General features: G+C 47.2%; 209 protein-coding genes, 17 tRNA genes, 3 rRNA genes, 1 pseudogene, 1 riboswitch and 1 other annotated feature (1 of these 232 cut by a window edge). Of the genes and pseudogenes, 47 read left to right on the top strand and 183 right to left on the bottom strand.

From position 1 onward, the window contains the following. The 10 genes from MKY23_RS22620 to modA all read right to left on the bottom strand — a co-directional run. Nucleotides 1-797 carry the 5' portion of a glycosyltransferase family 4 protein gene (locus MKY23_RS22620; RefSeq protein ID WP_339832383.1) on the bottom strand. The gene continues 829 nt to the left of window position 1, outside the view, so only the first 797 of its 1,626 coding nucleotides appear in the window; it begins with the start codon at nucleotides 795-797; the stop codon falls past the left edge of the window. Between the two features lie 78 nt (nucleotides 798-875). Next, entirely contained in the window at nucleotides 876-2,018 is a 1,143-nt protein-coding gene (locus MKY23_RS22625) for a glycosyltransferase (RefSeq protein WP_244159292.1), read from the bottom strand. A 64-nt stretch (nucleotides 2,019-2,082) separates the two neighbouring features. Then, nucleotides 2,083-3,177 (bottom strand): glycosyltransferase, encoded by a 1,095-nt coding sequence (locus MKY23_RS22630; protein ID WP_339839645.1) that lies wholly within the window; start codon nucleotides 3,175-3,177, stop codon nucleotides 2,083-2,085. 344 nt (nucleotides 3,178-3,521) lie between these two features. After that, nucleotides 3,522-3,860: a hypothetical protein gene (locus tag MKY23_RS22635; RefSeq protein WP_090919282.1), complete on the bottom strand. Its 339-nt coding sequence runs from the start codon at nucleotides 3,858-3,860 to the stop codon at nucleotides 3,522-3,524. A 1-nt stretch (nucleotide 3,861) separates the two neighbouring features. After that, entirely contained in the window at nucleotides 3,862-4,161 is a 300-nt protein-coding gene (locus MKY23_RS22640; protein WP_090919286.1) for a hypothetical protein, read from the bottom strand. Then, nucleotides 4,158-4,499, bottom strand: a complete 342-nt coding sequence (locus tag MKY23_RS22645) for a restriction endonuclease subunit S (protein ID WP_145335438.1) — start codon at nucleotides 4,497-4,499, stop codon at nucleotides 4,158-4,160. Before MKY23_RS22645 ends, MKY23_RS22640 begins: the two co-directional genes overlap by 4 nt. A 23-nt stretch (nucleotides 4,500-4,522) precedes the next feature. Further along, the gene (locus MKY23_RS22650; protein ID WP_090919291.1) at nucleotides 4,523-4,810 is read right to left on the bottom strand and encodes a nucleoside-diphosphate sugar epimerase; all 288 of its coding nucleotides are present in this window, start codon (nucleotides 4,808-4,810) and stop codon (nucleotides 4,523-4,525) included. Nucleotides 4,811-5,155: 345 nt separating this feature from the next. Beyond that, nucleotides 5,156-5,488, bottom strand: coding sequence for a hypothetical protein (locus tag MKY23_RS22655; RefSeq protein WP_090919294.1), 333 nt, complete (start codon nucleotides 5,486-5,488; stop codon nucleotides 5,156-5,158). A gap of 289 nt (nucleotides 5,489-5,777) precedes the next feature. Further along, nucleotides 5,778-6,467 (bottom strand): molybdate ABC transporter permease subunit, encoded by a 690-nt coding sequence (gene modB / locus MKY23_RS22660; RefSeq protein WP_186811754.1) that lies wholly within the window; start codon nucleotides 6,465-6,467, stop codon nucleotides 5,778-5,780. Next, nucleotides 6,464-7,345, bottom strand: a complete 882-nt coding sequence (gene modA / locus MKY23_RS22665) for a molybdate ABC transporter substrate-binding protein (protein WP_253491634.1) — start codon at nucleotides 7,343-7,345, stop codon at nucleotides 6,464-6,466. The genes modB and modA overlap by 4 nt, the downstream gene beginning before the upstream one ends. Before the next feature lie 305 nt (nucleotides 7,346-7,650). Here modA and MKY23_RS22670 point away from each other — a divergent pair, with 305 nt between their 5' ends. Further along, nucleotides 7,651-8,766: a helix-turn-helix transcriptional regulator gene (locus MKY23_RS22670; protein ID WP_339832394.1), complete on the top strand. Its 1,116-nt coding sequence runs from the start codon at nucleotides 7,651-7,653 to the stop codon at nucleotides 8,764-8,766. 214 nt (nucleotides 8,767-8,980) lie between these two features. Here MKY23_RS22670 and MKY23_RS22675 read toward each other — a convergent pair whose 3' ends face one another. The 29 genes from MKY23_RS22675 to MKY23_RS22815 form a co-directional block, all read right to left on the bottom strand. Next, nucleotides 8,981-9,226 carry a hypothetical protein gene (locus MKY23_RS22675; protein ID WP_339832396.1) on the bottom strand — a complete coding sequence of 82 codons (246 nt, stop codon included), beginning with the start codon at nucleotides 9,224-9,226 and terminating at the stop codon, nucleotides 8,981-8,983. Nucleotides 9,227-9,457: 231 nt separating this feature from the next. After that, complete coding sequence (locus MKY23_RS22680; protein ID WP_339832398.1) at nucleotides 9,458-9,799, bottom strand: DUF3024 domain-containing protein; 342 nt, start codon at nucleotides 9,797-9,799, stop codon at nucleotides 9,458-9,460. A gap of 38 nt (nucleotides 9,800-9,837) precedes the next feature. Continuing rightward, entirely contained in the window at nucleotides 9,838-10,107 is a 270-nt protein-coding gene (gene rpsN / locus MKY23_RS22685; protein ID WP_154985026.1) for a 30S ribosomal protein S14, read from the bottom strand. Between the two features lie 48 nt (nucleotides 10,108-10,155). Next, nucleotides 10,156-11,352, bottom strand: coding sequence for a GTP-binding protein (locus tag MKY23_RS22690; protein WP_339832401.1), 1,197 nt, complete (start codon nucleotides 11,350-11,352; stop codon nucleotides 10,156-10,158). Between the two features lie 286 nt (nucleotides 11,353-11,638). After that, entirely contained in the window at nucleotides 11,639-12,871 is a 1,233-nt protein-coding gene (locus MKY23_RS22695) for an MFS transporter (RefSeq protein ID WP_339832403.1), read from the bottom strand. Nucleotides 12,872-12,922: 51 nt separating this feature from the next. Further along, nucleotides 12,923-14,116 (bottom strand): MFS transporter, encoded by a 1,194-nt coding sequence (locus MKY23_RS22700; RefSeq protein WP_339832405.1) that lies wholly within the window; start codon nucleotides 14,114-14,116, stop codon nucleotides 12,923-12,925. A 142-nt stretch (nucleotides 14,117-14,258) separates the two neighbouring features. Next, complete coding sequence (locus tag MKY23_RS22705; RefSeq protein ID WP_339832407.1) at nucleotides 14,259-15,011, bottom strand: ATP-binding cassette domain-containing protein; 753 nt, start codon at nucleotides 15,009-15,011, stop codon at nucleotides 14,259-14,261. Next, entirely contained in the window at nucleotides 15,012-15,821 is an 810-nt protein-coding gene (locus tag MKY23_RS22710; protein ID WP_339832409.1) for an ABC transporter ATP-binding protein, read from the bottom strand. Next, nucleotides 15,802-16,698 (bottom strand): nickel/cobalt ABC transporter permease, encoded by an 897-nt coding sequence (gene opp1C / locus MKY23_RS22715; RefSeq protein WP_339832411.1) that lies wholly within the window; start codon nucleotides 16,696-16,698, stop codon nucleotides 15,802-15,804. Before opp1C ends, MKY23_RS22710 begins: the two co-directional genes overlap by 20 nt. Beyond that, complete coding sequence (opp1B, locus tag MKY23_RS22720) at nucleotides 16,698-17,630, bottom strand: nickel/cobalt ABC transporter permease (protein ID WP_339832413.1); 933 nt, start codon at nucleotides 17,628-17,630, stop codon at nucleotides 16,698-16,700. Before opp1B ends, opp1C begins: the two co-directional genes overlap by 1 nt. Before the next feature lie 12 nt (nucleotides 17,631-17,642). Continuing rightward, nucleotides 17,643-19,259 (bottom strand): nickel ABC transporter substrate-binding protein, encoded by a 1,617-nt coding sequence (gene nikA, locus MKY23_RS22725; RefSeq protein WP_339839648.1) that lies wholly within the window; start codon nucleotides 19,257-19,259, stop codon nucleotides 17,643-17,645. A 169-nt stretch (nucleotides 19,260-19,428) separates the two neighbouring features. Further along, nucleotides 19,429-20,730, bottom strand: a complete 1,302-nt coding sequence (locus MKY23_RS22730) for an opine metallophore biosynthesis dehydrogenase (RefSeq protein WP_339832416.1) — start codon at nucleotides 20,728-20,730, stop codon at nucleotides 19,429-19,431. Nucleotides 20,731-20,781: 51 nt separating this feature from the next. Continuing rightward, the gene (locus MKY23_RS22735; RefSeq protein ID WP_154891027.1) at nucleotides 20,782-21,576 is read right to left on the bottom strand and encodes a methyltransferase domain-containing protein; all 795 of its coding nucleotides are present in this window, start codon (nucleotides 21,574-21,576) and stop codon (nucleotides 20,782-20,784) included. A 60-nt stretch (nucleotides 21,577-21,636) separates the two neighbouring features. Beyond that, on the bottom strand, nucleotides 21,637-22,503 hold the full coding sequence (locus MKY23_RS22740; protein WP_253491593.1) for a diaminopimelate epimerase: 867 nt from the start codon (nucleotides 22,501-22,503) through the stop codon (nucleotides 21,637-21,639). Between the two features lie 343 nt (nucleotides 22,504-22,846). Next, entirely contained in the window at nucleotides 22,847-24,130 is a 1,284-nt protein-coding gene (locus MKY23_RS22745) for an amidohydrolase (protein WP_339832422.1), read from the bottom strand. A 71-nt stretch (nucleotides 24,131-24,201) separates the two neighbouring features. After that, the gene (locus MKY23_RS22750) at nucleotides 24,202-25,074 is read right to left on the bottom strand and encodes a LysR family transcriptional regulator (RefSeq protein ID WP_123064643.1); all 873 of its coding nucleotides are present in this window, start codon (nucleotides 25,072-25,074) and stop codon (nucleotides 24,202-24,204) included. Between the two features lie 45 nt (nucleotides 25,075-25,119). Then, the gene (ssuE, locus tag MKY23_RS22755; RefSeq protein ID WP_339832426.1) at nucleotides 25,120-25,668 is read right to left on the bottom strand and encodes an NADPH-dependent FMN reductase; all 549 of its coding nucleotides are present in this window, start codon (nucleotides 25,666-25,668) and stop codon (nucleotides 25,120-25,122) included. Nucleotides 25,669-25,693: 25 nt separating this feature from the next. Next, nucleotides 25,694-26,635: an ABC transporter permease gene (locus MKY23_RS22760; protein ID WP_339832429.1), complete on the bottom strand. Its 942-nt coding sequence runs from the start codon at nucleotides 26,633-26,635 to the stop codon at nucleotides 25,694-25,696. Between the two features lie 70 nt (nucleotides 26,636-26,705). Next, nucleotides 26,706-27,638 (bottom strand): ABC transporter permease, encoded by a 933-nt coding sequence (locus MKY23_RS22765; RefSeq protein ID WP_339832431.1) that lies wholly within the window; start codon nucleotides 27,636-27,638, stop codon nucleotides 26,706-26,708. Nucleotides 27,639-27,716: 78 nt separating this feature from the next. Then, complete coding sequence (locus tag MKY23_RS22770; protein ID WP_154891033.1) at nucleotides 27,717-29,366, bottom strand: ABC transporter substrate-binding protein; 1,650 nt, start codon at nucleotides 29,364-29,366, stop codon at nucleotides 27,717-27,719. A gap of 287 nt (nucleotides 29,367-29,653) precedes the next feature. Continuing rightward, a complete protein-coding gene (locus MKY23_RS22775; RefSeq protein WP_339832434.1) occupies nucleotides 29,654-30,997 on the bottom strand; it encodes an LLM class flavin-dependent oxidoreductase in 1,344 nt (447 codons plus the stop codon). A 537-nt stretch (nucleotides 30,998-31,534) separates the two neighbouring features. Beyond that, nucleotides 31,535-31,984, bottom strand: coding sequence for a hypothetical protein (locus MKY23_RS22780; RefSeq protein WP_339832436.1), 450 nt, complete (start codon nucleotides 31,982-31,984; stop codon nucleotides 31,535-31,537). 246 nt (nucleotides 31,985-32,230) lie between these two features. Next, nucleotides 32,231-33,877 carry a glycosyltransferase family 2 protein gene (locus MKY23_RS22785; RefSeq protein ID WP_339832438.1) on the bottom strand — a complete coding sequence of 549 codons (1,647 nt, stop codon included), beginning with the start codon at nucleotides 33,875-33,877 and terminating at the stop codon, nucleotides 32,231-32,233. Between the two features lie 64 nt (nucleotides 33,878-33,941). Next, nucleotides 33,942-34,652 (bottom strand): GT-D fold domain-containing glycosyltransferase, encoded by a 711-nt coding sequence (locus MKY23_RS22790; RefSeq protein WP_339832440.1) that lies wholly within the window; start codon nucleotides 34,650-34,652, stop codon nucleotides 33,942-33,944. Nucleotides 34,653-35,790: 1,138 nt separating this feature from the next. Beyond that, nucleotides 35,791-36,522: a sugar phosphate nucleotidyltransferase gene (locus tag MKY23_RS22795; RefSeq protein WP_154959666.1), complete on the bottom strand. Its 732-nt coding sequence runs from the start codon at nucleotides 36,520-36,522 to the stop codon at nucleotides 35,791-35,793. Then, a complete protein-coding gene (locus MKY23_RS22800; RefSeq protein ID WP_154959667.1) occupies nucleotides 36,519-37,292 on the bottom strand; it encodes a glycosyltransferase family 2 protein in 774 nt (257 codons plus the stop codon). The genes MKY23_RS22795 and MKY23_RS22800 overlap by 4 nt, the downstream gene beginning before the upstream one ends. Further along, complete coding sequence (locus MKY23_RS22805; RefSeq protein WP_154959727.1) at nucleotides 37,289-38,260, bottom strand: glycosyltransferase family A protein; 972 nt, start codon at nucleotides 38,258-38,260, stop codon at nucleotides 37,289-37,291. Before MKY23_RS22805 ends, MKY23_RS22800 begins: the two co-directional genes overlap by 4 nt. A 61-nt stretch (nucleotides 38,261-38,321) precedes the next feature. Further along, on the bottom strand, nucleotides 38,322-38,444 hold the full coding sequence (locus tag MKY23_RS22810; RefSeq protein ID WP_339832445.1) for a hypothetical protein: 123 nt from the start codon (nucleotides 38,442-38,444) through the stop codon (nucleotides 38,322-38,324). Between the two features lie 25 nt (nucleotides 38,445-38,469). Further along, nucleotides 38,470-39,195, bottom strand: coding sequence for a glycosyltransferase (locus tag MKY23_RS22815; RefSeq protein ID WP_339832447.1), 726 nt, complete (start codon nucleotides 39,193-39,195; stop codon nucleotides 38,470-38,472). 860 nt (nucleotides 39,196-40,055) lie between these two features. On the opposite strand from MKY23_RS22815, the gene MKY23_RS22820 reads away from it, so the two are divergent. Continuing rightward, on the top strand, nucleotides 40,056-41,618 hold the full coding sequence (locus MKY23_RS22820; protein WP_154891040.1) for a M4 family metallopeptidase: 1,563 nt from the start codon (nucleotides 40,056-40,058) through the stop codon (nucleotides 41,616-41,618). A 183-nt stretch (nucleotides 41,619-41,801) separates the two neighbouring features. Here the strand turns inward: MKY23_RS22820 and MKY23_RS22825 are convergent, their stop codons facing one another. After that, nucleotides 41,802-45,920, bottom strand: coding sequence for a WIAG-tail domain (locus MKY23_RS22825; RefSeq protein ID WP_339832449.1), 4,119 nt, complete (start codon nucleotides 45,918-45,920; stop codon nucleotides 41,802-41,804). Between the two features lie 348 nt (nucleotides 45,921-46,268). Between MKY23_RS22825 and MKY23_RS22830 the strand changes: the two genes are divergently transcribed. Both MKY23_RS22830 and asd read left to right on the top strand, forming a co-directional pair. Continuing rightward, nucleotides 46,269-47,399: a YheC/YheD family protein gene (locus tag MKY23_RS22830; protein WP_221789937.1), complete on the top strand. Its 1,131-nt coding sequence runs from the start codon at nucleotides 46,269-46,271 to the stop codon at nucleotides 47,397-47,399. 84 nt (nucleotides 47,400-47,483) lie between these two features. Continuing rightward, entirely contained in the window at nucleotides 47,484-48,278 is a 795-nt protein-coding gene (gene asd, locus MKY23_RS22835; RefSeq protein WP_221789938.1) for an archaetidylserine decarboxylase, read from the top strand. 437 nt (nucleotides 48,279-48,715) lie between these two features. Here asd and MKY23_RS22840 read toward each other — a convergent pair whose 3' ends face one another. Both MKY23_RS22840 and MKY23_RS22845 read right to left on the bottom strand, forming a co-directional pair. Continuing rightward, entirely contained in the window at nucleotides 48,716-49,501 is a 786-nt protein-coding gene (locus tag MKY23_RS22840) for an AraC family transcriptional regulator (protein ID WP_090919385.1), read from the bottom strand. A 60-nt stretch (nucleotides 49,502-49,561) separates the two neighbouring features. Then, a complete protein-coding gene (locus tag MKY23_RS22845; RefSeq protein WP_221789939.1) occupies nucleotides 49,562-51,019 on the bottom strand; it encodes a PLP-dependent aminotransferase family protein in 1,458 nt (485 codons plus the stop codon). 236 nt (nucleotides 51,020-51,255) lie between these two features. Here MKY23_RS22845 and MKY23_RS22850 point away from each other — a divergent pair, with 236 nt between their 5' ends. The 3 genes from MKY23_RS22850 to MKY23_RS22860 all read left to right on the top strand — a co-directional run bounded on the left by MKY23_RS22850 (nucleotide 51,256) and on the right by MKY23_RS22860 (nucleotide 53,686). Next, nucleotides 51,256-51,873: a pyridoxamine 5'-phosphate oxidase family protein gene (locus MKY23_RS22850; RefSeq protein ID WP_090919393.1), complete on the top strand. Its 618-nt coding sequence runs from the start codon at nucleotides 51,256-51,258 to the stop codon at nucleotides 51,871-51,873. A gap of 165 nt (nucleotides 51,874-52,038) precedes the next feature. Next, nucleotides 52,039-53,337: an aminotransferase class I/II-fold pyridoxal phosphate-dependent enzyme gene (locus tag MKY23_RS22855; RefSeq protein WP_090919398.1), complete on the top strand. Its 1,299-nt coding sequence runs from the start codon at nucleotides 52,039-52,041 to the stop codon at nucleotides 53,335-53,337. Between the two features lie 223 nt (nucleotides 53,338-53,560). After that, nucleotides 53,561-53,686: a YjcZ family sporulation protein gene (locus tag MKY23_RS22860; protein WP_208606778.1), complete on the top strand. Its 126-nt coding sequence runs from the start codon at nucleotides 53,561-53,563 to the stop codon at nucleotides 53,684-53,686. A gap of 172 nt (nucleotides 53,687-53,858) precedes the next feature. Here the strand turns inward: MKY23_RS22860 and MKY23_RS22865 are convergent, their stop codons facing one another. From MKY23_RS22865 to MKY23_RS22885, 5 genes are all read right to left on the bottom strand, one after another. Continuing rightward, entirely contained in the window at nucleotides 53,859-55,076 is a 1,218-nt protein-coding gene (locus tag MKY23_RS22865; protein ID WP_221789940.1) for an ABC transporter permease, read from the bottom strand. Between the two features lies 1 nt (nucleotide 55,077). After that, nucleotides 55,078-55,830 (bottom strand): ABC transporter ATP-binding protein, encoded by a 753-nt coding sequence (locus MKY23_RS22870; RefSeq protein WP_090919407.1) that lies wholly within the window; start codon nucleotides 55,828-55,830, stop codon nucleotides 55,078-55,080. 25 nt (nucleotides 55,831-55,855) lie between these two features. Further along, nucleotides 55,856-57,235 carry a DEAD/DEAH box helicase gene (locus MKY23_RS22875; protein ID WP_221789941.1) on the bottom strand — a complete coding sequence of 460 codons (1,380 nt, stop codon included), beginning with the start codon at nucleotides 57,233-57,235 and terminating at the stop codon, nucleotides 55,856-55,858. Between the two features lie 181 nt (nucleotides 57,236-57,416). Beyond that, entirely contained in the window at nucleotides 57,417-58,190 is a 774-nt protein-coding gene (locus MKY23_RS22880; RefSeq protein ID WP_090919414.1) for an SDR family oxidoreductase, read from the bottom strand. Nucleotides 58,191-58,248: 58 nt separating this feature from the next. Then, nucleotides 58,249-58,707: a chemotaxis protein CheX gene (locus MKY23_RS22885; protein WP_090919417.1), complete on the bottom strand. Its 459-nt coding sequence runs from the start codon at nucleotides 58,705-58,707 to the stop codon at nucleotides 58,249-58,251. A 450-nt stretch (nucleotides 58,708-59,157) separates the two neighbouring features. On the opposite strand from MKY23_RS22885, the gene MKY23_RS22890 reads away from it, so the two are divergent. After that, a complete protein-coding gene (locus MKY23_RS22890) occupies nucleotides 59,158-60,060 on the top strand; it encodes a LysR family transcriptional regulator (RefSeq protein ID WP_090919420.1) in 903 nt (300 codons plus the stop codon). Between the two features lie 32 nt (nucleotides 60,061-60,092). Next, nucleotides 60,093-60,902: a histidinol-phosphatase gene (locus tag MKY23_RS22895; RefSeq protein WP_339832463.1), complete on the top strand. Its 810-nt coding sequence runs from the start codon at nucleotides 60,093-60,095 to the stop codon at nucleotides 60,900-60,902. A gap of 263 nt (nucleotides 60,903-61,165) precedes the next feature. Here MKY23_RS22895 and MKY23_RS22900 read toward each other — a convergent pair whose 3' ends face one another. The 7 genes from MKY23_RS22900 to MKY23_RS22930 form a co-directional block, all read right to left on the bottom strand. Beyond that, nucleotides 61,166-61,804: a GNAT family N-acetyltransferase gene (locus MKY23_RS22900; RefSeq protein ID WP_154959676.1), complete on the bottom strand. Its 639-nt coding sequence runs from the start codon at nucleotides 61,802-61,804 to the stop codon at nucleotides 61,166-61,168. A 144-nt stretch (nucleotides 61,805-61,948) separates the two neighbouring features. Then, nucleotides 61,949-62,680, bottom strand: a complete 732-nt coding sequence (locus tag MKY23_RS22905) for a metallophosphoesterase family protein (protein WP_339832465.1) — start codon at nucleotides 62,678-62,680, stop codon at nucleotides 61,949-61,951. A gap of 31 nt (nucleotides 62,681-62,711) precedes the next feature. Beyond that, nucleotides 62,712-63,671 (bottom strand): metallophosphoesterase, encoded by a 960-nt coding sequence (locus MKY23_RS22910; RefSeq protein WP_339832467.1) that lies wholly within the window; start codon nucleotides 63,669-63,671, stop codon nucleotides 62,712-62,714. A 187-nt stretch (nucleotides 63,672-63,858) separates the two neighbouring features. Then, complete coding sequence (sdhB, locus tag MKY23_RS22915; protein WP_090919432.1) at nucleotides 63,859-64,623, bottom strand: succinate dehydrogenase iron-sulfur subunit; 765 nt, start codon at nucleotides 64,621-64,623, stop codon at nucleotides 63,859-63,861. Between the two features lie 559 nt (nucleotides 64,624-65,182). Continuing rightward, the gene (locus tag MKY23_RS22920) at nucleotides 65,183-65,305 is read right to left on the bottom strand and encodes a hypothetical protein (RefSeq protein WP_339832469.1); all 123 of its coding nucleotides are present in this window, start codon (nucleotides 65,303-65,305) and stop codon (nucleotides 65,183-65,185) included. A 66-nt stretch (nucleotides 65,306-65,371) separates the two neighbouring features. Continuing rightward, nucleotides 65,372-67,114: a succinate dehydrogenase flavoprotein subunit gene (gene sdhA, locus MKY23_RS22925; RefSeq protein ID WP_154891050.1), complete on the bottom strand. Its 1,743-nt coding sequence runs from the start codon at nucleotides 67,112-67,114 to the stop codon at nucleotides 65,372-65,374. A gap of 57 nt (nucleotides 67,115-67,171) precedes the next feature. Next, a complete protein-coding gene (locus MKY23_RS22930; RefSeq protein ID WP_090919438.1) occupies nucleotides 67,172-67,840 on the bottom strand; it encodes a succinate dehydrogenase cytochrome b558 subunit in 669 nt (222 codons plus the stop codon). Between the two features lie 362 nt (nucleotides 67,841-68,202). Here MKY23_RS22930 and MKY23_RS22935 point away from each other — a divergent pair, with 362 nt between their 5' ends. After that, the gene (locus MKY23_RS22935; protein WP_154891051.1) at nucleotides 68,203-69,126 is read left to right on the top strand and encodes a LysR family transcriptional regulator; all 924 of its coding nucleotides are present in this window, start codon (nucleotides 68,203-68,205) and stop codon (nucleotides 69,124-69,126) included. 27 nt (nucleotides 69,127-69,153) lie between these two features. Here the strand turns inward: MKY23_RS22935 and MKY23_RS22940 are convergent, their stop codons facing one another. Together MKY23_RS22940 and MKY23_RS22945 are read right to left on the bottom strand one after the other, a co-directional pair. Then, a complete protein-coding gene (locus MKY23_RS22940; RefSeq protein ID WP_154891052.1) occupies nucleotides 69,154-69,825 on the bottom strand; it encodes a TrkA family potassium uptake protein in 672 nt (223 codons plus the stop codon). Nucleotides 69,826-69,858: 33 nt separating this feature from the next. Beyond that, the gene (locus MKY23_RS22945) at nucleotides 69,859-71,199 is read right to left on the bottom strand and encodes a TrkH family potassium uptake protein (protein ID WP_339832476.1); all 1,341 of its coding nucleotides are present in this window, start codon (nucleotides 71,197-71,199) and stop codon (nucleotides 69,859-69,861) included. 466 nt (nucleotides 71,200-71,665) lie between these two features. Between MKY23_RS22945 and MKY23_RS22950 the strand changes: the two genes are divergently transcribed. Then, nucleotides 71,666-73,363 carry a type II CAAX endopeptidase family protein gene (locus tag MKY23_RS22950; RefSeq protein WP_154891054.1) on the top strand — a complete coding sequence of 566 codons (1,698 nt, stop codon included), beginning with the start codon at nucleotides 71,666-71,668 and terminating at the stop codon, nucleotides 73,361-73,363. Here the strand turns inward: MKY23_RS22950 and uvrC are convergent. Next, nucleotides 73,332-75,419 carry an excinuclease ABC subunit UvrC gene (gene uvrC, locus MKY23_RS22955; protein WP_339832479.1) on the bottom strand — a complete coding sequence of 696 codons (2,088 nt, stop codon included), beginning with the start codon at nucleotides 75,417-75,419 and terminating at the stop codon, nucleotides 73,332-73,334. The two genes, MKY23_RS22950 and uvrC, sit on opposite strands and share 32 nt — an antisense overlap. Nucleotides 75,420-75,832: 413 nt before the next feature. Then, nucleotides 75,833-76,150, bottom strand: a complete 318-nt coding sequence (trxA, locus tag MKY23_RS22960; RefSeq protein WP_090919457.1) for a thioredoxin — start codon at nucleotides 76,148-76,150, stop codon at nucleotides 75,833-75,835. A gap of 264 nt (nucleotides 76,151-76,414) precedes the next feature. Here trxA and MKY23_RS22965 point away from each other — a divergent pair, with 264 nt between their 5' ends. Then, complete coding sequence (locus MKY23_RS22965; protein WP_090919461.1) at nucleotides 76,415-76,570, top strand: YqzM family protein; 156 nt, start codon at nucleotides 76,415-76,417, stop codon at nucleotides 76,568-76,570. 91 nt (nucleotides 76,571-76,661) lie between these two features. Here MKY23_RS22965 and dnaI read toward each other — a convergent pair whose 3' ends face one another. From dnaI to MKY23_RS23025, 12 genes and pseudogenes are all read right to left on the bottom strand, one after another. Beyond that, nucleotides 76,662-77,612: a primosomal protein DnaI gene (gene dnaI / locus MKY23_RS22970; protein WP_090919464.1), complete on the bottom strand. Its 951-nt coding sequence runs from the start codon at nucleotides 77,610-77,612 to the stop codon at nucleotides 76,662-76,664. Nucleotides 77,613-77,818: 206 nt separating this feature from the next. Beyond that, nucleotides 77,819-81,160, bottom strand: coding sequence for an alpha-amylase family protein (locus tag MKY23_RS22975; protein WP_339832482.1), 3,342 nt, complete (start codon nucleotides 81,158-81,160; stop codon nucleotides 77,819-77,821). A 130-nt stretch (nucleotides 81,161-81,290) separates the two neighbouring features. Continuing rightward, nucleotides 81,291-84,538 (bottom strand): annotated as a pseudogene (locus MKY23_RS22980) (alpha-mannosidase). 3 nt (nucleotides 84,539-84,541) lie between these two features. After that, nucleotides 84,542-86,896 carry a glycoside hydrolase family 3 N-terminal domain-containing protein gene (locus MKY23_RS22985; protein WP_339832484.1) on the bottom strand — a complete coding sequence of 785 codons (2,355 nt, stop codon included), beginning with the start codon at nucleotides 86,894-86,896 and terminating at the stop codon, nucleotides 84,542-84,544. Nucleotides 86,897-86,929: 33 nt separating this feature from the next. Further along, nucleotides 86,930-87,850, bottom strand: coding sequence for a carbohydrate ABC transporter permease (locus MKY23_RS22990; RefSeq protein ID WP_090919467.1), 921 nt, complete (start codon nucleotides 87,848-87,850; stop codon nucleotides 86,930-86,932). Nucleotides 87,851-87,874: 24 nt separating this feature from the next. Further along, the gene (locus MKY23_RS22995) at nucleotides 87,875-88,804 is read right to left on the bottom strand and encodes an ABC transporter permease subunit (RefSeq protein WP_090919470.1); all 930 of its coding nucleotides are present in this window, start codon (nucleotides 88,802-88,804) and stop codon (nucleotides 87,875-87,877) included. A gap of 80 nt (nucleotides 88,805-88,884) precedes the next feature. Next, on the bottom strand, nucleotides 88,885-90,357 hold the full coding sequence (locus tag MKY23_RS23000) for an ABC transporter substrate-binding protein (protein ID WP_339832488.1): 1,473 nt from the start codon (nucleotides 90,355-90,357) through the stop codon (nucleotides 88,885-88,887). A gap of 183 nt (nucleotides 90,358-90,540) precedes the next feature. Then, nucleotides 90,541-92,064 (bottom strand): response regulator transcription factor, encoded by a 1,524-nt coding sequence (locus tag MKY23_RS23005; protein ID WP_090919477.1) that lies wholly within the window; start codon nucleotides 92,062-92,064, stop codon nucleotides 90,541-90,543. Nucleotide 92,065: 1 nt separating this feature from the next. Continuing rightward, a complete protein-coding gene (locus MKY23_RS23010) occupies nucleotides 92,066-93,898 on the bottom strand; it encodes a histidine kinase (RefSeq protein ID WP_090919480.1) in 1,833 nt (610 codons plus the stop codon). A gap of 202 nt (nucleotides 93,899-94,100) precedes the next feature. Continuing rightward, nucleotides 94,101-95,015 carry a tetratricopeptide repeat protein gene (locus MKY23_RS23015; protein ID WP_154891058.1) on the bottom strand — a complete coding sequence of 305 codons (915 nt, stop codon included), beginning with the start codon at nucleotides 95,013-95,015 and terminating at the stop codon, nucleotides 94,101-94,103. A gap of 123 nt (nucleotides 95,016-95,138) precedes the next feature. After that, nucleotides 95,139-96,674, bottom strand: a complete 1,536-nt coding sequence (locus MKY23_RS23020) for a DnaD domain protein (protein WP_090919486.1) — start codon at nucleotides 96,672-96,674, stop codon at nucleotides 95,139-95,141. Between the two features lie 385 nt (nucleotides 96,675-97,059). Beyond that, the gene (locus MKY23_RS23025) at nucleotides 97,060-97,353 is read right to left on the bottom strand and encodes a YuiB family protein (RefSeq protein ID WP_090919489.1); all 294 of its coding nucleotides are present in this window, start codon (nucleotides 97,351-97,353) and stop codon (nucleotides 97,060-97,062) included. Between the two features lie 227 nt (nucleotides 97,354-97,580). On the opposite strand from MKY23_RS23025, the gene hemQ reads away from it, so the two are divergent. Further along, nucleotides 97,581-98,327: a hydrogen peroxide-dependent heme synthase gene (hemQ, locus tag MKY23_RS23030; RefSeq protein ID WP_339832492.1), complete on the top strand. Its 747-nt coding sequence runs from the start codon at nucleotides 97,581-97,583 to the stop codon at nucleotides 98,325-98,327. A 365-nt stretch (nucleotides 98,328-98,692) separates the two neighbouring features. Here the strand turns inward: hemQ and MKY23_RS23035 are convergent, their stop codons facing one another. Beyond that, entirely contained in the window at nucleotides 98,693-98,947 is a 255-nt protein-coding gene (locus MKY23_RS23035) for a hypothetical protein (RefSeq protein ID WP_090919495.1), read from the bottom strand. Then, nucleotides 98,944-100,137, bottom strand: coding sequence for an NAD(P)/FAD-dependent oxidoreductase (locus tag MKY23_RS23040; protein ID WP_154891059.1), 1,194 nt, complete (start codon nucleotides 100,135-100,137; stop codon nucleotides 98,944-98,946). Before MKY23_RS23040 ends, MKY23_RS23035 begins: the two co-directional genes overlap by 4 nt. Nucleotides 100,138-100,649: 512 nt before the next feature. Here MKY23_RS23040 and MKY23_RS23045 point away from each other — a divergent pair. Together MKY23_RS23045 and MKY23_RS23050 are read left to right on the top strand one after the other, a co-directional pair. Continuing rightward, entirely contained in the window at nucleotides 100,650-101,651 is a 1,002-nt protein-coding gene (locus tag MKY23_RS23045) for an NAD(P)/FAD-dependent oxidoreductase (RefSeq protein WP_090919501.1), read from the top strand. 76 nt (nucleotides 101,652-101,727) lie between these two features. After that, nucleotides 101,728-101,979 (top strand): hypothetical protein, encoded by a 252-nt coding sequence (locus tag MKY23_RS23050; RefSeq protein ID WP_139168882.1) that lies wholly within the window; start codon nucleotides 101,728-101,730, stop codon nucleotides 101,977-101,979. Between the two features lie 21 nt (nucleotides 101,980-102,000). Here the strand turns inward: MKY23_RS23050 and MKY23_RS23055 are convergent, their stop codons facing one another. Both MKY23_RS23055 and MKY23_RS23060 read right to left on the bottom strand, forming a co-directional pair. Beyond that, nucleotides 102,001-102,144, bottom strand: coding sequence for a sporulation histidine kinase inhibitor Sda (locus tag MKY23_RS23055; protein WP_024632651.1), 144 nt, complete (start codon nucleotides 102,142-102,144; stop codon nucleotides 102,001-102,003). Nucleotides 102,145-102,500: 356 nt separating this feature from the next. Continuing rightward, the gene (locus MKY23_RS23060; protein WP_221789954.1) at nucleotides 102,501-103,160 is read right to left on the bottom strand and encodes a YheC/YheD family protein; all 660 of its coding nucleotides are present in this window, start codon (nucleotides 103,158-103,160) and stop codon (nucleotides 102,501-102,503) included. Between the two features lie 236 nt (nucleotides 103,161-103,396). On the opposite strand from MKY23_RS23060, the gene MKY23_RS23065 reads away from it, so the two are divergent. Beyond that, nucleotides 103,397-103,651, top strand: coding sequence for a hypothetical protein (locus MKY23_RS23065; RefSeq protein ID WP_154891060.1), 255 nt, complete (start codon nucleotides 103,397-103,399; stop codon nucleotides 103,649-103,651). 25 nt (nucleotides 103,652-103,676) lie between these two features. Next, nucleotides 103,677-105,206, top strand: a complete 1,530-nt coding sequence (locus tag MKY23_RS23070) for a Ppx/GppA phosphatase family protein (RefSeq protein WP_221789956.1) — start codon at nucleotides 103,677-103,679, stop codon at nucleotides 105,204-105,206. Here the strand turns inward: MKY23_RS23070 and ppk1 are convergent. Next, nucleotides 105,166-107,247, bottom strand: a complete 2,082-nt coding sequence (ppk1, locus tag MKY23_RS23075) for a polyphosphate kinase 1 (RefSeq protein ID WP_221789958.1) — start codon at nucleotides 107,245-107,247, stop codon at nucleotides 105,166-105,168. The two genes, MKY23_RS23070 and ppk1, sit on opposite strands and share 41 nt — an antisense overlap. Nucleotides 107,248-107,494: 247 nt before the next feature. Between ppk1 and MKY23_RS23080 the strand changes: the two genes are divergently transcribed. Beyond that, nucleotides 107,495-107,722, top strand: coding sequence for a hypothetical protein (locus tag MKY23_RS23080; RefSeq protein ID WP_090919517.1), 228 nt, complete (start codon nucleotides 107,495-107,497; stop codon nucleotides 107,720-107,722). A gap of 382 nt (nucleotides 107,723-108,104) precedes the next feature. After that, on the top strand, nucleotides 108,105-109,154 hold the full coding sequence (locus MKY23_RS23085; RefSeq protein ID WP_154985062.1) for a glycosyl hydrolase 53 family protein: 1,050 nt from the start codon (nucleotides 108,105-108,107) through the stop codon (nucleotides 109,152-109,154). 614 nt (nucleotides 109,155-109,768) lie between these two features. Here MKY23_RS23085 and MKY23_RS23090 read toward each other — a convergent pair. The 4 genes from MKY23_RS23090 to rarD all read right to left on the bottom strand — a co-directional run bounded on the left by MKY23_RS23090 (nucleotide 109,769) and on the right by rarD (nucleotide 112,984). Further along, complete coding sequence (locus MKY23_RS23090; RefSeq protein ID WP_222591852.1) at nucleotides 109,769-110,122, bottom strand: hypothetical protein; 354 nt, start codon at nucleotides 110,120-110,122, stop codon at nucleotides 109,769-109,771. A 21-nt stretch (nucleotides 110,123-110,143) separates the two neighbouring features. Further along, nucleotides 110,144-111,415, bottom strand: coding sequence for an MFS transporter (locus tag MKY23_RS23095; RefSeq protein ID WP_154959686.1), 1,272 nt, complete (start codon nucleotides 111,413-111,415; stop codon nucleotides 110,144-110,146). A gap of 18 nt (nucleotides 111,416-111,433) precedes the next feature. Next, nucleotides 111,434-111,886 (bottom strand): NUDIX hydrolase, encoded by a 453-nt coding sequence (locus MKY23_RS23100; protein ID WP_090919529.1) that lies wholly within the window; start codon nucleotides 111,884-111,886, stop codon nucleotides 111,434-111,436. Nucleotides 111,887-112,087: 201 nt separating this feature from the next. After that, nucleotides 112,088-112,984 (bottom strand): EamA family transporter RarD, encoded by an 897-nt coding sequence (rarD, locus tag MKY23_RS23105; RefSeq protein ID WP_154959687.1) that lies wholly within the window; start codon nucleotides 112,982-112,984, stop codon nucleotides 112,088-112,090. A 224-nt stretch (nucleotides 112,985-113,208) separates the two neighbouring features. Between rarD and MKY23_RS23110 the strand changes: the two genes are divergently transcribed. Then, a complete protein-coding gene (locus MKY23_RS23110; RefSeq protein WP_154985064.1) occupies nucleotides 113,209-113,613 on the top strand; it encodes a VOC family protein in 405 nt (134 codons plus the stop codon). Between the two features lie 123 nt (nucleotides 113,614-113,736). Here the strand turns inward: MKY23_RS23110 and MKY23_RS23115 are convergent, their stop codons facing one another. The 3 genes from MKY23_RS23115 to MKY23_RS23125 all read right to left on the bottom strand — a co-directional run bounded on the left by MKY23_RS23115 (nucleotide 113,737) and on the right by MKY23_RS23125 (nucleotide 119,478). Continuing rightward, nucleotides 113,737-114,378 (bottom strand): NAD(P)-dependent oxidoreductase, encoded by a 642-nt coding sequence (locus tag MKY23_RS23115; RefSeq protein ID WP_154985065.1) that lies wholly within the window; start codon nucleotides 114,376-114,378, stop codon nucleotides 113,737-113,739. Nucleotides 114,379-114,684: 306 nt separating this feature from the next. After that, nucleotides 114,685-118,587 (bottom strand): carbohydrate binding domain-containing protein, encoded by a 3,903-nt coding sequence (locus MKY23_RS23120; protein ID WP_339832506.1) that lies wholly within the window; start codon nucleotides 118,585-118,587, stop codon nucleotides 114,685-114,687. 534 nt (nucleotides 118,588-119,121) lie between these two features. Beyond that, nucleotides 119,122-119,478 (bottom strand): iron-sulfur cluster assembly accessory protein, encoded by a 357-nt coding sequence (locus MKY23_RS23125; protein ID WP_090919545.1) that lies wholly within the window; start codon nucleotides 119,476-119,478, stop codon nucleotides 119,122-119,124. Between the two features lie 447 nt (nucleotides 119,479-119,925). Here MKY23_RS23125 and mqnE point away from each other — a divergent pair, with 447 nt between their 5' ends. Together mqnE and MKY23_RS23135 are read left to right on the top strand one after the other, a co-directional pair. Beyond that, entirely contained in the window at nucleotides 119,926-121,032 is a 1,107-nt protein-coding gene (gene mqnE / locus MKY23_RS23130) for an aminofutalosine synthase MqnE (RefSeq protein WP_090919549.1), read from the top strand. Nucleotides 121,033-121,295: 263 nt separating this feature from the next. Continuing rightward, the gene (locus MKY23_RS23135; protein ID WP_090919552.1) at nucleotides 121,296-122,357 is read left to right on the top strand and encodes an NAD(P)/FAD-dependent oxidoreductase; all 1,062 of its coding nucleotides are present in this window, start codon (nucleotides 121,296-121,298) and stop codon (nucleotides 122,355-122,357) included. Here MKY23_RS23135 and MKY23_RS23140 read toward each other — a convergent pair. After that, nucleotides 122,354-122,608, bottom strand: a complete 255-nt coding sequence (locus tag MKY23_RS23140; protein WP_090919554.1) for a YuzB family protein — start codon at nucleotides 122,606-122,608, stop codon at nucleotides 122,354-122,356. The two genes, MKY23_RS23135 and MKY23_RS23140, sit on opposite strands and share 4 nt — an antisense overlap. A gap of 80 nt (nucleotides 122,609-122,688) precedes the next feature. Between MKY23_RS23140 and MKY23_RS23145 the strand changes: the two genes are divergently transcribed. Then, entirely contained in the window at nucleotides 122,689-122,934 is a 246-nt protein-coding gene (locus MKY23_RS23145; RefSeq protein WP_053783253.1) for a NifU family protein, read from the top strand. 75 nt (nucleotides 122,935-123,009) lie between these two features. On the opposite strand, the gene MKY23_RS23150 is transcribed toward MKY23_RS23145, so the two are convergent. Continuing rightward, nucleotides 123,010-123,774 (bottom strand): SDR family oxidoreductase, encoded by a 765-nt coding sequence (locus MKY23_RS23150; RefSeq protein WP_154959690.1) that lies wholly within the window; start codon nucleotides 123,772-123,774, stop codon nucleotides 123,010-123,012. Nucleotides 123,775-124,022: 248 nt separating this feature from the next. On the opposite strand from MKY23_RS23150, the gene MKY23_RS23155 reads away from it, so the two are divergent. Beyond that, the gene (locus tag MKY23_RS23155) at nucleotides 124,023-124,883 is read left to right on the top strand and encodes a DUF2167 domain-containing protein (protein WP_339832514.1); all 861 of its coding nucleotides are present in this window, start codon (nucleotides 124,023-124,025) and stop codon (nucleotides 124,881-124,883) included. A 75-nt stretch (nucleotides 124,884-124,958) separates the two neighbouring features. On the opposite strand, the gene MKY23_RS23160 is transcribed toward MKY23_RS23155, so the two are convergent. From MKY23_RS23160 to MKY23_RS23185, 6 genes are all read right to left on the bottom strand, one after another. Continuing rightward, nucleotides 124,959-125,795 carry a MetQ/NlpA family ABC transporter substrate-binding protein gene (locus tag MKY23_RS23160; protein ID WP_090919563.1) on the bottom strand — a complete coding sequence of 279 codons (837 nt, stop codon included), beginning with the start codon at nucleotides 125,793-125,795 and terminating at the stop codon, nucleotides 124,959-124,961. Between the two features lie 40 nt (nucleotides 125,796-125,835). Then, nucleotides 125,836-126,495, bottom strand: a complete 660-nt coding sequence (locus MKY23_RS23165) for a methionine ABC transporter permease (protein ID WP_154959693.1) — start codon at nucleotides 126,493-126,495, stop codon at nucleotides 125,836-125,838. Continuing rightward, complete coding sequence (locus MKY23_RS23170) at nucleotides 126,495-127,529, bottom strand: methionine ABC transporter ATP-binding protein (protein ID WP_339832518.1); 1,035 nt, start codon at nucleotides 127,527-127,529, stop codon at nucleotides 126,495-126,497. Before MKY23_RS23170 ends, MKY23_RS23165 begins: the two co-directional genes overlap by 1 nt. A 121-nt stretch (nucleotides 127,530-127,650) precedes the next feature. Then, nucleotides 127,651-127,790: riboswitch (SAM riboswitch) on the bottom strand. Between the two features lie 171 nt (nucleotides 127,791-127,961). Continuing rightward, the gene (locus tag MKY23_RS23175) at nucleotides 127,962-128,681 is read right to left on the bottom strand and encodes a Cthe_2314 family HEPN domain-containing protein (protein ID WP_154959695.1); all 720 of its coding nucleotides are present in this window, start codon (nucleotides 128,679-128,681) and stop codon (nucleotides 127,962-127,964) included. Between the two features lie 264 nt (nucleotides 128,682-128,945). Beyond that, nucleotides 128,946-129,884: a heme A synthase gene (locus MKY23_RS23180; protein ID WP_139168884.1), complete on the bottom strand. Its 939-nt coding sequence runs from the start codon at nucleotides 129,882-129,884 to the stop codon at nucleotides 128,946-128,948. Nucleotides 129,885-130,304: 420 nt separating this feature from the next. Continuing rightward, entirely contained in the window at nucleotides 130,305-130,649 is a 345-nt protein-coding gene (locus MKY23_RS23185; RefSeq protein ID WP_090919572.1) for a thioredoxin family protein, read from the bottom strand. Between the two features lie 141 nt (nucleotides 130,650-130,790). On the opposite strand from MKY23_RS23185, the gene MKY23_RS23190 reads away from it, so the two are divergent. Next, nucleotides 130,791-132,080: a DUF2515 family protein gene (locus MKY23_RS23190; protein ID WP_339832522.1), complete on the top strand. Its 1,290-nt coding sequence runs from the start codon at nucleotides 130,791-130,793 to the stop codon at nucleotides 132,078-132,080. 193 nt (nucleotides 132,081-132,273) lie between these two features. Here the strand turns inward: MKY23_RS23190 and MKY23_RS23195 are convergent, their stop codons facing one another. The 11 genes from MKY23_RS23195 to MKY23_RS23245 all read right to left on the bottom strand — a co-directional run bounded on the left by MKY23_RS23195 (nucleotide 132,274) and on the right by MKY23_RS23245 (nucleotide 145,322). Then, nucleotides 132,274-133,902, bottom strand: a complete 1,629-nt coding sequence (locus tag MKY23_RS23195; RefSeq protein ID WP_154891075.1) for a polysaccharide biosynthesis protein — start codon at nucleotides 133,900-133,902, stop codon at nucleotides 132,274-132,276. Nucleotides 133,903-133,966: 64 nt separating this feature from the next. After that, a complete protein-coding gene (locus MKY23_RS23200; protein ID WP_145336354.1) occupies nucleotides 133,967-134,407 on the bottom strand; it encodes a DUF456 domain-containing protein in 441 nt (146 codons plus the stop codon). Nucleotides 134,408-134,461: 54 nt separating this feature from the next. Continuing rightward, nucleotides 134,462-135,211: a Cof-type HAD-IIB family hydrolase gene (locus tag MKY23_RS23205; RefSeq protein ID WP_339832525.1), complete on the bottom strand. Its 750-nt coding sequence runs from the start codon at nucleotides 135,209-135,211 to the stop codon at nucleotides 134,462-134,464. A gap of 199 nt (nucleotides 135,212-135,410) precedes the next feature. Next, nucleotides 135,411-136,283: a metal ABC transporter permease gene (locus tag MKY23_RS23210; RefSeq protein WP_090919579.1), complete on the bottom strand. Its 873-nt coding sequence runs from the start codon at nucleotides 136,281-136,283 to the stop codon at nucleotides 135,411-135,413. Beyond that, nucleotides 136,284-137,243, bottom strand: coding sequence for a metal ABC transporter permease (locus tag MKY23_RS23215; RefSeq protein WP_339832527.1), 960 nt, complete (start codon nucleotides 137,241-137,243; stop codon nucleotides 136,284-136,286). Between the two features lie 2 nt (nucleotides 137,244-137,245). Continuing rightward, the gene (locus tag MKY23_RS23220; protein WP_339839651.1) at nucleotides 137,246-138,070 is read right to left on the bottom strand and encodes a metal ABC transporter ATP-binding protein; all 825 of its coding nucleotides are present in this window, start codon (nucleotides 138,068-138,070) and stop codon (nucleotides 137,246-137,248) included. Nucleotides 138,071-138,101: 31 nt separating this feature from the next. Beyond that, entirely contained in the window at nucleotides 138,102-139,046 is a 945-nt protein-coding gene (locus MKY23_RS23225; protein ID WP_090919585.1) for a zinc ABC transporter substrate-binding protein, read from the bottom strand. Between the two features lie 247 nt (nucleotides 139,047-139,293). Further along, complete coding sequence (locus tag MKY23_RS23230; RefSeq protein ID WP_339832532.1) at nucleotides 139,294-141,273, bottom strand: penicillin-binding transpeptidase domain-containing protein; 1,980 nt, start codon at nucleotides 141,271-141,273, stop codon at nucleotides 139,294-139,296. 287 nt (nucleotides 141,274-141,560) lie between these two features. Further along, nucleotides 141,561-143,591 (bottom strand): penicillin-binding transpeptidase domain-containing protein, encoded by a 2,031-nt coding sequence (locus MKY23_RS23235; RefSeq protein ID WP_154985899.1) that lies wholly within the window; start codon nucleotides 143,589-143,591, stop codon nucleotides 141,561-141,563. Between the two features lie 109 nt (nucleotides 143,592-143,700). After that, the gene (locus tag MKY23_RS23240; protein WP_154891079.1) at nucleotides 143,701-144,846 is read right to left on the bottom strand and encodes a transglutaminase domain-containing protein; all 1,146 of its coding nucleotides are present in this window, start codon (nucleotides 144,844-144,846) and stop codon (nucleotides 143,701-143,703) included. A 20-nt stretch (nucleotides 144,847-144,866) separates the two neighbouring features. Then, nucleotides 144,867-145,322 carry an ATPase gene (locus MKY23_RS23245; protein ID WP_090919599.1) on the bottom strand — a complete coding sequence of 152 codons (456 nt, stop codon included), beginning with the start codon at nucleotides 145,320-145,322 and terminating at the stop codon, nucleotides 144,867-144,869. Between the two features lie 214 nt (nucleotides 145,323-145,536). Between MKY23_RS23245 and MKY23_RS23250 the strand changes: the two genes are divergently transcribed. Together MKY23_RS23250 and MKY23_RS23255 are read left to right on the top strand one after the other, a co-directional pair. After that, nucleotides 145,537-146,754: an MFS transporter gene (locus tag MKY23_RS23250; RefSeq protein ID WP_154891080.1), complete on the top strand. Its 1,218-nt coding sequence runs from the start codon at nucleotides 145,537-145,539 to the stop codon at nucleotides 146,752-146,754. Nucleotides 146,755-146,924: 170 nt separating this feature from the next. After that, the gene (locus tag MKY23_RS23255) at nucleotides 146,925-147,272 is read left to right on the top strand and encodes a toprim domain-containing protein (RefSeq protein ID WP_339832537.1); all 348 of its coding nucleotides are present in this window, start codon (nucleotides 146,925-146,927) and stop codon (nucleotides 147,270-147,272) included. Nucleotides 147,273-147,358: 86 nt separating this feature from the next. Here the strand turns inward: MKY23_RS23255 and MKY23_RS23260 are convergent, their stop codons facing one another. After that, on the bottom strand, nucleotides 147,359-147,976 hold the full coding sequence (locus MKY23_RS23260; RefSeq protein ID WP_154891081.1) for an SCO family protein: 618 nt from the start codon (nucleotides 147,974-147,976) through the stop codon (nucleotides 147,359-147,361). A gap of 468 nt (nucleotides 147,977-148,444) precedes the next feature. Between MKY23_RS23260 and MKY23_RS23265 the strand changes: the two genes are divergently transcribed. Next, entirely contained in the window at nucleotides 148,445-149,425 is a 981-nt protein-coding gene (locus tag MKY23_RS23265; protein WP_339832540.1) for a metal-dependent hydrolase, read from the top strand. Between the two features lie 100 nt (nucleotides 149,426-149,525). Here MKY23_RS23265 and MKY23_RS23270 read toward each other — a convergent pair whose 3' ends face one another. Next, on the bottom strand, nucleotides 149,526-149,741 hold the full coding sequence (locus tag MKY23_RS23270) for an alpha/beta-type small acid-soluble spore protein (protein WP_090919614.1): 216 nt from the start codon (nucleotides 149,739-149,741) through the stop codon (nucleotides 149,526-149,528). A 119-nt stretch (nucleotides 149,742-149,860) separates the two neighbouring features. On the opposite strand from MKY23_RS23270, the gene MKY23_RS23275 reads away from it, so the two are divergent. Next, nucleotides 149,861-150,058: a hypothetical protein gene (locus MKY23_RS23275; protein ID WP_123064719.1), complete on the top strand. Its 198-nt coding sequence runs from the start codon at nucleotides 149,861-149,863 to the stop codon at nucleotides 150,056-150,058. A 136-nt stretch (nucleotides 150,059-150,194) separates the two neighbouring features. Here MKY23_RS23275 and trpS read toward each other — a convergent pair whose 3' ends face one another. Next, on the bottom strand, nucleotides 150,195-151,187 hold the full coding sequence (trpS, locus tag MKY23_RS23280; protein WP_090919620.1) for a tryptophan--tRNA ligase: 993 nt from the start codon (nucleotides 151,185-151,187) through the stop codon (nucleotides 150,195-150,197). Nucleotides 151,188-151,500: 313 nt separating this feature from the next. Beyond that, nucleotides 151,501-151,764: a binding site (T-box leader), on the bottom strand. 250 nt (nucleotides 151,765-152,014) lie between these two features. Here trpS and MKY23_RS23285 point away from each other — a divergent pair. After that, on the top strand, nucleotides 152,015-152,992 hold the full coding sequence (locus tag MKY23_RS23285; RefSeq protein ID WP_339832544.1) for an aldose 1-epimerase: 978 nt from the start codon (nucleotides 152,015-152,017) through the stop codon (nucleotides 152,990-152,992). Nucleotides 152,993-153,195: 203 nt separating this feature from the next. Further along, complete coding sequence (locus MKY23_RS23290; protein WP_090919627.1) at nucleotides 153,196-153,429, top strand: alpha/beta-type small acid-soluble spore protein; 234 nt, start codon at nucleotides 153,196-153,198, stop codon at nucleotides 153,427-153,429. A 127-nt stretch (nucleotides 153,430-153,556) separates the two neighbouring features. On the opposite strand, the gene MKY23_RS23295 is transcribed toward MKY23_RS23290, so the two are convergent. Both MKY23_RS23295 and MKY23_RS23300 read right to left on the bottom strand, forming a co-directional pair. After that, nucleotides 153,557-153,967: an O-methyltransferase gene (locus tag MKY23_RS23295; protein ID WP_339832546.1), complete on the bottom strand. Its 411-nt coding sequence runs from the start codon at nucleotides 153,965-153,967 to the stop codon at nucleotides 153,557-153,559. 288 nt (nucleotides 153,968-154,255) lie between these two features. Beyond that, nucleotides 154,256-156,055: a M3 family oligoendopeptidase gene (locus MKY23_RS23300; protein ID WP_336121902.1), complete on the bottom strand. Its 1,800-nt coding sequence runs from the start codon at nucleotides 156,053-156,055 to the stop codon at nucleotides 154,256-154,258. A 119-nt stretch (nucleotides 156,056-156,174) separates the two neighbouring features. Here MKY23_RS23300 and MKY23_RS23305 point away from each other — a divergent pair, with 119 nt between their 5' ends. Both MKY23_RS23305 and MKY23_RS23310 read left to right on the top strand, forming a co-directional pair. Beyond that, the gene (locus MKY23_RS23305) at nucleotides 156,175-156,345 is read left to right on the top strand and encodes a YycC family protein (RefSeq protein WP_154891084.1); all 171 of its coding nucleotides are present in this window, start codon (nucleotides 156,175-156,177) and stop codon (nucleotides 156,343-156,345) included. Beyond that, nucleotides 156,342-156,572: a hypothetical protein gene (locus MKY23_RS23310; protein WP_090919639.1), complete on the top strand. Its 231-nt coding sequence runs from the start codon at nucleotides 156,342-156,344 to the stop codon at nucleotides 156,570-156,572. Before MKY23_RS23305 ends, MKY23_RS23310 begins: the two co-directional genes overlap by 4 nt. A gap of 18 nt (nucleotides 156,573-156,590) precedes the next feature. Here the strand turns inward: MKY23_RS23310 and MKY23_RS23315 are convergent, their stop codons facing one another. After that, on the bottom strand, nucleotides 156,591-157,322 hold the full coding sequence (locus tag MKY23_RS23315; protein ID WP_154891115.1) for a DUF2225 domain-containing protein: 732 nt from the start codon (nucleotides 157,320-157,322) through the stop codon (nucleotides 156,591-156,593). A 42-nt stretch (nucleotides 157,323-157,364) separates the two neighbouring features. Next, nucleotides 157,365-157,742, bottom strand: coding sequence for a globin (locus MKY23_RS23320; protein ID WP_090919642.1), 378 nt, complete (start codon nucleotides 157,740-157,742; stop codon nucleotides 157,365-157,367). A 556-nt stretch (nucleotides 157,743-158,298) separates the two neighbouring features. Here MKY23_RS23320 and ylbJ point away from each other — a divergent pair. Continuing rightward, entirely contained in the window at nucleotides 158,299-159,540 is a 1,242-nt protein-coding gene (gene ylbJ / locus MKY23_RS23325) for a sporulation integral membrane protein YlbJ (protein WP_154891085.1), read from the top strand. A gap of 102 nt (nucleotides 159,541-159,642) precedes the next feature. Continuing rightward, nucleotides 159,643-160,446 carry an NAD kinase gene (locus MKY23_RS23330; protein WP_090919650.1) on the top strand — a complete coding sequence of 268 codons (804 nt, stop codon included), beginning with the start codon at nucleotides 159,643-159,645 and terminating at the stop codon, nucleotides 160,444-160,446. A 56-nt stretch (nucleotides 160,447-160,502) separates the two neighbouring features. Here MKY23_RS23330 and MKY23_RS23335 read toward each other — a convergent pair whose 3' ends face one another. Together MKY23_RS23335 and lipA are read right to left on the bottom strand one after the other, a co-directional pair. Further along, nucleotides 160,503-160,925, bottom strand: coding sequence for a YutD family protein (locus MKY23_RS23335; protein WP_244159298.1), 423 nt, complete (start codon nucleotides 160,923-160,925; stop codon nucleotides 160,503-160,505). Nucleotides 160,926-160,939: 14 nt separating this feature from the next. Further along, the gene (lipA, locus tag MKY23_RS23340) at nucleotides 160,940-161,839 is read right to left on the bottom strand and encodes a lipoyl synthase (RefSeq protein ID WP_090919653.1); all 900 of its coding nucleotides are present in this window, start codon (nucleotides 161,837-161,839) and stop codon (nucleotides 160,940-160,942) included. 200 nt (nucleotides 161,840-162,039) lie between these two features. On the opposite strand from lipA, the gene MKY23_RS23345 reads away from it, so the two are divergent. After that, the gene (locus tag MKY23_RS23345; RefSeq protein WP_338119214.1) at nucleotides 162,040-163,113 is read left to right on the top strand and encodes a M23 family metallopeptidase; all 1,074 of its coding nucleotides are present in this window, start codon (nucleotides 162,040-162,042) and stop codon (nucleotides 163,111-163,113) included. Between the two features lie 137 nt (nucleotides 163,114-163,250). On the opposite strand, the gene yunB is transcribed toward MKY23_RS23345, so the two are convergent. From yunB to zwf (MKY23_RS23360), 3 genes are all read right to left on the bottom strand, one after another. Further along, nucleotides 163,251-164,201: a sporulation protein YunB gene (gene yunB / locus MKY23_RS23350; RefSeq protein WP_154891086.1), complete on the bottom strand. Its 951-nt coding sequence runs from the start codon at nucleotides 164,199-164,201 to the stop codon at nucleotides 163,251-163,253. 250 nt (nucleotides 164,202-164,451) lie between these two features. Then, nucleotides 164,452-165,345 carry a phosphogluconate dehydrogenase (NAD(+)-dependent, decarboxylating) gene (gnd, locus tag MKY23_RS23355; RefSeq protein WP_090919660.1) on the bottom strand — a complete coding sequence of 298 codons (894 nt, stop codon included), beginning with the start codon at nucleotides 165,343-165,345 and terminating at the stop codon, nucleotides 164,452-164,454. Between the two features lie 371 nt (nucleotides 165,346-165,716). Next, nucleotides 165,717-167,171: a glucose-6-phosphate dehydrogenase gene (zwf, locus tag MKY23_RS23360; RefSeq protein ID WP_154891087.1), complete on the bottom strand. Its 1,455-nt coding sequence runs from the start codon at nucleotides 167,169-167,171 to the stop codon at nucleotides 165,717-165,719. A 424-nt stretch (nucleotides 167,172-167,595) separates the two neighbouring features. Here zwf (MKY23_RS23360) and MKY23_RS23365 point away from each other — a divergent pair, with 424 nt between their 5' ends. Continuing rightward, a complete protein-coding gene (locus MKY23_RS23365) occupies nucleotides 167,596-167,916 on the top strand; it encodes a helix-turn-helix domain-containing protein (protein WP_154959706.1) in 321 nt (106 codons plus the stop codon). Between the two features lie 122 nt (nucleotides 167,917-168,038). On the opposite strand, the gene MKY23_RS23370 is transcribed toward MKY23_RS23365, so the two are convergent. Then, a complete protein-coding gene (locus tag MKY23_RS23370; protein ID WP_339832558.1) occupies nucleotides 168,039-170,501 on the bottom strand; it encodes an S-layer homology domain-containing protein in 2,463 nt (820 codons plus the stop codon). 327 nt (nucleotides 170,502-170,828) lie between these two features. After that, complete coding sequence (locus MKY23_RS23375; RefSeq protein WP_339832560.1) at nucleotides 170,829-171,989, bottom strand: Gfo/Idh/MocA family oxidoreductase; 1,161 nt, start codon at nucleotides 171,987-171,989, stop codon at nucleotides 170,829-170,831. A gap of 115 nt (nucleotides 171,990-172,104) precedes the next feature. Between MKY23_RS23375 and MKY23_RS23380 the strand changes: the two genes are divergently transcribed. Continuing rightward, nucleotides 172,105-172,986 (top strand): AraC family transcriptional regulator, encoded by an 882-nt coding sequence (locus MKY23_RS23380; RefSeq protein WP_339832562.1) that lies wholly within the window; start codon nucleotides 172,105-172,107, stop codon nucleotides 172,984-172,986. A gap of 33 nt (nucleotides 172,987-173,019) precedes the next feature. On the opposite strand, the gene MKY23_RS23385 is transcribed toward MKY23_RS23380, so the two are convergent. The 4 genes from MKY23_RS23385 to MKY23_RS23400 all read right to left on the bottom strand — a co-directional run bounded on the left by MKY23_RS23385 (nucleotide 173,020) and on the right by MKY23_RS23400 (nucleotide 176,114). After that, nucleotides 173,020-173,787, bottom strand: a complete 768-nt coding sequence (locus tag MKY23_RS23385) for a DUF3600 domain-containing protein (protein WP_339832564.1) — start codon at nucleotides 173,785-173,787, stop codon at nucleotides 173,020-173,022. Continuing rightward, a complete protein-coding gene (locus tag MKY23_RS23390; RefSeq protein ID WP_339832566.1) occupies nucleotides 173,774-174,367 on the bottom strand; it encodes a sigma-70 family RNA polymerase sigma factor in 594 nt (197 codons plus the stop codon). The genes MKY23_RS23385 and MKY23_RS23390 overlap by 14 nt, the downstream gene beginning before the upstream one ends. 253 nt (nucleotides 174,368-174,620) lie before the next feature. Beyond that, nucleotides 174,621-175,409 carry an RNA methyltransferase gene (locus tag MKY23_RS23395; RefSeq protein WP_339832568.1) on the bottom strand — a complete coding sequence of 263 codons (789 nt, stop codon included), beginning with the start codon at nucleotides 175,407-175,409 and terminating at the stop codon, nucleotides 174,621-174,623. Nucleotides 175,410-175,451: 42 nt separating this feature from the next. Further along, nucleotides 175,452-176,114 carry a TrkA family potassium uptake protein gene (locus MKY23_RS23400; RefSeq protein ID WP_090919680.1) on the bottom strand — a complete coding sequence of 221 codons (663 nt, stop codon included), beginning with the start codon at nucleotides 176,112-176,114 and terminating at the stop codon, nucleotides 175,452-175,454. A gap of 168 nt (nucleotides 176,115-176,282) precedes the next feature. Here MKY23_RS23400 and sspI point away from each other — a divergent pair, with 168 nt between their 5' ends. Next, nucleotides 176,283-176,516 carry a small acid-soluble spore protein SspI gene (sspI, locus tag MKY23_RS23405; RefSeq protein ID WP_036673259.1) on the top strand — a complete coding sequence of 78 codons (234 nt, stop codon included), beginning with the start codon at nucleotides 176,283-176,285 and terminating at the stop codon, nucleotides 176,514-176,516. A gap of 160 nt (nucleotides 176,517-176,676) precedes the next feature. On the opposite strand, the gene MKY23_RS23410 is transcribed toward sspI, so the two are convergent. From MKY23_RS23410 to MKY23_RS23465, 12 genes are all read right to left on the bottom strand, one after another. Beyond that, on the bottom strand, nucleotides 176,677-178,260 hold the full coding sequence (locus MKY23_RS23410; RefSeq protein WP_090919682.1) for a peptide chain release factor 3: 1,584 nt from the start codon (nucleotides 178,258-178,260) through the stop codon (nucleotides 176,677-176,679). A 395-nt stretch (nucleotides 178,261-178,655) separates the two neighbouring features. Then, entirely contained in the window at nucleotides 178,656-179,054 is a 399-nt protein-coding gene (locus MKY23_RS23415; RefSeq protein ID WP_053783291.1) for a DoxX family protein, read from the bottom strand. Nucleotides 179,055-179,549: 495 nt separating this feature from the next. Then, nucleotides 179,550-181,100 (bottom strand): glucose-6-phosphate dehydrogenase, encoded by a 1,551-nt coding sequence (zwf, locus tag MKY23_RS23420; protein WP_339832573.1) that lies wholly within the window; start codon nucleotides 181,098-181,100, stop codon nucleotides 179,550-179,552. 178 nt (nucleotides 181,101-181,278) lie between these two features. Then, a complete protein-coding gene (locus MKY23_RS23425; protein WP_339832576.1) occupies nucleotides 181,279-182,109 on the bottom strand; it encodes a YwmB family TATA-box binding protein in 831 nt (276 codons plus the stop codon). A 245-nt stretch (nucleotides 182,110-182,354) separates the two neighbouring features. After that, nucleotides 182,355-183,023 carry a response regulator transcription factor gene (locus tag MKY23_RS23430; protein ID WP_090919691.1) on the bottom strand — a complete coding sequence of 223 codons (669 nt, stop codon included), beginning with the start codon at nucleotides 183,021-183,023 and terminating at the stop codon, nucleotides 182,355-182,357. Next, entirely contained in the window at nucleotides 182,965-184,080 is a 1,116-nt protein-coding gene (locus MKY23_RS23435) for a sensor histidine kinase (RefSeq protein ID WP_090919694.1), read from the bottom strand. The genes MKY23_RS23430 and MKY23_RS23435 overlap by 59 nt, the downstream gene beginning before the upstream one ends. A gap of 37 nt (nucleotides 184,081-184,117) precedes the next feature. After that, a complete protein-coding gene (gene liaF, locus MKY23_RS23440) occupies nucleotides 184,118-184,765 on the bottom strand; it encodes a cell wall-active antibiotics response protein LiaF (RefSeq protein ID WP_339832582.1) in 648 nt (215 codons plus the stop codon). Nucleotides 184,766-184,927: 162 nt separating this feature from the next. Continuing rightward, the gene (locus MKY23_RS23445; protein ID WP_090919700.1) at nucleotides 184,928-185,635 is read right to left on the bottom strand and encodes a PspA/IM30 family protein; all 708 of its coding nucleotides are present in this window, start codon (nucleotides 185,633-185,635) and stop codon (nucleotides 184,928-184,930) included. Between the two features lies 1 nt (nucleotide 185,636). Next, nucleotides 185,637-186,131, bottom strand: coding sequence for a PspC domain-containing protein (locus MKY23_RS23450; RefSeq protein WP_154891096.1), 495 nt, complete (start codon nucleotides 186,129-186,131; stop codon nucleotides 185,637-185,639). 17 nt (nucleotides 186,132-186,148) lie between these two features. After that, nucleotides 186,149-186,385 carry a PspC domain-containing protein gene (locus MKY23_RS23455; protein ID WP_090919706.1) on the bottom strand — a complete coding sequence of 79 codons (237 nt, stop codon included), beginning with the start codon at nucleotides 186,383-186,385 and terminating at the stop codon, nucleotides 186,149-186,151. Between the two features lie 4 nt (nucleotides 186,386-186,389). After that, a complete protein-coding gene (locus MKY23_RS23460) occupies nucleotides 186,390-187,061 on the bottom strand; it encodes a PspA/IM30 family protein (protein ID WP_123064746.1) in 672 nt (223 codons plus the stop codon). A gap of 38 nt (nucleotides 187,062-187,099) precedes the next feature. Next, nucleotides 187,100-187,408 (bottom strand): hypothetical protein, encoded by a 309-nt coding sequence (locus tag MKY23_RS23465; protein ID WP_090919712.1) that lies wholly within the window; start codon nucleotides 187,406-187,408, stop codon nucleotides 187,100-187,102. 510 nt (nucleotides 187,409-187,918) lie between these two features. Between MKY23_RS23465 and MKY23_RS23470 the strand changes: the two genes are divergently transcribed. Then, nucleotides 187,919-190,339 carry a helix-turn-helix domain-containing protein gene (locus MKY23_RS23470; protein WP_339832587.1) on the top strand — a complete coding sequence of 807 codons (2,421 nt, stop codon included), beginning with the start codon at nucleotides 187,919-187,921 and terminating at the stop codon, nucleotides 190,337-190,339. Between the two features lie 65 nt (nucleotides 190,340-190,404). Here the strand turns inward: MKY23_RS23470 and MKY23_RS23475 are convergent, their stop codons facing one another. The 25 genes from MKY23_RS23475 to MKY23_RS23595 all read right to left on the bottom strand — a co-directional run bounded on the left by MKY23_RS23475 (nucleotide 190,405) and on the right by MKY23_RS23595 (nucleotide 201,927). Beyond that, complete coding sequence (locus MKY23_RS23475; RefSeq protein ID WP_339832589.1) at nucleotides 190,405-191,337, bottom strand: methyltransferase domain-containing protein; 933 nt, start codon at nucleotides 191,335-191,337, stop codon at nucleotides 190,405-190,407. A gap of 191 nt (nucleotides 191,338-191,528) precedes the next feature. After that, nucleotides 191,529-192,293, bottom strand: coding sequence for an anti-sigma factor (locus MKY23_RS23480; protein WP_339832591.1), 765 nt, complete (start codon nucleotides 192,291-192,293; stop codon nucleotides 191,529-191,531). Continuing rightward, nucleotides 192,293-192,868 carry a sigma-70 family RNA polymerase sigma factor gene (locus MKY23_RS23485; RefSeq protein ID WP_339832593.1) on the bottom strand — a complete coding sequence of 192 codons (576 nt, stop codon included), beginning with the start codon at nucleotides 192,866-192,868 and terminating at the stop codon, nucleotides 192,293-192,295. Before MKY23_RS23485 ends, MKY23_RS23480 begins: the two co-directional genes overlap by 1 nt. Nucleotides 192,869-192,917: 49 nt before the next feature. Further along, a complete protein-coding gene (locus MKY23_RS23490) occupies nucleotides 192,918-193,496 on the bottom strand; it encodes a plastocyanin/azurin family copper-binding protein (protein WP_339832596.1) in 579 nt (192 codons plus the stop codon). 375 nt (nucleotides 193,497-193,871) lie between these two features. Beyond that, nucleotides 193,872-193,950: transfer RNA gene (locus tag MKY23_RS23495), tRNA-Leu, on the bottom strand. Between the two features lie 32 nt (nucleotides 193,951-193,982). Next, nucleotides 193,983-194,056 (bottom strand) — tRNA-Cys (locus MKY23_RS23500). 6 nt (nucleotides 194,057-194,062) lie between these two features. After that, nucleotides 194,063-194,137, bottom strand: a tRNA-Gly gene (locus MKY23_RS23505). A gap of 4 nt (nucleotides 194,138-194,141) precedes the next feature. Continuing rightward, a tRNA-Gln gene (locus MKY23_RS23510) sits at nucleotides 194,142-194,216 on the bottom strand. A gap of 14 nt (nucleotides 194,217-194,230) precedes the next feature. Further along, nucleotides 194,231-194,303, bottom strand: a tRNA-His gene (locus MKY23_RS23515). Between the two features lie 27 nt (nucleotides 194,304-194,330). Further along, nucleotides 194,331-194,404: transfer RNA gene (locus MKY23_RS23520), tRNA-Trp, on the bottom strand. A 6-nt stretch (nucleotides 194,405-194,410) separates the two neighbouring features. Continuing rightward, nucleotides 194,411-194,496 (bottom strand) — tRNA-Tyr (locus MKY23_RS23525). A gap of 9 nt (nucleotides 194,497-194,505) precedes the next feature. Beyond that, a tRNA-Thr gene (locus MKY23_RS23530) sits at nucleotides 194,506-194,581 on the bottom strand. Between the two features lie 21 nt (nucleotides 194,582-194,602). Next, nucleotides 194,603-194,675: transfer RNA gene (locus tag MKY23_RS23535), tRNA-Phe, on the bottom strand. Nucleotides 194,676-194,771: 96 nt separating this feature from the next. Then, nucleotides 194,772-194,849 (bottom strand) — tRNA-Asp (locus MKY23_RS23540). A 28-nt stretch (nucleotides 194,850-194,877) separates the two neighbouring features. Next, nucleotides 194,878-194,951: transfer RNA gene (locus tag MKY23_RS23545), tRNA-Met, on the bottom strand. Nucleotides 194,952-194,967: 16 nt separating this feature from the next. Further along, nucleotides 194,968-195,043 (bottom strand) — tRNA-Val (locus MKY23_RS23550). Nucleotides 195,044-195,143: 100 nt separating this feature from the next. After that, nucleotides 195,144-195,215 (bottom strand) — tRNA-Glu (locus MKY23_RS23555). A gap of 17 nt (nucleotides 195,216-195,232) precedes the next feature. Further along, nucleotides 195,233-195,324, bottom strand: a tRNA-Ser gene (locus MKY23_RS23560). A gap of 1 nt (nucleotide 195,325) precedes the next feature. After that, nucleotides 195,326-195,401: transfer RNA gene (locus MKY23_RS23565), tRNA-Asn, on the bottom strand. Nucleotides 195,402-195,472: 71 nt separating this feature from the next. Then, nucleotides 195,473-198,398: ribosomal RNA gene (locus MKY23_RS23570) — 23S ribosomal RNA — on the bottom strand. 207 nt (nucleotides 198,399-198,605) lie between these two features. Further along, nucleotides 198,606-198,681: transfer RNA gene (locus tag MKY23_RS23575), tRNA-Ala, on the bottom strand. A 22-nt stretch (nucleotides 198,682-198,703) separates the two neighbouring features. Beyond that, nucleotides 198,704-198,780, bottom strand: a tRNA-Ile gene (locus MKY23_RS23580). Nucleotides 198,781-198,815: 35 nt separating this feature from the next. Further along, nucleotides 198,816-198,932, bottom strand: a 5S ribosomal RNA gene (rrf, locus tag MKY23_RS23585). Nucleotides 198,933-199,031: 99 nt separating this feature from the next. After that, nucleotides 199,032-200,587: ribosomal RNA gene (locus MKY23_RS23590) — 16S ribosomal RNA — on the bottom strand. The 16S, 23S and 5S rRNA genes sit together here with 17 tRNA genes alongside, the layout of an rRNA operon. Nucleotides 200,588-201,048: 461 nt before the next feature. Then, nucleotides 201,049-201,927: a nucleotidyltransferase-like protein gene (locus MKY23_RS23595; RefSeq protein ID WP_167375848.1), complete on the bottom strand. Its 879-nt coding sequence runs from the start codon at nucleotides 201,925-201,927 to the stop codon at nucleotides 201,049-201,051. Between the two features lie 131 nt (nucleotides 201,928-202,058). Here MKY23_RS23595 and MKY23_RS23600 point away from each other — a divergent pair, with 131 nt between their 5' ends. Further along, the gene (locus MKY23_RS23600) at nucleotides 202,059-202,436 is read left to right on the top strand and encodes a DUF2614 family zinc ribbon-containing protein (protein WP_090924511.1); all 378 of its coding nucleotides are present in this window, start codon (nucleotides 202,059-202,061) and stop codon (nucleotides 202,434-202,436) included. 249 nt (nucleotides 202,437-202,685) lie between these two features. Here the strand turns inward: MKY23_RS23600 and MKY23_RS23605 are convergent, their stop codons facing one another. The 16 genes from MKY23_RS23605 to MKY23_RS23680 all read right to left on the bottom strand — a co-directional run bounded on the left by MKY23_RS23605 (nucleotide 202,686) and on the right by MKY23_RS23680 (nucleotide 216,335). Continuing rightward, on the bottom strand, nucleotides 202,686-204,416 hold the full coding sequence (locus MKY23_RS23605; RefSeq protein ID WP_339832603.1) for a glycosyl hydrolase family 18 protein: 1,731 nt from the start codon (nucleotides 204,414-204,416) through the stop codon (nucleotides 202,686-202,688). Between the two features lie 148 nt (nucleotides 204,417-204,564). Then, nucleotides 204,565-204,990, bottom strand: a complete 426-nt coding sequence (perR, locus tag MKY23_RS23610; RefSeq protein WP_090924521.1) for a peroxide-responsive transcriptional repressor PerR — start codon at nucleotides 204,988-204,990, stop codon at nucleotides 204,565-204,567. Nucleotides 204,991-205,147: 157 nt separating this feature from the next. Then, complete coding sequence (locus MKY23_RS23615) at nucleotides 205,148-206,569, bottom strand: DUF4097 family beta strand repeat-containing protein (protein ID WP_339832608.1); 1,422 nt, start codon at nucleotides 206,567-206,569, stop codon at nucleotides 205,148-205,150. A gap of 31 nt (nucleotides 206,570-206,600) precedes the next feature. Then, nucleotides 206,601-207,140: a hypothetical protein gene (locus tag MKY23_RS23620; RefSeq protein WP_154985139.1), complete on the bottom strand. Its 540-nt coding sequence runs from the start codon at nucleotides 207,138-207,140 to the stop codon at nucleotides 206,601-206,603. Between the two features lie 213 nt (nucleotides 207,141-207,353). After that, a complete protein-coding gene (locus tag MKY23_RS23625) occupies nucleotides 207,354-208,064 on the bottom strand; it encodes an MgtC/SapB family protein (RefSeq protein ID WP_090924508.1) in 711 nt (236 codons plus the stop codon). Between the two features lie 33 nt (nucleotides 208,065-208,097). Then, nucleotides 208,098-208,565: a GNAT family N-acetyltransferase gene (locus tag MKY23_RS23630; RefSeq protein WP_154985138.1), complete on the bottom strand. Its 468-nt coding sequence runs from the start codon at nucleotides 208,563-208,565 to the stop codon at nucleotides 208,098-208,100. A gap of 133 nt (nucleotides 208,566-208,698) precedes the next feature. Then, nucleotides 208,699-210,138 carry an Asp-tRNA(Asn)/Glu-tRNA(Gln) amidotransferase subunit GatB gene (gatB, locus tag MKY23_RS23635; protein ID WP_154891712.1) on the bottom strand — a complete coding sequence of 480 codons (1,440 nt, stop codon included), beginning with the start codon at nucleotides 210,136-210,138 and terminating at the stop codon, nucleotides 208,699-208,701. Nucleotides 210,139-210,164: 26 nt separating this feature from the next. Beyond that, nucleotides 210,165-211,622 carry an Asp-tRNA(Asn)/Glu-tRNA(Gln) amidotransferase subunit GatA gene (gene gatA, locus MKY23_RS23640; protein WP_090924505.1) on the bottom strand — a complete coding sequence of 486 codons (1,458 nt, stop codon included), beginning with the start codon at nucleotides 211,620-211,622 and terminating at the stop codon, nucleotides 210,165-210,167. 27 nt (nucleotides 211,623-211,649) lie between these two features. Further along, entirely contained in the window at nucleotides 211,650-211,937 is a 288-nt protein-coding gene (gene gatC, locus MKY23_RS23645) for an Asp-tRNA(Asn)/Glu-tRNA(Gln) amidotransferase subunit GatC (protein ID WP_090924504.1), read from the bottom strand. 173 nt (nucleotides 211,938-212,110) lie between these two features. Continuing rightward, nucleotides 212,111-212,494, bottom strand: coding sequence for an ATPase (locus MKY23_RS23650; protein ID WP_090924503.1), 384 nt, complete (start codon nucleotides 212,492-212,494; stop codon nucleotides 212,111-212,113). A 161-nt stretch (nucleotides 212,495-212,655) separates the two neighbouring features. Continuing rightward, entirely contained in the window at nucleotides 212,656-212,880 is a 225-nt protein-coding gene (locus MKY23_RS23655) for a hypothetical protein (RefSeq protein ID WP_090924502.1), read from the bottom strand. Beyond that, nucleotides 212,873-213,211 carry a YxlC family protein gene (locus tag MKY23_RS23660; RefSeq protein ID WP_154891713.1) on the bottom strand — a complete coding sequence of 113 codons (339 nt, stop codon included), beginning with the start codon at nucleotides 213,209-213,211 and terminating at the stop codon, nucleotides 212,873-212,875. The genes MKY23_RS23655 and MKY23_RS23660 overlap by 8 nt, the downstream gene beginning before the upstream one ends. 1 nt (nucleotide 213,212) lies before the next feature. Then, complete coding sequence (gene sigY, locus MKY23_RS23665; protein ID WP_308723229.1) at nucleotides 213,213-213,743, bottom strand: RNA polymerase sigma factor SigY; 531 nt, start codon at nucleotides 213,741-213,743, stop codon at nucleotides 213,213-213,215. Nucleotides 213,744-214,510: 767 nt separating this feature from the next. Beyond that, nucleotides 214,511-215,143 (bottom strand): MBL fold metallo-hydrolase, encoded by a 633-nt coding sequence (locus MKY23_RS23670; protein ID WP_253491416.1) that lies wholly within the window; start codon nucleotides 215,141-215,143, stop codon nucleotides 214,511-214,513. A 5-nt stretch (nucleotides 215,144-215,148) separates the two neighbouring features. Beyond that, nucleotides 215,149-215,718 carry a thioredoxin family protein gene (locus MKY23_RS23675; RefSeq protein WP_253491414.1) on the bottom strand — a complete coding sequence of 190 codons (570 nt, stop codon included), beginning with the start codon at nucleotides 215,716-215,718 and terminating at the stop codon, nucleotides 215,149-215,151. Further along, nucleotides 215,718-216,335 carry a DedA family protein gene (locus MKY23_RS23680; protein ID WP_090924497.1) on the bottom strand — a complete coding sequence of 206 codons (618 nt, stop codon included), beginning with the start codon at nucleotides 216,333-216,335 and terminating at the stop codon, nucleotides 215,718-215,720. Before MKY23_RS23680 ends, MKY23_RS23675 begins: the two co-directional genes overlap by 1 nt. 159 nt (nucleotides 216,336-216,494) lie before the next feature. On the opposite strand from MKY23_RS23680, the gene MKY23_RS23685 reads away from it, so the two are divergent. Further along, the gene (locus MKY23_RS23685; RefSeq protein WP_339832625.1) at nucleotides 216,495-216,842 is read left to right on the top strand and encodes a dehydrogenase; all 348 of its coding nucleotides are present in this window, start codon (nucleotides 216,495-216,497) and stop codon (nucleotides 216,840-216,842) included. A 49-nt stretch (nucleotides 216,843-216,891) separates the two neighbouring features. On the opposite strand, the gene MKY23_RS23690 is transcribed toward MKY23_RS23685, so the two are convergent. The 5 genes from MKY23_RS23690 to yyaC form a co-directional block, all read right to left on the bottom strand. After that, nucleotides 216,892-219,027, bottom strand: coding sequence for an O-antigen ligase family protein (locus tag MKY23_RS23690; RefSeq protein WP_339832628.1), 2,136 nt, complete (start codon nucleotides 219,025-219,027; stop codon nucleotides 216,892-216,894). A gap of 542 nt (nucleotides 219,028-219,569) precedes the next feature. Beyond that, on the bottom strand, nucleotides 219,570-220,811 hold the full coding sequence (locus MKY23_RS23695; protein ID WP_339832630.1) for an SAM-dependent methyltransferase: 1,242 nt from the start codon (nucleotides 220,809-220,811) through the stop codon (nucleotides 219,570-219,572). A 122-nt stretch (nucleotides 220,812-220,933) separates the two neighbouring features. Beyond that, entirely contained in the window at nucleotides 220,934-221,659 is a 726-nt protein-coding gene (locus MKY23_RS23700) for a DUF6483 family protein (RefSeq protein WP_154891716.1), read from the bottom strand. A gap of 204 nt (nucleotides 221,660-221,863) precedes the next feature. Beyond that, nucleotides 221,864-222,655 carry an alpha/beta hydrolase gene (locus MKY23_RS23705; RefSeq protein ID WP_090924492.1) on the bottom strand — a complete coding sequence of 264 codons (792 nt, stop codon included), beginning with the start codon at nucleotides 222,653-222,655 and terminating at the stop codon, nucleotides 221,864-221,866. 78 nt (nucleotides 222,656-222,733) lie between these two features. Beyond that, the gene (gene yyaC, locus MKY23_RS23710; protein WP_339832634.1) at nucleotides 222,734-223,273 is read right to left on the bottom strand and encodes a spore protease YyaC; all 540 of its coding nucleotides are present in this window, start codon (nucleotides 223,271-223,273) and stop codon (nucleotides 222,734-222,736) included. A 212-nt stretch (nucleotides 223,274-223,485) separates the two neighbouring features. Here yyaC and MKY23_RS23715 point away from each other — a divergent pair, with 212 nt between their 5' ends. Continuing rightward, nucleotides 223,486-223,707: a DUF1128 domain-containing protein gene (locus MKY23_RS23715; protein WP_123065974.1), complete on the top strand. Its 222-nt coding sequence runs from the start codon at nucleotides 223,486-223,488 to the stop codon at nucleotides 223,705-223,707. A gap of 104 nt (nucleotides 223,708-223,811) precedes the next feature. Here the strand turns inward: MKY23_RS23715 and MKY23_RS23720 are convergent, their stop codons facing one another. Next, the gene (locus MKY23_RS23720; RefSeq protein WP_090924491.1) at nucleotides 223,812-224,549 is read right to left on the bottom strand and encodes a pirin family protein; all 738 of its coding nucleotides are present in this window, start codon (nucleotides 224,547-224,549) and stop codon (nucleotides 223,812-223,814) included. A 150-nt stretch (nucleotides 224,550-224,699) separates the two neighbouring features. Then, nucleotides 224,700-225,704, bottom strand: coding sequence for an asparaginase (locus MKY23_RS23725; protein WP_154985129.1), 1,005 nt, complete (start codon nucleotides 225,702-225,704; stop codon nucleotides 224,700-224,702). Between the two features lie 179 nt (nucleotides 225,705-225,883). On the opposite strand from MKY23_RS23725, the gene MKY23_RS23730 reads away from it, so the two are divergent. From MKY23_RS23730 to MKY23_RS23745, 4 genes are all read left to right on the top strand, one after another. After that, nucleotides 225,884-226,585, top strand: a complete 702-nt coding sequence (locus MKY23_RS23730) for a phosphatase PAP2 family protein (protein ID WP_090924489.1) — start codon at nucleotides 225,884-225,886, stop codon at nucleotides 226,583-226,585. 131 nt (nucleotides 226,586-226,716) lie between these two features. Next, nucleotides 226,717-226,974, top strand: a complete 258-nt coding sequence (locus MKY23_RS23735) for a GlsB/YeaQ/YmgE family stress response membrane protein (RefSeq protein WP_090924488.1) — start codon at nucleotides 226,717-226,719, stop codon at nucleotides 226,972-226,974. Nucleotides 226,975-227,038: 64 nt separating this feature from the next. After that, complete coding sequence (locus MKY23_RS23740) at nucleotides 227,039-227,446, top strand: YtxH domain-containing protein (RefSeq protein ID WP_090924487.1); 408 nt, start codon at nucleotides 227,039-227,041, stop codon at nucleotides 227,444-227,446. 83 nt (nucleotides 227,447-227,529) lie between these two features. Further along, nucleotides 227,530-227,895 (top strand): DUF5665 domain-containing protein, encoded by a 366-nt coding sequence (locus MKY23_RS23745; RefSeq protein ID WP_139168946.1) that lies wholly within the window; start codon nucleotides 227,530-227,532, stop codon nucleotides 227,893-227,895. Between the two features lie 23 nt (nucleotides 227,896-227,918). Here MKY23_RS23745 and MKY23_RS23750 read toward each other — a convergent pair whose 3' ends face one another. From MKY23_RS23750 to MKY23_RS23765, 4 genes are all read right to left on the bottom strand, one after another. Further along, on the bottom strand, nucleotides 227,919-228,938 hold the full coding sequence (locus MKY23_RS23750; RefSeq protein WP_244159470.1) for a magnesium transporter CorA family protein: 1,020 nt from the start codon (nucleotides 228,936-228,938) through the stop codon (nucleotides 227,919-227,921). Nucleotides 228,939-229,076: 138 nt separating this feature from the next. Next, complete coding sequence (locus tag MKY23_RS23755) at nucleotides 229,077-229,850, bottom strand: sigma-70 family RNA polymerase sigma factor (protein ID WP_090924486.1); 774 nt, start codon at nucleotides 229,848-229,850, stop codon at nucleotides 229,077-229,079. Then, nucleotides 229,847-230,299: an anti-sigma B factor RsbW gene (gene rsbW / locus MKY23_RS23760; protein WP_090924485.1), complete on the bottom strand. Its 453-nt coding sequence runs from the start codon at nucleotides 230,297-230,299 to the stop codon at nucleotides 229,847-229,849. Before rsbW ends, MKY23_RS23755 begins: the two co-directional genes overlap by 4 nt. Nucleotides 230,300-230,317: 18 nt before the next feature. Then, entirely contained in the window at nucleotides 230,318-230,656 is a 339-nt protein-coding gene (locus tag MKY23_RS23765) for an STAS domain-containing protein (protein WP_090924484.1), read from the bottom strand. Nucleotides 230,657-230,686: the final 30 nt, after the last annotated feature.

Genomic DNA, 230,686 nt, shown 5'->3' on the forward strand with positions numbered 1-230,686 from the left:
TACCCAGAGCGTTTCACCTGATAAACACATTCGTCGTAATACTTTTTGTCTGACGGTGCGCCTATGATCCAGAAGCGACAGCGTGAATGAGTCTCACACAGCTTCAGTGCCATATCAACAAAGGGTTTTAATCCTTTGGCATCGTATATAAAGGAAGAAATATAACCGATACAGGTGTGCGAAGACTTGAATCTAAGCTCCTTACGTTTTCGCTCACGCAGATGAAGCCAGCGGTCCGGTGCAGGCAGAGCAGGCTCCCATGTCGGAGGAATAATCGTCACCCTGTCACTCATACCTGCTTGTTTGAACGGTAACGCTGCCGTCTCGGAAATCCCGATAATCCAGTCTGCATACCGGCCAATCATCTGGATCGCTTCAGGTGTATGCTCATTCGTTTGAATAATCTCGGTAATTTTCCAGATGACTGGAATCCCGAGCGATTTTGCCGCTACAGCAGGCATGACATTCACGCAGGTATTAGTCAAAACCATATCCGGCTCGTGACTTCGGATCAGCCAGAGCGCATCCTGAAATGCCGGAGTGTGCCGCAGATGTTCCGCATCTTGTGCAATCCCCTGATACGGTGTGTACACACCATGAAGCATCGGCAAATTACATATATGAACCTGAATGCCAAACCTTCGTGCAAGTCCGGTAAGTTTCCCTTCCTGCGGTGCAACAAGCACACATTCAAAGATCGTGCCAATCTCTCTCATAAAATGAAGCAAAAGCTTCTCCGCTCCTGTAATACTGCGGGTATTACACACATGGGAAAACAGCATTAGTTTTGGTTTCATTGCCATGGCCGCACACGGACCCCGTATACAACAGACAAGCTGATACGGGGCACTGTGCACACCTCCTCCTGGCCGAGATTAAGGGAATATAATGCTTAGCAACTCATTGATTCTTCGATCATACGTGTGATCTTTTAACGTTCGTTCAAGCCCACGCAGGGCAATCTCACGCCGCTCTTTCTCATGTGCGAGGTAATAATCGACTTTCTCAAGCATTTCTTGCGGTGAAGAATACGTTTCGATCTCTACCCCTGGTTTATAGAAACGCGCCAGATCGTCGCGTGCATCGGTTAACTGCAATGTTGTGCTGGCGGCAATCTCGAACGTTCTCGGGTTTGGTGAGGCTGGCGGAATTTTGATCTGATTATTGTTGACTGAGTCATCCTCATGGGAGCGATGCAGATTGATAACGATTTTGGTGCCGTTGTACACATCATTTGTTTCTTGAGGACTCATCCAGCGACCCAGCTCAATTTTCTCGCCATAAGCCGTATAGTCAGGCAGTCGATCCCACCAGATGCCGTTAAAGACTGTATTATGTGACATGAGTTGCGGCATAATCGGGTTGAAGAAATATACGCGGTTCCAGTATGCCGAGCCGATAAAGCTGACATCTCTTTTCAGTGGGGAAGGGGTTGTGATTGGGAAGTAGTGGTTCGTAAAAGCGGCAAAAGGCATATAATGCACGGATGCGCAGCCATGCTGGCGATACAGTTCTACACAATTCAGTTCCAGTGTGAATACATGATCATAATGCTTCACGATCTCCAGAGTCATATCCGTATAATACGGATCATCTGTGAGCCAGATCGCCGTCTGAATACCCGCTTGGCGTATGGCATCGATCTGCTCGATAGGGATATCCATCCCGTCCAGCACAAGCACCAGGTTAGGACGGGTTTCCAGCGCCACTTGAGAGACCGGCTGGCGAGGATCAGACAGCGTCACCTGAGCAACCATCCCCTGAAGCGTGGACATAATGGCTTCATCCAGCGGAGAGTAAGGGAAGCCTTTACCCGAAGAAACATAGAGCACATGAAGTTGCCGGAAAGGTAGCGGCTCCTGAGCACAATTTACAATATAGTTGGCGCGGCCCCGCAGATACCCTTCTTCTTTGCCTGCGTCAAATCCGGCCTGCCTTCCATTTTTACGAGCCTGATCTGCCAGGCTGAGTATAGGTGGTTGATGAACCTTTCTGGTTTTACGGTGTTTGATAGACATACCGCCACTCCTTTTTATTTGGGATAACGTTGCTTCCTGAGGTTGCCCTTCCACTGAAGAGACACTACAGATGTCCTAACAACTCGGTAATGCGGCGGTTAAACGTATGACGATTCATGGTAGTGAGCAGACCTCGCCAAGCGAGAGTCTGGCGTTCTTCTTCATGATGCAAGTAATAGTGGATCTTGCGCTGCAATTCTGCCGCTGAGGAGAACGTTTCAATGTCATACCCTGGCTGATAATAACGGGGCAAATCTCCGCGAGTATCGGTAATCTGCATCGTGCCACAGGCACCGATCTCATAGGTGCGCGGATTGATCGATCTCCCCTGTAAATGATGGGTGTTTCGATTATCCTCACCATTCTCGCAAGTTCGGTGTACGTTAATCACGATTTTGGCGCCATTGTAATAATCAACCGTTGCCTCCGGGTCAATCCATCCTTCGTGAATGAACTGCCCCAGTACATCCAGCCGTGCCAGCCGATTCCACTGACTTCCGGCAATGAACACTTTTTTATCCGCAAGGTAAGGTGCAAGCTGATTAAACAGATCAATCCGGTTCCAAAATCCAGTGCCAATAAAGCAAATATCGTATTGATATTGCGGCTCGGTGCGGCGCGGATGATACATGCCTGGATTTACTGCCAGTGGCATGTAAATGACCCGCCTTGCTCCCTGGTTTGTGTAGAAGGGCACAGCTGCCTCTTCATGAGTAAACACGATGTCGTAATGCTGACAGATGGTCGCGGTATCCTCCGTGAAATAGGGATCATCGACAAACCATACCGCCGTTCGAATCCCCAGTTCACGTATTCCCTTCACCTGCTCCAGGTGATTCTCGGGAAATACGTGCAGACCATTCATCACAAGAACAACATCAGGCCGGTGTTGGCTGGCTTCTTGCAACATCGCTGCTGGCGATCCAACAACGCATTCTCGAACCGACTGTTGCAGTGCCAGAATGACACCCTGATCAATGGCATCGAATCCCTGCGGGATATACAGTACCTTCATGTCCCGCAGGGTCGGTTCGAACGGTTGCACCCGCTCCATGATGGCCTGACAGCCGCCAAACCTGCGGCCTTCTGCATATCCGCCGCGGTAGGCCGCCTCCGCTTCAGTCAGCGGGCGGTGTCTTCGTTTTGCCACATTCTTCACCCTGTCTTCCTTCAAGGAGATCTCATTCCTGACTCTCCACGAGATTGGTCTTCCCTCTAAAGGATATGCCTCGGGGTCAGATGCATCATGGACGGGTGTCCTGCAAGGCTCAAAATTGGCGTCTGCCCTCCATGTTCGCCTGCACGGGCATGTCCGCTACTGCGGTCATGCAAATAGCCCGGAGGGATCTGTCCCTCCGGGCTGTAGCCTTAACCTGTATATTCTCCATAAGCAATCATCGAGATATGATTGTCATTCGCTTTTTTCTTTAGCCGAAATATCCGGATCATCTGTATCTTTTATAGCATTGTCAGTATTAGCTATGTCTTGAACAACTCCATCGATTACTGCGCTTTGTATGCCAGCTGATGTCCGTCCTCGAATCCCTTGGCGAAACCCGCGTTGAATCCCTCGTTGTACGCCTCGTTGTATCCCTGACTGTACGCACTGTCCGGGTTTGGATCGGTAGGGGTAACCGGGGCGACAGGTCGAACAAGTTTTTTGTTCCGGTGCCTCTGCACCGTACGTTTCTTTTTTTTCAGCCACGCGCTACGTCCTTTGCCGGTGCGCTTGTGAACGACACGTTTAGATTTCAGCGCACGCAACTTGCGGATCTTACGCAAGCGGGCACCACGCGCTAATAAAGCACGTTTGGATTTTAATCTGGACTTCTTTTTTAACATATCAGCATTCCTCCTGTAGGTCCCCGGCGGTACGAACGACACATCCGGGGTCTTTGAGCCAAGGCAGACCTGGCTCCCCATGGCGAATTCGGGCCAGCCTGATCCCCGTGATCATACGAGACATCTCTTCCTGATAACGACTAAGCAGACGTATATTCTCCGCGAGACTGCGGGCGGATACTTCCGAATGAGAAGACACACTGGCTACACTGTCCAGAATGCGGGCGAGCGCCTGCTGGCTATGTGCAATCGATTCGATGAGTGCCAGTTTGACCTCCTGCTCACGCTGCAACAGACTCATTTTCCCAGATCCCCGAGATCCATGCCGCCAAACATGCCCCCGTCCATTCCGCCGCCATCTTCGCTGTCATTCTGGACCATCACGGCTTTAAGGTTGTTGCATAGTCCCGTTTCCATGCGCGTTAATCCTTCCAGCAATTCCACCAGTTGCTCATGCATTTTAAGGGGTTCACCAACCTGATCGCCATGAGTTAAAAAGCTGTCCCCGTTCAGATGATTCAGCGTCCAATTCCGTACCTTTTCCGCCTCAATGGCTTTTGCTTCCAGAATTAACGCAATGTTCCACTGCATTTTAGCTGCAGCATCCAGCATTAGAATGAGACTTTGTTCTCTGCTCATGTTTCATCACCCGCCTTCCGGGCCTATTCTTCCTCTTGTACCGCGATCTCCCGCATAACCTGGGTCAGCGTCTCAGCCACAGCTTCTTCCAGATCCGCAAGCCCTCCCAGGTAGGAGATAATGCTTTTGTTAATCTGTCCCGAGCTGTCCAGCAAACCTTCAACCCCATCCAGTTCCGGCTCGTTATCCGGCAAATGGTGGATGATCTCCGACATGCGCACAGCAACCTGACGTTTGGCGTCCAATACCCGTGCAATCTGCTGGTGGGAATGCGCGATATGGTTAATAATTTCATCGATTTTGCTCTGCATGGTGCTCCTCCTTTCGGTTAAGGCCTGCTTCACCCATAGAAAAAAACCGGCCTATCAGCATTTGCCTGCTACAGCATATGCCGGGCCGGGAGCGTCAGTTACTCCAGCTTGCGCCTATATCGTTAAATTGCATAATCCCCATATCCTATGAATTACTTGGCTTCGATGCCCTCAAATTACATACTTCTGTCAGGAAAATAACAGCTGAGGAAATGAACCGGGAAAGCTTTTATTCATAAGCAAAAAAGCCACTCTCCTGGACTGCACCGGAGAATGGCTTTGTTCTTGAATTGGGTAATTCATCGTTGTACTTCAAAGTAGTATTTCAATGTTGTTTACTTCGTGCTATCTGCGACTTGCCCATTTGATTTTCCGTGCCACTTCCACTCGCTGTAGTTGCAAAACACCAACACGTTCTTCAAACTTCTTGCGTTCATCCACAGAATGAGCGGCGTGGATCTGATGACACAGACCTGTTAGTTTGCTGTTGATATAATCGAATCTCATCCATAATTCTTCTTCAGGAGTATGTTGCTGCTCCGGTGCCGTTTGAAATATTTTGAGTTGCTGGATAAGGGACTGGCGCCATTCCTGATCTTGAATTTGGATGGCAAAATGCAAAAGATCCAGATAATCATCGATTTGCAACGATATGTCGCAATCAGGTTTAGTCTTCATCGTCGTCTCTCCTTATTTCAATGCTTGGCTGGAATCAGTTACCTCCTATTTTACAGGAACAAGCCCATGGAAAGCGAGTGCTGAAAGGTAAAATTTCGGGAAAATATTTGTTTTTTTTCGCTCAAAAGGGGTTTACTTTTCCATAATGATCAATTTCATCCCTTTTGAGGACATATGTCATCAGATTCATAATAAAAACCCGCAATTCGAGAATAAATTCTCTGAGCGGGTTTTATATCATTTTGCCTATTACAGCAGATTATTACCAATGATTCGCAAGTTATTTAAACTAAAAGGATGCTTTGCTATCGCGCTGTTGTCTCGTCATAAGTAACATTAGAAAAGAGATGATCACAATCGATATTGTCCAGGCCCAGGCCATCGTCTGATTTCCTGAATCCACAGCGACATAAATGGCCGTTGGCACCGTCTGTGTTTTGCCTGGAATGTTGCCAGCGATCATCAATGTTGCGCCAAACTCCCCCAGCGCGCGGGCAAAGCCCAAAATAAATGCTGTCATTAATGCTCTGCCTGCCAGTGGCAACGTAATGTAGCGGAACACCTGCCATTCACCCGCTCCGATAGATCGTCCAGCATCCTCCAGGTCTCGATCCACCCCGTTAAAACCGGATTTCATCGTCTGATACACCAGTGGGAAGGCCACAACGACAGAAGCAATGACCGCAGCCCACCACGAAAAAATGACAGGGGCCGAAAAGATCGCCTCGATCCAGCGTCCAAGCAGACTTCTGCGACCCAAAATAACCAGTAGCAAGAATCCAACCACCGTTGGAGGAAGCACAAGCGGAAGCATCAGAATCGTTTCCAGAAAAATTTTGCCGCGAAATGTAGTACGTGACATTTTCCAAGCGACAGCTACCCCCACCACAACCGCTATAACGCTGGATAACAGCGCCACCTGAAGGGACAGACGCACCGGGGGCCAGAACACGGACCAATCGATCGCGTTCATATTCATTTCGGAATCGAAAATCCGTATTTCGCAAAGATATCCAGCACTTCAGGTGTTTGCAGATAAGCATAGAACTGTTCAGCTTCCGTGCGATGTTTCGTACCTTCAATGATGCCTAGCGGATAATTGGCAGGTGTGTAACTGTTTTTATCTACTTCAAACGCAATCTTTACCTGCTTGGAAGTCAGCGCATCGGTTTTATACACAAAACCTGCATCCGCATTACCTGTTTCTACATATTGAAGAACCTGTCTTACGTCTTTGCCTTGAACAAGCTTCTTCTCAAGCTGATCCCAAAGCTTCGCATTGGTCAAAGCTTCCTTCGCATAAGTACCTGCAGGTACGCTCTCTGGAATGCCAATGGCTACCGTTTTGATGCCATCATTCGTTAAATCCTTTTCACTGGCTACTGCGCTTGTCCCATCCGCCGGTACAATAGCTACCAATGAATTTTGAAGCAGGTTCTTCTGGTCGCTTGAGGCAATCAGGTTCTCATCAACCAAGGCTTTCATATTTTTCGCAGACGCGGATACAAAAATATCTGCCGGTGCTCCCTGTTCAATCTGCTGCTGTAATGCACCGGACGCTCCGAAGTTAAAGCTCAGGCTGATATTGGGATTGGCTTGTTCAAAATTCGTCTGGATCTCCTTCATTGCATCGGTCAGACTTGCTGCAGCGGATATCGTCAGCTCGACTTTTTCCAGTGGCTCAGTCGCTGCCGGTGTTGTCTTTTCACCGGATGCCGCTGGTGCAGAAGCTGCTGGTTGAGTTGCGGAAGAAGCCGCATCTTGCTTGTTTGTGTCTGTGTTGGCTCCGCAACCAGCCAGTACAAGCGCCAGCCCCAGTGACATAGTTCCAAGTACATATGTAATTCGTTTGTTCATTTGTTCTCCCCCATATTTCATGTTTAATATCATGTTTAGTTATAACTAGATATAATTGATTATAACTAATTATACACAGAACATACGAAATAGGAAGGTGACATTAATCACATTCTACATCCGAGACAATATGTCAGCTATTTATTGTGCGTTCTAAGGTTTATGCGTGTCTTCAAATAATGGTATAGTACAAGAAACGCCATTGTATCGATGAAAATAAGAATTGGATTATGAGTGGACTACACATATAGGGTTTCAATATAAAATTTTAACGCCTTTATAATATAGAGGGAGGTTCTTCACTAATGACGGAGGAGCAATCCTACACAACCGAAGAAATAGCCAAGCTGCTTAAAATATCCAAACTAACTGTCTATGATTTGATCAAAAAGGGAGACCTTGTCGCCTACCGAGTGGGCAAACAGATGCGCATCGATGCTGCCGATCTGGATGCTTACAAACGCCGTTCCAAGCAACTCCAGTCCCCGGCACAGGCGAGGCCAAATGTATTGCCTGGAACGACAACAACCGAGCAACTATCGACCGAGGCTGTCCAGAAGCATAGCCCAGTTGCTGGCTTATCCACAGTCACGGATCAAAGCGAGTCTCAGCATGCGATGACATCTAATCATAGGATTGCGTCCCCTTCTCAAACGGCTTCAACTTCATTCGCAAGCGGTCTAACCGGGTACGGTCAGAACATTGCGGGTTCGGCCCGACATCTGGTGATTACGGGTCAGGACGTCAGTCTGGATATCCTGATGCGTCATATGGAGAAGCAATCCCGAAACATTCGTCCGCTACGCTCTTTCATGGGTAGTCTGGATGGACTAATCTCGATGTATCGGGGGGAGTCCGACCTGGTCAGCACTCATCTGCTGGACGGAGACACCGGAGAATATAATCTTCCATATATCCGCAAAATTTTAACAGGCTGGTCTTATGTCGTTGTCAACCTGCTGTCTCGCCCTGCCGGTCTATATGTTCCACGCGGTAATCCCCGTCAATTGAACGACTGGACCGATCTAAACCAATCTAACCTGCGCCTCGCGAATCGGGAAAAAGGTTCTGGCGCCAGAGTGCTGCTGGACGAGCAGTTACGGCTACACGGGATTTCTGCTGCTGGACTACTCGGATATGATGTGGAGGAAACAAGTCATATGGGCGTCGCAGCCAAAGTCAGCTCCGGTGAAGCCGATGTAGGTGTCGGCATAGAGAAGGCCGCTCGCCTTGTCGGGCAAGTCGATTTCATTCCTCTCGTGCAGGAGCGCTACGACTTGGTCATGCTGAGAAAACAGGGGAACGAGGCCTGGATTGAATCCGTTCTGCACATCCTCCGATCTCCAGAGTTCAGACAAGAACTGCGAGCATTTGAAGGATATGACGTATCGCGTACGGGCGAAGTGTTATTCGAGGCTTAGCTGTGGGAGAGGTGAGTAGCTTGGAGTGTGTACGAATGAAGGAGGAGTTGTGAACGGGGATAGAGGGGGAAGGATGGCAGTGTGTAGATAGTAGCATGGTTGTACGGTCTACGGTGGCAGGAAACCCGTGTACTCTAGTACGTTCAATGTCTTCTCTTCAACAAATGACTGCTACTCCACCTGCACTTCCTAACGCTAACGATCACCACAGAGCTTATTTAGCCACATTTCGCAGTTTGAAAATTCTAATGATCACCACAGAGCTTATTCGGCTGAAAATCACCGATTTCCCCACCAAAATCGCTAATTCTAGCAAAATAACGCTTCTACGGATCGTTAGAATTTCAAACCCGCTTTTTTGGGGTGAATAGCGTTCCTGGGGAACGTTAGAATTTTGGACTAGAAGAATTTCAGGGGCACGAGCCAGGCCCACTGCAGCAATTTCATTTACATACTCCACTTATTCGCACCACCAGCTGTTCCACCTACTCTCTCACTTCTCTTCTTTCTACCAGCCTGTTCCAGTGTCTAACATTATGGTATTCCATCTCCGTATGTGCAATCTTCCACCATAAACAAAAAGAGGACCCCAATCGTTGTTCACGATTCCGATCCCCGTATAGCCAATGCGCGCTTATCCAGTTATTTTAGTTAGTTCAGTTCTATCAGCAGATGCACCATAATTATTTATTTAATCACGTTCACGCCAAAACATCCCGGAGTCATCTCGCTCCACTTGCTCCAAGACATCCTCAAAATCGAAACATGGCACGACCATATCCGCCGGACTCCAGCTGTGCTGATCATCGCTAGCGTACACCTTCCACTGGTTTCCCTCCCAGTAAAAGCGAGCGATCGGCATTCGCTCCCACTGATGTCGTTGTCCAGCAGGACGTTCTTCATTGAGAATCAACTCATTATCCTTCATTTCATAGGTTAACTTCACCATCGTCCGTAGCTCTGCTGGTACTTTCTCATGGACATATCCGTTCATCAAGGATACAATGCGCCGCTGCGTAAACATATCCAACATGGGAGAGACCTCCTTATCAAGTACTCCGCTTATCATGCTTACCAGCTGGACTTGGTAACACCCGGAATCTGACCTTGATGAGCCAGTTCACGGAATTTGATCCGGGAAACTTTGAATTTGCGCAGATATCCACGCGGACGACCAGTGATCTCGCAACGACTTTTTAATCGCGTTGGTGATGCGTTACGGGGCAACTTTTGCAGCGCCTCATAATCACCTTTTTTCTTCAGTTCCCGGCGTAGATCCGCATACTTCGCTACGATTGCCTGACGTTGTTTCTCACGCACGACCTTTGATTTTTTAGCCATCTTCAACAGCTCCTTATCCTCTTAAGTTTTGTATAGTATTTGATTAATTCACACAGCCTCGACAGGCCACGGTAACGGATTTTCAAAATGCCCCCAATCCGCCAGCATCTCTTCATCGCTGAGCAGACATTGATCCAGTTCATCTTCAATGATGGAACGCTCCATATCAATGCCGATCATGACCAGTTCCGTTTGGCGATCGCCCCACTCGGCATCCCATTTAGCAAACACATCCGGCTCTGTCCGCAAAATCTCTTGCTTGTCCGCTTCCGGCAGTGCGGCAACCCAATGTCCGGCAGGCCCAAACTGAATGGATGGCCCCGCCTGACTCAGACTGGCAGCCACATCTCCTTCAGCGGCAAGCCATACCACCCCTTTGGCACGTACAACCTCTTCCGGCCAGTAGCTCATGAATTCAGCCAGACGGGAAGGATGGAACGGCTTCCTGCGGCGGTACACAAATGATCCGATACCGTATTCTTCGGTCTCTGGCGTGTGGGACTCTTTTTCCAACTCCTGAATCCAGCCAGCCGACATGCTCACTTTCTCAAAATCAAACCGTCCCGTATTCAGAATCTCTACCGGGTTCACCTGTCCGTTCACCGTACGAATGATTTTGGCACTCGGCTGCAACTTGCGGATAATACCCTCCAATTTGTGAAGCTCTGCTTCTTCCACAAGGTCACACTTGTTCAGCAGCAACACATCACAGGTTTCGATCTGATCGATGAGCAAATCCACTACATCACGGGTATCGTCTTCCCCGGTTGCTTGATTCCGATCCAGCAAGCTTTGTCCCGAAGCATAGTCATGCCAGAAACGGTTAGCATCAACGACAGTCACGAGACAATCCAGTTTCGCCAGTCTTGTCAGATCGATGCCCGTCTCTTTATCGGCATATGTAAATGTCTGTGCCACCGGAACAGGTTCGCTGATGCCTGTCGACTCAATCAGGATGTAGTCATACTTGCCTTCGTTTACCAGCTTTTCGATCTCCTGCATTAGATCATCTCGGAGAGTGCAGCAGATGCAACCGTTGGACATCTCCACTAGTTTCTCTTCGGTACGAGAGAGCGTTGCCTCTCCTTTTACCATAGCCGCATCAATGTTGACCTCACTCATGTCGTTCACGATTACAGCGACTTTCAGCCCTTGCCGATTGTGCAACACATGATTCAGAACCGTCGTTTTGCCTGACCCAAGGTAACCGCTGAGAACGGTCACCGGTATTTGCTTTTGTGTCATATAGATCTACTCCTTATAGGTACAGTTCACCTTGATCGGTGGATCCCTGAATTTAATAGTAATTATTACGATTAACAACAATGACTATAATCCTGCCTGACGCCGTTGTCAAATCTTTTTTCGTATCTCGTGTAAAAAATAATTAAAAAAAAGCTTATGAATCCCCTGCACATTCGCATTCATGATGCGCTTCGCAGAAGAACCATAAGCTTTAACCGTACCGTCTCATTTATAGCTCTGCACCTAAATCTACATCGTACCTCTGTCTTTCCTCCAGCCTTCCAACTCAATTCACTGATGTAGAAATAACCTGATTCCCGGCTTCCATTCGTTGTCTGAAAAACACCACAACAATCAATGCGGCAACAGAGAGCATCGTACAAACGGTAAACATCACGGAATAAGAGCTGATCTGTACCACAACGCCCATCGCCAGCCCGCCCAGTGAAAAACCGAGATCATACGAGGACATAAATATGCCCATAAGCACATACCTCGAATCCGCAGGCAATACAAAGGACAAATACGTGGTCAGTGTTGGATACAGTAAAGCCAGTGCAAAACCGCTAAACACCGCAGAAATATACACAAATGGCCCCAGCGTATCCATCAAGCTAAGCAGCTGTGTCCCCAGTGCCGCAGATAACATCAGACCTGCCATAAGCCACGTATTCCAGCTGCCGTCTGACGGTATTTTTTTGCGCAAAATGAATCGGCACAGGATCACCACGAGACCCTGAATCGTCAAAAAGATACCCGCGCTCGCCATACCAGTCGATACCATATATAGCGGAAGAAAGGTCGCTGTCGCACCAAATACACAGGATGCAAACAGCATCACCACACTGCTGACGAGCAGGGGTGTACTGCGCCAGATGCCACTGAACGAGCGAAGCATATCCCCCAGCGTATACGTTTTGTTCTGCACCGTACTCTGTGGTAAATCCACCTTGTATCCGAGCAACAAGGGGAGTGCCGCCAGTCCAATCATCAACAGCGTGAACGCCAGCTCACTGGCGTTTTGCCAGATTTGTACGGCCAGAATCGGGATGACTAGCGAAGGCACCATCGTAAACAGGGTGTACATCGCCAGGCCTTGCGCACGATCCTTATCCTCCAGTCTTTCTACAATGCCTGCCTGCATCGTCATTGAGAAAAATGCGGTCGCCACGCCCTGCAATGCCCGTAGCCACAGGTACGTTTCCACCCCGGACACGATAAACAGTAGCAACGTCCCGGCATGTAACATCAGCAGCCATCGCATAACCCGGAGCGGTCCATACTTGCCCAGCATCTGTGCGGCAAATGGCCGCAGTAGCATACAGGTGAACATGTAACTGCCCATCATCAGACCAATTTCAGCCTGATTTAACCCGGCGGCTTCACTGCGCAAAGGCAAAATAATCGTCAACGCCGCATTCGCCGCAAAAAACAAAAAAGCCAGTATGTAAAACCCGATAAAGGAAAACGATACCGGGTTTAATTTTCCACTGGATGTTGTCGTTCTAGAATCTTTCAATAGATCATACCTGCTTTCTCTAACACGTACCCACGTTCTCTGGCCGTCAGCTCATGAGGTTCTGGTAGTCGCTTTACGCCGTTCATAGGCAAAAACGATCATTACCGCTCCTAGAATAGCACAGATCGTGTACATAAATGAATAGGACGACAGATCAGCAATCGGTCCCATGACCACACCCCCGAGCGAAATGCCCAAATCAGCCGTCGCAATAAACAAACCCATGAGTACATTGCGGTTCAGCTGAGGCAAAACAAAGGACAGATACGTCGTGAACGTTGGATACAAAATGGCTTGAGCGATCCCCATCAGAACTGCACCAAAATAAAAGAAGGGCATGCCTCCCGTAACGGAAAAACTCACACACTGTGCCGCAACAGCCAGCAACAGCATCGTGGTCATGATAAACGGTGAATGCCACTTCCCGTCCGAAGGAATGCGTTTGCGGAGTGCGATTCGAGCCAGCACCACTGTACCCGCCTGCAACATCAAGTATACGCCAGCATTGCCGCCAGGAACCTGACTTGCATACAGCGGAATAAATGTAGTGACCGCGCCAAATACCACCGATGCACTCAGCATCAGCACACTGCAACGGAACAACAGTGGATTATTCACCAGCTGTCCGAAAGACTCCCACATACTCACGTTCTGCCCGGATACATCTGCAGCCGCCTGTGTCCTCTCCTTATCTTTTTCCATCTTGGCGGTATATCCGAACACCCCTGTACAGACCGCGATCCCGATCAGCACCACTGTAAAATAATCCATGCCTCCGGTCTGCCAAATGGCCAAAGCAAGCACCGGGCCAACAATGCCCGGAATATAACTGAACAACGAATAATAGGAGATGCCCTGAGAGCGGTCTTTCTCCGGTAGTGCATCAATAATGCCAATCTGTAGCGCCATGGAAAAAAAGGCCGTCGATACCCCTTGCAAAATACGGGCAATCAGATAACCGCCAAGCCCTGTAAACGTATAGAGGATCAGTGCAAACCCATTGATAATCAAAATAATTCGTAACACTTTGATCGGCCCGTGTTTTTGAATCATTTTGCCTGCCCACGGTCTGAAAAACATCGTTGTAAACATATACGCACCCATAATCAGCCCGATCGTCGTACTGCTCGCACCGAGGAATGCCCCCTGCAATGGAATAATGACATTCAGAATAGCATTGGCACTGAAGTAGAGTAGCACCAAAATGTACAAACGCAAAAAAGGCCATGACATTGCCCCACTCACAACAACTGTTCCCCCTTACTTATAATGCTCTCCCAACTTACACACGTAGGCGATTCAAACCGTTTCCACTGAGAACACTTCCTTGTCCCTTCACTCAAGACGGTTTCATGGGCTACATACGTGGCTCCCCCACTTCTCCACGCTATAGTGAAATGAGATGACTCAACAATTGTTGAGCATAGTCAGACTGCACATGTTTTAACTGATCAACCGAAACCGTTTCTTCAATCTGGCCTTCTCTGAAAAAAACAAACCTGTCGCAGATATAGGCTGCCGCCTGAATATCATGCGTAATGAAGACATAACTCATCTTGTACAGGCTTTTCAATGATTTCAGCAACTGCAAAACCTGAATCTGGACCGACACATCCAGCGAGCTGACGGCTTCGTCCAGTACAAGATACTGCGGCTCTGTCGATACTGCTCTCGCGATGCAGACTCGCTGTGCTTCCCCGCCGGACAGCTCATGCGGATACTTAAGACGATAGGATGAGTCCAGTCCAACTTGGGCAAGCAGTGTATCTACTTTTGCGTTAATCTGCTGTCCTTGTCCTGACTTTTGGAGTGCCTTCATCGGCTCCATAATCGCATCCTGCACCGTAAGAAACGGATTGATGGATGAGGTATAGTTTTGGAAAACTGCGCTGATGCGGCCCATCCGCACGCGCCGATCTTTCACATCTTTTCCCTCCAGCCGGATGGTGCCGCGATCCGGGCTTTCCAGTCCCAGCATCAACCGAACCAGTGTGGATTTGCCGCTGCCACTCTCCCCAATAATGCCGAGGCATTCACCATGCCGGCATTCCAAGGTCACCTTTTTCAACACCTGCTGCCGACGCTTCGAGAATAGTCCGCCTTGTACATATGATTTTTCAACCTGCTCTACCGTTAGCATCTATGATCCCTCCTGCATCAATGCTTTGAAATGATTGCTCAGTTCCAGCCGGGTAGATACGAGGTAACGGGTATACGCGTGGGTAGGCTCCTGCAAAACAGACTGCATGGTGCCCTGCTCGACAATTTTCCCGTCTTTCATAACCATCACATCATCCGCAATCTTCCGCACAACGCCGAGATCATGGGAGATAAAGATCATGGAGCATCCCATACGTTCACGCAGCTGAATCAGTTGCTCCAGCACTTCGTACTGGGAGATCGTGTCCAGCGCCGTGGTTGGCTCATCCGCAATAATCAAATCCGGTTCGAGCACGAGTGCGAGTGCAATCATAATTCGCTGCAACATGCCGCCAGACAACTGATGGGGATATTTGTTCAGAATGTCCATCGGATTTCGGAGCATGACACTTTCCATTGCGAGCCGCATTCTCCGCTCCAGCTCACGGGTATTCCAATGGTAATGCGTCTGCAACGTCTCCCGGATATGTACACCAATCACACAGGAAGGATCAAATGCACTCATGCCCTGCTGCAAAATCATACACAGCTGCTTGCCTCGTCGACGCCGCATCTCCTTTTCGGAGAGCTGATTCAGGTCTGTGCCCTGAAACAGCATCTTTCCCGATTGGCGCATATTGGGCTTATTCAGCCGCATCAGCGCTCTGCATGTGACGGATTTACCGCTGCCGCTCTCCCCAACAATCGCCATGCAACTCCCCTGCCGCACCGTAAATGAACTGTCATGAACAATGGCCTGATTGGTATGGTTATCCCACACTTTCAGATGCTCAACCTCGACTATATTCATAAGCCGCCTTTCTCACCTCTCTTTCACGAGATTTATCCCGCTTGTCAGGAGAGTTCATTAATTTAGGGTCTAACGCCACCTGCAGTGAGTCCGATAAAAAGTTAAAAGCCGATACCACAACAACGATCGCAAGCCCCGGTGCAAGCATCAATTGAGGTCTGGAAAACATGACTTCTCTCGCCTCATTCAGCATCATGCCCCACTCTGCATGGGGTGCCTGAATGCCCAGACCAAGGAAAGATAGCCCCGATACCTGAAGCATCATGGAACACATTGCACCACTGGAGATTACCGCGATATCGGCAAAGGTTACCGGAATGATGTGACGTGTAATAATCGTGCAACTGGGTATGCCCGAAGCTTTGGCGAATTTCACATAATCCATGTCCGCGAACTGCATCACGGAAGTACGAATGACACGCGCAAACCAGGCCCATTTCATGCAGACAAAGGCGATCAGAATATTTTCCAGTCCCGCCCCCAAAATGCCAACCACCGCCAGCGTCATCACATACCCGGGAAAAGACAGCATAATGTCACAGATTCGCATCAACCACGCATCCACTTTACCTTTGAAATACCCTGCGGCAAATCCCGCCGCCGCACCGATCAGTACCGAGAAACCGAGTGCCGCCAGCACCCATAACACACTCGGACGGATACCGTAGATCAGTCTGGATAAGACGCATCGGCCAAGGTGGTCATTGCCTAACAGATAAGGCCAGGAAGGTGAGGCATAGCGTAGTTTCATGTTGACAGCTCCAGGGTCATGAGGTGCAACGAGAGGTGCACAGATTCCCAGAACAAGGGTCACGACAATAACGGCAAGAGAGGTCACGGCGAGTTTGTCACGGCTCAGATTTTTGAATAGTCGCATCAGATTTCCTTTCTTAAACGAGGATTAAGCGCGGCATTGATCAGGTCCGAAAGCATGTTAAATACCACAAACGTTACCGCCAAAATAAGCACATAGGCCTGAATGATCGGAAAATCCCGGCTCAGAATCGACTTTACACTTAGCCGGCCAAGCCCCGGCCACGCAAATACATTTTCAATAACAACGGTACTGCCCAGTACAATCGGAATCGCCATGCAGAAGATGGACACCGCGACTTGCAGGGAGTTACGCAGAATGTGCAGCATGACCTTCCGCTCGCTAAGGCCGCTCGCGCGCGCATATAACACATAATCCTCATTCATGTTGCTTAGCATCGCACTACGTACCGTCCGAAAATAAATGCCCGTATAACTGACCGTGATCACCAGCACAGGCAGAATGTAACTACGATAAGAGTCCATGCCACTGGTCGGCAGCAGGTCTAGTTTCACCGAAAAATACCAGATCAGGATGGCCGCAAGCCAATAAGACGGCATCGCTGTCAGGAAAAAGGAGACACCTCTGACCGATTGATCCAGCAGCTTCCCTTCTTTCAAAGCACAGAACACGCCAAGCCCTATGGACAAAAGGATGATGAAGACGGAGGATACCAGCGTAAGCTTTAACGTATTCAGTAAAGCCGGCCCGATTAAAGACCACACCGACTCACCGGACACGTAAGAATATCCGAAGTCAAACTGTACAACGGCCGCCATCCAGTCCATATAACGAACGAGGAAAGGCTGGTTAAAACCCAGCGCTTCATTCGTTTGAGCGATCAGTTCATCGGTGATCTGCGGTACATCCTGAGCCTGTAGGACAACGACGGCCGGGTCGAGTGGGGAGAGATTGATCAACAGAAAAGTAATTAACGAAATGACGACCAGCAAAGGGATGGTCAGCAGCAGTCGTTTGGCAATATAACTTCCCATATCCCTCCCCCTCTACTCGAATTTCATCTTTTCAAAAGGCAATTCATACTGTGTCTGTTTAAAGGTAATGCCTTGCAGGCGTTTCGGAGCAACAATGGTGACACGCCCGTTCGTAAGCGGGATGAACACCGCTTCATCATGTACTATGTTTAAAATATCCGCATAAAGTGCTTTTCTCGAATCCCCATGTTGAGATGCGGTTGTTGAGTCATCGTCGGTCGAGCTCATTACCTGATCGATTTTCCGATACAGTTCATGCGCTTCGGCAATGCCACTTGTCGTATGTTTGTACGCCGAATCCGATGTAAAAGCGGCGATGGTGCTCTGCGGGTCATACGCAAGTCCCCAGGTCTGGTTGAACAACAGGTCATATTCCCCGGTCGCTCTTCGGTTCGCAATGGAAGAGGACTCCTCACCTGTCAGATCAAGCTCCATACCGATCTCTTTCATCGCATATTGGATGAACTCCGCCTGCATTTTCTGTGAGGATGAATTGCTGTCGTAATACAGCTTCATCGCTAAAGGTTTGCCGTTCTTTGTACGCACCGTCTTGCCCTCTGCCAAAGTCCAGCCTGCCTGATCCAGCAGACGTTTAGCTGCTTCCGGATCATACGTTCGAACCTTTAGATCGACATTAGCGTAGTTCACATTCGATGAAAACAACGTACTCGCTACCGTCTGCGTGCCATTAAAAATATCCTTGCTGATCGTCTCCCGATCGATACCGATCCATAACGCTTCCCGCACCGCTTTTTCATGAACCGGGCTGTTCTGCTTGCTGCTATTCGCCACAATCATCGCCGTGTTCATCGCATCACTTCGCACCACCTGATACTCGCCGGATGCAGTGAGCTGATCCATCGCTTCTACATCAATGCTGTCAGCCCCGCGGTCATCCGTGAAGACAAAGTTGATTTCGCCTTTTTGCAGTGCGAGATAGGTCGTTTCTCCAGCGGGAAGCACTTTGGCCGTAATTTTCTGAATGGCAGGTACACCGCCCCAGTATTCCGTATTGGCTTCAAAGGTGGCATTTTCTTCGACCTTGTGCCCCGTCAACTTGTACGGCCCAGTCCCATGGAAACCGTTCACCCCGTCCTTGGTTCCACCCTTTTTGAAATCCTTTGGTGAGATGAAGACATACGGCCTGGTCATGGACAACTCTACCAGCGTCGGGTAATAGGCATCTGACAGAACCAACTCCACGGTATATTCGTCCTTCACTTTGACATCCTTCAGCTTCGTGGAGAGCTTGATCCAGGCATGTTTCTCGGCATTGGCCTGAACCGCTTCGATATTCTGTTTGACTGCTTCGGCGTTAAATGGCTCGCCGTCATGGAACTTCACCCCTTTGCGCAGATGAAAGGTGTACGTTTTGCCGTCCTTGGAGATGTCCCATGATTCGGCCAGCAAGGGTTTGATTCCCTCAGCCGTGTTCTCGACCAGAGATTCATACACCATGCCTTGCGCAGGCATTGAGCCTGTGTACAGATGTGGATTCATATCGTTGATATCTTTCGCGGAAGCATAGATAATTTCATTGTTGATCTTACTAACTCCTGATGCCGCTTGGCTGTTCTCCTTGGTGGCATTCTGAGCACAACCCGATATCATCGCAATGACCGCGACCATTGTTACGATGCGTGTAAAAGTACGTCTTTTTCTCACCACAGTTCCCCCTGATAAACAAATTAGATTCAAGCAGATCATTGCTTGTTACTCCATGCCACTTCGATTGCAGTACCACCTTGCGATATGACTTTCTTTCCTAAAGCTTTCAGCTCTGCTTCTTCAGCTATATTTAGACCTTACTGCCCGTAAGTCCGTTACAGATCATGCGAACATCCTGCCCAAACGACTGGATCACAAACGCTGTCGACAGGCGCTGATCTGGATGTGTACGCGTCACTTCCTGAAGCTTTGCTTCATATGTGGCAATGAAATGATCTATCGTTGGACAGTCGACATTCACATGTCTTGCGATGCCCTGAATCATTTTGATGCGGTAATAGTCTTCCTTGGGCATTCTCGGAACGTCGAGTTCACCCTCGCGGTTTATAAATATTCGGCGGAACGGAACAGCGGAGAAGTCAAAATATGTGCCGTTAGCATCCGGTTCCGAGAACGGATCAATCAATAATGAGGCGTACCGTATGTATAATAAAAACTCCTGATGGATGGCCTCGAATTGATCAAACTGCTCGATATCCTGACGTGATAAACTCTCTAATCGAACTGGATAATTGTCATCCGTCATAAACTGCAGCAGGTTTACTCCCTGAATATGAAGTCTGTCTGTAATCTGCCGGATCTCCTGCCACTGTGACCGCATACTGCGAATGAGCGCGGGTGTAATCGGCCCTTCGGGATAAAGCTTGTAAACATACTTTTGAACCCGTTGCTCACCAAAAATCACTTCTAGCGAAAAATCATTCATAAAAAGCGGTGGGTGCACGTACAGCGAAATATTTCTTGTTTCGGCTTCCAGTGGGGAAGACATGACGGCGAGTGAAATATGCAACCGCTCGAATAACTCGCTTAATTGCTGTACATAGGTTGAAGAGGGAACCGTGGAGCCGATGTAAACCTTCCTTTTGACTCCCGTGGTGATCACTTCATTGGACGGTTGTTCATGCACCCAGCGGGTATCGCCCAGATAGGTGGAAAAGCTGATGATTTCCGGGGATGCATTCCGCTCAAGCAAATACTGGCTCACCAGGAGACTGGAACCGAAGGTTGGGGAAACCAAAATAACGAATTTCAGTTGTTTAACGAATTCATCATTGATTTCTTGGAGTACATCGATATAAGCATCGGTGGTGACTGCCAATATCAGCGTATCCCACTCCCCTTCAAGGGTGTTGTATCCCTTAAATACTTGATCCACTGTACATCCCCCGGCCAAGGGTCGATGCTTCTTATTTTGAATCGTCACCTGAACGTGTTGCTGGCTCTGTTCCAGTGATGCAAAGAACGATGCTGACCGCACCGATTCCCTACCCGCCATACCCACGTTACAGCCCAGATGTATTTTCAAGGTTACCGCAAGCTGAATGGACACAGGACCCGTGCCACATAACAGAACTCTTTCAACGCCGCTCATATATACCTCCCTGTAAAAAATCATAGACCAGATTACACTTCACTCGACTTCTTACGCCTTCTGGTACAACGCGATATCGAACACATCATGCGGGCGCAAAATGTTGTCTGCGAGCCTCCATTTACTACCGTCCGTCTCTTTCATAGGATAATTAAACAGTGATTTCAACTCATTGCCGTACCGCATAGCTACAACGACTTGTTCATTGGTCAATGCATATAATTGATCGAGCAAGTCATACTTGTTAGCCACCGTGGAGCTGAAAATAACATGTGTCGCCTGCCTTGTATACGCCAGATCCTCCAGCAGTTGCTGCTCTAAACAAATGTTCAAGCCAGCACCGAGCTTCTCTATAACTTTTCTCCCCAGCGTAATCGCCTCTGCGTCAATATCAATGCCAACGACCTCCGCTCCGGTACGTTTAGCGATCAGTAAAGGGGTCATCGGAAACGAACCGGAACCCACCAGCAGCACTTTGGATTCAGGTGTCACCTGAAAGCTGCCAAACTCTTTGTCGATGCACTCTTCGATATTTTTAAAATAATCCGCAATCTGCACTTCTCCATCCTGCAGCTTCAATGCCCGATATTTCTCCATAATCGCGACACACTGAGCGGACTTTTGTCTTAGCGCTTGAACTAACGGATCAAGCTCCTTCAGTTCTGCTTGCCTCAACATCCCCCAAGCGATCTTGTGATCAGGGTCGGTCACAAACCGTGAATACCCGTTAATCACCGCTTCCAGTTCCGCGCTGTGCTCAAGCGTCTGATCATATCTAACCGCAAGCTTGCCAAATTGTTCGGCAAAAACACGTAGTCTCGTTTCCAAGTGGATCAACGTGATCATTCCCTCTCCTCCTCACCTTGTCATGGTCAACCATCATACATCTCAGTCTCAGGTACCTGCTCAGACCTCTACAACGCTCCTGCTCTGCTCCTGTAAGGTATCAATAAAAGCCGTGCCATAGGCAACAATGCCAACAGTTCCCTCAATCGTTATGGCCTTCACCCCTTGGCTCCCCCACTGAGCGGTCACCTTAATTGCACCTCCAGGTTGCTTGACCAACTGGGTGACTTCGCTCTGCCTAAGCCAGGCCTGATAAGCTCCTAAAGAGGCCGTACCTGATCCGCACCCTCTCTCCCAGATCAGACTATCCAGCTGCGGGACATAAATGAGGGGCGCCATCTCTTGCGTAGCAGGGTGATATAACAACACACCGATCATTTTGTCTCCCATCGTGAGTCCAAGTAACCGTGCAAGGTGTTCTGCCTTTCGCTTCATCAGGTCATCAACGTGTTGCACTTCAATCACGATGTGAATGAATTCGGCATACCGGACAATGATTATCTCCAGCTCCATACCTTCAAACGTAATCTTCCGCCGCTCGATCTGATCGGGAACAGGCATCGTAACCCGGCAATCATACCGATGCTCTCGCCGCTTCACCTGACAGCTGATCAAGCGCTCTGTGCCTGAAACATCCAGCTTGATATTCATGGACGCTTGCTTCTCCAGCCCTGCTTCTGCTGCAATATGAGCTGCCAGCGCCATACAAGCATTGCCACAAAACTCTCCTCCTGCCATCTCCAGGCGGGCAACGGCTTCTGGTCTTCGTGTCTGCTTGATGAACCCGACTTGTTCAGCGTGAACATGATCATAAGACATCAGGCTGGAAGCGATATCACTGTAATGTTCGGATGCGTGATCCGTTCTCACCAGAAGGGTCATGTTCTGTGTCGGACTACATTTGATAAAATCAATCTCTTGTTTCATCGCGGCGGCGGCTCCTGTTCTTTGGATTCGAATTGAAGTTCTCCGTTGCATATTTCGACATTAATAGTAATAATTACGATTAAAGGACGAGAAAAATATAGCACACTCATTGGGGGTCGTCAACAAATATTTCCATCTATACCTGTTGTACAACCGGATTTTATGCGTACACTCCGGTGTTAGAATAACCGAAAAGTTCCTGCGGATTGCCCGATTTTTTGAACATAAAACAAAATAGAGCTGACGACTAGCGCCAGCTCTGAAACAAATGTTACAGATCGAGAATAGGAATATATTTTGAATTCAAAATTAAAAGTCCAACTTTTTTCAACATCACTGCCATTTAGGCTTGCAGACGTTTCAAAGCCTGTTCAGCCAGCTCTGCCAGCAGATGTGCACCAATTGGCAAAGCCTGCTCATCTACATCAAAGCCCGGATGATGCCACTCGTGCGGTCCCGATGTCCCGAGAAAGAGGAACAGACCCGGCACTTCTTTTTGATAAAAGGAAAAATCCTCTCCTGCCGGCGAAGGCAGCGGTCTGACACGATTCAACCCAAGTTCACTCACGACTTGTTCTGCGTCCAATGCCAGCGATGCATCATTGACCACAGCAGGCGGCCCCTGAATCCAGCGTACCGTCGCCGTTGTGCCGTAGGCTGCAGCCACACCAGCTACGACCTGGTTGAAACGTTCCCGGATACGGGCGCGCACCTTCTCGTCAAATGTGCGCACTGTGCCGTCAAGTATCGCTTCCTCCGGAATAACGTTCCAGGCTGTACCGCTGTTTATTTTCGTCACGCTGAGTACAGCACTCTCCTGAGCACCTACATTCCGGCTTACAATGGACTGTAGTGCCGTAACAATATGTGCAGCAACCACAATCGGATCGATGCCTGCCTCAGGTACAGCCGCATGGGTGCCCACGCCCTGCACTTTAACGACAAATCCATCGGCTGCTGCCATCAACGCTCCCTCACGAATGCCCACTGTGCCTACTCGCAGATCCGGTTTATTGTGTAAACCAAATATAGCCTGAACATCGGCGAGTGCGCCGCTCTGGATAACTTGGCGGGCACCTGTTGCCTTCTCTTCTGACGGTTGAAAAATCAAGCGAATTTTACCGGGCAAACTGGATTCACGCTGTTTCAGCAACCGTGCAGCTCCAATCAAAATAGCGGTGTGCGCATCGTGCCCGCATGCATGCATTCGGCCCGCAATCTGCGAAGCAAACTCCAGCTTCGTTTCCTCCTGAATAGGCAAGGCATCAATATCCGCTCGCAGCGCTACGACGGGGCCACTTCCCTGTCCTATCTCAGCGACAAGCCCCGTTCGCAGTTTATACTGATCGGCAAGGCGGACGCCTTCCTCTTCCAGCCAGCTACGAATAGCTGCTGTCGTTTCCTTTTCCTCACCAGAAAGCTCCGGGTTGCGATGAAGATGCCTCCGAATTGCGGTCAGATGTGCCGCGAACTCCTGCTCTTGCTCCGCATCCTGTACCTGTGGCGACACATATGGGGGATCTAAAGTCCACGCTGCTTCCTGCTCTTGCTCGCTCTGCTCAACTTGCTGTTGCTCTTTCTCCGGCTGCACAAGCTGTTCTCTCCTCTGCTCCAGATCACTTTTCATCTTGAGCCCTCCTTTCATGCTTCATTTATCCAATCTATAACGGTGAAATCTGATTCGCCTTGTCAGTCCATCTATAATTGCCGCAGCAGTTCCCCAAAAGGCTCTGCAAATGGCGAATATTCTTCTTTTAAAGTCACCACGCTGATCTGCAGCGACACCCCTGCCACCTCATGGACTTGAATCGGAAACAGTTCTTGACGCTGTACCTCTTTCTTCACCGTTAACCCTGGTAGAAAAGCGATGCCCGCACCTTGCATAACCAGTTTTTTGGCTGTTTCCGAATTATCGACATGATATGTAATATCCGGCGGGTACTCCAGGGAGTCGAAGGCCCGGTGAATGCGAAGCCAGTCCAGTGAACCACACTCGAAAAAGACCAGCTGTTCATTCCGGATCGCCTCCATGCTGACATGTCCGCTTTCAATGAAAGGATGTCCTCTGTACACGTATAGCTGTATCGGATCTTCGTAAAAAGCAACGGTACGGATCGCAGGGTGCATGACCTTGCGTACAAACGCCAGATCAATCTCCTGACCGAGCAGTTTGGCAATCAGTTGATCCGTTGTTGCTGTTGTCAGTTTAATGTTGACTTCGGGGTACGACTCCTTGATTCGGGGCAGAAAATCGGGGATGACATAGTTGGACACCGATACTGTGCTTCCGAGGCGCAGTGCCTCAGGTGTCGTTCTACGCTGCTGAATTTTCTGTTTCCCCTTCTGGATCACTTGTAACACCTGCTGCGCATACGGTAAAAATTTGCGGCCTTCATCCGTCAGCACGATCTGCTTACCAAGTCGGTCAAACAGCTTGCATCCCAGCTCCCTTTCCAATGATTGAATACGTGCCGTAACCGAAGGCTGGGACAAGAAGAGTACTTCAGCCGCCTTATTGAAGCTTCCGTAGTGATTGATATATACAAACGCTTCAATGTTCTCTATATTCATGGGCGCCTCCGTATCTACTTATTTTTCCTATATAAAAACTTGGTTTTAGAATATCGTAATCCCATCCTTTTCCAGTGTCAATCGTAATTCTTCCAGAGACCGATCTAAACGTGCGGTAATATCTGCTGCAAGTGTAAATGTTCCGTCCTCATTGCGTTCAATCCCCTGATCCACTGCGTATACACCGCCAAGGATATGTCGTCCGCCGAGCGCGGTAAGCACAGGCTTCAAAGCATAATCAATGGCAAGCAAATGTGCAATTGAACCGCCAATGACGAGAGGCAGAGCCACCTTATCCCGGAGTCCTTCTTGTGGAATCAGGTCGAGAAACAGCTTAAGCACGCCCGAATAGGCTGCCTTATATACCGGAGTAGCCACAATAACGGCATCCGCTCCATCGACAATGGCAAGTGCATCCTGAATGGCCGGACTATCGAACTTGGCCTGCACCAGATCTTCAGCCGGCAAATCGGTCACCTGAATCACTTCAACGGAAATACCAGCTTTGCTTAACGTATGGTTGCTATAATCCGTAAGTCCTGTCAATCGTGAACGCTTGGACGGGGTTCCGGCGATAATGACAACATGTGACATATTATTTTCCTCCTTGAAATAGCGGTTAAGCCGCTCCTTTTACTTTGGGATCAAGCCTGTCGCGAATATCGTCCCCTATCAGATTCACAGCCAGAACAAACAATGTAATGGCCAGACCCGGGAATGTGCAAATCCACCAGGCTACCGTCAAATAACCTCTCCCTTGGGACAGCAACGCACCCCAATCCGGAATTTCTTTCAGTACTCCGAGCCCGAGGAAACTGAGTCCAGAACCAGTCAGGATGGATGTTCCTACACCTAGCGTTGCCATAACGAGCAGCGGAGACAAAGAGTGTGGCAGGACATGTTTCCAGAAAATGCGGGCATTGGAACCGCCCAGTGAACGTGTGGCTGTAATGAAGGGGAGATTTTTGACGGACATCACCTGACCGCGCATCACCCTTGCATAACCTGGTATCGAAGCTACTGCAACAGCCAGTGCAATATTTAGGAGTCCTGGCCCAAGCGCCGCAGCAACAGATAAGGCGAGCAATACGCCTGGCACGGCCATAACAATATCCACCGCCCGCATCGTTACCGTATCAACCAGTCCTCCCGCATATCCCGCAAGGATGCCAAGAGCACTGCCGACAAGACCACCAACAAGCACGGAAGCAAAACCGATCAGCAAGGAATCCCGGCTACCATGCACAACCACACTGAAGATGTCCCGGCCGAAATAGTCTGTACCGAACAGGTGAGAAGCAGAAGGAGACTGCAGAATGGCATCTGTCATCATCTGTGTTGGATCATAAGGCGCAATCCAGCCTGGTACGATAGCACAGGCCACAGTAAAGATGACGATCAGCAGCGCCGTGTACAAAAACAACCGCGACACTGCAGATGAAATACGATGCTGCCAAGGCAGGCGGTTCCATCTCCACAGGCGAGCTTTCCCGACAATTTCGGTACTTCCGGCATTTCCTGCCCATGCCTTTTTGTCGCCAACCAAAGGTTTCATGCTCATAAAAGTTAACGCCTCCTTCTCCTGCCTCTTCACATTTTGGAAGCTCCTGACGCAGTGTTCCTGATCTGGATCATGAACGGACAGCTCTCCGAACCCGAGGATCAATGTACGAATACGAGATGTCTACCAGCAAATTCAACACGACATAGATGATCGATGTAAAAAATACAACACCCTGCACCACCGGCAGATCCTTAGCCATTAGCGCATCAGCAATAATACGACCAATTCCTTGTCTGGAGAATACCGTCTCTACCACCACGGTTCCTGCCAGCAAATCCCCAATTAACATACCGATGACCGTTACGGCGGGGATCAGGGCATTACGCAGTGCATGACCATACATGATGGCCCGTTCAGACAATCCTTTGGCCCGTAAAGCAACGATAAACGGCTCATTTATCACTTCAAGCATGCTGTTACGCACCATCCGCACAATAAATCCTGCACCGACAAGTCCGAGTGTAGCTGCCGGAAGCATCAATGAACTGAATCCGTCCGACCCCATCGCCGGGAACCAGCCGAGCTGCACTGAAAAAAGCAGAATGAGCAGAATGCCGGTCCAGAAGGTGGGCATCGAGATACCGAACAAACCAACGAGCCGAGCCACAACATCAATCACACCATTCCGGTGAATGGCCGACAGAACGCCAAGTGTAATTCCGATGGTGATGGCAATCAGCGAACTGAGTGCCGTCAATGCCAGCGTTGCCGGGAAATGTTCCAGAATTTTGGGCAATACCGGATCGGAGTTAACCATGGATTGACCAAAATCCCCGCGTAGCATATCGCCAAAATAGTTCGCAAACTGGATATAAAATGGTTGATCCAGCCCAAGCTGTGCCCGGAGATTAGCAATCATCTCCGGGGTAGCCGAGGACGGGTCCAGCATTAACAGCACCGGATCACCCGGCAGAAGATACATGATGCAGTACACCAGCACCGAAGCTCCAAATATAACGAGAAACGACGTTGCTAACCGTGACAAGATCAGTTGAATCATACCGGAATGGCTCCTTTCTGAAACCGGAACAGGCTGTACGCCATGTTGGAATGATGAGACTGGATAACGCAATTTGCATTATGGCTGGATACGTACATCATTAAAGAGTGGATAACCGAGTGCATCGAACTTGATGCCTTCCACGTTTTTGGATGCAGCCACAGTATACGGAAATACGTAGATTGGCAAAATAACCGCCTGTTCAATGAGATATTTCTGAATCTGACTGTAGATATCTACCCTTTTCGCCGAATCCGTCTCTACCGCTCCCTGCTCCAGAAGTTGATCAATCTTTGGATCAGACAAACCGGATAATGTCGGACGTTCCCCTTCCGCACTGGTGTGATAGAAGGCGTATAAGGCATTCGGATCGGAGTTGACCTGGCTGTTACCATACAGATCATAATCCCAGTTCTGATAGATCACGGTAGCAATGTCTTTGGTAATCACCACTTCTATCGCAATGCCCAGCGGTTTCAGCTGTTGCTGGATGATGGCAGCAATGTCATTGCGTTTCTCCCGGTTAGGGGAGCCATCTACATAACGCAAAGTTAGCTTCTTCCCGTCTTTGACACGAATCCCGTCAGCTCCCTTAACCCAGCCCTGCTCATCCAGTAGTTGGTTCGCGCGGTTGATGTCCGGGGTGATACTCCCTTCAAGTGCCTTGTCATAGCCAAGAATGCCTGGAGACAATGCAGACCATGCGCGCTCGTAGTTACCCAGATACAAGGTTTTCACAATGGACTCGACGTCCACAGCGGATTGTACCGCCTGCCTTACTTTTACATCATCCCAAGGTGCCTTGCGCAGATTGAAAAAGAGGGTGTATGGCAGTCCAACCGTGTTGGCCTGCCACAATTGCTGGTTCGGATCACTTTTCAGCGCAGCGATATTTTGCGGCGGTACAGTTTCAGCGGCAAGCACCTGCTTACTCTGCACACTTCCGATACGTGTTGCTTCTTCCGGTACAATCATAAACGTGATCGTATCGATATGCGGAACACCTTTGTTTTCGACCGTTTCCGGGCCCCAGTTGTAATCCTTGTTTTTGGCCACTACGATATCCGCGTTTCCATCCCATTTCACAAAGGTATACGGACCTGTGCCTACCGGATTTTTGCCTAGTTGATCCCCATATTTCTTCGCAGCCGTTGGAGACACGATTCCAAGTAATGCCTGACTCAGGTTGCCGAGAAACGCTTGCGAAGGTGCATTCAGATTAACTTTGATCGTATACTCATCAATGACCTCGGAGGAGCTATAAGGTCTAATCAGGGCAAGGGAATTGGCAGCTTTGGTGGCAGGATCAATGACCCGATCCAGATTGTACTTCACCGCTTCGGCGTTAAACGGGGTTCCATCATGGAATTTCACGTCTTCACGCAGCTTGAAGGTATAACTTTTGCCATCCTTCGATACACTCCATTCCTTGGCAAGCCAAGGTTTGATAGACCCATCTGGCAGCTGAACCACCAGATTGTCGTAGATCGTGCGAATCGCTCGTACGGCTACAGCAAGACCGCTACGATGCGGATCGAGTGTATCCGGTGAAGTCGCCAGTGCAAAGGTGAGGTTACCCCCTTCCGCTTTACCAGCCTGACCCCCGCCGGCGGAAGCCTGTGCAGCACCGCTGGTTTTGCCTCCTGATGTTGCTCCGCATCCGGACAAAACCATCACCAATGCTACTGCCAACGCCACCACTTTTGTCCATGAGATAGACCTGTTCATATCGCTTCCCCCTCTGTGTATACAGGTGTCATTAATGTGCTACGCCAAGAAAACTTGTATATATTTTATATTTCCTATGAGAAAAGTAGGTTTTAAGACAAAAAGGATTCCATAATTTTATTAACGCTATGATCCAGATACATTTGTGCTTCATTTTAACGATGAACTGTTCTTGTATTTGATCCGAATGTATTGGATTGTGAATACAGGTTAGAGTCACCGCGTTTAAGTTAACATGAATTACAACAATTAGATGATGTTCGATTTAAATGACATTTGACATTCGATTAGATGACGTTTGACTCTTCCTGTGTTCTTGCTGCTGTATAACGGTTTACAGGCACCTGGACACCCAAATTGCCACGCAGCGTATCATACTCATACTCCGTGCGATAGAGGCCGCGTTCCTGCAGAATAGGTACCACCAACTCGACAAAGTCGGACAATCCGCTAGGCAACTCCGAAGCAATGATGAATCCGTCTGCCGCTTCTGCCTCGAACCATTCCTGAACCTTGTCTGCGACCTGCTCCGGCGTGCCCAGGAATTGACTTCGTGGTGTTGCAGCCCGCAAAGCAACTTCGCGCAGCGTTAACCCCTGTTCTTTGGCATCTTTTTTAATCTTGTCTGTTCCACTGCGGAAGCTGTTGCTGCCTATGCCATCCAGTTCAGGGAATGGTTCATCCAGCGGATATTGGGAGAAATCATGATGCTCGAAGAAACGTCCCAAGTAGTCCAACGCTTTATCAATGGTTACCAGGCTTGCGATCTCCTGATATTTCTGTTCCGCTTCCTCTGCCGTCCGTCCCACAATCGGGTTAATGCCTGGCAAAATAACAATATCTTGTGCTGAGCGCCCATAGGAAGCTGCCCGTGTTTTGACGTCCTTATAAAATGCCTGTGCATCTTCAATGTTATCGTGTCCAGTGAATACGGCATCGGCTTCTTGTGCCGCCAGTGTTTTGCCATCCTCTGAGGAACCTGCCTGGAAAATAACCGGCTGTCCCTGCCGTGAACGAGCGATGTTCAATGGCCCCTGTACAGAGAAGAACTCCCCTTCATGGTTCAGCGTGTGTAGTTTCGAAGGATCGAAGAACACACCGCTGTCCTTGTCTCTTACAAATGCATCATCTTCCCATGAATCCCACAAGCCTTTGGTCACTTGTAAATATTCCTTAGCAATACGGTAACGTTCCGGATGTGTTGGATGATTGCTTTTGCTGTAATTTTTTGCGGTACCTTCCAAGGGAGATGTCACCACGTTCCAGCCTGCACGACCATCACTGATCAGATCAAGCGAACCGAACTGTCTGGCGACTGTAAAGGGGGCACTATAGGATGTGGAGAGTGTGCCCACAAGTCCAATGCGTGAAGTTACCGCAGCAAGAGCGGAAAGAATGCTGATCGGTTCAAAGCGATTCAGGAAGTGAGGAATGGATTTTTCCGTAATATACAGGCCGTCTGCAATGAATACCAGATCAAACTTGCCCTCTTCTGCCTTCAGCGCCTGACGTTTGTAAAATCCAAAGTTGACACTGGCATCGGATAGAACCTCCGGATGTCTCCAGGTTGTGTTGCTTCCCCCAACACCATGAATGATCGCTCCAAATTTCAAACTCCGTTTTGCTGTCATGTACACTCCGCCTTCCCTGAAATAAGGTGATTTGATGGTACCAAAATGTAGTGTATCTAAATCAATGATTGAGCATCAAAATCAAAATTGATTATTCCTATGAGTTTGGTTTGTTTTAATTTCACACAGCTTATCACTGCCCCGCCGAACCGGTCAACCGTGCTTCTAATAGATTTTTTCTATATGGCATCCATTTAAAAATAACCGCTGTGCTCCTGTTGCATTAGCCTTGTTAGACTTATTCCATTCCGTTCAGACAGCATTGCTTCATCCTGCCGCATTGTTGGGATGATGACATCGACATACCTCCGATTTCCATAATATAGTTCCAGATCATCAGACAGACCGGATCGACCTATACCTTTAATTCCAATATGTTAAATAAGAATTATGCCTATAAATGTACTCCCGTCCCTTTGCATCGTCAATGGTTCTGCTAATAGAACAATCCTATAACAGAATAGGAAAAATAAATTTAAATTTTGAGTTATCCATTCAGTATCAATTTTGATTAGAAAAAAAAGAGTGAGTTTAAACTCACTCCAATGCTTTTAACTTCTCCTCAATCATCTTTGCTTCTTCTAGATTTGATGCAGGAGCACTTATAACTAACGTTTCATTCTGATATTTTCCATTCGTTAATTTCATGTATAGTTCAGGTTCTGTAATAATAATCACAAATTGATTAGCCTGTTTATCAAAATAAATATCTCCTAATACGGTTCTCTTTGCACCTTCATAAGTTATTAGTAAAGATTTATGCATGAATATTACCTTTTCGAAAGTACTATCATTGATAGATAAAGATCCCTCAAAAGTATTTTCATTTTTGTTAAAGATTCCATTTAAACTTACTTTTACTTCACTAGCAATCTCGGAGTTTTCGCTAAACATGTAGGATGGCGATTTAATGTCTATTTTTTCATGATGATTACACCCGGATAGAATGAATATGATTAAGAAAGTAATAAAAAGTGCTCTGTTCATTTTCGGCCTCCAAGCTTATTAACATGCGTTACCTACAGTTCCCTAGAAGTGAATTAGTCTTTCAACTTCATATATGTATTTACAGATATAATAGTCTTGTTCTGATCACTTAATTATATAACTATTATTGAAAGACCTCACACGGAATGAACAGATCAGCTGAGCGTTTAGCCCAAGAAGAGCGCACCCTTCAGTGTTGTTCATTCCGCATGTTTACATGTTGCTTCAAACCACGAGCGGTGGTCATCACAAATCCTTGTTCAGCAACTGGGGCGGAGCAATAATCGGCCATCCTTCCGGGATTGAATGGAGTTGTTCGGTTGATATTTGATGCACATGTCTGGAGCTTATTCCCCAACGTTCCGCTGCATAGATGGATACAAACTTCCTACGTTTACCTTCGGTGACCAGATACCAAACTTCCGGTGTATCAGCAACAGATACAATACTCAAGTCAGTAGGTTCCACGGCAGGATCGGGAGAGATTACGGCAAGAGGAAAGTCAGGTTCAAACGACCCGTTCCGAATATCTCCAGCGGACACCAGCGGTTCACCCGCAGGTATGCCCAACAGATCAGGTTTGGCGACCAGCACCGGCGAGATGCCGCGCGGAACAGGAATGTTCAGCTTTCGGCGCTGACCGCTTCTTAGTACATAGACATCACCCTTCAGATCAACAAGAAATGCACCTTCGGGATAGAAATCACTGCTTCGTCTGAGCGGTAATGTTGCAGGACTGTTTACAGAAGAGGAACCTGCGGCCCTCTGGCGTAAATCACCTTTTGCCGCTAACGAAGATACGTTCGCTTGAGATCGAGTTTGAGGGTCTGAGTGAGGAGTCTGTGCCAGCCTGGAGGTTTCCGCGATGAGTGCTTGGGGTTCTCCCCATTTTTGACTGTAAAATTGTTCGTTACCCTTGTTCACCGTGTGAAAGTCCTGCTCTCCGAGCGCTTTCATGCTGACACTTCCAAAATGATGAATAAAGGCGTCACCTGCTACAGCAAGTCGGTATCCCAACATCTGCACCCGTACAATCCAATCGTCATCCTCAAAGTTACCTACGGCGTAGCCCTCATCCAGATACCCTGCCCGCTCAAACAAATCTCTGGAAAACAGCCAGCAGAATCCGACGAGCCGATCCGTCAATCGATGTTTCTCTGGGTCGGGACGATTCCGGTTCGCAGCGAAAGACCACATGTCCTCTACTTCACGATAAGGCACTTCAATCTGCTGATCTCCGCCAATGTAGTTCGTTACAGGACCCACGACACCAATCTGTGGATCGCTGTTAAGACACGTCATCATATTCTCCAGCCAGCCCGGGGTAACCAGGGTATCATTGTTCAGAACAACGATATGCCGTCCCTTTGCCATCATCAGACCCTGATTAACGCCTCCGGCAAACCCCCGATTTTTCTCCAGTGCAGCAACCCTCACCATACCGCCTTTGCGAAGCAGAGCCTCGGCCGTACCATCTTGAGAAGCATTGTCTACAACGATGATTTCGTAAGGAGCCGGGGTATGTTTCTCAATGCTTGACACACATTGCAGCACATACTCCCGCTGATTGTAGGTGGGAATGATGATGCTGACACCTTCAAACACAATTCCGAATGAATTCTGTCCCTGAAGAACACCATCTTCGTAACCTCGGTTATATCCTTGCTTGTATAACTTGGTGTTTCGAAGAATACGATGACTCCTTCTGCCTTTCCGTGAAGCATTACGCCGATTACGGCCACCGGCTGCATGAAGAAAAACCTTAGCAGATGCACCTATACGATGAGGATGGCTACCCGATAATTGCGCGCCCACTCTAAGCTGACTTCTCTGCTGTAAGTTGCTCTGATTATTTTTTCGTACACGATGAGGCTGTATTTCCGATTTCTTCATGTTGCTTCCTCCATTCCACTCGTGCCAGAGGCAGGGTCCCGGTGATCCTGCCCCTGACAACTCACTAGAGTTGAAGCTCCCCTGTCACTAATTTGTCCGCCAAATGTCCGAAATCGAAGGCAACGCTGCCCAGTTCTCCAGCGATACGCCTGCATAGCACCACCGCTGGAATGCCCGCTGCGACCAGAGCGATATCAAAGGTGTGCTCAGACGTTAGCTGCATTACCCTCGGAATATCTGCCATGCCTGCTACCGCAGGGATGATGCCTGTAACCTGCACCCCATGCAGTTGTAACAAGGCTCCAAGCTCTACCGCCTGGCTGCCGATCAGCAGCACACGCCGTCCTTGCAAGAGCGGCAGCAACAGACGAGACTGATGCAGACTGTAATTGATGGTGGAACTGGTCAATTTCAGACTGGACCAATCGATTCCGAAATGGCGCAGAACCGGGAATAATAGTCCTTGAAACGTCGGAGCACGTGAGATGGGCACACCCACCCAGTCTGCACCCCTAATCGCTTCCGCAAGCGTCGCGCGGATGTCAGGAGTGGAGCATGGCACCCCTGCATAAGGCAGAAACGGTGCCAACTCCTGCACTTCTGCAGCTGGCAGCACGGTGTCTGCTGCCAGCGTAAGCAGTTCGCCATCCCCGAGGCGAACGACAGACAGGGGGCGCTGCGCATCCAGCGCCGCCATGATGTGACCAGCCATCTCATGAGGGCTGGTCAGCCGGGTCAGGCTGGGCGCATACTGGCGGAAGCCCGCCGCGATCAAATCTGCCGCCGCGACAGCGGGCAGAATATGATCCGGCGGGATGTGCTGCGCCACCAGCGCCTCGCCCCCGGCGAATACGCCGTCGCGGTAACCCGCGGCGTAACCGCCGGGCCCTGCCGCCTGCACGGCATGCTCCGCAGCCGGCGGCGGCACGCCGTTTGCGCTGCCCGCACTCGCGGCAGCGCCTTCCCGCCCCGCGGGCACGACGACACCCTGCGGGTGTGTCGTCTGGCGCGGGGCGGGGCCAGCACCGCTGGCAGGCATCGCCTGTGGCGAGCTTGCGTGCGGTGCTGGCTTGGGCGCACGGCGCATCGCCGTGCGCTGCTTGGCGCGGGCCGCGCCGCGCCGGCCCTGCGCAGAAGCGCGCCTGCGCTGGACGGGGCCTTGACGCAGGCGGCTCTGTGCAGGCGGGGCAAGCGCTGCCCCGCCTGCCCTGCTCGCTCTCTCACCTGCGGCTCTGCTGCTTCTTCGCGCTTTGTCCGTCTTTCCCACTCCCCGGGCCCTCGCTGCTTTGCCCACCCTAATGCCGCCTCCAGGCCGACTTGCTTTGCCCACATTTCCAATCCGATCTGCTTTGCCAGCGACTATCACACTTCCAGCCGTACTCGCTTTCCCAACTCTTTCAGCCGTACTTGCCTTGCCCCTACTCAACACAACTCCAGTCCGGCCTGCCTTACTTATCCTGATCACACCACCCGTACTGCTACCGCCTTTGCTGCTCCCTGCTCTTACGGTACCTTTCACATGCCCCACTTCCCTGCATTATTCACTTGCACCGCTCTGCCTCCACTCTTCACACCACTCGCATGACCCAGACCTCTTCTATTCTCTACTCTCCCCCTACCTTACACATCCGACATCACTTCCCTGTAATCTGCCCCTTTTTGCCTGTGCGCCCTAAAACACCTCACACGTTATTCTCCTGCCTGCGTAGTCTTACTTCGCCCCGGCAATACCACTGCTCTCACACGATTTCCCCTGAGCATATTAGAGAAAGACCGCGGTCGTTGCACAAAACGCCGGAGCTTACTTCAAGGCTCCGGCGAGGATTCTGTTTCCATCATCTGTTTCCATCATCTGATTCAATCATCGGTTTCGATCCACGCAACGCACCGCGGCTGTATCATGTTATTTCCGGTTAAGGTAGCTGCCCTTTCATGCGTACAGCTGCCTCCTGAAGCGATTCAAATGTGCCGGCATCGCTCCAATATTTTTGCAAAATGTCATACTCCAATCCGCCGCCGGAGGCATAATGGTTGTTTACATCGGTGATCTCCAGCTCTCCACGTGCGGATGGTACAATGTTATGAATCAGGCTAAACACATGGTCATCATACATGTATATGCCCGTTACACAGTAAGAGGTCTTCGGCTGACTTGGCTTTTCTTCAATGTACGCGATACGTTCCGGATGGTGTTCATCAAAGACAGGCACCCCGTAGCGACGCGCATCGTCCACTCCTTTAAGCAACACTCGCGCCGTACCCGCAGGTTGCTGCATATATCGCTCTACATACGGTTTCAAATCATCGCTGAACAGATTATCACCAAGAAGCACCACAAATTTTTCGCCCGGAAGAACAAACGATGAGGCCAGATCAAGCGCTTCGGCAATACCGCCAGCCTTTTCCTGAATACGATACGTCAGCCTGACCCCATGATCCGCTCCGCCACCAAGATACTCCGTATACAAACCAGCGGAATGTTTGTTGATAACAATCAGAATATCCTCAATCCCTGCCTGACGAAGCCTGTCGATACCATACATAATCATCGGATGTTTACCGACGGGAAGCAGATGTTTATTGATAAGCCGGGTCAGAGGGTACAGCCTGGTTCCTGTGCCACCAGCAAGAATTACACCTTTCATTCCTTGTTCCCTCCTTCATCGGATATGTCCATAAATTCACGCGGATCGACTTGCCATTTATTGATGAAAATGGAACGGTTACGCTCCAGCAACTGTTTCCATTCCGTATGATCTGTCTTTTGAAAACTCGCACTGCCTTGATGATGTACAAGGACATCACCGCATACTAACAAACGGAAGCCCTGCAACCTAGCTCGATAACAATAGTCGTCATCTTCATAGTGGCCAGGGGAATACGCTTCGTCAAGCCAGCCTACGGCCTCCAGTACGCTTCGTTTCATCAGCATACACAGCCCTACGATTCGGCGTACTTCCTTCCACCTGGACACATCCGAAACATTATTGGCAGCCGCTAGCTCCTGAAAATGTGGCACATCCCGAAACGTCATATGCACCTGCTGAATACCACTGGCATAGTTCGTGACTGGCCCGATGATGCCAACATCATCTTCACTGTACAGTGCTGTGCGCATATTTTCGAGCCAGCATGATGTAACGGTAACATCGTTGTTCAGCAAGAGTAATTCATCCCCGCACGCAGCCCGAAGTCCAGCATTACAAGCGGCAGGAAATCCCCGATTTTCGGGTAAACGAACAAACCGGATGCGTTCCTTGGCACAATATTCGGCAGTACCATCCGTCGACCCATTATCTACAACGATGATCTCATACGATGTTGCTTCTCCTGTGTATGTTCGGATAGCCTCGACACAAGGCCTCAGCAACGAGAGTCCGTTATACGTGGGTATAATGATGCTGGTCAGCGTCATCTCACATTCCTCCTGTACGCTACCTCTGCACGGGAAGGAAGGTTGGTCCGAAGGGCATATTCACTCGTACCCATCCATGTTGCCAGTGCTTCCAGGTGATCCCCAAGAATCAATCTGGCAACACCATTACCACTACCCGTGTTCCCGGCACGCAGTCGGTTTGAGCGAATGACATCCACTTGGCATGGAGCGGATACCTTAAATCCCTGCTGGATTGCAAGCATCTGTGCCTTCGGCGGAACGGCCAGCGAAGCAGATTTTACAGCCTGAATCATTCGCCTAGATAGGGCATGGGGCACAGCGGTCATCGAATTCGAACCAAGGTCCCGCCGACCTAATGTATGGTTCAAATAAGCTTTGATTCGGCTGACTTCGTCCTGCTTGGAAAAAGGAGGAAGTAAAGAAGTCAGATCGTTTAACGCTACATCCTGCCCCCGGTCAATCGCATACAGGAACGGCGCCAGCTGCTCCGCAGGTATAACCATGTCTCCATCCACAAACAAAACGGTCTCTGCATCTGTCATTTTGGCTCCAAGCGCCCGACCCACATCATGCCCGGCTCGTTCCGGTTCATACACGAGTGTAATGCCTGAATGTTGAAGCACGTGTTCCAGACTGTTATCCGTCGTACCGTTTAATACAACTACAATATCGCGGAGGGGTAGACGTCTTAGTTGTACCAGCACTTGCCCAAGTGTGCGTTCCTCATTACAGGCACAGACTACGGCAGCAGCAACATGTCGGAGGGGAAGCGGTACAATCTCTGGTACATGGCCTGAGGAATTCGCATAGCCTTGAATAAACACCCTGCCTGCCTGCAATGCAGCTTCGTAGCTAGTCTGTTCCGGCAGATTCGCCGCGTGTACTTGCCACGCATCAGAAGCATGTTTATTCAGGTTGTCGGAGTCTGCCCTGAATTGTTTGCCTGCAAGCTGGCCTGCTCTCCAAAATGGACGTAGATCCGGCATCACCTTCCGGACATTCCGCCGGCTCCACCCAAGATGCTGGGTACGTGGCGCGCGTTTCCCCTCAGCTTGCTTTCTGCTCCGGGGTCTGCCCGCCGCCATTCGCTTGGCTCGCGTCCGTCTCTTTGCCCTCACTCCTGATCGTGTTTTTATCGCTGTCACCTCCGCATGTTGCCGTTTCTATCACATAATCCCTCATTTCTTAAAACTTCTTATTGAGCCAGACTGCGAACACGCTGCAGATCAGGGTAACCCCCCCGTGGCCCCCGTGTATCTGTCATCCAGCGGATCGCCTCCAGATGATCGTTCAGTACGACTTGGCTAAGTAGATCAGCACCGCCTCGTTTCGTCGAACGAACAGCATTCCATTTTCCTACAGGCACATGATGAACAGCTTGCACCCGAAGGCCGCCAAATATCGCTTTGGCGTGAGCAAGTGGCGGAATTTCCAGTGAAGATATGCCAATGATCTCAAGTGCCTGCCTACTAAGCGCATGAGGAATGGCTGTCATAGAAGCACCACCAAGATCGGATCTGGAGAGTAGACTGTTCAACATATGTTTTGCTTCAACGACCGGATGAACAGGGCTACGTGTCACCGGACCGTTGTAATTGTTCAGTGCAACATCGACTCCATTTAGCACAGCCTGAACGAAAGGTGCCAGGTGTTCGGCCGGGATCAGAATGTCTGCATCCGTGAACAGCAGGATCTGTCCTCGGGCTGATGCTGCCCCTACTCTTCGTCCTGCATCATGTCCCAGCGCTTCAGTATAGTGGAGTACCCGTGCCCCAGCCCGTTCAGCTTCACTCGCTGTACCATCGGTTGACCCGTTTACGATAACCAGTACTTCCGCATCACGGCATATACGTGTCGCTTCACGGACTACAGCAGCAATGGTGCGTTCCTCGTTCATCGCTGGAATAATCACCGATAGCATAGGTTGTCGGAGAACTTCTCTGTCTTGCTCAGTAACTTCTCCAATCATCTCATGTGCTTCTCTTCGATTGTTCGCATGAAATGAGTGGTTAGGTGGTAAGGAGAAAACATAGGTCTTTGTACCCTTTTTCCGTCTCGATCGGATTCGTCTTTTTTCAGATACCCGTCTGGTACGCTTTTTTCTTGTTTTTGTTGCAAAACTGGCTCTATTACGTTGTTTCCGCAACAAATTCACCTCCCACAATCCATCCTGATCATGCCAAGGGAGTACACGTTATTCTATGTATTCGTGGAGCAGTGGAAACGGCGTATGTCCTTATTTTACTTAGGTTCTGGGCAGGAGTGTAAGTACACCCATCCTGTGAACCGACAAGAATCGTCAATATTTTTAAAAATGACATCTCTTCCCTGTCCTTAGACACAATTTTCGAAAAAATTTAAAATTGTATCTTTTCCAATCTTTTACACTGTGATACTATACGATTCAAGCCACACAATTTACATTTTTAACCTTGTTGAGAACTCACGTTCCCAAAACCTCTTTCTGTCCTTTTATTGACCTTCGGTTAGTTCAGACGTTTGATCTCCTCCGTTTTGTACACAAACAGACCTTGAACTTGAAAGGAGTGATGCCGTTCCCAACCCGGCTTCTTCTTCCCGCATTCCACACACGGATTGAACATCCCGGTTCTCCGTAGAACCTTGGGTTTGCCGCAATCACTAGGGGGACAACCCCTGCTTCTTAAACATACTTCTGTTTGAGCCCCTCACTCCGCCCTGCCAGATGCAGACGGAAATCCATCCGAGTTAGGCATAAACCCTTTTTTTCCAAAAAATATGATGAGAATGGGAGAGTTAACAATGAAATTTGCCAAAGTTATGCCAACAATTCTTGGAGGAGCTCTTTTGCTCGCTTCCGTATCCTCTGCTGCTGCAGCGCCATCTGATCTATCCATTCCGCTTGAGGCTCCTTATGCCTCCGAGGAGAGTATCCTTTTGAACAACAATCCTGACGAAACGATCTATAATTATCTTGGTCAACAGGAACAGTTCCTGAACTCTGACGTCAAAGGCCAGCTCAAAATCATTAAACGTAACACGGATACTTCCGGTGTAAGGCACTTCCGTCTGCAACAGTACATCAAAGGTATTCCGGTCTACGGTGCCGAGCAGACCCTCCATCTGGACAAAACGGGAGCTGTGACTTCTGCTCTTGGTGAACTTCCGCCTGTTGAAGAACAAGCGATTCCTAATGACGGAATCCCTGGTATCAGTGCAGAGGACGCGATTAAAGTGGCCTCGGAAGAAGCGACATCCCGGATCGGCGAGTTAGGTGCACCGGAGCTTGAGCCAAAGGCTGAACTCCAAATTTATCATCATGAAGATGACGGTCAGACCTATCTGGTTTATATTACCGAAGTGAACGTGCTTGAACCTGCCCCGCTGCGAACCAAATATTTTATTAACGCCGTGGACGGAAGCATCGTATCCCAGTTTGATATTATCAATTTTGCTACAGGAACAGGTACCGGGGTGTTTGGTGACACCAAAACGCTGACCACAACGCAATCGGGCAGCACCTACCAGCTGAAAGATACCACTCGTGGAAAAGGCATTCAAACGTATACAGCAAACAATCGCTCCTCTTTACCAGGAACATTGTCTACCAGCTCTAATAACGTGTGGACGGACCGTGCAGCTGTTGATGCACATGCTTATGCTGCTGCTACTTATGATTTTTACAAAAATAAATTTAACCGCAACAGCCTGGACGGCAACGGTCTGTTGATTCGCTCCACAGTACATTATGGCTCCAACTATAACAATGCCTTCTGGAACGGGGCACAGATTGTATTTGGTGACGGGGACGGCTCACTGTTCGGTATCTTCTCCGGGGATCTCGATGTTGTGGGTCATGAGCTCACACATGGAGTGATCGAGTACACGGCCAATCTGGAATACCGCAACGAACCAGGAGCATTAAACGAAGCGTTTGCTGATATTATGGGTAACACCATTGAGAGTAAAAACTGGCTGCTGGGTGACGGCATCTATACTCCTAACATTCCAGGAGATGCATTGCGCTCTTTAGCCGACCCTACCCTGTATAACCAGCCTGACAAATATAGTGACCGTTACACAGGCAGTGCAGATAACGGCGGTGTGCACACCAACAGCGGTATTATCAACAAAGCGTTCTACCTTGCAGCCCAAGGCGGTACACATAACGGTGTAACGGTTAGCGGCATCGGCCGGGATAAGGCCGTACGTGTTTTCTATAGCACGCTGGTGAATTACCTGACACCAACATCGAAATTCGCAGCTGCCAAAACAGCAACGATTCAGGCCGCCAAAGACCTTTACGGTGCGAATTCTGCCGAGGCAACTGCCATCACCAAAGCCTATCAGGCTGTAGGACTATAATCGTTAACTGATCGTGTGTAGCATCTGTGACCTTCACAAAAAGTGAAGCCGAACTTATTATTTCCCCTTCTATTCTTGTGTTAAAAAGTAGCCTCGTTCCGGCACCCCTCATGTCCGAACGGTCAGGCTTATCAAATAAAAGCGGTGTCCGGGACATACTCTGGACACCGCTTTTGTATATTTTTATGCCGATGGCCCCGCTGCGATCCAGGACAACAAACCATACGTATGCTTGCAATCCGCTGTCCGCGTTACTTCCAGCACAGCTTCATCCTCACTCTGGGATAACAGCGACACCTGAAATCCACGGTCATTGCTCATGGCTACAATGACATAATGCTCCGAATCAAACGCCTCTTCGAAAACGATCGTCACTTCGGTACACGTTTCATTCTCCGGCAGAACAAAAGCTTCCATGCCAAACTGCTGCACAGCAGGCTGTTTACTCACGCTACGTACCGGCTGGAATGCCAGATGTCCGGCTTGAACAGCACCAGTCTGCAACTGTTCACTGCCTACAGAACCATCACACAAATGCTCTTGTGTTACCGACTGAGGCTTAAGGGTATAGGAGACTGGCACCTCTGTATCAGCCCCTTGAGGGGTGATAGAGTTGGATAAGTCTGTGTCAGCTACATCCGGCGATAATGTATTTTCTCCATCCGATGCATCTTCAGCTTCAGTGATTCCCGTAGCAGACTCGCCTTCCGTTAATACGGCATCTACTTCCGAATCATTGTGTAGCCCAAGCAGCTCTTGAAGATTCAAATTTCCGGCTTGGAACTCAGCAGGCGCATCCGGCGACGACTCCGCGTCATCTCCCCAGGTAAACAGACCTTCGTTAGGCAGGCCAACCGACTGTATAAACTGTTGTACTTCCTGCATGGCTTCTTGCCTTTTGAACTCGGCAAGCTGTTCCAGCGTTTCTGCACTGACCTGACGGATCGCATTCCAGATCTCTTCACTTAGATGTGATGTGCCCACGATTCCATCATTTAAGTGACTGGACGTGATACTTTGCTCACTTAACTTGCTGCCATCAATAGCACGATCAGCGAGATGCACAGACGATATCGTGCCCTCTGTCAGTTTACTGCCGTCCACACTGCCATCCGCCAGTTTAGATGCCGTGACTGCACCATCTTGCAGGTGAGATGTGTTTACAGCTTCTTCGTTCAAATGGCTTGCCGTGATGCTTCCATCCTCGATATGATCCGCACGGATTGCACCTTCTGCGATATGTGCAGACTGCACACTCTCATTGGTCAAATGAATGCTGGATACCGCACCCTCTGTCAGTTTGCTGCCGTCTACACTGCTATCCGCCAGTTTAGACTTAGTAACTGCACCATCTTGCAGGTGAGCTTTGCTTACAGCTTCTTCGGTCAAATGGCTTGCCGTGATGCTTCCATCCTCGATATGATCCGCACGGATTGCACCTTCTGCGATATGTGCAGACTGCACACTCTCATCGGTCAAATGAATGCTGGATACCGTGCCCTCTGTCAGTTTACTGCCGTCTACACTGCCATCCGCCAATTTAGATGTAGTAACTGCACCATCTTGTAAGATGACGGAGCGGACAGACTCTTCTTCCAGATGTTCAGTTCCAATACTCCGCTCCTGAATATGGTGGGAGAAAACAGCCCCATCCTGGATATGACGAGATTGAACTGCACCTTGCTGCAGGTGTGTAGCACCCAGAGATTCCAACTGCAGATGCAAACCACTGATCAGCCCTGGCTGTAAATGTGCTTCTGTTACAGAGAGCGGAGCCAAATGTTCTGTATGCACCGCTCCGGCCATCAAATGATTGGAAGATATCGCCTGCTCGGTAATATGCTCACTGCGAATGACCTCTTCTCTCAGATGAGCGCTATGGACAGACTGAGCAGTCAAATGATCTGATTTTATACTGCCTTCAGCGAGATGCATGGAATCAACGGATGCTCGTTGCAGATGTTCGCTTCCCACTGCCCCGTACTGTAATTCCTCGCCAGATACCGAGTCGGTGGCCAGATGTTCTGTTGTCACTGTTCTTTGACGAAGCTTGCTACCGGGGATGCTGCCGTTTGCAAATAATTCTGGCGTACGCACCTCATCGGACAGATGCTCCAGCGAGATCGTATGCTGCTTCAGGTGATATCCACGAATCGTTTCAGCAGGGATATGTTTGGCAACGATGCTTTCAGCCATAATCTTGGCGGAAGTGATACTGCCGTCAGCCAGTTTGGCCGAGGTGACCGATAGATCAGCCAGCTTATCTGTAGAGACACTTTCCGGTGAGAGTTTAGGTGATGTCACAGCATGATCTGTAAGATGTGGTGGAAAGATGGAACCGCCTGCCATCTGTGCTGAAGTCACGCTGCCCGGAGCTATTTTGTCCGTCGTAATTGCCGCACGTGATATGGCATCGGTCTGAACGCTGCCCGGCTGCAGGTGAGGGGCACCTACGGCATGCTCTGTCAGGTGCTCGGCTCTCACTGCATACGGCCTCAGTGCTTCGGAATCCACACTGCCGGGAGCCAGATGAGCCGTTGATACGGCTGCTTTGGCCAAGTGGGACGAATTGACCGTACCTGAGGCTATAGCTTTGCTTGTAACCGCACTTGGAGCGAGTTTATCAGCCGTGACACTCTCTGATGCCAGCTTTGCGGTTGTGACTGCTTCATCCTGCAATTGGAATGATCCTACAGAAGATTCTGCCAGATGTTTTTCCAGCACAACACCTGAAGCCAGTGCATCCGCAGACACACTTCCCTCGGATAGATGTGTCGTCTCGATGCTTCCACTCGCCAAATGTATGGAATGAATAGCACCATTATCAACATGAACCGGTGTAATGCCTCGATTGGCAATATGTTCCCCGCGAATCGAGCCTTTAGCCAGATGTTTCCCGAGCACAGCTTCATCGGATATTTTGGAAGCGACAACGCTTTGATCTGCCAGTTTCGAAGCCGTCACTGCCTGCTCCAGCAATTTCGCTGTTCCCACCGATTGATCTGCCAGCTTGCTGCTAATGATCGCTCCATCGACCAGATGCTCACTACCGATTTCGGCATTGCCGATCTGTTCGCTCCCTACAGCAGCAGCTCGAATCTGTACTGATCCGATCGAACCATCCACCAGATGTCGTCCATTCAAGGCATGTTCGGCAATATGCCGTGTATGAATCGAGCCATCCTCAATCTGTTCGCTGCCGATGCTGCTTGCCAGCAATTGATTACGTCCAACAGAACCTTCAGCCAAATGAGACTGTTTCACCGAACCGGCCTGAATGTGGCGTGTATCAATAGATTGCTCTTCAATTTTGCTACCTGTCACCGCTCCATCACGAATCTTGGCACTGGTGACCGCATCATCCGCCAGTTTCGAGGTATGGACAGCCCCACCAGCTAAATGACGGGTCTCGATCCCGCTAATCGCGATTTTTTCACCAGTAACAGCTTGATTCTGGATTAATTCCTCTGTGACGAGCAGGCGACTCAGATGCCTTGTGCCGATGGAGCCATCCGCTATTTTGGCTGCATCAATGACCTGATTGCCCAGCTTCTGTGAGGTAATGCTCCCATCCCGGATTTTGTCTCCAGCGATGGATGCATTTCTGATTTTGTGACCTGATACAGAGCCATCAATTAGATGTTCCTCGGCAATCGAAGCCTCAGCCAGCTTAGCAGAAACAATCGCACCATCCGCAATATGAATACTTGTTACTGCATAATCCTGAAGCGCCTCGCTTCCTACAGCTCCTGATTTCAGCTTGGAGGCGTCCACCGAAAAAGGAGCCAGCTTACTTTCCGTGACGGCAAACTCACTGAGGTCATCTGTATAAATATACTGTCCTTCATAGCCTGGCATCTGGTTCTGGTTTAATTGTTCAAGACGCTGCTTGCCTGTTGAACGGCTTGGGTTATCCTGTTCTTTCAATGGAAGGTGCGCAATGCTTCTGATCTGAAGTTCCTTTTCTGCGCTTTCCTTTTCCACATTATTTTTTTCTGCATTTAATGGGGCAATTTGTTGCGGCTGCCGGAGCTGTTGCTCCTGCACTATGTCTTGCGCTTCCACCACAACTTCAGATTTATTGACCGATGCATCTGGCGTCGTCTGATCAGATGTCATTACGGTATCAGCAATAACTTCCTTGGAGGCAACTCTATCCGAAGTCGAAACCTCCTCTTTTTTCACTGTTTTTTCCGGCTTGCTGAATTCCAGTCGCCGATCCATCAGATCCAGCTCCCTGAATTTGGGACTGATATGACGCAGTTTAGGCGTCACAACCTTTTTTTTGCCTTTTTTACTCATGAGGCCAGCTCCTTCCCCTAACGTTCATCTCCGGCATCATATGCTTTGAGCTGGGCATCTGCCACTTTTCTGGCCCTACTTTTGCACATCCGTGATCAGATTCCTGTCTACTCAGGTTAACGTTACATCTACCCTGGCGTAATTAGGCTGTACGAAGTGAAGAGAGAAGGCGGCTGTCCACGCCCCGCATCCGCTCGTTTCATAAGATAAGATGTCTGGACATCAACGGATGTATAAAAGTGCCTCTGCACACCGGTCTGCGTTATCGCGATGTTAAAACCATGCATTGACAGGCCGGCATACTGAAAAAATTCATGGTTGCGCGATAACAATGAAGGAGGAACGGTCATGCTCCAAGAAACGATCGGCATTATGTTCGATTCACGCATGTACCGGGGGATACCGGCCGGAAGGACCGGTCAGGAATCACTCGCCAATTATGAACAGGCTGCAGCCTGTTACGGATTAACGCCTTGCTTTTTAAGGCTGGAGGATATCGATCTGGATCGTAAAACATGTCTGGCTTATGTGAAAAAAGAAGGTCGTTACGTCCGTGAGCGTATACCGTTTCCTTCCGTAATCCATAACCGTGCGCTCCAGCTTCGCCGTGCGGAACAGCGACTGATTACACGTTTGCTCCTGCAAGGCATCCAGGTGTATAACGTGCGTAATCGTTATCGGAAGGACCATGTGCATGATATGCTGCGGCAAGACTTTTTTTTAAAAGATCATCTGCCACACGCAGTCAAAGCAACGCCCGAATCGCTCACTTACATGATGGAACATCATAAGGATCTCGTCATTAAACCGTGTAGCGGCAGCATTGGTCATGGCATTATGCGTCTCTTCCAGCAGGAGGGACATTGGAGACTAACCTGTGAAACGAGGGCATCGCGTAAAGGCTGGGCCACCTTCAAGCTGAACCGGGGACAGTTGCCTTCCGCTACACTAAGGCGGATATTCCGTCATGCTTATCTGATTGAAGAACGGATTCCGCTTATCCGGTATGAGGGAAGGCCCGTTGATCTGAGAGTATCCGTGCAACGCGGGGGAGATGGGGTATGGAGTGTCACTGGCATGTTTGCCAAGGCAGCTCCGGCGCATACGTTTGTCACCAACATTGCGCAAGGCGGCAAAGTCATGACTGTGGCTGGAGCACTTGGTCTGGCTGAACCGAGTACGGAGCTATTCCAGCTGCAAGCCCGAATAACTATAGTCGCCCTTCGTATTGCTCACACGCTGGCTTCCAACTTGCCTCATCTGGCTGATCTGGGCCTCGACCTCGGCGTAACCCAAAATGGAGGCATTTACTTTATTGAATGCAATGGCAGGGATCAGCGATATGGGTTTCGTAAGGCTGGCATGCAGGAACATTGGCAGATGACATATAACAAACCAATGGCGTACGGACGTCTGCTCGTCAATCACAACTCCAGCATTCCAAGACAGCCACAAACCTATGATCGTGGATTGTATTGATTTCATTCGTGATTTGTGTCAATATTATGCAGAATGGCCGCTTTTGCGGCCTTGAAGTTTGTATTAACCCTAAGGGGGATATTCATGGCAAAAACGCTGTTGCGATTAATGACTGAGCTTTCTTCGCGCAAATGGATCTCCCGGACCGTGGGAGCTTTCTCCAAAAGCCGGGGAAGCAAAGCATTTATCCCTTATTTTGTCCGGACCTACAACATCCCTGTACAGGAAGCCGAGAAGGATTGGAAAGAATATCGTTCCCTGAATGATTTCTTCACTCGCAAATTAAAACCCGGGATGCGCCCGCTAGACCTTTCGGAACATGCATTGATCAGCCCTGTCGACGCTAAAATTACGGCAGCAGGCCCGATTTCTGCAGGAACCATTCTGAATGTAAAGGGACAAGATTATACACTTGCTGAATTGTTAAACCACTCTCCACATCTGGAGAAGTACAAGCATGGTTATGTATTTGTGCTCTATCTCAGTCCGCGCGACTACCACCGCATTCATGCACCTGTCAGCGGTCGTAAGATGGAGAGCGAACATATCAAAGGCAAAGTTTATCCTGTGAATGATTTCGGACTCACCCATATGAAATCCGTGCTCAGCCGCAATGAACGGCTTATTACGTATATTCAGCATGATTATGGTGAAGTAGCTGTCGTCAAAGTGGGTGCAATGAATGTCAGCAGTATTCAATATGCCGATATTGACACCCAGACTTGGGCTCAGGGAGATGATCTGGCCTATTTCGAGTTCGGTTCTACCGTTGTACTGCTTATGCAGACCGATACCTTCGAACCGCTCCCTGATTTGAAACCTGGAGATTCCGTTAAAATGGGAGCTTTACTTGGTCGTCTGAAACCCAAACAACCCTAATTTCATACGTAAATAAAGAGGATGGCTCAGCACCTGCAATCAGGTGTTATGCCATCCTCTTTATTCTCTATCCTTCATTTGCCTATAATTCATGATATGAAATGTTACCATTCTAAATTGCCTAACTAAATATCATTTCATGTATACATGCATGGCGCTGCCTCTCTCCGGTTGGAACGCCAGTTCATTATAAGGTGTAGCCATCTCTCCAAACGTTAAAACCATACGTCCTGCAGTTCTTCAACGGGTTTCAGCCGGCGCAGGCGTTTCCGAAAAATACTGCATCCCTTAATGGAATTTCTACGGCTACGAACCCGTCTTTTTCCGTTCATCATCACGTGTTCCTCCTTGTAAGGTCATCTGGAATGCTAGTTACTTACCCTAGCCATCCAGCATTGAAACGTTGTGATGTTTGCATACGAGACGCTGACATGGTTTTAACGAATCTCTGACGGGCTTTTGCCCGTATATTGCTTGAACTGACGACTGAAGAAAAAGATATCCCGATAACCCAGTGCATCCGCAACTTCGGTCACGTTCATACCGGTATGCACCAGAAGATGTTCTGCCCGTTCAATACGCATACGAATAATATAGGACTGTACCGATGATCCGACAAGTTCCTTGAACTTGATTGAGAAATAACGCGGCGACAGACCGGCTCGCGCGGCCAGATCCTCTACACGATGTGTAATTCCGGGATGCTGGCGAACATAATTCGCTACCTCCTGAATCACATCGGACAACTGATTACTTACCTTTTTCTCCACAGGTTCTTCCGTATCCGCACGCAGTAAATGGATCATCAACTGCTTCAGAATCAGCCTGCTCTCTTCATCACGTCCATACACATCGGACAAAAACAGCCTTACGTAACGTGCAAGTAAATGCTCAAACTCCACAGTCTCCTGCACTTCACGGTAAGACTGAGGCACATCCACAACAGGCTCGTCCACATCGAAATGAATATATGTAAGCACCAGTGGTTTCTGCCTGTTATGCGTTGCGCTTGTATGGTCTCCCGGACGAAACAGGAAACAGCTTCCTTTGCCAACCTCGTAAGGCTGATCATTCAAAATAACCGTGCCTTCACCGCTCCACACGTAAAATAAATCATAATTTTGCATCGGTTTTTCTCGCTTCTGCCACTTCCAGCCCGGTTCACAGACTATTTTGGCGACAGCGGGCAAAATTACAAATGATGACGGCGATGCCTGCAGCATGTCGCCACTCCCCCTTGACAGTTAATCTCTTTAAACACTTATCCCATTATACAGCGGAATTCACTGAAACGAAAATGTACACTTCTCCCACGCGGCTTGCATCCGCCGTATCCCTTCGCGAATCTCCGCTTTTTCCAGATGAGCAAACCCGAAACATATTGCAGCATGCCCCGGAGTTAAGCGGTACTGCTCCACATCCCGGAACAAAACGCCCTCTTTATGAACCTCTCTGGTAAACCGTTCATAACTTGCTTTGTCCCCGTTCCAGATCGCATAAATGGTCAAACCGGCATCACCTGGTTGCATGGTGAAGGCTTGTGGCAACCACCGATTCATTTCCTCCACAAAAAAGTCATGCCGATCTCCATATAGCCGGGTTAATCGACGTAAATGCCGCATATATCCACCTCGTGTCATAAATCTGGCTAGTGCACGCTGTTCCAGCAGCGCGGGTGACACCGGTTCATACAGAGCTTTGGCAGCCAGAAGTGGCTCGACCAGACTGCTTGGCAATACCGCATAACCGAGCCGGAACGAAGCAGGCATCGTTTGGGAGAAGGAACCGATGTATATCACGCGTTGCTCACGATCAAGCACCTTAAGTGGTTCAATCGGTCGTCCGCCCCAGCGGAATTCACTGTCATAATCATCTTCAACAATAACGGCGTTTTGTTTTGATGCCCAGTTCAGTAAGGCTCGCCTTCGTTCCAGCCCTAGTACCGCTCCGGTCGGGAACTGGCGAGTCGGAGTGACAAATAACGTTTGTGCCTGCCAATCTTGCGGGATAATACCTCCTTCATCAACCTCAGCTGGTATCACCTCACCACCGCAGGATCTGACCGCATGCAGAACGCCTTGATAACCCGGACTTTCCAGCACCACCGGGCTTCCCTCGTGAATGAGTAATTGGGACAACAGCGTAATGCCTTGTATCGATCCACTGAACAGTACGATCTGGGAGGCATCCGTTTGAATACCACGTGTCCAGCGAAGATGTGCGGCAATCGCTTCTCGTAGCTCTGGATCACCCGCTGCACCACCTACATCTCGCCAGCCACTGCGATGAACCGCAGCGAGCGCACTTTTCCACTCGGCTTTTGGAAAATGTTCTGGAAGCAATCGCTGCATCCGAAAATTGATGACGGATTCCTGTTCCAGTTGAATCTCTTCACGTGAACGTTTGTGTTCTGCGGTTAATTCGCGAAGACGCTCTCCCCATGGAGATAAAGACAACACCGCTTCGCTATGATCGTTGTGATGCACGGACAAGGATTCCGTAACATAGGTTCCTTTTCCCGGATAAGCATGGACATATCCATCCGCAAGCAACATATCGTATACCTGGGCTACCGACCCGCGTGACATGTCGTACTGTTTCGCCAGTAAACGCGTAGAAGGCAACCGTGCTCCTGCTTCCAGTGTACCTGAATGGATCGCATCCCGCAGTGCGTGATATAACGCTTGATATTTATATCGATATTGGAGTTCGTATGAATCAAGTGGCAGCCATAATTCCATGTGGTTCTCCCCCTTAACATGTCTTCTTGATCTTTACTTCTATGTTCACTTCTATCTTTTCCTAGTCTTACTTCCTGCTTAAGATCATCTTCCATCCCAATTGGCCTATAAAAATCAATGTAAATTGGATCTATTTTACTGTCAATATTCGTTTTATGGTTATCTTCATGAAAAACAATACTGCAATCCTATTTCTGACATGTTCTAATACTTACTAAAATAATGGGGGAAATCACATGAGACGCAAAGAATTTTCGGTAGAAGAGGAACAGGAAATCATTACATTTTTGGACCAGTGCTCTTTTGGGTTTCTGGGTACCGTCAGCCCGGATGGAGAACCGAGAGTTACACCGCTGAATTTTGTATATATGGATGGTTGCTTTTATTTTCATGGAAGTTTAGCCGGGGAAAAAATGAAACAGATCAAACAGCACTCGTCCGTCAGCTTTACCGTGGCGGAGGAATTCTCGCTGATTCCTTCTTTTTTCAGTGATCCTGAACTGGCTTGTCCTGCAACCTCGTTTTTCAAAAGTGTCATGGCCTCCGGTCTGGCAGAGCGTGTAGAAGATCTTGATATTAAAGGCAAGGTACTGCAGCGGTTTATGGAGAAACTCCAGCCGCAAGGCGGTTATGTACCGATTGATGCACAAGACTCCCGCTACACCGGGCGACTCAAAGCTGTTGCTGTAGTTCGAATCGTACCGGATCGACTCAGCGCCAAGTTTAAATTCGGGCAGAATCTGACGCCTGAACGATTTGATCATATCAGCGGTGAATTGCATAAACGAAACGAAGGCCGGGATCATGAAACGGCTGAAATGATGCGAAAATATTGTCCGTACCATCAGGAGTAACACGCCAGATCCAGCCTTAAATTTATGCTAATATTGCATTCTGACCCCGCGCAACAACGCGGTGAAGTGATATAACTGTCATATTGCGTAATTTCCGTGACGGGGCCATGTCAAGGTGTTATAATGTTAGGCAGTGAATCACAAAGACTTGGAAGGATGAAAAAAATGAATCCACTGGCTGAACAGTTGAACGAAAGTATTCAGGCCGGCAGCAGTCACGTCTACTCCATGCTGTCACAACTCGGCAAAGAAATTTATTTTCCAAAAGAAGGTATCTTAAGTCAATCTGCGGAAGCAGCAAGCTTGGCCAAGACCTATAATGCAACGATCGGTATCGCTCTGGAGGGTGGAGTGCCTATGCATCTTCCGGTGATTCAGGAAAAGTTGTCCGCATTCCAGCCGAAGGATCTGTATCCTTACGCACCGCCTGCAGGCAAACCTGAATTAAGAACCGTTTGGAGAGAAAAGATGCTGAGAGAAACCCCTTCACTGGAAGGCAAATCTTTCGGAAACCCGATTGTAACGAACGCACTGACTCATGGACTCAGCATCGTAGCCGACCTGTTCACTGAAGAAGGGGACGCTGTTATATATCCGGATAAAAACTGGGAGAATTACGAGCTGACTTTCGGAATTCGTCGACACGGCCAGTTGATTCATTATCCATTGTTTGATGATCAATTGAACTTTAACAGCAACGGACTGCTTCAGGCGTTGCTTGCACAGAAGGACAAAGGAAAAGCCATTGTTCTACTGAACTTCCCGAACAATCCGACAGGTTACACGCCAGGCGGCGCAGAAGCAGATGCCATCGTAGATGCCATTCGTCAAGCTGCAGAAGCCGGTGTAAATGTTGTTGTGGTTACAGATGATGCATACTTCGGTCTGTTTTTTGAAGATTCCATTCATGAGTCTCTTTTTGGTAAACTGGCCAATATTCATCCACGTGTATTAACGGTGAAGATCGACGGAGCAACGAAAGAAGAATTCGTATGGGGCTTCCGTGTAGGATTCATTACATTTGCTCATGAAGATGCTGCTGTTTTGCATGCATTGGAGCAAAAAACACTTGGCATCATCCGTGCAACGATTTCCAGCGGGCCACATCCCTCACAGACTTTTGTTCTGGATGCGCTGAAAGCACCGGAGTTTGAAGCACAGAAACAAGAAAAGTTCGAGATTATGAAAGGCCGCGCCAACAAAGTTAAAGCAATCCTGGACAGCGGTAAGTATGGAGACGTATGGGATTATTATCCATTCAACTCCGGTTACTTCATGTGTCTGAAGCTGAAACAAGTCGGTGCTGAAGCACTCCGTAGCCATCTGTTGCACCAATATGGTGTAGGCACGATTGCACTCGGTGAATCCGATCTGCGGATTGCCTTCTCTTGTATCGAGGAAGCAGGTCTGCAAGAACTGTTCGATACGATCTACCGCGGCGTGCAGGATCTACAGACGACTTAGCATATAAGTAAATATAACCTTCTAACTTTAGACGGTTTCAAAAATAGAATCCTTTGCGGCACATTGCGAAAGCTAATGTCATCGCGAAGGGTTCTTTTGTTTTCTGGACAGAAGCCCAAAACACATATACACGGGCAGAGGCCCAATCAGCCTAACGCTATGGCACATAATATACGATGTACGCAAGGGCGTGCCAAACCATCACTCGAAAGGGGTATGACCCATGTCCCAAGTTGAAGATACAAGAGGCGGATACGGATACTGTGGCGTTGGAGGATTCACAAACATTGGTGCCATTCTCGTACTGTTCATCCTGCTCGTCATCATCACAAAATCCTTCCTGTACTAATACGCCTTCGCTATGTATACGCGCAAGACATCATGAGTTTACATCACACATCAAAAAGAAGGGTATTTCGGGATACAGCCCGAAATACCCTTCTTTTCTTACTCCTTCGCATAATTCACTTGTGTTGGATAAATCAAATAGCTCAACGAAGGTTTAAGCTAACTTGGTTCTTCTACTCGTCCTCTTCCTCTTTGAGCCATTTGCTACCCTGCGAACGACGCATCAGCACGATGACAAGTACACCAAGTATGAGTGCAATGCCTGTGATACTCAGTCCTTCCATTCCTGCTGCCAGCATCGGCAACCACATGAGCAATGCGGCTATGGCATGCAGTTGGAAGATGAAACCGAGCACCTGTGAACGGCGGCTCTCTCCTGAGATCGGATAAATCATGATCCAGAAGGATTCACCGTGACTGCGGCGCAGTACCCCCAGTTGAATGCCTGTAAGTAGCAGGAAGAACAGATATACCCCGATTCCGAAGTAACTGCCTGCCGTCCACCAGGAAAGCAACATACCCAGGATGATCAGACGCAGAACAATGGTGAATACTTCCGTTCGAATAAATGTTTTGGTCATGAGATATCGATAAGCCTGTCCCGCATTCCATGGAAGACCATTGCCCCATTTACTGAGCCATCGGCGAGAGTTCACCTTTTGCCCGGACGATGGCACATCGACAAACCAGCCTAATGTACGCATCACTCTGCCTGCTTGTGTCTGCTCCACCTGAATCAGACGTTCCCAAGCGACTCGGTGTTTGACAGGTACACGCAGTGCAACGATATAAACAGCGGCCAGTAGTAACAGAAACCAAAGGCTGCGTAGCGGCGGTTGCCATAACCAGGCTGCAACGGCAAGGATAGCTATGGCCCAGCGGAGTATCCGATATCCTTTGGACGCCCCAGCTTGAACCATCCTCAGTTCTTGCCATGCACCGTAACTGGACAACACTTTCCATAACACGAGAAACAACATGGACCAGCCCAGTGGTTTGGCATCTACATCTGACCTTACATAGAGTGGCCACAAGGTAAGAAATACAAAAAGTAACAACAGCATTTTATAAATTACGCCACGCACAAAGCTGTTTTTCAAATAATCCTGCATCCGGTACTCCTGCGGCCGCAAGAAGACAATATCTGCCGGAAGCAGATATGTACGATAACTGCTAAACAGTGCAAGCGGAGCCAGCAACAATAAAGCAATCCAGCGAATCGGAAATCCCGCAGGAATATTCTGTACAAAGGATGTATACCAAGCGGAGAAAGCGATGACGAGAAACAGAAATACCATCGCTACACCGCTCTGGATGACATAGCCCACATAAGGTAAAATTCCATTCCAAAAACCTGTCCGACGTTGCTTCCATAACAGCTTGAGATCCATACTAATCCCTGCCTTGCACGAGGGAATAGAACATGTGCTCCAGCGGTGTGTCAGGCTCTCCGAACTCCGTACGCAATTCGTTCAGTGTTCCTTGAGCAATGACATGTCCACGATGCAATACAATGAAGCGATCACAATAATTTTCAATCGTGGACAAAATGTGTGAACTCAGCAGAATAGAAGACCCGGCTGCTTTCATCTCCAGCATAAAATCAAGCAGTGAACGAATCCCCAGCGGGTCGAGCCCCAGAAACGGTTCATCAATAATGTAGAGTGGCGGTCCTGCCACAAAAGCACACATAATCATGACCTTTTGGCGCATCCCTTTGGACAGATGTGTGGATAGACTTGTGCTTTTCTCATTCATGCGGAACAAGTTCAGCAGTTTCTCTGTCCGTTGTTTGAAATCCGCCTCGGACACATTGTACGCCCTCGCCGTAAATTCCAGATGCTCCATGACGGTCATTTCATCATACAATTCGGGAGATTCCGGTACAAAGGCCATCGCAGATTGGTAGATCTGTGCATCCTCATCCCGTTTTTTGCCCATTACCCGAACTTCTCCCTGTTGCGGAGTCATCAGACCGAGAATATGTTTCATCGTTGTACTCTTGCCAGCACCGTTTAATCCAATCAATCCGACCATTTCTCCGCGGCCTACTTCCAGATTCACGTCATGAAGCACTGGCCGTTTGGCACTGTAACCACCACTAAGCCCGCTGATTTGCAGCACAGGCGATTGAACATTTTCCATCTATCCCTGCACCCCTTTCATCCGATTATTCCTCAGAGCGCGGCGCTCTGTCTTTGCTCCACTTGGGTGCTCCCTTGTTTTTGCGGTTCTGGTCGCTATCTGTGCGGCCTCCATTAGCACTAGGCTTGCCGCTTGCGGGACGCTGACCCGAATTCGAAATGGTTGCTCTCGTCCCTGGCTTCCGGTTCCCCTGAGCTGGCTTACGATCACGGGACTGTCCTGGTTTCCGCGAGAACGAATGTCCTTCAGGACGCGTATCTGGCCGCGGATCAGCCACCAACACTTTACCGCCGAACAACGTACGCTCCTGCAATTCAATGCCGAGTTCACGAGCGAATTTACGCATGATGAAAATTTGCGTTTCATCGACGATGGACAATACAATTCCTGAACGTCCCATTCGGCCTGTCCGGCCTGCACGATGAACATAGTGCTCTGAGTCAAAAGCAGGGTCATAGTTGATGACCATTGGCAAACCTTCAATGTCCAGTCCTCTTGCCGCCACCTCGGAGGCGATCAGCAATTGAATTTTGCCGTTACGGAAGGCGGCGAGTACGTTGCTGCGAGTCACTTTGTCGGCATCTCCGTACAGCGCAGCTGCGGACAACCCGAGGTGATTCATTTTTGCCTCAACCTCACCGATGTCCTCCGTTGCATTCACAAAGACGATAGCGCGATCCGGGTTATACTGTCTAACAAGACGACGCAACATATCGATCTTGTTGCGGCTCTCTTCCACAAAATAATAATGTTCAAGTCCGGCAGCCGTCGCACGATCCGGTTCAATACCGATATGAACAGGCTCTTTCATCTCGCGCTTAGCAAGTGTAGCCGTATGTTCGTCAATTGTAGCTGACAGGAAGATTAATTGACGGTCGCGCAGCGCGCTTTTCAGCACAAATTCCACGTCACTTACACCGCCGAGCTGGAACACCTGATCCGCTTCATCGATAACAATCGTCGATACATTGTGCATTTTTAGCTTTTTAAGTGTGATCAGTTCCTTCAACCGTCCAGGTGTACCAACAACCAATTCTGGATGTTCACGCAATTTCTCAATCTGACGTTTCACGGCAGCGCCGCCAATCAGACCTTGCACACCGATGCCACGACCCGTACCGTAACGCTGAGCCTCACGTACGATTTGCATTGCAAGTTCCTGCGTTGGTGCAATAATCAGTTTTTGGGTTCCTTTAATATCACTTTTAATGGATTGTAGTAGTGGTAGCAGGTATGCCAGCGTTTTGCCTGTTCCCGTCTGCGACTTGGATACGACATCCTTGCCTTCCAATATAACTGGAATGGTCTGTGCCTGTACCGGGGAAGGTTCGTTAATGCCGTGCTCAGCTAGCAATGCTCCCAGATCCTCTGCTACGCCAATTGATGCAAAAGTTTGATTCGTCATGTATTCCATCCTTTAAATTTATTCGTAAAAAACAAAGCCTGTCATCACATTACCTTTCATTATATGCGAAAAAAGCCCGCTTACCAAATCTTATTGCCGAAATGTTCAAGTCTGCGCAAAAAAAAGAAAAGCCCCTCGGCGGAGCCCTTCTTCATCCGATATATAGTGCACTCGTTACATTCTACTTCTGATTCATTACACCGTGTGACAAGCGGTCAGCCAGTCTAGGAAACAACTGATACAACCAAATGCCAGCTGATGCCAGTCGTGGCAGATTCACTTCTTCCTTACGTTTCTTCATGGCGCGAATCATGTGGCCCGCTACATTCTGTGGTGTCAGCATCAGCCAGCGCACATTGTTTACGTAATTCCCTGAAGGATCGGCACGATCAAAAAACGGTGTATCAATGGGACCTGGATTAATCGTCGTCACAGTGATGCCCGTCTTACGCAGTTCCTGACGTAAGGCATTACTGAATCCAAGTACAGCATGCTTTGTAGCTGTATAAGAGGCTGATTTGGCAGTACCAATTTTGCCAGCCATCGAAGCAACGTTTACAATCTGACCTTTGCCCCGTTCCAACATATGTGGAAGCACTGCTTTGGTACAGCGGACAATGCCCATATAATTCACGTCCATCATCTCATCGAATTCTTGTACAGACATGTCTGTCATGGCAGCAAATTTTCCGTATCCGGCGTTATTCAGCAAAATATCGATTCGTCCGTATTTATGTAACATCGCATCTACAGCCGTCTGAACCTGCTCACTGTCTGTAACATCCAGCGTAAGCAGTTCATGCCGCCCCTGTAGTGAAGCACCAATCTGATCCAGCTTGTCCCGCGAACGGGCAGCCAAAATCGGGATGGCTCCTTCCTCGATCAGCATTTGCGCGCAGAGCGCACCGATTCCACTCGATGCTCCTGTTATAAAAACAACCTGATCTTTCAGCATGGTTGATGTCCTCCCGTAATAAAACACATTGGGCCTCATGAAGGCCTATGCTTCTATTTTACGAGATCATCACCTGAATATCCATCTGTCCAATCCCATCCATCAACAAAGGAATACTAAGCGCCTTCGTTGCAGTAAATGTGGCTAAAATTTCAGATTGCATAACCTGAGGAGGCGTAATATCCACGACAACGCCTTGGTTGGACAGGATTGTACTTGCATTACCACTGATCATGTTACCGAGCTCCGAGATCGCACTTTTACTCATATCGTCCATCTCGGTAATGACAAAACCACCCATCATAGCTGAAACAATTTTCAAAGCCACCGTTTCTTGTATACCAAAAACAATATTTCCGCTCAACTGCCCCGTCATTCCAATCACGATCCAGACATGGTCAGCAATGTACTCTACATTCTTGACGCCAAGATTCCCGGTGGAAGGCGAAACCTGGATGAGCTGTTCAAAAACGTTGCGTGCAGATTCCAGGAATGGGTTAATTACTTCCGCTTTCACTGTATATGTCCTCCTCACACTGGGTTATTGGTCACACACCAAAAGTCCCATATTCATTAAATTTATTATACTTTATCACGTACGAGAATTCATTAAGAATTCAGGAAACCTTGTGTACTATAATTTATCGTCATTAGAATAGCAAATGTTTATAGCTGTTTTTGTCGCTTTACACTTTTGGAAGGAAATATTATTCCCTCATTGACACTGTAAAAAGAAACTAGGACTTTTATACCGGTTATGTATATAGTTAAAATTTTAAATTTTAGCTTGGTTCACATTTATTCCATATATTTAGTCCATTAGTCTACTTTCAAATAGGCATCTGCCCTTCATTGCTCTGATCTCCGTAATCCCCTATAATTTAAGATAAAAGAAACATAACCCGTCACGGAATTCACTGCATGACACATAACATACAGAGGATATTTTGTTGCAAGGAGGCCGTATATGAACATCAGCCAACTCGAAACGCTGATTACTATTTCCAAAACGATGAGTTTCCGTAAAGCGGGAGAACTTCTTAACTTGACACAGCCGGCTGTCTCCGCTCAGATCAAAAGTCTGGAAGATGAATTCAACACCGTGCTTGTCGATCGGAACCAACCAGTAACCCTCACAGATCGCGGACAGGTTTTTCTGGAACATGCTGAACGGATGCTCGATATTGTAGACGAGTTGAAACAAAAGCTGTCCGACCTTGATGAAACGCCACAAGGACGTATTGTACTCGGAACAACAACGTCCATTGCGATTCAAATATTGCCCAGGGTGCTCTCTTACTTTCAGGATCAATTTCCACTCATTAAAACAAGCATACAATCTCTGCCTTCCGCGCAGATTTATACACAGGTCGAGAATGGTCTGGTGGACATCGGAATTGGATATCTGACAGAACGGAACCCTAACCTTAGTACATCCGTGCTATACTACGATACATTTGAACTTGTTGTTTCCCCTTCCCACCCGCTGGCGAAGAAAAAACATGCCGCGGTTGATGTACTGCGGAGCACACCTCTGATTCTCCTGTCCCCGGATACGGTTGGGCGTCGGTTTACGGAAGCCGTTTTCAAAAAATATAACATCGAACCCAATGTTGTCATGGAGTTGTCGAGTAGTGAAGAAGTGAAACGTATGGTGGAGATTGATCTCGGTGCAGCCATTATCTCCAAACAATCCGTTGCACAGGAGCTACGGCAAGGTACACTCCGAATGATTCCTTTAAGTGAACTGGAGGTCAGCCATCCCGTAGGTGTCATCTATAAATCCAGTCGTTATCTGAATTCGGCGATGCATCAGTTTCTGAGTGATCTCAAAGGCATGCCGGAGACTCAATTTATTAGCTCGGAATAAAAACATAGGCTAAGAAAGGGTAGGGATTCCATATGAAATTTGATCTTCATACACACCATTTCCGCTGCGGTCATGCGGACGGCAACATCAGAGATTACATTGAAGCAGGCATTGAGGCAGGACTTCAGGCTATTGGAATCTCGGATCACACCCCTTACTTTGGCAGTGAACTGGAGCAGGCGCATCCACGAATTGCGATGGGTAAATCCGAATTACAACATTATGTAGCTGAAGTGCTCGCGTTAAAAGAAGAATATGCCGGAAAAATTGACGTTTTGCTTGGAATCGAATCCGACTACTTTCCAACACATGCTGAATTGTACCGGACAACGCTGGGACAGTACCCGTTCGACTATATTATCGGTTCCGTGCATCACACGGAGGATATCAGTATTTTCAACAAAACTCGCTGGAACGGACTAAGCAATGCTCGCAAAATTGAAGTGAAAGAAGGCTACTATGCTTTAATCGCAAAATCGGCCCGTAGCGGCATGTTCCAGATTCTTGGGCATATCGATGCGATGAAAGGCAATTATCCACCGTTCTCCGAAATTATTGCAGACCATGCCATTGACGAAGCTCTCCAGGTGATAGCCGGTGCCAACGTTGCGATTGAGATCAACACCTCGGGCAAAACCAAGCTTAGTGGCGGTTGGTACCCTTCCGATGCTATTCTGGAGCGTGCCAATCACTACGGTGTAAAAGTGACATTTGGTTCAGACGCTCATATCCCGGGCCGGGTAGCAGACGAGCTTGACCTTGTGCGCACACGTCTGCGGGAGATCGGTTTCACCGATTGGGTGTATTTCAAACAAAAGCAAATGCAAGTTGTTCCTCTATAAAAGCTGGCGAAACACAAAGATCCCCACGCAGCAAGAATACGCGTGAGGATCTTTTCTTTTCTTGTTTTATCTAATAATCTGTCCATTCATTCTAAACAAAAAAAATGAACCCGCTCATCGCGGGTTCCAACAGCATTATCTATTATCAAAAAGGGGGTCATGAGATAAGTTTACCCCTTGTCTGTTAGAGTTCAATTGCAACTATATTTCAATTGTGTAACAAATGATTGAAGTTCGTTTCAGTTACCTTATCCTCTATTACGTTATGATATTCCCGGCTTGTTCGATGCCAACTTATGAAGCCGTTCGAGGTACAGATCATGCTGGAACTGTTCCCGGTACATACCATACACCTTAACATCCATCGAGCTTTCGAATGCGTTGTCTTCTTCATCGTTCAGTCCATATGACGGAAGATTCCGCTCATAAGTCATGCCCATTTTAAGCAGTACCCGTTCAGAGGAACCATTGGCCTCATAACAGCGTGCTTCAACTCTCCACAGATGAAGCTCATCAAATCCGAATGTCAGCAAACGATGCACCGCTTCCGTTGCCACGCCTTTACCCCAGCACGCCTTGTCCAAGATGTAACCGATCTGTGCAGTCCCTTTTTGATCATTCCAATGCTGAAAAGAGGTAATGCCGATCACTTGCTCTCTGCCTTTCCAACAGATGCCGTAATGCAGTGAATCCAGTTTGGCACTGCTGCTCCGAATCTGGTTTAACAATTTTCTCGCCCGAATGGGTGGGGGTTGGCTCCCTCGATTGACGTACCGAATCACTTGAGGATCAGATAAGAGTTCCGATAAAGTGATGTAATCACTTTGACGTAATGACCGAAGTACAAGACGCTCTGTCCATAAGGCTGGTAGCCCTTGGATTAGCATATTTCGATTAAGCATGACAATCACTCCTTTGCCTAACGGGCTTTAGTCCGGTAAGACAAGCAAGCTCTAAGGATGATCCGGCATGATACTACTGATTGAATGACATAAATTGTAGTATGTCCTGTCATTGTTCAGCTTTATTCGGTCATGACACTCCATTTACTCTTGTAATCCACGATAAATGCCTGAGCGTATTTCACGAATATATGCCTCAAGCGCCGGTACTTCTGCTTTTTGTGCGATCCGTACTTCATGTTCAATGTCGTAAGGAACCCGAACAAACTGAAGGTTAAACGGTTTTTGACTATCATCGCCGTATTCCCCTTCAAGAATGCAATATGAAGCCTGCGGAAGATCGAGTGGATTCCCTACGCTGCCAGTATTAAATAGCATTTTTCCGTCCAAATATTGCAGAAATGCATTATGCACATCGCCATAACCCACCACGTCAGCCGCACCAGCCTCTGAATCATCCGTCGGAGGATCAAACATCGCCAGTCGCTTCTCCATCTCATCCCATGGCTGTACGCGATGATATACACTTTGCGGTGAAGCATGAACTAATCGAACAGTGCGTCCGCTTAATTTGAATTCATAACTGAAGGGAAGGCTCGCCAAATAAGATACTCTGTCTGCTCCCAGTCGCTCAGCTGGCCATGTGAAATCACGGACATCCTGATTGACTGCGATCAGTTCATCCCAGTTGCCACGAATGACCACTTCACATGCCGCTCTGACCTGATCCACCACTTCAGCTGGTTGCGGTCCTTTGCCCACAAGATCACCCAGACAAAATATCCTGTTCAAACCACGATGCTGAATATCTTTCATCACAGCTTCCCAGGCAGTCATGTTGCCATGAATGTCGGATACAATTGCTATACGTTCCATCTGGTTACCCCCCATTCATGTTTGTTAAGCCTCATCTTTCACTTACATCATCCCGGCTTAAATGAAGCACGGTTAATTCAGGTCTGCATAGAAAACGAATGGGAAGCTGCGTCATACCAAATCCCCGATTCACGTAAACGGGCATCTGGGGTTTAGATGTATAATGCAATCCCTGAACATATTTACGTGAACCCCGCGGAGTTGTCATTGCACCGAACCAGGGAAATCGAACTTGACCACCATGACTGTGACCGGAGAGTTGCAAACCAAATCCATGCGGAGCAGCATAATCGGCATAATCCGGTTCATGCATAAGTAGCAGTTTCCATACACTCTCACTTAACCCTGTAACGGCCTCGTCCAAGTCGGGCTCTCCTGTTAACGCATCATCCAGACCTACTACTGCAAACTTTTCATTTCCACGTTCGATAACGATATGCTGGTTGAGTAAAAGGGTAAAGCCCGCTTCACGGAACATATCTATGACGTCCTGCTGTTGCCGTCCTCGATAATCATGATTCCCGAGTACCGCAAACTTCCCATACCTTGCTGTCATAGAGGCTAGAATCGGTACACACTCACGCATCGGCTCGGATTGTCTCTCAACGATATCTCCGGTAAAACAAATGAGGTCCGGTTGCTGATCCTTGATCTGTTCTGCCAGCTTGCTCAACTCTTTTCGTCCTGTATGGAAACCAAGGTGTACATCACTGAAATGAACGACACGCAGTCCATTAAACACTTCAGGAAATGAAGGGAACTTAAGATCAATATGATTGACTTGTAGACGCCGAGGCTCCCAAAGCGCGTATCCCAGTGTCAGCACACTAGCTACCAAAGTCATCACATGTTTTCGTAGTTGGAACATTCGACGAGAAGGGTCATGATCCTTTTCTTTTCCAGGAAAAAGAGGTGCTTTCGAACCGTTTGGCCCGTTCGAGTGTCGGGACGGCGAGTTGCCGCTGTTCAACCGTGGTGTCTTTCCCATCATTCCCCTCCTCGGGTCAGTTTTCTTAAAAGTTGTTACAGGTAATATCCATCCCTGTAGTATACCATATTCTGCCTAGGATGCCCGCTTCCTTCGGTTGATGACAAAAGAAGCCGTGACCCGCCAAATTCTGCGCGGGATCACGACTTCTCGAAGAAGCAGAATGAACCTCTGCCTCTCGTTTACAGCATTATACACCCAGCCAACGTTTGAACATATGCTTGGTGGTTTGTTTATTCATCTCAGCGATGGACGTTGTGAGCGGGATGCCTTTTGGACATGAACGCACACAGTTCTGCGAGTTTCCGCAACCTTCAATACCGCCATCGTCCATCAACGCTTCCAGACGTTCTTCTGCGTTCATCTCACCTGTAGGGTGAGCGTTAAACAGACGTACCTGGGACAGCGCAGCTGGACCAATAAAATCAGTTTTTTCGTTAACGTTCGGACAAGCTTCGAGACATACGCCACAAGTCATACACTTGGATAGCTCATAAGCCCACTGACGTTTCTTCTCAGGCATCCGAGGCCCTGGACCAAGGTCATAGGTACCATCGATTGGAATCCATGCTTTAACGCGCTTGAGAGCGTTAAACATCCGCGTACGGTCAATGACAAGGTCACGTACCACCGGGAAAGTTTTCATGGGTTCAATGCGAACGGGTTGTTCAAGCTTGTCGATCAAAGCTGCACATGCTTGACGCGGTTTGCCGTTAATAACCATGGAGCAGGCGCCGCACACTTCTTCAAGACAGTTGGATTCCCAACAAACCGGCGCAATGGATTTACCATCCTTATTTACCGGGTTCCGCTGAATTTCCATCAGGGCGCTGATGACGTTCATGTTTGGACGGTACGGAAGTTCAAACTCTTCGGTATACGAAGATGACTCCGGGCTGTCTTGACGGGTGATAATAAACTTGACGGTTTTACTCACTGTTGCTTGTTCCGCCATATCTTTGTCCCCTCCTCTGGTGACGATGATTGTATTGCTGGTGCGCAAAGCTGGATGTTATGGGTGCTCGGGTAGGCGCTCCGGTCGCGGAATGCCCTTTGGATCGCTGTTATCCCCGAATTTCTTTGACTAACCCTTCGCAGGGTTGAAATTCGGTGATAAAGGCGAACGCTTCGCTTCTTTCGGGCATTTCCGCTCTCTTCGCTACGCCTTGCACCTCGTGCTGCTTTGCTGGAAACTGCAATCCATTCATGCTGGATTGACGTAATTTTTTGTGGAAGCCTGCTAATGTTGGGCTTCCTTGAAATGAACGAAGGTGTGCAAAGCTGAATGTTTGGGTGCTCGGGTAGGCGCTCCAGTCGCGGAATGCCCTTTGGATCGCTGTTATCCCCGAATTTCAACCCTTCACAGGGTTGAAATTCGGTGATAAAGGCGAACGCTTCGCTTCTTTCGGGCATTTCCGCTCTCTTCGCTACGCCTTGCACCTCGTGCTGCTTTGCTGGAAACTGCAATCCATTCATGCTGGATTGATGTAATTTTTTGTGGAAGCCTGCTAATGCTAGGCTTCCTTGAAATGAATGAAGGTCCCAAGCTGAATGTTTGGGTGCTCGGGTAGACGCTCCGGTCGCGGAATGCCCTTTGGATCGCTGTTATCCCCGAATTTCTTTGACCAACCCTTCACAGGGTTGAAATTCGGTGATAAAGGCGAACGCTTCGCTTCTTTCGGGCATTTCCGCTCCCTACGCTATTAGTCTTTTGAGTAGTCCCGGATACGTGGTGGAATCAGGGATACGTCGACTGGCTCGTACGAGATTTGTGGGCCTTCTTTCGACCAGCTCGCGATAGTCGTTTTCAGGAACTCTTCATCGTTACGCTCTGTGAATTCCGGTTTGTAGTGCGCTCCGCGGCTCTCGTTACGCAGCAATGCGCCAAGTGTCATCGCTTCAGAAAGCTCAAGCATGTTCCACAACTGGCGAGTAAATGCCGCACCCGGATTGTTCCAGCCGGAGTTGTCGTACATGTTGATTTTGCTATAACGCTCTTTCAGTTCCTTGATTTTGCCAATGGTTGCTTCAAGTTTGTCATTGTAGCGAACCACCGTCATGTTGGCTGTCATCCACTCGCCCAGCTCTTTATGAATCACATAGGCATTTTCCGTACCTTGCATTTTCATGATGCCTTCGTATTTGTCGGTTTGGCGCTTGGTATAACCATCGAATACAGAAGAAGAGATATCAGCGGATGATTTCTTAAGTCCTTTGATATATTCTGCTGCCTTAGGTCCTGCCACCATACCGCCATAGATTGCGGATACGAGTGAGTTTGCACCCAAACGGTTTGCACCATGATATTGATATTCACATTCGCCAGCTGCAAACAGCCCTGGAATGTTTGTCATTTGATTATAATCTACCCACATGCCACCCATGGAATAGTGAACGGCCGGGAAAATTTTCATCGGGATTTTACGCGGATCGTCACCCATGAATTTCTCATAGATTTCAATGATTCCGCCCAGTTTGACATCCAGTTCCTTCGGATCCTTGTGGGAGAGATCGAGATATACCATGTTCTCGCCGTTAACACCAAGTCCCATGTCTACGCAAACGCTGAAGATTTCACGTGTTGCGATATCACGCGGAACAAGGTTACCGTAGGATGGATATTTCTCCTCAAGGAAGTACCAAGGTTTGCCGTCCTTGTATGTCCAGATTCGTCCACCTTCACCACGCGCAGATTCGGACATCAGACGCAACTTGTCGTCTCCTGGAATCGCAGTCGGGTGAATCTGAATGAACTCACCGTTGGCATAATTCACACCTTGCTGATATACCGCACTTGCAGCCGTACCTGTATTGATTACGGAGTTTGTTGTTTTACCGAAGATGATACCCGGACCACCGCTTGCCAGAATAACGGCTTCGGCCGGGAACGTTTGTACCTTCATCGTTTTCAGATCCTGGGCTACGATACCGCGGCATACTCCTTCATCGTCCACAACGGCTTGAAGGAACTCCCAGTTCTCATACTTGGTTACAAGACCCGCTGCTTCCCAGCGGCGTACTTGCTCATCGAGTGCGTACAACAGCTGTTGACCTGTTGTTGCGCCGGCAAATGCCGTACGGTGATGCTTCGTTCCTCCGAAACGGCGGAAATCGAGCAAACCTTCCGGTGTACGGTTAAACATAACGCCCATCCGGTCCATCAGATGGATGATACCAGGTGCTGCTTCACACATTGCTTTAACGGGTGGTTGGTTGGCAAGGAAGTCTCCGCCATAAACCGTATCGTCAAAGTGAACCCATGGGGAGTCGCCTTCCCCTTTCGTATTTACCGCACCGTTGATGCCGCCCTGGGCACACACGGAGTGGGATCTTTTAACAGGAACCAGTGAAAATAAATGAACATGGACTCCGGCTTCAGCCGATTTGATCGCCGCCATCAAGCCTGCGAGACCGCCGCCCACAATAATTACATTCGATGATGCCATTGCTAGTTCACTCCCTTAGTAAGTAAGCGTTATTCATAAATTTAAGATCAGTAAATGTTAGACCAAAACGGATTTTACCGCGTCAATCATTGAAGTTGCTGTTTGGAAATCAACGTTCCGGAAAGCAAACAACGAAGCGATAAACATGATGGATACGAGTACGAACAAGCTCATGCACACATACGAAGATACCCGCTGTGCACGAGGTCCGACCGTAATTCCCCAGCTAACGAGGAACGACCAGAGTCCATTGGCAAAGTGATATGACGCCGCAACCACACTGATCAGATATAAAATAAATGTTACCGGATTCATCACGATGTTATGGATAACACCGCCCAACTCTTCGTGAGTTACGTTGCCGAGAGCCACTTGTACACGCGTCTCCCATACGTGCCAGATCACAAATACAAACGTGATGACACCACTGATCCGCTGCAACGTATAACGCCAGTTACGCTCGTTGCCGTAACGACCCACGTTAGGCTTGGCCTGATAAGCAATGTACAGACCATATACACCGTGATAGAACAGCGGCAGCCAGATCAGAAACGTTTCCAAAACAATAACGAGCGGCAGGCTGTTCAAGAAGGCAACCGCACCATTAAAAGCTTCTTTGCCGCCTTCAACTGCTGAGAAGTTCGTCACCAGATGCTCTAGAAAAAACAAACTGAGCGGAATGACGCCAAGCAAGGAGTGCAGCTTTCTCGAGTAAAACCCTTTCATAAAATGTCGATCCCCTTTCGCTAAATACAACGTTTTCATAAATCCATTCTTATATCATGACACGAATCCTTCTTACATGGGAAGGTTCGACAAATTGTTCCGTTTTGATCAGGTGTGAACAACTTGTGTCACAATTCATGTTACTCCTTTTTTTCTTATAAGGGAATTGCAATATAATTATTAAATGTTATAACCTATAGGTATAAGTGTTGAAACAAAGGTTTTGTAAGGGTTATACCATTGAAACTATGATTTTCCTAACCTATATAACCATTCAAACAACGAGACTAAACGCCATACAATAAGGCAGACAATTAATCAAGGGCAAGAATCACACTCATAATGAAGAGAGGTTTGTGTTCATGTTCGAAGAATTAAACGCATTCGCAGCGGTTGTAGAGCAATCCAGTCTAAACCGTGCATCCAAGCTACTGAATCTGTCTCAGCCTGCACTCTCTCGTAAAATCTCCAAGCTGGAAGATGAACTGGGCGTATCCCTCTTTCATCGCCGCGGCAAACGATTGGAATTAACCAGCGTAGGCCAACTAGCTTACACCTTCGCCGTCGAGCAGAAACAACAGCAACAGAAATTTCTCACCATGTTATCTCAATACAAGGACGAAGAACAGAGCATTATTACGTTAGGAGCGAGTTTGACGACACTTCAGACCACCTTACCTCCACTCGTCAACGCTTTTATGGAGAAGCATCCTCATGCAGAATTAAAGCTGCTAACAGGCAAAACCCATGAGATCGTTTCTTTTGTTCGTGATAAAAAAGCCGATGTTGGCATTGTAGCCTCGTCCATTAGCGAAACGGGACTAAACTGTGTTCCACTATTTGACGATCACCTGGAGCTGGTTGTGCCGCTAACGCACCCGCTTGCGGGCAAGGAAGCAGGTATGGAGCATCTGCAGGATCTTCCGATGATTACGTTCTCCAAAGGAACATGGTACCGTAAACTGACAGACGATCTGTTCCAGCGTTGCACCGTAATGCCTGACATTCGCATGGAGATTGATTCATTCGAAGCCATTATCCGTCTTCTGCCGACCTGTAAAGCCGCTGCCCTTCTTCCCAAATCTTATCTTCGTCCACAGCTGCTGGCAGATAACGATCTCGTTGCCGTGCATTTACCTCAGTTGAAACAGACCCGAAGAACAACTTGCATGATCTATGGGGAAAAAGAAAACCTCAGCGAAACCGCCAGACAATGGGTCAGGGAGACTGCTGCATTTTTTACAGCAAAGGCGTCATTGCCCTCACGAAGGACAACAACGCCTTGATATAATCCAGAAGAAGCAGCTTACTGCTCAGCTCTCTTGACTAATAACTTCTTCTTCAAATCGGTCGATATCACCATTATTGCCGATAATGACCATAATATCCCCCATTTGCAGGGAATCCATCGCCGTCGGGGCAATAATCACCCCGGCTTCTTTTTGCAGGGCTACAATGCTACAGTTAAAGCGTACACGTGCATTCAAGCTAGCGAGTGTTTTATTGTGGAGACAGGAAGGTACCTTCATCTCTACAATACTGTAATCATTGGACAATTCGATGTAATCCAGCAGGTTTGGTGTAACCAATTGGTGAGCGACCCGGATGCCCATATCCCGTTCAGGGTAAACGACACGGTCAATGCCCAGCTTATCAAGTGCTCGTCCGTGAAGAACCGATATAGCTTTGGCTACAACCGTTTTGACTCCCAGCTCTTTGAGCAGAATGGCAGTGAGGATACTCGTCTGAATATCGTCGCCAATAGCAACGATGCCGCAGTCAAAATTACGAATGCCGAGGGAGCGTAGCACCTCTTCATCCGTAGCATCCGCCACGACAGCGTGAGTGACCAGGTCACTCATGTCTTCGACAAGTTCCTCATTTTTATCAATGCCAAGCACCTCATAACCTAGTTCCATTAATTCCTGTGCCAGACTGGAGCCAAACCGCCCAAGTCCAATGACCGCAAACTGCTGTTTTTTCATCGTTCTTCACGAACCCCTCTATCCTAATAATTACTAACCAATTATCATTTTGCCTTCCGGATACCTGTATAAATCCTTACCCTTTTTCTGCCCCAGTGCATACGCAAGTGTAATTGGTCCAAGCCGTCCTGCAAACATGGTAAAACAGATCATTAACTTGCCAAATGTGGTGAGTTTAAGCGTCAGGCCAAGAGAGAGCCCTACCGTACCAAAAGCAGATGTCGTTTCAAATAATATCATTAAAAAATTACTGTCTTCTGTCGTACTCAGCACCATCGTCACCGTAATAATGAACAACAGCGCCAGTAGCGTGATGGTGAGTGCTTTGAAAATACGTTCCTGCACAAGCCGATAACGGAAAAAGACGATATCCTCCCGACCGCGCATCATGGCAATGACTGCCCCGGCCATAATCAGAAACGTTGTTGTTTTGATGCCGCCCCCGGTTGACCCCGGTGATGCACCGATAAACATCAATATAATCATGAAAAATTGCGTGGCCTGCCGCAGTCCGGCAATATCGACCGTGTTGGCCCCGGCTGTACGCGGTGTTACCGATTGGAAGAACGAGCCGAGCAACTTGCCGCCCCAGTTCAGACCACCTAGCGTTCGTGGGTTGCTGAACTCGAATACAAAAATGACCAGCGCACCAAACATAATCAATAAGGCCGTCATCAGCAAAACAACTTTGGAATGTAAGGATAGCTTCCTCGTTTTATGATATTCCACCAAATCGGACAACACCACAAAACCGATCCCACCCGAAACAATCAGAAACATGGCGGTAAAATTAACAAGCGGATCGTAGACATAGCCCGTTAGACTGCTAAAATGACCAAACATATCAAACCCGGCATTGTTAAACATAGAGATGGCGTGCCAGTAACCGTAATACATGGCCTGCCCGATCGGCATATCAAATGACCAGCGCAGTGCAAACAATGTACCGCAAATCCCCTCCAGAATAAGCGAATAAATCACGACTTTGCGAATCAGCCTCACAATGCCTTCCATTGTGCTCTGATTCATTGCCTCTTGTAAGATCAATCGCTCCTTGAGCGATATTTTCCGTTTGAACGCAATCGCAACCAGCGTAGACATCGTCATAAAACCGAGACCGCCGATCTGAATCAGAATCGCAATAATCACCTGACCCAGCACTGAAAAATAGGTTCCTGTATCCACAACAACGAGCCCTGTCACACACACAGCCGAAGTTGCTGTGAAAAGTGCATCGATAAAGGCCAGGCTGTCGCCGGTTCGGCTGGATGCCGGAAGCATCAACAGCAGTGTACCCAGCAGAATAATGCCAGCAAAACCTAACACCAGAATACGGGGCGGCGATAATCGCATCCATTGAACATTTGCTTTCACTTCAGTATCATCCACCTCTGCTAAAAAAGAAAATAACTCCACCCTGTGGAGCTCATGTATGATTCATAAAAAAACATCATATAATTGGAGTTGATATGCATCCAACTAGAGTTAGTATACTCTTTTACAGGATGCCTACTCTGGATGTCCACTCCGTTAGCTTTATTAGCTCTTTCCGTTCTATTCGTTCCCTTGTTAGACCCGAGACATGCGGTTTTTTGCATATTTGCTTCAAAATTATAAGCGCTGCAACGAATGCGCACAAAACGATTTTTGGGTAAATAACTTCGAATTCGTTCAAAACGGGAAAAAAGTTCATGCCCGGACAGCATGATCGGATTTTTTCGATCATTTTCATTCGTTTTCAAAGATTTACACCTGTTTTCGCCCTGTCATTGGCATTGAGGACATGCCCTGTGCTATCTTTACAGTACGATGTAATTGAAAAAAGGAGGAACACCATTCCATGAATCCCTTAGGGCAGCCTTTACAGCTTAAGGCTAACTTCAAACGTTTGGGGTTGCTTGCGGTGATCGGCCTGATTTTATTTTTTGTCTTTCAGATCTTTCCTGCGACTTCATCACAAACGACAGAAATTTCGTCAACATCCTTCATTAGCAAGGATCAAGCGATCCAATCTGCACGTTCATTCGCGGCTTCCGTTGATGACTATACGCTCCAAGGCAATGCCAGTAAACCCCTAGTAACGTATCAGACCCATTCCGATATTTACGGTTATATGGCAAAGACGAAACAGCTTGCCACGTACAATAAAAAATGGGAAACAACCTATCCTTACGATGTATATCGAGTGCGTTTGCTTGATCAGGACAGTAGGGGTTACCTTAACGTTGACGTACATATGAAAACAGGCAAGGTAGTTGCCTTCAAGCGGATATTGCCTTCCTCCCTGTATACGGCCGTTGAATCAGAGCAAGAACAAGGCATCAGAAGAACTTCAGAGTCGCTTGCAGAAGGCAATATGCCATTGAACGAAAAAGAAAAACTCGCGGCTGGAGTTTTGAAAGAATTCGGATATGACATCCCAACACTTCAACTGGATACACGAGATGGCGAGCCGGGTCTGAAGTACACGGATGCAAGTAAAACGATTGGCAACTCCAAGCTAGAATTGAATTTTACATTTGAAAATGGGGCTGTCCGTTCGTTCGATCCGGAGTTCTCCGTACCGAAATCCCACACGGATTATGTTAAAGACCAGACCCAATTAGCCAATTGGTTAACTTACGGTGGTTACGCTTTTCTGACGTTTGTTCTTGGTGTGCTTGCCATTATTTATAGCATTCTGGCTCGTGCAAATACATCGTTCAAACGAGGCGTCGTATTGTCACTGGTGTACTTTGCTGCTTCTATGATTGGTACACTGAACATGTTGCCTCTCTTCCAGGCACAAGGACTTTCAAGCTTCATGTTAGTGTTCCTTATGCTCATTCAGACCGGCATAACCATCGTGATGAGTGCTACGATCTATCTATCGCTTGTCGCTGGTGACGGCATGTGGCGCAAAATCGGATTTAATCCATGGCCTCGTGCCAAGGAGCCGGGTTACGGCAAATATGTGTTGCAGAGTATGTACACCGGCTATCTATGGGCATTCATTCTGCTAGGTGTACAATCCGTTCTATTCTTTATTCTTGAACGTAGCATCGGCACATGGTCCACCACCTCAGCAGATCAATCGACATATAACATGACGTATGCCTGGATCTTTCCGATTATGGCTTGGATGGCTGGAATCGGGGAAGAGGCCGTATATCGACTGTTCGGTATCCGCATGATGCAAAAAGTTGTGCGTAACACGTTTATCGCCTGTCTGATCCCTACAATTATTTGGGCACTTGGACACACCTTATATCCAATCTATCCAGTCATTACACGACCGATCGAACTGACTGTCATTGGACTGTTGTTCAGCCTAATTATGTTGCGTCACGGCTTCATTGCTGTTGTTTTTGCACATGTCATCTTTGATAGCCTATTGATGGGGCTCAGCTTGATTTTCATGGGAGACGCCCTGAACATGGGTGCCGGAATCTTTTGGATTGTGTTGCCTGCTATTGTTGGATACGTGGTCTACCGTTTCAATCCAAAACAAAAAGAGAAGCCGTATGTCACGACTCCTCATCACGAAGTGCTGCAATAATCTGAGTAGCTAGTTTATCTCCAATAGATAGAGGCCGGAAGTCTTCAACGCTGGCCTCTTTTATTTTGCGTAAAGAGCCAAAATGCTTCAATAGCAGCTTACGCCGCTTCTCCCCAATGCCTGGAATGGCATCGAGTCTAGACGTAACCATCGATTTGCCGCGCTGCTCACGGTGAAATGAGATGGCAAATCGGTGAACCTCTTCTTGAATCCGCTGTAACAGATAAAACTCCTGACTGTCCCGCGGCAGGGCAATCACTTCTGGCGGATTACCAATCATCAGCTGTGATGTTTTGTGTTTGGCATCCTTCACCAATCCACACACCGGAATGAATAGCCCAAGCTCGTTCTCAAGCACGTCTACAGCTGCGGAAATCTGTCCTTTACCTCCATCGACTACGATCAAGTCAGGCTGGGTCAAGTTTTCCTTGAGCACTCGCTCATAACGGCGACGGATAACTTCACGCATTGTTTCATAATCATCCGGCCCCTCGACAGAGCGCACTTTATATTTACGATATTCCTTCTTGTCCGGTTTACCGTCGGTAAATACAATCATGGCAGACACCGGATTCGTACCCTGAATGTTCGAGTTATCGAAAGCTTCAATTCGTCTTAACTGCTCCAGACCGATCCAGCGCCCCAATCCCTCGGAAGCCTTAGATGTTCGCTCTTCATTACGTTCAATGAGGCGGAACTTCTCCTCCAATGCCACCCGTGCATTGTCGAGTGCCATCGTAATCATCTGGCGTTTCAGTCCGCGTTGCGGGATATGCACTTTAATGTCCAACCATTCTTGCAGAGAAGCAGCCATTTGCGACGGGTCCTCCATCTCGGATGGCAGTTTGGCATTGGATGTTTCCTGCAATCCGGTAGCATTGCTCTCTTCTTCCTCAGTTACCTCCGCCCCATAAGCTGCAAGTGTCTCGGCAACAACTGGCATCGAAGCAGCGGTCTGATTCATCCCGACTTGTAATTCCTCTTGCGTGGATTCAACCGTTCCCTCAGAATGTTTATCCTCGGATATATTCGCATGATCCACTTTTGTGGAATCGCTTGTTTCCTGACCAGAGAGCAGTTCCTTCGGCATCTCCGGTAGCAAAATTTCCTGTGGCAAAGCCGGGTTATCACTATAATACTGGGTTACATAGGACATGAAATCATTGTAGGCCTCACCGTAGAACGGGAAGGTGGATACATGGCGTTCAATCATTTTCCCCTGACGCATATATAGAATCTGGACACACATCCAGCCTTTATCAATCGCAAATCCAAAGACGTCACGGTCTCTGGCATCCGCCATCGTAATTTTCTGTTTTTCCATGATCGCATCAATCGCAATCACCTGATCACGCAGCTCTTTGGCACGTTCAAAATACAAATCTTCAGCGGCTTCCTGCATTTTACGCTGCAAGTCCTTTTTAATCTCCTCATGCCCGCCGCTTAGAAATGATCCGATCTCCTGCGAAATCTCGTCATACTGCTCTTTGCCCACTTCCTTCACACAAGGAGCAAGGCATTGGCCCATGTGGTAATATAGGCAAACTTCCTTCGGCATTACACCACATTTGCGGAGCGGATACATCCGATCTAACAGTTTTTTCGTTTGGTGTGCCGCATACGAGTTCGGATACGGACCGAAGTATTTGGCTTTATCTTTCAGCACACGGCGGGTCACTTCGAGCCGCGGATGCTTTTCATTCGTTATTTTAAGATAAGGAAACGTTTTATCGTCTTTAAGCAATACATTGTAACGCGGCATATGTTTTTTGATCAGGTTACACTCCAGAATGAGTGCTTCCATGTTGCTACCTGTCACGATGTATTCAAAATCACGGATTTCGGATACAAGACGCTGTGTCTTTCCGTTATGACTGCCAATAAAATATGAGCGCACGCGGTTTTTGAGCACTTTCGCTTTACCAACGTAAATAATGGTGCCTTCACTGTTTTTCATCAAATAACAGCCCGGCAGGTCTGGAAGCAATGCGAGCTTGTGACGAATCTGCTCCAGTGCTTTCTCCTGTGCGTCTAACTCCTGTATAAATGGATCCATAATTCGGTGGGTCCTCCCTTCCGAAAAAAGTAAAAGTCATGGTTACACAAAAAAATTCACACCGACCACTCCAATGACAGAACAACCTTTCAATCGCTGTTATCCCCAGATTTCTTTGATTCCTTTTTTAAAAGGGAAAATCCGGTGATAAAGGCTACAGTAGATGCTTCCGATGTAGCTTTCTTTCAGAAAGCTTTTAGCTTCGCTTCTCCAGTTCTTTTCTGTCCTCTCCGTTAATCATGTAAATTTCCAGTTTCATTTTATATTCACTTATATAATATAAATAATTTATCACATCATTTATATATTACTTTTATATTGTCCTACATATCACTTATCGACGCAAAACGCCCCCGGCATGTAAACCGGAGGCGATGTGTCAGCCTGCACTTAATTATGTTGTGACTTGCTGCTTATTGATGTTTTTCGATGATTCCTTTGAGAGCTTCTTTAGAGTTCAGACCAACCACTTTATCAACCGGTTGACCATCTTTGAAGAAGATCAGTGTTGGAATGCTCATTACGCCAAAGCGGGAAGCAGATTCTGGATTCTCATCCACGTTTACTTTAGCAATTTTTACGGAATCGCCAACTTCTGTGGACAGCTCTTCCAGGATTGGAGCGAGCATTTTGCAAGGACCACACCAAGGCGCCCAGAAATCAACCAGAACCGTTCCTTCTCCTTCGACTTCCGTGTTAAAGGATTGATCGGATACGTTAACAATAGCCATGAAATTGTCCTCCTTATATATACTTACGGTTTTATTTTAACCTGTAACGTCGTGAACGACACTTCCAGTATAACACATGTGCGTAAGACATGTGAAATGAACAGATAATGTTCATCTTCCCAACATGAAATCTTCACAATTACAGGTGAAGCCAGTCGTCTGCAAAATCTTTACAAACGCTTTCTTTTCCAAGTATACTAAAATTACTCCGGATTGTAGCCCTGCTTGCAGGCCAAGCTGTCAATCCTCAAAGGAGGCAACACAATGGACGCTAATATTCGGATGACCGACCCGCGTGAACATGTGAACGAGGAGCCGCGTAGCGATCTCTTTGATCTGATTATGGGCGTTGTCGGCATGGGCGGCCTGATGACTGTTATCTTTTTTGGTATGGTAATTTTTAAATTCCTGACCGAATAGGATGTTCAAGTCAGTTTCAGGCTCCCGCAGACCAGAAAAGCCCGGTTCTCGCATATTGCGAAAGCCAGGCTTTTTTTGGTTCATCTATATCTTAGCTCTTCCCTCGTTGGTTCTCACCCCGTACCTGAATGACATCCACAAATGGACGAATGCGATCCATCAAACGTTGACCTTTGTTCGATTCCTCGCCATCCCGGTTCGTAAAGCTCAAGTGTTTCTCAAGCCCTTCCAGGTTGTAATTGGACGTATAGAACGTTGGCTTGCGATTCATTCTATAGTTAAGAATAGAGCCCATCACATGATCCCGTACCCATGGGTTCAGGTTCTCTGCACCAATGTCATCAAAGATGAGCAGGTCACAGCTTTTCAGAACATCCGTCATTTCCTTGAGCTTCTGTCCTTCACTGATCATGGATTTCAAATCCTCTACAAAGTCAGGCATATAAATAATGACACCTGTATGACCCGCAACCGCGAGTTCATGTAGCAGATAACACATCAGAAACGTTTTGCCGGTTCCAAACGAACCTTCCAGATACAACCCCTGCGTTGAAAGTCCGTTGGCCTTCGTCTCGCTAATATAACGAAGTACACGGTTTACCGCTGGCGCACGCATGCGATCTTTGCCCATAATTTCCACATCATTATATCCAGCGCTTAGAGCACGCTCATCCACATAAAAACTGCGAATCCGCTGTTTGATGATATGTTCATTTTGCCGGGCGATCTGTTTGGAGCAAGGTGCTTTAATATCTATAATTTCGGGTTTACCGTTAAAGTTCTCTACTTCTAGTTTGCAGAAATGACCCTGAAAATCGTTGGGACAGTTGTCGAGTCCCGGACAATTCGCGCAGTTCTTCGAATCTTTAGCATACTGAAACAGCTTGCTCAGATCGGGCATGAGCTGTGTATCTTTCAGTTCAGGATGACCTGCGCGGAACTCGCGCACATATGGATCTTCCAACAAATCCGCCATAATTCGCCGCGACTGCTCACGAAACGAAGGGTTCAGCTGCTGAAGCAGTCCTCCCAAGGATTCCATGACTTCAAGCCCCCTTTTATTAGTATCTGTATTATTGAATAACGGGACATCCTTATCGCCTTATGTTCAATCATTCGTACTGTTCATTCTATAGAAAAGCCACCAATAACTCAACAGATACATCTGGAAAATCGTCGAACCCTTACAACTGGCGCATCCCCGCCGTTACAATCTCACTCTCGTTGGATTCCGATTGTGTCATGTCGTTAATAAGCCTCTTTCACATCTTGTTGTATAATCTCGATCTCAACTTCTTCCGGACGATATACGGCACGCAGCTTACCCGAGGAATCCGTCGCAAACAGCACCGAGCGATTGCTCTGAAGTTCAAAGGAATACGTAACACCTGTATGCTGATCTCTGATGCGCACCTGCTCATTCCAGGCATATTCCGAAACGATAATATACAAATTCCCTTTTGAAAAATGAAGCTTCCGGCCGTATATTCCCGCAATCTGCCCGCCTGATAACCATTCCAGCTCCCGCTCTACACCTGCTGTAGCTGCGGCATAACGATACAGTTCCACAAGCGGCTCATCCCGGCCGTTCAATTCCAGTGGCAATGGGGTCCAGATCAGCTTCCCCTTACCCTCACCCAGTGGTACAACGGTTACCCGATCTGCTTTAGGCGATGGCGATGTTTTCGTTGTATCCATTTCATCGATGGCGTCGGCATCAAGAGAGGGGTGCAAGTGTCCTTTCTGACCATCGGCAAGAAGAACTTGCATTTCTTTGACCACTTCGGCAATACGGCGTCTGCCATAAGTGACACGATGGTTTGTCCCGTTAAGGTGAAGCACCTCCTCACGCTGCACATTAGCCAGATTTCGTTTCCCCACCAACATATCCGCTCTTCCGCTCGGTTTCCAGTATGCATCAAGTCCCAGCGGACCGGTGATAAGCAAGCTTGCACCCTGCTTCTCTGTAAATTCTATTAATCGACGGAACGCAGCATCTTCCAGATTATGCGGACTTGGCACGATGACCAGCTTCGGCGGCTGATGTTCCAGTGAATCCAAGTGATATTCCGACAATGCACGGAACGGCAGCTTCAGCTCATAGGACAACACCCGGGTCAGCCTAGTCGTCGCATCATATGCCAGCGAACGGTTGGAGAAATCGTTCGAATACGGAAATACGACGGCAATTTGCTCCAGTTCCCGATCCTCGAACAACTCCCGCACCTCTCGCATAAAACGGCCAAAATCATACGATACGTTCGCTTCCGGTTTCTCTGTGCCATCTGCACGCAGCGCCCCGATATGAGATTCATTCGCGTTATCCATATAAAAATTTGTATTCCAGATCCATTGCACCGCACCCGCACCACCTGTCGCAAAGGCATAAGCATATTTGCGTTCCAGTATGCTGTGCAGCTCGGCTTCCGTACGTTTGGCGCGTCCATCTGGCGTTTCCACATACATCATACCGGTTTCCTGGATCAGATTCGGTTTATTCGGTGTTTTGGCAAAAATGCCATCCCAGAGCAGATCATCATTCAGCCACCAGGAATGCACTGTCGTGTAATCCACCTCGCGCTCATAGAAAAACGGGGATGGACGTTGTGCTCCCAAAGCCTCATCCTGTCCAATAGTAACCAGATGCTTCGGAGCCAAATCCTTGATTGTACTGACCAGTTCCTGTGCCCACACATTGTGCATCTCCATGGAAAACAGGCAATAATCCAGCCAGCGAGTGCCTTTTTTGGCCTGATGCATATCCTGTACATCAAAATTGATCTCTTCCGGTTCAGGAATCACCGCATCCGCGAAGCTTGGAAGCTGTCTCGGGGACATATTCCATGCCTCCTGCAGCGATTCAATCGTCTCATGACGCTTCTGAAGCCAGCTCATAAAAGCCTGCTGCTCGTACATATCCCGGGATGAACGCGGACCAGCAGAGAAAATACGTGCCGGATCAAACATGGACGGTTCATTGATGAGGTCCCAATCTACATGGGTACTGTGTATGTGCCGACTGACAACGCTGCGAATGAATCGTTTTTGTGCCTCGACGCTTTGCGGGTCCAAATAGGGATTAACTCCCTCCCAGGTCTCGGGGGTAAAAGAGAAGAACGTAAACGTCACCTGCAAACCATGTCGCTTCGCCGTTAAAAAGAAAGCATCGATGGCGCGAAGAACGTCTTCCGCCATGTGACCGTCCACCTGCATCATATTGCGATAAGCTGTCCAGATCCCAGTACGAATCCAGTTAATCCCGGCCTTCGCCATCTGTTCCATATCCCGGTCCCATACGTCCGTATTGGGCAGAAACAGAAATTTCCGCGCGACATCCGAGGTCATGTACGTCATACCGACAACAGGCAGCGGTTGCCCCGCTTGGATAAAATAATCCCTGCTGCGGGTAATCCCCTCCCCTTCCGCAAGCAAAGCCGTGTCCTGGCCCCAGAATCCTTGACGCAGGACACGAATCTCACCGTCCGGTGCCTCTGCTCGGCAGACGATTCGGTAAAGCCCAGGCTCCACAAGCTTCGGTAACGACAATCGAACATATTGCTGTTCGTCAGAAATGTGCATCTCCAGCTGGTGATTCCATACAGGCTCTGTTTGACCGTTCATCCGGTTTTCTCGTACTACGGTCAATGCAAACGTCCATCTCTCGAAGGCACTGCACCTAAATCCTGTCCGTTGGAGTCCATTCCGTTGAAATCCCGTACGTTGCAAAATCTGCCCCTGAAGGGTGAGCACTACCCGTTCCCCAGGTTCATAAGACGCATAGTTTGGTTTCAAAGACAGCTCCGTTACCCCTTGAGCACAGAACACACCCCATTTCACGATCTCAGCCGCACCGTTCTGCGTCCAAAAAGAGTCGGTTAAGGGCAGATTTACAAATAACCAGCGTGAACCGCCAAAGCTTCCACGTATGTTTTCCCATAAAACCATCGGAGCGGCAATGCTGCGTCCATCTTGGTTGATGCCTGTCAGCAACGCGTGAATCTGTGTACTCATTGTACCCGCCGATCCCATCTGGTGTGGCAGATCGCTTGTTTTGGTTGTATGAGGGACAAGATTCCATGTATCGGCAACTTCTAACAGTTCTTCTTTCCCGGCAAGCAGCGGGATCGAATCGGAAGAAACATACGACTGCACATCCGCTGTCGATACGCCAATCGTCTCATGGATATACAGTTCCTGATGATATGCCGTCTGCTCTGACTCCACGACCCATGTCTCGTGTTCTGCGCGTACAGGCCGCTTGAAAGGAGCCCCGCCGATACTGATCAGGCCGCCTCCCTGATGTAAATAATCCACAATGGCCGTCCAGGCCGATTTCGGAAAATACGGGGCATGCAGATTGATAAAACATCCCTCACCACCTGCCGCCTGTAACGCATCAGTCAGACCATCTGCGTCTGTAATGTGGATGTTCTCCCTTTCCAACGACTTCCAATGTTCCATCGCCTGCCTTGAGGGTTGTTGCCCCTCTATCGGAAAGGCCGGATCACAGAACAAAATCAGCTTAGCCTGAATCGCTGTCGGCGTTACAACAGGCGGCATCGGCATTTTGGGTAAACGCAATTGTTCCATAGATGAGTGCACTCCTTAAACTGGTTTAAGTGGGGCTATGAAGAGCTGAAAAATTTATTTACACTGGACCACTACGATGGCAGAACAACCTTCCGATCGCTGTTATACCACATAAATATCGCAACAAGGTTTACTGCAGCAGCACGGTTTGGATTTGGAAAGGTTTAAAGGACAGGGTAAACTCGCCGTTATTGCTTTCCAGCGGCTCCCCCTGTTCTTCAAGTGCATTGGAGTGGTATGCCTGCTCAAAGGCATGCGGCCATTTCAAGGTAATACGCTCGCGTTTGCCGGATGATTCATAGAAACGCAGCACCGTTCCTTGGCCATCTTCTGCCCGTTTGACCGTATCCAGAATGACATGTTCGCTGTCAAAGGTGATCCAGGCTCCTGTTGCGGGAAGAAAACCGGTCGCCCCTTGCTTTTTTGACCCTGTGTTTGAATGCACATACGATATGTCATGTTCTGGTTGCATTTCAATCTCTTCATGCTGATCTGGTTGTCCTGACATCACCTGATGCGCAATCACTTCGTGATTCAGTTCCGCGGCATGACGTACCGTATGCGCCTTACGCCAGTCGCCCTCATGAGGATACAGGGAATATGTGAATTCATGCGCTCCCTGATCTGCTGTCCGGTCAGGCCATTTAGAGGCACGCAGCAAGGACAAGCGAATCGTACTTCCCTGTACGTCGTATCCGTATTTGCAATCGTTAAGCAGACTTACACCATACCCATGTTCAGAGACGTCTGCGAACCGGTGTCCACAGACTTCGTACTGAGCCTGCTCCCAGCTTGTATTGCGATGTGTGGCCCGTTCCAGAGCCCCAAATGGAATTTCGTAGGTGGCCTTGGACGTCATTACATCGATTGGAAATCCAACCTTCAGCAGCTTGTGATTCTCATGCCAGTCCACCTGTGTTTTGAAATCAATTCGCCGCGAATCGTGATAGAAAATAATATCCTGTATAATGACGGATTGATGAATTTTCCAGCGGAAACGCAGGACATCCTTCACCTGACCTGCCAGCACCAGCTTTTTCTCCAAAAGCTGCGCTTCTCCGGCAGTCTGCTTTTCATAACGATTATCGATATCCCATGCGTCCCAAAGGGTTGGGCGGTCGTGGAAAAAGTGAAACCGGTTGCCCCGCTCACCCGGCTGCAACATGTCGCGTTCCGCTGTTTTATCCCATATGCGGGTCATCTCGCCTTGTTCGTTAAACTGCACATCATAATACGCGGTATCCCATGTATCGTTAAAAATCGTCTTGCTCTCCATGTTGTTCATCGTAGCCACTGCTTCAGTCCCTGCATTCGACTCTTTTGGATGCAGCTCTTCTTGATGCGGTTCACTTGGATGATCCGGCTCAGAAAACAGCCAAAGGGTCTTATAACCGAACGCGGGAATGTCCTCTACAAAAATAAACAATTGATTGCCTTCACGGTCGGATCGCAAGTAATGACCATGCTCATCCACTACGTGGGAGTTGGAATCAGCCCGCACAGGAATTTGCACAACAGCACTGAGTTTCCAGCCCAAACTGTTCAGAACCAGATACGCCGTTGAATCTTCCTGCCCCTGCGTAATCACCTGTTCAGCTAATATAGAAATCCCTTGATTTAGCCCTGACGTGCCCCATTGGAACACGTTCTCGTATTCCTCCCGGGAAGTGACATACGATTCGGTAATGGCAGACCCCGGAATAATATCGTGGAATTGATTGAGCAAAATCAGTTTCCAGCCTTCGTGCAGTGTATGGTGTATCTCCGCTTGCGCTTGTTCATTCATGGCAGGGTAAGCAAGGGTGCCCCAAAGTTCGGCTTCACGATACAGCACCTCTGCCTTGCGGTTGCTTCGTTTGTTCCGGGCATGTGTGGTGTAGGTTCCCCGGTGCGGCTCCAGATACAGATCACCGTGCCACTTGGGAAGTTCAGGTTGCGCAGCTTGGATCTGATCAAAAAAGGCTCCTGCTGTGCTGTACCCGCTCTCCGGTTGTCCAACCATCAGATCAGAACGGTCAATGTATTCCAGCATTTCGCGTGTTACCCCGCCGCCCCGTCTCCATGCCCGTAAAGCAGCATTTGCTCGGGATGGGCTGCTTTTTGGCGATAAGACTGCCAGTGATCATGAATATCCTTCGGCAGCGTATGTTCGTTAACGCCATGATTGAGATAGGACAGAATCGATGTACCGTCAATGCCCACCCATTGAAAAAGATCATATGGGAACACATTCGTATCATTCCATCCCAGCTTGGTCGTCATAAAATAATCCACGTTGCCATGCTTCAGGATCTGGGGAAGAGACGCGCAGTATCCAAACGTATCTGGAAGCCATTCAATTCGGGAGGTCATGCCGAACTCTTGCTTATAAAAACGCTGACCATATAACATTTGCCGCATCAAGGACTCTCCGCTCGGAATGTTCAGATCCGGCTCTACCCACATACCGCCAACCAGTTCCCAGCGTCCTTCGGCAATACGCTTTTTCACACGGGCGTACAACTCGGGATCGTTCTTCTTCAAGAAAGCATATAGCAACGGCTGACTCTGAGAGTACACATAATTCGGATACTCGTTCATCAGTGCGTCCACCGTGGAGAAGGTACGGCTCGTTTTACGCACCGTTTCCCGCACAGGCCACAGCCAGGCAATATCAATATGAGACTGCCCCACCATATGCTCCAGCCCCTCCGCATTACCGCCAATCTCGCGTACACGCCGTATCAAACGTTCCTCCAGCTGGTAAACGCCCGTCCCGTGCATAATCTCTTCCTGGCTCATGCCTGCGAATTGGTCCATCGCCTGATAGATCGCTTCTACCAATCGAACCTGCCGAAAATCACTTTCGGGCAGCAGAATCGCCGAATCCCTCACAATGGTCACCGTATACATCAGACTGCGTACAGCCTTATTGGGTCTAACGAGCAGGCTTGTGATGGACGTGATCGGAGGCTGAATGACCGCTTGTTGATTCAGCGGATCTACGGGTTCCGGTACCGGATCAAACATCTCAATCTCCAGTTCCGGATGGATTCCCACTTTGCACGGATCAAGCGAGACATACGTATGGTTGCGATCCAGCCCTTGATAAGATTGACCATTTACCCGCAGCAAACCTTCCCCCCCGGTATCAAATACGAGTCCATACGGTTGACCCTGCCACGATTCCGGAATATGCAGCTTGGTTCTGAAGAAATAGGTGTTACCCTGTTGGCTTGGAAAACGTTCAAAATCTTGGCCTTCGGGGTAATCCCCATGAACCTCATAATCTCCTGGCGTATGATAATAAGCGCGAGTAATGTCCCAACTCCGCAACTGCTGTTGCTCCAGCCACTGCTGTTCGGACAACTCGCGAATGAATCGTCTGATGCGTTCCATAGGTCAGGCCTCCTCTACCGTCAGTTCAATCCACTCTGTATCGTTCACATTACGACCCACATGAAGATGGAATTGCCCCGGTTCTACGACAGGTTTCAGATCACGGCCAATGTATTGTAGCTGCTCTGCCCCAATCTGGAAGGCAACCGTCCGGGTCTCCCCAGACTCCAGCCTGATTTTAGAAAATGCCTTTAATTCCTTGGCTGGACGTGTCATCTGACTAACGATGTCCGCAATGTACAATTGCACAACCTCTGCCCCGCTGCGTTGTCCTGTGTTGGTGATCTCTACAGTTAACGTTACATGTTCAATCGAAGTCATGGATGTACGTGTTAGCTTCGGTTTACTGTATTCAAATGTTGTGTAACTAAGCCCGTATCCAAAGACATAGCGCGGCTCCAGATCCTCTTCAAGATAACGCTTGCCCCTAGATCGTTTCCCGTTATAGTAGACCGGAAGCTGACCCACATGTTTGGGAATGGAGATGGTCAATCTTCCGGATGGATTGACATCACCGAACAATAGATCTGCAATGGCATGCCCGCCCTCTTGTCCCGGATACCATGCCTCAAGAATCGCATCTGCGTGCTCATCTGCCCACGGTTCTGCAATGGGTCGTCCATTGATGTAAACCACGATCATGGTTTTGCCAAGCTTATAGATTTCCTGCATCAGTTCCAACTGTACACCAGCTAACCCCAGCGTCATCCGGTCTATGCCTTCACCACACTCCATGTCATTCCATGAATATTCGGATACGTTGGAAGCGCCGGTTCTCAGATCAATCGTGCCTTCGCCAAAATCACGCGCGCTGGAACCGCCCATGACCAGAATAACTGTATCTGCCTCACGGGCCACCTCCATGGCTCGTTCAAAACCTTCTTTGGAATCACCTTTGATCCGGCATCCAGGCGCATAAAGAATCTGCTCTTGTTCTGCATAAACCTGGACTTTAACTCCTTTTTCCACATCGTCATCGTTCTGAGTCCCCGCCAGCTTGCTGCGGATGCCGTCCAGTACAGTGACCACTTTTGACCTCGGCTGCGGAGACGTATAATCCCCAAGCTGATTGTATGCCTGGTCAGCATTAGGCCCAATCACGGCAATACGTCCTGTCTCTGCTGTAGACAGCGGCAGGGCAGAGCCTTCATTTTTCAGCAACACTGCACCTTCCGCTGCCAATTGACGTGCCAATTGAATATGCTGTTCACTGCCGATCACTTCAGCTGTCCGCTCCGCATCCACATAAGGACGCTCAAACAGTCCCAGTCGGAACTTCAATGCCAGCACCCGGCGAACCGCTTGATCCAGCACCCCCATCTCAAGTTTGCCTTCTTCCACCGCCTGCACCAGATAACGTCCAAACATCACGCCAGACATCTCCATATCAATACCGGCCTGAATCGCCTGAACCGATGCATCCATACCATCTGCCGCAACATCGTGCCCGCTTGCCAGCATGTCGATTGCTCCGCAATCCGTAATGATCATTCCGTCAAAGCCCCATTCTTGCCGCAAAATCGTGTCCAGCAGCTCCGTATTCACGGTGCACGGCGTGCCATCAATTTCGTTGTACGCCGGCATAATGGACGCTGCACCAGCTTCAACCGCTTTACGGAAAGGATACAAATCCACTTCCAGCAGCTCGCGCAAGCCCATATGCACAGGCCCTGCGTTACGTCCTCCTTCCGAGCTTCCATATCCGACAAAATGCTTCAGCGTCGCGGCTACCGCATCTTCACGGTCAAGGTGTTCTCCCTGAAGCCCCGTTACAGATGCAGCAGCCAGTTCCCCAATAAGGTATGGGTCTTCGCCAAAACATTCTTCGGTGCGTCCCCACCTCGGGTCCCGCACCACATCCAGCACCGGGGAATAGGTTACCGCACCACCCTGAGCACGTGTCTCCAAAGCCACCGCCCGGCACATGTCCTGATACAGTTCCACATTCCAGGTACTTCCGAGCAGAAGAGGAACCGGATAAACGGTTCCGTCAATCGCCATATGACCGTGAGAGCATTCCTCACCAATCAGGATCGGAATGCCAAGTCTGGAATGGTCCACTGCATAACGCTGAATTAGGTTGACGACCTCTGCCCCCGCCTTGGCAGACAAACCATTCTCCAACGTAACTCCTGTCCACGGATCGGCTCGCAGTGTTCCGTACAACGATCCCACGCCTCCTTTTTCCACCTGTCTCTTGAAGGTTTCGTTTAGCGTAATATTTCCCTGATCCTGGGTATACGTCTGCCAGCCGAAGGGCTGCACAAGCTGACCCGCCTTTTCCTCCGTGGTCATCAGACTTAATAAATGCTCTACTCGTTCGGCAACAGTCTTGCTTTTATCCTTGTATATCATCATGTTGTAACTCTCCATTTCTGTAGAGGAATCCGATTATTCTTTTACTGCACCCACCGTCAGACCCTGTACGAAATAACGCTGGAAAAACGGATAAGCGAATATGATCGGCAGTGTGGCCAGCACAACCATAGCCATCCGGGATGTATCCTGCGGAATGGACTGCATGGCAGCCAGACTCATCGAGCTGTTGGCCGAGTTCTGCTGAATAAATTGAATGCTCGACTCAATTCGCATCAGCATCGATTGCAGCGGTACCAGATTGGGACTATCAATATATAGAAGGGCATTGAACCAGTCGTTCCAATAGCCGAGTGTACTGAACAAACCAATCGTGGCCAGACCCGGCAGCGACAACGGAATGACTATTTTCAGAAACGTATAAAATTCTCCGGCACCATCAATTCTCGCTGATTCAATGATTGCATCCGGCACACTGGTCGAGTAGAACGTACGCAAGATCATGATATAAAAAGCGTTCATCGCCAGCGGCAGAATCAATGCCCAGATCGTATCCTTCATGCCTAACAACTGGGATACCACCATATACGTCGGGATCATGCCACCGTTGAACAGCATCGTCAGAATAGCAAATATGGAGAAAAATCTCCGATAACGGAAGCTCTTGCGAGAGATTGCATAGGCATATAGCGACATCAGAACCAGACTGATGATCGTGCCTAGTACAGTCACCAGAATGGTCACCCCATACGCCCGCAGCAGCGTATCCCCGCTCTGCCAGACAAACTGATAGGCCGCGAAGCTCCATTCCGCCGGAATCAGGCGGTACCCGTCACGGGCCAGCACCTTTTCATCCGTAAACGAGATGATAACAACAAAGATAAACGGAAATACACAGATCAATGCAAAGAGTCCGGCGATGATATTCATCATCACGTTCCATGTAGCAGATACGTGATGGAAGTCGCGTTTTTTTACCAATTGAGCTTGAGTCACAGAGGTTCACTCCTTTCTCGTTTCTTAGAATAAGCTGCTGTCTTTATCGATTTTGCGAACCACATAGTTGGAGATCATCACAAGCACAAAACCTACAACGGATTGATACAAACCTGCTGCTGTGCTCATGCCGATCTCACCGCTGGTTTTCAGACCGCGATAGACATACGTATCGATTACGTTTGTAACGGAATACAGCGTTCCCGAATCTCTCGGCACTTGATAAAAGAGTCCAAAATCCGCGTAGAAAATACGCCCCACAGCGAGCAGGGTCATGATCGTAATAATTGGAGACAGCAGCGGGATCGTAATGTTTCGAATCTGCTGCCATTTGCTCGCACCGTCAATCATAGCGGCTTCATACAGCGACTTGTCGATACCCAGAATGGAGGCGAGGTAGACGATACTGCTGTATCCGATCGTTTTCCACAACGCCACAAAAATTAGAATATACGGCCAATACTTGGCCTCCGAGTACCACTGAATCGGTTCGAATCCGAACCAGCCAATCATCTGATTCAACATGCCGCGATCCATACTCAGGAAGCTGTATACGAAGTAACCCACAATGACCCAGGACAGAAAGTATGGCAGAAACATCCCCGTTTGATACAGCTTGGCAAGACGTTTGTTGATTAGCTCGGAGAGCAGAATTGCAAGTCCAACCGCAAAGACCAGACCTAGAAAAATGATCGTGATATTATATAAAAGCGTATTGCGTGTAATCAGCCAGGCATCATTGGTGCTGAACAGAAATTTAAAGTTGTCCCACCCTACCCAATCACTTTTCATCAGGCTGGCCCAGAAACCTTCGCGACTGAATCGGTACTGTTTAAAGGCTGCGACGGTGCCTGCAAGCGGCAGGTAAGAGAAGAAGAAAAACCAGATGGCGCCGGGCAACACCATGAGCAGCATGACTCGGTTTTTGATTAGATTCTTAAAAAATGTACTCATTGCGGGTATCCTCCTTCAGGCTATGAATGAGAAAAGGATCGAACGCTACAAACAGCCGCCCGATCCCTTCTCTCATTTTCTTACTTGTTTTCTGCTCTCCAGGCATCCAGCTGGCTTTGGGCTTCAGCCATCACTTTCTCCAGTCCGGCTTGGTTGAACTTCTCAATCACTTGCTCCAGATTGGTGGCTGGGTCGAGGGTACCTGTCATCAATGCTGCCCAATATTGTTCTTTCACGTTCTGTACTGCCGTTAGCTCGGCAGATACCTTGCTTGCATCAAAGTTAAAGCTGAGGATTGGCGAATTCACGCCTTCTGCATTGAACTTTTTGAACTCATCCCATTTGTCATCCGGATCATTGCTGTTCAGATAGAGCAACATGTTATTACCGAGAGAGTAGGAAGGCATATCATAGTTTTTGGATTCAGGCAGGTTTTCCATATGAGTATCTTCTACTTTTTTGTAGTGTGTACCCTCGATGCCCGAGTCCACCATATTGCGCAGCACCGGGTCTGTATTCAGCAGGTTCAGGAATTCCATCGCTTTCTCCGGGTATTCCGAGTTGGCCGAGATTGCCATGATGGAGCCCTGTACCGATGTGTTGGTAATGATAGCATCACTTGCCGGTGTGGATACGACAGGATAACCGTAACTTGCCGACCATAGATTGTCTGCGAGCGGCTGGGTCTGTGCACGATCCAGGAACCAGTTGCCCGATGTTGTCAGATCATTGGTAGAGCCTGTTGTTGCCGCTTCAGCCGACACATAACCCACTTTATAATATCTGTGCATCGTTGTTAGCGCTTCCTTCATTTCTGGTGTTCCCAGAATGTTCACGATCTTGTAATCGGTGGTGTCCAGCTTTATGGCCATCGGCAGGTTCTGGATTACATAGTCGTATGGCACATACGGCACGTAGTTTTTATCCATGGAAAAAGGAGTAATACTTGGCTCATTTTCCTTGATTTTTTTAAGCAAAGGTTCCAGGCTATCTAACGTACGGATATTGGAGGTATCCAGTTTGTATTTATCAAGCAGCGTTTTGTTGAAACGCCAGACTTCCTGCTGCGGCAGCTCCTTATTGGCCGGAATACCATAGTTGTGACCATCTACCTTGGAACCATTCAGGAAAGCCGGATCAATGGTTTTAGTCAGGTCCTGACCGTATTTGGCAAGCAGATCATCCAGTTCGAGGAATGCGCCCTTTCTGGCATTTTGCACGTAGTCAAAACCACCCGCAGAAGTAAAGATAATGTCCATCGGTTCACCGGACGCTACGTTCACTTGCATTTTCTGAGTATAGTCACCCCAGTCCACCATTTTCATCGTCACGGTAGCGTTAATTTTCTCTTTGGTATATTTACTGACTTCCTCCAAGACCTTGTTAACATCCTTCTGCGGTGTGCCGATGGTGTACCAGATCAACTGCACGGTGTCATCACCTGCTCCACCAGAATCGGAAGCCTCTTTGTTGCCGCCGCAAGCGCTAAGAACAAGCGTAACAGCCATTAACAATGAAAGAACGAGCGAGAAACGCTTCTTGGTTTTACTCATTTGCATGATCCTCCCTTTTCGTGTTTCCTTCTGATGTTCCCCTGAGTGCTTTCAACTAACTGCTTTAACCTTATCGAATGAAAGCATTTACAAAAAGAAGATAAACTTAAGGTTTCGAGGTACAAATTAAAGAGAATCAGGCAGTAAACTTGTTTTATCACCAAATTAAATCGCACTGCGCCATTAACCAAACACTTTATAGTCAGTCGGTGAAATCCCCACATATTTGCGGAACTGTTTATAAAAATAGCCGGTCTCCCAGTACCCTACGTTCCGGGCGATCTCATGCACCTTCAGATTGGAGCTGCGCAATTGCTCCTTGGCACGTTCGATTCGATACTTGTTGATATACTCGGCAAACGTCTCGCCTGTCTCTTTATGGAACAGCTGACCCAAATAAACCGGATGTAGATGGTACTGTGCGCCAAGCAGCTTCAAGGAAAGCTCTTCGGCATAATGATTGTCGATATGCTGCAACACCTGATTCACAATAGGATTTCGCATATCCTGAAGCAGGGACTCAATCGTCCGGGCGGCCACCTGCTGCAAAGCGTGCACCAGTTCATCCAAGGTGGTACTATCCAGTACCAGACGAAGTCCTTGCTGATAGATCACCGTTTCCTCCGCATGTCTGATGCCCTCCAGCTCCATCTTGAAACGAATCACCATTTCCAGTGCCGTATTTTGCAACTGCTCAGGTGTAAGTTCATGGCGATGCTGTTCAAAATCGGTGCGAATCCGTCCCGCTAACTGCTCTGTGCTGCGTGACAAAATCAGCTTCGCATAGGCTCTCCAATCTATAAAGAAAGACAGCGCCGCATGGCCTTGTTGATCCAACATGACATGATCGATAACTCTCCGTTCAGGGTAAATCATCACGTACTGGAGTGCCTTCTTGGCTTCTTCATAACTCACTGGAGCCTGATATAGCCCTTTCACCAAACGTCCAGCACCGATATGCAGATCGGGATACCTCACCGCCAGACGGTCTGCCAGCTCCTGCAAACCAAGCATCAGTCTGTCCTTTTCATCCGGCTCGTCTTCAATGTTGGCTACAAGCACGATATCTCCATTCATATCCTGAAATATGTTCAGACCGGAATAATCTACCGCCAGCTGTTCGACCTGTGCAAACAACATCGCTGCCTTATGCGCCTGCGTTTTGTCACGCAACACGGCGACCGCAATACATGGTGCATCCAATGAAAGATTCATGAACCTGGCACGTTCCTCAAACTCTGCTGCGGCAATCTGTCCGGTAAGCCAGCGATGCAAGATATTATCCTTCAACATCTGGATGCCGTATGTCTCCTCCAGACGTGGTGTGACGAGTTGGTCCAGTTTGGTTGCTGTGTTTCGAAGCGTGGATTGCAGTTCATCCACATTAATCGGTTTGAGCAGATAATTTTCGATGCCAAGCTTCATGCCTTCTTTTAAATATTCGAATTCATTAAAGCCACTGAGAATTATCACCTTCAGTTCCGGTTGTAGCTGCCGGGCTTCCTGGATTAGATCAAGTCCGTTCATCAAGGGCATGGAAATGTCCGTTATCAGAATATCCACCGGCTGATCAGGAAGAGCTTGCAAAGCTGCCTGTCCATTGCCTGCGTGATTTACAATTTCCATCCCGAACGAAGACCAATCCACAATATCGTATAATCCTTCAATGATGAACGGCTCATCGTCCACAATAAACACCTTGTACATGTCATACACCTTTCCCTTCCGAATGGGCTGGATATCTCACTCTGATCATGGTCCCCTCTTCAAGCGTGCTCACAATCGTGATCCCGAACTGGGGACCGTACAGATACCTTAATCGGCTGTGCACACTTCGTAGTCCAAACATCTGACCGGATTCCTCGGGACGTTCCAGTTCCTCCTGGATTTCCGTAAGCCGGGAAGGATCAATGCCCTTGCCATTGTCCCGCACTTCAATCTGCAGGGCACCATCCGCTTCTCCCACCGTAATCGACAATCGGTTGTCGCTACGCTCCGTCCGAATACCATGCACCACATAATTTTCAATGATGGGCTGTAGCGAAAGTTTCACCACAGGATGCCCGTAATACATACTATCGATCTGAATCGTATATATAAAAATATCCTTGTACCGGATACGGAACAGCTCCAGATATAGACGGCAGGCTTCCATTTCATCCTTCAGTGTATAATTGGGCTTTTGCTGCACAAGGCTTTTGAACAGGACCGACAAGCTGTAGATCATCTCCCCTACATCTCTTGCCCCTTGGGAAATAGCCCTCATACGGATCACTTCGAGTGTATTGTAGAGGAAGTGCGGGTTAATTCGCGCTTGAAGTGCCACCAGTTCAGTCTCTTTTTGTCTGATCTCTGCCTTGTACACCCGTTCTATATACAAGTTCAATTCATCCAGCATTTCGTTAAAACTGTGCGATATTTGCCCCAGCTCATCCTCTCTGGCATCATCGATGCGTGCAGACAAATTGCCGTATTTTACTTTTTGGGTGAAACGAATGATTCTACGGGTACGCTTGGCAAAGTTAATAATGAAAAAAGCCGGAAGCAGCACAGCAAACAGCAGAGAAATCAGGCTTATGGAGATAATGGTATTGCGAATACCCGCATACGATTCTGCCATCTCTTTCACAGGAACGGTACCAATGACAACGTAACCCTGATCCGCCGACACGAACCTGTTGACATACATGTTCCGTTCCTTTTTCATCGCCTCCATGTCTGTCTGGTCAAACAGGGAATCTGCTGCTTCCACATAGGGATACTTCTTCCCGTAGTATTTCGCGCTGGAGTCGAACAACACCGTGCCTTTGGCGGACAGCACCACAATATCGCCCTTCAGATTGCGCTCGTAGTTGTCCAGGGCATTGCCGATGCCTTTCGAATCAAAAAAGATGAGGAACTGGCCCATATTACGCAAAGTCTGAGTATTGTTAATGGGCACACGGATAGCGTATAACTCAGGGTCCCACAGATTGACAGCCTTGCGAATCCAGTAATTGGGCGCACTGATATTGGGCATCTCCATCGCCATCACATCGGGAATATAAGATCTGGCCACGTTGGTGTTCAGCTTGCGGAACTGTTTGTTCTGATTAAAGGTCAGCAAATCCTGCTTTTCGGCGCTATATAACATGATCTGATGAATGTCCGAATTACGGTCGATGATGTTCTGAAAATGGTTAAGCACCTCGGCCGAATAGTCATCCCGATTGGCGTAATACCCGTTGGTCATATGCTGAACATACTCGGCGTACGAGTGGTTCATCAGATAGGTGACGTTAGCAGATAACGCCTCATTCTGGTGCATATCCCTCACCATGTTCTGGACCGATTCATACTGCTGATGCATGTAACGATCGACATGCTCCATTGCCGCTTTCTGAATTGCCAGCTCCCGACGTATGGTGGAGTCCGATACGGACAGAAAAATAATATACGACAATGTAATAATCGTAACGATCGATATCATCGAAAAGATGAACAGCATTTTCATGAACATATTGTTTTTGAAGAAATTATTGTAAACGCTACCAATTCGCAAACTGGCACCCCCTCTGATGCTGTTTTTCTGTCTTGAATTATAGCATCCGCCCTCTGACATAGACGTATCACCCGCAACTATTCTTTAGTTTATACCTCGGATTCTTTAATTTCGCCCTGTTTCTAGCTGACGATAAAAGCCAAAACAAAAGATAGCCCTCTTCACTCCGTTCGGGGTGAGAAGGGCTATTTCTGCAATACATTTAATCCCTATATTCGGGGTGACTATGTCTGGAGCAGCCGAACAAGTAACATCTGGAACTTGAAGATGTTGTAAACTTAAATGGCGGGACATAACCTTGTGATATCCTCTGGATCAGATATTCGTATTCCGTTTTTTCATTTTGCAAGCGAGTCACGTATGCCACTTTATCACTTTCTGTCCAATTCTCATCGCAATCTTCTGCCTGTGCTTCCTCAATATCATCTTGTTTTAACCGAATACATTCTTCTGCAATTTCAACTGCACGTTCCATTGCATTCGTCTGAACTAGAGCATATATATATCTACACACCCAGTCGGGCGATTTAGAATATGTGTCCCATGATTTTTCAAACCAATGCATCGCTTCGGAAAAACAAGCAAGCTCCAAGTACAGTTCTGCCACATGTACCTCTCCGACAAAATCATCATCACTTTCCAAGAAGGCATCCAGTTTGTGTTTTGCTTCAATGGTATGTCCCAGCTGAATTAAACAGTGAACATGACTATACATGGCGTAATCAGAAGGCCCAGCACTTTTCAAAAATAATGCTGAAGCCTGTTCCAACTCTCCGAGATGATATTTGGCAATTGCTAAGTTATTGTATGCCTCTTTGGAAGGCTCCACAGCAATAGAGTCTGATAGTACAACCGCGGCTTCTTCCCATCTCTCCATCTGAACAAGTAATTCACCAAGCAGACTGTAAGGAAAATGAGAGGTTGGTTTCAACGCCACTGCTTCCTGAGCCAATTCAATAGCTGCTTCGATATCCCCCTCTTCGTGATAATAGATCCAGGACAGATTGGTCAAGGACTGAACATCCCTTGAATCATTCAATGCTTTCTGAAATAAAGCCAACGCTGCATCATAATCATTATTTTCAAGGTATTCGATGGCTTTCTGATTCGTACTCAACGGAGTTGCTCTCCCTTCAAATTGAATTGCGCTCCTCTAATGACGTACTGCTGCACGCCTATGTAAAAAAGCGAGTCACCTCTCATAAGGGACCCGCCTGTATCGTACAACTATAACGTTCCTTTATAACGTTCCTTTTTGCTTGCTCGCCTGCATCTCCTGAGCAAATCGCATCATCTCTTCAAACTCTTCCTCCGAAACGTTATCCCCATCATGGCTTATGTCTTGTACAATCGGAATTTCGGGTTTGGCTTTGGTTCCTTTACCGTATGTACGGGTACGGGTTCCAGCTGCTCCTGCAGCCTGCTTGCCTTTGACCTTCGCCTGATCACGAATATATTGCACAGCCTTCTCATACGTATTAACCTGCTTCAGCAACATATTGGAGGCAATCGCCTCAACAAAATTACGATTAATCCGTTGCTCGCCGCCCGATACAAGCAATGCCATCAGATAATGAATCAATACGTTGATCACTTCACCAGGTAGCTTGTAACTCAGATCAATTTTTTCGAAAATATCAACCAGATTATCCGGTACAGCCCCCGGGAAAAATGTTTGCAACAACCGAGTGTACGGCTCGTTACGAAGCATCATATTGTATTGATGAATATCACACTTGGTTGCAAATTGCGGTGGCACCTCGACATAATACTCCATCTGAACAACATGCTCCACTGGGGGTTCACCGGAGTCATTATATGCCTGTGGCTCCTCCATATGCTGGCGAAGAGCAACCACCTTGGCGGCTTGCACTGTCTGCTGTTCCTGACGTTTCTTCGTTTGTCTGAATTGCATGCTCGCCTTGTGTTGAAGATCATCCAGCAATAGTTGTCCTTGCGGGCTAAATACACCATCCTCGTCCAGCAGTCGGCACACATCCTGCACGCTAAGACTAAACTTGTTCACTACAAAATTGACGATCCCGAGCTGTTCATGATCAAAACGAAGTTGTTCCACATAACGTCGGTTTACCGACTCACGCGGGAAGCGTAAAATAATGTCCGCATAATTCAGTGCATTTTCTTCAACAGCATCATTCGTGCCTGTTCGCTGTGCCGATGTGGATACTTCGGAGAGTGCCTGCTCCAGCTCGTAATCAATGACATGCGTGTTAAGCTCAAATATATCGTAAAAGGGAACTGAAATATTTTCTTTATTGGCTGCAACGTAAGGTGCATCCCCATTTTCAACTGCCGAAAAGCCAGCTCGTAGCGACAACACAGCAAACTTGCCAATTTTGTCCCGTAGCAACAGTGTCAGATGCTGTGTACGGAAAAACTCTCCTGGCGAGAGCGGCGGCTGCAGTTCATACTCATAGATGTAATCATCATTCTCTGGAATATAGACCCGCGATGTCTGGAGAAGACCTACTGCCTCCAGCTTGGACGCCTGTTCAACCAGATATTTACGTCCTTTCTCGCTAGGCTCCAGCCCCAATGTCATGAACAGCCTTCGTTGCTGCTCAAGCGGGGAATAACCGACCTGTTCTCCGGGGAGATGCTGAAATAACAGCCGATACAAGCCAACCGCAAAAGCACCTACCATAGGCTGGTAAGCTCCTGTGAGCATGCGGTCGTCCAGGGCGCTTAATCCAAACTCCCTGTATACGCAGTAGCGATGATGTTCCGTATAATGATGCAAATTCTTCATGCGCATAGCCTGATCTCCTTCTTCCCCAAAGGTTGTTTTTCTATTCTATCATAAATGTCCGATCCTCAAATGCTCAAAAACAGGTAAAAAACCAACCCGTTCTCTCTCCGTTTCATCCTAGGTCGACATCGTTCACGTTTTCGCAGAATTGGGCGAATTTTCAAATGAATAACGACAAAGAGTCGCTAGAATACTATAAAAGCTACAGAGCGAGATTACAAGCGAAAATAGTTTAAATCTATTCATCTTATGCTTATGAAAAAAAGCGTACAAACATTCCCGTACCCCGTTCGTCACAACAAAAAAGCCTTCCCTTTGCACGCGTAAGCGTTTGCGTCAAAGATAAAGACTTTTCCAAGTTATTGCGGCAGATGCCTTCACTTTCCAGTCATCAGAACATTCGATATCCGCCTAAACGCAGTTTCTGAATCGTCCATCCGCTGATTATCGCACCCGCGAGGCCTGCAACCCCTGTCATATAATCGACCAACTGGAACGATCCAAGATGTGACACGAGCGTAGATGAATGATCCCATAAGGAATATACCACCACAGGCAAAATAACGATGACGAACAGATAGGAAGGAAACCAGGTGGTCTTCATAAGCATATTCAAAATGAAACCGATACCAAACATCATCACAAAAAATAATACCATTAATACAAGCACAGGTATAAACTGCATCGGCTGACGTTCACCTCTTCTTTCACACTTTCGGTTTTCCCTTCTGGATAGTAGTAAGTTTACCGCAAAAAATGTGGCGAAGCAACGAACTTTCTGGACAAATCTACCGATTTTCACGAGAAGATCATTTGCCCTCCTGCTTCATATTGGGATACAATATAACGATAAAGCACTAAACCATCCCTTACCGGGATTTGGAAATATAATCCGCAGGAGGAACAATATCCATGAACGAAGCCGCATCAACCCTGGAGGGCTGGTATGCCCTGCATGATTTTCGCTCGATGAACTGGACCGCTTGGAAAGCAGCCGACGATGAAGAGCGTGCTGTTGCCCTGGACGAGCTTCAAGAGTTTTGGAATGATTGGAAAAAAGTCGAGGAGGCTTCCCAAGGCAGCACTGTAGTTTATACAGTCGTAGGTCAGAAAGCTGACTTTGTGATGATGCATCTGCGCGAAACGCTGGAAGATCTGAAGGCAGTAGAGAACGCCTTCAACAAAACAACGTTTGCCAAATACACGACTAAAGCTTATTCATATGTCAGTGTAGTTGAACTGAGCAACTATCTTGGCAAAGAGGGCGAAGATCCGATGCAAAATCCGGAGATTATTGCCCGTCTTAAACCGGTTTTACCACAACGCCAATACATTTGTTTCTACCCAATGAACAAAAAGCGTGAGTTGAACGACAACTGGTACATGTTGTCCATAGACGAGCGCCGTACCATGATGCGCAGTCACGGCATGATCGGCCGCAGTTATGCGGGTAAAGTGAAACAGATCATTACCGGCTCCGTCGGATTTGATGATTGGGAATGGGGCGTTACGCTGTTCGCTGATGATGCGCTTCAATTCAAAAAACTCGTGTACGAGATGCGCTTTGATGAAGTAAGTGCACGCTACGGTGAATTTGGCTCCTTCTATGTAGGAAGCTTGCTGAACGAAAGCACACTGGAAGAGATGCTGAAACTGTAATTTTGTATACATGCAAGAATCGTCCAGCTTGCCTTCTCTTAAGGTAGGCTGAACAATTTTTTATTTCAATGCTGCATAACAAAGGCACCGTGGATATCCTAGAAGGGATTATTCCACGGTGCTTTGTTAGCTCTTCAATACTACTTCACTTTATTACTTGATTTAGATTTATTTAAGTTGCACTAATTGTTTACACAAAAACGGAGAGGACAGAAAAAACCTGTAAAAGCGGAGCGGTCGCCTTTATCACCGGATTTTCCCTTTGAGAAAAGGGAATCCAAAAAATCTGGGGATAACAGGGATTGAAAGGTTATTCTGTTATCGGAGTGCGCGAGTGTAAACGCTTTTTAGAACTTAATAAAATCTCAATCCTGCTCCTCTTCATCAACTGCTTTCAGAGACTCAAGAAACTCAGCAGTTGCACGGTCACGGTCACGGCTCTTTTCCTTCAGCCGTTCAATTGCCGGCAGGATAAGAATATCTACTTCTTTCTGAACGATGTAAGCCAGGTCATATTGATTCTGTTCCTCCAGGTACCCGCCGACCTGCATCAAGTCGTTGTAACGATCCAGTTCCTCACGGGTTAACAGACCACGAACCTGCACACTGCAATGTCTCATCCGAAGAACCGTCCTTTCCTCAGGACCAGCGGAATACCTCCAATGATAAACAAATAGCGCATATCCACTAATTTTTTCAATTGTGCTGCCTTCCAGCCCTTGTATTTCTTATCCCCAACGACAGCAATCGCTTCCCCTTTACCCAAAGAGGCAACAGTACCTTTGCTGGTGAATTCAAAAGGCTGAGGCTGCTTGTTGCGAATGGCTGCGACAATATTTTTGGCACAGTTCACACCTTGCTGCATCGCAATCTGTGCTGTTGGCGGATACGGTCTGCCCTCCTTGTTAAACACAAGGGAGTTGTCCCCGATCACATACACATGTTCATGCCCAGGAGCACGCAAATATTCATCCACCTTCACACGACCACGCATCACTTCAAGCCCCGCCTGTTCAAGTAAGGAATTCCCTCGAATGCCTCCTGTCCATACGACTGTCGCAGCGTCGATTTTCTCGCCTTCACCAACGATTACGCCATCAGGAAGACATTGCTTGATCGGAACACCAATTTTAAACGTAACCCCTTTTTTCTTCAGTACGTTCATCGCATGCTCCACAAGTTCCGGATCGAACCCCGGCAATGCGGAAGGCGCAGCTTCAACATTATAGATGTGTACATGCTTCGGGTCCACGTCAAATTCTTTGCACAGCTGCGGGATACGATCAGCAAGTTCTGCAACAAATTCTACGCCGCTAAAACCTGCTCCCCCTACAACAAACCGAATACGGTTTCGTTTATTGTCGTTTTTGTACATTGCGAATTGATATTCGATATGTTCGCGAATCAGCCTCACAGAGTTGATGCTACGAATGGTCATCGCGTGTTCCAGCATACCCGGTATACCAAAAGTTTCCGGCTCTCCACCTAGTCCAATAATCAGGTAATCATAGGACAACGTTCCATCCTCCAGAATGACTTTGCGATCCTGAAGCCGGATCTCCTTCACGGATGATTTTACCAGATCAATCTTGAATTCATCGATCAGTTTGGAAATAGAAACTCTCGCATGCTCTATTTTATCCGTGCCGGCTGCCGGCATATGTAGATGGGTTGTGATATAGTGATAATCATGCCGATTCACCAATGTGACGTCAGCTTCATTATAGTTGAGTTCCTTCTGCAGCCGCTGCGCTGTCAGAATTCCGCCATATCCCGCTCCGAGAATGACGATTTTGGGAATGCTGCTCATATCTGTACTCCTTCCGGTTTCGCTCGCATCCTTCCTGATAATTGAGGTGGAATGCAAAATGCTCTTACTTACAAGTATTGCTCAGGTCTTATCCAATATGACGACAAATGTAAAATTCGTAAGTGTATATTAACTTCTGTACGTATAATATCGACGATTATAGTTGTGAAATTAACCACAAGTTTCCACAAAACAAGGTTATTTCTTAACCTGATGTTATGACTCTAATTTTGACAAAAAAACACATAGTACAGGTCAAGGATATCTGTATTTCTCGTAAAGATCAAGGTTTTTTTTGTTATTTTTCATAGCCTTTCATTTCCAATTTCATCCTATTCTCACCAGAACTTCATCATTTATTCTCAGATTAGTGATCCAGCTAACTTTGCAACCCAGATTACACCGTTTATAATAGGAAAGACAGTTTGGCACCCATGCAGATTATGTGACGTAATTTGCAAAAAATAATCACTGTTCTCTACCTATTAAAATAAGAAAGGTGTTGTTGATTTTTGACTGCACAGACGTCCGGTCATGAAATGACCGATTTACTTATTATCGGCGGCGGTCCTGCGGGCCTGTTCGCTGCATTTTATGGAGGTATGCGTCAGGCTTCCGTTACACTGGTTGAAAGTATGCCACAGCTTGGTGGACAGCTCGCTGCCCTCTACCCGGAAAAGTACATTTATGATGTAGCCGGTTTTCCGAAAGTTACTGCTCAGGAACTCGTGAATAACCTGATCGAGCAGATGAGCCACTTTAACCCGAACATTCGCTTGGAAGAAAAAGTGGTGTCGGTGGAGAAAAAAGAAGAACAGCATTTCATCGTAAAGACAGATGAGAATGAATATCATGCGAAAGCGGTTATTATCACGGCGGGTGTTGGTGCATTTGAACCTCGTCGCCTTGAACTTGAAGGTGCAGCGAAGTTTGAGAAAACCAACCTGCATTACTTCATCAGTGATTTAAACGCTTTTGCCGGTAAAAAAGTTTTGATTAGCGGCGGGGGAGATTCTGCTGTAGACTGGGCTCTTATGCTTGAGCCGATTGCTGAACAGGTTACTCTAATTCACCGCCGGGACAAATTCCGCGCACATGAGCACAGTGTGGAAAACCTGATGAACTCCAAAGTTAACGTTGTGACACCGACTGAAATTACGGAACTTCACGGAGATGACACCATTACCAAGGTTACTCTTGCTCATGTTAAGACGAAAGAAACACAGGAAATTGAAGTGGATGATGTCATTGTTAACTTTGGTTTCGTATCCTCCCTCGGTCCAATTGCTGAATGGGGTATCGAAATTGACAGCAATTCCATCGTTGTCGACTCCCGCATGGAAACGTCTATTCCTGGTATTTTTGCTGCCGGCGATATTACGACGTATCCAGGCAAGCTGAAACTGATTGCTGTTGGCTTCGGTGAAGCTCCAACTGCGGTAAATAATGCGAAAGTATACTTCGATCCGGATGCCAAATTGTCTCCTGGACACAGCAGTAATATGAAACGCTAATTCAAAGCAATCACATAATATGGTACAAAAAAGGGTATCTTACTCCTGAGCAATCTCATGATCAGGAGGGATACCCTTGTCTTATATATGCCCGCTGTGTAACGGTCTGGTTGTACCGGAGCAGGCTTGTCCCCACTGCTTTCAGGGACTGTCAGAATGCGGCAAATTAGACGATTACACCGGACCATACAGCCCCTACGAACTTCAAGCTTCCTCTGACATGGCAGACGAAACCGAGAGCGTTTGCAATCACTTGATGTATTGTCACCATTGTCAGACAAGTATGCTACTGCCTGTCTCTTTATGGGACTTGTCCGGAAACCTGTAACATTGCCTGCAATGAGGATCTCTAGTGAAGTATGGCAGATACGTCAGTACCCAGTTTGCGCTTATGGATTTCTGCCAATAGCAGCGCGATGAAATCTCTTTCGAGATCCAATTCGATCGCTTTATGGTAGGAATCCAACAACATCTCATCGGATAACATAGCCATTTCCCGCCACAACCTTTCCTTTATTTTCCTCAAAACTATCATATCAGAGATCGGACAAGAGAACAAGCGTTCTTGTTATCCACAACGACGTGTGGAAATCCTGTGTATAGTTTGTTGATAATTGGAAAAAACATAGAATATATATCAGTGGATAATGTGGACATTAATTATACACAGGATAGATAACATCTCTATGAAATTCGGGATTCAAAGAAAATTTAGAGCAATTTTCATATTTTCCACGAACGCTCCGAATGTATTACCCAAAAGTGAAAATTTTCAAACGCTTTTCATCCAATTTCTCTTGTATATACTATCGGTTTTTCTCCCGTTTTCTTTAACGTTTCCAGTAATTTTCATTGAGGTCTGGTATTCACTTCCAAAATCCATATTCTGCCCGAGTGATCCAGTCCATAATCAAATCCCAACTGTCCTATGCCAGGGAACTGACTTTCCATGATATGTGTGCAAGTCAATGTTAAAGAACGCATCTCCTGCCGCTTGTATCGATTAGCAATGTGAGGCAGGGATAAGGCAAGTGCTCTTTTGCCTGACAGCATGGTTCCCCCCTTACTCAGATTCGTTACACACAGACCTGGACGTGCAAGTCTTCCAACCAAAGAACGAAATACCCAACCCTGTCCCGTCTTTACTACCTTAACTCTGTAATCCACAGGTCTTCCATGAATGGTTGCGAGATGAATTCCTTGTTGAATGATATATCTTCGCTTGGCCTTTACCCTTACAAGGGAGCGATACATCTTAGTAAAGCTTGCAAAAGAACGAGTAACTTTCATATGTGTATATCTAAAAACCCCGCCGCTGCTGGATACCCGGATTACGCCGTACCCACCGCCTCCAACAACGGGTTTAACATATACCATTCCATAACGTTGCAGCATGTGCAGCAGGTTACCTGGATTAAACACTTTTGTTTGCGGGATATGAGCAGCAGCTACCGGATATTTCATCAGTGCAGCAGTTTTCCGCCATTTGCTTGCTAACTGTCTCGACATAGGTTGATCTCCTCTCTCCAAACCATGATCCTTCTTTATACATACTCACTCCAAGCATGGTTTTCTTGGATGATTGTCCAAGGCAAAGGCCCCTTTTCTGTGGAACATGTCCTGCTATGCTAAATGGATTCCAGGACAAACGCCGGTTTACTTTTCAAACGGTTCAATCTGTCGTATGCTACTAAAGAATGACTTGTTTTGGCTAAAAATGAGGATCTAAGGAGCGTTCAAAAGACATGGAAGCATTTTTCAAATCACTTTATGGCGTGGCCTATTTCGCAATGTCCATTGTATTGGTCGCGGTGACGGTACTTCTCTTCGTGATCGGTATTCGTCTGTTTATCAAAAAACGCAATCGTGGCTTTGCCGTAAGTTGTATTTTATTTGCCTGTTTCATCGTCTTTATCATCGTTGTGATGTTCACCACGCCCTTCTCTGCCACGCCTCCAGGCTCACCGGAAGCCCTGGCTGCCCTGTTACATTACGGGTAACCGACCTTTGTAGAAGGAGATGCTTATGACACGAAATAATAAAACACTTGGAATTGTTGATATTGGCTCAAACTCTATTCGTCTAGTGATCTATGAGGTGAGTGAAGACGGAGCGTATCGCATTATTCATGAAGACAAATATGCTGCCCGGCTAAGCGGGGTTGTGGAATCGGATGGCAGTATCCTAAGATCATCTCTATCCACTGCCATAACCGTCCTTCGGCAATTTAAAGCCACCTGTGAGACTTATCAGACTGAACTAATTCGAGCGGCAGCAACTGCCGCGATCCGCAATGCGACCAACGCGGAGCAGATTATTGCATGGCTGGAAAATGAAACTGGACTTACGATTGAATGTGTCTCGGGAGATCGTGAGGCCTATTACGGATTCCTGGGCGTGATACAGTCGATTGACCTGACCGACGGTTTTGTCGTTGACATTGGAGGGGGCAGTACGGAGATCACCGTGTTCCGCAATCGCGAAAGATTGCACAGTGTCTCGCTGCCAATCGGTGCCGTGAATTCACATGCCCGTTATGGAGGCGAGGATCAATGGACCGAGGCCAATGAACAATCCCTTTGCAATGAAGTTATTGAAGCATTACAGGGACAGACTTGGACTCAGGAACATCCCGGTTTGCCACTCATTGGACTGGGTGGTACAATGCGTACACTCGCAAAAGTAGAACAAAAGCGTACGCAATATTCTTTGCCGGTAACGCATCACTATGAAATTAGAGAGGAAGCGATGGATAATATCGCCCTTTCCTTGCCCTATCTTACTTCCGCTCAACGCAAAAAAGTGCCAGGTCTTGCTAAGGATCGAGCTGACATCATCGTACCAGGCGTATTGATTCTGCGTACTGTCTTCCGCATGATCCAGGGGGATCGTTATGTGGTAAGCGGAGCAGGACTTCGCGACGGGCTTCTGAGGGATTATCTCGCTGCTGGTCAGCCTTCCGCACCTGATGCATTAAAGGATAGCATCCGTAATTTCCTTTATTACGGCCCACCGATCCCGGAGAAACGTCTGAACCGGATTCATCAGGATACGGTTACCTTATACACCGCTTTGCAAGAGGCTACGCCTGATGCCTCTGATGAGCGAATTTTGTACACATCCTCTATGCTTCATATGGCTGGCAAACAAATTAACTATTTCCGGTACACGCAACACTCGGCATACTGGATTATGAATGCAAGCATTTACGGTCTGTCCCACAGGGAAACAATTTTAAGTGCCATTGCAGCCGACTATCATCCGAAAAAAAGAACGCCTCAACTGCTACAGAAGCATGAGGACATTCTGAAAGATTCGGATACACAGCATGCTCACCGCATCGGCTCGTTACTGCGTGCGGCCGAAGCGATCCATCGTGCAGAGAGCATTGCCGCCATTCACGCGGTCAAAGAAAAAGACTCGCTGCAGGTCACGTTGACCTGTACAGACGAGCCTTTACTGGAACTGAACGGCCTGGAAGATGCCGTCAAAGATTTGCAAGAAGCCTGGGGAGTTACGTTAAAACACTCCATTGTGCGGGCTTCCAAGGGATAATTCCCATCGCCTCCGTCTGACTTCTCAGCGGGGGCTTTTCATTTTTTACAAATATATAATTGCCGTTTGGCATAAGTTCTCTGGCCTTCACATTGTCATTCAATGACAGATTGAGGATATCCACCAGCATTTTTTTCAATGAAGGATCAAATACAGGACACATCAGCTCAATACGTCGATTTAAGTTACGTGACATCCAGTCTGCACTGGAAATGAAAACATCGGGGTTACCGTCATTTTCAAAGTAAAACAACCGGGAATGTTCAAGAAAACGGTCTACAATACTAATGACTCGAATGTTCTCGCTCAGCCCTTCTACACCTGGACGTAAGCAACATACGCCGCGGACAATCAGGTCAATCTGCACCCCTGCCTGCGAAGCTACATATAATTGATCTATCATTTCCTGATGGGATAAAGAGTTGATCTTGGCAATAATTCGGGAACGTTTGCCTTTTAATGCATGCTCTGTTTCTCGGCGAATCAATGTGAACAACTCGTCCTTCATGCCATCTGGCGCAACACGGAATGCTTGCAGTGCCTTCGGGCCGGAATAACCGGTAATCTCGTTAAACAGTTCGGATGCATCCTCACCAATGATCGGGTTAGAGGTGAACAAACCTACATCCGTATACACTTTGGCGGTGCTTTCGTTGTAGTTCCCCGTACCAACGTGAACATATCGGCGCAGCCCTTGCTGCTCCCGGCGTACAACGAGAATGATTTTTGCATGTGTTTTCAGACCGACCAAACCATAAACGACATGGCAGCCTGCCTTTTCTAGCTTCCGAGCCCATGCAATATTCCGTTCCTCATCAAATCGGGCTTTCAGTTCCACAACAACGGTAACTTGCTTCCCGCTCTCTGCAGCGAGCGCGAGCGCTGGAATAAGACGCGAGTCACCATTGACTCGGTAAAGCGTCATTTTGATCGCCAGAACCTGTGGATCTTCTGAAGCTTCCAGTATAAAATCTGTCACCGGTTCAAACGATTCATACGGGTGATGAACCAGCACATCCTGTCTGCGAAGTAGCTCAAAATGACTTTCTCTCGGCAGGAACTCAGGCGGATATACAGGTTGTACAGGACCATATTTGAGATGTGAGAAACCTTCGAGGCTATCCACAAATCCAGATAAAAAGCTGAGATCCAGCGGTCCATCAATTTCAAAGATCGGGTCCTGAATTTCAAACTCCTCTTGCAGCTCCTGTAGCGCGTCACTACGGAAATCCTTGCACACTTCCAGTCTGACAGGGGCTCCGCGACGTCTGCGACGCAGCTCTTTTTCGATGGCCTCCAGCAAGTCTTCCGCTTCTTCTTCATTAATGGAGAGATCTGCGTTTCGAGTTACCCGGAACTCCTGCACAGCCAGCGATACATATCCGCTGAACAAGGTGTGCACATGCTGTTTAATCAGGTCTTCGATCAGAATGAAACTTTTTTTCTTGCTATTGGCCCTCAGAGGAACCTTCACAATGCGAGGAAGATTGGAAGGTACCTGCACGATCGCCATAAATGGCTCGCCATCCTGCTCATCTTCTTTTTGCAGCATTACGGACAGATAAACGGACTTGTTGTGCACCAGCGGAAAAGGCCGACTCTGGTCGATAGCCATCGGCGTAAGCACCGGGAAAATAATGTCATGATAATATTGATCCATTGCCCGTTGCTGCGTCACATTAAGATCCACATACTCCTGGATGTGCACGCCTTTCTTGGCGAGAAGACGAATGAGCTCACGGTACGTTTTATATTGCTCCGCGACCATGGCCCCGGTTCGTTTAATGAGTCTGCGGTACAGCCCCGAAGGGGTATAACCCGTGAAATCTTTTTGTGTGAATCCAGCCTTGATTTTCTCCTTGGTCTCTGCGAGCCTGACACTGACAAACTCATCCAGATTGCTGGCAACAATGCCAAGAAACCTCATCCGCTCCAGCATAGGCGTTGTAGCGTCCTGTGCCTCTTGAAGCACACGCCGATTAAATTCAACCCAACTCAAATCACGATTAACATAGTTGCCTGTTTTAATATCTTTATGCATGTATGGCCTCCGAATGTGATGCATGTCAATTCTTATTTGAACTTCTACTATAATTGTACTATTCGTAATCGACTCCAAGCGTCATCGGAATGTTAACGCAGTGTTAAATTTATGTAAATGATAACTCATGACCGCAACTTTTTCCATCCCTTTACAAAGCACAATAGACAAGGTAAAGTGAACTACAGTGTGATTTGATCGGCTGTCGTTATTATTCCAAATTCACGTTATTTTAAAGGAGTATCTCATGAAATCGAACAAACCTAGAACGTTGCAAAAAAACATCGAGTTTTTCACCGCTGCCCTGTCCCAATGTGTGGTTACCGCATGGCAGGAAGATCCCGCAGGTGTGTATTGTGAAGTCGGTCACGGCATTGTCGAGCAGATCAGTGATGACAGCGTGCGAATTCGCAATGAGGATGGAACGAAAAGCCATTATGCTCGGGACACGACGATGTTTCAAACCGAAAAATAATTTTTGCGTAAATATGAAAAAAAGACTAGCTTTCCGAAACAGAGTGTTGTATACTCTTGCCACAAGGAAAGGAGGTGCGTCAACATTTCTAATGTCATGTTGAACGTGTCCCTTACCCGATCCACTACTTCCAAATAAATTGGATGGTAATGGAGGCGCGGGATACGGATCAATGTTTTAAAAAGCGCCACGGGTAGAAAAGCCGTCTTCGGACGGCTTTTTGTTTTGTCTTTTTCTATATAATACATAGGAATGTAACATGGGAAAAAGATGAGAAGTTAAGAAAACAACCAAAATATTGGAAACGGACCCTTTAGCACCATGATTTCGGAAGGCTATAATGAGGATGCATCTCAACTTATAACCAAGGAGGCATGTTGTTATGTTTAGAAATGTAAGGGGTTTCAAGACAAGCATTTTGCTAGCTTTTGTTTTATTAATCACTTCGATCCTGCTACCTGCAGGTCAGCACGCCAGTGCCGCACCGAGTTTTGCCAAAGGAGCAGACATTAGCTGGGTTCCCGGCATGGAAGCTCAAGGGTACAAGTGGAAAGATAAAAACGGGGTACAACGGGACATCATTGATATCTTGAAAAAGGATTACCAGATTAACTCTGTTCGCATCCGTGTTTTCGTTAATCCTTCGAATGATTATGGTAACGGTTACATGAATAAAGATCGCGCTGCCGCTCTCGCACAACGTGCTAAAAATGCAGGTATGAGTGTCATGCTGACACTGCATTACAGCGATTCCTGGGCAGACCCAGGCAAACAAACTAAGCCAGCCGCATGGAAAAATTATACGTTCCAGCAGTTGATGGATGTTGTCTGGAGCTATACCCGTGACGTTATGACAACCATGCAGAGCAAAGGTGTCACTCCAGACTGGGTACAGATCGGCAACGAAACCAGCAACGGTATGTTGTGGGATGATGGTAAAGCTTCGGTTAACATGAAAAATTATGCTTGGCTCGTGAACACAGGACATAACGCTGTAAAATCCATAAGCAGTGGTACCAAAACGATAGTGCATCTTGCAAACGGAGATGACAATGCCCTGTTTGTCTGGAATATCGGTGGACTGATCAACAATGGGGCCAACTTTGACATGATTGCAATGTCTCTCTACCCTTCTGCTTCCGGCTGGAATACAGCTGTGACAAAAACGGTCAACAATGCAAAAGATATGATTAATCGTTATGGTAAAGAAATTATGATCTCCGAAATTGGCATGGACAATAATCAGCCCGCGGCAGGAAAAAGCTTTGTCGCAGCGATGAAAAATCAGATTCGCAATTTGCCAAGTGGCAAAGGAAAAGGTGTATTCTACTGGGAGCCACAAGCTACTCCAGGTTATAATGCCGGGTACACCAAAGGTGCATGGCAGTCTAATATGATGCCAACGGCTACCATGGAAGGGTTCATTGACTAAGCACGGGAGTTAGAAGCCTTATGAGCGGGTGGGAGCTGCGGGTGGACGTTCCGGGGGCGGGGCGTTCTTTCGATCGCTGGTTGTCCTCAGATTTCTTTTTTGAATTCCCCTCATAGGGGAAAATCCGATGACAAACGCGAACGCTTCGCTTCTACAGAATCGCTCCTGCCCCCTCCACTACGCGCTGCTCCTTAAGGGAGGGCTTCTAAAACGTGCTTCGGCCTTTTTACAGGAGTAAATGGAAAAGAGGAAACTCATTGAGATGAGAGCTGCGAGTGGACGTTACGCGGGCGGGGCGTTCTTTCGATCGCTGGTTGTCCTCGGATTTCTTTTTTGAATTCCCCTCATAGGGGAAAATCCGATGTCAAACGCGAACGCTTCGCTTCTACAGAATCGCTCCCGCCCCCTCCACTACACGCTGCTCCTTAAGGCAGGCTTCTAAAACGTGCTTCGACTTTTCACGGGAGTATGTGGAAACATTTATAAAAGGCGCCCACCCATTCGGATGGCGCCTTTGGACGTTGAAGAGCGTTATTGCACCCTATTGATTGGGTGCTTAGAGATATCTATGGTTGAGCGTTTCGAGGGGCAAGTTCAAATGATCCTGCTCGAACTTACATGAACACCATAACAGCTATAAGAGATACAAAAAGACTGAGGATAGCAATCATCGCTTGAATACAACTAAACGATATATTCTCGATCAGGATCATGTGTTTTCTCTGTACAACATACGAAAATAGAAATGAAGGAAGGATAACCGGAAGATATTGATGAAGATCCGCACCACTGGTACTTGGCAATAGTGTGCCAAGATATCCGTTTGTCGTTTCGTTCACGATTAACCACGTATAGATCATGCCAATGATTACTGAAAAAAGAAACGGAGATATGAAACGAATCCTGTTTTTCGGTAGCACGAAACGACCAGGCTTGTGCTCTGACAACTCATCATTAACCATCATCATTCTCCTCCTAATTCATTATTTTCATCGTTCGTAATGAACGGTCTGATCCTGAAAAGCCCGATAATTCAGCAACCCCGCAACAATGGCTAAGATGGTCAGTACGGCTGCAAACAAATAGAGGTTCACGATGCCTATGATTTCAGCTAGCCAAGCCATACCCAGCAAAGATATGCAAAATATGAGATGCATCATGGAGGCTTGAGCTGATAAAACCTTGGGTAACATCGGATTAGCCACACTACTTTGAATCAACGTACGTCGGTTAATCATAGCAAGCTCAGCAAATGGCCCCATTAACATGACCAGGAACAACGCAACAAAAGGCTGTGAGTTTAAAGCATAAACGGCAGTTAGGATTCCATACCCTGCCATCCCTATCATCATAACTGAAAAATATCGACGTCCAATGATTCTGCCTAGGGCAAGTACCAGCAAACCACCACTAATGGTTCCAGCAAAATAAGCTGCATTGATGAAGCCCCACCATTCTTCTCCCTGTCCAAGCGCCACTTGCACAAACGCAAGCGTGAAAGCACCTACCCAAATAGAGCCACCAAGCATGTCGATCATATCCATGAACGTAAGCACTCGCAGACGAGGTGTCTTCCATATCATCTTCCAACCTTCGGTTAACGTGTGCCATCTACTTGTGCCCAGATCAGAAGAAATATCTGCTGCTGCATTCACACGCTTCTCTGGTATCCCTCCATGCGTTGGTTCCTTAACACCAAGTGTAAATACAGCTGCCAAGCCATAAATAACAGCTGCGATTAACAACGTTGAACTTGATCCAATGAATGCAACAATTACGCCGCTTAGGCCCCAACCTGCAAATTGTACAACTTGATCGCTGACGCTCATGAGTCCATTGGCTTTGAGTAGACCTTGTTCATGAGTCACCAGTCGTGGAATCAGCGCATTTCGAGCTGGTGTTGTCCACCCATCGAGAAAAGACATCACAAATATAAGCGAAAACACAAGCACTAATGAGGATTCTACGCTATTAAGCTGTATGTACACTGCCAGACAGATGAACAACAGGAATTGCCCGGTTTGTGAAAAAAAGAGTAGACTCGGCAACTTAAATCGCTGAATGAATAGAGGTGCAACTAAACTACTCAACAACTGAGCCCCACTGCGAATCAATGGCAAAAGTGCCGCAGACACAAGCGAATTTGTACGATCCAGTACCATAACCGTAAGGGCCATAATATACAATACGTCCGCGGCATTGGCTGCTGTTTGGGTTGTCCACAGATAATAAAAAGCACGGGTTAAATACGAGGACTTCATGAACATCTTTCTCCATTTCTATAGCATGCTGTGAAAAAGCATTAAGGGATACTCTCTTTTAGTAATTATATTATCCGTAATCTGCAACATCACTTCGCGGTCGCGCAATTCCAGCACATCCGATGTAGACAGGTCTTCCGGCGTAATCCACCTCGCGTCTGCAATTTCTATAGTATCCAGTTGCAAAGAACCGCCTATAATCTCACCGATAAAATGGAATAAAACCACCTGTTGCTGAAGACTGCTTATAAAATTGTAAATACCTGTTGTAGCAGTTAGTCTAACATCATAACCCGTTTCTTCTCTCACTTCACGATGTGCCGCATCCATTACATCTTCTCCATACTCTATTCGGCCTGAGGGGTAATTCCATGTGTATCGAACAGATGCTTTGTTCTCCTTAACGATCAGCACTTTCCCTTTATTTACAATAGATACACTCACAACGAATACAATGCCTTGTTGCTTCATCAACCCTAACCTCCACCGCCGCAAAAATTCATTCCCTACAATTAGAACATACGTTCCTTAATTTGTAAATAAAAGAATCATTCAGGTTGCCTTACGACTGTGAATTTGGTAAAAAAAAAGCCCTCCTCATCCTTAAGGATGGAAAGGCTAATCATCAGAAAGACTAGATCAATTCAAGTCTTTCAACCCTTTTATGATGTATTAGATCGCTTTCTGTTCCTGGACAGACTTCGCCAGTTTTGTAGCACGCATCGAAGCAATAGCATAGACGATAAGTGCTACCCAAATGAAGGCGAAACCAACCAGCAACACAGGAGAAACAGTTTCCTTAAACACAAATATGCTCAGGACCAACATAATCGTTGGACCGATGTATTGCACAAATCCGAGCGTGGACAGCGACATGCGGGCAGCTGCACGTGCAAAGAACAGCAGCGGCAATGCGGTTACAACGCCGGAAAGCAACAATTCAAAAAACATTGGCGCTGGCAATGTCCAGGCCGTTGTTTTACCCACAATGCCAAGATAAATCCAGTAACCTAATGCAACAGGCAGGACAACTGCCGTCTCTGACAGCAAGCCTACTGACGCATCTTGCTTGATTTTTTTCTTAGCCAGACCATATAAACCAAAGGATGCAGCCAGTGAAATGGAGATCCACGGGAAACGTCCGTAGTCGATCGTAATAATCAGCACAGCAAGCGCTGCAATAGCAATGGCCAGCCATTGCCCCCGGTTCGGTTTCTCATGAAGGAAAACGACGGCAAGCAGCACATTCAGCAAAGGGTTCAGATAATAACCAAGACTAGTCTCCACCACATGACCGTTGTTCACAGCCCAGATGAAAATCAGCCAGTTGATCGCAATCAACAGTCCACTAGCCGTGAGCGACAGTAAAGTTGATCGGCTGGTCCAGATTCGTTTTACATCACTCCAGCGGCGCTGGATAGCGACTAAAATCCCCATAAATACAAATGACCACACCACCCGATGTGACAAAATCTCACCAGCCGGCACGTTGTTAAACAGCTTCCAATAAAGTGGGAGGATTCCCCACATGACATACGCAATAATGGCATTAATTAATCCGCTATTCATGAAACATACCTCTCTTTATGTTCTCTGTCTGAGTCTCTATTTAATCTCTGATGTCTCAACGGATTATACGCCTCGTTCCTTACATAAGTAAAGAAATACTTATAAAAATACAATTTTGTAACAATATACATAGCAGTCTAAACACACAACTTCATTGAAGTGCATTGCTTCTCTTCATAATAGCGTATAATAAGATAAATTCTTTCTCTATGGGGGCCATGACGATGTCACAAGATATCTGGTTTAACTTGCCGGTCAAAGATGTAGAAAAGGCAACTTCTTTTTTTAATGCAATAGGATTTAAAACGACGAACGTTGGTAGCGAGAGAGCCATGATCTCCATAGACCAAACTACAATTATGCTTTTTCCTTATGCAACTTTCGAGAAATTTACCGGAGCCAGAGCTGTGGACACTTCGCATAGCGCAGAGGTTATCATCTCCATTGGTGCTGATAGCAGAGAAGCAGTCGACTCCTTTATTCAGAATGTAGAGCGTGCCGGAGGAGGCATCTTTGGCAAGCCAGGAGAGACGGACGGTTGGATGTATGGTGCAGGGTTTGCGGATTTGGATGGTCATCGCTGGAATCTGCTGTACATGGATGAGAGCAAGATGCCAAAGCGTCAATAATGAGCCCAATCATAGATAACATCTGATAGATCATAAATAATTTTACATCAACAAAAACGGACACTCGCTTATCCAAGCAAGTGTCCGTTTGTTTTTAGTTTATTTTACAAACATATCTAATTATTACTTCGCTTCGCCAACTACAGTAAAGCGTTCATTTTTATGCTGCGGGTTCTCAATCTCATCCACAAGCGCAATCGCGTAATCGGCATAGCTGATGTAGCTGTTGCCTTCACTGTTTACCATAATTACATCGTTGCCGGACTGGTACTTTCCAGTACGTACGCCTTCCGGATTGAAGAAACCAGCCGGGCTAAGGAATGTCCATTGAATGCCGGAAGATGCTTGTAAGTCTTGCAGGTTCTTTCCTTGGTTGGATGCTGTTGCTTTGTACGCATCAGGGAATCCAGGGGAATCGACAACACGCAGCGTTTTGGAATCGTCCGTGAACAAGCTTCCCGCACCACCCACAACGATCAGACGAGTGTTAGGAGCATCTTTCAAAATGTTGATCAGGGCTTGTCCAGCTTCCACGTGCAGGTTTTCTTTGCCTGCTGGTGCACCAAACGCATTCACAACCACATCAAAGGCCTGAACATCTGAAGCCGTCAGATCAAATACGTCTTTTTCCAATACATTCAGGCTTTTGTCTTCTAATTTGGATGCATTCCGCACAATCGCTGTTACTTCGTGCCCGCGGTCTACCGCTTCTTTCAAAATAGTACTTCCCGCTTTACCTGTTGCACCAATAATTGCAATTTTCATCGTCAATCTCTCCTTCAATATCGTTTTTTACTACCTATTATGTTAAGGTTGTTTCCCTAATTCATAATGTAACTATAAATGTTACAACTTTTCTTGTCAATACGTTTTCTTTTATCTTTTAACCATACATCCACGAAAGATGTGGAGCTGGAATGAAGTTCGTCAGATAACAATGAATACAGTTGATCCTTGCACTAAAAATAAACAGATGAATATCCTCCTGCCAATATTCTTAATGCCATAATAAGAAGCCTTGTTCTCAATAAACAAGGCTTCTTTCTTTCCTTTCTTCTTCACAACATCAACTTAGGCGCTCCTACGTCCCAATCTCCAAGGGGAAGCATGGATAAACTCTACTGGCAAAGATGTCACTGGGCTGTCACCATTACTTGAAAATGTTGCTCCCGCTGGGGCTCCTGATGTGATGACACCAGCATGATAAGTGCTTACCCCAAGAGGAAATACATAATTGCGACCCCCGTTGTTATCCCAAGTACCACTTCCGTTGTTGAAAACGGCCTCTAGTCCGCTCGATGTACCTACATCAATTGTAATTTTGTTATACCCTGGCAGGTCTGATACTGGGATTGGAACACCTGGAGGTGTCGTCCATGTCCCTCCTGCCGGACGGTAATGAATGTTAGGCTGCGCGTATCCCTGCTTATAGTAGAGTGTGACACTATTGCTCTTTGGTGCAGCATCGGTCGTCACACGGACTTCCGCACTCGCTGCCGATTTGTTCTGCGCTGCATCATAAGCTACAACATAGTAAGCATGAGCTGTTGCAGCGTTCAAACCTGTATCCGTATACGCAGTTGTTGTGCTTGTGCCAATGTTGACGCCATCCCGAAATATTTCGTATCCTGTTACACCTGTATTATCTGTTGATGGACTCCAAGCAAGGGATACACGATCGGAAGCTTTTGAGGTGACTGTCAGATTTGTGGGTACGCTAGGCGGAGCCGTATCTACTTGTGGCCCACCTTGAGTGATGACCCCTGCATTATAGGTGCTCAGCCCTAAAGGGAACTGATAGTTCTTTCCACCGTTGTTGTCCCACGTACCGCTGCCATTGTTGAAAACCGCTTCAAGTCCGGTAGCTGTGCCTACATTCACGGTCATTTTCATGTATCCTGGCATTTCAGCTGCCGTCATTTTTACACCCGGAGCCGTCGTCCAGGTTCCACCTGTCGGACGATAATGAATGTATGGATTGGTGTAACCCTGTTTGTAATATATGGTGACCACATTGCCTTCTTTGGTCTTTACCGTGACTGACTCACTGACGGCCGAGACATTTCCTGCCGCATCGACGGCTTTGATGGTGTATACATAATTGGTTGCGGGAGCAAGAGAAGAATCGGTATACGTCAGTCGGGTTGATTCTCCAACTTTACTTCCATCACGATAGATGTCGTATCTCGCAACTCCGTAATTATCCTGACTTGCTACCCACTCCACAGTTACAGTGGATGAAGTAGACTCTTTAACCACAACGTTCGTGGGGGCTGTTGGTGGCTCAGTATCTGCAACGAGTGTCTGCACTTGTAAAGTTTGACTGGCATCAGATATGTTATTGGCCTTATCCCTGGCTTTAATGCTGTACGTGTAGGTTTTGGCAGGTTCAAGTCCGGTATCTGTATACTCCGTCGTCTGGGAACTGCCCACTTTGGTGCCATTCCGATAGATATCATAACCATCGACACCAACATTGTCCGTAGCTGCTGTCCATTGAAGAGTGACACTACGATCCGTTACACGTGTGGATTTCACCTCGGTTGGAGCGGAAGGCGGCGTCTGATCCACCACTAGGAACGGGTGTGTGCCCTGGATTGTTCCGTTTGAGTCTTCCACGATTTTACCGGAAGCATCCTTTTTGTATTTTCCCGTACCTACATATACCGTCTGAATCTCACTGCGAGTCACATTGCCGTTTCCGTCCGTAGCCTCGATATAATAATCAACCAGTTGATCCCTGAAATCGTTGAAATAGGTATAATACATATCCCCGATTTCTTGAGCCGGTACACGTTTGAACATGTCTGTACTGCTTGGTTGCCAAGCCACCCCGTTGATGTCCGGCTTCAAATCACGCTTGGTCATCGGATATTCCTGCCAAGGGCTCACTTTTGCAGGATCAATGTTGGACACACCTTTGGCTTTGAGCGCTGCCGGATCATACACACGGAAAGTGTTATCCTTCGCATCCGCCTGCTTATCCCGATGAGTCCGTACTTTCACTTTGATATCACGAATCCCGCTCACATCATAAGCGTAGGTGTAGATGCCAAACGTATTGTCAAAATAATGAAGCGTCCATCCCTCTGCCTTACTGACGTTGGCACTGCCTGGGTTATACGGATAACGCTGCGGCCACCAGACTGACGGGCCTGTGCGATCCTTAGTTAGCTGGCCATTAACGTATGGCTTGGAAAAAAACAGAGACTGATTAAAGGATAGTGTCGGCTTCACACCGTCATCCACATTTTCATCATAGTATCCAAAACCGGAATCCAGCGCTGGCAAAAGGAAATACCAGCTCAGCTCTGCCGGGTTCGCCCCACCCTTATAATTGTTTGCCGGATCTCCCTTGACTGGGTAAGCCATCATCCATGGATTCAGCTGATTGCCTTCGTAGGTGATCTCCCGATCCAGTGCTGTAGAAGGTTTCCAATGGTTCGGGTTGTCATCCAGCCACATTTGTTCGGCTGTCTTTGCATAATTGAGCGCTGCCTGTTCCAGGGCAAAGTTACGCTCCAGATAGTGATAACCGTATTCAAAGGATACCGTCATGCCTTCCTGAACCCCGTCCAGATTCTTTTTGGGCTCCAGTTGAAGACCGGTAGCTTTGTTGAACGCATCAAACTGTCCTTTCCAGATGCCAAAAGGTAGACGCCAGTGATACCATGTCGGATCGGATGAGGAGTCACGCGTATCGATCCACGAGCCATCCTGCACATGTACCACATCCTCGGCTTTTGGCGTATTCGTACGCAAGTACTCGTTGATGCTCTCTCCTTTTACCCCGGATTGTGCATAAGTCACATCGCCTGCATTGCGCCAAGTGTCCTCAGAACCTGCACGGCCTGAAGAATTATCCCCATCATGCGCAATAACAAAAAACTGCTTCTGATCCACTAGTCCCTCAAATGGTTTGAGTGCATCTGCCTTCACCGAGCCTTGGTAGCCTTCTTCCCATGATTCTGCCTGAGCTACAGGGATACCAACAATCTTCTTCTCTGCTCCGGTTTCGGGATTCACGTGCCGCACCCAGTGCGGTGTAGAGGCGAACGGGTATTTGTTGTACACGACCTGTTTTTCATTGAACATCGGTGCAGACACCCACGAACCAACACTACTGGTGTTTTGCAGATCGGCTCGATTTGGTGGAGAAATCATCGTATCCTTGCCAGGATCGTTCAACAACGGATAATCCTTGAGGGTACGTGAAAAGTGATTGTTGCCGATCACAGACCATTCAATGCCCAGCTGATCTAGCACGGGAATAATGCGTTCCGAGAAGCCAAGCTCGGTCGGGAAGAAACCTTTGGATGATTTGAAGCTGTCCCCTAGGAAGAAGGGTTGAGCCATGACTGCATTTTGGTATATCAGATCCTTGAGCAAATATTCATTACCCGCAAGTGGCCCCATGGAGTGGTGCCCGGAAAAATGAACGAGGTCCATCGTACGTTCTCCATGGGTCGTTTTCAGATTGTTGTACGCGTTCTTCCAAGGAGTACCCCAAGATTTGTTGTTGTAACCGTTTACATTATTGGTATACATAAAGCTGTCCACATTGTTAAGAAGGGAGCCTGACATGGTTACCTGCATACCTGCGGCTGGATGGTTATTTTTGAGATCGCCTGCTACTTGCCATGGCCAACTGAGATAGGCTCCTGTTTTCGCATGATGCGTGTAATAAGCGACCAGATCATCATGTGGCATCGGTGCACCACCAGGCAGAAAATACGGATAACCTGCTGGGGGATTTTTTTTCAATTCTATGACTTGCCCGTCATAGGTGTATCGGATGGGTGATCCTACAGGTGTGGAAGCATACTTGGCCGTATCGTAGTAAGCCCAGAAATTCGGCATATGGTTATGGTACACATGGGAAGCGGAGATTTCAGCATAAGCTGCTGGGGTATGTGTGGAAACAACGATGGATAATGCCAACAGAAATGCGCCTAGCCTGCGCACAAGCTTCATGTTTTTCCTCCCTTATCTGTTGCCCCTGTGGGGACCATGAATTTGAATTCATTTGAAAGTCAGTAGAGCCTTGCTAACGAATCTTTTGTTTGAATGTGAAAATGAGCCTGCTATCGTGCCTCCTCTCTCCTGTAATCCTGTGATTCTTTGATTCTCTGCTAAAAAAATCTTCGAGCTATCCAAGCAAGATAACGTCTTTTTGCACAAACGTTTGCATATTTGAGAAATGAATAACCTCTTATACACCAACGATTATTGGGTATAACAACGGGATATACGTTGATGATCAGCTTGATTTTTGCAAACGTTTGCACAAAATAATATACCTACACATGGAACAAAATGTCAATATCGGAAATACGTAATCTACCCTCCCCACTTCAGACTGGCTTAAAGTACCTGTCCAACTAACTACACAAAGCACAAAAAAGCACACTTCCAGCGAATCCTCTTCGCCGAAAAATGTGCCTTGACCGTTGTATCTTTTTGAACGCTTTAATGAATTGACACGCTCAAACCCATACTATTCGCAGATTAACAATCTTTATCCGGTACCCCTGCTTCTTCACGTGTACGGAAGGATGAGCCGCAGCCGCATGTAGCTACTGCGTTCGGGTTGTGAATGGTGAATCCGCCGGACATGCCGGAATCTTCAAAATCAATTTCAAGTCCATTCAAATATTTCACATTTTCTTTCTCCACAACGACTTTCATGTCCTGAATGTCCATATATATATCCTCATCGGACTCTTTATCGTCAAAGCCCATGGCGTACGAAAATCCGGTACAACCGCCCGGTGCTACGCCAAGACGCAGGAACATTCCAGGGGTCTCTTGCTGTGCAAGCATCTCTTTCAATCGGTCTGCAGCCGTTTCGCTGATACTAATCATGCCAGGTCACTCTCCTTTTCATCACTCTTCCTTCAAATTATACTCCACTCCGTCAAGGGGCTCAAGTCATGTTTGCCCGCTTCCGTGTTCCCCCTGAACTCCTTTTTCTTCCCAGTGTATTGAACCCCTGCGGCACGAGGTTTATAATGGATAGGTGGTCACTCTGAAAATGTCAATATTTTGTCATGAGATATTCGGATGTTGGTCATATATGGAGTTGTAATTTTTTTCACATTTCGAGACTGGTTCTCAGTCCCCAATGCATATAGAGTCACTTTGACTCCTTTTGAAAAAATAAACTTTTCGATTGCAGCATACGCTGCACCGGGTAATAAGAGTTAGTCTTTCACAGGAAGGCGGCAGTTGACCGCATCTTTGCTATGTATTTCTGTTTATTGGTTCAACACACCACAACTCGAATTCCGGTAAAGAACAGGAGGAAACAGCATGTCTACATTGGTAACACCGTTCACCGACAAAAGAATGGCTGAAATCGTTGAGAAAGTACAGAACGGCGTAAGGCTGAGCGTAGAAGACGGCGTATATCTGTATCAAACAGATGATCTGCTGACTTTGGGCCAGCTGGCCAATGAGGCCAATCTGCGGAAGAACGGCAAGAAAGTCTATTTTATTGAGAACATGAGCCTTTATTTCACCAACGTATGCGAAGCTCGCTGCGCATTTTGTAATTTCCGCAAAGACCAGGGTGAGGAAGGCTCTTATACGTTATCCGGTCCGGAAATGATCGACTATGTGGAGCAGCATATTCATCCAGGCGTGCGTGAGTTCCATATTGTAGGTGGACATAACAACCATGTTCCTTTTCAATATTATGTCGATTCACTACGTGCTTTAAACGAAAAATATCCGGATGTCACGCTGAAAGCTTACACTGCGGCAGAGATTGATTTCTTCACCCGCATTAGCGGCCTGAGCATCAAAGAAGTTCTGCAGGAGTTGCAAAAAGCTGGCCTGAAAACACTGACTGGTGGCGGCGCCGAGATTCTCTCGGATGAATACCGCAAAAAAATGCGTGTAGACAAAGCCAACGTGGATCGTTATCTTGAGGTGCACCGCACAGCTCATGAGCTCGGCATGCGTACACATACGACGATGTTGTATGGATCGATCGAATCCTATGAGGACCGTGTCAATCATATGGTGCAGATTCGTGAACTGCAAGACGAGACCAACGGATTCATGGTCTTTATTCCGCTTTCCATGCAGCCAAAAAGTAAAAACGCAAGCATTATGCGTCGTAACTCGGCTTATGAGGATCTCAAAACAATTGCGATCAGCCGACTGATGCTGGATAACATCGATCATATCAAAGCATACTTCATTAACATCGGTCCACAGCTGGCTCAAGTTGCCCTTGGATTCGGTGCTTCGGATGCACATGGTACGATTGTTCGCGAACGGATTAGTCATGCCGCAGGTGCTCTCACACCTGAAGGCCTTACACGTAAAGAGCTCATATGGCTTATTAAGGGTGCGGGACGTATTCCAGTAGAACGTGATACGTTCTACAATGAAATACAAGTTTACGAATAGCTCTGATTAGTTTCATTGATCTAGGCAAGGATTACAGCAGCAGAAGCATCACTCATCAAAGAACGATACTTTCTTCAATCAGAGGGGACGTTTGATCAGAGTGATGCTTAACTGTGATCACATATTTCAAATTTTTATCTTTTCATTATGAATTATTCAAATTATTCAAACTAAAACAACACACGGAGCAGCTATGTGAGGACATAGCTGCTCCGCAGGTTACAGCCCCAGCAGTGGGACTGATGCAGAAAGGAAGCCGAGTCATGAAAAATTTCGTCATTCTTGGAGGCGGTTATGGCGGCCTCACGATCATCAAGGAACTTCTGGAAGGTAAAATTCCGTCAGATACGCAAATTGTACTGGTGGATCGCAGCCCCTTTCAAGGATTAAAGACCGAATATTACGCACTCGCAGCAGGAACAGTATCCGATTACGACCTGCGTATCCATTTTCCGGTAAATGAGAAAGTAACACATCGTTTCGGTGAGGTTACAGCCATTAATCTGGAGCAGCGTCAGATTGAATTCGAAGGTCAGGAACCGCTTGAATATGACAAGCTTGTGATTGGACTAGGTTGTACGGATCGTTTCCACAATACACCTGGTGCTGAAGAATACAGCTGTACCATTCAGAGTTTCAGCAAAACACGCGAGACGTACCTGCGTCTGAATGAGGTAAAAGCTTATGGGCATGTTCACATTGTGGGCGGTGGCCTAAGTGGTGTTGAGATGGCAGCCGAATTACGCGAAAGCAGACCGGATCTGAATATCAGTATTCTGGATCGCGGTGAACGAGTATTATCCGCATTCCCTCAACGTCTCTCCTCTTATGTTCACGAATGGTTCGGCGAACATCAGGTTGAAGCACGAGGACATATTGCTATCTCGCGAGTCGAGCCTAACGCGATCTACAACCGCGATGAACAGATTCAAACGGATGCTGTTGTATGGACGGCAGGCATTCAGCCGGTGAAAGTCGTTCAAGACCTTGATGTAACGAAAGACCCACAAGGTCGTGTCGTATTAAATGAGTACTATCAGATTCCGGAGTATACCGACGTTTACGTGGTAGGTGACTGTGCCAGTGTACCTTATGCACCGAGTGGTCAGGCTGCGGAGGTTCAGGGTGAACAAATCGCTCATATTCAGCATGCCCTCTGGAAAGGCGAAAAGCCCAATCCGCAGCCTCTTAAGCTTCGCGGCACACTGGGCGCGCTTGGCAAGAAAGCTGGATTTGGGCTGATGGGCAAAACATCCATGATGGGACGAGTGCCTCGTATTTTGAAAAGCGGCGTGCTCTGGATGTCGAAACGCCATCTCGGTTAATCGAGATCCAGCGCGTCCCAGGCATCCGCTTCGGCAATTTTGGCTAGAATGGCGTTATATAGATCTTCTACTTTATCTGTGGTTACGACTTCACCATTGACTAGGGCAAAAGGTGTCATATAACATTGACCGCAATTGGTCAGACAGCCGTATTCGATCACGTCATAGTCCGGATTTTCATCCAGTTGATCCATGACTTCATCCGTGCCAAAATGCATATTGTTAGCACAAAATTCAATAATTGGTCTCATTTCAGTTCACCTGCTTTGTTTGACCATTTTAATTTATGGTCATTTGTAATATAATATAGGAAGGAAAGGAGTTGAACAATATGAGCGAAAACGCACAAAGCACCATGTATGATGAGGTATCTGATGTGCTTGATAAACTTCGTCCGTTCCTGCAACGCGATGGCGGTGACGTGGAACTGGTCGACGTGGAGGACGGCATCATTAAGCTGAAACTGGTCGGTGCCTGCGGCAGTTGCCCAAGCTCCACCATTACCTTAAAAGCCGGGATTGAACGCGCCCTTCTTGAAGAAGTTGAGGGTGTACAAGAAGTTGTACAAGTATTCTAATCAATCCTTCACGAAATAAACCTCAGAGAGCCTTTCGCTTCGCAAGAAGCGAGAGGCTCTTTTTTTGTAATTCCATCAGATGGTAGGCCGGATCGGATCAAGTCCTCCAGATACATCCATAATGTTGCCTGTTATAAAATCCGAATGATCTAAGCACAGGTACGTGATCACTCGCGCAATATCTTCTCCACTGCCAGGCCGACCTCTTGGTGTTTCTTTATCAGTTATGCCCGCAATCTCATCAATCATTTTCTCTTTGTTTGCACCACGAATATCTCCAGGGCATACCATATTGACCGTAATCCCATAAGGTGCCTCTTCAACAGCAAGAGTCTTGGTAAACGAAACCAGACCTACCTTGGCAGCAGCATATACGGCACGATGAGGCCAGGATCTTGCTTCACCCGCGTGACTGAAGCCAAAATGAATAATACGTCCCCACTGCTTGCGGCGCATTTCCGGCAAAACAAGCTGATCCAGAATCATTGGCCCGAGCAGGTTGCCCTGCACTAACATCTGTACCTCTGCTTCAGAATAATCTGCGAACACCCGACGCTCTCGTACAAATGGACCAGCATTATTCACCAGAATGTCTACATGACCCAGCTGTGTCTGTACCTCTGTAACGAGTGTGTGCATCTCTTCTACTTTGGATATATCCGCCTGAACGGCAATGCAGCGCACCCCTTTGGCGATTATCTGAGCTTGCAACGATTCGGCTTCTGTTCTGCTATGCACATAATTAAGGGCAATGTGGCATCCCTGATCCGCCAGACTGAGGGCTGTCATTTTACCAAGACCTTTGGCACTTCCCGTTATGAGGGCAATCTTTCCCTTCACGTTCATCCCCCTCTTCAAAGAGCAGTCACTTATCCAGTATAAAAGATTTATCCGCCTCTCACAACTTGTAGCTCTTCACAATCTGTTCCAGTTGTTTTACTGTGCAAATATACCTTCATATCCAGAAATGCCTTGATCTAAATTCAATTGCTATGATAATCTCAGTAGGTCATTGTGCCTTATGATAATAACGGCATGACATACTAAGGTGTAAATTGCTGCTTACATCGTCTGAAAGGATTAATGAAATGAAAAAGTTGTGTATCCCCTTCGTCTTCACCTTGCTTCTCCTTACCTCGCTTCCATTCTCGACCATGAAAGTTGCTGCAGAAAATTTTGGTTCAGCCGATGGATTTGAATGGCAGAGTGGCCCTACAACAGTATCTTTGGAGGATATAGCTTCACTAAACGTACCGGAAAATCTTGCTTTTTTTGATAAAGAAAATACCAAGAGGTTTATGAAAGAAAATCCTCCTCCTCCGAACGGTACTGAAATTGGCTCTCTTTATAACATGAACATGCAGTTGTATTGGAACGTCATTTTTGAATACCACGACATAGGAAATGTCAACGATCATGACAAAAATGAATTAGATGCCGATGAACTCCTGGAAAGTTACAAGCAGAGTCCTGAAGGACAGCATGAGAAAGCGAGCTCAGAAAATCAATCCTCCGTGCTACGTTGGGATGTTGAGCCTGTGTATGAAGAAAGTAAACATCAATTACGCTATTCCATAGGTTTGCGAGATCCTTTACAGGGAGGAGTCGTATATTATAAAGTAAACTTGTTAACACGTGAAGGGTATATTAGCGTCATACTTGTAACTCCAAGTTATTATTTTGAAGAAAGTCGAAAACAGTTTGAAGAAATGGTACTCCAAAATATTAAAATCAAAAACGGTCATACATACCAGGAATATAATGCTTCCCTTGATAAAAAATCAGAGCTTGGTCTCATACATCTTATTCCGGGCGGTGATGGCATAGCCGCTACCAAGAAAGAGGAACGGCAGACTCTAATCAAAAAAGGCATGATCTTCATTGTTACTGCGTGTGTTGCTGCATTCATCTTCATAAAACTTCGGCGGAAGCCCAGAACTCAGAAATAGTAAAGCCCCGCAGGCCTCTTTAAGAGATCGTGCGGGGCTTTCAGCTATTTAAGATCATGCGCTCGCTTTAACAACTTAAAATGCAGGTTCAACTGCACCTTGGTAACGTTCTTTGATGAATTTTTTCACCGTTTCGGAGTGGAGAGCTTCTGCCAGTTTTTTGATAGCATCCGCATCTTTGTTATCTTCACGGGACACGAGAATGTTAGCATATGGATTGCCTTGCAAATCTTCGATCAACAATGCATCTTTAGAAGGATTGAGGTTTGCTTCCAGCGCATAGTTTGCGTTGATAAATACCAGATCAGCTTCATCCAGCTGACGAGGCATCATAGCTGCATCCAGTTCGATGATTTCCAGGTTTTTCGGATTCGCCGTAATGTCCTGTTTAGTGGATGCGATGTTTGTATCATCTTTGAGGGTGATCAGACCTTTTTTCGCAAGCAACAAGAGTGCACGTCCACCATTCGATGGGTCGTTTGGAATAGCCACTTTAGCGCCATCTTTCAGTTCATCCAGGGATTTAATCTTTTTGGAGTAACCACCGAAAGGCTCAACATGGACTGGAGTCACAGCAACAAGGTTGAATCCGCGCTCTTTGTTCTCTGTATCAAGGTAAGGCTGATGCTGGAAAAAGTTTGCGTCCAGTTTCTTATCTGCCAGCTGTTGGTTAGGTTGCACATAGTCGTTAAACGTCACCACTTGCAAACGAATGCCTTGTGCTTCAAGTTCAGGTTTGATGCTTTCCAGAATTTCAGCATGTGGTGTAGGAGAAGCACCGACTTTCAATTCAACGGTACGCGGAGCACCTGCTGCGTTATCCGCACCACTGTCGGATTTCTTGTTGTTGCCGCAAGCTGCGAGCACGGCAATCATCATCAAGCTGAGTAAAATAATAGACCATTTTTTCATCTGTAAAACCCCTTCGCATTTTTATTTTTCAATCTATCTGTTATTTCCGGGTGAAATAAATGACCAGACGATCGCCAATCATCTGCAAGAGCTGAACCAGTATAATCATGGATACAACAGAAATAATCATGATCTCATTCTGATATCGATAGTATCCATAGTTAATGGCCAGTGTACCCAGACCTCCACCGCCGACCATACCCGCCATGGCCGTATAGGACACCAACGTAACGATGGTAATTGTAATTCCGGCAAGCAAGCCAGGTAAAGCCTCAGGTAACAACACCCGTCTTACGATCTGAGCTGTAGATGCCCCCATTGCCTGAGCTGCTTCAATGACGCCGCGGTCCACTTCACGTAAAGTATTCTCCACCAGACGTGCAAAATACGGAGCAGCCGAGATAACCAGCGGTGGAATGACACCAAGCACACCTGTAGCGGTGCCCACCAGCGTACGCGTAAACGGAATAAGAGCAACAATTAATATGATGAAAGGTACCGAACGTAAAATATTAACAATAACTGATAATATGATGTAGGTTAGCTTTGAACTAGGTGAAACCGATCTGCCTGTCATAAACAGAATGACACCAAGCGGCAAACCCAAGAGAACAGTAAACAAACCGGATACAGCAAGAATCTGCAATGTTTCAATGGAGGCCGTACCGACCTCTTCCCAGCGTACTTTGGAAAAATCCATTATCGGAGCACCTCCACATCAAGTCCTTCTGCGGTTAGTTCAGACAAGGTCTGTTCAATCGCAGCGAAGTCACCTTCAAAACGTACCGTCAGTTGACCATAAGGAACCTGCTTGATTGTAGAGATTGTACCTTGCAGAATAGCGAAATCCACACCTGTTTTGCGAACTGTTCTCGACAGAATCGCCTCATAGGTTTTATCTCCAAGAAATGAAACCTTCACTAACTTGGAAGAAACACCTGCTGGCAACTCCGTCCCTGCATTTGCCATAACCGTTTCCTCCAGTGCCAGTCCACCTTCGCTGTCACGTGAGACAAAATCCCGCGTGATCGCATGTTGCGGTTTCAGGAACACTTCCGTCACTGGGCCTTGCTCCACGATGCCACCTTGATGGATAACGGCTACCCGGTCGCAGATGTTCTGAATGACATGCATCTCGTGTGTAATCAGCACAATGGTCAGATTATACTTTTCATTAATATCCAGCAATAACTTCAGAATCGAATTGGTGGTTTGCGGATCAAGTGCCGAAGTTGCCTCATCACAGAGAAGTACACTCGGGTCACTTGCCAGAGCTCTCGCTATCCCTACCCGTTGCTTCTGTCCACCGGACAACTGAGCCGGATATTTACTGCTATGTTGCTCCAGACCAACCAGAGCGAGCATTTCCTTCACCTTGCGATCAATCGCATCCTTAGGTGTGTTGACCAGTTTTAAAGGGAAAGCCACATTGTCGTATACCGTTGCAGAAGACAGCAGATTAAAATGCTGAAAGATCATACCAATCTTGCGTCTTTGCTGCTGTAGTTCACTTTTGCTCAGCTCGGTCAGGTTAATACCATCGACCCAAACCTTACCTTCTGTCGGGCGCTCAAGTAAATTGATACAACGGATCAAAGTACTTTTCCCTGCACCTGAGTGACCAATAACTCCAAAAATCTCACCCTTCTGAATCTTCAGATCAAGGTGTGACAACGCCGTCGTTGTTTTGGCACGTATGCCATATGTTTTGGTTAACCCAACCAATTCAATCACTAATACTGCTCCTTCCCCATCACCTACATATATCTTTACCCGAAGGAAGGGAAAACTCCCCGTTCTACGCAAAAAAAGAGCCCTTTGCAGATACAAAGATGGCTCTTCACGTGAAATGACCTTCTCATCTGCCAAAATCATGTACAACATGATTCTGTAGGAATTAGCACCTAACATCAACAAGGATAACTATTCATGCCATCATCGTTGATCGGTTGCCGGGCTTCATCGGGCCTGTCCCTCCGCCACTCTCGATAAGAGAAATATAAAGTTGTAGGATTATATAGTTTCATGTAGTTCGTCATGTATAATGACCGAACTGCATCAAATGCTGTATTGAAGACACGATTCCATGTAAGATTCGATCTGGAACTCAGTATAATCAAAGTATTCCGATTTGTCAAATGGTATTATTTAAAATCATTGCTATACCTAATGTTTCAAAATCTGTTTACGCCAGATTCGATTGATGTATCGATAGGCCATATTCAGTGTTTCACAGACCATATCTACACCTTGCTGCATCTCGAGAAGATGCTGATCCAGATCCTCCAGCTTCACTTTGCCACGCAACGTCTGATGTAACTGCCACAAATCATCCTGCATTTCCGAATTCATGTAATGAATCTCCATATTACGTCTCTTTCGCAATCTGCTCATCGGTTCTCGGTACGCTTCCTTAATCTTAATTAATTGCTGCGCCAACTCATGATGATCCCGATAATATTCGAATTGTCTCAGAACGGTATAATAGGAGAAATGCACTTTGGTTTTGGATGTATTTAGTTGGAAAACTTCATTCAAGACTGTACCCAGTTTGTCCAGAATCGCGAAGCACCGAATAAAGGCATCTTTATAAAAATAAACGTACCGGGCATACTCAGATTTCTCAGCAGAACTCATATCGCGCGTTGAACCTGCAACTACTTTTTTACGAAAATGTGCGGCGGCAAAATAACTTTGCTCCAGTTCATCCAACGAAGAGATTAGTCCCTGTGTCCATACATACAGCTTCCGATAATCATGGTTCGGATCATGATCCACATACATCTGTTTTTCAAAAGACTCCAGTGTAAACGCCATGGTATCCATGGCTTGTTTCAGTTTCCCTTGATTCACTCGTGGCTTTTCTCCCAGTAACGTACGTAGCATAGAAGACCTCCTCTTTCCACTGATGATGCAAAATATATATGTTTTCACAGCTGTTGAACAGCTGAAGATGAATTAAAGCGCTATGTGACGTTCGGTTAATCGTTACAACTTGATTTAGGTTGCCCTGCTACCTCCGACATCAAACAAAAGTCCACCTCTCCAATGATCTACATCACCGGATGGTGGACTTTCCAACATGGCCCAGCGCAGCTTCAGGACAATGTAATAAACTCACTTTTTTTAAACACAAAATTCATAAGCTGTTTAGAAACGGTTCACCGGGCGGTGCAGCTTGTACACAAGGAAGCTCATATAGGTCAAGATACCGAACAGTATAGCGATATCCAGCATATGTGCCAGCGCCACAAACATGTAAACTTCCGGGCGATTAATCGTCCACATCATGAACATACCGATAACCACTTGCAACAGAATTAAAACGACGGATAACACACCGAGTGTCCGTAGCTCACGGTTGTCCGGGTGTTTACGGTAAGCAAAATGTCCTAGGATCGCGATTACGATCACGAGTGACACAGCTGCCAGACGATGGGCAAAGGCCACAGCTACCCCGCCAGAAAGTTCAGGCACAATCTGCCCATTACATAGCGGGAATCCGGAACACCCGCCAGCCGAATTCGTATGGCTTACAAATGCCCCTGTATACACGACCAGGTACGTATAGATGGTTGAAAACCAGACCAGGTTACGAAATCCCTTACTAACGCGCGGATACTGGTTCAGACGTTCCAAACCGCCATATCTCGCCTCTTGCCTAATCCCGAGAGCCATCATCAATGAACTGGCAAAAGCAATGAGTGCGAACCCAAAGTGTAGCGCCATGACCGCGGAAGATTGCGAGAACACAACGGCGAAAGCGCCCATGATTCCCTGAATAATCACAAATAAAAGGGTTAGAAACGAGAACAATTGCAAATCACGACGCTGTTTGCCAAAGCGTAAGAAGGCAACAAAAGATGCGATGGACAGTAGTCCTGCCAGTGCGCTGACAGCACGGTGGGAATATTCAATCAGAGAGGCAACAGTATGTGCTGGTACAAGCTTACCGTTACATAAAGGCCACTGTGTTCCGCAGCCAAGGCCCGATTCGGTTTTCGTCACGATCCCTCCGCCAAAGGTAGCCAGGAACATAACAAGACAGGTTAATACGGTTAACCATTTAAACAATGTTAAGTGCTTCAATTTTTTCTCACCCGCTGTTGTTTTAAGATGGCGAAGAAGTTCTTCGCTTGATAATCAATGCCGATTCATTATTGTTGCTAGTGTTGTTTCCATAAGAAGGCTCATTACAGCACTTGTTTTGTACTTTGACACTAATTTCACAACTAAATCCATTATACCGGATAAAAGCATCATTGACGCCGCGCTTTGTGACAAAATGTTAACGTCTATTAAAATTTTGACCAGCAGGTCATTATATTTCGAACTTATGTATGTAGGCCCCTACCCATCTCGGTAGCCTTAAGCTACTCACCTCAAGCCAAATAAAAACAAGGCAGTCTTAAGCCTGAAGACGGCTCAACCGACAGCCTTGTATTTGCATACCTATCTTACAGTCTACCCTGTCTTGAAGACATTCATTCCCTGCGATGCACTTAGGCCTTACTTGTGAATGGTATTGTAGACCTCAACCGCACGATCCAAAAACTGCTCAATCTCTTCTCTCGACTTACGCAGCTTGTTCACATAGCGCACTAGTTCACGTCCGTCCGTGTAGGCTACAAAACTTGGAATACCCAAAATATTTTGCTCCTGACTTACTGTACCCACCTGATCAACATCCACTTCAATCAGGGTCAAGTCACGTGAATACTTCGTTTCCACCTCAGGCATAAACGGATCGATGTATTTGCAATCCCCGCACCAGTCTGCCTTAAATACGGCCACTGTCAAACGTGGAGATTGAATCGCCACATCAAATTCCGGCTTGGATGTAATCTGTTCCATTGTCACATCTCCCTTTCTGTACCTCGTCTCCCTCTAAGTGAAGCAAATTGGTGATTGGAAGTCAAATGTTCAGCGCATACTTAGAATAACCACAAGTCCTGGCATATCAAACACAGATATTCATGAAAGGATGTTCCATTCATGACTTCCACCAGAAATGACTCTTCGGAAAACCAGCATTCAGGCTCCATTGTACAGATCATTCGCTCCATTCCCGGAGCAGCTCTGGAAGTATGGCGAGGTAAACAAGCCGCCTGGCATGCGTCTGCAAGGCTTAGACATCCTTTGCGTGACCTGAATTGGAACGCAGATACAGCTGCCGCTCTGCAAGCTGAGGTGGAGAAGTTAATTCCTACAACAGGCAAGCCATCTCCTGCACGCAACAATCAGGCACAACGCGCGCTGGTGTGTGAAGAGGATTGCATCATTCTCGAAGAGATCAAAACCTTAACGCAGCAGCAGAATCGCAGTAATGTGACTCGAACCGCCGCTTATCTGGAATGCTACGAGCAGTATCCCGAGCTACATTGGGCGCTACTGGCGCACATGGTATCCCGCAACGGCGGATATCATATGACCGACCTGCACAGTGACCTGATGCATAATCTGCAAAATCAGAAGGATCGTGAGCATATGTATCGCTTGCTGGAGCGGTGCAATGCCCTTATTTTTCAGGATGCCTATCCTCAATTGCAGCTGTATATCCACAGTCGGCGGCTTGGACGAAGTTGCTTCCATCTGTTGTCTCATTTTCATGTATCGTCGTTTATGACCCCGTTCTGGGAGCGATTTTGGCTCGAACGTTGCAGTTCCATACTGAGTGTGGCCTTAATTATTAATGAGCAGAACTATATCGAGAGCCGAGTGGTGCAACATCCTTATTTTCAAAAAGTAGTACTCTCCAAACCTGCTTTTCATCTGCACAATCTGGCCGGGCTGAACCACATCGTTTTCCCTCTTGCACAAGGAGGCGGGCTCGCCGGGCGGGTCATTGAGCATTTTGGCAAATTGAATGAACGTATCCAGTTCGGCAAAGGGCTGTATGCCCTGTTATTTGGCGTAGAGCAAGTGCTTCAGCAAGTACTGGACTTCGCACGAACCGTGCCTCACGGTGGCTCACGAGCGGAATATTGGCCAGATCTGTTTACCAGGCAACATGAAGGACCAGGAGACCACGCCCTGTACACGGATGCTTTATTGAATGAGGAATGGCTGCCGGAAGGTCAACGTCTATATTCTCCTGAGTTGCTCGCTGTGTGGGAGGACACACCGTATGAGCCAATTACAAGACATGACTGGCTGGAAACACGGGATTGCCTCGGATACCTGACTGCGCCACGCAGACCTTGGTTGTTTGAGATGAGTCATGAGCATCGGTACGGCATGTTAAAAACAGCACTCGCTCATGATGTACAAGTTCTTACTCACTAATTGGCAGGAGAAAAAACGGTGTCCCGATACGGCTTTAACAGGATCGTAAAGTCACTAAAGCAGATCGAGCAGATTCTGCTGTGTAGGGCTAAAGTAGGAATAACGTTCACCTTCACGGAAACCAACCTCTTATGCAATAACAATAAAAAAGCGCGGTCTGCTACAAGTGCAGACCGCGCTTTTTCACCTAAATTTATCCTCGTTGTCCGGCGCCGCGTTGCAGACGCATAAGCGGACGGAGAATTTTTTGCAGAATTCGCGGATAACTAGCCAGCTCGTCCTTACGCAAGACACGAAGAACAACCATCAACACGAGATATACCACAACGACCAGCACACCCACCACCATACAGGTTAACAGGAAAGATACCCGTGCAGGCAGGAACGCGCCAAAGATCTGGTTTCCACTCCAATTGGCCGCAAAACCGACAGCTGCCGCGAGAAACACCGTAATGATAAATCCAATCCAGCGATCCCCCATAATTGAAAAATCAACGATTTTACGTAACACACGCAGATTCAGATATGTGATGACGAGGAAACATAGCGCTGTTGCAATGATGATCCCGTAAATGCCGAAGATCGGCGCCAGGATAAGACTCGCAATCAGCTTCACGATAATTCCTGCCGCTACACTAATCATCGTGATTCGTGGTTTCCCAACCCCGAGCAACATGGAGTTCGTTGTCATCATTGTAATCTGGAAAATAGTGCCGAACGTAAGCAATGCAATAATCGGCGTGCCATCTGGAGTTGTGAAGAGCAATCCGTTTACCGAATAAGCCGCCGCACACAGGGTAATCACAATCGGCATTCCCGTCAGAATGGAAATACGTAGCGCCAGCGTTACCTGATTTTTCAGATGTAGCTCATCTTTGCGGGCAAAAGCCGCCGAAATGACAGGCACAAGGGACTGACTGAGCGCTATGGCGAGAATAGGCGGAATACCGGCTATACTCTGGGCTTTGGCACCCAGAATTGCCAGTACGCCTGTAGCTTCTTCCAGACCGATCCGTCCACTAAGCAGGGGAACGACGAGGGAAGAGTCGATAAAGTTGATTGCCGGAACAGCAAGTGAAGACAACACAATCGGAATTGAAAGTTTGAAAATATCAGTGTAAATTCCGCGCATCGGCAATTGCTCTGCACGCTCATAATGTAGCTGTGCCGCACGGTCACTTTTGCGTAGCTTTAATGTGAAGTACAGCATCACCGCAAATGCACCGATACTACCGAACACCCCACCGAAGGATGCCCCGGCTGCAATCGTCTGATCATCGTAATTCCATTGCAACATCACATAGGCCACAATAATCGCTACACCTACACGCGCAAACTGCTCCACGATCTGCGAGATACCACCTGCGGTCATATTGCCGCGTCCCTGGAAATAACCACGCATCATTGCGATCGCCGGGAAGAGTAACAGGGCCGGAGCAAGCGCCCGGATGGCACTCACGGATTCCGGCACTTTGGAAATATGGGTGGCATAAAATGGCGCTGCGAACCATAGCAGAACAGACATGACCACACCGGCCACGGCCGCAAAGATCAAGGCTGCACGGTATATCTGCTGCGCTTCGCCCGCGCGTCCGAGCGCGTAGCGTTCCGAGACCATTTTACTCAGCGTACTCGGTATGCCCGCCGTTGCGACAGTTAACAGCATTAAATACACCGTATTGGAGATCGTGAACGATGCGTTACCAATATCCCCGAGGATATGCTCCAGCGGCACACGTTGTACCAGACCCAGTACCCTTGCAATCAATGCGGCAGCCGCCAATATGAGCGTACCTTTAATAAATGTTTCCTTCTTAGACAAAACGGATTCCCCTTCTTTCCCCCACACCGGACCTCTCCGGACCTTAGCTAGCTAACCTGATATTCTAGGCGAATCGAACCACCCAGATTATAAATAGAACAATCATCACAAGTTGCAAAATAATTTTCATTACCGTGCTGGTAAACAGCCCGACGACAGATCCAAACCCAACTTTCGATGCTTTGGAAGGCGAGGAACCGCCGATCAGTTCTCCGATAAAAGCACCGATGAATGGCCCCAGTACAAGTCCAAAAGCCGGAATCACAAACGGGCCAATAATTACTCCGATGGTACTCAGCGTTGTAGACAGCTTGGAACCGCCGAACTTCTTGACTCCCCAAGCACTCACCACATAATCCGCCACGAACAGCACCACCACAATTAGAATCTGGATGATCCAGAACCATACCCCGAACGGATCAAAGCTGAAGAACCAGCCGTAGACCAGAAACGCGAAGAAAATCGCGATTGCACCCGGCAGAATCGGATATACCGTACCTGCCATACCTACTGCAAACAGCAGTACAATTAAAATCCAGCCAACGGTTGCGAGCAAAGGTTACTCCCCCTTCAAAATATGTTCACGAATCAGATGTGCAATGCCATCCTCATTGTTGCTTCCAATAATTAAATCTGCCGCTTGTTTCACTTGCTCCTGTGCGTTGCCCATCGCAACACCCAGACCGACAGCTTCAATGACAGCCAGATCGTTCAGACTGTCGCCAACAGCAACTACCTCGGACATGTCGATGCCTAGCAATTGGCATACTTCAGCTACACCGGTAGCTTTGGATACGTTCTCCGGGTTTACCTCAATGTTTACAGGAGAGGAATTGGTCATTTGCAGACCACCCATTTCTTGCAATTCCATCATGATTTGATGACGAATCTCATCATCCTCGGTGGTAAATCCGAATTTCAGCCATTCTAATCCTTCAATATTATCCGTCCAGCGATCACGGTTAAACAGCTCTTCCACGGAGTATGCCCAGTACCAACTGTTATATTTCTCCCCGATCTCATGCATCTTGCGAATTAACGCCGGGTCCATCAGATGGCGCAGGTGAAGCTCATGTGGAGCTTTCCAGACCTCGCTACCGTTGACCGTAACCATGGGTGTTTCCAGGCCAAGTTGCACCGCATAGGGCATAGCATGGTATACGGCTCTTCCTGTGGACAAGCACACATGCACCCCGCGACGAATGACGATCTGAATCCACTTGGCCGTTTCCTGTGTAATTTCATGATTATCATTCAGCAACGTGCCGTCCATATCCAGGGCCAGCAGTTTATATTTCGGTTCACTCATGTTGTAAATCCTCCTCCAGTATGTCTCTCTCCTCTAAAACAACAAGATCGCCCGGTATCCGCGAAATGGCGGACGCCCCGGACGTCACAGCTAACGACATTTTACCACAGATCACGCGTATGCAACAAAGTAACCTAAAAACCGGAACGCCAAAAACCGCCTGCGATGCAGACGGTCATCTAAATTTATGAAATCATGTTCAACGTGCGGCATATTTACGGCGAACATAACGAAGTACAATACCATGTTTCGGTGACAGAAGTAACGCAAGTACAAACAGAATGCCGGCCACAGCCACCATGCAACCTGCAATAGAAGCATCCATCGCGTACGCCATCAGGTAACCACCGACAGAGGAAGCTGCACCGATCAGTACCGCATAAAGAATCATTTTACCAAGCTGATCCGTGAGCAGATAAGCCGCAGCCGCAGGTACAATCAGCATACCTACTACAAGAATAGAGCCTACACTTTCAAAAGAGGCAACGGACGTCATGGACACAAGTCCCATGAGCGCATAGTGAAATAAGACCACCGGAATGCCGCAAGCCGCAGCCAAAGCCGGGTCAAACGCGCATAATTTGAACTGCTTGTAGAAGAGTCCTACAACAACGAGAATAACAAGTAACGTAATGCCCAGCATCCAGACCGCTCTAGGTCCTACATCCATTCCCCACAGTGTTAACGTATCCCATTGCACATAGGCAATTTCACCGAACAATACACAGTCCAGATCCAGATCGATATGCTGTGCATTCAGACTGATCAGGATAACCCCCACAGCAAAAAGCGCCGTAAATACAATACCGATGGATGCATCCGAAGACAGTCCTCCTGCTTGAAGAGTCTGAATGAAAAACACTGTCAACAACCCAAACACGGTTGCACCCAGCAACATCCACAGGGAGTCTCTGGAGCCGCTCCACAGAAACGCAATTGCAATCCCCGGAAGCACGGCGTGACTGATTGCATCTCCGACCAGAGCCATGCGCCGCAGAATCAGGAAGCAACCAAGAATGGCGCAAGCGGAGGAGACTAGTATTGCGGTTAGAATAATCCAAAATGTGGCCATCTACATCTCCCCCTGTTTCTGTGTTTGAGACTGTGCAGCATGCACCTGTAGCGCGGCTTGCTCTTCACGCATGTAAGTCGACTTCGCCTGGATGCTCCGCAACTTGCGGGCAAGTAACCCTCGCCTTGGTGCGAACAGCGCAGATCCAACAAACAGCACCGTAGCCGCAAGCACAGTTACTGGACCAGTAGGCAGATTAGGGACAAGCGTGCTGAAGAGTGTTCCTACGGCACCACTTAATGCGCCGAACAATCCAGCCAGCAACACCATCAGCGCAAGCGAATTGGTCCAACACCTTGCTGCTGCTGCCGGAGTCACCAGCAGTGCCGCTACAAGAACTACACCTACCGCCTGGATTCCGGCGACAACAGCTATAACCGTCAGTAGCAGAATGAATTGTTCCAACACTCCGACGGGCAGTCCCATACCTCTTGCAAAACCCGGATCAAAGCTCACGAGCTTGAATTCCTTGAACCAGACAAGGCATGCGATGAGCAATACAAGACTTACCCCGCCCATCACATACACATCCGTAAGTACCATCGATGCCGCTTGCCCGAACAGGTACTTGTCAAGCCCGCTTTGGCTTCCACTTGCACTGTGCTGAATACGTGTCAGCATCACGACACCGATACCGAAAAATACCGTCAGTACGATGCCCATTGCCGCATCCTGCTTAATCCGTGAAAACCGGGTTATCCACGAAATACCGAAAGTGGCTACAATTCCTGCAATGAGTGCGCCAAACAGAAACAATCCAATCGACTTCGTTTCCGTCAACATAAACGCAATACAGATTCCAGGCAATGCCGCGTGTGCCAATGTATCGCCCATCAGACTTTGACGACGAAGAAAGGTAAATGAGCCGATAATGCCACTGCTGAATCCGAGGAGCAGACAACCGAGCAAAATCCAGCGTGTGTTCGGGTCTGACAATATAGAAACAACCCAATTCCACATAACTACACCTGGCCTTTCTCCGCTCGGCTGCCGATCATCGCGATGCGACCTCCGTAGGTTTCCTGTAATAAATCCGGTACAAATACTTCTCTTGTTGGCCCAGCGGCAACCAAACGTCCATTGAGCAACAATACATGATCGAAGTATTCCTCTACCGTTGCCAGGTCATGGTGAACAACTAGAACGGTTTTGCCCTGCTTTTTTAATTGCTCTAGCAGGGAGATGATCGCTTTCTCTGTCGTTGCGTCCACTCCTGCAAAAGGTTCATCCATGAAATACAAGTCTGCATCCTGTACCAGTGCTCTGGCCAGGAATACGCGCTGTTGCTGTCCGCCGGACAACTGGCTGATCTGCCGATACATGTAATCCCCCATACCAACTTGCTCCAGGCAATGAGCCGCAAGATCTTTTTCCTTTTTTCCCGGGCGGCGGAACCAGCCCAGATGTCCGTATCTTCCCATCATGACAACATCTAGTGCATGTGTCGGAAAGTCCCAATCTACGGACTCCCTCTGTGGCACATAACCGATACGCCGCCTGGTTTCACGATAAGATCGTCCAAAGATCTCAATATCACCGTGCATTTTCGGAACAAGCCCCAGAACCGCTTTGATCAACGTTGACTTCCCTGCACCGTTCGGTCCAAGAATGCCGATGAGTTGCCCTTCAGGTACATCAAAGGAAACATTGCTAAGCACCGGCTTTTTGTGATAAGCCACGGCCAGGTTCCTTACACAAAGAGGCGAAAAGACTGTTGCCTTTTCCTGTCCGAGCTGACTATTATCTATAGTTTCTAATGCTTGTTTTGTTGTATTGGTATTTTTCATCATCATAGCTCTCCTCTCTTCAGATGATATATTATTTCAAAGCCGCCGCGATCGTTTCGACATTGTGCCGCACCATTCCGATATAGGTGCCCTCTACGGTTCCCTCAGCCCCCATAGCGTCAGAGAACAGTTCGCCACCAATTTTTACGGTATGCCCCTTCTCAGCTGCCCCAGCAATAATCGCTTCCATCGCTTTAGCAGGTACACTCGATTCGATAAATACGGCTTTGATTTGATTTTCCACGAGGAAATCTCTTAGTTCACTTACATCTTTGGCTCCATATTCTGCTGCCGTACTGATGCCTTGAAGACCCATCACTTTAATGCCATAGGCTTGACCAAAGTAACCAAATGCATCATGTGCTGTTACCAGCACTCGGCTTTCCTCAGGGATCTGCCCGATTTTCTCCCGCACTTCCGTATCCAACGCTTGTAGCTTCTCCAGATATGTTGCTGCCTGCGTCTTATACTGTTCCGCATGATCCGGATCTGCTTCCACCAGCGTGTCACGCACAGCTTCGGTTGCACGCATCCAGTGTTTGACGTTAAACCATACATGCGGATCATACTCTGTCCCACCTGTCGCTTGACCGGAATGCAGCTCCTCTACCGGAATATTTTCGGCAACTGCGGTAACTTGTTTGCTTTTGGACATTTTCTCCAGAATACTGGTCATTTTCCCTTCCAGATGCAGGCCGTTATAGAAAATCACCTTGGCTTGCTCCAGTTTGCGAATATCCCCTTGGGATGCCTTATACAGATGTGGGTCTACTCCCGGTCCCATCAATCCGGTAACCTCAACATATGCTCCGCCCACCTCTCGTGCTACATCTGCAATCATGCCTGTGGTTGCCGTAACTTGCACTTTGCCGGTACCGTCTACTCCCGAAGTACTCGAACAAGCTGTAAGTACAATGACCAGAACAACACCTATCAGCGTAATGACTCCACGTTGGATACTCCTCATCTTCACCATTAACAAATTAACCGTCCCCTTTCCCTGTCCTAAAATATTTGTCCGCAACTAATTAAGTTGTACAAGGTACCAAATTTTAAACTCGTCTAATAATGTTTCCCTTGTGCAAATTTTAGCCGATGGAAAAATAAAAGGCAAGGGATATTTTCCCCTGCCTGTCCTGTTACTTATGAGTTCAATCTAAAGCCGTTTATTTAATACTTTTATGAGCATGCCATTGTTTCCTATTATTTTATGCCCTTAATCATCAATCTTGTTCTTTATTCTGGTCCTTCTTCCCCTTTGGGATGCCATTCAGGCCATACACTTCATCGTATGCATCAAAAATTTTGCGTGCGATCGGGGAAGCACTGACCGATCCAAAACCGCCTTCCGGCACGATAACCGCTACAGCCAGTTTCGGTTTGTCTCTTGGCGCAAAGGCGATAAAGACACCGTTCTCCTTTTTGTTCGGTCCGGTTCCTTGCTCGGATGTTCCTGTCTTTCTGGCAAAATCATAAGGGAAACCGTCGAAGGAGCTTACTTTGGTGACCATTCCTTTATGCACTTCGTTCCAGTGTGCATCCGCAAACTGCACCTCATTAAGAACCTTTGGCTCAAACTTCTTCACCACATTGCCATCCGCATCACGGATTTCCTTCACCAAGTGTGGCTCCATTCGTTTGCCCTTATTCGCAAGCATTGTGGTGTACTGGGCAAGTTGCATCGTTGTATATTTGGCTTGCTGACCAAATGACGCAAACGCAAGACGTGTCAGTGCAGACTCATTATTGTCTGCTTTATACTCCAACTGACCAAGAAATTCTTTGGGCAGATCAATGCCTGTCGAGACACCCAAACCAAAATCCTTCATGTATTCGTCCCACTTAGCAAGGGCTTTTGTGGCACCATATTTATTCAGCAAACGCTTGCCCACCATATCAATCATAAATGCATTGGACGACTTTTCAATCGCTCTCCGTGCGGTAATATTACCGTTGTAGGCCGAATGTGAGTTCTTTACTTGTCTTCCATCCTTGCCTAATACAGCGTAACCTTTATCAGGATAAGTACTCCCCGTAGTGAACAGTCCCTCTTTCAGGCCGATAAGCACACTGAGCGGTTTAATAACCGATCCAAGCAGAACAACGGACTCTGCACGGCTTGGCTTATTATCATTGGGTGGAAAAGACTCTGTCGTCCCGTTTCGGAAAACATACTTGATTTTGTCATAATCCCAGTCATTCGGATCATAGTCTGGCATACTTGCCATAGCTACCACATTGCCTGTATCCACTTCCATAGCTACAGCGTAACCTGTAATGGCCTTTGGAAGCTTTCGTAATTCATCCGTAATAGCCTTTTGCGCGGCAAGCTGAACCTCCTTGTTGATCGTGGAGATCAGACTGTACCCCTTCTCTGGTGGAGTCAATTCCATCGTGCCTGTAGGTAAATTCCTAGAGTCAATATCAATGGATTGATATCCGCTTCTTCCGCGAAGCTCCTGCTGATATTGCAGCTCCAACCCATCGAATCCAACCCTCTCATCCTGAGAGTAGACCAGTCCAGGATCACGCTGAGACCCAGATTGCTCTATGATCGATTTGTACTGCTTGAGTGTTGTGGGTACTCGCTTGAATTCCCGTGTGTAACCAACAACCTGGACAGCAACCCGGTCCGGGTCATATCTTCGTACATTCTCTTCCAGCACCATAACGCCAGGATACTCCGTTTTTTTCTCTAGAAAAAAAGCAATTTCCTGGGTCGTTAGATCGGACTTGACCAGTCTTGGCACGTAACCGAATGTTTTTTGGTGATCCAGATCCAGCCGTTTAATAATCTCCTCTGCATCTGGTTGCTTCTCGTCTCCCGGATTGAATCGTTTGAATATATCCGCAAGTTCACGAGCCAATCCCTCTGCTTCCTGCCTGCGATCATCATTACGATAATCTTCATATAACAGCACATACAGTGACTGCACCGGCTCCGAATAAGCAAGCGCCACTTTCCCGGTCGCATCATAGATGGGCCCGCGCACCGGGGCTAGAGGGATATCTTTTGTATTACGCGTAGATTCCATGTACGTCAGTTCAGGCCCTTCGACAAACTGCACAAACGCCAGTCGGAAGATCAGAATGCTGAATATGACAAATGCCACGAAAAAAAACACATTCAGCCTCGCGCTGGTCGATTGATTTACCGCTCTCTCCTCTTCGTTCGGCGGTTTATTTTTAAGTCGATTAAACATATGCTCCCCTCTCCGTTCTTTGTACAAGTTTAAAAATCACACGATCTATACATACCGAAACGTCATAACAGACCCCAACAGACAACAGACCAAAATGGCAAACTCTCACCTCTTAAGTGTAGCAAATGCAGACTGTAACGTCTTTCTAATTTTGGTTACATTTTCGTAATAAGAAGCCCTTTGTATATAACGTGAGAAGACTGCCTGGGTTCCATAAAAAAAGCAACAAAAAAAGGCCCCGTTCTGGGGCCTTTTACCATATGGAGAACATGATCTCCATCACTGCATCACTGTGTACTTGTTTCTGTTTCTTTATCTTTATTTTTTTTCGGAACACCATCCAGGCCGAATTCCTGGTCGTATGCATCGAAAATCGCACGTGCAACCGGAGCCGCACTGTTGGAGCCAAAGCCCCCTTCCGGGATCATGACCGCAACAGCCAGTTTTGGATTGTTACGGGGTGCAAAAGCGATAAATACCCCGTTATCCACCAGTTTCCCTCCAATATTCTGTGTCGACGTACCTGTTTTTCTCGCAAAATCATAAGGGAAACCGCCAAAGGCAGAAACCTCGGTAGCCATACCACGCTGTACCTCATTCCAGTATGCATCACTGAAGTCCGCTGTACTGAGTACCTTCGGTTTTACCTTCTCGACCACATTACCTTCCGAATCCCGGAACTCTTTGACAAGCTGTGGTTCCATTCGTTTTCCTTTATTGGCAAGCATCACGGTATACTGCGCGAGCTGCATGGTTGTGTATTTACCTTGTTGTCCAAAGGAAGCATAGGCTAGTTTGGTCAGGGAGCTTTCTGTTTCATTTTCATATTCTTTACGCCCAGCCCATTCATTCGGCAAGTCCACTCCTGTTTTTATCCCAAGACCAAACTGCTCCATGTACTTGTCCCACACGCCAACGCCCTTAGCACCATATCGCGAGTACAGCTTCTTACCGATCTCGTCAATCATAAATACGTTAGAGGAATGACGAATGGCGTCACGAGGGTACATGGCACCGTAAACGTGTCCCGATGAGTTCTGTACGCGGCGGTTATCTCCACCAAACGTGGTTGAACCTCGGTCGATATACACCGAATTAGTGGTAAAGAAACCTTCCTTCAAACCGATCAACACACTCAGTGGCTTAATCGTTGAGCCGAGCAACACGACAGATTCAGCTCTTTTTTTGGAATCACTAGGTAGAAATCCCCGGATTGTACCGTTCTGATAAATATATTTGATTTTATCGTAATCTTCTGTACTGATGCTGCCCGTTCTCCACACATTGGTGTCGTAATCAGGCATACTGGCTGCCGCTACAACCTTCCCTGTATCCACTTCCATCGCTACAGCAAAGCCTGTTTTGGCATTGGGATGCAATCTGCCGGATACCGGATTGCGATGCAACCAGCTTAGCTGATCCATAATTGCTTGCTCTGTTTTCACCTGCACATTTTTATTAATGCTGGAGATCAGATCATACCCTTTTTGCGGCGGGGTTGTGCCCGCTACACCTTCAGGCAAGTTACGTAAATCAACGTCAACCGACGTATAACCACTTTTGCCCCGCAGCTTATCCTGATACTGTAACTCCAGTCCATCAAATCCAACAAACTCATTTTCCGTATAGACCAGACCTGGATCAGTCTGCGTTTTGTTTGCTTCATCTACTTCTTTATACTTTTTCAACGTTTTGGAGCTTTTGAATTTTTTCAAATAACCAATCGATTGAACGGCCACTGTATCCGGATCGTAGTAACGTACACTTTCTTCCACAATCTGAATACCTTTGAATTCATCCTTATGCTGGAGGAAATAAGCAACCTCCCCTTCGGACAAATCACTCTTGATCAGACGTGGCATAAACCCGTTAGCCTTGCGAGAATTCAGATCCATTTCCTCCATGATTTGATCCACGGTCAAGGATTCGGAATTCGGGGTTTTATACTTTTCAAAGACTTCATGCAGACGGGCAGCCATCTCTTGAACTTCACCAATTTTCGGATTCGGCTGGCCATCCACATCCCCGTAGTTTTTGTACAATGTGAGATACAGCGACTGAATCGGCTTGGAATACGCCAGTTTCACCGTCCCCGTAGAATCGTAGATGGTTCCTCTCACCGGAGCAAGCGGCACATCCTTCGTAATGTTACTCGCTTCTTCCTGACTGAGCTCAGGTCCTTCGACGAACTGTAAAAAGGCCAAACGTACAATGATTACACTAAAAATAACAAAGGAAGCGAAGAAAAATACGTTCATTCGGTAACTAAAACGCCGTTTGTCCGCAAGTTCATCCTTCTCATTGGAATGCTTTTTCATTCATCCTACCTCTTTCATGACTTGATGCATACCGTAGAACCTTAACTCACCGGCATGATAACCTGGCAACGTCGTCATATTCCGAACCATATCCGTGTCCGGTGTACTATCAGGCTGACTGATCTTTCAGATGCGTGTCGGCAAAGTTAGGTGGGTTAAACCAATCTCCGCTGATGGCCCACGTTGGATCAAGCGGAACCCAGCGATTCGAATCACTCAAATAGACTTCATTCCATGCATGAGGGCCGTACCCTCCCTGACCGTTATATCCCAGACCTGTAACAACCCTGACATCAAGCCCCTGAGAACGTGCCATTACCGCATATAAGCGGGCATAATCGATACATACCCCTTTGCGCGTATCAAAAGTATTCTGAGGGGTCTGTTCATGCCATATTCCCCTCTGTTCATAATCATCCACTTTCCCGTAGTCGTATTGAACCCGGGTGCCAACCCAGTCATACAGAGCTCTGGCTTTTGCCTCATCCGTCGATTTTCCTTTGACAATCTCCTGTGCGGCTTGCTCAATATCGGCTGGAATATTGTGGTCAATCACTTCATACTTCCGTTGCAAAATACCTCCGAGTTCCTTCTGCACAGCCTGCGTGAATACCGGAAGTTTGTCCTTGATAAACGTACCAGACAAAGGCTCAATCACCGATTTAGCACCCTGCATATAGATCGGAGATGCCTCCACATAACGGCTGAACATACTACCCGGATAGAGACTTACAATCATGAACAATACGGCAATCACAATGATTCCTCGGACCGAACCGATGACCGTGCCGATCACTGCGCCTGTCAGCCGGCTAAAAATCCCTTTTGGCGCAGCTTGCTCATCTCCTGCATGTCTTCTGCGAAATATGAAGGATGTTAAAAATCCAAGAATCATGCGAATCAAGCCGTAACTCAATACAAATAATACGGCAAACCGCATAAGCGGGAAATCTGCGATCGCTGTAACCAGCGTATAATACAGCTGTTCCCACCGGTTCAACTCACGATTAGGCATATCCCCGGCATGTACAGATAACCATTGCTGTACATAAGGCGCAAGCCATAACGTCAGACCGATAGATAACAAAATACCAATGACCGCCATAATACCGTCCATCAGGAAACCAAAGAGTCTCCCCGCAGAACGTGAAGCCCCTCTGGACCATCCCTGTAATAAGGATGCTGCTACGATCAGCAACAGCAGAATGGTAATCCCATTAAACTCCTTCAGGCTGTCCAGCCAAGTTTGCAGCACGTCTTCATTCCTCCTTTAAACTACGAAGCAGGTGCTGTTTTGTTTTTTTGTGCCTGTTCGACAAATGTGCGGATCGTATCGTTGTCGAGTTTCCACTCACCAACAGAAATACCGCGGAAGGTCACATCGACTTTATCCGACTTCGTGCTACCCTTAAGCTCAACGTTAGGACTGGTTATCGTAAATTCACCATTTTTCCCCGCCGCATAGGTGGCCTTGGAGGCTTCCTTCAGCATGATGCTTGTCGCTTCTTTCTTGAGTGTGTCCATCGTGCTGGACTGCACGTCTGTGACGGTTTGTTTGATCTGTTCAATGGAAATGCCGCTGTATATCAGCAGAGCCGCAATAATGATGATGGCAATCGCCCATTTTAACATCGTTTTGACCACATTCAGAACAAAGAACAAAATGATCAGTGCAACGACGATCACCAGCCAGTTCTGCATCACAAACTCTTTGATTACTTCTATGTTCATGATTACACCTTCCGAATTAGAATTGATTCATGACTTCCCGAATATTATACATGATTTCCGAACCTGCTGTCAGCTAAGCCCTCTCCGGCAAAAATAAACGGTCTAAGTTCGTCCTGCGGGGCGTACAAGTAGTACCATGAGGATTCGTCCGACGAACGTGGACACGTTCAAGACCTGTGTACAAACAGGCATCGCCTAACAAGGAGGGGCTCTAGTGAAAACGGCCATCTGGCTATACCTGTTTTTGTTTCTAGCTGTGTTTGATCTGCATGCCCAGTATCCCATTCTGACGCCATTTGCGATATCGCTCGGTGCGGCTCCAACCTTTATCGGCTGGATGATGGGCATCTATTCCTTAACCCACCTGCCTGGCAATCTGATTGCTGGAACACAGATTGATAAACACGGGAGCCGTCGATATATTGTGTTCAGTCTGGTCGGTGCGGGGTTCATCCTACTTCTGCAGGCTCACATTCATACCCCTTGGCAACTGCTCGCGCTACGTTCTATTAGCGGCTTTGTATTAGCCTTTCTATCTCCGGCATGTCTGGCCCTGCTCGCTCAACTCTCCAATGACCCGGTGAAACAAGGAAAATACATGTCGGGTCACGGTGTCGTGCACACGCTGGCTTCGGTGGTGTCACCAGCCGCAGGTGCCGTGATCGTCGGTGCCATGGGCTTCTCTGCCACCTTTTCGAGTCTCGGCTATCTACTCATTCTGACAGGTGTCATTGCACTGCTTACCATGCCGCGTGGCCTCGTTCGCCAGCCGCAGCCATTGACCGAACCCGCAAAACCTGGCCTTGCGCCTTCCGGCTCGGCTAAAGCTAACTCTGATCATTCGCCAGCAGAAGCGCCAAAAGCATTCCTGCCCGTTTCCTGGCGTTATTTCATGCTACCCTTGGTTATTGCCTGCGCTCAAGGTATTCTGTTCTTTGAATTACCGCTGCGGGGAGGCGGGCATTCCTCCATGATGTCGACAGGTTTACTGTTTTCAATCATTAGCATCGGTGCGCTCTTTACACTCAGCATGCTGTTTCTTAACCGTTATTCGCCCAAACTGCGTTTAGTTGCTGGTGTGCTGCTGATGTCCTTGAGTTTTTTCGTGATGGCAGCCGTTCCGCAAATTTCGTTATCCATCGTGTTATTTGTGCTCGGGATGTCCAAAGGTATCATTTTCCCCGCGATGGCTACACTTTTTATTCACTTAAGCGGTGGTAGCAAGCTTGGGCGTATTTTCTCTCTGCAATCGATTGCCACCTCTATTGGTTCGTTTATTGGTCCGATTACGGCTGGACAGCTGAGGCTGGGGGTATCTCCTTATTTCATTGCTTTTATTTTGCTGATGATCGGCATCTTGCTACTCCCCTATTATACGTCAAGACATACTGCCCCGCTCTCATCTTCCGATGCGAAAAGCATCCTGGGGTGAAGTATCTAAGCTTGTCCTGACCAACTTATACGTTAGAGCCTTCTACAGAACAATTTAAACTTTGCATCATTCCCCCATTTCCAGATACACTATAAGTACATTCAGTCGATTTTCGCTGTAACATTTCCCGGGGAATGTCGACATCAGCTCTCGAATCAGGGGTGAATAAGATGCCTATTCATGTCATTGTGGAAGGTAAGAATGATCGCAGTAAACTCAAACGTTTAGTGGGTCCAGAGATCAATATTTTGTGCACATTCGGAACGCTGAACTCCCTCAAGCTGGAGACGCTGCGCAAGCAAGTCGGATATGATGAAGTTTATTTATTTATGGACAATGACAGCTCAGGTAAAAAGATAAGAGGTGTACTGCGCGATGCTTTTCCCGATGCGGTACAAATGTATACAAGACGTGGGTATGCAGGGGTTGAAGGCACACCTGATGAATACATCATCTCGCAATTAGAGAAGGTCGGGCTGGAGGAATATATCCAGTATCCTGACGAACCTTCGTATTAAAAAGAACAACAAATAAAAGGCTGTTTCTGGTTATAGCAACCAGAGACAGCCTTTTCTAAAGACTTCGTGCTTAACATTTTACGGTGTTATTCTTTAATCAGCCTGCGAATGTCCTCTGCGATAGCTTCCGGCTGCACATCTTCTGTATTAAAAGCGTTATAAACCTTGCGAAGCTGGTTATTCTCATCCACCAGCCCAATCATGTTCATATGGGCAAAATCATCCTTGTTCTCGCCTTCGATCAGAATCTGGAACGATTCTTTGGCGAACTGCTTGGTTTTATCCATATCCCCACGCAGGAAATACCAGCCAGAATAATCCGCGTGGAAACGGTCGGCAAAGGTTTTGATCTTCTCCCTCGTATCTACTTTTGGGTCGAAGGAAATCGATACAAAGGATGCCTTATCTCCGAATGTTCCATCTTCTTTCAACAAGTCCTGCACCTGAGACAGTGTAAATGTCGTAATCGGGCAAACATCAGGACAACTGGTGAAATAAAAGTAGAACAATCGCACTTTGCCTTGCGTATCCGCCAGCGATACGTTACGACCATCCACATTTTCCATGGAAAACGATTGGATCTCCCGAATCTCGGGTAATTTCTCCTGGCTGGCAAATGCCGTATTCCACATTAAATACACCGCCATAATCAGTGCAATACCGAGCAAAATCCACGTCCATTTGTATTTTTTAATAACCTGCATCCTCTTCTCTTCCCCCTAAACAATGTACTAGTGAATGCGCATACATATTTGATCCATAAAAACCCTCTGTTAAGCTGCCCTGGCTTACTGATACAAAATGATTTCGGTTAACGTGATAAATTAAATCTACGTTATCATTTCAGCCAAGGGATACATATGTATAATACAGTGCCTTCATTACGGGACATATCTTGGCTTATGACAAGGTCGTTGTTCACAAAATATGTCTCATCGCGACATGTTTATTAAATCCACGCGACTTCCGATATAAATTTTATCACAAGAAACCACGGAATAGTTTGACAATGTTCGTACATTTGTTGGGAAATGGACAGATTGTTCCCAGGGCTTAGCATGTTTTGCATCCATGCGGGTGGATAATATACACTAGAATTGGGTATCACCTAGATAGAGAAGGTTAATTTTGATGACGATACACTGACGTTACACCTTATAAAGGAGAGATTTATGGATACCTCTACACATTTTGTTATGGGCATTGGTTTGGCGGGTCTCGCCTATGTTGATCCTGTCGTTGCAACCGACCCCATGCTGGCAGCCGCCGTCATGGTAGGCACGATCGCCGGCTCCCAAGCCCCTGACATTGATACTGCACTGCGTTTTAAAAGTAATTCGCTCTATATTCGAAATCATCGGGGGCTGTCCCACTCGTTGCCGTTTCTGTTGTTATGGGTACTGCTAATTACGGGTGTGATCGGATTGATTTTTTCAGGAGTTTCACTTGGTCATGTTGCCCTCTGGACTGCTGTAGCTGTAGGCGTACATGTCTTTACCGACTTGTTCAATACGTATGGAACACAGGCTGCCCGTCCTTTTACAGAACGCTGGATTGCCTGGAACATCATTCATATCTTTGACCCGTTCCTGTTTACTACACATGTGATTGCGATTCTATTATGGGCTTTCGATCTTATTGCACCTGCCCCACTCTTTACTACGCTGTATATCCTGATTGGAATATATTATGTATGGCGTACCATCGCGCGGGCACTGGTGGTTCGAAAAGTGAGACGTATGGATAACAGTCCGGAACCAGCCAAATACATTGTGATTCCAACGATTTCCTGGAGCCGCTGGCATGTTGTCAAAACGAATAAGGATGGAAGTTATGAGCTTGGTAAGATCGATGGTTCTGAGCTGACCTGGAGCCTGCATGCCACCTCTTCCACTCATGCAGCCGTTGTAGCCTCACGCAAGGCACCGGAGGTTAGTGCATTCCTCTATTTCACTTCTTATGCTGTAGCCGAGGTGGAGGAACTTCCTGCCGGATATAAAGTTCGCTGGGCTGATGTTCGGTATCGACACCGGAAACAGTATCCCTTTGTCGCCGTAGTGGTCATGGATCGCAACTTCAAAACAATTGATACTTACGTAGGCTGGCTAAGTGATGAAAAAATGGATAAAAAACTTTTATCTGCTCGCCCTTGACGCAGACCTTGGTTGCAGGGCACAATCATTATAGGAACGATTGCGCGGGAAAAGCCCGGAGCGTTATCCGCTCCGGGCTTTTACTGCTTTGGTATATAAATTATTTGCCAGACAGAGACTGCTCAGCGATTTGTACCAGACGTTTGGTGATATATCCACCCAAAGATCCAGTCTCACGGGAAGTGTAGTTACCATAGTATCCGTCTTGCGGGATAGTTACACCCAGTTCTTGTGCAGCCTCCATTTTCAATTGTTGCAGAGCTGCTGTCGCTTGAGGCACCACCAAGTTGTTAGAAGAGCGAGATCCTTGAGCCATATTTAAAATCTCCTTTCAATCTGTGTCTGTAATGTATTGCAAGCTTGCAAGATTATTATGGCTCGCACGCTTCAGGTTATACGAAAATTCAATAAATTTGTACATGGAGGTTTTTCCCAATGAGCAAAGGCTTATCCTTATGGTTTGCATTTTCTTCGATAGTTTTGTTAACGGTTACAGCAATCACGATTTCTTACAACGGCTGGCTTGCAGCCCTGCTGTTTGTTCTATCCATGGCTAATATCGTTTGGGGATTTGTCATCCGGGCGAAAAAAGAACGTCAGGAAGCCCGCTCGGCTTCCGAATCAGCTTCATAAGCTATCGCTATCATATGAAGTTAATAAGTCAAAAAAAAGGAGGCGGATGGATACATCCGTCTCCTCTTCTATGTTCACATGATTAAGCGTTCATGGTCTTTATGCTAAATTGACTTTGCTGAACCTGTATTCCCAATTACAACTTACGTCTAGGAACGAAACCCATCCGCTCTTTCACCGCATCCAGCGTCTTCGCAGCATCCTCTTCAGCACGACGTGCCGAAGTCTCTAATACATCTGCAAGCTCACCAGACTCACGAATTTCGTTGTATCTTGCTTGTAACGGTTCGATAACAGAGACAACGACTTCGGCGAGTTCCTTTTTGAATGGGCCGTACATTTTGCCTTCGTAGCGCTCCGCCACCTCATTCAGTGTCATACCCGCACATTCCGCATAGATGCTCATCAAGTTGCTCACCTCTGGCTTATTCGCCGGATCATAGACAACTTCACGACCGGAATCCGTCGTAGCACGGCTAATTTTTTTGCGAATGACATCCGGCGGATCTAACAGGGCGATATAACTTCCTGCATTGGGGTTACTTTTGCTCATTTTTGAGGAAGCATCATCCAGTGACATGACACGCGCACCGACCTGTGGAATATAAGGTTCAGGAATGGTGAAATATTCTCCGTAACGATGGTTAAAGCGCCCTGCCAGATCACGAGTCAGCTCCAGATGCTGTTTCTGATCTTCCCCGACAGGCACGAGATCTGCATTATACAGCAATATATCTGCAGCCATCAGGGATGGATAAACGAACAGTCCTGCGCCGACAGAATCTTTGCCGGAAGATTTGTCTTTAAACTGGGTCATACGCTCCAGCTCACCCATAGAGGTGAGCGTTGTCATCAACCATCCGAGCTCTGCGTGCTGTGGTACGTGAGATTGCAGGAATACGTTTGATTTGCTCGGATCAATTCCTGCCGCGATGAACAATGCGGCCACAGCCTCGGACTGTTCACGCAGTGCCGCTGGCTCCTGTGCCACTGTAATAGCATGAAGATCTACAACCATAAAATGACACTTATAGTCATGCTGTAATTTCACAAAATTTTTAATCGCACCAATGTAGTTGCCCAGTGTAAGCTTACCGCTCGGCTGAATACCTGATAATACCGTTTTCATCTGATACGCCTCCCTAATTCACGTAGATTCTAAATAAGTTGAACTCAAGATTTTACACAACCCACTTCGATGACAGAATAACCTTCCAATCGCTGTTATCCCCAGATTTTTTTGATTCTTTATTTCAAAAGGAAAAATCCGGTGATAAAGGCGAACGCTTCGCTTTTCCAGGTTTTTTCTATCCTCTCCGTTATCGTGTAAATGAATCGTCCAACTTAAATAGAAATTAGAATTTTAAACTTTGAACTTCTTAACTTCCAACGCTTGGACACGAAGCATCTTCGCTCTGCGAACGCAAAAAAGCCCCACATCCGCAAGGGACGTGAGACCGTGGTGCCACCCTTATTCGCTTTCCTCTCCGCTATCCGGATATGCAGGAATATAGCAGGAAAAAAGCCTTCATTGTTCCTTAACGTGGAATAACCGGCATAACCTAATGAGATCTCCCTGTATAGCTCGATCTGTTCAGTTATACACTCAAGGGTCCATTCAAAAAAGAGCTCACACCAGTTCGCATCCACCACTGGCTTTCTGAAGAGAATACTCCTTGCCTACTTGTCCCCGTCATCGCTTTGATATCATTCAGTTCATAAAAAGCTTTTAGAATTCCATATTAATGCCCATAAGCCTGAATGTCAAAATGAGATGAGTTTTTTTTCGCGAAGCTTGAAAATCTGTTATGATGGTATTGCTTATCCTGTGAAGGCTATGAAGCTGATTACAGGATGTCTCAAAAAGTTGGAATGATCACAATGACACGCCTGCAGCAGTTCAGCAAGCACAAAACTGCATGCAGACAGATTTCAAGTGGGAAAAGGAGCATCGATATGAAACAAGTGACCAAAGGTCAATGGAATGGTTACGACACGTATATCCTACATAGCCGTGAATTGGAAATCACCCTGCTGCCTCGTCTGGGAAATAACATCATCTCGATTCGCGATTTGGTGCAGAATAGGGATATCGTTCGTCGCCCGGACGAAAACGATCTGGCTTTCTATTTACAGAAGCCCTATCATTTTGGAGTCCCGTTGCTCATACCACCAGGACGTATTCACCAGGGACAATTCGAGTATGAAGGTGTACGTTATCAGTTCGATCAGAATACGGCGAATGGCAACCATATTCACGGTCTCCATCGCAGCCAGTCCTGGTGTGTCAGTGATATTGAAGAAGATGAGGACGGCTGTGCAATCACAACCGAACTATTAACCGAAAATGAAAAACATTGGATGGAACAGTTCCCCATCCCTCTGAAACTTGAAATGACATTCAGCTTGAAAAATGCTGTACTGACCCAGCGGTTGCGTGTCACCAATTTGAGTTCAACACCTGCTCCCTTTGGGATGGGATATCATACATGGTTTTTGCTCGACGGTAAACCTGCAGACTGGACACTACAGCTACCTGTTTCCGGATTGTATGCACAAAATGAAGATCAGTTGCCTACAGGCGAAATAGAAAAGTTACATGATGAATGGTCCTCTATCGGGGAAGGAATCAGCATGCAGGGAAGAGACTGGGATACGTTGCTTCGTGCGGCGGAAGGTCAGCCTGCAGTGGCTCATTTGCGGAGAAAAGATGGATATACACTGAAATATTCAGTAGATGAAGCATTTTTCAAACACTGGGTTTTGTATACCAAAGGAGAATCCGATCAATTCTTGTGTATTGAACCTTACACCTGGTTGCCGGATGCGCCGAATCTGCCATTGACTGAGGATGTAACTGGACTGATCCGGCTTGAACCAGAGCAACCTGTAGAGCTGTTCACCCATATTGAGGTAGTTCCACCAATTGACTAAGCAATACTTTTTTTACAATAGATGAACTACCTCGACTTTTGCTATTCTCGCAATGATGCAAAACAAGCCGATCCGCAATGGATCGGCTTTTTGAGTTGACATGCCTTCGTTTGATTATCCATATATTCCCTTACGCCATATCATGTATATTTCCTCATTCTCGATCCATACTAACATCACTAACCCACAAGGAGGTGAGACATATGTACGGAAGCCAAAACCAAGGTGGCGGAAGCCGCTCCAACAATCTGGTAGTACCTCAAGCGAACGCAGCATTGCAACAACTGAAAATGGAAGCTGCGCAAGAGCTGGGTGTAACAATTCCTCAAGATGGTTACTACGGTAACTATACTTCCCGTGAGACTGGATCTCTGGGTGGATATATCACCAAACGTCTGGTACAAATCGCTGAGCAGCAATTATCGGGTCGTTCGTAAGCTCGTAATTATTGCTTGAGTGTTGCTGAAAATGAATGGCGGCCTTCTTCGGAAGTGCCGCTTTATTTCTTTCTGTAGTAAACAATGTGTAATAAACTTAACGATATCATTCTCTGGTTTTGCTAAATTATGAGCCAGATCCCATCCCCGAATCCAGATATGTATTCGTTCTAGGGTAGCGAATCATCAAGTTCGCCATGTTGTAATTGGATTCCATCGTCGCATCGATCATGATCATGCCTTGTCTGACGGTAAAGTCATAGCTAATTTCGCCATGTGTCCAATTCCGCTTAAATTTCAGTGTCTCCAGTGCCATAGCGCGGAAGGAAGCACGTTGCGTATGATTAAGTCCCTCACCCTCCATCTCCATCCGTCCATCTTTACCGGTTATCGGATTATGTCGAATGCCGAATTTCCCAATAACGTTATTTCGTATTTGCACAAAAACTACCCCTGAATCTAATCCTGACAACTCCTGATCAAGCTCTTTAAACACCAGATCTAACTGTCTTGCTAATGAAAGTTGCTCCGTTTTCACGTTAACACTCCTCCTGTTATGCTTTTAGTCCTATAAAGCAAGGACTTACGACTCATTATATGACATCATATACGCTTACTCAACAAATATAAACAACTTTGGGTAATTATCCCTATAATTTGCACAATTAATTGCCAATCCCCCCTCCTTAAAACGAGTTTTTTCATTTATTTACGACAAAATATACATTCGACTTTAAGGCGCATTACAAATAAAAGAAGCCATGATAGATGTCTGTCAGACAATCCATTATGGCTCTCTTTTTATTGAAATGAGTTTGCTTCTCTATTATTTTATTTTTGATGTCATCTCTAAAAATTGCTCAATATCGGCAATAACTAAATTCGCAGCATTTTGCCAGAAGTCCGGTTGTGTCAGATCTGTACCCAGATGTTTCTGAGCTAGTTCCTCCACAGTCATTCGTCCAGTATCACGCAGCAAATCATCATATTTCCCCGCAAAAGCCGTACCTTCTTGTTGTGCCCGAGCATAGATTCCCGCACTAAACATGTACCCGAAGGTGTATGGGAAGTTATAGAAAGGTACACCTGTCAGATAGAAATGCAGTTTCGATGCCCAGAAATGAGGATGATTTGATGCCAGAACGCCGCAGTATGCCTCTTCTTGAGCCTCCACCATTAATCTGCTCAACTCGTCGGCACTTACCAGGCCTTTCTTACGTTGCTCATAGAAACGATTCTCAAACAGGAAACGGGCATGAATGTTCATAAAGAACGCAACACTACGCTGTATTTTATCTTCAAGCAACGCCAGCTTCTCCTGCTCATCACTTGCAGTTTGCACCAATGCATCGGCAACGATCATCTCTGCGAATGTAGAAGCCGTCTCAGCTACGTTCATCGCGTAACGCTGATTCAATGCCGGCAGTTCTTCCATGATATGCTGGTGGTATCCATGACCAAGTTCGTGCGCGAGTGTGGATACATTCGACGCCGTTCCAGAGAAGGTCATAAAGATGCGAGTCGCTTTGCTTAGTGGCAGTGAAGTGCAGAATCCCCCTGGACGTTTACCTGGACGATCTTCGGCTTCAATCCATCGTTTCTCAAAAGCCATCTCTGCAAAGCTCGACAGTTTGGGACTGAACTTGGCAAATTGCTCCACGATTGTCTGAGCTGCCCCGTCATACGTCACTTTACCAACAGACTTGCCTACCGGTGCTTCTACATCGCTCCAGCTTAGCTTATCGACACCCAGCAATTGGGCTTTTCGCTCCAAATACTGTACAAGTACCGGTTTGGCTCCGTTGATGACTTCCCACATCGTATCCAGCGTTTGGCGTGACATCCGGTTGATGGAGAGAGGTTCTTTCAAGATATCATGCCAGCCACGCTTCTCGTACAATTTTAGACGGAAACCCGCAAGATGATTCAACGTGTCTGCGCAGAAATCCTCCACATCTGTCCAGGCCTGCTCCCAGGATGCATATACCTGCTCACGCACTGCACGATCACTGTCACTAAGCTTGTTAGCGGCCTGTCCTGCGGACAGCATAACTGTCTCCCCATCCTGTTCAAACGGGATATTCACTTTACTTACAATTGTATTGTAGAATTTGCCCCAACCATGATAACCATCCACAGCCAGATCCAGAGCAAGCCCTTCCAGCTCCGGTGACAATTTTTCTTTCGCTTGTGTACGACTCTCGTTTAACACAAAGGACAAAGGTTGGATTTCAGGACGTTCAAGCCATTCCGTCCATACATCTTCTGGCATCTGGCTAAGTGTATTGTCGAATTTGGATTTACTGCTGCTGAGCATCGCAGCAATGGAACTAACAGTCCCTTGAAGTTGAGTCGCTTTTTTATCTTGCTGATTTTGAGCGGACAGACAAGATACGAACGCAGACCCTTCAGAGATTCGAACATAACAATTTTGCAACAGTTCAAGAATAGGATCAAAAGCCTCTGTATCTTTCAATGTTGCTGGAGCAACCGTTTGATTCAAAGTTTCTTGCAACTTTCGCACATCCGTTTCCAGCTTACTCAGATATGCGGCGAATGCTTCGGAAGAAGAACCTCCACTAAAGATGGACTCCAGATCCCATACAGGATGTAATGGCATTTTCATCTAATAAGGCACCTCTTTCTATAGATTCGGGTGAATAGAATTGAATTAAAAACTGGTTTTATACGCAACGTATCTCTATACTAGAGAAATAATAAGCAACTTTTTCAGGAGGTAAGTGTATGAAACCTTTACAAGTATCGGCTGAAACAGCCGTCAAATTAGCAGCATCTCTGGGCGTGCCTCTAGAACATCTGATGCATATGCCTCAACATATTCTCATGCAGAAGATTGCAGAACTGGCCAAGGAAGAGGCCGCTAAATCTTCAGATCAGGAAGACAAATCCGAATGATTCCTTTTGAGAACAGTTGGCCATACGATGTCATTATGGGGGATATCTATGTACAGCAATGCCCTTTTTGCGGTGCAAACAATGTGCTACTTCCCCTCAAACCCAAGGAACTCATCCGTATCCGTGAAGGAAAAAAGAAATTGCTTGTCTTTCCCTGCTGTAATAGCAGCATGACCGTCATTGATACCGATAACGATTACCTGTTGTCCAGTCGTCCTGTTCGATAAATACATCCTGCAATACACTTAGAGAGGGCTGCGCTTTGCAGCCTCTTTGTCTGCTTCCAGCATCTCTTGTGGCAGTTCCATTTTTCCTGATATCATCTGTTCACGTAGCAACGCCCATTGTTCTCTTGACGCACGAATCATCGCTGCATCTGTAATGCGTTTGTCATGAATGACTCTACCGAACCATTGAACCGCTTCATGGAACCTTCCTACTCTGCGATTCAGTTCTCCAAGCAGATATAGTAACTTCGCCTCATTACCGCCTGTTCCTTCCCGTTCAAACACCTTGATATAAGCTTCCAGGCTGAACTCGAGAAAACGATGCTCCTGTGTATGATCTTCCATATACCGATACAACCAGGCTATATGATGCAACAGGCCAGCAACGACACGATCCTTTTCCTGAATAACCTGAGCACATAGCAGACCCAATTTGTACGTAGCAAGTGCCTGTTCCAGATTTCTTGCTCCACTATAATCTCGCTTAACCCAGCGGTTTCCGATCTGCTCGATGAACGCCTTGCGCTGTATCTCATTCAGATTACCTGAAGAATTTTCGGTAGAGGCAAATCCACACGAAGGACAGATTCGGACAACATAAAAATCCGGATTTTCCTGTTTGTAATAAGCACAAAAATCAGAATCTGTTCGGTAAGGCCGTTTCAAACTAGGTCTGACTCGTGACGTTTCAAATTCATTCTCGCAATAATGACATGTCACCTTCACCTTATACAGCGGCTCTAATTCCACTTGTTCCATCCCTCTCCCGTAAGGCTTGTCGTATATTTGGAACTATGGCGTATTCACAAAATGGTGAGCTGGCCCCGATAAACGCTGCAAAATAAACGAATGCAACGGTTCTTCCACACCAATTTGTGTTAACGCTTGATTCATACATGCAAGCCATGCCTCTGCTCGCTCTACCGTCACCTCAAAGTGCATATGACGAGCACGCATCATCGGATGTCCGTAGGCCTCAGAGAACAATGCAGGACCACCAAAAAATTGAGACAGGAACATGTATTGCTTGTCCATTACCGGAGTAATATCTTCCGGGAAGAGCGGTGCTAGTTGTTCATTCTGCAATACGATTGGATAAAAAGCCTCCACCAGCGCCCGAACACCTTGTTCACCGCCAAGATTGTCATAAATACTTAAACTGGAATTCATACTTCTTCCCTCCTTCAATATGTCGAATTTTGTAATATAACACATGCTACAGGAACATGATAAACAACAGATCAACAAGCTGGCCCTAAAAGCCAGCATCTTCATTCTATCAAAAAAAACCAAAAAGTCCTATATCACATGAAAGATCAGATTTGACCAGAGCCTTACGTACCAAGGAGTTCCGGGCCAAAATGACAAAAAAAGCGCCAACCTTCAAGGCTGGCGCATCACATATTCCATTAATAACTTCGCCAATCTTCCTCTTCAGTACGCACCAGCGAGGCACGTATCACATACACAAATGCACAGACCAGGACTCCGGCGACAAGACTCATGATCATCACTCCATCCTTATTGATTCCACCTTTATGGCAATTAGGTGACGTTCAGGCGTTTTTACCATTTTAGCATACATCATTCAAAAACACAGCCACTTTTGCAAGCGCTTTCCCATTATTATTTTGTACTGTTTGTCCGATCTTTTTCATATATTTATGGCAAAAGCTCCATCATGGACTGTGATTCCTGCATCTTAACCCTAAAAGGAGAGAAATTCATGAACGTTTCAAAGCGCATCATGCAAATCCTGGTCATCCTTGCTCTCCTTTTCTTTTGTGTTCTGATGGCTTTGTACCCATCTGAAACTTGGCATGCCAGTGTGAGGGGACTATCGATCTGGTGGGATGTTCTGTTCCCTTCCCTTTTTCCATTTCTGGTTTTATCCGAGTTGCTACTCGGTTTTGGTATTGTGCATTTTTTGGGTACATTGCTTAATCCACTTATGCGCCCGATATTCCGCGTTCCCGGAAGCGGCGGGTTTGTCTTTGCCGTAAGCTGTGCTTCTGGTTACCCTACAGGGGCTAAACTGACCGCACAATTATGGGAACAGAAACTGGTTACAAGAGAGGAGGGTGAGCGCTTGGTTGCTTTCACTACCTCATCTGATCCGATCTTTATGATTGGGGCTGTGTCTGTCGGTTTTTTCCACAATACGTCCATCGCTCCAATTCTTGTGGCCTCCCATTACTCTGCGGCTATTCTTGTAGGTGTGCTCATGCGTTTCCATGGCCGTCCCGCTGCAACTCTACCGTCTGAATCCCCTCCCGCTCACGGAGAGCATCGCAACCGTTTCCTGAGTGCGATCTATGCGATGCACGAAGCGAGACAAGCCGATGGGCGGACCTTAGGGGAATTGCTTCGGCATGCTATATCCTCTTCCCTCCGGCTTATTATTATCGTAGGCGGGCTAGTTGTATTCTTCTCCGTCATTATGGAATTATTGGTTCAGACCGGATGGCTAGGCATGCTATACACTCTAACGGAACAAGGACTTCAACTTGCCGGTTTACCACCATCCCTGTCCCACAGTCTGGTCGGCGGATTATTTGAAGTGACACTTGGAGCCAAAGAAGCTGGAGCTGCATCCACCTCCATTCCTCTTGTCTTTAAAGTTGCTGCCGCTGCATTTGTACTTTCCTGGGGCGGGTTATCCGTACATGCGCAAATTATGAGCGTGTTAAGCAATACGCCAATGCGATACGGGCCTTTTTTACTGGCTCGAGCAATTCATGCGGCAATTGCACCTCTACTCGTCATTTTGTTATGGCCGCTATTCATGAACATATCGGCCTCGCCTGCATTTCTGGAGAACACGCTGAACCCTTCTGTCTTCGATCACACACCCGGATGGAATGTCATTGGAATAACAGGAATAAAGATGTTCGTCGGTATGCTCGCTACTCTCTTATGTCTTACCTGGATTCGTTCGTTACTGATTCCCAAACGGAGCGAAAAATAGGGCTTTGTCCAAATAGTTTGCCCAGAAGTTGAATCGGACGTTGTGTTCTGGCGCGGAATTGATTATCATCGGTAGTATAATGACCACAAAGGAGCTTTCATCTTGAGATACTATGTTCAAGACCGCGGAGACCAGTTATCGATTGATCTCAGTCAGCAGTTTCATGCGCTGGCGAAGGAAGAAGGATTCAAGCTGGATGCAGAATCGCCGGAGATTGTCATCTCCATCGGAGGCGATGGAACGATGCTTCAAGCTTTTCACAATTTCATCGACCGCATTCCGGATATTGCTTTTGTTGGGGTTCATACGGGCCACCTCGGCTTCTATGCCGATTGGAAGAAGGAAGAATTAAGGGAATTGGTTCGACTTATGAGCGGTAAAGGGGATCCCGATCTCCTTAAACCTCGTATTGTGAAGTATCCATTGCTCGAACTGGAGATTCGTAAGAAATCAGGTAACGCCTCGTACATCGCCCTGAATGAATTCACGTTAAAAGGGGTAGATGGTACCGTCGTAGCACAAGTGGACATCAACGACGTTACATTTGAGATGTTCCGGGGGGACGGGATCTGTGTTTCCACTCCTTCAGGTAGTACGGCGTACAATAAAGCACTCGGCGGAGCCATGGTACATCCAACGATTGAAGCTATTCAGATTGCTGAGATTGCATCCATTAACAACCGTGTCTACCGGACGCTCGGTTCACCTGTCATTTTGCCCAAGCACCACCATTGTGACATTTTCTCACGTAAAGATCAGCGTCTGTTGCTAACCATTGATCATGTCAATGTAATGGTGGAGGATCTGATCTCCGTTCGTTGCCAGGTCTCGGAGCAGAAGGTCAGTTTTGCGCGTTTTCGCCCATATCCGTTCTGGAACCGGGTTCGCACAGCCTTTCTTGATTAGGCAACATGTCTGACCAGCCAAAAGTTTATGTATACGCATCAAAAAAGCGGTCCTTCTCAGGAACCGCTTTTTGCTTTGGCTTGTGGCTGCTCTTTGCACTTCTGCAGTACGAAGTATGCACAGCCAAAGTTACAGTACTCGTTAATGTAATCCACAAGATAAGAGATGGTTGAATCCTTCGTTGCTTTGGGGTGATTGTCTCGATAAAAGCCTTTGAGTCTAAGCTGGCTATAACCCCAGTCACCAATAATATAGTCGTAACGCTCCAGCACTTCGCTGTACCGGTCACGGAACACTTCAGGGTTCCAACCCTGCTTGTGGTTCTGTACAATTTCATAATTTTTACCGCCGACTTGAACAATGACGGGTGCCTTAGGCTTTTCCTGCTCCTGTACAGACTCCTGTTCCGTTTCCTGCAGCTGTTGCTCGTTCTGTTGCTCGTTCTCCAGCTGTTCTTCCGTGTTTTTATTCTGTTCCAATCCGGATTCCTCCATCACGCGTGTGTTGCCGCCTGTTCCGTATGCTGATTCGCTGATTTTACCTGTTCATGGGCATGATAAGAACTGCGTACCATCGGACCGGATTCGACGTGACTGAATCCACGCTTCAATCCTTCTTGTTTCAATGTTGCAAATTCTTCAGGCGGATAATACTTCTCAACAAACAGATGTTTCTCGGATGGCTGTAAGTACTGACCAATCGTCATAATGTCACAGTTCACCGCACGAAGATCATCCATCGTTGCCAAAATTTCGTTATATTCTTCACCTACACCGAGCATAATACTCGATTTCGTTGGGATGTTAGGTTGCATCTCTTTGGCACGAGCGAGCAATTCCAGTGAACGTTTATACTTGGCTTTGGCACGCACCTTGTCTGACAACCGTTCAACGGTTTCGATGTTATGGTTCAAGATGTCCGGTTTAGCATCCATAACGATCTGCAGTGAATCCCGATCACCCATAAAATCCGGAATAAGCACTTCCACACTACACAGTGGCAGACGCTTGCGTACAGCTTTTACCGTTTCGGCAAAAATGGTTGCTCCTCCGTCCTTCAAATCATCCCGGGCCACACTTGTAATGACACAATGTTGCAGGTTCATTTGTTCAGCTGCTTCGGCTACACGTTCCGGTTCCTGTAAATCGAGTTCCGTAGGCAAACCGGTATTGACCGCACAAAATCGGCATGCTCTTGTGCAAATATCGCCCAAAATCATAAAAGTCGCTGTTCGATTCGCCCAGCATTCATAAATATTCGGACAACGTGCTTCCTCACATACGGTATGCAATGTTTTGGAACGCATCATGTTTTTAATTTCCTGGTAGTTATCTCCGGTTGTCAATTTGATCCGAATCCAGTCCGGTTTCGGTTCTTTAACACGTTTAGCCAATGCATAAACCTTCTTTCTACTGAAGTTAGGCTGTTGCTCGGAACATATTATACCATGAAAGGCTTGGAAAAACCCCCATTTGTCACATCTTGTGCTTACACAACGAAATGGATAAAAACAGAACGTTTGAAGAACGCTAAGATATAGCTTGATTTATCGGGCATAAGTGCATCATCTTAACGGAAAGGGGCTGCTTCCCTGTGCAACATCAGTGGATACTCCGAAATACGTACAGCTTTTGCATCAAAACGTTACTCGCAGGCGCGATGCTTCTCCCATTCCTGCCTGCTGATGTTTACGGTGAGTCTGTCCATACAACAATGACCCAACCCCAAGCTGCAGAGAGCAAAGCAACCGACATTTTTGCCGCACGTCGACATCTGTATGAAAGTATTGGTCAGATGACCCAAATTCCATGGTACAGGCTGGCCGCCATTGATCAGTATGAACGAACGATTACACGAGCACATCCCAAAGATCGTAAACACCCTGAACGTTTGACTGGTATTTTCTTGACGTCTCCGGCTTGGAGAGGCTGGCTGAACCCGGATGAGACAGACCAGCATCCGCAATCGATTCTTTTTTTCAATGGAAAAGGCAGAGATGGTTCAGGAGACGGGATTGCGGACTCCAACAACGATTTGGATGTACTCTACAGCATGGCGTCAATCATGCAGCAATACGGAAATAAACAGGAGGACTTTGGCATAGGCCTGTGGGAGTACTATCACAATTCAAGAGCCGTGCAGCGAATTCAGCAATTTGCGAAATTATATGAGCATTTTGACAATCTGGATCTATTCGGACATGCCTTTCCCGTTCCTTTGGGTACCAATTATTCCTATCGCAGCACATGGGGAACCAAACGAAGTTGGGGTGGATATCGCATTCATGAAGGTACAGATATCTTTGCTCCACATGGTCTGCCTGTTCGCAGTACATGTTACGGCATTGTGGAGATCAAGGGTTGGAATCCATTCGGTGGATGGCGGATTGGTATCCGGGATTTGAACAACCACTATCATTATTACGCTCACTTGTCCGGCTTTGATAAAGGAGTTCGGATCGGTGATGTGGTCACTCCCGGGCAGGTTGTAGGCTGGGTTGGCAGCTCTGGCTACGGCAAGCCGGGAACTCAAGGCAAGTTCCCCCCGCATCTTCATTACGGCATTTACCGGGACAGCGGTCTGCATGAATGGTCTTTCGATCCCTATCCGTTACTCAGACACTGGGAACAGGAAGAACGAAGCCAGAGAAACAAGAAGAGCAAGTAAAGGCGGACAGCATACACCTTGTTAAATACGCGCTCAAAAAGGGGAACCTCTACGATTGACGAGAGGTTCCCCTTTCTCTTTCTAGGGTTAAGCTTGATGGAATATTGCCTGAGAGCAAGCAATCCAGCGCTTCGCGCCTAATGCCCATTTTGTCCGGACTGAAAACTCCCGTTCAGATCAGGCGGGTCCAGTTCAAGTTCCAGCCCGTTTGACTGTGTATTGTTTCCCGGCGCTTGCTGCGGATTTGGAATCTGTGGCTGATTACCTGGTGTCTCACCACTATTGCGCGCGCCGTTTCCATTGCCATTACCACTGTTCGTACCACTTCCACTTCCCGTGTGACCGTTACCGCCGTTAGATACGCCTGCCTGCCCTGAAGGCAAGGCAATTGCGGGAGCATTACTACCGTTGCTTCCGACAGGCCTGCCCTGATTATCGTAATAATACATTGGTACATCACCCACAACAAGTAAATATGAGATCGGGATTTCGGTATCTACGGTCTCGGGTTCCATGTCAAAAGGAACTACAACAGCAACCTCGGCAATAATGTGGATGTATACCTCGACCAGAATCATGTTAATACCTGCATTCTGCTGACGGGTGTTCAGGTCAACCTTCACAGCCCCCTGAGGTTCAATACGAACGGGGATGCTTGGGCCAAAGGAAGCCATAACCGGGCTGCCCAGCGCCTGACCCAGCGGTATTTTTTCTTTTAACATATGCACGTTCTGAAGGGTAGACTGCACGACATTCATCGTACTTGCCGTGATGCGCATATGTTCGTTATAGTTCAGCATGAAACCTGAAACTTTGCCCGCCGTATCGGTTTTCCAATCAATCAGACCTTCCGTTGTCTTGCCTTCAGCAACCTGAGCCGTAATCGCTTTATTAATCGCCTCGGTTGCAATCTGCTTCACCCTGATCTTGGCCAGATGCATAATGGGCGGCTTCATCTTTTTGTCCACGTATGCAAAGCCCTGCATCAAACAAAATATAGCTACGAGCAAAGCAATTAACCATACTTTCCGCTTACCGCTTGGCGGCTTAGAGCGCCGTCTTCGGCTTCGCCATCTCTTTCGCATCATCGGAGCGTCCCTCCCCTGCGGGATGAGCCATAGGCTTATATGTTATCCATATGCGATGTTGTCCTGAAAAAGAAGGACAGCACGCTGCAATGCGCGACGGAGTGGCCTGATCGGCGAATCCGTAGGATGTGCACATCAGGCTACTCCAGGCGCAAAAAAACCTTCCGCCCGTAACAGATATGTCATCTGCACAGGCGAAAGGTTTACTTTTTACAAATAAGGAATCTTTAGGTTTGTTCTAATGAACAGATTAGTTTTTTTCCACCGCATGTCCACCGAATTCGTTACGCAATGCTGCAACGACTTTACCCGTGAACGTATCGGTTTCCAGGGAACGGTAACGCATCAGCAAGGACAGGGCGATAACCGGTGTAGCCGTTTGAAGGTCAAATGCCGTTTCAACGGTCCAGCGGCCTTCGCCGGAAGAGTGCATAACCCCTTTGATTTCATCCAGGTTAGCATCTTTGGAGAACGCACGCTCTGTCAATTCCATCAGCCAAGAACGGATAACGGAACCGTTGTTCCATACACGCGCAACTTGTTCGAAGTCGAAGTCAAATCCGCTTTTCTCCAATACGTCGAAGCCTTCACCGATGGAAGCCATCATACCGTACTCAATTCCGTTGTGCACCATTTTGAGGAAGTGACCACTACCTGCTTTACCTGCATACAGATAACCGTTTTCTACGGAAGTGTCTTTGAAAGCCGGCTCAACGATCGCCCAAGCTTCTGGATCTCCACCGATCATGTAACATGCACCGTTACGCGCACCTTCCATACCGCCTGAAGTTCCTGCATCCATGTAATGAATGCCTTGTGGTTTCAGCTGCTCATAACGACGGATGGACTCTTTGTAGTGAGAGTTCCCTGCTTCGATGATGATATCCCCTTTGGACAGTAGCGGGCTCACTTCAGCCAGCACTGCATCTACAACGTTATGAGGAACCATGATCCACAGCACGCGCGGAGATTCCAAGGATTCAACCATTTCTTTGTATGAAGACACGCCTTGAGCGCCGTATTCTTTCATTTCATTAACCGCTTCTGCATTCAGGTCAAAGGCAACCACTTCGTGTTTGTGATCAATCAGGTTTCTGCCCAGGTTCAAGCCCATTTTTCCGAGTCCGATAAGTCCAAGTTTCATGATAAAATCCTCCTGTTTTGCGAATGTTTTGAGTAGAATCAGGATACAGAACACATTCCGCTTTTGCCCACCAACCGTTCCGGTTACGGATCGTTCTTTCGATCGCTGTTGTATTCCAATTTTTATAATTTCCTAGCTGTACGGGTAAAATTGGACTACAAAGGCGAACACTTCGTTTCTGCAGAATCGATTCCGTCCCCTCCACTACGTGGTCCATGATGATGTGTTCTTAAGGCGTGATGCTTCTGCCATCTATATATAAAATGTTTGCGGCCTTCTGGCTGAATTAGTCAGAAGGTCTTATGCAAAATTGGAACGGTATAATTTTTAGCGATGAATTATTTAAAAATAGTTGAGGAATGTTTCCTCTCTTACCACCAACGGAATCCATTCTCCGCAGTCAGGCGATCGGCTGATTCAGGTCCATTCGAACCTGCACTGTACGTATCCAGTGGAATAGTACCTGCCGCAAAGGCTTCCTGAATCGGTTGTACCCACTGCCATGCCAGTTCAACTTCGTTCCAGTGTGCAAAGAAAGTAGAATCTCCACGCATCGCGTCAAAGATCAAGTTCTCGTACGCTTCAGGAACTTTACGTTCTCCTGAGTTAAAGGTCATATGCATCGGTTCTACCTCACCATGGTTCAGTGGGTTCTTCGCATTTAATTGAAGAGAGATACTTTCGCCAGGACCAATTTCCAGCGTCAACAGGTTTGGAGCCATCGTGTTTTCAGACTCATGTCCTGTTTTGAGCGGCGCCTTGAATTCAACGACGATTCGGGTTGATTTCTCAGCCATGCGTTTACCTGTGCGGATATAAAATGGAACCTCGTCCCAGAACGGATCATCCAACCACAGTCTTGCGGCTACATATGTTTCATTCTGTGAGTTTGCAGGAATACCAGGCTCGTCCAGATAACCCACAACTGCGGAACCTTGAAGCTCGCCTGCACCATATTGGGCACGAACCACTTCAGAAGTCACATTTTCTTTAGTCAAAGGCCGCAAAGACTCAGCGATTTTTTTCTTTTTATACTGAATTTCTTGCGGTGTGCAACGTTTCGGCAGATGCAGTGCAATCATCATCAGCAGTTGAAGCATGTGATTCTGGAACATGTCGCGGAGCGCACCACTTTGGTCATAATACGCAGCACGTTCCTCAACACCTACGGTTTCACTGGCTGTGATCTGTACGTTCGCAATGTAACGGTTAGACCAAAGTGCTTGAATCACCGGGTTGGCATACGTCAGTGTTTCGATGTTCTGCACCATTGGTTTTCCTAGGAAGTGGTCGATCCGATAAATTTCTTCTTCCGCAAAGGTATTGCTCAGCTTCTCATTCAGCTCACGAGCAGACTGCAAATCATGTCCAAATGGTTTTTCGATGATCAGTTTCTTCCAGCCTTTTGTGTTACCCAGGCCGCTTTCTTGAATATTCAGTGCGATTGGCTCGAAAAATTCAGGTGCAACCGACATATAGAACATGCGGTTTTCCGGGATATTCAATTCTTGTTCACGCTCTTGCACCAGCTGAAGCAACCGGGTGTAATCTTCAAGCTTCGTATTGTTCAGCGAACAATAACGGAAAGCTCCGATGAAATCGCGTACCTGTGATGCCTCCTCCGGCTTCTGACGGGAGAATTCCTGTAGTGACTTTTCCACATTCGCTTGGAAGTCTGCATCCGATAGTTCACGACGGCCCAAACCGATGACGGAGAATGCCTTCGGCATTTTCTGATCTACGTACAGATTGTATAATGCAGGGTAAATTTTACGCTTGGCTAAATCGCCTGTTGCCCCGAACAGGACAAATGTCATTGCATCCATTGGAGTGCCTCCTATGATCTGTGCAGTATAGTATATGATGTTGCAAAATGGTCAAATCCAAGCATGACAAAAGACGGAATAAGTGGGCACCTCGCCCGCCTTGCCTCCGTTTATTACCGTTGCCTCAATCAACCATGGGAACATTCCTTCTCTCCACAACCTTAATCAACTTTGATCAGGTTATAAATTGTAACCTTTAGAATTAACGTTACCCATATTACACCTGTCGTCACAATTCGTCAACATTCGTGTCTAACCTGTGAACTCCAGTGTTTACAGGGGTTTTGTTGAATGTTAACGCTTTATGTGGTAAGTTTAATAGCAATTGGATTGTGACATTTTATACATAAGACCTGTGGACAAGAAGGTTACAATAAGTATACTAAGTATAGTACAAGGGATACTAAACCAAAGGAGTACAGTTATGAACGATGATGAGAATGCCAAACAGATGTGCTCAAAAGTGGAACAATCTTATCAGATCATTGGCCGAAAATGGGTAGCTTTAATTATCCATGCGTTGATGGAAGAACCCAAACGCTTCAGTGAAATTCATGCTTATATTCCCGATCTGAGCAAACGTGTATTGAATGAACGTATGAAGGAATTGGAAGAAGAGGGATTGGTCGTGCGGCATGTCGTTACTGAACGTCCTGTTCGGACTGAATATATGTTGTCCCGCAAAGGAAGCGAACTCGGGCGCGCGTTAAGCGCTGTCGAGCGATGGGCGGACAAGTGGTTGTAACCGTTATGGTTCTGTTCTACAGGACCATGCACGACAATGGTCATTCATCATATTTTATCGCAGTTTCACACATTTAAATAAAAAAACGAAGGGAATTCATCCCTCCGTTTCTTGTATTATGGTTATTTCAAAGTTACATAAATCGTGTATGCACTATTCATATAGAACCGATATTTTCCTGGCTGTAAATCCTTGGTATCGAATTCAAAAACCTTTCCTTCTATATCTTGTGGAATTTCTAATTTCAATCCATGACCATCTCTGACTTCTTTTTCAAAATTGGCTATAGTACCATACGTATCTTCGTAAACGAAGTAAACCGGATCCCCACCATAGTCTAAAGTAAATTTAATCACAGTGCCAACAGGCTCCTGTATTCTCCATTCAGTTGGATGATCTACGAATACAGGCCGAGTAAATGAAACAAACTTCGATGTGGTATAAACTTGATTTTTATAAACACTATCCGTAGTAGAAACCGCGCCTTCTAATACCTTGAAGTAGGTATTTTTTCCCAGAACTTCCTTCTTGGGTTTGATCTCAATTCTGTTGTATTTGATGGAGACCTGGTCCTCTGGATCAAGAGGAACAAAATTGGGTGTTTGGGACCCTGTAGAAACGAGAATATAATCTCTTAATTTTCCTAGTTCAGACTCCATAATCATCCGATTAAAACTAATGGAATAAGATTCCCGAATGGAAACCCAGCTTCCACTCATACTTGTTGACTTCTGAACCAAAGGTTTATCGGGACCATCCATGACATTGTAATAACTAACTTGAGAACTATTATTCATTGCATCCAACACAAAAACTCTTAATCCGCCATAGTGATTAATTAGCTCAGCTGTTGGAACTTCTGTTCTTTCATTTGCCACGATAGGGAATTTAATAGCTGCTCCAGCTTTTACTGCTTCATCGAGAAGAATAAGATTTTTGCCATCAATATTCTGAGTAGTAGCATAAACAAAACCACTCCTAGGACTGTACACATATACTGACTCCGTTACTGTAATCGCTTGCTCCTCTGTTCCTAGTATAAAAAAGGAACCTCCCTCATAGCTGCCATATTGACCGCTTGGTGATGGGGTAGAACCTCCATTTCCCGGATTCGGGGTTCCTGGGGTTGGACTTCCAGAGTTTGAGTTACCCGTTCCACCAGTTGAACCTGAAGATGATCCATTGCTTACAGAGGGTGCATTTGAAGTTGGAATCGAACTGACAGGCTTGCTCGTACCGTCAATTTGTACGGTTGTATCTGAAGGTACCGAAGAACCTAAGTTCACTTTGTTTGGTGCCTTTTCCATAGTCACACCTACAGCGTTGACTGTAGCCTGTTCCACGGTACCTGTCCCAAACATTTTAACGGCTGCATTAAGGATAGCTGTTATTACTTTTGCTTCCTTACTAATCTGAACTTCGGTTCCCTCGGCCGAATCAGCAAAATTCAGCTCAGTGACCGTTCCAGAAGGAACTTGAATATTTATACTCTTAGCTTCCACATCTACGGTATCAAAATTCCCTTTAAGATATACTCTGGATTTTTCGGGAAGTGCTTCGGAGAGCTTGAGCTTATCGATTTTTGCAGTCCCATTAGATTCAATGTTAGCAGAAGTTTGAATGGTCATCTCATGTACTTGTGTTTTTCCCGAAGCTACCAGACGAACAGTGCCATCTTTTTTGTTGACAATAACCGTCAGCAGAACAGAATCTTCCAGATGTACACTGTTCTCTCCACCGCCATATACGTAAGTTTTTCCTTGAACGGTTACGTTCTTGAGGAATACATCACCTTGACCAACAGCTTTGCTGATGATCAGATCACCTGTAATAGTCATATTCTGAAGAGTGACACCCGAAGCGCCGATGACTACGTTTCCTTGGATTTCTTCTTTCTTGTCCTTCGAACCATACTGGCCTTCTTGTCCGTACCAGCTTCCATATGTACTAAAAGCCCTGTCTAGAATCTGTACTGCTTCCGCTCTGGTGACTGCACTATTCGGTTTAAAACTACCATTGCTATAGCCTACGACGATCTGCTTCTCGGCAGCAGCACTTACGGCCTCTTTACTCCAACTTTGAATATCCTTCTGATCTGTAAAACTTGTCTCTCCACTACCCTGCAAGTTTAAAATTCGTGATACTACGGTTGCTGCCTCCTGCCTTGTTAGTGTAGCATTGGGGTGGAAAGAACCGTCCTTGTAGCCTTGAATATATCCTGCTTGAACGCCTTTAGCGACATCTTGAGCATACCAATCAGATTGGGATACATCGGTAAAAGTTGAATGACCAACTTGTTCATACTGGAAAACACGATTAATCATAGTTGCCCACTCGGCACGTGTGATTTCTCCCTTAGGTAAGAAAAAATCTTGTTTATTTCCTTGTACGATCCCTCTGTCAGCCCATTTTTCAACGACTTCCTGAGCCCAATTCCCTTTTAGATCTTTGAACGTTTTTACGGCAACAGTTGCTTTCCCGCCACGATCATACACTGCGTCGGTTACAGATTCAGCCTGAACTGCTGTGCCCATACTTCCAAATAACAAAACTCCTGATAAAAATAAACTTCCCCACTTCTTCACGATACTCTTTCTCCTCCTCTGTTTTAATTCCAAAGACCTAATACTTTGGTTCTAATCTATTGAAAAGGGTATCATATAAATTACAAACTAACAATATTTTCATGCTATAGAATTCTTTTTTTCCCACTCCACATTTTTCTTCCACTTCATCTGCCCTGTTGATCGGGATTCAGTTCATCATTGCCAAAACTCTATGTTAATGTTCACCATCTTATTTTAATTTTTATTAAAAAAACACACTTTATCATAGATAAAGTGCCATCTTTCTCATTTTTATTTTTTGTTGCTTATTGAGGTACTACTTATCGAACGCTATCTTATCTGTGTTTACTCTTCATCCAATCGGCGTCCAAGCGTAATACCTATATCCTCAAAATTTTCAACAGACGACTTCTTCTCGTAAAAGTGAACCACATGCCGCATCATACTTTCTCTGGAATAAAATGTATCGTCCGATGGTATTGGAAAAACCACCTTCTCCCCCGTACTTGCAGACTTATATATCCCAACAATTAACTCCAGTGTATTCCGTCCGCTCTTTCCATCAACAACTAGCGATGTCCCATACTCTATAGCATCCAACACATTCTCAACCTGTCCGGCGTGGCCTGAATGAATAATTTCCGGCAATGCATCATACTGCTGCTGAAGCTGCCGTTCGAGATCCGGATTAGGTTCGGGGAATCCATGACTTTGCGAAGTGGATGCGACCACTTTCCAGGGAACGGACACGCGGGCTTCTTTTCCTTGAAAAATCAACTGCTGCTCCTCTCCGTGATGTACCACGGAACTTGTAATCATGCCCACTGCTCCCTGGCTGAAGCGTAGCATCGCCATAGATATGTCCTCCACCTCGGCATTATCATGCGCCGTATTGGCCATCATAGCCTGCACTTCGATGGGCGCCCCCATCATCCAGAGCATGGCATCTATATGATGTACCGCATGATTAAGCGTACAGCCGCCGCCCTCTTTTTCCCAGGTCCCGCGCCACCACAGATCATAATAGGAATGTCCCCGCCACCAGTAGGAGTCCACTTGAACATGGAGAATCGGCCCCATATGCCGGCTATCCAGTACACTTTTAAGCTTCATCATGGGAGTGGTAAATCGATTCTGGGCAATAACCGACAGCAGTGTGCCGCTATCATGCGCTACTTTCAGCATCTGGTCCGCTTCCTCCAATGAAGAAGCCATCGGTTTTTCAACTAATACATGCTTGCCTGCCTTCATGAAATCACACGCGATGGAAGCATGAGTATATGGAGGTGTACAGATCGATACAAGATCAATATCGTTTTGAAGTAGTTCATGATAATCCGCTACTGCCACAGCATCGTGTAGTCCGTATTCTTCAATTCGTTTTTGCGCTTTTTCCATATACACATCGACTACTGCCATAATCCGGCACCGCTCCGGGAACTTCATATACGCAGAGATATGCGCACTACTAATCGCACCCGCACCAATAATAGCTACATTAATCATCACTTTATCCCTCCCTTAGTTTCTTCACAATACCTCAGAATAGAGCGCTTTTATGCATGTATTCTGTGATAAAATATAACTATCTTGCGATGGTAAGGGAGGTCATCTGATTTCTATGCCACATATAAGTGATAGACAATTCAGCCTGGTATGCCGCCGTACATCCCGTGCAACCTTTCGTGAGGTTTTTCATGCTCATTCACAACTGGAATTAACTTATATTCATGACGGTTACGGGCAGTTGATTACCGAGGGAAAGGTATTTCCACTTGAACCGGGTACACTTATGATTTTCCGCCCCTTTCAGATGCACCATGTGCAAATTCAGGTATCCGAAGCACACCCATTTGTACGCACGGTGCTTATGGTAGAGTTAGAGTTACTACACGCATATTGGCCACACTTCATAACCACTCATCATTTTACCGAGCACCTTCTCAACGAGCAGCGTTCTATTCAACCGATCTTTCTCCTGCCCGATTCACTACTCATTCAGCGAATGGAACATTTCGGAGAACAATACCCTGAGTTATTACCTCATGAGCTTGCTGAAGATGCTTGTCTTTTTGTACTGGATGTACTTACGCAACTACGTCACATCTGGAGCACAACAGCCCGTCTCCCGGATCAGTATTTGTCAAACCAACCAACAGGTCATTCAGAAATCATCGATCCCCACGCCCAAGCAACCATGCAATGGATTGAGCAACACTACGCGGAACCTTTTCGTTTAGAACACATTGCGAGTGAGTTGCATCTATCTCCCTATCACCTGTCCCATGTGTTTAAAAAGGCGACCGGCACCAGCATTATTGCATATGCTCAGGCCACCCGTATTCGTCAAGCCTGCGTACTGCTCGGTCGTACATCTTTATCCGTTCCAGAGATCGGCCACCGTGTCGGCATGTCTAGCCCCTCTTATTTTTGCAAAGTATTTCGTAAAACCACCGGCACCACACCACACCAATATCGGTTGAGGATGAGAGGTAGCCATTAGATGGGACGGACGGAAAAAGAATAGCTAGCATAATCAGCGCACATGCAGCCCGATCTTTTCCAAATACATACTCATACGTTCTGTTAATTGATCCAGCTCAGCCCGCTGTTCATTGGATAACCGATCCATGTGATAGCTTCTGTCCGTGTCTTCCACTGTCGTTTTGTACGTCTTCATCTGTTCATATAAGGATCTAAAATCGGCATATTCTTCCTTCGTAAATGACTTTTCTGCCTTGGTAAACTGTTCCGCCCAAAATTCATCCTCGTCCATAAGTCTCGGTGAAACAGGTATAGCTGTTGACGAATTATTCTCTAACCCTTCCATTTTATTAAAAAAGGGCTGCAACTTTGCCGTGATCTGCTTGTACTTTTCCTGCTCCTCCCAGCTCCAGCTATCCGGATTCATTTTCCCCTGGGCATCAGCATGGGTCAATGCCATCTGTGCAAATTGTTTGAGCAGTCCCATATATAATACGAATTCACTTTCCGTAAAATGAGCCTGTGCCTGTTGCAGCTTTGCTTCCAATCGCTCATAATCCGCTACAGTGCCTCCTAAGGCAGTGATGTTATGTGGCGAGCTGTATATACTGTCAGCCAGATAGGTATACCCTGCGTAAGCTCCTGTAGGGATAATAAGTACGGCCGCGAGCAATGCAGTAACCCACCATTTTCTGCCGCGAGTTAGGGGAGACGATTTTTTTCGAACGTCATGGAGTACGTTATGTTTGACACGATCCGAGATAATCCAATCTTTCGTTTCCTCCTGATATGCCGACCGTAACTGTTCATCCAATTTCATTGGCATTGTCCACCTTTCTCGCAAATTCGGAGTGCAGTTGCTGCTGCTGTCTCAGCTTGGTAAGTGCCGCATGGATTCGAGATTTGACCGTCCCCAGCGGGATATCTAAAATGTCAGCGACTTCTTCCTGGGTATACTCGTTCAAATAGTGTAATGTAACCACCTGCTGCAACTTGTAAGGCAGACGCTGTACTTGCGCCAGTAAGGGACGATTGGCCAATCTATAGATTAGTTGGGACGAGAAATCTACTTCCATGCCCGTATCGGTATCCATCTGTTCAATCCGTTGCTTGAAGCGAAACTGCATCATTTTCCTGCGTCGATAACTCTTGACCTGTCGCATGCTAACCCCCATTAACCATGGCCGAAAAGCACGTCCAGTATCATATCGTGCCAGGGATCGATAAGCCTGAATATAAATCTCCTGCACCAGATCCTCGGCATCCGCCGCATCATGCACTAGAAAACGAACCGTACGATACACATCCGTTACCGTCTTCTCATATAACTCTCCATAAGCTTCATGGTCTCCAGCCAAGGTCAGTTTCACCAATGTTATGTACTCATTCTCTTCACTCATTCCCATCCCCCTTTCTGCTGATACTATATATTGGTTTTGGTCTATGATATCGTTCGATTTAATTTGGTGAATTCAATCCTGAATAAAAATAAAACCTATTCCAGACACTTCATATTGAAGGTGGAATAGGTCGTTCAATGCTTCACATCATCACCAAAAAGACTGGAATTTGCTCAGGGAAAACCCTCACTTTTTCCAGTCTCCATTCAATTGTTGGAGGTAATAGGGGTGGATAATAAGGGTAGGTACTATTTCAACCCATCCGCTGCCGCATCGCTTCAAACAACAATATCGTTGCTGCCATCGCGGCGTTAAGCGACTCCGCTTGTCCTTGCATCGGAATCGTAATTGCGTCATCTACGAGCTGTGCCGTGGTGTCCGAGATTCCCTTGCCTTCATTGCCAATGACAAGCCACACCGGCTGGGTAAAATCATAACTGTAACACGAATACTCTGCCTGCAAAGAGGTGCTAACCAGCCTCACACCTGCGGCTTTTGCCTCAGGAAGCAACGACTGCAATTCTCCCTCCACAATCGGCAAATGGAACAAAGAGCCCATCGTTGAACGAATCGTCTTCGGATTGTACACATCCGCACAACCAGCGCCAAGAACGACACCTGCCGCTCCGGCAGCATCCGCACTGCGAATGATCGTGCCCACATTTCCGGGATCTTGCACATTGTCCAGCACAACCACCAACCCTTGCGGCTCTGCAATCAGACTTTGCAGTGGCTCTTTGCTTTTTCGCACGATTGCAAATACCGGCTGAGGCGTCATCGTATCCGTACATTTGGCAATCACGGCAGGAGACACACTGACCCACTCGACTCGCTTCAATGGATTTTCCAATCCAGCCAGCTCTATAGGCACTCCCTGCTCACCGTCGTACACGATACACTCCAGATCAGCTCCGGCACCCAGCGCTTCCTGTACGAGATGAATGCCTTCGATTATATATTTATGTTGACGGGTTCGATGCTTTTTCTCCAGCAACTGTGCCCACTCTTTTACACGTGTATTTTGCGGTGATACAATATCCATCGTTCCATCCTTCCCGTTTGCGGGTTCACTATTATTCCTTAATCACTTCGGATAGGCCAGCTCAAGCTTCGTCAGATGATCCTTGTGCCCCACAATAACCAGCACATCTCCATCTGCAATCCGATCCTCGGCATAAGGGGAGATGTTCATTGAACCTCCGCTTTTAATGGCCATGACGTTACAGCCGAAACGTGCCCGAATGTTCAGCTCCAGCAGGTTTTTGCCAATCATCTGCTCGGATGCTCTGATCTCCAAAATGCTGTAGTCCTCGGATAATTCAATATAGTCCAGAATGTTAGGGGATGTTAAGTGATGCGCTACACGCAGACCCATATCCCGTTCCGGGTAAATGACTTTGTCCGCACCAATCTTCTGCAACACCTTGCCATGTAATTCATTTTGAGCTTTTACAATCAGCACGGGCACACCCATATCCTTCAATATCAAAGTAGTCAAAATACTCGCCTGTATATCTTCACCAATCGCTACAACAACAACGTCAAAATTACGTATCCCCAGCGCTCGCAGCGCTTCTTCATCCGTTGAGTCTGCCGATACTGCATGGGTTACCACATTGGACATCTCCTGCGTCCGCTGCTCGTTCGCATCAATCGCCAGCACGTCAAATCCCATGCCGCTCAGCGCATTCGCTATACTTGATCCGAATCGTCCCATACCGATTACAGCATATTGTTTCTTCGCCATCAGGGTATTTAACCTCCCGCTGCATTACGGCAAGACGCACCAGTTCTGGTACGATGCCAATGTAAATAATCCTTCGTAGTATACCACAAAGACGGAAAAACTTGAATGCGCTCACCCTCCACAGGGAACAGTAATACAGCAGCCGAATAAACCGAGGAGGGAATTGCGATGCCCATTACATTAAGCCTGCGTGAAGCGATTGTTCATAAGGTTCATGACAAAAGTGATGACCAGCTCCGGGAGATGATCGAAGGTTCAGTAGACGGACCCGAAGCAGCGTTGCCTGGACTTGGCGCCATTTTCGAGATGATCTGGAAGAACACAGAGCCTGCCAAGCAGGAGGAACTGATTCAGATCGCGCAGGAGCATCTGCACACCATTCCCGTACAACCGCTTCGATAATTGAAGCACTGACGGGTGAAGGGAACCATCAAACCGTTTGTTCTGTCTGCAAAAAAAGCTCCCCTAACCCGGCAGGATCAATCCCGCCGAGATCGGTAAGGGTAAAGCAAAAAAATCCCTCCACCACCCGGCGGAGGGATTTCATTATATCAAGATAACATTAAGGCGCAGTTTCAAGGAACTTCGCTGTCGGATTTTTATCGATCGCCGTTCTCATCGCATACTCATTCTCGAAGAGTACAACATAGTTTCCTTTTTTATCTTTTACCAGGGCAGAGTTAATCCGGAATTTGCTCGGGTCTAAGTTCTCGTCCACGATCCAGCGGGCAAACTGATACTGCATCCGTTGCAACTGCACATCTACCCCATATTCACCCTTCATCCGGTATTCGAATACCTCGAACTGGAGCTGACCGACTACGCCCAGAATGGTCTCATCAAAGCTCACCGTGTTAAACACCTGAATGGTACCTTCCTCCGTAAGCTGATCGATCCCTTTTTGATACTGTTTGTGTTTCAGGGCATTTTTAACCGTTACTTTGGCAAAAATCTCTGGCGAGAACGTTGGCAATTCATCAAATACGACTTCACTACCCTGACTGAGCGAATCTCCAATCCGGAAGATACCCGGATCGAACAGACCGATGATGTCGCCAGCATAAGCCTCTTCGACGATATCCCGATCCTGTGCCAGAAATTGCTGCGGTTGGGACAGCTTAATTTCTTTGCCTACACGATTATGCTTCACGCTCATGCCGCGCTCGAACTTACCTGACACAATCCGCAAGAACGCGATCCGGTCGCGGTGCGCAGGGTTCATGTTCGCCTGAATTTTGAATACATAACCCGTGAACTTTTCATTCGTTGGTTCAATTTCGCCTGCGGTACTGCGGCGCGGTTCTGGCTTCGGAGCCAGCTCCAGGAAATTCTCAAGGAACGTCTGCACACCAAAATTGTTGATGGCACTACCGAAGAAAATCGGTGTCAGTTCACCCTTCTGCACCTTTTCCATATCAAATGGGTCACCTGCTACATCCAAAAGCTCTAGCTCCTGACATAGCTGATCATGCAGGTACTCACCCGCCATCTCGCGGATAATCGGATCTTTGTATCCATCGACTTTTTGCACTTTGATCGTCGAATGATCGTCGCCTTGGAACAGCTCCACCTGATTTTTCATCCGGTCGTACACACCGCACAGATCACGGCCTGTACCAATCGGCCAGTTCATAGGGACGGAGCGAATACCCAATACGTTTTCCAGTTCTTCCATCAGGTCAAACGGACTTTGTCCCTCACGGTCCAGTTTGTTGATAAACGTAAAGATCGGAATGCCACGCTTCGCACATACCTGGAACAATTTGATCGTCTGTGCCTCGACACCTTTTGCCACGTCAATCAACATCACCGCGCTGTCGGCAGCTGTCAGTGTACGATACGTGTCCTCACTGAAGTCTTGGTGACCTGGAGTATCCAAAATGTTAACCCGATGATCCAGATAATCGAACTGCATGACAGAGGACGTAACCGAGATCCCCCGCTGTTTCTCGATTTCCATCCAGTCACTTGTCGCGTGTTTGCTTGCTTTCCGGGCTTTAACTGTTCCCGCAAGGCGAATCGCGCCCCCGAACAACAGTAGTTTCTCGGTCAATGTCGTTTTACCCGCATCGGGGTGAGAGATAATGGCAAACGTGCGACGTTTGTCCACTTCCTTTTGAAGAATGTTATTTGCAGCTTTGCTCATAGCGTCTATCCCTTTCATCCGTTCATTCACGTTAATCCGGTCAGTGCCGGTCGTCCATAGATTCACTCGGTAAACTTTCAAACGTAGTTGTAAACTCTAAAACTTTATGCCACCCGGCTAAGCCGGTTGATTATAAACTCGCATGTCATCCTCATCATCAGAGGTACACGATAAATTCATTTTACACATTTACAATGGAGTTCATCCTTTCAGATCAGTGCTTCCATTCATGCTTTTTCCCTCGTTCTCAATTCAACTCTCCTATTGTACCATAATCTGCACCGAAAATAACCGATTACGTTCCACCAATTCAACACTTTTCTTCGCAAAAAAAGAACCCTTCCGCCATGTAACTGGCATCCAGGTTCCTCTCATGTCCTACAGATCATTCGATTTTAGAAAATCAGTGCATCCAGCGCATATTGCCCCCCGCCTGTCAGAGCCAGAGCTACGCCCACCACAAGGATGGCGAGGTTATACTCGAATCCGTTCTGTGTAGACCAGTAACCGTTAGCACCATGTACTTTAACGATGGCAATCACCATGGTCAGTGCGATCAGGATGCCACCTACCGGTGTCAGCAGACCCAGCGCCAGCAATAATCCGCCGCCGAACTCTGCAAGTCCTGCCAGCAAAGCAACGAGTGCACCAGGTTTCATGCCCATCGATTCAAACCAACCGCCTGTACCTTTGATGCCGTAACCCCCGAACCATCCAAACAGCTTCTGTGCCCCGTGCGCCATGAACGACAAACCAATCACCAAACGAATCAACAACAACCCTACATCCAACATCATTTTCTTTTCCTCCATTCGATATATACAAAATAGTATTCTTAGATTAAAGATATTATGCGAAAATTTTTTCATGATACTGTCTGCCCGCAAACCCCTTCAACTGGTTTACCTTTTATCTCATGAATGTTCCTCTGCGTCGGATTTATATATCATTTTTTTGACCGAACGCAGCAGGTCTTTTGCTTAACTCTTTAACTCATGTGTTGAGTATAAGTTATTCACTTACTTTTTGTCAACAACTTAATTTAAATTATTTATTTCCTTTTGGTGGAACCTCTTTGGATCTACTTCTATGTCCGTGACTTCGATTCACTATCAACAGAAAAAAGCCTGAAAGACCGCATCTCTCATGCGATCTTCCAAAGCCCTCTTTTAACACAGATAGTTGAACTAAAGGGAGTTACACAGAGCATTCCGATGGGAAACCACCTGAACATTCGTGTTATCCCTTAATAACCTTTAAATTCCTTTATGGTCGATTCCCTCATGAGCTTAACCATTCACATGCCAAATGACGCTATCCTCATCCTGCCCATTCACCGGCCACCAGTGGAAACCATCCTGCTCCAGCAGCTTCGCTGTCTCCTCCGGGCCCCACGTTCCTGCGGGATATGTGTGCAATTCACCCTGATTACGGCCCCAAGCAGCCGCGATTCGGTCGACAAAAGACCATGCGGTCGCCACCTCATCCCAGCGGGTGAAGTATGTAGAATCGCCTTCTGCTGCATCATGCAGCAGGCGCTCATAAGCTTCGGGCGAGTTGATTCCGATCATGCAGCTCTGACAAAAGTCCATCGCCAGGGGCTGAATCTCGGAATCCGAGCCCGGCTTTTTGGCATTAATTTTAATATAAATGCCTTCCATCGGATTTACCCGAATCACGAGCAGATTCGGCTCCAGCTTATATTTTTTACCGAGGTATACGTTGTTCGGCATCGATTTGAACTCAACCACAATTTCCGTAGTTTTCACCGGCAGACGTTTGCCTGTCCGAATGTAAAACGGCACACCAGCCCAGCGAAAGTTATCAACGAATACGCGTGCTGCAAAATACGTCTCCGTATTGGACTCCGGATCAACCTTGTCTTCCTGACGGTAGCCCGGAAGCGGTTTGCCTCGGGACTCTCCTTCTGAATACTGGGCACGTACCACGTTGTTACGCACATCTTCATCCGACGTAAACTCACGCAACGAACGAAGCACCTTCACCTTTTCATCCCGGATATCCTCCGGGAACAGACGGCTTGGCGGTTCCATCGCAATCATCGTCAGCATCTGCAACATATGATTCTGACCCATATCACGGAGTGCACCGGAGTGGTCATAATATCCTCCACGCTCCTCTACACCAACTGTCTCACCTAGTGTAATCTGAACATTGGCGATGTGTTTATTGTTCCAGAGCGGTTCGAAGAAGGCGTTCCCGAAGCGAATCACTTCAATATTTTGCACCATTTCCTTGCCCAAATAGTGGTCAATCCGATAAATTTCCTCTTCCTTGAACACCTCGCGGATCTGTTCATTCAGCTTCTCGGCCGATGGCAGATCATATCCGAACGGCTTCTCAATCACCAGACGATTCCATCCACTGCCCTCCAGCATGCCGCCATCTCTCAAACTGTACGACACACTGCCAAACAACTCAGGCGCCAGTGCCAGATAGAACAGCCGATTTCCCGTTGTTTTGAATTTGGATTCCAGCTGTTCGGTCTGCTCCCGCAGTTCCCGGAACCCGTCCACGTTGTTGATGTCCAGTGATTTGTATTCAAAATGCTCGGCAAAAGCGTTCCACTCCTGCGAATCCCCTGCCCGGTAACGGCAGAACTCCTGGATAGATTCCAGGAGATCATCCCGGAACTGTTCCTGTGACCTCGGACGCCTGGCTATGCCAATAACCGCAAAGTCATCAGCAAGCTTGCCTTCACGGTATAAACTGTAGATGGCCGGAAACAACTTCCGGCGGGCCAAATCTCCCGTTGCTCCAAAAATGAAAAACACTGCACCTGGTGTCTGTACTTCATTTTGCATCTGTTTATTGTCCATAGGCTCCTCTTTCCTCCGGGAAGACCTTCTTATCCGCTTCCCGAGCTATGTAATAGTGTTCAGTTCAGTCGATCTCATTAAACCAAATAACAATTACCAGCAAGTCCCAACTTGGATGTGATGATATTTTAGCATATCCCCTGCCGGGAATCAGCTACAATATCATTACCTCCATCAATTAATATTCAATCGTGATCACCGGAAAACCGACAGTAACACGTGCATCATTCTGTCCACTGACTTGATGTACCGCAAGCTGCATATTTAATAGGTGCGAGCCGCTCATAATCTCCAGCGGTAACGCTGTCGCCTGATACGAAACACTGGCTGTAGCCCCATCTTCATAACGCTCAACTTCCATCATATCCAGTTCACGAGAGAGCTTCGCTTCCAGCGCCGCTAACTGTTCACCGGCCTTTCTCTCCGCACCAGCCTGAGCCATATTGAATACCTCTATTGTGGCTGGCTTGTCATTCCCTTCATTCATCTCACTTAACTTGCCCTGTACGGACATATTCCAGCTTGCTTCGTTCAAGTCGTGTTCAGTCATTGCCTCTGCCACCTGACCATGTAATGCAAGCAATGCCTGACGATCCAGTTTTGCTCTTCCTGCCAGCTGCACGATCACATAATATTCATCCTGTTCTGTACTCGCCACATTAAGCAACAACCCTATTGGGGATTCTGAAACGCCAACTTTTCCCTGGCTTCGATAGACCTCATGTCCGGTTTGAACATCCTGAACGGGAGCTTCAAGTCCCAGATCTGCTGCCAGCTTCATAGCTTGCATACGAGCATCTCCGTGGCCTGCGACTTGCCATTTGATCACCCATTGATCTGCATGTTTGATAACTGCATCTGCTGTATGTAACAATTGCTCCAGTTCTGCCACTTCGGTACCAGAACCTTTCGTTTCTACTTCTACATTCGCTGCATATACCTGTGTAACTCCGATTAAAATTATAATGGCTATGGCAATGACCCCTGTATTCATCCAACGTTTTATCAAGTGAATTCCCCCATTCGCTCCGCCAATCTATGAATCTATCAACAGCATGCCCTCTTCCGGCTTGACCTATACCCTTTTACGAGACTCTCTCTATGGGTGCATACAAAAAAAGCTCATCCACCACGTTAGGGCAGAACGAGCTTTCCGTTATATTCAACCTTGATTCTTTCATCTAAAATTTTTCAAAATTTTGTTTATTTCCATTCCAGACACATACCTTGCGGCTACCTGGCTATCGTATCAACTTACTCGGCTAATCCATTCTTATAGGCATAAATCGCGGCCTGTGTCCGGTCATCCACATCCAGCTTCGCCAGCAGGTTGGTTACATGGAACTTAACCGTCTTAATACCGATGATCAATTCGTCCGCAATATCCTGATTGGACTTGCCCTGGGCCAGCAAACGCAGAACATCCATCTCCCGATCGGTCAGTTCTTCATGTAAAGGTGCCGCCGCTTGTGGTTGTCTGAACCGATTCATCATCTTGGATGCTACCTGTGACTCCAGAACAGATTGCCCGCGGGCAGCAGCACGAATCGCATCAGCTACCTCATTGGCTCTGGACGTTTTCAGCAGATAGCTGAATGCTCCTGCTTCAATGACCGGATACATTTTCTCATCGTCCAGATAACTGGTCAGCACAATGACTTTGCATTCCGGGTTCATTTTGAGCACCTGACGTGTCGCTTCTATGCCATCCATACCTTCCATGACAAGGTCCATCAGCACAACGTCCGGCTTATACTCCTGTGCAAGCCTGATGCCTTCCTCTCCACTTCCGGCTTCACCGATCACTTCAATGCCGTCTTCCGTATCAAGAACCGCGGCAAGGCCTATACGCACCATCTCATGATCATCCACGAGCAACACTCTGATCGACGTTTCCGTCTCCGTTTCGACTTCCGGTTCCATTGACATGTTCTACCTCGCTTTCATCGTTCATCAGAGGGATGGTAATCTCAATCCGTGTTCCTTTGCCAGGTGCCGTCACAAATTGGATAGCTCCCCCAATCTCCGTAACCCGTTCACGCATATTCGCCAAACCATAGGAGGCCTGCTTCTGTTCATCCAGATCGAAGCCCTGCCCGTCGTCTCGAATCAGTACACGAACCGCATCCATTCGGCGTTGCAATCTGATCTCCATTTTCTCCGCTTTTGCATGACGCAACGTATTCGACATCGCTTCTTGCACGATCCGGAATAAATGGTTCTCGATTCCTTTGACCAGATGAATATCCTCGTCCATCTCCAGCACGATCTCCATCGGTACTTTGGTTTTGAGTTCCATCACCAGATCACGCAATCCCTGCTCCAGTTGTTTTCCCTCCAGATAGACTGGCCGCAGATGCAACAACAAAGCCCTCATCTCGGACTGAGCCACGGAAGCCATTTCTTCAATTAAAGCAACCTGCCGCTGTGCCCGTTCAAAATCCTTCTCCATCTTCCGGCCTACCGCCGTTGCTGTCATTGAGATCGCAAATAGCTGCTGTGATACCGCATCATGCAATTCCCTTGCAAGCCGTTGTCTCTCCTCTACAATGGCTGTAATTCTGGCCTGTTCGGCCAGCTGTGCATTGTTCGTGGACAACCGCTGGAGGGAAGACACCTGATCTTCCCACTTTTTGCCGATGCGACCCAGTTGTTCACTAAGCCGGCCGACATCATCCTGACCGAGATCGGGTACCGTACGGGAGAGTGATCCTTTTTCCCATTGCAACAAGGTTTCCGTTAACAATTCTAGCCGCCTTTTCACCCTATAACTCTGATAAAATCCAAATACCGCCCCAATCCCGATCAGAAGTAACAACAGAGCCAGCCCGGATTGAATCAGATGACGCCAGCCTGCAAATGGAGCCAGATAACCATATGTATACAATACATATAAAATAACAGCAAACACAATGAAAACAAGGAGGATCCCTTCACGCATACTTCGGGTAACCATATCGGTATGTTTTCTATCCTTCATCCGGGACCTCCTCCTTTTTTTCATCCATTTCTTAGTACTACGGATTATGAATATTTAAGTCGCCAACAATATACGAAATAACAAATTTCACTTTATATTCACTGGATTCATATCCAGGAGTTCTCCATACCAATTGATTCATCATGCCGCTATCCTGCTCGCCTAACAGATTAATTCGGCCAAATAGCACCGACGCCTCAATCTCAACTCCGTAATCCTCAGGCAGCGTTAGACGTACATTGCCCATAACGCCTTGCAACAGGACAATCGTTTGCTTCTCCTCAGGAATAGAGAGGGACAGATCCGCATTGACCTCGCCTATGGCATGCCATAGGCTCATACTGCGCAGCCTCCAGGAGGACTGATCCCAGTAATAACGGGCCATAAAATTTTGTTTTTTCATGACATCATCATGTAGATGAATTCTTTTGTTCTTGGAATAAAAATAAGCTAATGATGCGAGTACAATTATAAAGACAATCATCAAGTTATCTAGTAGCAGCAGGGCTGCACCAACACCAAGATAACGGTACCCTTTTTTGGTTTCTCCTTTTCGAATCTGAAGCATTCCAACCGTTAACAGAATAAGTGCGGCAGCCGTCAACAGGTTCATATTCCGGTTAAAGAGCATTAGAAAACCAACCACAATAATAATGACTGCAATCCAGTGACTTTTTTTACTCATTTCTGCCGCACCTCCTCTGTAAGTTCATCTACGATCTGGATTTTCTTCATTCGACGGAAAAGCCATAGCAGGCACTGAAGTCCTGTATGGCTTAACTTTTGTTCTACGAATCGTATAGGCTACACGATCTATAGAATATCATATTGTCCAGCAAGCGAACAGTTATTCTTTAGAAGTATCGATCGCTTCGTTCTTGGAACCATTGCCCATTTTGTTTTTCAGAGCCTGCAATTGTTGATCTACTTTGAATTGTTTCTCCAGATCAACCGGATTGGTGTAGGAAGCTCCAGTATTGCGGTATGGCGCACGGGCTACATCTGCCTCAGCTTCAAGTTGCATGATTTTCTCTTCCATGCGGTGGAATCCAAGGGATGCGCTTCCGCTCTCAATGGAATGCAAGCTGTTGATCGAAGACATTTGTTTCTTAGCTTTAGCCATCTGTGCACGGGATACAAGCTCATTACGTTTGTTGCGCATTTTGTAGAATTCATCTTTCATATCATGCAACTGTTGCAACAGATCTTTCGCTTGTGCTTCAGATTGAGCGTGCAGTTCGCGGTATTCCTCAATTTTTTGATCAAAATAAATTTTCTCTTCCAGCAATTTGCGTGCTACTTCTTCCTGACCATTCGACAGAGCAGCTTCAGCTTGGGACTCACGTTGTACCGAAGTACGTTCTGCTTCATCCAGACGTTGCTTCATGCGGCGCTCGTTAGCCATTTGTTTAGCAACCGTCACCTCAGCCTCATGAATTTCGGCCTCCATATCACGCAAGTACTGGTTCAACATTACAATCGGATCTTCCACTTTATCCAACATGTCATTTACAGATGCCTTCGTCATATCCTTAATCCGTTTAAATACTCCCATTTTACTTTTCTCCCTTCTCGTAACGAGATAATTTTTGGCGAAGCTCTTCAACTTCTTTTTTCAGTGCCTTCTTTTCAATATCTTTCATCATGGAATCCAGTTCACTTTCGTGCTGGCTTCCTGCGCCATAAGTGTTGTTGTCATAGGAACGCGGGCCGGAGTGCGGTCTGCTGTTGTATCCTGGACCAGGGCCAAAGCCGGGACCCGGTTGATTAGGGTTGCTGTTAAAAGGATCTCTTGGAGGCTGATGGTCATAACCACCATAACCTCTGCCAGCACCAGGGCCGTAACCATATGGATCATATGGTGGGAAAGGCTCTTTGGGTACGACGAGAGCGGCGATGAAGTAGATTAACAACGTCGTGCCCCCGGTTGCAAAGATACTGATAACGAAGATGATCCGTAATAGCGTAGAATCCATTCCAATTGCCTCGGATATGCCGCCGATTAGACCGGTCATCATTCGGTCACGCGTTGAGCGGTATAGTTTGCTCATGTGCTTGCTCCTTTCGTTTACTTGTAACCTCTACTGTGATCGGGACCATATACATACGGATCTGCGTAGTTAGGTTCCTTAGGTACAACCAATGCTGCGATGAAGTAGATGAATAGAGATGTACCACCCGTTGCGAAGATACTGATGAAGAAAATGATCCGTAGCAGCGTGGTACTTAATCCTAGATTTTCAGATATGCCGCCGATCAAACCTGTCAGCATACGGTTGCGCGTTGAGCGGTATAATTTATTCATTTTACTACTCCTTTTTATCGTTATTGAGCTTTTGCTTCAAGCGCTCCAGCTCTTTGTCCAGTGCAGAGGATGACATGTTACCGGATAAGCCGGAACCATCCTGACCCATTCGCCGGATTTCCCGAAGACTCTGTGCCTCATATTCGAGATCGGAGACTTGGTCATCCAGCTTGTTAAACATACCGGGTACATTTTGACCACTGTAGTTTCCACGTTGATTCATTCGTTGTTGCAACTGAATGGTTTGCATTCGAGCGTAGTAATATTGGCGTTTGCTATACACATTCTGATACTCTGCCTTCAACTGATTGATCTGTTCATCGAGTTCCTGCAGTGCAGCAGCGCTTTGTGTGTACAATTCAGTGTATTGATCCATTTTTTCCTCATGGAGAATTTTCTCCTGCAGAGCCAGCTTGGCGAGATGTTCCTCTCCGGCTTTCAAAGCCATAGATGCCTGTTCCTCTCGTTTGTTAACCATAGCGGCGGCTTGATCTGCCTGCTGTTTCATTTGTCTTGTATGACTTGCATACTGGTGTCGAAGCTTTTCGGCTTCTCCTATGTCTTGGCGGGTCGAGACCAGGAACTGATCAATCAGTTTAACGGGGTCCTGACTTTGCTCCAGATGTTCGTTCAGACTAGCTACGGTGATATCCCGCATTCGACGAAATACACTCATTATGTTCTGTCCCTCCTTTTAGTTTATCGTGAAAATTCTTAATAACGGCGACGTGAATTGCGATTGTTGCTCAGCATCGAGATACCGAAGATAATCAATCCGATTGCGATAATCGGCCCGATCAGCCAAGCCAGTTTGCCCATCAGAGATACGATACCGATGATCAGAACGATCCATCCGAGCGTTACATTTCCTCTTTTAATTCCGTAATACCCTAGTGCAATCATCAAGACCGGAATCAGGTAACCCATCAGATGTCCAAGCAATGGTGTTAACTTTCCGAAGAGAATCAGAGCACCAAGTACAATCAACACAATCGCCCAGCCATTTCCCTTGTTCATTCTCATAATTGTTGTTCACCGCCCTTCCCGATTTTACTTTTTTGTTTTTGAACTTCAATCTAATCGCTGTTAGCCTAATCCCTGCATTTGTTCAATGCATCGTTTAATCCGTTTGTTGAAAACTTGCTTGTTTTTGTTTCCGTGTTTCTTGTTTAACCTTATGTCCTTATTCTAGGGGATTCAGCAACTTTTCAAAACAGACTGCGGACGGTTTTTGATCCTAGACTCAGGTCGGGGATCTGCTTGGACCTTGGACTGTCTGCGGGCAGGACTCAGGGTATTTTCGTCAAAACACCGCACTTCGGATACCTGTTATTACCCTTATAACGGAAACATCTCACGGAAGCCCACCTTCTAATATGAAAAAGCCGTTATCTCTATACGTACGTGGATTACACGATTTCGCTCCTGGAATTACTTTTTTATCCAAATAAACAAAAATTAGATTGTTCTAATTGAAAGCGTTTACTAAAATAAAGAAGTAATGAAATCTATTTTCCATCAAGGGGTGGACACGTGCGATCACTAAGCTATCTCCATAAAATGATTATCTTCGGACTTCTGTTAAGTACAGTGCCAATTCTGCTCACGGGAATTGCTGCTTTTATTTATTCTTCTAACCAGACAGAACTGCACCGGACACAAGCGAATCAACAGCTTCTCGAACAGATTCAGTCCAATGTAGAGCACAAACTCGCTACGGTTAGTTACATGCTGGACCAAGCGGTGCGCTCTCCAATTACACTTCGTTCTCTTGCGGACTCTAATTCACTGGGGCGAGTCAGCAAGTTACAAGCGGGCGACCTGCAGACAGAGTTCCAGCATATGAAGTCATGGGAACCTCTGCTCGATATTATCTTAGTCAACCAATCCAAGGATTGGCTTATTAATCATGCTGGCTTATATGCCAACACTCGCTTCCCGTTATCACTGCCCATGAAAGATCTAATTGCGGATACACTGGCCTCGGGATGGCAACTCGCACCCTCAACCATATTTAGTAACGAAGATGATGACGAGCAGAGAATCTCAGGCCAACGTCTTTCAGATAAAGGCTGTATTTATCATATTACGCTCGCAAGAACGATTCCCGATGCAAGTGCATCGTCCAATGCAGCACTAATCGCTGGAATTCCAGCATGTTATATGCAAAATCCGCTGGCGCAATCCCCGACAACCGAAGCCTCAGGCGCCGGTTTGATCATTATAAATCGGGAACAACGTGTTATTGCTCACCCGAATGCATCCTATATTGGACAACCTTTGTCTGCGATAGGCCTGCTTGATCGGAAGAACGGAGAACATATTCAGACGTTACCACCTGTAATGTACTCTGACGCTTATGCTGAGCATGAAGTGCAACTTGCCAATGCAGATTATTCGTTAACTTATAGTCCTTCTACATTAAAAGGATGGACATATATTCTCATCTCTCCCGAGAATACATTAACTCAAGACTATATTAGAATCGGATTCCATACGTTATATATCAGTATGGCCATACTCTTGCTTTCGCTGCTGCTCGCGTGGCTAGGTTCCCAACGAATGCTCGCTCCCATCAGACGTATTCTTACTCAATTAGGCGATAATATCATTCACAAAGGGCATTCCGTGGTACCACATCAGTCTGTGCATAAACCTGATGAACTGGAACAAATTCGAATGGGCGTTTCTCAGTTATCTAATGCACACTCTCAACTGGAATCCACTTTAAGTCAGCATCAGAACCAAATACGTACCTATACTATGATGCAGTTACTTCAAGGCAAAACCAGCTTTAAAACATTACACAGCACATTACGAGAACAGGGATATGTTACACATCCTTCTACGTGGCAACAAATTGCCGTCGTAGCACTACAGCCTGAACTAATAAACCACTCTAAATATAGAATGGAGGATCGCTCTCTGCTCTTATTTGCCATCCAGAACATGCTTGAAGAAACGCTTCAGCCTGATCAGCAACTACTTCCTATTGTATTGGAACAACATGTTGTAACCGTGATTGGCAGTACGGAGGGAGATCTATTGCCGTTCTCGGAGCATATTTCAAAATTAACAGAACGATTACAGCAACAGATCGGTGAGGTTTTGGATTTGAAGGTCAGTATCGGTCTAAGTCAGCCACATCCATTCATGAGTCATATTCCACAGGCATACAACGAAGCTATAGATGCGCTTAAACATCGGATGCGGCTTGGGACAGGCATTATCGTACAATATAAGCAACATGATTTGGCTTCAGCTGCATGGGCCATGGCCTATCCAGAGGCAATAGAGTATTCGTTGCTTCAATCTATTCAGCAAGCAGACGAGAGTGTTGCTACCCAACAGTTGACTGAACTGTTAGAGACTCTATTTTCACTGGAGTGCACTCCAGAAGAGTATCAATACGCCCTCATGCGGCTGTTAACACATATCTTGAAGCTTGCACAAGACTCTGGTATTCGACTTGCCCAGATCAGTCAGAGCCACCGTTCTCTTTTTCAGGAGTTGCATGTTTTACAATCCGCTACTGAGGTGGAGCATTGGTTCAGCCATCAGGTGATCCTGCCTGTCATTCACATTTTTAAAGAAAGGCAGGTCGTACAGTCTCAGCACATTTCAGAGAAAGTGATCGCTATTATCCAGCAAGATTACGACAAAGATCTAACCCTGGAAGAATGTGCAATGCGGCTTCATTACAATGCTAACTATTTAAGCAGCGTTTTTCGTAAGGAAACGGGCGCTTCATTTAGTGAGTATTTGACGAGGTACCGGCTGAATATCGCCAAAAGATGGCTGGACGAACGGGATTGGACGGTAAAAGAAATTGCTGAACGGCTTCGTTATACCAATCCACAAAACTTTATCCGTTCTTTTCGAAAATGGGAGGGTATGACTCCCGGAAGATACCGGGAGTGTAAGAAACATCCCGAACGGGCTGTTAAAGGATAGATTAGAACTCCATCGAAAAGGGATATTTGTTAAACCTTGAAGATGCATTCGAGTTTGTTTTATGTCTACTTTTTGACTGCAGACACGGTTTTCATATGAGCTTGTTCTAGCTGAATCAGCATTTTACCGAATCTTGCTCCCCGAGAATAGGGAACCACGCCGCTCGTATAGGTGTCACGAATATATGTTTCAGCTTTACTTAACGCTACCGCATCGGTTGGCATTTCATAGGTGTGTAGCCACTCAGGGAGCTGTTGAATCAATTCTTCTACCTGAATCTCAAAATCATTCACTTCTCTCGTAATAATCATTGTATAAGAATATCCCTTAAGGTAGAGCAACTGCTGGAGGTATGCCATGTCCCCTGCCTTGTAAGGAGCATCCACGTCAAGTACTGTTCTAAGCTCATCCATCAGTGTATGCTCTTTGGCACCGGCAATCGTACTGACATAAACATACTTTCGGGCACAGTGTATAGCTTGCTCAATCGTTTCCCAATCAGACATCGCGGGGCACATCGAGGCAAAGACGATATCATATTGTTTCTCCCAGCCTTTATCCGATATAGAGATTTCTTCAAATCGCTCGGATACAATCGTAATGTTATTCTCCAGTTCAGCAGGAATGGTTTCCTGCATTAACGAGACAAGCAAAGCAGAAGGCTCAACTGCAGTGACCCTGGCTCCCTTTTCTGCAAAAGGAATCGTAAATATACCAGAGGCCGCACCCACGTCCAGCACCGAGGCTCCTTCAAACGTTACACCCTGATTTTCAATCCAGCCCATAATGCGTGCCGAGCGGTTCTTGCCTTCCTCTGTAAAAGACTGGGCATGATAATTCCGGGCCCAACGTTCGAATGCTTCCTCTGTATCAAAAGGGGCACTTTTTTGCTTATATCTTGAACTTCTCGGGCGGTTCTTCCACGCTTCTTCCCATACACCCAGGTCAAATAATAATTCTGCATTCGCTGTACTCGGTTGAGTCGTCAGCTTCTTCACGTCCTTTCATATTATAGACTTAATATATCTACAATATATTGAATTGATTTATACGTCAACCTTTATGTTACTTATCTTCAAACGTAAAAACAACACAGAAGGGGAAAGCCCTCTCCTGTGTTGTTTAACACTATGGCGCTCAATGGTACACGGATTTACAACACTCTCTTCTCCCCGGCTTATCTGACCTGTTAACTTGAACGAAACATCTGCGGACCACGCGGAGCAAGTCCCGTAGAATCAGGTTCCAACGTAATCGCAATGGAATCATAGCTCCATGCCTGGTTGCCCATAGGAATTGCGAGCACAGCAAGCCCCATCTGATTTTCTACTTTCAGCTTGCCTGCGTTATGGTACGCCTGTTCCTTGTTCAACCATACCTGGTAAACCTCATTCTTCTGTGTCTGTGGAGGGTTGAACAGGTAGACGACAAACTGCTGATCTTTGCCGGTGCCTACAATACAAGCTACTCCATAACTCGTTCCAGAGGTGAGCGACTCCAACTTCATAACCTTTTGTATTTCAGAAGTAGGCAAATCCATCGAATTCATTAGCGTTACGGGTTGCTCGATGCGCTCTTGAATTAAAACTACATTTCCTATCAAACTAGCACCAAGAAGGATAAGTACAGATGCTGCTACAAGATTCACTTTTGGATTGTTATAGCGTTTCGTAAACCGCTTGAATCTGCTACTGCTTTTATGTTCTACAAGATCCGGCGCAGAGGTTTCGTTTCTTTTCCCCCATGCCGCTTCCATCACCTGTTGTTTTAAATCAGATGGCAACTCCACTTGCTCCATATGCGTTGGAATCGCCTCCCAACCTAGCCGTAATTGTTCTAATTCAAGCTTACATGACGCACAATCAGCAAGATGTCTTTCGAAAGCTTTGCCCTCCTCTGAGCATGGATTTGATAGATATTCCAGCATGTATGAGCAGACGGTTATTGACGACATTACCACTCTCCCCCTCCCGCAAGCAAATGCTTACGCAGTATTTTCAGTGTCTGGTGCAGTCGGCTTTTAACTGTGCCCAAAGGCTCCTGATAGTGTGCAGCTAACTCACTCAAGCTGTATCCCTGCCAATAAAAATGTTCGAGCAATTGAAGTTGCTGCTGAGACAAGAATGCACGCATTCCTTTAATCTGCTCCTTCAACATTTGTTTTTCAACTTGGCTTTCGACCGATAGTTCAGCAAGCTCTGCAACTCTCTGCAGCTTCTCAGATGTATAATAAGACACCATCTGGCTCGACAGACTTCGTTGCTTACGTAACCAATCGATAGCTAAATGACGTGTGATGGTGATGATCCAGTTCCTGCAATGACCCTTGTTGGGGTCAAATTCGGCCTCTGTTGTCCATATCCTGACAAAAACGGACTGCACCACTTCCCGAGCACCGTCCTCCTGTTGAAGAGCCTTCCAGGCGAATGAGTATGTGAGAGAAGCATAACGGTCATATAGTTCTGATAATGCTTCTTGTTTTTTCTGTTTAATCAGCAGAATTAGTTGGTAATCGGAATACTCCTGCATTCAAAAGTCTTCCCCTCTCCTGTCAGGTCGAGCAATTTCAATCACAGGACTACTTGGAGAGAACTTTAATTACCCCTTTCATACTTGGATGAGGCCCACAGTGATAATTGATCTCGCCCGCCTTTTTAAACGTAACCACTGACTTCTCTCCCTCGCCCAGTAGTCCTGTATCGAAAGAATCGTCTTCTGCAACAACGGAGTGCTCAACTTGATCCTTATTCACGAATTCAACTTGATCACCAACCTTGATCTTCAGCTCTGCAGTTTGAAATGCAAAATCAGAAATTTCAATTACATACGTTTTGCTTTTCTCTACTTGGGTACCCGCAGGTTTTTTAGTATCTTTAGAAGATTTGGACGTATCACTCTTCTTCTTTGTAGACTTTTTCTTATCTGTAGTCGCAGGCGCTGATTTCTTCGGTTTGGCTGGCTTAGTTGGTTTAGATGGCTTGGTCGTTTTGTTAGCTGTAGAACCCGTTGTTTGTTTGGACGATGGCTTTACGTCCTTTTTGTCTGTTGTTCCCGTCATGTGATGGTGAGCCGATGCTTCTGCACCTGCCAACTGTGGCAATGTTAAACATAGCCCCAATACCAAAAGTAAGGATAAATATTTTGCTGATTTGTTCATTATTGCTTTCCTCCCTAGAATAAAAAAATTAAAATGTCGCATAAATGCGTTCAATCATAAGAAACGAATGATATCCTTAAACGGTTTGATATCCCTGAATTTTTATTTTATAGAGCCATCATGTTGGTTTTCTTGAAGAGTACTTAATACCCAGATACAAGATACACTTATATATCGAATGGAAGAGGCCATAAATGAGGCCCATGCACCTAACATATCATTTCTTATTTACTGAGCGAATACTGTTTTAAAATACTTCGCTCTTGAGAATAATGCTTTAGAGCAGAGCCGCCGCCGTATCATAAGAGTAGAGTATTATAAATCAATACAAAAAGAGTTCACTAGAGATAAACTCTAATGAACTCTTTAAATAAATACCGGCGAGAGGACTCGAACCTCCACGGTTTCCCACTCGATTTTGAGTCGAGCGCGTCTGCCATTCCGCCACGCCGGCTTATTTGATTGTAGCATATAATAAATATATGCTGGAGGCGCCACCCAGATTCGAACTGGGGATAAAGCTTTTGCAGAGCTGTGCCTTACCACTTGGCTATGGCGCCTTATTATGGAGCGGAAGACGGGAATCGAACCCGCGACCCTCGCCTTGGCAAGGCGATGCTCTACCGCTGAGCCACTTCCGCATAATGGCTGGGGATATAGGATTTGAACCTATGCATGACGGAGTCAAAGTCCGTTGCCTTACCGCTTGGCTAATCCCCATTAGATAACAAAGGGGCGATCGAGGGGAATTGAACCCCCGAATGCCGGATCCACAAACCGGTGCGTTAACCACTTCGCCACGATCGCCATATAGAAACTACTTTTAAAATTAATTGGCAGGGGCAGCAGGAATTGAACCCACACCAACGGTTTTGGAGACCGTTGTTCTACCTTTAAACTATGCCCCTAAAAACTGGTGGAGGATGATGGATTCGAACCACCGAACCCGTACGGGAGCAGATTTACAGTCTGATGCGTTTGGCCACTTCGCTAATCCTCCAGGATTACATGGTGCCGGCGAGAGGACTTGAACCCCCAACCTACTGATTACAAGTCAGTTGCTCTACCAGTTGAGCTACACCGGCATATTAAGTTTTCTATCAAGGTGGCTCGGGACGGAATCGAACCGCCGACACGAGGATTTTCAGTCCTCTGCTCTACCGACTGAGCTACCGAGCCATAATAAAGTTTAAGCTTGAGTCGCTACACTTTATCCAGGGCATCAGTGCCATACAGCAGATGTAGTGAACAACTTGCCTCATGTTAAGAATTAAATGGCGGAACCGACGGGATTCGAACCCGCGATCTCCTGCGTGACAGGCAGGCATGTTAGGCCAACTACACCACGGTTCCAGATCACTTTCGGTTAGAAAAGTTACAATTGCGGGGGCAGGATTTGAACCTGCGGCCTTCGGGTTATGAGCCCGACGAGCTACCGGGCTGCTCCACCCCGCGTCATCAAAAAATTATATGGTGGAGGCTGAGGGGATCGAACCCCCGACCCTCTGCTTGTAAGGCAGATGCTCTCCCAGCTGAGCTAAGCCTCCGAACAACACATTTATGATCTTACCATAAATTCGATATGAAAATCAACTCTTTTTTGAAGTGATGAGTTTCTCATCTCAGTTTATAGTTTGAAAATAATAATGACCCGTAGGGGATTCGAACCCCTGTTACCTCCGTGAAAGGGAGGTGTCTTAACCCCTTGACCAACGGGCCTTACTGAAGAAGAATTATGGCGGAGAGAGAGGGATTCGAACCCTCGAGACGCTTGTGACGCCTACACGATTTCCAATCGTGCTCCTTCGGCCAGCTCGGACACCTCTCCATGGCTCCCCGAACAGGACTCGAACCTGTGACAACTCGATTAACAGTCGAGTGCTCTACCAACTGAGCTATCAGGGAATATGTTTCAGAGTTATTGTACTCTGAAAACTAGATTCGAAACGAAACGCACGCGATTTAAAACTTGCATATTGGATAAGCCCTCGACCGATTAGTACTGGTCAGCTCCATGCATTGCTGCACTTCCACCCCCAGCCTATCTACCTCGTCGTCTTCAAGGGGTCTTACATACTGGGAAATCTCATCTTGAGGGGGGCTTCACGCTTAGATGCTTTCAGCGCTTATCCCGTCCGTACATAGCTACCCAGCGGTGCTCCTGGCGGAACAACTGGTACACCAGCGGTACGTCCATCCCGGTCCTCTCGTACTAAGGACAGCTCCTCTCAAATTTCCTACGCCCACGACAGATAGGGACCGAACTGTCTCACGACGTTCTGAACCCAGCTCGCGTACCGCTTTAATGGGCGAACAGCCCAACCCTTGGGACCTACTTCAGCCCCAGGATGCGATGAGCCGACATCGAGGTGCCAAACCTCCCCGTCGATGTGGACTCTTGGGGGAGATAAGCCTGTTATCCCCAGGGTAGCTTTTATCCGTTGAGCGATGGCCCTTCCATGCGGTACCACCGGATCACTAAGCCCGACTTTCGTCCCTGCTCGACTTGTAGGTCTCGCAGTCAAGCTCCCTTATGCCTTTGCACTCTTCGAATGATTTCCAACCATTCTGAGGGAACCTTTGGGCGCCTCCGTTACTCTTTAGGAGGCGACCGCCCCAGTCAAACTGCCCACCTGACACTGTCCCCGCACCGGTTTACGGTACCAGGTTAGAACCTAGATACGATCAGGGTGGTATCCCAACGGTGCCTCCACGCAAGCTGGCGCTCACGCTTCAAAGGCTCCCACCTATCCTGTACAGATCGTACCCAAATTCAATATCAAGCTGCAGTAAAGCTCCATGGGGTCTTTCCGTCTTGTCGCGGGTAACCTGCATCTTCACAGGTATTAAAATTTCACCGGATCTCTCGTTGAGACAGCGCCCAAGTCGTTACGCCATTCGTGCGGGTCAGAATTTACCTGACAAGGAATTTCGCTACCTTAGGACCGTTATAGTTACGGCCGCCGTTTACTGGGGCTTCGGTTCACAGCTTCGGATTGCTCCTAACCACTCCCCTTAACCTTCCAGCACCGGGCAGGCGTCAGCCCGTATACTTCGCCTTACGGCTTCGCACAGACCTGTGTTTTTGCTAAACAGTCGCTTGGGCCTTTTCACTGCGGCCCCCTCGTGCTATTCACACTACCGGGGCACCCCTTCTCCCGAAGTTACGGGGTCATTTTGCCGAGTTCCTTAACGAGAGTTCTTCCGCGCGCCTTAGAATTCTCTTCTCGCCTACCTGTGTCGGTTTGCGGTACGGGCACCTTCATCTGGCTAGAGGCTTTTCTTGGCAGTGTGAGATCATGACCTTCGCTACTGTAATTTTCACTCCCCATCACAGCTCAGCCTTACGGTTAGCGGATTTGCCTACTAACCAGCCTTACTGCTTGGACAGGCATCCATCAGCCTGCGTCACTACCCTACTGCGTCCCCCCATCGCTCGTAACGATTTACGGTGGTACAGGAATTTCGACCTGTTGTCCTTCGACTACGCCTTTCGGCCTCGCCTTAGGTCCCGACTTACCCTGAGCGGACGAGCCTTCCTCAGGAACCCTTAGGCTTTCGGCGGATCAGATTCTCACTGATCTTTTCGTTACTCATACCGGCATTCTCACTTGTATAATGTCCAGCGCTCCTTACGGTACACCTTCAACCCTTATACAACGCTCCCCTACCCCTGATGCAAAGCATCAAGCCATAGCTTCGGTGGTGTGTTTAGCCCCGTTACATTTTCGGCGCAGAGTCACTCGACCAGTGAGCTATTACGCACTCTTTCAATGGTGGCTGCTTCTAAGCCAACATCCTGGTTGTCTGTGCAACTCCACATCCTTTCCCACTTAACACACACTTGGGGACCTTAGCTGATGGTCTGGGCTGTTTCCCTTTTGACAATGGATCTTAGCACTCACTGTCTGACTCCCGGAAGTAAGTCTATGGCATTCGGAGTTTGACTGAGCTTGGTAACCCTTGCGGGCCCCGCACCCAATCAGTGCTCTACCTCCACGACTCTGTTTTCCGAGGCTAGCCCTAAAGCTATTTCGGGGAGAACCAGCTATCTCCGAGTTCGATTGGAATTTCTCCGCTACCCCCACCTCATCCCCGCATTTTTCAACATGCGTGGGTTCGGGCCTCCAGTGCGTGTTACCGCACCTTCACCCTGGACAGGGGTAGATCACCCGGTTTCGGGTCTACGTCCACGTACTATGGCGCCCTATTCAGACTCGCTTTCGCTGCGGCTCCGGCTCTTCACCTTAACCTTGCACGGGAACGTAACTCGCCGGTTCATTCTACAAAAGGCACGCCATCACCCCTAAAACGGGCTCTGACTTTTTGTAAGCACACGGTTTCAGGTTCTATTTCACTCCCCTTCCGGGGTGCTTTTCACCTTTCCCTCACGGTACTGCTTCACTATCGGTCGCTAGGAAGTATTTAGCCTTGGCAGATGGTCCTGCCGGATTCATACGGGGTTTCACGTGCCCCGCACTACTCGGGATCCGTCTCGGAGGGAACAGACTTTCAATTACAGGGCTTTTACCTTCTTTGGCGGGCCTTTCCAGACCTCTTCGCTTAACCGGTTCCTTTGTAACTCCATGTGAGACGTCCCACAACCCCAAAGAGCAAGCTCTTTGGTTTGGGCTTCTCCGCGTTCGCTCGCCGCTACTGACGGAATCACTATTGTTTTCTCTTCCTCAGGGTACTTAGATGTTTCAGTTCCCCTGGTATGCCTCTACTTGCCCTATGTATTCAGACAAGAGTAACTGGAAATTACCCCAGCTGGGTTTCCCCATTCGGACATCCCCGGATCAAAGCTTGCTTACAGCTCCCCGAGGCAGTTTCGTTGTTCGCCACGTCCTTCATCGGCTCCTAGCGCCTAGGCATCCTCCGTGTGCTCTTAGTAGCTTAACCATATGCTCCGGTTTCGTCTGCTCGCTTCCCTTGTTTTGGACTACGTCCAAAGCCAAAAGTCGCTCCCACCCGATACCATCGCAATTGCATTATCTACCGTTTTTATTGAAACTTGTTTAACACAAGTTCAGCTAAAAAGGAATGTTCTAATTCGCGTTTGTTTCATTTCGATATCTAGTTTTCAAAGAACAAGCTTGTAAATCTTGTTGGTGGAGCCAAGCGGGATCGAACCGCTGACCTCCTGCTTGCAAGGCAGGCGCTCTCCCAGCTGAGCTATGGCCCCATACATTATTCAGATGTTAAAATGGTGGGCCCTGGTGGACTCGAACCACCGGCCTCACCCTTATCAGAGGTGCGCTCTAACCAACTGAGCTAAGGGCCCACATTTATATAAGTTTTGAACCCGTAATGGGTTACGCTTGGCGGCGTTCTACTCTCCCAGGACCCTGCGGTCCAAGTACCATCGACGCTGAAGGGCTTAACGGTCGTGTTCGGGATGGGAACGTGTGGAACCCCTTCGCTATCGCCACCAAACGTTTGAGAGTTTGAGCTCTCAAAACTGAGCAACGAGTGAGTGGTTTGCAGCTGAGCTGCATATTTGAATGTTTCCACGCGGGAAACGATTCTCCATAGAAAGGAGGTGATCCAGCCGCACCTTCCGATACGGCTACCTTGTTACGACTTCACCCCAATCATCTATCCCACCTTCGGCGGCTGGCTCCTTGCGGTTACCCCACCGACTTCGGGTGTTATAAACTCTCGTGGTGTGACGGGCGGTGTGTACAAGACCCGGGAACGTATTCACCGCGGCATGCTGATCCGCGATTACTAGCAATTCCGACTTCATGCAGGCGAGTTGCAGCCTGCAATCCGAACTGAGACCGGCTTTGGTGGGATTGGCTCCATCTCGCGATTTCGCTGCCCGTTGTACCGGCCATTGTAGTACGTGTGTAGCCCAGGTCATAAGGGGCATGATGATTTGACGTCATCCCCACCTTCCTCCGGTTTGTCACCGGCAGTCTATCTAGAGTGCCCACCCGAAGTGCTGGCAACTAAATATAAGGGTTGCGCTCGTTGCGGGACTTAACCCAACATCTCACGACACGAGCTGACGACAACCATGCACCACCTGTCTCAACTTTCCCCGAAGGGCACCTAACGCATCTCTGCCTCGTTAGTTGGATGTCAAGACCTGGTAAGGTTCTTCGCGTTGCTTCGAATTAAACCACATACTCCACTGCTTGTGCGGGTCCCCGTCAATTCCTTTGAGTTTCAGTCTTGCGACCGTACTCCCCAGGCGGAGTGCTTAATGTGTTAACTTCGGCACCAAGGGTATCGAAACCCCTAACACCTAGCACTCATCGTTTACGGCGTGGACTACCAGGGTATCTAATCCTGTTTGCTCCCCACGCTTTCGCGCCTCAGCGTCAGTTACAGCCCAGAGAGTCGCCTTCGCCACTGGTGTTCCTCCACATCTCTACGCATTTCACCGCTACACGTGGAATTCCACTCTCCTCTTCTGCACTCAAGTCACGCAGTTTCCAGTGCGATCCGGGGTTGAGCCCCGGGATTAAACACCAGACTTACATGACCGCCTGCGCGCGCTTTACGCCCAATAATTCCGGACAACGCTTGCCCCCTACGTATTACCGCGGCTGCTGGCACGTAGTTAGCCGGGGCTTTCTTCTCAGGTACCGTCACCTTGAGAGCAGTTACTCTCCCAAGCGTTCTTCCCTGGCAACAGAGCTTTACGATCCGAAAACCTTCATCACTCACGCGGCATTGCTCCGTCAGGCTTTCGCCCATTGCGGAAGATTCCCTACTGCTGCCTCCCGTAGGAGTCTGGGCCGTGTCTCAGTCCCAGTGTGGCCGATCACCCTCTCAGGTCGGCTACGCATCGTCGCCTTGGTGAGCCGTTACCTCACCAACTAGCTAATGCGCCGCAGGCCCATCCCCAAGTGACAGATTGCTCCGTCTTTCCAGTTCTCTTCAGGCGAAGAAAACAAGTATTCGGTATTAGCTACCGTTTCCGGTAGTTGTCCCAAGCTTGAGGGCAGGTTGCCTACGTGTTACTCACCCGTCCGCCGCTAACCATCCGAGAAGCAAGCTTCTCTTCAAGTCCGCTCGACTTGCATGTATTAGGCATGCCGCCAGCGTTCGTCCTGAGCCAGGATCAAACTCTCCAATAAAGATGAATTTCGTCAGCGTCGTTAAACGCAGTGGAACTCATCGGGGTATTGAAAAGAGCGATAAGCTCATTTTGAATCTGACGAGATTAAAAATCTCATTTTGATCTTGCAAGCAAGATCGATACTCACTCGTTGTTCAGTTTTCAAAGATCAAACACGATTGTTTTACTTACTTTCTCGTCCTCACCAAGTTTCGGCGGCGACTTAAATAATGTAACACATTTCGTTTGTTTTCGTCAAGAATTTTTTTTGAATTTCTTTTTTAACACTTTATGTTCTTCACTTTTCCTCAACTGAATTTGTCATTTTATGATGATTTACTCATTTGGGGAACGAAATATAATGTACCATAATCTCCAGATCAGAGTCAACACCTAAACATATAAATTATTAAACAAACAAAAAAGGAAGGTTACCCCTCCTTTATAAACCATTTCACATTATCTCATTGATAGAATCAATCAACTCTCGATCCAATAGCGAATTTCCCGGCCTTCCCCTTCTAATGAGGGCCATCCAGCTGATTCTTTAACTATAGAACGAAACACAAGTTTTCGAAGTACCAACGGCAGGTCCTTGCGAACAAATCTTAATTGAGGATGATGAACCAGTTCATTAATACTCCATGGCTCTTTTCGGCTTCTAATCACACGGAGCAGAAGTTCAGAGCATTCTCCCATTTTCGACATGACAGAAAACTCACAAGCGAGCAATACAAGCTCCACGCGCTGTTCCAAAGTCTCAGAACTTACAGTCAGTTCCTGATACAGCTTCCATAATGCACGATCTAATTGCTGCACATGAGTCCAGACGGCATGATCAGGGTAGATGCCCTGTTCAATAAGCACGATCCTTGCCCAGCTGCCCAGTGCCTCCAATGCATTGTAATAGGCATCCACAACATGCCCCTGCTGGATATGACGCTTCGCCTCAACGTACATCCTCAGAAAACTGGTAAACTCGTGAAACAGTTTTTGCTCACGCAACTCGTTCCCGAACGAAGATAACTCTTCTCTCAAATCGCTAATCTGGTTGCCCGTTTCCCAGATAATCTCACCATCAATAAGGCATTGCATGAGATTATCATGTTCTCCCGTAACCGCAGTAATCTGTAAATCAGACTGGCTGACATAGATCAACTGATAACGAAGATCTCCGTATCTGTAATGTTCGACCGTTGACATCGATTGATCTGTGTTATGCACGATCAGTACCATCAAGTCAAAATCCTGGATCAGGGAGCCGTGGAATCGCTCTCCCGGGTGGGAATAAGCGATAGCCCCAACTGCCCCTGTCTCTTCCGACTGCTCGGACAAAAAAGCAAGGTTCTTTAATTCCACGATTCCCTCCATACAATTTATACAATTCATGGCAGTTTAGCGCCAAGTCAGTTATAATGTAATTCGACATGATATACAATGTTTCCTTCTTTTTCAGGTCCGATACTACTCATACGATAGGAGCATTTTTTATGATTTTTAAATCAGCAAAAATTAATGCTTTTCGCACTTGGGGATTGCTGTTAACCATGCTAGGAATGGGCCTAATGATACTCGGCACAGCCGGAATTGTGTTCTGGGGACATGCCGGAAAGGTCATCGCAGCGGTCGGCCTTGTGATCGGGCTTGTTGCCATGCTGGGCAGTTTGATCATTTATTTCTGGGCAGGCATGCTCTCAACCAGTGCTGTGCAGGTCGATTGTCCAGAATGCGGCAAGTTAACGAAGATGCTGGGTAAAACAGATCGTTGCATGTTCTGTCATACCATTCTGACGATGGACCCGAACAAAGCCAATACAATGAGTCCGCCTGTGGAACCAACCACTCCACCAGCCGCGCCTTCCAAGTAACTCACAGGCGCCGAAATCCCATTAATGCATTTTGTCCATAAACCTTCACTGTACACTCTTAAACTCTGTACTCAACCTACAAGGTGGGTAAACGTATCCAGCGCGGTTTGTAGTGCATAGAGTTGCAGGTGTATCTGTTGTTAACACGTTCTGAAACAGTAATCGTCCCAACAAAAAAGACCCGGTATCTTTACCGGGTCTTTTTTGATATGGAAAATGATGAGAATAATAAGTTCGATTTATTTTAATTTATTTAGTATAACCAGCCTCTTTGAGTGTTTCCCATGCCGATGCATTAGCAAAGCTTCTATTCCATGCAGCTACTCCGCCCAGTTTCAACGAAGAAATAAGATCTACCCTTGCTTGCAAGGATACTGCATCTTCGATCCAGATTTTTTTGACAGCGCCATCTTCCTTATACTCTACATAGTTTTGTCCACTTGCTTGATCTAGAACAGGTTTGAGTTTCTTCTCTTTAATTAACTCCTGCACGGAATTCATACCTACCGCTTTGGAGGAAACTTTGATCTCTCCCTGCTCATTCGCTTTTTCAGTCCAAATCCGAGTATATAGAGGAACGGCCATAATCAGCTTGTCTGAAGGCACTTCATCTTCTTCCAGTATGCGGCGCATCGAGGATTCGGTCCATGGCAGGGAGGCAACAGAACCTGCTTTTGGACTGGCTGCCCAGTGCTCGTCATACGCCATCACGACAATATAATCGGCAAAAGCTCCTAATCCACGACGATCCAAAAACGCAGACCACATTTCACTATTTGATTTTGGCGTAACATCCACCGATAACATCAGGCCGTGAATACGAGCCATCGCCTTCATTTCACGTACAAATTGGGTAACATTCGCTCCATCTTTGGTATATACATTTTCAAAGTCGATATTAATACCATCCAGCCGGAACGTTTTAGCATAGTCCAGCATTTGTTCAATGATGTGTGTACGTTTGGCGTAGGTAGACAGTGCCTCCTTCGTGATGTCCGGATCGAAACTGTTATCCATCAATCCCCATACTTCCATCCCTGAACGCTTGGCCCAGTTCACATAGGCTTGATCTCCTTTGCTTTTCACTGAGCCATTGCCATCCGTAATATGGAACCATGTCGGGCTCACTACGTTTACCCCAGGCATCTTGCCAATGGAGCTTACGTCAGGCTGACGATTGTAGACAGCCTCCCACACCAGATTCACCGGTTTGTTTTTCCACTTTTTCTCCGCCGCAGTGGGTGTAAACTTCGGCGTGTCCAGCGTCTTTTTCTCACCTAGAACAAGATGATCATTATCTACATAACCGGCATAACCGTTATCCATCTGCACAAAGCTCTGATCTGTTCCCGTCTGCCACACCCGCACTCTTACATTCTGCTTCATATCCGTGAGAATGGGGGACGACTCTTCTCCGCTCTTATACAACGGAACGGTCTGATCTTCTTTGGATGACAACGTATCAATCGTTGCATATTGGATCGTATCTCCACCGCGCATCAAAATAACGGCTCCTGTTGTCGGATCTTCCTGAACGGTCAGCCCGTACACCTCCTTCAACGGTTGAAGGGGAATATACGCCTCATTAGACTTTACCTCCGGCTTTACTTTCAGCGGATAATTTTGATGATTCAGTTCAGCCTGGGTACTGCCCTCTTTCATATGCAACACTCTCTGCGGAGAAGCGATAATGATATCCCCCGAGTCAGGTTCGTATCGTATTCCCGGATCTACCGTTTCTTGCAACACTTTCACGGGCAGTTTAAGCTGACCACCTGTGCCGGAAGCATCCTCATCCATAAGCTGTCCATCTACAAAAATAGGCTGATTTCTCCCGAGCCAATCCGGGTCCTCATAAACCTTATTCAACCATACGCTGGTAATAAGCCAATAGGCACCACCTGCCACCAAACATGCACCAAGTAACCCTGGCCAAAATGAACGTCGTTTACGACGTGTATATTTGCTTTTTCTACCCAAACGACTACCTCCGTTAATTCCATAGATGATGGTAAACATCCCAAAAATCATAGATATATTCACATGGATGTTTTTCTCAGAACTCTGTATAAATAAAAAACGTGAAGAATCCATACTGAATTCCACACGTTAATATTGTAAATCATCTCTATTGATGCCTGCAACTTTTGCACACACCATATACTTCCAATCGGTGACCATGTACCTCAAATCCGGTGCTTGACTCAGCCTGAAGCTCCACACTCTTTAACGATGGATAACTGAAGTCTTCAATCTTGCCACACTGGTCGCATATCACATGATAATGATCCGTTACATTGGCATCAAAACGGCTTGAATTATCTCCGTAAGTCAGTTCCCGAACCATACCGGCTTCCAGAAACATTTTCAAATTGTTATATACGGTCGCCACGCTCATACTAGGGAATTGGGGTTCAAGTGCCTTGTAAATCTCATCGGCTGTCGGATGCCCCATCGATTCCATCAAATAGTTTAATATGGCATGACGCTGGGGTGTAATACGGACACCGGTCGTTTTGAGCTGCTCCAACGCATGTTGGACACGTGTTGCCATAAAGCCCACCGCCTTACCTTTCATTCTCTGTTTGAAAAAATGAATCTTCGCTGTCATACAGAGTATAATTTCCCGGCTGTACACAACGACAAACGCTCTTTGACGTCATGTAACCTTGCCAGTGTACATTTATTGTACGGCGATTGCAAGTTTATTGTCAACGCGGCGATGCAGGAACTTCGGTCGTATCCTCTTGGGAATTCTGACCTTCACCTGTCGTCTGCTGTCCTTTCCCATTTGTTTCCACAGAATCTTGCAATATGGATTCTGGTGTAGAAACTGCCGGATTACGTTCTACCGTCAGATCACTATTACCTTCAATTTTGATTCTGTATTCTCCCTCACCCAGTTGTCCTTCGATCGTTTTGTTTTTGACGTTGAACGGCATATCCGTCTTCAAATCACCGTAACTGCTGGAGCCCGACAGACTATAATCACCACGTTCAGGGATCACAACGTTAATGGCTCCCACTGCACTATATACATCCCAATCTCCACCGACTTTAGCGGAAACAATGTTAATACTACCATTCAGGGACTGAGCTTTCACGCCCAGATTAGCACCATCCAGTGTAATATTGCCATTCCGGGTTTCAGCTGAAAACTCGCCAAAAGAGTCTGTAATGCTGACATTTCCCACTTGCGTGGTTAAATCTACATCTCCCGAAACACCGCGCGCTTTCATATCGCCACGGTTGCTATCCATGTCCACGTTGCCTATAGCGTTCGCTACGATTACGTCCCCGTTGAGCGTTTTCCCCGAGATATCGCCAACCGCATTCGTAATCCGAATTCGTCCATTGCCTGTCTCGGCAAGAATGGTCTTGATGGCTTCAGGACGGTTTAACAAAATGGCACCATTCGATGTGCGGATATCCAGATTGAAACGGCGGTCGTCTGGAATGGTGATCGTCATATTCATGCGTGGTTGCGTTTTTTCATTTTCACCATACGCCTTACCTGTCGCTTTAATATGAATGACCTTATCCCCTTCCGCTTCTACAAAAGAAGCCGCGGCTACTGCCTTGGCCTGGACTTCAGATGCTTGGTCGACCCAGACAACGGTATTCACTTTAATCTCATCCGTATCTCCCCGCTGGATTGTTATATCTCCGTTCACACCTTCGACCACGATATCCGAAGTATCCATACGGACAGGAACTCCGATCGTGACCTTATCTTCCTTATAACCTGCAGCCTGACTGTAGTCCATTGAGGCAGCTCCCAGATTAAGACTGACGCGGTTCCACAGATGCATGTAGTGATCTTGTTCTGTCACAATAAATACAGAAGCGGTTAGAATCAAAGAGGCCAGAATGCCTTTGGCATCCGGTCTAAAACGTGCTTTTGGGCGCTCATCGGGCGTGGACAAACGATCTAAATCTCGTTTACTTCTCATGCGTGTGCACAGGAACAATACAATCCATTCCACACCCAGAGCCACAAGCAAAAATGGCCACCAATCCACGAATTCGTAGAGGTAGTCTGTGCCCCACTGTTTATCCATTATGAGCAGTACACCAACAGTAGCTATTAGAGCAGCAGCCGTAAAACGTCCTACCCTGATTTTGCGGTTCATTCTTTTCCCTCCTTCCGTCCACATCCGTACCCTATAATTTCTTCTTACGCAACATAACCCAAAATTCCCGGCCGAATAGCAATAAGCCGCCTACGATCAACAGAATAGCAAAAGAATATCCGCCATACATAGCAATCAGATCTTGAAACCAGCGTGGTTTACGGAAGAATAGCACCATCAGTGAACCTCCCACAATTAACAGAAGGCCAAACGAAATGCCACGTTCCCACACCATCATTCGATCCCGCTCAGATCGTTCGCCAACTAGCCGCTTGTCCATATTGCCTTGCGTTACAGCCCGTCGCCTGCGCAGCATAACCCAATCAGCTGATTGCAATACGTCATATACGTTGTAGAAATAAATCACCGGAATACAAAGAGCCAGCAAGATCAGTAGAGGTACATTGATCTGTATGCCGATGGACGAGAAGTATAACAGAGCGGACAAATCAAGCAAAACAAGCAAAATAAAAGTCAATCCGCGCATGTACAGACGTAAATAAATATGTCCCAAGCCCGGAACAATCGCACTTAAAAGCCCCGCAATAAACTTATGTGTTTTATTCCGCACCTTCTTGGGTTTCCTAGTCTTTCCTCTTCTTGCGCGATCTATATGGCCCTTCCCCTTCTTCATAACATGCTCCTTTCTCCAAAAAATGACCGTTACCTCTCATCATGCATTTGGTTAGATAGTACCCTAAAGCGCCTGAAGAGTAACTGGAATAAAAATGGATATTAAGAAAAACCCTCTGCGATGCCAGCACTCAGAGGGTTAAGAATTCCTTTATTCAATCGACACTTTGGTCATGTGTTCCCACTGTCTTAACTTGGAGACAATCTGTATTGTCTTAAAGTCATGCGGCACTTGCACATGCAGTACAATTTCTATTTTCCGCTCAACGGATACAACTTCTGCAAAAGCCAAATCTGGTTCATTCACGGTAATCTTACGAACTCTGATCTTTTCCTGTTCCATAAAAGACGAGACCTTCTCTAATGTCCCTGGTTCGGACAAGGTATGAAGGGTAATGACATGCAGCTTATTGCCGCGCAAATACCTCAGCTCTAATTTGTTAAAAACCCAAAGATTTAAGAGTACCAGCACGGTGGAAACGATGGAGGCAAAAAAGAAGCCAGCCCCTGAGGCAAGACCTATCGCGGCAACCACCCATATCGACGCTGCGGTTGTGAGTCCCGTTATGGACTTACCTGTGAAAAGAATCGTACCTGCTCCTAAGAAACCGACACCAGTGATTACTGCTGTAGCCAGACGCGCAGGATCAATCCGCACGTTTAATTCATGTGCAAAATCTTTAAAACCATAAATAGACAGCATCATAATCAGCGCCGATCCAAGACAAACCAAAATATGAGTTCGTAGTCCAGCAGCATGATTGGAACGTTCACGTTCCAGACCGACGAGTCCACCAAGCAGCATTGCCAGCAATAAACGAAGCAAAATATGCCATTCATCAATAAACCAAGGATTGCTCAACGTTCTAGTTCCTCCTCTAAGTTGTTCACATGCTTAAAGCTTATTCTTATGAAATGTCGTTAATTCCACTCCAGGTGCGATCTCTGCAGCATCGACAGGTTTAAATCCAAACTTCATATATAGATTCACCGCTGCTGTATTCAGCGTTCCTGTGCATACGATATAACGTGGCAGATCGGGATGTTGTTCGAAGACATGCTTCATTAATGAAGCGGCAATCCCTTTGCGAAAGTGGCTGGGATGTACCATCATACGTGTGATGGTTAGTGTGTCCCGTTCTTCCTCCATCACAGCCACTGCGCCAAGCAACTCTCCATCCTGCTTATCAACACATCCGTAAAATGTTTCCCCGCAGTTCTGTAATGTTTCCACCGTATCAAGCAAAGGTGGAATGTCTTGAAATCCGATAATCTTTGCTTCCAATCGGTAAGCCATATGTTGCAACCTCCACAATTGGGCCAACATATCTTCATCACGTAGTGACAATGTTTGAATTCTCATGGTTAAGCAACTCCTCCGTATCAGACTTCATTAGCCGTTAAAACCTAAATAACACGGTGCGTCAGAATTCTTAATACCAAAAAAGAGGCTGTCACAGGGACGAGCCTCTTTCTGTCCGACCTCACTGGAAGGATTAGCGGTTCAATACATCTGCGAGCAGTTGATTAGCAAGGGCCGGATTCGCCTTGCCTTTACTTTCTTTCATAACCTGACCTACGAGGAAACCGATGGCCTTTTGTTTGCCAGCCTTGTAATCCTCGACAGATTGCGGATTGTTTGCAACGACCTGCTCAACAATGGCGAGGATCGCGCCTTCGTCACTGATTTGCACGAGTCCTTTTTCTTCAACGATCTGTTGTGGAAGCTTGCCACTCTCCAGCATTTCCTTAAATACCGTTTTAGCAATTTTGCTGTTGATGGTGCCTTTCTCCAGCAATCCGATCATCTCACCGAGTCCTTGCCCCGTTAGCGGAACTTGCGTTACCTCAAGGTTATTGGTGTTAAGATAACCAAGCAGGTCACCCATAATCCAGTTGGAAACGGATTTGGCATCCTGGGTATATTTCAGACTGTCTTCAAACAGGTCTGCAATCGCTTTGGAAGAGGTGATAACCTCGGCATCATAACTAGGCAGACTGTAATCCGCAGTGTACCGGGCTTTACGCTGATCCGGCAGTTCAGGAATGGAAGCTCTGATGCGTTCCTTCCATTCGGCATCAATATGCAGTTTTACCAGATCCGGGTCTGGGAAGTAACGATAGTCATGCGCTTGCTCTTTGCCACGCATCGACAAGGTTTTGCCCTGAGCTTCATCCCAGCGGCGTGTCTCTTGAACAACTTCTCCGCCGTCATCGAGAATCTCGGCTTGACGATACTGTTCATATTCCAGACCGCGCTGTACACCACGGAAGGAGTTCATATTTTTTAGCTCCGCCCGAGTGCCCAGTTTCTCCTGACCATGTGGACGCAAGCTGATGTTGGCATCACAACGAAGTGACCCCTCTTCCATCTTCACATCAGAAACATCACAGTACTGCATGATCGCACGAAGTTTTTCCAAATACGCACGCGCTTCTTCGGGAGAAGAAATCTCGGGTTCGGATACAATCTCGACCAGAGGAGTTCCGACACGGTTAAAGTCCACAAGTGAGGCATAACCACCATCTACGTGTGTGAGCTTTCCTGCATCCTCTTCCAGATGCAGACGCGTGATACCGATCCGTTTCGTTTCTCCGTTGACTTCGATATCAATCCAGCCATTCTCACCAATCGGCTGATCAAATTGTGAAATCTGATACGCTTTAGGTGAATCCGGGTAGAAGTAGTTTTTACGGTCAAACTTGCTGACATCGGCGATTGTGCAGTTGAGAGCCATTGCGGCTTTCATCGCATAGTCAACGGCCTGACGGTTCAGCACAGGCAATACGCCCGGGTGTCCGAGACAGACCGGACAGGTGTGTGTATTAGGCGGAGCTCCAAAAGCAGTAGAGCAGCCACAGAAAATTTTGGAGTTGGTATGCAACTCCACGTGGACTTCGAGTCCAACGACCGTTTCATATTTAGATGCGGACATTTCTAATTACCTCCGTTCCGGGCAGTCTACAGCTGCGGACGCTGCTTGTGGAATGCTGTATTTTGTTCATACGCATGCGCTACGCGCAGTACGGTTGTTTCATCAAAAGCTTTACCGATAATCTGCAAACCAACAGGTAAACCATCTGCGAATCCGCAAGGAATGCTGACCGCAGGAACACCCGCCAAGCTGACTGGAATGGTCAGAATATCGTTCAGATACATCGTAAGCGGATTGTCTACCTGAGACCCCATCTTAAATGCCGTTGTAGGTGCAGTAGGTCCGATAATCACGTCATACTTGGCAAAAACATCATCGAAGTCCTGTTTGATCAATGTACGTACTTTCTGAGCTTTCAAATAATACGCATCATAGTAACCGGAGCTAAGTGCATAGGTTCCGAGCATAATACGCCGTTTTACTTCCGGACCAAAGCCCTGACTTCTGGACTGGTGGTACAGATCCAGCAAATTCTCCGGATTGTCCGCACGTACACCGTAACGTACACCGTCAAAACGAGCCAAGTTGGAAGAAGCTTCAGAAGAAGCAAGCAGGTAATAGGTAGCTACTGCATATTCGGTATGCGGCAGAGACACTTCTTCCCATGTCGCTCCAAGGCCTTCCAGCACATTCAGTGCGGCAAGAACTTTCTCTTTTACTTGCGGGTCAACGCCTTCACCGATGTACTCCTTCGGTACGGCAATACGCAATCCCTTGACATCACCTGTCAGTCCGCTCAAATAATCCGGGATATCCACCTTGGCAGATGTCGAATCTTTGGCATCATAACCGGCAATGGCTTGCAATACATAAGCAGAATCTTCTACATTTTTGGTCAAAGGACCGATTTGGTCGAGGGATGACGCAAAGGCCACCAAGCCAAAACGGGAAACCAGTCCATAAGTAGGCTTTAAACCGACAATCCCGCAATAGGAAGCAGGCTGACGAATCGAACCTCCCGTGTCTGATCCAAGTGTGAAGTACGCTTCTCCGGCAGCAACCGCTGCAGCAGAACCACCTGAGGAACCACCCGGAACACGATCAAGTGCCCATGGATTATGCACAGGTGAGAAGCTGGAGTTCTCGTTGGAACCACCCATGGCAAATTCGTCCATATTCAGTTTACCCAAGGTTACGGTATCCGCTGCTTTGAGCTTCTCGACAACGGTTGCATCATACACCGGGTCGAAATTACGAAGGAACTGACTTCCGCAAGTCGTACGCAGTCCGTTCGTCACGATATTATCTTTGATACCAACCGGTAAGCCAAACAGCAAACCTTTCTCTTCACCACTGACAAGTCGGTCATCGAGCTGACGAGCGCGTGCGCGTGCGTTCTCCTCGTCCAGTGTCAAATAAGCCTTCACTTTGTCGTCATGCGCGCCGATAGTCTGATACGCCTGATCCACCAGATCACTGACCGATAGTTCTTTGGCGTGCAGCTTGTTATGTAACTCAGGCAACGATTGTTCAAATAAACTCACAGTGCTTGTCCTCCTTCCAATTATCCGTTATTCCATCACAGCAGGCACTTTAAACTGCCCGTCTTCTTCATCTGGTGCGTTGTGCATCACCTGTTCTATGGACAGGCTTTCCTTGGTTTCATCCTCACGCATCACGTTGCTGACATGCAAAACGTGGGTTGTTGGCTCAATATTGTCCGTGTCCAGCTCGTTCAGCTTCTCTGCATATTTTAAGATCGCGTTCAGTTGACCTGTCAGCGTCTGTTCTTCTTCAGCAGTTAGATTGAGCCGAGCCAGCTTGGCCACATGCTGAACGTCATTGTTCGAAATACTCATTACCGGATGCCTCCTTCAATCGTTCTTTGCCTGAGACAAACCTGCAAACGAAGCGTTCGTTTAACGGGCTAAAGTCCCAAGATAACTTTTCTCATTATAGGTGAGTTAGTTCGACAATTCAATGCAAATGCAAAAAAGGAGCCGGCATTAGCCGACTCCTGAAATACTAGTCCTTAAATCCATGCACGCAGATTAACCTGCTTTATAAAATCCGCCTGAGACATTACATCAATCGCGGTTTCTTCTTCCTCTTCCACAGCTTGAGGCTCCCCGTTCATCAGTTGATGAAACAGCTTCTCATTATGTGTCGCAAGGGCGTAATCTATCAACGCTTCTCGCTCGACCCGCTCAGCTTCCTGCTTCAGCAGAACCTCTTCCAGATCGATGTCACCGGATGGAACAAAAAAGTTCCGATTAACCAGCGGCACTCGAAGCACGTAATCGAACGCATTGTCCGGATTCCGGTCATAAGCGATGATGTATCCATATTCCCCCACAGGAAGATTCTGCTCAAACGCATCCGCGACGATGACAACTTTCTCTCCTAATCGTAGCATCGCCTAACCTCCTGGTAGTCTATCATTCATATTTATTTGTATAGTCTACTAGAAAAGAATAACGATGTCTAGGAATACTAGATTTAAACAACATATTTGTGCAAAATCTTTTGGGGTTTTCCTCATGACAACCCCGATCGTTCCCATATCATCTGTTATGTTCACTTCTTGCTGTGTCGTTTCATGTCTGTACGAATGACAACTAACCAGTAAATTAACAGTGGACCTGGAACACTAGTAATGCCCCACAATCCCCATAACCAAGGAAAACGACCTCGTTTACGTGCGTCCAGAAAAATCCAAGTTCCTTGAAACAACAACAGAAGCGCAAGGAATACAAGCAAAACCGGAGGAATCTCTGCTAACGAATAATGCAATCTATTCATGATGCATCGTCTCCTTCCGTTGCCGGACCAACCATAATGCAGCTGCTATAACTGCAATGACTGTGCCCAGAACTTGTATACCCAAATACACGGCAGGAGAAGAAACAAACAACAACGTCGCCAGTGTAATTACCATCAACGCGACAAGCCAGAAACAGATGATCTCAACCAGATTGGCTCTGCGCTTGATACGTCTTTGTTCCCTTACACGGGATTCGAGTGTTGCCAAGGATGGAATATCAGCAGGTTCACAGACATCATCCAGTGCTTTCATAGACTGTTGTAATCGCTGTACGATTTCCTGTTCCTGTGATTCATTCGATCTGCTCATGTTATTCCAGCTCCTTTCTTAATTGACGGAGACCATAAGCTGTCCGAGACTTTGCTGTTCCGGCAGGTATGCCTAACATATCGCCGATCTCATCGTAACTATAACCATAATAATGTTTCAGCAGCACAGTAACACGATGCTCAGGGGTTAGCCTCGTCATCGCGTCCATCACATCTGTCCATTCCTCGTTTCGACTTTCGAGTTGCCAGCGAAAACGACGGATAGCCTGATGGCGAATCAGGTCAAGCCAGCTCTGCTCCCTCTTTTTTCTCCTGATTCTGTCAATGTAGATACGGGTTCCGATGGTGATCATCCATGAAGAAAACGCTGATGTACCATCATAACGCCGAATATTTTCCATACAGCGAATCATGGTGTCCTGCACAATCTCTTCAGCCAGATTAGGATCCATCGTAACTTTCACAAGATATTTATAAACAAACGAGTAATGTCGCTGTAGTAGTGCTGCAAGTGCACTGTCATCGCCCTCTGCCGCTCTGCGCACTTCCTCCAATTCAGCCGTTCTCATCATGATGATCACCCGCTTCCTGTTCAATCTAGAGGTAATACGATAGACTCCGTTCAAACGTTCAACGCTAAATGAAATGTTTTTTTGGGAAGGACTTTATCGTTTCGATTTTGGAGTAATATGAATACGACATTTCCCCGGGCAATCAGACTCCATTTCGGTAATCTTGCAGTTTGTCGAACCACCGCTGATCTCGGGCTCCGTTCTGCAACACACGACTGGTCCATATATTTTGCTGAAGGTTGAGATCTGGTTTAGTACAATCTAATTTAGAATGCCCCTGCTCAGAGCTGCCTTGCTTTGCTTTTCTTAAAATGGAATGATCTGAGTCAGTACAAGGATGACCTACACTCCAATGGGAATGTTTATTTCTATGAATTGGACTCAAACTGCTATTAGGTATGTATGCTTTCTGATGAACCGCTTCCTTAATAACGGAATTCATGACGGAATGTAATTGAAGTCGTCGATCATCAAGACATGTGTATTCTGGCTGTTGCGGCTGAAACATGTTTATTTTCTCCACATCGTTCTCCCTCACTCTCGCTTATGAATATTTATTCCTTATATTCTTCTAAATTCAGCTAAAAAAGGCTGAAAACAAAAAAAGAACGCAAACCGGGTATAGACCACAGTCTGCGTGCTTCGCAAGTTAGGGTATTTCTATTCAACGCTTTAGTTAAGTGATGCCTTAACGCTTGTAATAACTAATTGCTATTCTAATGAAAAAGCTGACACTTGTCCAGACTTAATTCATATATTCTGTCGAATTATCTGGCAGGAACGTAAGGATTATTCTGTTTCTCATATCCTATCGTTGTTTTGGGACCATGTCCCGGATATACCTTAACCTCATCCGGGAAACGATACAACTTATTCTGAATGGAGTCCACCAGATCTCGTTCACGTCCACCTGTGAGGTCCGTTCTGCCTACGCCCATGCGGAACAACACATCTCCAGCAAACAGATCATTTTCGCAAAGGAGACTGACACTCCCTGGAGAATGTCCTGGCGTATGGTATACCTGAAACGTGTGACCAATCAATTGCAACTTCTGACCTTCATCCAAGGCAAACTCTGCCGGATTCGCCGTGATCGGTGGTGTGACTTGCGGCCAATTCAACGACCCGTTCAACTTGGCCGTAGTCAGCCAGTCACTTTCCAGATCATGCAAGTAGACGGGACAGCCCTTCAGCTTACGAATCTCCTCCACACCGCCGATATGATCGAAATGAGCATGGGTCAGAAGAATCGCTTCAATCTCCAGATCCTGAATAGCCTTGAGTAGCGGGCCAGGATTCATGCCTGGGTCAACTATAACAGCTTTACCCGGGTCCTCGCCCTGTAACAGGTAGGCATTGGTTTGCAACGGCCCGAGCGTAAATGTACGAATACTAAGCATATGAATTAAAAACCCGAAATCAGTTCACGCAGCTCACGAATGACCACTGCATGGGACTCCGTTCCTTCCCCATAACGTTTCAAAATCTCTTTGCGCGCTTGGGCCATGTTGTCTTGGTAGTCTGCAGCTTCACGATCAGGATTCAGTCGTTTGAACTCGACCATAACCTCTTGTACGTGTTGTGGGCGCGGCCCCCATTGACCAAGCACATGTCCGCCTGTATCTGCTACGATCACAATCGGCACAGAACGGCCACCCATCGTCAGAAATTCATCCATCACATCCGGATGATTTTCCATAATCAGAACTTCAGTCGGAATGCCTGAAATCTCCAGCGCCTGAAATACGACCGGAATATTACGCACAACGTCACCGCACCAATCGGCTGCCAGAATCAGCACACGAAGGTCGTCACGATAGTTCAGACTTTGGAAAAACTCACGATCCTCTTCGCTTGGCCAGACAAAGCTATCATAGTTCGTCTGAAACTCATTTTGGTTTTTGGTCATACTTGCGATAAATTCCTTCGGTGGCAAACCTTTACCGAATTTGTGAGACAAGTTAGGTTTGGACATTACTTCACACTTCCTCTCTTTTTACGTACATTCATCCATTTGATAACAACATAAATAATCATAAGAGCAAGGGCGACAAGCAGAATCGGCGTAATAAACGGGGCCGCTTTCTCATCTACATGCTTCCACTGATCTCCGAGAATCATCCCTAAATATATAAACAATGCAGTCCAAGGTATAACAGCGAGTGTGGTCAGCAGAATGAATTTGCCTGTGTGCATTTTCGTGATGCCAGCCGGAATCGAAATCGCATGTCTTACGACCGGAACAAATCGCGCAGTGAAAATAACACCTGTGCCGTATTTGCGGAACCACTCTTCAGAATGATCGATGTGTTTTTTCTGGATCAATATGTATTTACCGTAGCGCTCAAGTACAGGTCTGCCGCCATAACGACCGATCCAGTAAATAAACAGCTGAGCCAACACTCCGCCCACTGTACCGAAAATCATCGCACCGAAGAAGTTAATGTTATGCTGAGAAACGAGAAAACCACCATATGCTAGCACAATTTCACTTGGGATAACCTCCAGCATTAACCCGAGCATGATGCCAAAGTATCCGAGACTTTGAATCCAGTCGAATAATTGGCTGACAATGCTATGAATAACGTCCATCTCAACCCTCTTTCTTTTTCCTGAATGGTGGTGCCCTGCCGCACCATGGATGTTCGTCCTTATTTTATCACAGCCCCCTGAACGTGGCTACTTGCGAGAACGGGACAGTGTCCCGCAGGCACTACTCCGCATATGGTATGGGGAGAGGAGTGTGGGAACGTGTCATTTAAATCTGCGCCCGGGTCTCCCCCGGTCAAGCATAAGCAATCCGGCCAAAATTTGCCCTCCGCCCGAGGCATTCGTCGTGCCTGCAGCAAGGAATTATACCGGACATCCAAGCGGTTGAAATTGTATGTCTCTCCAGAACGTATGAAACAGGCCGAGGAAAAATACTACGCCAAAGTTATTGCGAATCTGCTCTGGATCGGAGAAAACCGCAATGATCGTAAAAAACTGTGCGAATGGTGGAATAACGAAGTCAGCGCAGATATTGCTGCGCTCTGGGACGTTGAGGTTGAACCGCTGAAAGAAGCTTTCAAACATGCCTTTGGTGGTTACCGTCTGTAGAAAAGTTTGAACAGGCCGGCGAAAGCATTCTCGTCCGCCTGTTCAAGACCTACTTAGATAAGCAAAAGCACCCCGCAGCAATTCTGTGCAAATTCTCTGCTGTCAACGAAGATGAAGGATGCAATTGAAAACGACGATCGTTACGCATTCGTTCTGTATTTACCTGTGATGCCAACTCTTTGTAACGTTCATATATTTCTATTCCTAGCGCCGCAGTCTTTTGGGCTTGTCGGACTTTTCCTTCTGAAATCTCACGCATCGTCGCCTGTTCCATCCAGTAGAGCACCGTTCTCTGGGTTATAGCATCATAACGATTAAAGGTAATGGCTGAAATGAAATATTCCCCCGCTTGCTCCCCTTCTCCGGATTTGGCTTCTAATCGGCCAAGCTCCACATAGAGGTCAGAATTACCAGGTGAACGGGACAAGCTGTTCAATAAGATGAATTCGGCTTCCGCTTGAGGCAACATATGTGCAAGAGAAATCGCCAAATCAGGCCGATCCGGATTCAAACGATGTGCTGATTGAAGATACTGGATACTCGCTGTTGTTCCCATTGGCTCAGTGAGTGCGTGACGATATTGCATATCCGCCCATGCGTAACGTGCTGTGATCCAGACGGTACTTCCCAGCCAGCATGTAAGCATAATTACGACTGCATATCGTTTGACATGGCCTGATATGACGTAAGAAAACGAAGTACGAGTCCAGGTACGGATGTAGCTACAAACGTAGGCATAAATGTGGGTCTGAGCACTGTGATTCGTAAGACAGTGTTGATGCGATGAAACTGGCTCCGCTTCTATTCTCAGCGCAACCGCCCATGCCGCGAGCCAGATGAAGAGCATCCAGCTGAGTGCATAACTCCAGTCGAAGTCCAAGATTCCATGCAGGACGAAGACAAGCACGGGCGGCAGTAGCCGCGGTGCGAAGCGGCGGATACTGCGCAGGGTGAAGAGTATCCACCCTGCAATCAGCGCGATGCCGAGCAGGCCCGTATCCAGGGCCAGGTCGAGCAGCCCGCTGTGTACCTCGCCGCCGACATACGGCGAGGACTGGATGGCGCGAAACATGTTGCGCCATGTATCCCCTCCGTGGCCGAGCCATGCGGCCTCGGTCCATAACCGCAGGGCATCCCGCCACAGCTGCAGGCGGGATGCCCCTGTGCCGACACCCGCCGCGAAACGTTCGGCGGTGGAGGCTGCGGCCATCAGTGCGGCGGCGATGCACGCCAGCACGGTGGCCGCAAGAGCAGTGGCGCGCCCGGCTGGGCCGCCGCTGTGCCAGAGACGGCACAGCAGCAGCGTGCCGAGCAGCGCAGCTGCCCATGCCCCGGCCAGTGCCAGCAGGCCGGGCACGGGTGCAGGCGCCAGCTGGGCAGCAGCCAGCTGGCGGTAGAGCCAGGCCGCGCAAGCCAGGGGCGCGGCCAAGGCCAGCAGCAGCGGCAGGCGGGCACCGCGCCGCTGCAAGAAGGCGGCGGCCGCGGCACAGCCGGCCGCTAGCCAGGCGCCGCGCGACTCGCTCAGCAGGAGCGCGGCTTGCGCGGGCATGAGCGGCAGCACCGCCGCGAAGAGCCGGCGTGCCGGGACGGCTCGCCCGGCCAGCACCCCCGCGGCTGCCGTCAGCCGCTCCAATGCGTACATGCCAACAACGGCACCGTACGCATTGGGGTACTGCAGCAATCCGCCGAGCCGGGCACCGGCGGAGCTGATCTCGGGGTCATCTGTCCGCATGACCCCGTAGGGCAGCGGCAGCACACCGCACACGGCTAAAATGCCGCTTAGCACAAGCACGCCGCCTACCAGCTGCCAGCCAAAGGCCAGCCAGCGCACACCACCCTTACTCGCTGCCAGCAACACAGCGAGCAGGGCAAACATCGCGAGCAAGCTCCAGCGCAGCATCTCATGGATACTGCCCTGCGTACTTACCGAGCCTGCCCAAGCATGCAGGGCATAACACACCATCATTGCCAAAGGAAACCCTACATGCACTAAATCTACGACTCCCAGCCGAGTGGATTCCGACCGAACGGAGGCGATGCCATCAATTCCCCTTATCAGTACGCCTCGTTTATACACCACAAGAGAGAACAGCACGACAACACCAGTCATCAGAATAACGGGGTACAGGTCAGCCGGATGGAACAATCCTCTTCGCAAACATCCTGCCAGCAATATAGCTGCCATGCTTAAACCTAAGACTGCAATCCACCATCTGTATTCACGATTACGCTTCTCACTACCCTTACTCCCCATTTCAATCTCACAACTGGACGCTGATGCCCCGTGCCCAGAGATCAAGAAACGGCGTGGACTGGCTATATCGTTATATGTATTGTGCCGATCTCTGAAATAGCACCCGTTTTTCGGAGGATTACTTGTGCTCACATTCATACTCACTCCCACGAATTCTGATCCGTCAGAGGTTCGCTCTCTGTCCTTCACCCCCATCTCCTACTTCCTTCATTTATTTGAAAATAAAAAAAGGCAGAAGAATCCCTCTTAGGGTCCTTCAGCCTTGGTTTACATCCTTAACCATTATGAACTTTTTCACGCATCATGCCGACATCAATGGCATCCTATATCTTGCACATCAAGTAAAGCGACCCTGGTACCAGTATGTCCCCTTCTTCAGGTATACAGACCAGTCGTGCACGAAACATCCCTACTTTGGTTCTTCTTGTGTTCTCTTTTGAACCCTTTCTCATCCATTACCTGCATGCCAAACATTAGTGAAGATTACATTTCGCAGACCGCTCTAAGTTTTCCCTGTCCACTTTCCCACCAGTTATGCTTCCTTCAACAGGTAGCAGATCCGCACAAGCACGTTCCAGATATGGATCGGCATGAATGAAATCACGGAATGCAGTGTACTCGTCCCACATGTCCTTCACTTGACCCGCCTGACCGCGAACGGCGCGAATCAGAATATTTTTCGGTGTATTCTCCAGATCAATGAATTCGAGCAACTGTGTTTTATATCCCATAATATCCAGCAGTTTGGCGCGAATCGCATCTGTTGCCAGTGCGGAGAAACGCTCCTTCAAAATGCCGTGAGACAGCAGCGGGTTCATCACCGGAGACTCTACCTGGTCATACAGTTCATGCTGACAACAAGGAACCGACAGAATGACAGAAGCTCCCCAGCGCACTGCTTTCTCCAAGGCCGCATCCGTCGCCGTATCACAAGCATGGAGAGTAACAACCATATCCACTTCGTTCAGTTCATCATAATCCGCAATGTCACCAACGAGGAATTTCAGATCACCGTAATGCAAACGTCTGGCCAGATCATTACAGTGTTCAATAACATCCGCCTTTAGATCCAGACCGATGATGTTAAGCGAACGTCGCTGTTGTACGGACAAATAATGATACAGGGCAAAAGTCAGATACGACTTGCCGCAGCCAAAATCTACAATCGTCAGCGGACGTCCTTCCGGCAGATGAGCAATAACATCCTGCACCATCTCAAGGAAACGGTTGATCTGCCTGAACTTATCGTACTTACGTGCAAGCACACGTCCTTCCTCGTTCATAATCCCAAGTTCAACGAGGAAAGAAACCGGAACGCCCTCTTCAAGTACATATTGCTTTTTGCGATTATGGGACAGATCCACCGCTGTTTTGGATGGGGATTTGGTCAGAATCGATACTTTATATTTTTTGCTGATCAAAATTTGATAATCCGCATCTGCCGTACACAGCAATCCCTGACGGAACGTCTCTTCACACAACAAAGTCATACGCTCCAGCGCTTCAGCCAGGGTCAAATTCTCATGCAGCACTTTATTCGCATAATGAAAAGCAAACTGATAATGAAGCTGATTCTTCAGCGTAACCGGCTTCACCTGCACTTTGGTAAACGAGACATTGTCCCGTCTGCGCAGCTGACTCCAGGTCGCCGTAATCAGCGAGTTCTGTTCAAAAATATCTTGTATAAGCTTTCGCAACGAATCCACGGGGTACATCTCACTTTCGGTTTGGTTTGGTCAACCGTTACCATACCATAATTCCGTTCCCTCTCCAAGTGAAGAGCTACGCTCCATTAGTTCAGTCATCAGATATTCTATAAGTTCAGCGATCCATTCGGTTATTCTTCTGTTACGACCTGCTGACGTTTGGTTTCCACTGCTGTAATCTGTGCCAGCCCCTCCTCGACCTCAGCCCGCGGCAAACCGCCCTGTTCAAGCTGCTCATCCGTAAGTTCCGTCAACCTCTGATAAAATGCTCGCGCGTCCTCTTCATACTGTACCGGATAATCCGCATCAAGATGCATCAGTCTGTACCAGCCATTCTCCGCCGCATCATATCGGCCCTGTTGCTCCCGATATAACGCAAGTTGCTTCTCCGTTCGCGCAGGAAGCTCATATCCCTTAATTTGCTCTATAATTCCTTCTATACGGTCAGGCACCTGTAATAACTCGCGATTAGCACCCTGATTTTGGGCGTACAGGTAAAAATGTAAAGCTCGCATTAAACGAACAAGCGCCGCATCTTCTGCATCCATTTTCTCCTCATCATCAATGCCTTCGACTCTGGCCTTCTCGTGATAGATATATGCTTCTTCCTCAATCAGTCTCGCCGCTTGCTGCAGATTGTCCACCTCAATGACGCCGCGAAAACGGAACATCTCAATCACATCCTCTGCAGGCAGAGAGTTCAGCAGATTGAGATTCATGCCAAATTGTCTGCGCATTAACTCATCCAGTTCAGATAAAGCCTCCGTATGTTTACGTTGTTGTCTAAGCGTAAAAGCCTTGCCAATCGCCTCTGTCATTTCCTCCATCATGCGGAGCAGATAATCCTTCCTGAACATCGGTGCGCCCCCTTATATCTTCACTCATTTATCGCATACTTTATATCGCGTATTCATATGATTTATTTTAATTCATGCCGTGAAAAAAAGCGAAAGTCCTGCTCTCCTGCTTCCGAAGCCGGTCAGCAAACACATCAAAGCCCCTGCTTGTCCATATGGACACACAGGGGCTGCATATACAAACTCGATTGAGTGATCTTATGGTTAGTCAGACAATCCCGTCATAAACTGTTGAATTACCTGAATCAATTGTTCCGGCGCTTCATACATACTCATATGTCCTGCACCTGCAATGGTGGCCTGCACAATATGAGGCTTGTCACTCGTAAAAGTACGTTCCGGTGGAATCAGCCCATCCTTCTCCCCTGCTACAAGTAATACTGGAAGCGGTGTGGCAGACAATACATCACGGCGATCTGGACGTTCACGCATAGCCAGTGCCGCGCCAACCGCACCTTGAGGGGCAGTTTGATACCCAATTTCCTTCACACGATTCACATGTGCCGACATCGATTCAATATGCTCTGGAGCGAACAGACCAGGTACCAGCCCGTCCACAAAATTCACAATGCCTTCGGTCTGAATCGTAGATACTGCACGCAAACGTTTCTCCTTCGCTTCGTCGCCGTCCGGATACGCAGTTGAATGGATCAAACCGAACGCGTTGAGTCGCTCCGGATGGTGCTGTGCAATGGAGAGTGCAATATATCCGCCCATGGAATGTCCCAGAATCACTGCTTTTTCCACGTCTAGCTCATCGAGCAATTGCAACACATCGTTGCCCATCTGTTCAATGGTGTAACTGCCTACAGGTGCATCCGTTTTGCCGTGCCCACGCAGATCAGGTACGATACAACGATAGCTGCGGGCCAGCTCCGGTACTACTTCATCCCAATAGGATGAACTACCGCAGTAACCGTGAAGCAGTACAAGCACTTCTCCCTTACCCTGCTCAGCATAACAAATCGTTGTTCCATCACACATCACTTTTTCCATATTAATCCCTCTCTCTGCGCGAATGTAATATTTCAGGTTGTATATTATTAAGCATTCATCTCATAAATGAAACGTTTATCATACATTCCAGGCTTCCGTCACCGCATCTGCAATCGTTTGTGACATGCCCATGACCAAGTACAGCGAAGTCATCTGCAAAATCGAATAGGGTCTTGGTCCGTTAGCATTTACTACTGCAGCTACACTGTATTCTCCAACAGGTGGCAAATGACCCCCAACGGATTGGGCAGGGCGCAAGGATGTTGCCGATACATAGTATGTCCCGGTAGCATCTTTTGGGCCCAAACATGCATCTATTGCTATAACCTTATGGTGTGAAGGAATGTGGGCCAGTCTCTTTTCAAGAGTATCTGCATCACAAGGCGTTGCCAGTGTACCGATTACATGAGGTATGCCACGCTCCTCCAGCAAAGCCCCCGTCATCGGTCCAAGAGCATCCCCGGTCGAGCGATCTGTGCCGATACATAGAAACGTAATCTCGTCCAGTTTATGGAGCTCGGAGATCTCCTTGAAAAAAAGGGCCATCTTGTCTCCAGGCACGCCTTTGCGTACACCTCGGCTCTGTTGCCGGACAAGTTCCCGTTTATATAAAGCCAAACTGAATTCCTCCTTGTTACACATGAGAATATTGGACAACCCTAGTGCTACCTTTACTTCCAGTCGTTGTGATCTATTCTCATATTGTAACCGATGCTCCATTCTCCCGCAAAATCATTAGCTTGTCCCCTTCCACTCATGCTACAATAACAGAAGTTCCGTTTGGACAAATGAGCAACCCATCTCCGGAGATGGAAAGGATGAAGTTAACGATGGATTTAACACAAGCAACAGCAGAAAATATGGAATATATGATTGAAGCGATCAAAACCAAGCTGCGGATGGCCAGTGGTGCCGCGATGCAAGCTTCAGCGTTCCCGCTTGAGAAATATGAAGATTTGCAGGATTTGTACGAAATGGTGATGAGCAAAGAACATTTGAGCATCTCCGAAGTAGAAGCGGTTGCTTCTGAACTCGGTAAACTCCGCAAATAAACTTCTCTCTCCGCATGCGATCTTCACACCTGGCACAAGATGAGCAACAAAAAGGACCTGTCTTACATCAGAACACTGATGCAGGACAAGTCCTTTTTGTTGTATTAAGGAAGATCCACAAGTACGAATTCAGCAGGCTCGCTGCCCGTACTTGTCATTTGTAAATCACAGCTTTTACGGATACGGGCCGCATCTCCGGGCTTGAGATTAAAGTTTCCGTCGGAACACTGCATTTCGAGATGTCCGTTAATGAGAAACAAATGTGTACGACGCTCCTCATGTTGCGGAAACATTAATTTCTTTCCTGACTCCAGCTTGGATAGATAACAGGTTACATCCTGAGCGATGCGAAGTGAGTTTTCTTCTATCGATTCATCCGTTTGGCCAGATGCACCTGACACAACTGGACATAGCCGGTTGAGCTGGGCGGACTCTTCTATTTTCCGATAAGCATAAGATGGCTTCAGCATGCGCTGAGAGGGCAAAAACCACATTTGCAAGAAACGTACCGGTTCATCCGTGGCTGGATTGGTTTCGGAGTGCTCTACGCCTGTGCCTGCACTCATCACCTGAACTGTCCCCGCTTCGAGCAACTGTTCTGTGCCCATACTGTCTGTATGTTTAAGCGTGCCTGATATCACGTAACTGACAATTTCAAGGTCGTGATGTGGATGTTTCTTAAAGCCTTCTTGCGGCATCAGTATGTTGTCGTTGTGGGCTAACAGACAGCCAAAATGAGCATTGCTCGGGTCCTCATAATCCGCAAAGGAAAAGCTGAATTCGCTGTGTATCCAACCGCGATCCGACGTGTGTCTTTCTTCCGATGTCACTACTTTAATCATATTCATCCACCTCCAGAGGATTGGAACTGCCGTATGGCAATAATCCATGCGTGTTCAAAATGATATAGGTCAATACCAGTTGGTATGTGATCTTTACCCGGGGTCCGGTCATTCTAATCACGTTCCTTCTAAAGGTTACACGCTATCTTTTCATGAGTGGAGCACAAATTCACTATCCATCCGACCCACTATAGTGCCTGCATCATTACGAATGTCTGCAGAAAATACTTCAGCCAAGCGTGCAATGGTTTTAGGGTTGGAATAGTTTAGTTGCTTCAATATCGATTGTGCAATGGAAGCCCATTCTTCCTCAGAGCCATCCAGCACTTTGAAGGTGATGCCCAATCTTTCTTTTTTCAGTGCAAAACCAAATACACCCTTGAATCCGCCTTTGGCGACAATATTATCGTCTTCCAGCAACACCGAATCCACCCGATTCTGGCCACCGACCATCAGAGGGTGCTGATTCATAGCCGAAGTGATCGTCTTTACAGCCATGCGTGTAGGCTCATCTGCAATCAGGTCAGGACATGCGAGCTTGAGATATGCATTGGCCAGTGCAGACAAAGGTAGCGAAAATACCGGAAATCCACAGCCATCCGTCCCTAGTTGAATCTCTTTTTCTTCAATGCCTGCGAGACCTGCCAGTGTTTCTAGGATTTCTCGTTGCACTGGATGATCCGGCTCGGCATAGCTGCTCAAATCAAGTTTTCTCATCTGGCTATAACCCAGAATGCCCAGATGTTTCCCCGAACAGTTATGCAATATTCTGCGTTTCTCTCCTTGCGCCCTCAACCAGTTATTGCGGCTTTCTTCATTAAGCGGATAGCTTGGTGCACAGATCAGACATTCCTCACCAAGTCCGATTTTATGAGCCAGATGCTCCAGCACTTGAATATGCTCCGGCTCAGAGCGATGTGATGAAGCCATGATTGCAATCTCTTGTGGCTTAAGACTATAATGTCGATCAATTCCGGCCCGAATACCTGGAATCGCTTGAAAAGGTTTGGCCGATGAACGTGTGAACGCTCTGAAATGAGGATCACCAGCCGAATATACAACCCGGCCATGCTCATCTGTAATACATATGTGTCCGTAGTGAGCGCATTCCATCACGCCCGCACGGTATTCTTTAACTAACAAAGCACTCTCCACGCGAGTTTCTCTCCTTTAAATTGCTAATTTCTTCTCTGCTTTGCTTCACGGCGCCGCATGGGATATCCTCATTAGTATAGTACAAAAACGACGGTTTTACAGTTTTTTCGACAGTCGTTTCGGGTAAAGCTTTATCAGCCTTACTGAAGGACTACTCTTTATAGAAGGGGATACGTTTCATGCTACGTAATTCTCAACATCTATCATCTGAATCATCTCATGTGATGTCTTTGCAATCTCTGCTGAAATACGTCCTGATTGCTTCACTGCTAAGCTCAGCTACTGTTTTATTATTGGCTGGTGTTGGAGCCTGGCTGGGTCTGGAACGTTTAATTCGACTGGACAGTCAAGTTCAGCAAATGTTTTATCTCCACTCGCAATCCCGTCTGTCTCTGCTACCCTACACTTCCTTCATCACGGCACTGGGTTCATTTAAAATATCAGCACTTGCTGCAGCAGGGTTCGCACTATTATGTTTCTTACAGCGTCATCCCAGAACGATGATGTATGGTTATATCATCTGCGCAAGTTTCGGAATGATGTGGATTTTGAACACGTTTTTAAAAGAAATCTTTAGACGAAGCAGACCCGAACTGGATCACCTTCTCGTTGTGCATGGATATAGTTATCCCAGTGGTCATGCCATGATTTCGATGGGTTTTTACGGTATGCTTTTTGTCATCTGGGCCATCGAATGGAAGGAACGGGATGTAATTAGAAGATGGCTTCCTGTTATTTGCGGTATTCTATTTGTTCTGTTGATCGGCGTGAGTCGGGTTATGCTGGGGGTTCATTATCCTACCGATGTTTTTGCCGGATTTGCCGCAGGCTTCGTCTGGATTGGCTGTATGATTCAGGGAATAAAACACCCTGCCATTTGATCCCCTGTATCTAATTTCCAGCTTATTCATCGGACAGTTAGTTGTTTCACCATGTTGCACGGCGTTTATATACGAAGTAAGCAAACGCGAACAGACAACATCCTGCATCAAGTTGAAAGGAGGCGGTTGTTATGTGGGGCATTATTATCAGCATTGTCATGGCGATCATTATCGGTTTGATTGGAGATGCACTTGCCGGTCATAACATGCCGGGCGGCGTGATTGGTGCGATGATTGCCGGATTCGCCGGAGCCTGGCTGGGAGCACTTTTGCTTGGTAACTGGGGACCGGTTATCGGTAACTTTGCCGTCATTCCCGCCATCATTGGTACAGCGCTCTTTGTATTCTTGCTGGGGCTTGTGTCCAGACTGCTAAGACAGGCTGCCTGATTCGGGTTAGATGGTGTTCGTTGTTTCGTATTTCTTTCCTAAATTAATGAAGGAGTGATTAGACATGAATAAAGCAGAAGAGCAATATCCTGTACAAAGTGGTTCGACTTTCGCCAAAGGCATTTTCATCGGAGGTTTGTTGGGCGCTGCAGCTGCCCTGTTATTCGCCCCTAAACCAGGACGCGAATTGCGTGGTGATCTTTCTGAAAAGGTAGGTATGGTGACTGACCGTACAAAGGAAGTGGCCACAGTTGTTGGTGACAAAGCTTCTGAAATTGCCAAAACGGTATCTTCCAAAACGTCCGATCTGGCAAGAACAGTAAACCAAGGTCGCAATGACGTTATGGATTCCGTAAGAAAAGCTTCAGCAGATGTTGCTGAGGAAGCAACACGTGCATCTGAAGAAGTGGCTGCCGCTTCCGTAGAAGCGAAGGAAGATGCGCGTAAACAATTGAACTCGACAAGCCTGTAAGGCTTGATGAGATCGAGCAATGAATAGCCAGCTGCATTCCAGCTGGCTATTTTTTATCCAAAGCAAACGGAGGAATGACAGATATGAGTAAAGTCACGATTAATGGCAACACCTCAGTACCGGGAGGAACACCTGCACAGCAGTATGATACCAGTGAACATCCATTCGAATTGCGTCACGAGGTCAAGCGCCTGAACACACGGCTTGATCAGATTGCCGACAGTCTGGAGAGAGCTCAGATCAAAGACATCATTGAAAATTACAGTAGTCCCAAGAAACGAATCATTACCAACTTTACAGCAGGTATGGCTCGTGGACTTGGATTGACCGTCGGGACGTTTGTTGTGCTCGGTTTGCTTGCCTTCATTCTTAGCCAATTTGTCAATATGCCTATCGTGGGTCAATACATCGCCGACTTGCTCGGTTACATTGAGGATTACAAAAAATAAAAAAGGAACCGCCCAGTCTGTGACTATCGCGGTTCCTTTTTTCCTCTGTCCCGGTTTCCCCGAGCGGAGGACTGTGCAGATTTTACTTTTAACAAATCCCCGGTCCATCCTTTCATCATCATCCATATATACATACTGATCATGCTGCAGATGATCAGTGCAATAACAAGCACGACTCCCCATGTTTTGTCGATCAGGGGCAAATTCTCAAAATTCATCCCCCATATAGCACCTGCGGCTGTTGCAGGTGTGAATACGGATGTCACAATCGTCAGTGTCTTCATAATTTCGTTGCCGCGTACGCCTGATATCGCGTTGTCGATCGAGATTAAGGTATCAATCTCCTTTTCATAATGCTGGAACAGACACTCCATTCGTTCAACGCGGTATTGAAGTTGCTGATAGAAGCGATTCTCTGTAATTTCTTGAAGATAGGCTTCCCGGGAAGCGGCCATTAATTCGGTATAAGGAATGAACAGGTTACTCCAGTACAGCAATTCGAAGCGTGCTGCCAGAATCTGATCCATTAATGTCCGCGCATTCCGTGATTCCATTCTCCGTTCCAGGTCACGCAGATTCATCTCAAAATGATCCATACCGACATGGTAATAATGTAGAATGGCCCGAAAAAGCACAAACATACCTTCTCTAGCCTGCGTACATTGGTGCAACATGTGCATTCGTTCGCCCGATTTCATAATGCCTCTCGTATTGTCGTCCAAATTAAGCGTGACCAAATTCTGCTTGTCGACATAAAAAAACATCTGATTATCTCTTCGTTGATCTTCTCTCTCATTTTTTACAGCATATAAAAACGAGCCAAAAATAACCGCATCTGTGCCATTAAAATAACGAACGGACAAGTAGTTCGATTCGGCTTCCGGTATTTTGCTTAGCCAGTATTGCATCTCTGGAAATGACTGTTCCAGATCACGCAGTGCGCTCTCCATACTACTAGAATCCGGAGCTACCCAATCCCACCACTGCCAATCTTCGGAGCAGGATAACTGATCACGCCGAGCTTCCAGTTTGATTTGGTCCACCTGACATTCCTCCTGAACATGTTTTATTCTATTGCCACTAAATTTTCCTCTCAATCAATTCAAAAAGGACACGTATGCATTCCAGTGCAATACCGTGTCCTCGTCAAGCCGTATTGGGGCAACAATTAGAATAATGGTTCATAGCAGAGAAGCGTTAGACATAATCTGCTTCAGTTTCTCCGTAGCCCTTTTTTGAATCCGGGAGACGCTCATCTGCGAGACACCCAGTTTCTGGGCTATAGCCCGCTGTGACTGTCCATCCTGAAAGGCTAAAATAAGTACTTTCTGTTCTTGTTCCTTAAGCTGGCCTAATGCCTGCTGCAAATCCATTCGTTTTTCCACCGAATCAAAGTCATTCACATCCGCGCTGATCAGTTCTCCTAGTGTCGCAGCACTGTCATCCTGAGATAATGGAGAATCCAGAGAAACATAGTGGTAACACTCCCGACCAGCCAGAACTTCAATCGTTTCCTCCGGAGTAAGATCCAGGTACTCAGCAATCTCATTAACCCCGGGTGAACGTTCCAGCTTTACCGTCAGCTCATCAATGGCATGTTGCACCAATGCCCCTTTTTCCTTGATTCTTCTCGGTACTTGAATGTACCATGACTTATCCCGTAGATAATTTTTCATATGACCGATCATACTTTTCATCGCATACGGTTCAAATGGAATCCCCAGATTGATATCATATTGCTTCAACAATCGGATCAATGCCATTTGCCCTGTCTGGTACAGATCCTCGTATAAATCAGGTCGATTCCGGGCAATTTTACCCGCAGCCATTTTGACCATCGGCTCATACTTGCGGATCAGAACCGTAGCGATTTCGTTGTCCTGTGTTTGCTGGTATTCCCAGATCAAACCAATCGCTTCAGACATGGACTCTGGGGGAGTCACTTTCTCATTCATACTTTCTCCTCACTTTTTGCAAGACGTTTTACGAGTACTACTTTCGTACCTTTGCCCGTCTCACTTTCAACACTGACATCATCCATCAAGGCTTGCATCAGGTAGAACCCAAGTCCGCCAATCTGAGCGTCTGTCAGTTCTTTGTCATGAAGTCCGGAACGTGTTGCGGCCGGGTTCACATTCTCGAAGCTGGAACCCTCGTCTTTGACAGTGATCGCGAGCATCTCACCATCTACTTCAAAAACGACTTCAACCATACCGCCTTCATGAGAGTAGGCATACAATACGGAATTGTTACAGGCTTCGGATACAGCAACCTTCATATCCTCAATGTCTTCATAAGAGAATCCCATTTTGGACGCAACACCATATAGATTAAGTCTTACAATATCCACATATTCAGCTGTCGCCGGTAAATTCAGCGTAATTCTTTGGACTTCTGCATTCATTCCTTTTTCGATCCTTTCCTATTGGGAATTCTTCTGTGTAACAAAGAATTTAGCTATACCCGTCATATCAAAAAGTTTCTGAATTTGCGCAGGAACTTCCTGTACTTCAAAGCGAGCTTCCATTCCATGTCTGGCCTTGAGAACAGATAACAGGATACCAATCCCTGTGCTATCAATGTACTTCAGATCTTTCATGTTAATAATCAGATCCTGCTCCTTGTTGTCCACGAGCGGTTCCATTACCAAACGGAAGTCAGGAGCAACCGACAAATCCAGTTCGCCAGTCAAATACACTGTGCATACACCGTCATGTGTTTCGGTTCTTGCGTTGAATTTTTCATTTTTATTTGTATTCATTAGACATCTCTCTCCTGATCAATGGTTTCC

Source organism: Paenibacillus sp. FSL R7-0272, assembly GCF_037969905.1.
Classification (GTDB): Bacteria; Bacillota; Bacilli; order Paenibacillales; family Paenibacillaceae; genus Paenibacillus; species Paenibacillus polysaccharolyticus.

Coding starts and splice junctions, on each gene's coding strand:
- MKY23_RS22625 (WP_244159292.1), bottom strand. CDS start 2,018: ATGTCTATCAAACACCGTAAAACCAGAAAGGTTCATCAACCACCTATA.
- MKY23_RS22635 (WP_090919282.1), bottom strand. CDS start 3,860: ATGTTAAAAAAGAAGTCCAGATTAAAATCCAAACGTGCTTTATTAGCG.
- MKY23_RS22640 (WP_090919286.1), bottom strand. CDS start 4,161: ATGAGTCTGTTGCAGCGTGAGCAGGAGGTCAAACTGGCACTCATCGAA.
- MKY23_RS22645 (WP_145335438.1), bottom strand. CDS start 4,499: ATGAGCAGAGAACAAAGTCTCATTCTAATGCTGGATGCTGCAGCTAAA.
- MKY23_RS22650 (WP_090919291.1), bottom strand. CDS start 4,810: ATGCAGAGCAAAATCGATGAAATTATTAACCATATCGCGCATTCCCAC.
- MKY23_RS22655 (WP_090919294.1), bottom strand. CDS start 5,488: ATGAAGACTAAACCTGATTGCGACATATCGTTGCAAATCGATGATTAT.
- modB (WP_186811754.1), bottom strand. CDS start 6,467: ATGAATATGAACGCGATCGATTGGTCCGTGTTCTGGCCCCCGGTGCGT.
- modA (WP_253491634.1), bottom strand. CDS start 7,345: ATGAACAAACGAATTACATATGTACTTGGAACTATGTCACTGGGGCTG.
- MKY23_RS22670 (WP_339832394.1), top strand. CDS start 7,651: ATGACGGAGGAGCAATCCTACACAACCGAAGAAATAGCCAAGCTGCTT.
- MKY23_RS22680 (WP_339832398.1), bottom strand. CDS start 9,799: ATGTTGGATATGTTTACGCAGCGGCGCATTGTATCCTTGATGAACGGA.
- rpsN (WP_154985026.1), bottom strand. CDS start 10,107: ATGGCTAAAAAATCAAAGGTCGTGCGTGAGAAACAACGTCAGGCAATC.
- MKY23_RS22690 (WP_339832401.1), bottom strand. CDS start 11,352: ATGACACAAAAGCAAATACCGGTGACCGTTCTCAGCGGTTACCTTGGG.
- MKY23_RS22705 (WP_339832407.1), bottom strand. CDS start 15,011: ATGCTAACGGTAGAGCAGGTTGAAAAATCATATGTACAAGGCGGACTA.
- MKY23_RS22710 (WP_339832409.1), bottom strand. CDS start 15,821: ATGAATATAGTCGAGGTTGAGCATCTGAAAGTGTGGGATAACCATACC.
- opp1C (WP_339832411.1), bottom strand. CDS start 16,698: ATGCGACTATTCAAAAATCTGAGCCGTGACAAACTCGCCGTGACCTCT.
- opp1B (WP_339832413.1), bottom strand. CDS start 17,630: ATGGGAAGTTATATTGCCAAACGACTGCTGCTGACCATCCCTTTGCTG.
- nikA (WP_339839648.1), bottom strand. CDS start 19,259: ATGGTCGCGGTCATTGCGATGATATCGGGTTGTGCTCAGAATGCCACC.
- MKY23_RS22730 (WP_339832416.1), bottom strand. CDS start 20,730: ATGAGCGGCGTTGAAAGAGTTCTGTTATGTGGCACGGGTCCTGTGTCC.
- MKY23_RS22735 (WP_154891027.1), bottom strand. CDS start 21,576: ATGATCACGTTGATCCACTTGGAAACGAGACTACGTGTTTTTGCCGAA.
- MKY23_RS22740 (WP_253491593.1), bottom strand. CDS start 22,503: ATGAAACAAGAGATTGATTTTATCAAATGTAGTCCGACACAGAACATG.
- MKY23_RS22745 (WP_339832422.1), bottom strand. CDS start 24,130: ATGAAAAGTGATCTGGAGCAGAGGAGAGAACAGCTTGTGCAGCCGGAG.
- MKY23_RS22750 (WP_123064643.1), bottom strand. CDS start 25,074: ATGAATATAGAGAACATTGAAGCGTTTGTATATATCAATCACTACGGA.
- ssuE (WP_339832426.1), bottom strand. CDS start 25,668: ATGTCACATGTTGTCATTATCGCCGGAACCCCGTCCAAGCGTTCACGA.
- MKY23_RS22760 (WP_339832429.1), bottom strand. CDS start 26,635: ATGAGCATGAAACCTTTGGTTGGCGACAAAAAGGCATGGGCAGGAAAT.
- MKY23_RS22765 (WP_339832431.1), bottom strand. CDS start 27,638: ATGATTCAACTGATCTTGTCACGGTTAGCAACGTCGTTTCTCGTTATA.
- MKY23_RS22770 (WP_154891033.1), bottom strand. CDS start 29,366: ATGAACAGGTCTATCTCATGGACAAAAGTGGTGGCGTTGGCAGTAGCA.
- MKY23_RS22775 (WP_339832434.1), bottom strand. CDS start 30,997: ATGACAGCAAAACGGAGTTTGAAATTTGGAGCGATCATTCATGGTGTT.
- MKY23_RS22780 (WP_339832436.1), bottom strand. CDS start 31,984: ATGAACAGAGCACTTTTTATTACTTTCTTAATCATATTCATTCTATCC.
- MKY23_RS22785 (WP_339832438.1), bottom strand. CDS start 33,877: ATGAAGAAATCGGAAATACAGCCTCATCGTGTACGAAAAAATAATCAG.
- MKY23_RS22795 (WP_154959666.1), bottom strand. CDS start 36,522: ATGAAAGGTGTAATTCTTGCTGGTGGCACAGGAACCAGGCTGTACCCT.
- MKY23_RS22800 (WP_154959667.1), bottom strand. CDS start 37,292: ATGACGCTGACCAGCATCATTATACCCACGTATAACGGACTCTCGTTG.
- MKY23_RS22805 (WP_154959727.1), bottom strand. CDS start 38,260: ATGCCGGATCTACGTCCATTTTGGAGAGCAGGCCAGCTTGCAGGCAAA.
- MKY23_RS22815 (WP_339832447.1), bottom strand. CDS start 39,195: ATGCTATCGGTGATTATTCCAGCGATGAACGAGGAACGCACCATTGCT.
- MKY23_RS22820 (WP_154891040.1), top strand. CDS start 40,056: ATGAAATTTGCCAAAGTTATGCCAACAATTCTTGGAGGAGCTCTTTTG.
- MKY23_RS22825 (WP_339832449.1), bottom strand. CDS start 45,920: ATGAGTAAAAAAGGCAAAAAAAAGGTTGTGACGCCTAAACTGCGTCAT.
- MKY23_RS22830 (WP_221789937.1), top strand. CDS start 46,269: ATGCTCCAAGAAACGATCGGCATTATGTTCGATTCACGCATGTACCGG.
- asd (WP_221789938.1), top strand. CDS start 47,484: ATGGCAAAAACGCTGTTGCGATTAATGACTGAGCTTTCTTCGCGCAAA.
- MKY23_RS22840 (WP_090919385.1), bottom strand. CDS start 49,501: ATGCTGCAGGCATCGCCGTCATCATTTGTAATTTTGCCCGCTGTCGCC.
- MKY23_RS22845 (WP_221789939.1), bottom strand. CDS start 51,019: ATGGAATTATGGCTGCCACTTGATTCATACGAACTCCAATATCGATAT.
- MKY23_RS22850 (WP_090919393.1), top strand. CDS start 51,256: ATGAGACGCAAAGAATTTTCGGTAGAAGAGGAACAGGAAATCATTACA.
- MKY23_RS22855 (WP_090919398.1), top strand. CDS start 52,039: ATGAATCCACTGGCTGAACAGTTGAACGAAAGTATTCAGGCCGGCAGC.
- MKY23_RS22860 (WP_208606778.1), top strand. CDS start 53,561: ATGTCCCAAGTTGAAGATACAAGAGGCGGATACGGATACTGTGGCGTT.
- MKY23_RS22865 (WP_221789940.1), bottom strand. CDS start 55,076: ATGGATCTCAAGCTGTTATGGAAGCAACGTCGGACAGGTTTTTGGAAT.
- MKY23_RS22870 (WP_090919407.1), bottom strand. CDS start 55,830: ATGGAAAATGTTCAATCGCCTGTGCTGCAAATCAGCGGGCTTAGTGGT.
- MKY23_RS22875 (WP_221789941.1), bottom strand. CDS start 57,235: ATGACGAATCAAACTTTTGCATCAATTGGCGTAGCAGAGGATCTGGGA.
- MKY23_RS22880 (WP_090919414.1), bottom strand. CDS start 58,190: ATGCTGAAAGATCAGGTTGTTTTTATAACAGGAGCATCGAGTGGAATC.
- MKY23_RS22890 (WP_090919420.1), top strand. CDS start 59,158: ATGAACATCAGCCAACTCGAAACGCTGATTACTATTTCCAAAACGATG.
- MKY23_RS22895 (WP_339832463.1), top strand. CDS start 60,093: ATGAAATTTGATCTTCATACACACCATTTCCGCTGCGGTCATGCGGAC.
- MKY23_RS22900 (WP_154959676.1), bottom strand. CDS start 61,804: ATGCTTAATCGAAATATGCTAATCCAAGGGCTACCAGCCTTATGGACA.
- MKY23_RS22905 (WP_339832465.1), bottom strand. CDS start 62,680: ATGGAACGTATAGCAATTGTATCCGACATTCATGGCAACATGACTGCC.
- MKY23_RS22910 (WP_339832467.1), bottom strand. CDS start 63,671: ATGATGGGAAAGACACCACGGTTGAACAGCGGCAACTCGCCGTCCCGA.
- sdhB (WP_090919432.1), bottom strand. CDS start 64,623: ATGGCGGAACAAGCAACAGTGAGTAAAACCGTCAAGTTTATTATCACC.
- sdhA (WP_154891050.1), bottom strand. CDS start 67,114: ATGGCATCATCGAATGTAATTATTGTGGGCGGCGGTCTCGCAGGCTTG.
- MKY23_RS22930 (WP_090919438.1), bottom strand. CDS start 67,840: ATGAAAGGGTTTTACTCGAGAAAGCTGCACTCCTTGCTTGGCGTCATT.
- MKY23_RS22935 (WP_154891051.1), top strand. CDS start 68,203: ATGTTCGAAGAATTAAACGCATTCGCAGCGGTTGTAGAGCAATCCAGT.
- MKY23_RS22940 (WP_154891052.1), bottom strand. CDS start 69,825: ATGAAAAAACAGCAGTTTGCGGTCATTGGACTTGGGCGGTTTGGCTCC.
- MKY23_RS22950 (WP_154891054.1), top strand. CDS start 71,666: ATGAATCCCTTAGGGCAGCCTTTACAGCTTAAGGCTAACTTCAAACGT.
- uvrC (WP_339832479.1), bottom strand. CDS start 75,419: ATGGATCCATTTATACAGGAGTTAGACGCACAGGAGAAAGCACTGGAG.
- trxA (WP_090919457.1), bottom strand. CDS start 76,150: ATGGCTATTGTTAACGTATCCGATCAATCCTTTAACACGGAAGTCGAA.
- MKY23_RS22965 (WP_090919461.1), top strand. CDS start 76,415: ATGGACGCTAATATTCGGATGACCGACCCGCGTGAACATGTGAACGAG.
- dnaI (WP_090919464.1), bottom strand. CDS start 77,612: ATGGAATCCTTGGGAGGACTGCTTCAGCAGCTGAACCCTTCGTTTCGT.
- MKY23_RS22975 (WP_339832482.1), bottom strand. CDS start 81,160: ATGGAACAATTGCGTTTACCCAAAATGCCGATGCCGCCTGTTGTAACG.
- MKY23_RS22985 (WP_339832484.1), bottom strand. CDS start 86,896: ATGATGATATACAAGGATAAAAGCAAGACTGTTGCCGAACGAGTAGAG.
- MKY23_RS22995 (WP_090919470.1), bottom strand. CDS start 88,804: ATGAGTACATTTTTTAAGAATCTAATCAAAAACCGAGTCATGCTGCTC.
- MKY23_RS23000 (WP_339832488.1), bottom strand. CDS start 90,357: ATGAGTAAAACCAAGAAGCGTTTCTCGCTCGTTCTTTCATTGTTAATG.
- MKY23_RS23005 (WP_090919477.1), bottom strand. CDS start 92,064: ATGTACAAGGTGTTTATTGTGGACGATGAGCCGTTCATCATTGAAGGA.
- MKY23_RS23020 (WP_090919486.1), bottom strand. CDS start 96,674: ATGCGCATGAAGAATTTGCATCATTATACGGAACATCATCGCTACTGC.
- MKY23_RS23025 (WP_090919489.1), bottom strand. CDS start 97,353: ATGCAGTTTATACCTGTGCTTGTATTAATGGTATTATTTTTTGTGATG.
- hemQ (WP_339832492.1), top strand. CDS start 97,581: ATGAACGAAGCCGCATCAACCCTGGAGGGCTGGTATGCCCTGCATGAT.
- MKY23_RS23035 (WP_090919495.1), bottom strand. CDS start 98,947: ATGAGACATTGCAGTGTGCAGGTTCGTGGTCTGTTAACCCGTGAGGAA.
- MKY23_RS23040 (WP_154891059.1), bottom strand. CDS start 100,137: ATGAGCAGCATTCCCAAAATCGTCATTCTCGGAGCGGGATATGGCGGA.
- MKY23_RS23055 (WP_024632651.1), bottom strand. CDS start 102,144: ATGGCTATGTTATCCGATGAGATGTTGTTGGATTCCTACCATAAAGCG.
- MKY23_RS23060 (WP_221789954.1), bottom strand. CDS start 103,160: ATGTCGAGACAGTTAGCAAGCAAATGGCGGAAAACTGCTGCACTGATG.
- MKY23_RS23065 (WP_154891060.1), top strand. CDS start 103,397: ATGGAAGCATTTTTCAAATCACTTTATGGCGTGGCCTATTTCGCAATG.
- MKY23_RS23070 (WP_221789956.1), top strand. CDS start 103,677: ATGACACGAAATAATAAAACACTTGGAATTGTTGATATTGGCTCAAAC.
- ppk1 (WP_221789958.1), bottom strand. CDS start 107,247: ATGCATAAAGATATTAAAACAGGCAACTATGTTAATCGTGATTTGAGT.
- MKY23_RS23080 (WP_090919517.1), top strand. CDS start 107,495: ATGAAATCGAACAAACCTAGAACGTTGCAAAAAAACATCGAGTTTTTC.
- MKY23_RS23085 (WP_154985062.1), top strand. CDS start 108,105: ATGTTTAGAAATGTAAGGGGTTTCAAGACAAGCATTTTGCTAGCTTTT.
- MKY23_RS23090 (WP_222591852.1), bottom strand. CDS start 110,122: ATGATGATGGTTAATGATGAGTTGTCAGAGCACAAGCCTGGTCGTTTC.
- MKY23_RS23095 (WP_154959686.1), bottom strand. CDS start 111,415: ATGAAGTCCTCGTATTTAACCCGTGCTTTTTATTATCTGTGGACAACC.
- MKY23_RS23100 (WP_090919529.1), bottom strand. CDS start 111,886: ATGAAGCAACAAGGCATTGTATTCGTTGTGAGTGTATCTATTGTAAAT.
- rarD (WP_154959687.1), bottom strand. CDS start 112,984: ATGAATAGCGGATTAATTAATGCCATTATTGCGTATGTCATGTGGGGA.
- MKY23_RS23110 (WP_154985064.1), top strand. CDS start 113,209: ATGTCACAAGATATCTGGTTTAACTTGCCGGTCAAAGATGTAGAAAAG.
- MKY23_RS23115 (WP_154985065.1), bottom strand. CDS start 114,378: ATGAAAATTGCAATTATTGGTGCAACAGGTAAAGCGGGAAGTACTATT.
- MKY23_RS23120 (WP_339832506.1), bottom strand. CDS start 118,587: ATGAAGCTTGTGCGCAGGCTAGGCGCATTTCTGTTGGCATTATCCATC.
- MKY23_RS23125 (WP_090919545.1), bottom strand. CDS start 119,478: ATGATTAGTATCAGCGAAACGGCTGCAGACCGATTGAAAGAGATGCTT.
- mqnE (WP_090919549.1), top strand. CDS start 119,926: ATGTCTACATTGGTAACACCGTTCACCGACAAAAGAATGGCTGAAATC.
- MKY23_RS23135 (WP_090919552.1), top strand. CDS start 121,296: ATGAAAAATTTCGTCATTCTTGGAGGCGGTTATGGCGGCCTCACGATC.
- MKY23_RS23140 (WP_090919554.1), bottom strand. CDS start 122,608: ATGAGACCAATTATTGAATTTTGTGCTAACAATATGCATTTTGGCACG.
- MKY23_RS23145 (WP_053783253.1), top strand. CDS start 122,689: ATGAGCGAAAACGCACAAAGCACCATGTATGATGAGGTATCTGATGTG.
- MKY23_RS23155 (WP_339832514.1), top strand. CDS start 124,023: ATGAAAAAGTTGTGTATCCCCTTCGTCTTCACCTTGCTTCTCCTTACC.
- MKY23_RS23160 (WP_090919563.1), bottom strand. CDS start 125,795: ATGAAAAAATGGTCTATTATTTTACTCAGCTTGATGATGATTGCCGTG.
- MKY23_RS23165 (WP_154959693.1), bottom strand. CDS start 126,495: ATGGATTTTTCCAAAGTACGCTGGGAAGAGGTCGGTACGGCCTCCATT.
- MKY23_RS23175 (WP_154959695.1), bottom strand. CDS start 128,681: ATGCTACGTACGTTACTGGGAGAAAAGCCACGAGTGAATCAAGGGAAA.
- MKY23_RS23185 (WP_090919572.1), bottom strand. CDS start 130,649: ATGGAACAGATTACATCCAAGCCGGAATTTGATGTGGCGATTCAATCT.
- MKY23_RS23190 (WP_339832522.1), top strand. CDS start 130,791: ATGACTTCCACCAGAAATGACTCTTCGGAAAACCAGCATTCAGGCTCC.
- MKY23_RS23200 (WP_145336354.1), bottom strand. CDS start 134,407: ATGGCAGGTACGGTATATCCGATTCTGCCGGGTGCAATCGCGATTTTC.
- MKY23_RS23205 (WP_339832525.1), bottom strand. CDS start 135,211: ATGAGTGAACCGAAATATAAACTGCTGGCCCTGGATATGGACGGCACG.
- MKY23_RS23210 (WP_090919579.1), bottom strand. CDS start 136,283: ATGGCCACATTTTGGATTATTCTAACCGCAATACTAGTCTCCTCCGCT.
- MKY23_RS23215 (WP_339832527.1), bottom strand. CDS start 137,243: ATGTGGAATTGGGTTGTTTCTATATTGTCAGACCCGAACACACGCTGG.
- MKY23_RS23220 (WP_339839651.1), bottom strand. CDS start 138,070: ATGAAAAATACCAATACAACAAAACAAGCATTAGAAACTATAGATAAT.
- MKY23_RS23225 (WP_090919585.1), bottom strand. CDS start 139,046: ATGGTGAAGATGAGGAGTATCCAACGTGGAGTCATTACGCTGATAGGT.
- MKY23_RS23230 (WP_339832532.1), bottom strand. CDS start 141,273: ATGTTTAATCGACTTAAAAATAAACCGCCGAACGAAGAGGAGAGAGCG.
- MKY23_RS23235 (WP_154985899.1), bottom strand. CDS start 143,591: ATGAAAAAGCATTCCAATGAGAAGGATGAACTTGCGGACAAACGGCGT.
- MKY23_RS23245 (WP_090919599.1), bottom strand. CDS start 145,322: ATGAACATAGAAGTAATCAAAGAGTTTGTGATGCAGAACTGGCTGGTG.
- MKY23_RS23255 (WP_339832537.1), top strand. CDS start 146,925: ATGCCTATTCATGTCATTGTGGAAGGTAAGAATGATCGCAGTAAACTC.
- MKY23_RS23260 (WP_154891081.1), bottom strand. CDS start 147,976: ATGCAGGTTATTAAAAAATACAAATGGACGTGGATTTTGCTCGGTATT.
- MKY23_RS23265 (WP_339832540.1), top strand. CDS start 148,445: ATGGATACCTCTACACATTTTGTTATGGGCATTGGTTTGGCGGGTCTC.
- MKY23_RS23270 (WP_090919614.1), bottom strand. CDS start 149,741: ATGGCTCAAGGATCTCGCTCTTCTAACAACTTGGTGGTGCCTCAAGCG.
- MKY23_RS23275 (WP_123064719.1), top strand. CDS start 149,861: ATGAGCAAAGGCTTATCCTTATGGTTTGCATTTTCTTCGATAGTTTTG.
- trpS (WP_090919620.1), bottom strand. CDS start 151,187: ATGAAAACGGTATTATCAGGTATTCAGCCGAGCGGTAAGCTTACACTG.
- MKY23_RS23285 (WP_339832544.1), top strand. CDS start 152,015: ATGAAACAAGTGACCAAAGGTCAATGGAATGGTTACGACACGTATATC.
- MKY23_RS23290 (WP_090919627.1), top strand. CDS start 153,196: ATGTACGGAAGCCAAAACCAAGGTGGCGGAAGCCGCTCCAACAATCTG.
- MKY23_RS23300 (WP_336121902.1), bottom strand. CDS start 156,055: ATGAAAATGCCATTACATCCTGTATGGGATCTGGAGTCCATCTTTAGT.
- MKY23_RS23305 (WP_154891084.1), top strand. CDS start 156,175: ATGAAACCTTTACAAGTATCGGCTGAAACAGCCGTCAAATTAGCAGCA.
- MKY23_RS23310 (WP_090919639.1), top strand. CDS start 156,342: ATGATTCCTTTTGAGAACAGTTGGCCATACGATGTCATTATGGGGGAT.
- MKY23_RS23320 (WP_090919642.1), bottom strand. CDS start 157,742: ATGAATTCCAGTTTAAGTATTTATGACAATCTTGGCGGTGAACAAGGT.
- ylbJ (WP_154891085.1), top strand. CDS start 158,299: ATGAACGTTTCAAAGCGCATCATGCAAATCCTGGTCATCCTTGCTCTC.
- yunB (WP_154891086.1), bottom strand. CDS start 164,201: ATGATGCGAAAGAGATGGCGAAGCCGAAGACGGCGCTCTAAGCCGCCA.
- gnd (WP_090919660.1), bottom strand. CDS start 165,345: ATGAAACTTGGACTTATCGGACTCGGAAAAATGGGCTTGAACCTGGGC.
- zwf (WP_154891087.1), bottom strand. CDS start 167,171: ATGGATGCAATGACATTTGTCCTGTTCGGGGCAACAGGCGATTTAGCC.
- MKY23_RS23365 (WP_154959706.1), top strand. CDS start 167,596: ATGAACGATGATGAGAATGCCAAACAGATGTGCTCAAAAGTGGAACAA.
- MKY23_RS23375 (WP_339832560.1), bottom strand. CDS start 171,989: ATGATTAATGTAGCTATTATTGGTGCGGGTGCGATTAGTAGTGCGCAT.
- MKY23_RS23380 (WP_339832562.1), top strand. CDS start 172,105: ATGCCACATATAAGTGATAGACAATTCAGCCTGGTATGCCGCCGTACA.
- MKY23_RS23385 (WP_339832564.1), bottom strand. CDS start 173,787: ATGAAATTGGATGAACAGTTACGGTCGGCATATCAGGAGGAAACGAAA.
- MKY23_RS23390 (WP_339832566.1), bottom strand. CDS start 174,367: ATGAGTGAAGAGAATGAGTACATAACATTGGTGAAACTGACCTTGGCT.
- MKY23_RS23395 (WP_339832568.1), bottom strand. CDS start 175,409: ATGGATATTGTATCACCGCAAAATACACGTGTAAAAGAGTGGGCACAG.
- MKY23_RS23400 (WP_090919680.1), bottom strand. CDS start 176,114: ATGGCGAAGAAACAATATGCTGTAATCGGTATGGGACGATTCGGATCA.
- sspI (WP_036673259.1), top strand. CDS start 176,283: ATGCCCATTACATTAAGCCTGCGTGAAGCGATTGTTCATAAGGTTCAT.
- MKY23_RS23410 (WP_090919682.1), bottom strand. CDS start 178,260: ATGAGCAAAGCTGCAAATAACATTCTTCAAAAGGAAGTGGACAAACGT.
- MKY23_RS23415 (WP_053783291.1), bottom strand. CDS start 179,054: ATGTTGGATGTAGGGTTGTTGTTGATTCGTTTGGTGATTGGTTTGTCG.
- zwf (WP_339832573.1), bottom strand. CDS start 181,100: ATGGACAATAAACAGATGCAAAATGAAGTACAGACACCAGGTGCAGTG.
- MKY23_RS23430 (WP_090919691.1), bottom strand. CDS start 183,023: ATGGAACCGGAAGTCGAAACGGAGACGGAAACGTCGATCAGAGTGTTG.
- MKY23_RS23435 (WP_090919694.1), bottom strand. CDS start 184,080: ATGAAGGATAGAAAACATACCGATATGGTTACCCGAAGTATGCGTGAA.
- liaF (WP_339832582.1), bottom strand. CDS start 184,765: ATGAGTAAAAAAAGTCACTGGATTGCAGTCATTATTATTGTGGTTGGT.
- MKY23_RS23445 (WP_090919700.1), bottom strand. CDS start 185,635: ATGGGAGTATTTAAACGGATTAAGGATATGACGAAGGCATCTGTAAAT.
- MKY23_RS23450 (WP_154891096.1), bottom strand. CDS start 186,131: ATGAGCAAACTATACCGCTCAACGCGTGACCGAATGATGACCGGTCTA.
- MKY23_RS23455 (WP_090919706.1), bottom strand. CDS start 186,385: ATGAATAAATTATACCGCTCAACGCGCAACCGTATGCTGACAGGTTTG.
- MKY23_RS23460 (WP_123064746.1), bottom strand. CDS start 187,061: ATGAGTGTATTTCGTCGAATGCGGGATATCACCGTAGCTAGTCTGAAC.
- MKY23_RS23465 (WP_090919712.1), bottom strand. CDS start 187,408: ATGAGAATGAACAAGGGAAATGGCTGGGCGATTGTGTTGATTGTACTT.
- MKY23_RS23480 (WP_339832591.1), bottom strand. CDS start 192,293: ATGTCGTCAATAACCGTCTGCTCATACATGCTGGAATATCTATCAAAT.
- MKY23_RS23485 (WP_339832593.1), bottom strand. CDS start 192,868: ATGCAGGAGTATTCCGATTACCAACTAATTCTGCTGATTAAACAGAAA.
- MKY23_RS23490 (WP_339832596.1), bottom strand. CDS start 193,496: ATGAACAAATCAGCAAAATATTTATCCTTACTTTTGGTATTGGGGCTA.
- MKY23_RS23600 (WP_090924511.1), top strand. CDS start 202,059: ATGATTTTTAAATCAGCAAAAATTAATGCTTTTCGCACTTGGGGATTG.
- perR (WP_090924521.1), bottom strand. CDS start 204,990: ATGGCAACACGTGTCCAACATGCGTTGGAGCAGCTCAAAACGACCGGT.
- MKY23_RS23615 (WP_339832608.1), bottom strand. CDS start 206,569: ATGAACCGCAAAATCAGGGTAGGACGTTTTACGGCTGCTGCTCTAATA.
- MKY23_RS23630 (WP_154985138.1), bottom strand. CDS start 208,565: ATGAGAATTCAAACATTGTCACTACGTGATGAAGATATGTTGGCCCAA.
- gatB (WP_154891712.1), bottom strand. CDS start 210,138: ATGTCCGCATCTAAATATGAAACGGTCGTTGGACTCGAAGTCCACGTG.
- gatC (WP_090924504.1), bottom strand. CDS start 211,937: ATGAGTATTTCGAACAATGACGTTCAGCATGTGGCCAAGCTGGCTCGG.
- MKY23_RS23650 (WP_090924503.1), bottom strand. CDS start 212,494: ATGCTACGATTAGGAGAGAAAGTTGTCATCGTCGCGGATGCGTTTGAG.
- MKY23_RS23655 (WP_090924502.1), bottom strand. CDS start 212,880: ATGAATAGATTGCATTATTCGTTAGCAGAGATTCCTCCGGTTTTGCTT.
- MKY23_RS23660 (WP_154891713.1), bottom strand. CDS start 213,211: ATGAGCAGATCGAATGAATCACAGGAACAGGAAATCGTACAGCGATTA.
- sigY (WP_308723229.1), bottom strand. CDS start 213,743: ATGATGAGAACGGCTGAATTGGAGGAAGTGCGCAGAGCGGCAGAGGGC.
- MKY23_RS23670 (WP_253491416.1), bottom strand. CDS start 215,143: ATGCTTAGTATTCGTACATTTACGCTCGGGCCGTTGCAAACCAATGCC.
- MKY23_RS23675 (WP_253491414.1), bottom strand. CDS start 215,718: ATGTCCAAACCTAACTTGTCTCACAAATTCGGTAAAGGTTTGCCACCG.
- MKY23_RS23680 (WP_090924497.1), bottom strand. CDS start 216,335: ATGGACGTTATTCATAGCATTGTCAGCCAATTATTCGACTGGATTCAA.
- MKY23_RS23690 (WP_339832628.1), bottom strand. CDS start 219,027: ATGGCAGCTATATTGCTGGCAGGATGTTTGCGAAGAGGATTGTTCCAT.
- MKY23_RS23695 (WP_339832630.1), bottom strand. CDS start 220,811: ATGTACCCCGTGGATTCGTTGCGAAAGCTTATACAAGATATTTTTGAA.
- MKY23_RS23700 (WP_154891716.1), bottom strand. CDS start 221,659: ATGTTCAGGAAGGATTATCTGCTCCGCATGATGGAGGAAATGACAGAG.
- MKY23_RS23705 (WP_090924492.1), bottom strand. CDS start 222,655: ATGGAAAAAGTGATGTGTGATGGAACAACGATTTGTTATGCTGAGCAG.
- MKY23_RS23715 (WP_123065974.1), top strand. CDS start 223,486: ATGGATTTAACACAAGCAACAGCAGAAAATATGGAATATATGATTGAA.
- MKY23_RS23720 (WP_090924491.1), bottom strand. CDS start 224,549: ATGATTAAAGTAGTGACATCGGAAGAAAGACACACGTCGGATCGCGGT.
- MKY23_RS23730 (WP_090924489.1), top strand. CDS start 225,884: ATGCTACGTAATTCTCAACATCTATCATCTGAATCATCTCATGTGATG.
- MKY23_RS23735 (WP_090924488.1), top strand. CDS start 226,717: ATGTGGGGCATTATTATCAGCATTGTCATGGCGATCATTATCGGTTTG.
- MKY23_RS23740 (WP_090924487.1), top strand. CDS start 227,039: ATGAATAAAGCAGAAGAGCAATATCCTGTACAAAGTGGTTCGACTTTC.
- MKY23_RS23745 (WP_139168946.1), top strand. CDS start 227,530: ATGAGTAAAGTCACGATTAATGGCAACACCTCAGTACCGGGAGGAACA.
- MKY23_RS23755 (WP_090924486.1), bottom strand. CDS start 229,850: ATGAATGAGAAAGTGACTCCCCCAGAGTCCATGTCTGAAGCGATTGGT.
- rsbW (WP_090924485.1), bottom strand. CDS start 230,299: ATGAATGCAGAAGTCCAAAGAATTACGCTGAATTTACCGGCGACAGCT.
- MKY23_RS23765 (WP_090924484.1), bottom strand. CDS start 230,656: ATGAATACAAATAAAAATGAAAAATTCAACGCAAGAACCGAAACACAT.